Origin of the sequence: Mesorhizobium sp. YC-39 (genome assembly GCF_025753795.1) — a bacterium.
In the GTDB taxonomy this organism is placed as follows: Bacteria; Pseudomonadota; Alphaproteobacteria; order Rhizobiales; family Rhizobiaceae; genus Mesorhizobium.
This window is the reverse complement of record NZ_JAOWPS010000005.1, coordinates 458849-676093: the sequence shown is the minus strand read 5'-3', so window position 1 is coordinate 676093 and position 217245 is coordinate 458849. Positions and strand designations below refer to the sequence as shown.

General features: G+C 61.3%; 199 protein-coding genes, 3 tRNA genes and 3 pseudogenes (1 of these 205 running past the window's edge). 83 read left to right on the top strand and 122 right to left on the bottom strand.

The features are described from left to right. The first annotated feature begins 276 nt into the window (after positions 1-276). A complete protein-coding gene (locus OHD62_RS28875; protein ID WP_263790143.1) occupies positions 277-1038 on the top strand; it encodes a GNAT family N-acetyltransferase in 762 nt (253 codons plus the stop codon). Between the two features lie 13 nt (positions 1039-1051). On the opposite strand, the gene OHD62_RS28870 is transcribed toward OHD62_RS28875, so the two are convergent. From OHD62_RS28870 to OHD62_RS28840, 7 genes are all read right to left on the bottom strand, one after another. Further along, on the bottom strand, positions 1052-1870 hold the full coding sequence (locus OHD62_RS28870; RefSeq protein WP_263790141.1) for an MBL fold metallo-hydrolase: 819 nt from the start codon (positions 1868-1870) through the stop codon (positions 1052-1054). Next, positions 1867-2682: a TatD family hydrolase gene (locus OHD62_RS28865; protein WP_263790139.1), complete on the bottom strand. Its 816-nt coding sequence runs from the start codon at positions 2680-2682 to the stop codon at positions 1867-1869. Before OHD62_RS28865 ends, OHD62_RS28870 begins: the two co-directional genes overlap by 4 nt. After that, the gene (gene metG, locus OHD62_RS28860; RefSeq protein ID WP_263790136.1) at positions 2682-4241 is read right to left on the bottom strand and encodes a methionine--tRNA ligase; all 1560 of its coding nucleotides are present in this window, start codon (positions 4239-4241) and stop codon (positions 2682-2684) included. The genes OHD62_RS28865 and metG overlap by 1 nt, the downstream gene beginning before the upstream one ends. Before the next feature lie 142 nt (positions 4242-4383). Further along, positions 4384-5439, bottom strand: a complete 1056-nt coding sequence (locus OHD62_RS28855) for a DNA polymerase III subunit delta' (RefSeq protein ID WP_263790134.1) — start codon at positions 5437-5439, stop codon at positions 4384-4386. Beyond that, a complete protein-coding gene (gene tmk / locus OHD62_RS28850; RefSeq protein WP_263790131.1) occupies positions 5436-6116 on the bottom strand; it encodes a dTMP kinase in 681 nt (226 codons plus the stop codon). Before tmk ends, OHD62_RS28855 begins: the two co-directional genes overlap by 4 nt. A gap of 112 nt (positions 6117-6228) precedes the next feature. After that, complete coding sequence (locus OHD62_RS28845) at positions 6229-7410, bottom strand: D-alanyl-D-alanine carboxypeptidase family protein (RefSeq protein WP_263790130.1); 1182 nt, start codon at positions 7408-7410, stop codon at positions 6229-6231. 101 nt (positions 7411-7511) lie between these two features. Further along, positions 7512-8654, bottom strand: a complete 1143-nt coding sequence (locus OHD62_RS28840; RefSeq protein ID WP_318528609.1) for a septal ring lytic transglycosylase RlpA family protein — start codon at positions 8652-8654, stop codon at positions 7512-7514. Here OHD62_RS28840 and OHD62_RS28835 point away from each other — a divergent pair. Then, positions 8641-8856 (top strand): hypothetical protein, encoded by a 216-nt coding sequence (locus tag OHD62_RS28835; RefSeq protein ID WP_263790208.1) that lies wholly within the window; start codon positions 8641-8643, stop codon positions 8854-8856. The genes OHD62_RS28840 and OHD62_RS28835 overlap by 14 nt on opposite strands. 214 nt (positions 8857-9070) lie before the next feature. Here OHD62_RS28835 and OHD62_RS28830 read toward each other — a convergent pair whose 3' ends face one another. Beyond that, on the bottom strand, positions 9071-9172 hold the full coding sequence (locus OHD62_RS28830; RefSeq protein WP_263790128.1) for a putative RiPP precursor: 102 nt from the start codon (positions 9170-9172) through the stop codon (positions 9071-9073). Positions 9173-9395: 223 nt separating this feature from the next. Here OHD62_RS28830 and OHD62_RS28825 point away from each other — a divergent pair. Continuing rightward, a tRNA-Ser gene (locus OHD62_RS28825) sits at positions 9396-9485 on the top strand. Positions 9486-9577: 92 nt separating this feature from the next. Here OHD62_RS28825 and OHD62_RS28820 read toward each other — a convergent pair. Next, on the bottom strand, positions 9578-9880 hold the full coding sequence (locus OHD62_RS28820) for a hypothetical protein (RefSeq protein ID WP_263790127.1): 303 nt from the start codon (positions 9878-9880) through the stop codon (positions 9578-9580). A 254-nt stretch (positions 9881-10134) separates the two neighbouring features. Between OHD62_RS28820 and OHD62_RS28815 the strand changes: the two genes are divergently transcribed. Together OHD62_RS28815 and OHD62_RS28810 are read left to right on the top strand one after the other, a co-directional pair. Next, positions 10135-10347, top strand: a complete 213-nt coding sequence (locus tag OHD62_RS28815; protein WP_263790126.1) for a hypothetical protein — start codon at positions 10135-10137, stop codon at positions 10345-10347. Positions 10348-10788: 441 nt separating this feature from the next. Further along, positions 10789-11028 (top strand): hypothetical protein, encoded by a 240-nt coding sequence (locus OHD62_RS28810; protein ID WP_263790124.1) that lies wholly within the window; start codon positions 10789-10791, stop codon positions 11026-11028. A 291-nt stretch (positions 11029-11319) separates the two neighbouring features. On the opposite strand, the gene OHD62_RS28805 is transcribed toward OHD62_RS28810, so the two are convergent. From OHD62_RS28805 to OHD62_RS28795, 3 genes are all read right to left on the bottom strand, one after another. Continuing rightward, entirely contained in the window at positions 11320-11676 is a 357-nt protein-coding gene (locus tag OHD62_RS28805; RefSeq protein WP_263790123.1) for a VOC family protein, read from the bottom strand. Positions 11677-11703: 27 nt separating this feature from the next. Continuing rightward, complete coding sequence (locus tag OHD62_RS28800; RefSeq protein ID WP_263790121.1) at positions 11704-12102, bottom strand: SRPBCC family protein; 399 nt, start codon at positions 12100-12102, stop codon at positions 11704-11706. A 67-nt stretch (positions 12103-12169) separates the two neighbouring features. After that, positions 12170-12949 (bottom strand): helix-turn-helix domain-containing protein, encoded by a 780-nt coding sequence (locus tag OHD62_RS28795; protein WP_263790119.1) that lies wholly within the window; start codon positions 12947-12949, stop codon positions 12170-12172. 201 nt (positions 12950-13150) lie between these two features. Between OHD62_RS28795 and OHD62_RS28790 the strand changes: the two genes are divergently transcribed. Then, on the top strand, positions 13151-13921 hold the full coding sequence (locus tag OHD62_RS28790) for an SDR family oxidoreductase (RefSeq protein ID WP_263790117.1): 771 nt from the start codon (positions 13151-13153) through the stop codon (positions 13919-13921). Between the two features lie 529 nt (positions 13922-14450). Here the strand turns inward: OHD62_RS28790 and OHD62_RS28785 are convergent. Next, complete coding sequence (locus OHD62_RS28785) at positions 14451-15830, bottom strand: hypothetical protein (RefSeq protein WP_263790116.1); 1380 nt, start codon at positions 15828-15830, stop codon at positions 14451-14453. Positions 15831-16114: 284 nt separating this feature from the next. On the opposite strand from OHD62_RS28785, the gene OHD62_RS28780 reads away from it, so the two are divergent. The 4 genes from OHD62_RS28780 to rimO all read left to right on the top strand — a co-directional run bounded on the left by OHD62_RS28780 (position 16115) and on the right by rimO (position 19493). Next, the gene (locus OHD62_RS28780) at positions 16115-16708 is read left to right on the top strand and encodes a TetR/AcrR family transcriptional regulator (protein ID WP_263790113.1); all 594 of its coding nucleotides are present in this window, start codon (positions 16115-16117) and stop codon (positions 16706-16708) included. A gap of 73 nt (positions 16709-16781) precedes the next feature. Then, positions 16782-17189, top strand: a complete 408-nt coding sequence (locus OHD62_RS28775) for a DUF930 domain-containing protein (RefSeq protein ID WP_263790111.1) — start codon at positions 16782-16784, stop codon at positions 17187-17189. A 192-nt stretch (positions 17190-17381) separates the two neighbouring features. Next, a complete protein-coding gene (locus tag OHD62_RS28770; protein ID WP_263790110.1) occupies positions 17382-18041 on the top strand; it encodes a TerC family protein in 660 nt (219 codons plus the stop codon). Positions 18042-18179: 138 nt separating this feature from the next. Next, on the top strand, positions 18180-19493 hold the full coding sequence (gene rimO / locus OHD62_RS28765; protein WP_263790108.1) for a 30S ribosomal protein S12 methylthiotransferase RimO: 1314 nt from the start codon (positions 18180-18182) through the stop codon (positions 19491-19493). A 76-nt stretch (positions 19494-19569) separates the two neighbouring features. On the opposite strand, the gene OHD62_RS28760 is transcribed toward rimO, so the two are convergent. From OHD62_RS28760 to OHD62_RS28730, 7 genes are all read right to left on the bottom strand, one after another. Continuing rightward, positions 19570-20637 carry a BMP family ABC transporter substrate-binding protein gene (locus OHD62_RS28760; protein ID WP_263790106.1) on the bottom strand — a complete coding sequence of 356 codons (1068 nt, stop codon included), beginning with the start codon at positions 20635-20637 and terminating at the stop codon, positions 19570-19572. A 50-nt stretch (positions 20638-20687) separates the two neighbouring features. After that, positions 20688-21608, bottom strand: a complete 921-nt coding sequence (locus OHD62_RS28755) for an ABC transporter permease (RefSeq protein ID WP_263790104.1) — start codon at positions 21606-21608, stop codon at positions 20688-20690. After that, positions 21608-22720 carry an ABC transporter permease gene (locus OHD62_RS28750; RefSeq protein WP_263790103.1) on the bottom strand — a complete coding sequence of 371 codons (1113 nt, stop codon included), beginning with the start codon at positions 22718-22720 and terminating at the stop codon, positions 21608-21610. Before OHD62_RS28750 ends, OHD62_RS28755 begins: the two co-directional genes overlap by 1 nt. Beyond that, positions 22717-24294, bottom strand: a complete 1578-nt coding sequence (locus OHD62_RS28745) for an ABC transporter ATP-binding protein (protein ID WP_263790101.1) — start codon at positions 24292-24294, stop codon at positions 22717-22719. Before OHD62_RS28745 ends, OHD62_RS28750 begins: the two co-directional genes overlap by 4 nt. A 144-nt stretch (positions 24295-24438) precedes the next feature. Next, on the bottom strand, positions 24439-25416 hold the full coding sequence (locus OHD62_RS28740; RefSeq protein ID WP_263790100.1) for a quinone oxidoreductase family protein: 978 nt from the start codon (positions 25414-25416) through the stop codon (positions 24439-24441). A 33-nt stretch (positions 25417-25449) separates the two neighbouring features. After that, positions 25450-26223: a phosphatidylcholine synthase gene (gene pcsA, locus OHD62_RS28735; RefSeq protein WP_263790203.1), complete on the bottom strand. Its 774-nt coding sequence runs from the start codon at positions 26221-26223 to the stop codon at positions 25450-25452. A gap of 41 nt (positions 26224-26264) precedes the next feature. Beyond that, on the bottom strand, positions 26265-26465 hold the full coding sequence (locus OHD62_RS28730; RefSeq protein WP_263790098.1) for a hypothetical protein: 201 nt from the start codon (positions 26463-26465) through the stop codon (positions 26265-26267). A 205-nt stretch (positions 26466-26670) separates the two neighbouring features. Between OHD62_RS28730 and OHD62_RS28725 the strand changes: the two genes are divergently transcribed. Beyond that, positions 26671-27882 (top strand): UbiH/UbiF family hydroxylase, encoded by a 1212-nt coding sequence (locus OHD62_RS28725; RefSeq protein WP_263790096.1) that lies wholly within the window; start codon positions 26671-26673, stop codon positions 27880-27882. Here OHD62_RS28725 and OHD62_RS28720 read toward each other — a convergent pair. After that, a complete protein-coding gene (locus OHD62_RS28720; protein ID WP_263790094.1) occupies positions 27859-28821 on the bottom strand; it encodes an AEC family transporter in 963 nt (320 codons plus the stop codon). The two genes, OHD62_RS28725 and OHD62_RS28720, sit on opposite strands and share 24 nt — an antisense overlap. A 220-nt stretch (positions 28822-29041) precedes the next feature. Here OHD62_RS28720 and hspQ point away from each other — a divergent pair, with 220 nt between their 5' ends. Further along, complete coding sequence (gene hspQ, locus OHD62_RS28715; protein WP_263790093.1) at positions 29042-29365, top strand: heat shock protein HspQ; 324 nt, start codon at positions 29042-29044, stop codon at positions 29363-29365. An 83-nt stretch (positions 29366-29448) separates the two neighbouring features. On the opposite strand, the gene OHD62_RS28710 is transcribed toward hspQ, so the two are convergent. After that, the gene (locus OHD62_RS28710) at positions 29449-30078 is read right to left on the bottom strand and encodes an invasion associated locus B family protein (RefSeq protein ID WP_263790091.1); all 630 of its coding nucleotides are present in this window, start codon (positions 30076-30078) and stop codon (positions 29449-29451) included. Positions 30079-30311: 233 nt separating this feature from the next. Here OHD62_RS28710 and OHD62_RS28705 point away from each other — a divergent pair, with 233 nt between their 5' ends. The 4 genes from OHD62_RS28705 to mgtE all read left to right on the top strand — a co-directional run bounded on the left by OHD62_RS28705 (position 30312) and on the right by mgtE (position 36974). Continuing rightward, a complete protein-coding gene (locus tag OHD62_RS28705; protein ID WP_263790090.1) occupies positions 30312-32132 on the top strand; it encodes an extracellular solute-binding protein in 1821 nt (606 codons plus the stop codon). A gap of 21 nt (positions 32133-32153) precedes the next feature. Further along, positions 32154-32834: a DsbA family oxidoreductase gene (locus tag OHD62_RS28700; RefSeq protein WP_263790089.1), complete on the top strand. Its 681-nt coding sequence runs from the start codon at positions 32154-32156 to the stop codon at positions 32832-32834. Positions 32835-33430: 596 nt separating this feature from the next. Beyond that, on the top strand, positions 33431-35317 hold the full coding sequence (locus OHD62_RS28695; RefSeq protein WP_263790087.1) for an ABC transporter ATP-binding protein/permease: 1887 nt from the start codon (positions 33431-33433) through the stop codon (positions 35315-35317). A 292-nt stretch (positions 35318-35609) separates the two neighbouring features. Beyond that, positions 35610-36974: a magnesium transporter gene (gene mgtE, locus OHD62_RS28690; RefSeq protein WP_263790085.1), complete on the top strand. Its 1365-nt coding sequence runs from the start codon at positions 35610-35612 to the stop codon at positions 36972-36974. Between the two features lie 79 nt (positions 36975-37053). On the opposite strand, the gene gor is transcribed toward mgtE, so the two are convergent. The 3 genes from gor to rpiA all read right to left on the bottom strand — a co-directional run bounded on the left by gor (position 37054) and on the right by rpiA (position 39861). Then, positions 37054-38442 carry a glutathione-disulfide reductase gene (gene gor / locus OHD62_RS28685; protein ID WP_263790083.1) on the bottom strand — a complete coding sequence of 463 codons (1389 nt, stop codon included), beginning with the start codon at positions 38440-38442 and terminating at the stop codon, positions 37054-37056. A 122-nt stretch (positions 38443-38564) separates the two neighbouring features. Further along, a complete protein-coding gene (locus OHD62_RS28680; protein WP_263790081.1) occupies positions 38565-39143 on the bottom strand; it encodes a DUF2059 domain-containing protein in 579 nt (192 codons plus the stop codon). Next, entirely contained in the window at positions 39130-39861 is a 732-nt protein-coding gene (rpiA, locus tag OHD62_RS28675) for a ribose-5-phosphate isomerase RpiA (RefSeq protein WP_263790080.1), read from the bottom strand. The genes OHD62_RS28680 and rpiA overlap by 14 nt, the downstream gene beginning before the upstream one ends. Positions 39862-40012: 151 nt before the next feature. Between rpiA and OHD62_RS28670 the strand changes: the two genes are divergently transcribed. The 3 genes from OHD62_RS28670 (at position 40013) to OHD62_RS28660 (ending at position 42079) form a co-directional block, all read left to right on the top strand. Continuing rightward, a complete protein-coding gene (locus tag OHD62_RS28670) occupies positions 40013-40696 on the top strand; it encodes a phosphoglycolate phosphatase (RefSeq protein ID WP_263790079.1) in 684 nt (227 codons plus the stop codon). Between the two features lie 126 nt (positions 40697-40822). Continuing rightward, positions 40823-40897: transfer RNA gene (locus OHD62_RS28665), tRNA-Val, on the top strand. A gap of 495 nt (positions 40898-41392) precedes the next feature. Continuing rightward, positions 41393-42079, top strand: a complete 687-nt coding sequence (locus OHD62_RS28660) for a Crp/Fnr family transcriptional regulator (protein WP_263790201.1) — start codon at positions 41393-41395, stop codon at positions 42077-42079. Between the two features lie 53 nt (positions 42080-42132). Here OHD62_RS28660 and OHD62_RS28655 read toward each other — a convergent pair whose 3' ends face one another. Then, the gene (locus tag OHD62_RS28655; protein ID WP_263790077.1) at positions 42133-46386 is read right to left on the bottom strand and encodes a cytochrome P450; all 4254 of its coding nucleotides are present in this window, start codon (positions 46384-46386) and stop codon (positions 42133-42135) included. An 88-nt stretch (positions 46387-46474) separates the two neighbouring features. Then, on the bottom strand, positions 46475-48286 hold the full coding sequence (locus OHD62_RS28650; protein ID WP_263790075.1) for an adenylate/guanylate cyclase domain-containing protein: 1812 nt from the start codon (positions 48284-48286) through the stop codon (positions 46475-46477). Positions 48287-48848: 562 nt separating this feature from the next. On the opposite strand from OHD62_RS28650, the gene OHD62_RS28645 reads away from it, so the two are divergent. Together OHD62_RS28645 and OHD62_RS28640 are read left to right on the top strand one after the other, a co-directional pair. Next, positions 48849-49121 carry a PepSY domain-containing protein gene (locus OHD62_RS28645; protein WP_263790073.1) on the top strand — a complete coding sequence of 91 codons (273 nt, stop codon included), beginning with the start codon at positions 48849-48851 and terminating at the stop codon, positions 49119-49121. A gap of 122 nt (positions 49122-49243) precedes the next feature. After that, positions 49244-49714 (top strand): hypothetical protein, encoded by a 471-nt coding sequence (locus OHD62_RS28640; RefSeq protein ID WP_263790071.1) that lies wholly within the window; start codon positions 49244-49246, stop codon positions 49712-49714. A gap of 5 nt (positions 49715-49719) precedes the next feature. On the opposite strand, the gene OHD62_RS28635 is transcribed toward OHD62_RS28640, so the two are convergent. After that, on the bottom strand, positions 49720-51681 hold the full coding sequence (locus OHD62_RS28635; RefSeq protein WP_263790069.1) for a L,D-transpeptidase family protein: 1962 nt from the start codon (positions 51679-51681) through the stop codon (positions 49720-49722). A 296-nt stretch (positions 51682-51977) separates the two neighbouring features. Here OHD62_RS28635 and OHD62_RS28630 point away from each other — a divergent pair. Continuing rightward, positions 51978-52381, top strand: a pseudogene (locus tag OHD62_RS28630) (rhodanese-like domain-containing protein). Positions 52382-52486: 105 nt separating this feature from the next. Here the strand turns inward: OHD62_RS28630 and OHD62_RS28625 are convergent. Continuing rightward, complete coding sequence (locus tag OHD62_RS28625; protein ID WP_263790067.1) at positions 52487-53395, bottom strand: alpha/beta hydrolase; 909 nt, start codon at positions 53393-53395, stop codon at positions 52487-52489. 47 nt (positions 53396-53442) lie between these two features. On the opposite strand from OHD62_RS28625, the gene OHD62_RS28620 reads away from it, so the two are divergent. After that, entirely contained in the window at positions 53443-53895 is a 453-nt protein-coding gene (locus OHD62_RS28620) for a MarR family winged helix-turn-helix transcriptional regulator (protein WP_263790066.1), read from the top strand. Between the two features lie 143 nt (positions 53896-54038). Here the strand turns inward: OHD62_RS28620 and OHD62_RS28615 are convergent, their stop codons facing one another. Beyond that, positions 54039-54650 (bottom strand): pyridoxamine 5'-phosphate oxidase family protein, encoded by a 612-nt coding sequence (locus OHD62_RS28615; protein ID WP_263790064.1) that lies wholly within the window; start codon positions 54648-54650, stop codon positions 54039-54041. Between the two features lie 220 nt (positions 54651-54870). On the opposite strand from OHD62_RS28615, the gene OHD62_RS28610 reads away from it, so the two are divergent. Beyond that, a complete protein-coding gene (locus OHD62_RS28610) occupies positions 54871-55326 on the top strand; it encodes a nuclear transport factor 2 family protein (RefSeq protein WP_263790063.1) in 456 nt (151 codons plus the stop codon). On the opposite strand, the gene OHD62_RS28605 is transcribed toward OHD62_RS28610, so the two are convergent. Further along, positions 55323-55676 (bottom strand): gamma-butyrobetaine hydroxylase-like domain-containing protein, encoded by a 354-nt coding sequence (locus OHD62_RS28605; RefSeq protein WP_412177426.1) that lies wholly within the window; start codon positions 55674-55676, stop codon positions 55323-55325. The two genes, OHD62_RS28610 and OHD62_RS28605, sit on opposite strands and share 4 nt — an antisense overlap. Before the next feature lie 199 nt (positions 55677-55875). On the opposite strand from OHD62_RS28605, the gene moaA reads away from it, so the two are divergent. The 12 genes from moaA (at position 55876) to OHD62_RS28545 (ending at position 65089) form a co-directional block, all read left to right on the top strand. Then, positions 55876-56871: a GTP 3',8-cyclase MoaA gene (moaA, locus tag OHD62_RS28600; protein ID WP_263790062.1), complete on the top strand. Its 996-nt coding sequence runs from the start codon at positions 55876-55878 to the stop codon at positions 56869-56871. 56 nt (positions 56872-56927) lie between these two features. Further along, positions 56928-57401, top strand: coding sequence for a hypothetical protein (locus OHD62_RS28595; RefSeq protein WP_263790060.1), 474 nt, complete (start codon positions 56928-56930; stop codon positions 57399-57401). Positions 57402-57518: 117 nt separating this feature from the next. Next, positions 57519-57875: a hypothetical protein gene (locus OHD62_RS28590; protein ID WP_263790059.1), complete on the top strand. Its 357-nt coding sequence runs from the start codon at positions 57519-57521 to the stop codon at positions 57873-57875. Positions 57876-57999: 124 nt separating this feature from the next. Beyond that, the gene (locus OHD62_RS28585) at positions 58000-58920 is read left to right on the top strand and encodes a DMT family transporter (protein WP_263790057.1); all 921 of its coding nucleotides are present in this window, start codon (positions 58000-58002) and stop codon (positions 58918-58920) included. A 69-nt stretch (positions 58921-58989) separates the two neighbouring features. Then, positions 58990-59622, top strand: a complete 633-nt coding sequence (gene mobA / locus OHD62_RS28580; protein WP_263790055.1) for a molybdenum cofactor guanylyltransferase MobA — start codon at positions 58990-58992, stop codon at positions 59620-59622. After that, a complete protein-coding gene (gene mobB / locus OHD62_RS28575; protein ID WP_263790053.1) occupies positions 59619-60128 on the top strand; it encodes a molybdopterin-guanine dinucleotide biosynthesis protein B in 510 nt (169 codons plus the stop codon). The genes mobA and mobB overlap by 4 nt, the downstream gene beginning before the upstream one ends. Positions 60129-60339: 211 nt before the next feature. Continuing rightward, positions 60340-61125, top strand: coding sequence for an ABC transporter substrate-binding protein (locus OHD62_RS28570; protein WP_263790051.1), 786 nt, complete (start codon positions 60340-60342; stop codon positions 61123-61125). A gap of 80 nt (positions 61126-61205) precedes the next feature. Then, positions 61206-61925, top strand: coding sequence for an ABC transporter permease (locus OHD62_RS28565; RefSeq protein ID WP_263790049.1), 720 nt, complete (start codon positions 61206-61208; stop codon positions 61923-61925). Continuing rightward, positions 61922-62743 carry an ABC transporter permease gene (locus OHD62_RS28560; protein ID WP_263790047.1) on the top strand — a complete coding sequence of 274 codons (822 nt, stop codon included), beginning with the start codon at positions 61922-61924 and terminating at the stop codon, positions 62741-62743. Before OHD62_RS28565 ends, OHD62_RS28560 begins: the two co-directional genes overlap by 4 nt. Positions 62744-62839: 96 nt before the next feature. Next, positions 62840-63709 carry an NAD(P)-dependent oxidoreductase gene (locus OHD62_RS28555; RefSeq protein WP_263790045.1) on the top strand — a complete coding sequence of 290 codons (870 nt, stop codon included), beginning with the start codon at positions 62840-62842 and terminating at the stop codon, positions 63707-63709. Between the two features lie 8 nt (positions 63710-63717). Continuing rightward, complete coding sequence (locus OHD62_RS28550; RefSeq protein WP_263790042.1) at positions 63718-64431, top strand: DNA alkylation repair protein; 714 nt, start codon at positions 63718-63720, stop codon at positions 64429-64431. A gap of 85 nt (positions 64432-64516) precedes the next feature. Further along, positions 64517-65089 (top strand): DUF3299 domain-containing protein, encoded by a 573-nt coding sequence (locus OHD62_RS28545; protein ID WP_263790039.1) that lies wholly within the window; start codon positions 64517-64519, stop codon positions 65087-65089. A gap of 11 nt (positions 65090-65100) precedes the next feature. Here the strand turns inward: OHD62_RS28545 and OHD62_RS28540 are convergent, their stop codons facing one another. From OHD62_RS28540 to OHD62_RS28525, 4 genes are all read right to left on the bottom strand, one after another. After that, entirely contained in the window at positions 65101-65592 is a 492-nt protein-coding gene (locus tag OHD62_RS28540) for an Lrp/AsnC family transcriptional regulator (protein ID WP_006333679.1), read from the bottom strand. Between the two features lie 200 nt (positions 65593-65792). Continuing rightward, entirely contained in the window at positions 65793-66485 is a 693-nt protein-coding gene (locus OHD62_RS28535; protein ID WP_263789983.1) for a uracil-DNA glycosylase family protein, read from the bottom strand. Continuing rightward, a complete protein-coding gene (locus tag OHD62_RS28530; RefSeq protein WP_263789981.1) occupies positions 66425-67036 on the bottom strand; it encodes a glutathione S-transferase in 612 nt (203 codons plus the stop codon). The genes OHD62_RS28535 and OHD62_RS28530 overlap by 61 nt, the downstream gene beginning before the upstream one ends. A 48-nt stretch (positions 67037-67084) precedes the next feature. Further along, on the bottom strand, positions 67085-67708 hold the full coding sequence (locus tag OHD62_RS28525; protein ID WP_263789979.1) for a thermonuclease family protein: 624 nt from the start codon (positions 67706-67708) through the stop codon (positions 67085-67087). Between the two features lie 75 nt (positions 67709-67783). Here OHD62_RS28525 and OHD62_RS28520 point away from each other — a divergent pair, with 75 nt between their 5' ends. Next, positions 67784-69304: a sensor histidine kinase gene (locus OHD62_RS28520; protein ID WP_263789977.1), complete on the top strand. Its 1521-nt coding sequence runs from the start codon at positions 67784-67786 to the stop codon at positions 69302-69304. A gap of 3 nt (positions 69305-69307) precedes the next feature. Here the strand turns inward: OHD62_RS28520 and OHD62_RS28515 are convergent, their stop codons facing one another. Then, positions 69308-70306, bottom strand: a complete 999-nt coding sequence (locus OHD62_RS28515; RefSeq protein WP_263789975.1) for a nicotinate-nucleotide--dimethylbenzimidazole phosphoribosyltransferase — start codon at positions 70304-70306, stop codon at positions 69308-69310. Positions 70307-70491: 185 nt separating this feature from the next. On the opposite strand from OHD62_RS28515, the gene OHD62_RS28510 reads away from it, so the two are divergent. Further along, a complete protein-coding gene (locus OHD62_RS28510) occupies positions 70492-70725 on the top strand; it encodes a DUF1289 domain-containing protein (protein WP_263790198.1) in 234 nt (77 codons plus the stop codon). A 7-nt stretch (positions 70726-70732) separates the two neighbouring features. Beyond that, positions 70733-71437 (top strand): TIGR02281 family clan AA aspartic protease, encoded by a 705-nt coding sequence (locus OHD62_RS28505; RefSeq protein ID WP_263789973.1) that lies wholly within the window; start codon positions 70733-70735, stop codon positions 71435-71437. A gap of 4 nt (positions 71438-71441) precedes the next feature. Here the strand turns inward: OHD62_RS28505 and dusA are convergent, their stop codons facing one another. Next, complete coding sequence (gene dusA / locus OHD62_RS28500; RefSeq protein WP_263789971.1) at positions 71442-72437, bottom strand: tRNA dihydrouridine(20/20a) synthase DusA; 996 nt, start codon at positions 72435-72437, stop codon at positions 71442-71444. Positions 72438-72892: 455 nt separating this feature from the next. Here dusA and OHD62_RS28495 point away from each other — a divergent pair, with 455 nt between their 5' ends. From OHD62_RS28495 to OHD62_RS28470, 6 genes are all read left to right on the top strand, one after another. Further along, positions 72893-73132: a hypothetical protein gene (locus tag OHD62_RS28495; protein WP_263789970.1), complete on the top strand. Its 240-nt coding sequence runs from the start codon at positions 72893-72895 to the stop codon at positions 73130-73132. A gap of 283 nt (positions 73133-73415) precedes the next feature. Beyond that, positions 73416-76151, top strand: coding sequence for a non-ribosomal peptide synthetase (locus tag OHD62_RS28490; RefSeq protein ID WP_263789968.1), 2736 nt, complete (start codon positions 73416-73418; stop codon positions 76149-76151). Further along, positions 76148-77131, top strand: coding sequence for an NAD(+) synthase (nadE, locus tag OHD62_RS28485; protein WP_263790196.1), 984 nt, complete (start codon positions 76148-76150; stop codon positions 77129-77131). The genes OHD62_RS28490 and nadE overlap by 4 nt, the downstream gene beginning before the upstream one ends. Positions 77132-77135: 4 nt before the next feature. Then, entirely contained in the window at positions 77136-79160 is a 2025-nt protein-coding gene (asnB, locus tag OHD62_RS28480) for an asparagine synthase (glutamine-hydrolyzing) (RefSeq protein ID WP_263790194.1), read from the top strand. Continuing rightward, a complete protein-coding gene (locus tag OHD62_RS28475; protein ID WP_263789966.1) occupies positions 79157-80713 on the top strand; it encodes a class I adenylate-forming enzyme family protein in 1557 nt (518 codons plus the stop codon). The genes asnB (OHD62_RS28480) and OHD62_RS28475 overlap by 4 nt, the downstream gene beginning before the upstream one ends. Before the next feature lie 60 nt (positions 80714-80773). Further along, positions 80774-81040, top strand: a complete 267-nt coding sequence (locus OHD62_RS28470) for an acyl carrier protein (RefSeq protein ID WP_263789964.1) — start codon at positions 80774-80776, stop codon at positions 81038-81040. 94 nt (positions 81041-81134) lie between these two features. Here OHD62_RS28470 and OHD62_RS28465 read toward each other — a convergent pair whose 3' ends face one another. Then, positions 81135-81827: a N5-glutamine methyltransferase family protein gene (locus tag OHD62_RS28465; RefSeq protein ID WP_263789962.1), complete on the bottom strand. Its 693-nt coding sequence runs from the start codon at positions 81825-81827 to the stop codon at positions 81135-81137. A gap of 400 nt (positions 81828-82227) precedes the next feature. Here OHD62_RS28465 and OHD62_RS28460 point away from each other — a divergent pair, with 400 nt between their 5' ends. Both OHD62_RS28460 and OHD62_RS28455 read left to right on the top strand, forming a co-directional pair. Beyond that, complete coding sequence (locus OHD62_RS28460; protein WP_263789959.1) at positions 82228-83979, top strand: type I secretion system permease/ATPase; 1752 nt, start codon at positions 82228-82230, stop codon at positions 83977-83979. 26 nt (positions 83980-84005) lie between these two features. Next, a complete protein-coding gene (locus OHD62_RS28455; protein ID WP_318528629.1) occupies positions 84006-85349 on the top strand; it encodes an HlyD family type I secretion periplasmic adaptor subunit in 1344 nt (447 codons plus the stop codon). Positions 85350-85452: 103 nt separating this feature from the next. Here the strand turns inward: OHD62_RS28455 and OHD62_RS28450 are convergent, their stop codons facing one another. The 6 genes from OHD62_RS28450 to OHD62_RS28425 are packed head-to-tail and all read right to left on the bottom strand — an operon-like array spanning position 85453 to position 91600. Continuing rightward, positions 85453-86715, bottom strand: a complete 1263-nt coding sequence (locus OHD62_RS28450) for a polysaccharide biosynthesis/export family protein (protein WP_263789956.1) — start codon at positions 86713-86715, stop codon at positions 85453-85455. Further along, positions 86702-87976, bottom strand: coding sequence for a hypothetical protein (locus OHD62_RS28445; RefSeq protein WP_263789954.1), 1275 nt, complete (start codon positions 87974-87976; stop codon positions 86702-86704). Before OHD62_RS28445 ends, OHD62_RS28450 begins: the two co-directional genes overlap by 14 nt. Beyond that, positions 87973-88977, bottom strand: coding sequence for an SDR family NAD(P)-dependent oxidoreductase (locus OHD62_RS28440; protein WP_263789952.1), 1005 nt, complete (start codon positions 88975-88977; stop codon positions 87973-87975). The genes OHD62_RS28445 and OHD62_RS28440 overlap by 4 nt, the downstream gene beginning before the upstream one ends. A 30-nt stretch (positions 88978-89007) precedes the next feature. Then, complete coding sequence (locus tag OHD62_RS28435) at positions 89008-89697, bottom strand: sugar transferase (RefSeq protein WP_263789950.1); 690 nt, start codon at positions 89695-89697, stop codon at positions 89008-89010. Next, positions 89694-90830, bottom strand: coding sequence for a DegT/DnrJ/EryC1/StrS family aminotransferase (locus tag OHD62_RS28430; protein ID WP_263789948.1), 1137 nt, complete (start codon positions 90828-90830; stop codon positions 89694-89696). Before OHD62_RS28430 ends, OHD62_RS28435 begins: the two co-directional genes overlap by 4 nt. Positions 90831-90877: 47 nt before the next feature. Next, a complete protein-coding gene (locus OHD62_RS28425) occupies positions 90878-91600 on the bottom strand; it encodes a nucleotidyltransferase family protein (protein WP_107647721.1) in 723 nt (240 codons plus the stop codon). 522 nt (positions 91601-92122) lie between these two features. Here OHD62_RS28425 and OHD62_RS28420 point away from each other — a divergent pair. Further along, entirely contained in the window at positions 92123-92797 is a 675-nt protein-coding gene (locus tag OHD62_RS28420) for a LuxR C-terminal-related transcriptional regulator (protein ID WP_263789944.1), read from the top strand. Between the two features lie 215 nt (positions 92798-93012). On the opposite strand, the gene OHD62_RS28415 is transcribed toward OHD62_RS28420, so the two are convergent. After that, positions 93013-94704 (bottom strand): PAS domain S-box protein, encoded by a 1692-nt coding sequence (locus tag OHD62_RS28415; protein ID WP_263789943.1) that lies wholly within the window; start codon positions 94702-94704, stop codon positions 93013-93015. A gap of 276 nt (positions 94705-94980) precedes the next feature. Between OHD62_RS28415 and OHD62_RS28410 the strand changes: the two genes are divergently transcribed. From OHD62_RS28410 to OHD62_RS35770, 3 genes and pseudogenes are all read left to right on the top strand, one after another. Then, positions 94981-95724: a helix-turn-helix transcriptional regulator gene (locus OHD62_RS28410; RefSeq protein ID WP_263789941.1), complete on the top strand. Its 744-nt coding sequence runs from the start codon at positions 94981-94983 to the stop codon at positions 95722-95724. Between the two features lie 266 nt (positions 95725-95990). Then, positions 95991-97058: an NAD-dependent epimerase/dehydratase family protein gene (locus OHD62_RS28405; RefSeq protein WP_263789939.1), complete on the top strand. Its 1068-nt coding sequence runs from the start codon at positions 95991-95993 to the stop codon at positions 97056-97058. 290 nt (positions 97059-97348) lie between these two features. Then, positions 97349-97495: pseudogene (locus tag OHD62_RS35770) on the top strand (hypothetical protein); the annotation flags it as partial. Positions 97496-97529: 34 nt separating this feature from the next. Here OHD62_RS35770 and OHD62_RS28400 read toward each other — a convergent pair. The 5 genes from OHD62_RS28400 to OHD62_RS28380 all read right to left on the bottom strand — a co-directional run bounded on the left by OHD62_RS28400 (position 97530) and on the right by OHD62_RS28380 (position 106513). Further along, positions 97530-99740 carry an oligosaccharide flippase family protein gene (locus OHD62_RS28400; protein ID WP_263789935.1) on the bottom strand — a complete coding sequence of 737 codons (2211 nt, stop codon included), beginning with the start codon at positions 99738-99740 and terminating at the stop codon, positions 97530-97532. 66 nt (positions 99741-99806) lie between these two features. Beyond that, a complete protein-coding gene (locus OHD62_RS28395) occupies positions 99807-102020 on the bottom strand; it encodes a GumC family protein (protein WP_263789934.1) in 2214 nt (737 codons plus the stop codon). Position 102021: 1 nt separating this feature from the next. After that, the gene (gene asnB, locus OHD62_RS28390; protein ID WP_263789932.1) at positions 102022-104019 is read right to left on the bottom strand and encodes an asparagine synthase (glutamine-hydrolyzing); all 1998 of its coding nucleotides are present in this window, start codon (positions 104017-104019) and stop codon (positions 102022-102024) included. Positions 104020-104024: 5 nt separating this feature from the next. After that, the gene (locus OHD62_RS28385) at positions 104025-105290 is read right to left on the bottom strand and encodes an O-antigen ligase family protein (protein ID WP_263789930.1); all 1266 of its coding nucleotides are present in this window, start codon (positions 105288-105290) and stop codon (positions 104025-104027) included. Next, the gene (locus OHD62_RS28380) at positions 105287-106513 is read right to left on the bottom strand and encodes a glycosyltransferase family 4 protein (RefSeq protein WP_263789928.1); all 1227 of its coding nucleotides are present in this window, start codon (positions 106511-106513) and stop codon (positions 105287-105289) included. The genes OHD62_RS28385 and OHD62_RS28380 overlap by 4 nt, the downstream gene beginning before the upstream one ends. Before the next feature lie 938 nt (positions 106514-107451). Between OHD62_RS28380 and OHD62_RS28375 the strand changes: the two genes are divergently transcribed. After that, complete coding sequence (locus OHD62_RS28375; RefSeq protein ID WP_263789925.1) at positions 107452-109212, top strand: calcium-binding protein; 1761 nt, start codon at positions 107452-107454, stop codon at positions 109210-109212. A gap of 263 nt (positions 109213-109475) precedes the next feature. Here OHD62_RS28375 and OHD62_RS28370 read toward each other — a convergent pair whose 3' ends face one another. Continuing rightward, positions 109476-109778 carry a DUF982 domain-containing protein gene (locus tag OHD62_RS28370; protein WP_097577299.1) on the bottom strand — a complete coding sequence of 101 codons (303 nt, stop codon included), beginning with the start codon at positions 109776-109778 and terminating at the stop codon, positions 109476-109478. 228 nt (positions 109779-110006) lie between these two features. Here OHD62_RS28370 and OHD62_RS28365 point away from each other — a divergent pair, with 228 nt between their 5' ends. The 4 genes from OHD62_RS28365 to otsB all read left to right on the top strand — a co-directional run bounded on the left by OHD62_RS28365 (position 110007) and on the right by otsB (position 115990). Further along, entirely contained in the window at positions 110007-111068 is a 1062-nt protein-coding gene (locus tag OHD62_RS28365) for a glycosyltransferase family 4 protein (protein WP_263789923.1), read from the top strand. 49 nt (positions 111069-111117) lie between these two features. Beyond that, complete coding sequence (locus OHD62_RS28360) at positions 111118-113280, top strand: amylo-alpha-1,6-glucosidase (RefSeq protein WP_263789921.1); 2163 nt, start codon at positions 111118-111120, stop codon at positions 113278-113280. Positions 113281-113450: 170 nt separating this feature from the next. Next, on the top strand, positions 113451-115232 hold the full coding sequence (locus OHD62_RS28355; protein WP_263789919.1) for an alpha,alpha-trehalose-phosphate synthase (UDP-forming): 1782 nt from the start codon (positions 113451-113453) through the stop codon (positions 115230-115232). Continuing rightward, positions 115229-115990, top strand: coding sequence for a trehalose-phosphatase (otsB, locus tag OHD62_RS28350; protein ID WP_263789917.1), 762 nt, complete (start codon positions 115229-115231; stop codon positions 115988-115990). The genes OHD62_RS28355 and otsB overlap by 4 nt, the downstream gene beginning before the upstream one ends. A 105-nt stretch (positions 115991-116095) precedes the next feature. On the opposite strand, the gene OHD62_RS28345 is transcribed toward otsB, so the two are convergent. The 3 genes from OHD62_RS28345 to OHD62_RS28335 are packed head-to-tail and all read right to left on the bottom strand — an operon-like array spanning position 116096 to position 121112. Continuing rightward, the gene (locus OHD62_RS28345; protein ID WP_263789915.1) at positions 116096-119275 is read right to left on the bottom strand and encodes an efflux RND transporter permease subunit; all 3180 of its coding nucleotides are present in this window, start codon (positions 119273-119275) and stop codon (positions 116096-116098) included. Then, positions 119272-120708: an efflux RND transporter periplasmic adaptor subunit gene (locus OHD62_RS28340; protein ID WP_263789913.1), complete on the bottom strand. Its 1437-nt coding sequence runs from the start codon at positions 120706-120708 to the stop codon at positions 119272-119274. The genes OHD62_RS28345 and OHD62_RS28340 overlap by 4 nt, the downstream gene beginning before the upstream one ends. Beyond that, complete coding sequence (locus OHD62_RS28335) at positions 120705-121112, bottom strand: FixH family protein (RefSeq protein ID WP_263789911.1); 408 nt, start codon at positions 121110-121112, stop codon at positions 120705-120707. Before OHD62_RS28335 ends, OHD62_RS28340 begins: the two co-directional genes overlap by 4 nt. Before the next feature lie 199 nt (positions 121113-121311). Between OHD62_RS28335 and OHD62_RS28330 the strand changes: the two genes are divergently transcribed. Beyond that, entirely contained in the window at positions 121312-121638 is a 327-nt protein-coding gene (locus OHD62_RS28330) for a hypothetical protein (RefSeq protein WP_263789909.1), read from the top strand. Between the two features lie 198 nt (positions 121639-121836). Continuing rightward, a complete protein-coding gene (locus tag OHD62_RS28325) occupies positions 121837-122205 on the top strand; it encodes a hypothetical protein (RefSeq protein ID WP_263789907.1) in 369 nt (122 codons plus the stop codon). Between the two features lie 450 nt (positions 122206-122655). Here the strand turns inward: OHD62_RS28325 and OHD62_RS28320 are convergent, their stop codons facing one another. The 6 genes from OHD62_RS28320 to OHD62_RS28295 form a co-directional block, all read right to left on the bottom strand. Then, the gene (locus OHD62_RS28320; protein ID WP_263789906.1) at positions 122656-124068 is read right to left on the bottom strand and encodes an adenylate/guanylate cyclase domain-containing protein; all 1413 of its coding nucleotides are present in this window, start codon (positions 124066-124068) and stop codon (positions 122656-122658) included. A 464-nt stretch (positions 124069-124532) separates the two neighbouring features. Then, the gene (locus tag OHD62_RS28315) at positions 124533-124817 is read right to left on the bottom strand and encodes a copper-binding protein (RefSeq protein WP_263789904.1); all 285 of its coding nucleotides are present in this window, start codon (positions 124815-124817) and stop codon (positions 124533-124535) included. A gap of 26 nt (positions 124818-124843) precedes the next feature. Beyond that, positions 124844-125332 (bottom strand): cupredoxin family protein, encoded by a 489-nt coding sequence (locus OHD62_RS28310; protein ID WP_263789902.1) that lies wholly within the window; start codon positions 125330-125332, stop codon positions 124844-124846. Between the two features lie 43 nt (positions 125333-125375). After that, positions 125376-126734: a multicopper oxidase family protein gene (locus OHD62_RS28305; RefSeq protein WP_263789900.1), complete on the bottom strand. Its 1359-nt coding sequence runs from the start codon at positions 126732-126734 to the stop codon at positions 125376-125378. 16 nt (positions 126735-126750) lie between these two features. Continuing rightward, a complete protein-coding gene (locus tag OHD62_RS28300; RefSeq protein ID WP_263789899.1) occupies positions 126751-128205 on the bottom strand; it encodes a TolC family protein in 1455 nt (484 codons plus the stop codon). Further along, a complete protein-coding gene (locus tag OHD62_RS28295; RefSeq protein WP_263789897.1) occupies positions 128202-128435 on the bottom strand; it encodes a hypothetical protein in 234 nt (77 codons plus the stop codon). Before OHD62_RS28295 ends, OHD62_RS28300 begins: the two co-directional genes overlap by 4 nt. A gap of 112 nt (positions 128436-128547) precedes the next feature. Here OHD62_RS28295 and OHD62_RS28290 point away from each other — a divergent pair, with 112 nt between their 5' ends. After that, on the top strand, positions 128548-128799 hold the full coding sequence (locus OHD62_RS28290) for a hypothetical protein (protein WP_263789894.1): 252 nt from the start codon (positions 128548-128550) through the stop codon (positions 128797-128799). A 433-nt stretch (positions 128800-129232) separates the two neighbouring features. Continuing rightward, positions 129233-130690, top strand: a complete 1458-nt coding sequence (locus OHD62_RS28285; protein ID WP_263789892.1) for an NCS1 family nucleobase:cation symporter-1 — start codon at positions 129233-129235, stop codon at positions 130688-130690. 36 nt (positions 130691-130726) lie between these two features. Here OHD62_RS28285 and OHD62_RS28280 read toward each other — a convergent pair whose 3' ends face one another. The 5 genes from OHD62_RS28280 to tpiA all read right to left on the bottom strand — a co-directional run bounded on the left by OHD62_RS28280 (position 130727) and on the right by tpiA (position 136105). Next, entirely contained in the window at positions 130727-131266 is a 540-nt protein-coding gene (locus OHD62_RS28280; RefSeq protein WP_263789890.1) for a DUF1697 domain-containing protein, read from the bottom strand. Between the two features lie 228 nt (positions 131267-131494). Beyond that, on the bottom strand, positions 131495-133132 hold the full coding sequence (locus OHD62_RS28275; RefSeq protein ID WP_318528612.1) for a CTP synthase: 1638 nt from the start codon (positions 133130-133132) through the stop codon (positions 131495-131497). 217 nt (positions 133133-133349) lie between these two features. Beyond that, a complete protein-coding gene (locus OHD62_RS28270) occupies positions 133350-134486 on the bottom strand; it encodes a L,D-transpeptidase (RefSeq protein WP_263790192.1) in 1137 nt (378 codons plus the stop codon). A gap of 212 nt (positions 134487-134698) precedes the next feature. After that, entirely contained in the window at positions 134699-135160 is a 462-nt protein-coding gene (gene secG, locus OHD62_RS28265; RefSeq protein ID WP_263789886.1) for a preprotein translocase subunit SecG, read from the bottom strand. Positions 135161-135337: 177 nt separating this feature from the next. Continuing rightward, positions 135338-136105 (bottom strand): triose-phosphate isomerase, encoded by a 768-nt coding sequence (tpiA, locus tag OHD62_RS28260; RefSeq protein ID WP_263789884.1) that lies wholly within the window; start codon positions 136103-136105, stop codon positions 135338-135340. A 144-nt stretch (positions 136106-136249) separates the two neighbouring features. On the opposite strand from tpiA, the gene OHD62_RS28255 reads away from it, so the two are divergent. From OHD62_RS28255 to lexA, 6 genes are all read left to right on the top strand, one after another. Continuing rightward, entirely contained in the window at positions 136250-138142 is a 1893-nt protein-coding gene (locus OHD62_RS28255; RefSeq protein ID WP_263789882.1) for a SurA N-terminal domain-containing protein, read from the top strand. Further along, entirely contained in the window at positions 138139-139149 is a 1011-nt protein-coding gene (gene trpD, locus OHD62_RS28250; RefSeq protein WP_263789880.1) for an anthranilate phosphoribosyltransferase, read from the top strand. The genes OHD62_RS28255 and trpD overlap by 4 nt, the downstream gene beginning before the upstream one ends. 3 nt (positions 139150-139152) lie before the next feature. Then, complete coding sequence (gene trpC, locus OHD62_RS28245; protein WP_263789878.1) at positions 139153-139965, top strand: indole-3-glycerol phosphate synthase TrpC; 813 nt, start codon at positions 139153-139155, stop codon at positions 139963-139965. Positions 139966-139967: 2 nt separating this feature from the next. After that, on the top strand, positions 139968-140450 hold the full coding sequence (gene moaC, locus OHD62_RS28240; RefSeq protein ID WP_263789876.1) for a cyclic pyranopterin monophosphate synthase MoaC: 483 nt from the start codon (positions 139968-139970) through the stop codon (positions 140448-140450). Then, positions 140451-141656, top strand: a complete 1206-nt coding sequence (gene glp / locus OHD62_RS28235; protein WP_263789874.1) for a gephyrin-like molybdotransferase Glp — start codon at positions 140451-140453, stop codon at positions 141654-141656. Between the two features lie 104 nt (positions 141657-141760). After that, positions 141761-142513: a transcriptional repressor LexA gene (lexA, locus tag OHD62_RS28230; protein ID WP_263789872.1), complete on the top strand. Its 753-nt coding sequence runs from the start codon at positions 141761-141763 to the stop codon at positions 142511-142513. Here the strand turns inward: lexA and OHD62_RS28225 are convergent. Next, positions 142507-144972, bottom strand: a complete 2466-nt coding sequence (locus tag OHD62_RS28225; RefSeq protein WP_263789871.1) for a ComEC/Rec2 family competence protein — start codon at positions 144970-144972, stop codon at positions 142507-142509. The genes lexA and OHD62_RS28225 overlap by 7 nt on opposite strands. 332 nt (positions 144973-145304) lie before the next feature. Then, complete coding sequence (locus OHD62_RS28220) at positions 145305-147116, bottom strand: ATP-dependent nuclease (protein ID WP_263789869.1); 1812 nt, start codon at positions 147114-147116, stop codon at positions 145305-145307. A gap of 38 nt (positions 147117-147154) precedes the next feature. On the opposite strand from OHD62_RS28220, the gene OHD62_RS28215 reads away from it, so the two are divergent. The 3 genes from OHD62_RS28215 to gltA all read left to right on the top strand — a co-directional run bounded on the left by OHD62_RS28215 (position 147155) and on the right by gltA (position 151235). Continuing rightward, positions 147155-148009: a hypothetical protein gene (locus tag OHD62_RS28215; protein ID WP_263789867.1), complete on the top strand. Its 855-nt coding sequence runs from the start codon at positions 147155-147157 to the stop codon at positions 148007-148009. Positions 148010-148296: 287 nt separating this feature from the next. Beyond that, entirely contained in the window at positions 148297-149721 is a 1425-nt protein-coding gene (gene gltX / locus OHD62_RS28210) for a glutamate--tRNA ligase (protein WP_263789865.1), read from the top strand. Positions 149722-149906: 185 nt separating this feature from the next. Further along, on the top strand, positions 149907-151235 hold the full coding sequence (gltA, locus tag OHD62_RS28205; RefSeq protein WP_263789863.1) for a citrate synthase: 1329 nt from the start codon (positions 149907-149909) through the stop codon (positions 151233-151235). 45 nt (positions 151236-151280) lie between these two features. On the opposite strand, the gene lpxB is transcribed toward gltA, so the two are convergent. The 13 genes and pseudogenes from lpxB to OHD62_RS28140 form a co-directional block, all read right to left on the bottom strand. Further along, positions 151281-152444 (bottom strand): lipid-A-disaccharide synthase, encoded by a 1164-nt coding sequence (gene lpxB / locus OHD62_RS28200; RefSeq protein WP_263789861.1) that lies wholly within the window; start codon positions 152442-152444, stop codon positions 151281-151283. Continuing rightward, positions 152434-153336: an LpxI family protein gene (locus OHD62_RS28195; protein ID WP_263789860.1), complete on the bottom strand. Its 903-nt coding sequence runs from the start codon at positions 153334-153336 to the stop codon at positions 152434-152436. The genes lpxB and OHD62_RS28195 overlap by 11 nt, the downstream gene beginning before the upstream one ends. 6 nt (positions 153337-153342) lie before the next feature. After that, entirely contained in the window at positions 153343-154176 is an 834-nt protein-coding gene (gene lpxA / locus OHD62_RS28190) for an acyl-ACP--UDP-N-acetylglucosamine O-acyltransferase (RefSeq protein ID WP_263789858.1), read from the bottom strand. A gap of 13 nt (positions 154177-154189) precedes the next feature. After that, complete coding sequence (gene fabZ / locus OHD62_RS28185) at positions 154190-154648, bottom strand: 3-hydroxyacyl-ACP dehydratase FabZ (protein ID WP_263789856.1); 459 nt, start codon at positions 154646-154648, stop codon at positions 154190-154192. A gap of 1 nt (position 154649) precedes the next feature. Next, on the bottom strand, positions 154650-155708 hold the full coding sequence (lpxD, locus tag OHD62_RS28180; protein WP_263789855.1) for a UDP-3-O-(3-hydroxymyristoyl)glucosamine N-acyltransferase: 1059 nt from the start codon (positions 155706-155708) through the stop codon (positions 154650-154652). A gap of 167 nt (positions 155709-155875) precedes the next feature. Further along, on the bottom strand, positions 155876-158245 hold the full coding sequence (bamA, locus tag OHD62_RS28175; RefSeq protein WP_263789853.1) for an outer membrane protein assembly factor BamA: 2370 nt from the start codon (positions 158243-158245) through the stop codon (positions 155876-155878). Between the two features lie 217 nt (positions 158246-158462). Further along, the gene (rseP, locus tag OHD62_RS28170; protein ID WP_263789852.1) at positions 158463-159605 is read right to left on the bottom strand and encodes an RIP metalloprotease RseP; all 1143 of its coding nucleotides are present in this window, start codon (positions 159603-159605) and stop codon (positions 158463-158465) included. A gap of 157 nt (positions 159606-159762) precedes the next feature. Further along, the gene (locus tag OHD62_RS28165; protein WP_263789849.1) at positions 159763-160578 is read right to left on the bottom strand and encodes a phosphatidate cytidylyltransferase; all 816 of its coding nucleotides are present in this window, start codon (positions 160576-160578) and stop codon (positions 159763-159765) included. Next, positions 160575-161318, bottom strand: a pseudogene (locus OHD62_RS28160) (isoprenyl transferase); the annotation flags it as partial. The gene OHD62_RS28165 and the pseudogene OHD62_RS28160, both read right to left, overlap by 4 nt. A 17-nt stretch (positions 161319-161335) precedes the next feature. Continuing rightward, the gene (gene frr, locus OHD62_RS28155; protein ID WP_126042013.1) at positions 161336-161890 is read right to left on the bottom strand and encodes a ribosome recycling factor; all 555 of its coding nucleotides are present in this window, start codon (positions 161888-161890) and stop codon (positions 161336-161338) included. Positions 161891-162010: 120 nt separating this feature from the next. Next, positions 162011-162733 (bottom strand): UMP kinase, encoded by a 723-nt coding sequence (pyrH, locus tag OHD62_RS28150; protein ID WP_140606988.1) that lies wholly within the window; start codon positions 162731-162733, stop codon positions 162011-162013. A gap of 131 nt (positions 162734-162864) precedes the next feature. Next, complete coding sequence (locus OHD62_RS28145; RefSeq protein ID WP_263789845.1) at positions 162865-163971, bottom strand: aldo/keto reductase; 1107 nt, start codon at positions 163969-163971, stop codon at positions 162865-162867. Between the two features lie 35 nt (positions 163972-164006). Next, positions 164007-164534 carry a nuclear transport factor 2 family protein gene (locus OHD62_RS28140; protein WP_263789844.1) on the bottom strand — a complete coding sequence of 176 codons (528 nt, stop codon included), beginning with the start codon at positions 164532-164534 and terminating at the stop codon, positions 164007-164009. A gap of 116 nt (positions 164535-164650) precedes the next feature. Here OHD62_RS28140 and OHD62_RS28135 point away from each other — a divergent pair, with 116 nt between their 5' ends. Continuing rightward, entirely contained in the window at positions 164651-165577 is a 927-nt protein-coding gene (locus OHD62_RS28135; RefSeq protein ID WP_263789842.1) for a LysR family transcriptional regulator, read from the top strand. A gap of 22 nt (positions 165578-165599) precedes the next feature. On the opposite strand, the gene tsf is transcribed toward OHD62_RS28135, so the two are convergent. The 5 genes from tsf to OHD62_RS28110 all read right to left on the bottom strand — a co-directional run bounded on the left by tsf (position 165600) and on the right by OHD62_RS28110 (position 170229). Then, positions 165600-166520 (bottom strand): translation elongation factor Ts, encoded by a 921-nt coding sequence (tsf, locus tag OHD62_RS28130; protein WP_107647680.1) that lies wholly within the window; start codon positions 166518-166520, stop codon positions 165600-165602. A gap of 118 nt (positions 166521-166638) precedes the next feature. Beyond that, a complete protein-coding gene (gene rpsB, locus OHD62_RS28125) occupies positions 166639-167421 on the bottom strand; it encodes a 30S ribosomal protein S2 (protein WP_263789838.1) in 783 nt (260 codons plus the stop codon). Between the two features lie 196 nt (positions 167422-167617). Continuing rightward, positions 167618-167896, bottom strand: coding sequence for a DUF4031 domain-containing protein (locus OHD62_RS28120; RefSeq protein WP_263789835.1), 279 nt, complete (start codon positions 167894-167896; stop codon positions 167618-167620). Positions 167897-167984: 88 nt separating this feature from the next. Beyond that, a complete protein-coding gene (locus tag OHD62_RS28115) occupies positions 167985-169301 on the bottom strand; it encodes a hypothetical protein (RefSeq protein ID WP_263789833.1) in 1317 nt (438 codons plus the stop codon). Positions 169302-169401: 100 nt separating this feature from the next. Next, a complete protein-coding gene (locus OHD62_RS28110; RefSeq protein WP_263789831.1) occupies positions 169402-170229 on the bottom strand; it encodes a cell envelope integrity EipB family protein in 828 nt (275 codons plus the stop codon). Positions 170230-170367: 138 nt separating this feature from the next. Between OHD62_RS28110 and OHD62_RS28105 the strand changes: the two genes are divergently transcribed. The 4 genes from OHD62_RS28105 to OHD62_RS28090 all read left to right on the top strand — a co-directional run bounded on the left by OHD62_RS28105 (position 170368) and on the right by OHD62_RS28090 (position 173393). After that, entirely contained in the window at positions 170368-170832 is a 465-nt protein-coding gene (locus OHD62_RS28105) for a RidA family protein (RefSeq protein WP_263789830.1), read from the top strand. Between the two features lie 7 nt (positions 170833-170839). Next, complete coding sequence (locus OHD62_RS28100; RefSeq protein WP_263789828.1) at positions 170840-171568, top strand: glycerophosphodiester phosphodiesterase; 729 nt, start codon at positions 170840-170842, stop codon at positions 171566-171568. A gap of 41 nt (positions 171569-171609) precedes the next feature. After that, positions 171610-172824 carry a GNAT family N-acetyltransferase gene (locus OHD62_RS28095; RefSeq protein WP_263789826.1) on the top strand — a complete coding sequence of 405 codons (1215 nt, stop codon included), beginning with the start codon at positions 171610-171612 and terminating at the stop codon, positions 172822-172824. Between the two features lie 134 nt (positions 172825-172958). Beyond that, entirely contained in the window at positions 172959-173393 is a 435-nt protein-coding gene (locus OHD62_RS28090) for an HIT family protein (RefSeq protein ID WP_263789824.1), read from the top strand. A 3-nt stretch (positions 173394-173396) separates the two neighbouring features. Here OHD62_RS28090 and OHD62_RS28085 read toward each other — a convergent pair whose 3' ends face one another. The 5 genes from OHD62_RS28085 to OHD62_RS28065 form a co-directional block, all read right to left on the bottom strand. Then, entirely contained in the window at positions 173397-174338 is a 942-nt protein-coding gene (locus OHD62_RS28085) for a phosphatase PAP2 family protein (protein ID WP_263789822.1), read from the bottom strand. A 96-nt stretch (positions 174339-174434) separates the two neighbouring features. Next, the gene (locus OHD62_RS28080) at positions 174435-175079 is read right to left on the bottom strand and encodes a chloramphenicol phosphotransferase CPT family protein (RefSeq protein WP_263789821.1); all 645 of its coding nucleotides are present in this window, start codon (positions 175077-175079) and stop codon (positions 174435-174437) included. Positions 175080-175142: 63 nt separating this feature from the next. After that, complete coding sequence (gene clpA, locus OHD62_RS28075) at positions 175143-177611, bottom strand: ATP-dependent Clp protease ATP-binding subunit ClpA (protein WP_263789819.1); 2469 nt, start codon at positions 177609-177611, stop codon at positions 175143-175145. A 6-nt stretch (positions 177612-177617) separates the two neighbouring features. Beyond that, positions 177618-177944 carry an ATP-dependent Clp protease adapter ClpS gene (gene clpS / locus OHD62_RS28070; RefSeq protein ID WP_036241697.1) on the bottom strand — a complete coding sequence of 109 codons (327 nt, stop codon included), beginning with the start codon at positions 177942-177944 and terminating at the stop codon, positions 177618-177620. A 274-nt stretch (positions 177945-178218) separates the two neighbouring features. Further along, entirely contained in the window at positions 178219-178548 is a 330-nt protein-coding gene (locus tag OHD62_RS28065) for a phasin family protein (protein WP_263789817.1), read from the bottom strand. Between the two features lie 310 nt (positions 178549-178858). Between OHD62_RS28065 and OHD62_RS28060 the strand changes: the two genes are divergently transcribed. Beyond that, positions 178859-180244: a D-alanyl-D-alanine carboxypeptidase gene (locus OHD62_RS28060; RefSeq protein ID WP_263789816.1), complete on the top strand. Its 1386-nt coding sequence runs from the start codon at positions 178859-178861 to the stop codon at positions 180242-180244. Between the two features lie 45 nt (positions 180245-180289). Here OHD62_RS28060 and OHD62_RS28055 read toward each other — a convergent pair whose 3' ends face one another. The 4 genes from OHD62_RS28055 to OHD62_RS28040 all read right to left on the bottom strand — a co-directional run bounded on the left by OHD62_RS28055 (position 180290) and on the right by OHD62_RS28040 (position 183742). Further along, complete coding sequence (locus tag OHD62_RS28055) at positions 180290-180988, bottom strand: DnaJ domain-containing protein (protein WP_263789814.1); 699 nt, start codon at positions 180986-180988, stop codon at positions 180290-180292. Next, positions 180988-181719, bottom strand: coding sequence for a VWA domain-containing protein (locus OHD62_RS28050; protein ID WP_263789812.1), 732 nt, complete (start codon positions 181717-181719; stop codon positions 180988-180990). The genes OHD62_RS28055 and OHD62_RS28050 overlap by 1 nt, the downstream gene beginning before the upstream one ends. A gap of 103 nt (positions 181720-181822) precedes the next feature. Further along, positions 181823-182260 carry a DUF1489 family protein gene (locus OHD62_RS28045; protein ID WP_263789810.1) on the bottom strand — a complete coding sequence of 146 codons (438 nt, stop codon included), beginning with the start codon at positions 182258-182260 and terminating at the stop codon, positions 181823-181825. A 75-nt stretch (positions 182261-182335) separates the two neighbouring features. Continuing rightward, positions 182336-183742 carry an L-serine ammonia-lyase gene (locus OHD62_RS28040; RefSeq protein ID WP_263789808.1) on the bottom strand — a complete coding sequence of 469 codons (1407 nt, stop codon included), beginning with the start codon at positions 183740-183742 and terminating at the stop codon, positions 182336-182338. 162 nt (positions 183743-183904) lie between these two features. On the opposite strand from OHD62_RS28040, the gene OHD62_RS28035 reads away from it, so the two are divergent. After that, complete coding sequence (locus OHD62_RS28035; RefSeq protein WP_263789806.1) at positions 183905-184660, top strand: DUF599 domain-containing protein; 756 nt, start codon at positions 183905-183907, stop codon at positions 184658-184660. Here OHD62_RS28035 and OHD62_RS28030 read toward each other — a convergent pair. The 6 genes from OHD62_RS28030 to OHD62_RS28005 form a co-directional block, all read right to left on the bottom strand. Further along, positions 184597-185400 (bottom strand): YdcF family protein, encoded by an 804-nt coding sequence (locus OHD62_RS28030; RefSeq protein WP_263789804.1) that lies wholly within the window; start codon positions 185398-185400, stop codon positions 184597-184599. The two genes, OHD62_RS28035 and OHD62_RS28030, sit on opposite strands and share 64 nt — an antisense overlap. 216 nt (positions 185401-185616) lie before the next feature. Then, a complete protein-coding gene (locus OHD62_RS28025; RefSeq protein ID WP_263789801.1) occupies positions 185617-187182 on the bottom strand; it encodes an amidase in 1566 nt (521 codons plus the stop codon). Then, positions 187179-187640: a GNAT family N-acetyltransferase gene (locus OHD62_RS28020; RefSeq protein ID WP_263789800.1), complete on the bottom strand. Its 462-nt coding sequence runs from the start codon at positions 187638-187640 to the stop codon at positions 187179-187181. Before OHD62_RS28020 ends, OHD62_RS28025 begins: the two co-directional genes overlap by 4 nt. A gap of 6 nt (positions 187641-187646) precedes the next feature. Beyond that, complete coding sequence (gene gatC, locus OHD62_RS28015) at positions 187647-187934, bottom strand: Asp-tRNA(Asn)/Glu-tRNA(Gln) amidotransferase subunit GatC (RefSeq protein ID WP_263789798.1); 288 nt, start codon at positions 187932-187934, stop codon at positions 187647-187649. A 249-nt stretch (positions 187935-188183) separates the two neighbouring features. Beyond that, positions 188184-188600, bottom strand: a complete 417-nt coding sequence (locus OHD62_RS28010) for a hypothetical protein (protein ID WP_263789796.1) — start codon at positions 188598-188600, stop codon at positions 188184-188186. A 34-nt stretch (positions 188601-188634) separates the two neighbouring features. Beyond that, the gene (locus tag OHD62_RS28005; RefSeq protein WP_263789795.1) at positions 188635-189342 is read right to left on the bottom strand and encodes a metal-dependent hydrolase; all 708 of its coding nucleotides are present in this window, start codon (positions 189340-189342) and stop codon (positions 188635-188637) included. A 77-nt stretch (positions 189343-189419) separates the two neighbouring features. On the opposite strand from OHD62_RS28005, the gene ruvX reads away from it, so the two are divergent. Beyond that, complete coding sequence (gene ruvX, locus OHD62_RS28000; RefSeq protein WP_263789794.1) at positions 189420-189926, top strand: Holliday junction resolvase RuvX; 507 nt, start codon at positions 189420-189422, stop codon at positions 189924-189926. On the opposite strand, the gene OHD62_RS27995 is transcribed toward ruvX, so the two are convergent. From OHD62_RS27995 to OHD62_RS27985, 3 genes are all read right to left on the bottom strand, one after another. Further along, entirely contained in the window at positions 189844-190185 is a 342-nt protein-coding gene (locus OHD62_RS27995) for a DUF6105 family protein (RefSeq protein WP_263789792.1), read from the bottom strand. The two genes, ruvX and OHD62_RS27995, sit on opposite strands and share 83 nt — an antisense overlap. Continuing rightward, a complete protein-coding gene (locus OHD62_RS27990) occupies positions 190185-190745 on the bottom strand; it encodes a hypothetical protein (protein ID WP_263789790.1) in 561 nt (186 codons plus the stop codon). The genes OHD62_RS27995 and OHD62_RS27990 overlap by 1 nt, the downstream gene beginning before the upstream one ends. Positions 190746-190871: 126 nt before the next feature. After that, positions 190872-192500 carry a DNA alkylation response protein gene (locus OHD62_RS27985; RefSeq protein ID WP_263789788.1) on the bottom strand — a complete coding sequence of 543 codons (1629 nt, stop codon included), beginning with the start codon at positions 192498-192500 and terminating at the stop codon, positions 190872-190874. A 155-nt stretch (positions 192501-192655) separates the two neighbouring features. Here OHD62_RS27985 and OHD62_RS27980 point away from each other — a divergent pair, with 155 nt between their 5' ends. The 4 genes from OHD62_RS27980 to dprA are packed head-to-tail and all read left to right on the top strand — an operon-like array spanning position 192656 to position 196665. After that, a complete protein-coding gene (locus OHD62_RS27980; protein WP_263789786.1) occupies positions 192656-193618 on the top strand; it encodes an aspartate carbamoyltransferase catalytic subunit in 963 nt (320 codons plus the stop codon). Next, positions 193615-194901: a dihydroorotase gene (locus OHD62_RS27975; RefSeq protein WP_263789784.1), complete on the top strand. Its 1287-nt coding sequence runs from the start codon at positions 193615-193617 to the stop codon at positions 194899-194901. Before OHD62_RS27980 ends, OHD62_RS27975 begins: the two co-directional genes overlap by 4 nt. Before the next feature lie 58 nt (positions 194902-194959). After that, on the top strand, positions 194960-195547 hold the full coding sequence (gene plsY / locus OHD62_RS27970) for a glycerol-3-phosphate 1-O-acyltransferase PlsY (protein WP_263789782.1): 588 nt from the start codon (positions 194960-194962) through the stop codon (positions 195545-195547). After that, the gene (gene dprA, locus OHD62_RS27965; protein ID WP_263789779.1) at positions 195544-196665 is read left to right on the top strand and encodes a DNA-processing protein DprA; all 1122 of its coding nucleotides are present in this window, start codon (positions 195544-195546) and stop codon (positions 196663-196665) included. The genes plsY and dprA overlap by 4 nt, the downstream gene beginning before the upstream one ends. A gap of 762 nt (positions 196666-197427) precedes the next feature. Here dprA and OHD62_RS27960 read toward each other — a convergent pair. Next, positions 197428-198570, bottom strand: a complete 1143-nt coding sequence (locus OHD62_RS27960) for a hypothetical protein (protein WP_263789777.1) — start codon at positions 198568-198570, stop codon at positions 197428-197430. A 105-nt stretch (positions 198571-198675) separates the two neighbouring features. Then, positions 198676-198751, bottom strand: a tRNA-Lys gene (locus tag OHD62_RS27955). Positions 198752-199053: 302 nt separating this feature from the next. Here OHD62_RS27955 and OHD62_RS27950 point away from each other — a divergent pair. Further along, positions 199054-199548, top strand: coding sequence for a BA14K family protein (locus OHD62_RS27950; RefSeq protein ID WP_263789776.1), 495 nt, complete (start codon positions 199054-199056; stop codon positions 199546-199548). A gap of 72 nt (positions 199549-199620) precedes the next feature. On the opposite strand, the gene glpK is transcribed toward OHD62_RS27950, so the two are convergent. From glpK to OHD62_RS27870, 16 genes are all read right to left on the bottom strand, one after another. After that, the gene (gene glpK, locus OHD62_RS27945) at positions 199621-201114 is read right to left on the bottom strand and encodes a glycerol kinase GlpK (RefSeq protein ID WP_263789775.1); all 1494 of its coding nucleotides are present in this window, start codon (positions 201112-201114) and stop codon (positions 199621-199623) included. 129 nt (positions 201115-201243) lie between these two features. Then, positions 201244-202971: an ABC transporter substrate-binding protein gene (locus OHD62_RS27940; protein WP_263789773.1), complete on the bottom strand. Its 1728-nt coding sequence runs from the start codon at positions 202969-202971 to the stop codon at positions 201244-201246. Positions 202972-203048: 77 nt separating this feature from the next. Then, on the bottom strand, positions 203049-203315 hold the full coding sequence (locus tag OHD62_RS27935) for a DUF2160 domain-containing protein (RefSeq protein WP_263790188.1): 267 nt from the start codon (positions 203313-203315) through the stop codon (positions 203049-203051). A gap of 182 nt (positions 203316-203497) precedes the next feature. Then, on the bottom strand, positions 203498-204421 hold the full coding sequence (locus OHD62_RS27930) for a carbohydrate ABC transporter permease (RefSeq protein WP_318528613.1): 924 nt from the start codon (positions 204419-204421) through the stop codon (positions 203498-203500). A gap of 1 nt (position 204422) precedes the next feature. Next, positions 204423-205289: a carbohydrate ABC transporter permease gene (locus tag OHD62_RS27925; RefSeq protein WP_263789771.1), complete on the bottom strand. Its 867-nt coding sequence runs from the start codon at positions 205287-205289 to the stop codon at positions 204423-204425. Beyond that, on the bottom strand, positions 205290-206357 hold the full coding sequence (locus OHD62_RS27920; protein ID WP_263789768.1) for an ABC transporter ATP-binding protein: 1068 nt from the start codon (positions 206355-206357) through the stop codon (positions 205290-205292). Positions 206358-206370: 13 nt separating this feature from the next. After that, positions 206371-207453: an ABC transporter ATP-binding protein gene (locus OHD62_RS27915; protein WP_263789766.1), complete on the bottom strand. Its 1083-nt coding sequence runs from the start codon at positions 207451-207453 to the stop codon at positions 206371-206373. Positions 207454-207491: 38 nt separating this feature from the next. Beyond that, on the bottom strand, positions 207492-209018 hold the full coding sequence (gene glpD, locus OHD62_RS27910; RefSeq protein WP_263789764.1) for a glycerol-3-phosphate dehydrogenase: 1527 nt from the start codon (positions 209016-209018) through the stop codon (positions 207492-207494). A gap of 126 nt (positions 209019-209144) precedes the next feature. Next, entirely contained in the window at positions 209145-209912 is a 768-nt protein-coding gene (locus tag OHD62_RS27905; protein ID WP_263789762.1) for a DeoR/GlpR family DNA-binding transcription regulator, read from the bottom strand. Positions 209913-210037: 125 nt separating this feature from the next. Further along, positions 210038-211450: a pyridoxal phosphate-dependent decarboxylase family protein gene (locus tag OHD62_RS27900; protein ID WP_263789760.1), complete on the bottom strand. Its 1413-nt coding sequence runs from the start codon at positions 211448-211450 to the stop codon at positions 210038-210040. Positions 211451-211514: 64 nt separating this feature from the next. After that, positions 211515-212246 (bottom strand): peptidase, encoded by a 732-nt coding sequence (locus tag OHD62_RS27895; RefSeq protein WP_263789759.1) that lies wholly within the window; start codon positions 212244-212246, stop codon positions 211515-211517. A 31-nt stretch (positions 212247-212277) separates the two neighbouring features. Continuing rightward, positions 212278-213072 carry a transglutaminase family protein gene (locus OHD62_RS27890; protein WP_263789757.1) on the bottom strand — a complete coding sequence of 265 codons (795 nt, stop codon included), beginning with the start codon at positions 213070-213072 and terminating at the stop codon, positions 212278-212280. 67 nt (positions 213073-213139) lie between these two features. Continuing rightward, positions 213140-214081 (bottom strand): alpha-E domain-containing protein, encoded by a 942-nt coding sequence (locus OHD62_RS27885; protein WP_263789755.1) that lies wholly within the window; start codon positions 214079-214081, stop codon positions 213140-213142. A gap of 60 nt (positions 214082-214141) precedes the next feature. Beyond that, positions 214142-214501: a four helix bundle protein gene (locus OHD62_RS27880; RefSeq protein ID WP_263790184.1), complete on the bottom strand. Its 360-nt coding sequence runs from the start codon at positions 214499-214501 to the stop codon at positions 214142-214144. Positions 214502-214566: 65 nt separating this feature from the next. Further along, on the bottom strand, positions 214567-215979 hold the full coding sequence (locus OHD62_RS27875) for a circularly permuted type 2 ATP-grasp protein (protein ID WP_263789753.1): 1413 nt from the start codon (positions 215977-215979) through the stop codon (positions 214567-214569). Between the two features lie 147 nt (positions 215980-216126). Continuing rightward, on the bottom strand, positions 216127-216363 hold the full coding sequence (locus OHD62_RS27870; protein ID WP_006334738.1) for an Lrp/AsnC family transcriptional regulator: 237 nt from the start codon (positions 216361-216363) through the stop codon (positions 216127-216129). 230 nt (positions 216364-216593) lie between these two features. Here OHD62_RS27870 and OHD62_RS27865 point away from each other — a divergent pair, with 230 nt between their 5' ends. Further along, positions 216594-217013: a DUF4864 domain-containing protein gene (locus tag OHD62_RS27865; RefSeq protein ID WP_263789749.1), complete on the top strand. Its 420-nt coding sequence runs from the start codon at positions 216594-216596 to the stop codon at positions 217011-217013. Between the two features lie 8 nt (positions 217014-217021). Here OHD62_RS27865 and tgt read toward each other — a convergent pair whose 3' ends face one another. After that, positions 217022-217245: the final stretch of a tRNA guanosine(34) transglycosylase Tgt gene (tgt, locus tag OHD62_RS27860; RefSeq protein ID WP_263789747.1), read on the bottom strand. It continues 907 nt past the right edge of the window; 224 of the gene's 1131 nt are visible here — the last part of the coding sequence; its start codon lies off the right edge, out of view — the gene reads right to left on this strand; the stop codon is at positions 217022-217024.

Genomic DNA, 217245 nt, shown 5'->3' with positions numbered 1-217245 from the left:
AAGGGGACCACGCGCCAAGCCTACTCATGACCTGGCTCCCGGTTCGTGAATCGAGTCCGCGAAACTTCTCCCCGGTACACGAAACTCTGCGCCGGTTCGCGAAACTCGTCGCACCGACACGCATTACCCAAATAGCTGCTCCATCAGAAAGTCGCATAAGATAGATTATGGAACTTGAGCATAAGCCCGGCAGCTTGGAATTGCTGGTGATTTTCATAGGCTTGGCGCAATTGATGCGTGTTGCCTTGAGCCGATGGCCAACGCTACGCTGCCCGGATGACGACAGCAAAGCGTGAGATCGAAGCGGCGATCGAGGTGTTCGTGCATGGGTACAGCACCGGCAAGAGCCAGACCTTTCCTTACGAGGCCAGCCGCGTCGGGCCATTGTGGCTGATGCGCGATGCTGTGCGCAAGAATCCTCGCGACTACCGCAGCGAGGAATGGGTCGTCCATGACATCGCCGCCCAGGAAGCTGACGCGATCGTGCGGCAGCATGCGCGGCCGAGCTTCGCTATATCGGTTGCGATCGCGAGCGAGGAACCGGATGGGCCAACGCGAACCGCGTACAGGGCTCTCGGCTACCGGCTGCTTCGGACGGAAGGATTTTTCGTCCAGCCACTGAGCCAGATTCCAAAGCCGGCGGCGATTGTTTCGATCGAACGCGTGCGGACAGTCGAACGGGCGGCGCAGTTGGGAAAGATCATGCGCAGGCGGCCGATCGCGGACGATCTGCTCGGCGACGGCGCGCCGTTCCGCCAATATGTGGCGGTCGATGGCGACGATATCGTTGGACGCGTGCGCAGCGTGGATGCTGTCGGCGCCACGTGGTGCGCGGACATGTATGTCGAGCCTTCGCACCGGCGTCGCGGTATCGGCCAGGCACTTATGTCGAAAATGTTGCATGACGACCGGGCCCACGGGTCGCGGTGCTCGGTGCTGGCCGCGACGCATGCAGGGGCGCTGCTTTATCCCCGGATGGGCTACAAGCGGATTGGAACGCTGCTGATATTCGGTCTAAAGAGCCGAATGCGCTTATGAAGCGCCATCCGTATCACACTGACTCATAAGGCATTTCCAAGATCAGGCCATCATAGGCCGGCTCGACATTGGCCGGCGTCTCGGCCATCACCACGGCGTAATCGAGCGGCACGTGCATATGCGTCAGTACGGCCTTTTTCGGCGCCAGCCTTTCGATCCAGTCAAGCGCCTGGCCAAGCGATAGATGGCTCGGATGCGTCCTGTATTGCAGAGCGTCGATGACCAGCATTTCCAGGCCGTGCAGCCACTCGACCGTAGCCTCCGGGAAGTCGCTGATATCGGGACAATAGGCGAGCCTGCCGATGCGAAAACCAAGCGAGATAATGTCGCCATGAAACTGCGGCAGCGGCTGGAGGGTGAGGGCCCCCCCCTCTCCTTCGATCACCACCGGCCGGGCGTGATCGATGATATGGGCATTGACGATCGGCGGATAGGAACTGCCTAGCGGCGTTTCGAAACAATAGCCGAACGCCTGCCGCAAGCGCAGCATGGTGGCTTGGTCGGCATGGATATCGATCAGCTGGCGCTGTTCGAGCACGAAGCCGCGCAAATCGTCGATGCCGTGGATATGGTCGGCATGCGGATGCGTGTACACGACGGCATCGATGCGCCTGACCGATGCCAGCAGCATCTGCTCGCGGAAATCCGGCCCGGTGTCGATGACCACGGTGGTTCGGCCACCATTTGCCGCGATCCGCTCGACGAGGGCTGCGGTGCGCATGCGCCGGTTCCTGGGATTGGCGGGATCGCAATTGCCCCAGTCGCCGGTGATGCGCGGCGTACCCGGCGACGAGCCGCAGCCGAGGATGGTAAGACGCAGCCGGTCGCTCATGCGCCCGGAGCCTGCGTGTCCGGGCCCTCTGTTTTGGAGCGGGGCATCTTCCTGAACAGCCGGAAGAAATTGTCCGTCGTGATATCGGCGATCTCGGCTTCGCCGACGCCGATCGTTTCGGCCAGAACCTTGGCTGTATGCGCGACATAGGCGGGCTCGTTGCGCTTGCCGCGAAATGGTATCGGCGCCAGATATGGCGCGTCGGTTTCGACCAGCAGGCGCTCCTGCGGCACGTCGGTCGCGATGGCGCGCAGATCGGCCGAGTTCTTGAAGGTCAGGATGCCGGAAAAGGACACATAGCCGCCGAGCCTGACGCCCACTTCGGCAAGCCTGCGCCCCGACGAAAAACAATGCAGGATGAAGGGGAAGGCGCCCTTCCCTGTTTCTTCCTCTAGGATCGCCGCCATGTCGTCATCGGCGTCGCGCGAATGGATGACCAGCGGCAGCTCCGTCTGGCGTGCGGCGGCGATATGGGTGCGAAAGCCCTGGGCTTGCACCTCGCGCGGCGCGTGATCGTAGAAATAGTCGAGGCCGGCCTCGCCGATCGCCACCACCTTGGGATGCCCGGACAGGCGCACAAGCTCGTCGGCAGTCACGTCAAGCTCTTCGGCCGCATTGTGCGGATGGGTGCCGACCGAGCAATACACGTCATCGAAAGACTCGGCAATCTCAAGCACTTGCTGGAACCGCTTTACACGCGTCGAGATCGTCACCATGCGGCCGATCCCGGCCGCTTTGGCGCGGGCGACGATGGCCGCCCGCTCCTCTGCGAAATCCGGAAAGTCGAGATGGCAGTGACTGTCGACCAGCATCAGGCGTTCGCGTCCGGCTGTTCGACTTCGACATAGCGTGGAAACACCGGTTGCGGCGCCGGCAGAGCCGTACCGGGCACCAGCGCGTGGTCTTCCGCGACATGCGCGAAATCACGGCTGTCCGCCGGGACCGCCAGGATGTCCAGCAGCTTGGCCGCGGCGCCCGGGATGAAGGGCTGGCAGAGCAGCCCTACCCGCCGGATCACCTCCGCCGTGGTCCACAGCACCGTCTCCATGCGTGCCGGGTCAGCCTTCCTCAGCGCCCAGGGCTCCTGGCCCGCAAAATAGCGATTGGCCTCCGCCACCACGCCAAAGATCGCCGCCAGCGCCAGATGAATGCCCTGCTCAGCCATCGCCTTGCGTGCCATGGCAAGTGCTGCCGTGGCTTGGTCGAGGATCGCCTTGTCGGCGTCCGCCAGTTCACCGCGTTTGGGCACCACGCCGCCGCAGTTTTTGGCGATCATCGACAGCGATCGCTGCGCCAGATTGCCGAGATCGTTGGCGAGATCGGCATTGGTGCGGTTGACGATCGCCTCGTGGCTGTAGCTGCCATCCTGGCCGAAAGGCACTTCGCGCAGGAAGAAGTAGCGCACCTGGTCGAGGCCGTAATGTTCGATCATGGTGAACGGATCGACGACGTTGCCGACCGATTTCGACATCTTCTCGCCGCGGTTGAACAGAAACCCGTGGCCGAAGACGCGCTTCGGCAATGGGATGCCGGCCGACATCAGGAACGCCGGCCAATAGACTGCATGGAAGCGCACGATGTCCTTGCCAATGATATGCGCATCCGCTGGCCAAAAGCGCCAATCATCAGCCTTTTCATCGGGATAGCCGACGCCGGTGATGTAATTGGTCAGCGCGTCGACCCAGACATACATCACATGCTTGTCGTCGCCCGGCACCGGGACACCCCAGTCGAAGGTAGTGCGCGAGATCGACAGGTCCTTCAGCCCCGACTTGACGAAGCTCATCACTTCGTTGCGCCGCTCGGCCGGGCCGATAAAGTCGGGCTGGCTTTCGTAAAGCGACAGCAGCCTGTCCTGATAGGCTGACAGGCGAAAGAAATAGCTTTCCTCCTCGACCCATTCGACTGGCGTCCCTTGCGGGCCGTAGCGGACATTGTCGGGGCGGACTTCGGTTTCCTCTTCGCCGTAATAGGCCTCGTCGCGCACCGAGTACCAGCCGGCATAGCCGCCCTTGTAGACGTCGCCATTGGCCGCCATCGCCTTCCAGATCGCCTGGGAGGCGGCGTAGTGCCGCTTTTCGGTGGTGCGGATGAAATCGTCATTGGAGGCATTGAGCGCAACGGCCATGCGCTTAAAGTCCGCCGAATTGCGGTCGGCCAACTCGCGCGGCGAAACGCTTTCGCGCTTCGCCGTCTGCAGCATCTTGATGCCGTGCTCGTCGGTGCCGGTGAGAAAGAAAACTTGCTTGCCGTCGAGCCGCTGGAAACGGGCGAGCGCGTCGGTGGCGATCAACTCATAGGCATGGCCGATATGCGGTTTGCCATTCGGATAGGAAATCGCGGTCGTGATGTAGAATGTGTCGCGTGACATGAATGAACCGTCGTGAATGTCTGAATGCAAGGTGTGGCGGTGGATATCGCATCGGAACGGCGATTGCCATCCCGAGGCAATGCATGCATGCCGCCCAAAAGCGGCCCCGGGTTTGGGGCACCGGCATGCATCAAAAAAACCGTCACATTCGCATTGCAGAATTCAGGCGGTCGATCATGGTCAAGGCGTGCTGCTTCTTGTCGAGATTGTAGGTATCGGTCTCAGATATAGCGTTCAGCGCCTCGTGCCAAGTGTCCGACAATGTTTTGGCCCGAGCCAGATCGCCGGCAAGTGCCGCCTCGCTGGCGCTGGCCGAAAGCAGGTCGAGCGCCCGGCGATTGAAGATGTCGAACTGGATGGCCTGATCGCGACCGGCGACTGCCTCTGCCAGGCGATAGGCGCCGGCGACGTCGCCCTTTCTCGCTGTCACCAGGGCATCGAGCGTCTCGGCGATTTCCAGCCCGCCATACTGCGTCAAAAGGATCGCGGCGCGCGCGCTGCCCCCTGCCCGCTCGGCCAGTGCTGCGCGTGCTGCCGGATTGTCTGGTGGCGGCGGCTCGACCCCTTCCAGAACCGTCATCAGGCTTTCCGCGTCGAGCTGCGTCAGCCGCACCATCTGGCAGCGCGACCGGATCGTCGGCAGCAGGCTGCCCGGCGCATGGACGATGAGGATGAACAACGTCCGCGCCGGCGGTTCTTCAAGGTTCTTCAACAAGGCATTGGCGGCGTTGGCATTCATATCGTCGGCCGGGTCGACGATCACCACCCGGTAGCTGCCGTCATGCGAGGTCAGCGACAGGAAGCGGCTGACCCTGCGGATCTCGTCGACGGTGACGACCGTCTTGAAGCTTTTGGTCTTGTCGTTCGCCGGGCGTGTCAGATGCAGCACCGAAGGATGCGCACCGGTGGCGATCTGGCGAAACAGCGATGACGCCGGGTCGGGAACGGCCAGAGCATCCGGCGCCTGCTCGGAGGCCGGATGCTTCAAAAGATGGTGCGCCAGATGGAAGGCTAGCGTCGCCTTGCCGATGCCGACCGGGCCGGCAAAGATCAGCGCATGCGGCAGCTTCCCCGAGCGATAGGCCGACGCAAGCATGGTCGCCGCCTGGCCATGTCCGATCAGACGCGGGGTCTCGGACGGCTCCGGCACCCCATCCAGCGTGTCATGCTGCTCAGGTGCGATGCGTTCGAAGATCATGCCGGCGATGCCTGCTTGCGGTGTGTTTGTGTTGGCGCCAGCGCCGCCAGGGCCGCGAACACCGTGGCGGTGACGACGTTCTCCACCGCTTCGGGGTCAGCAGACGCGTCGATGACGATGCAGCGTTCCGGCTCGGCAGCCGCGATTGCCAGAAACGCTTCGCGGCGGCGCTGGTGGATAGCAAGAGTTTCCTTCTCGAAACGATCGGCGTCGGCATCGCTGCCCCGCCGTGCGGTGGCGCGACGCAAGCCCTCGGTCGGGTCGATATCGAAGATCAGCGTCATGTCGGGCACCATGCCGTTGATGGCAACCTCTTCCAGCGCGTCCATGAACGCCGGATCGATACCGCCGGTAACGCCTTGGTAGACGCGCGAGGAATCCATGAAGCGGTCGCAAAGCACGATCGAACCGCGCTCCACCGCCGGTCGGATGACCTGCTCGACATGATCGGAACGCGCGGCTGCAAAAAGCAGCGCCTCCATCTTGGGCCCGAACGGTTCGGCGGCGCCTGAAAGCAGGACATGCCGGACCGCCTCCGCGCCTGGCGAGCCGCCCGGCTCACGCGTGACAAGGACATCGTATTTCTTGGCGCGCATCTTCCTGGCCAGCCGCTCGATCTGCGTCGACTTGCCTGCTCCTTCGCCGCCTTCGAAGGTGATGAAAAATCCGCGCGCCAATCAAAACGCCTCCGTCGGTACCTGGGGACGGTCATAGTCCCGGCCGGGAAAAAGGTCCACCGCGACGCCTTGGTCTTTATGCGTGTCACTGCGCACCCTTGAGTAACGTGCGCTAACGCAACCAGCCGACGGCCAGTTCCTTGGCAGCATCGAACGCGCGCTGCCGCAACGAGCCCACACCGACCGACTCGGCCGCGAAAAGCGGGGTCTCCTGGCTAAGCGTGTCACCGATCCAAACGCGCAGCACGCCCACCGGCTGCCCCTCCTCCACGGGTGCTGCAACCGGTCCGTCATAGACGATGTTGGCAGTAACCTTGTCGCGGTTGGCGGTGGGCAGGAAGATCGTCACCGGCCCCTTTGCCTTCAGCGCCACGCCGGATTTCGCGCCACCGAAAACCTGGGCCTCGCCGACCACCTCATCGCCAGCGAAAATCGCGGTCTTCTGGAACGAGCGGATGCCCCAGTCGAGCAGCTTTCGCGCTTCCTCCGCGCGCTCGCGGTCGCTGGTCAGACCGCTCATCGCCGCGATCAACCGCGTACCGTCGCGGTTGATCGAACCGACAATGCCGAAACCGGCGGTCTCGCTGGCACCGACCGCCAGGCCATCGGCGCCGATATCCATCGCTAGCAGCGGATTGCGGTTCCTCTGCAGGATCTTGTTCCAGGTGAAATCCTTCTGCCCATAGTAGTGATAGAGATCGGGATAATCGCGCCAGATATGCAAGGCCAGCAGCGCAAGCTCACGAACCGTCGTTTGCTGACCGTCGGCCGGCAGGCCGGTCGAATTGACGAATGTCGATTTGGCGAGACCGATCTGCCTGGCGCGTTCAGTCATCTGCGCGGCGAAATTCGTCTCCGATCCGGCGAAGCCTTCGGCAATGACGATGCAGCCGTCATTGGCTGCCTGGACCGTCACGCCCTGGATGAGGTCGTCCAGCCGGATTGCCGATTTGAGCTTGGCGAACATGGTAGAGGTTCCCGACGGCGCGCCGCCGGTGCGCCAGGCGTGTTCGCTGACCACGAATGTATCGTCGAGCGTCACGCGCCCCGACTTGATGGCGTTGAAGACCACTTCCATCGTCATCAGCTTGGCCAGCGACGCTGGTGGCATCGGCCTGTCGGCGTCCTTGGCAAACAGCACCGCGCCTGTTTCGGCATCGATCATGAACGCCTGCGCGGCCTTGGTCTCGAAAAGCTGCGCCGCCGCCGGCGCCAGCGAGACCAGCAGCAGGCCAAGACCCAAAAGCCCAGCGAAAGGGAACCCGGCAAAAGGCCAGGCGCAGCAAAATTTCATCAGAGGTTCGACCCGTCAGCCGGCATTCAGGGCAGGCCTTACAAGCTATCAGGCTTTTCCCCGGCGCAACAACCACACCATGGAAAAACTGGCCTCGCCCGTCAGTTCCGCACGGCGAGCGCGTCAGGCGCACCATGTGACCACGCCGCTTGCAGCATCTCGTCCAGGCTGCCATGGCCGTCAGGGTAGAGATTGACCGAATACCAGTCTTGGCCATCGAGTTCGGAGCGCTGAATTTCGGTCTTGCCGAAGCCGGAAAGCTGCGCCGCCACGCGCTTCGCCTCGACGGCATCCTCGAACGAACCCGCCGCGACATACTCCGTTGGCGAACCAGCCGATGGAGCTTCCGGGTTGGCCCGCTGCCACGACTGGAGAATTTCGGCGGGCGACATGCCATCGCCATCCAACGCGGCAAAGGCGTTGGACGCGCGCTCCACGCGCTCATCCGCATAAGACAGCGACGCCACAGTGAACGGCGATTGCGGCGGCAGATTGATCTCCGGGCGCTCTGGCACGATCGGTCCGAAATCGGGCAGTGTCACATCGCCGATGCCCGTCTGCGCCGACATGACCGGCTGCGCTTCGGGTGCCGATCCGGAATTGGTCAGCTGACCTGGGAACGGCACGGCGGCCGTGCCTGCCGGCAGGCTCGGCGACGATCCATTCATGGCGATCATCACGCCGGTCGGCAGGCCATCGGATGGATCCGGCGCCCTGTTGCCGGGATGGTAGGACGCCATCAGATACTGGTCGTCATTGCCGTCGAGCGGCGCCCGTCCGACATACTCCACCTTCACCTTGGCCGTGCCGCTATTGGCATAGTCGAGCATTTCGGCGGCGCGCTTCGACACGTCGATGATGCGCCCGTCATGGTAGGGGCCGCGATCGTTGACCCGCACGATGACCGAGCTGCCGGTCTTCATGTTGGTGACCCGCGCATAGCTCGGCAGCGGCATCGTCGGATGCGCGCCGGTCAGATGCGTCATGTCGTAGACTTCACCATTGGCGGTCAGCCGGCCGTGGAAGGCTTCGCCATACCATGAGGCCAGACCCACCTTGGCATAGCCCCTGTCCTCCTTCGGATAGTACCACTTGCCGCGCACCTGATAGGGCTTGCCGAGCTGGTCGCGGCCGCCGCCACGCTGCAGGCCCGACATCTTGAAAGTGACCCGCGGGCTGGCCTTCACGCCATATTCGGCCTCGGAGAAATATTCCTTGGAGCGGGGCTTCTTGGTGTTGACCATCGCCTTCGGTTCGGGTGTCGCGCACGATGCCAAGAAGGCAGCCGACAAGGCCAACAACACGAAAGCGGAAGCGCGACGGAAATGTGGGCGCGCCACAGGCTGCATTTTTCTGATGTCCCCTACAAGTCTCGACAAGGCGCGCTACTACCCTGAACCCCAGTGGAACCAGAGCACCGGCTCGACAAATGCCAGCGACGCCTGATTCCAATCCCCTTGTGCGCAGGAATTCTTTATCAGCGTATTAACCGATTGTGGTCGGAACCGGGCAAGATTGTGGCACGGGCCAGCAAGGCGTTCGGCATGAAAAGTGATAGCTTTTCGACCGACGGCTTGGCCCGTAGTCGCATTACAGCGCGCTCTTCGTCGTCAGTGCGAAAAGCTGAATCCGCAATACAATCTCGGATGCTAGGCGTCGGTCATTCCGCCTGCGGCTCTGGTTCTGATGGAATTTCCTGCGCCGTTACGTGCGACAGCTTTCCGAGCTTTATCAAGATTGGCTTCTCGTAGGTCTTCTTCATGGATTTCCCCCGAAAGTTGAAAACGTGCCGCGTTGGCCAGTCTTGCGCCATATTGTCAATCGACCGGCCATACTTTGCCGTCGACAGAAAGGCTGCGGCCGGTTGACAGGGCTTTGCTGGGCGCACTAGAGCAATGACGCGCGAATGATCTCGGGGCGCGGCAGCGCCAAAAAAACACCTGAACGGATCAGGACGCGCACTCAAGTGATTGAAAAATCACCATGGAGGGATGGCCGAGCGGTTTAAGGCACCGGTCTTGAAAACCGGCGTGGGTGCAAGCCCACCGTGGGTTCGAATCCCACTCCCTCCGCCAAGTGACATCGCAGGTGAAGCCTATCTCGTCTTCGAAAACGCGGATACTTCGACTGATTGTCGACTCCTTCATACTGCAAGTTTGCCGGTTGATCAGTGACGACCCTTCGGCGCTTCCAGAAACTCGACAAAGCTCTCTGTTACCTTCTCGAGTGGCGTTCCTTCTGCATTGCAGCCTCGCACGATAGCGGCCGCGATTTGCAGCATGTCGGCTCGGCTCCCGACAAGCTTCGCCACCACGGCGTTCTCCGTGCCTTCATTGTCGTCGTCGTAGCTAAAGCGCTGCGCCACAAACAGGGTCAGCCTGAGATTGTCGCCCATGAACTGGAGTGGGCCGGCGCCGGTGACAAAGGTGTCAGAGACGCAGAACGGTTCGACTGTCGGGACGTTGCTCATGAAGCTCTTCCTTCGAGTGCCTTCTAACAGGCATTCCTCACCTTATCGGGCGTACCTGCCGCGACGTTACAGTGAAGTCGCGTCCGGTCATCACCTGATCGAAGGAGACGGCAAAGCTTGCGCGCGTGCTAGGGTTGCGCCAGGTTCGCGGGCTACGTCTTCCCCGCATAGAGCGACACGAAAAAAGTTGATTTTTCGAACTGGCGATATGGCGTTAGTCTGCAGTGCACTCTCGCAAAGCTAGGAGCCATAGGATGAGGACCACCATCTTAGTCGCCGCCGCTCTATGCCTTTCAGTGTCCGGCGCCGCAGCGGAATGTCCCGGCCACACCAAAACGACGGCTTCCGTAGATCAGCAAACCAAAGTGGCAAGCATCGCGAACAGCAATACGCCGGCAACTGCCGAGACCGCGACAACTGCCGATACGCCGATCCTCAAAAAGGAAGACGCGAAAGCGGCAGAATAGGCGCTCGATAAGAGCAAGCCCCGACTGACCGCCGTAGGTGCCGGAGCGTCTGACGTGAGCCGAAGCATCTTTGGCTTTGCTCCAAGAGCGTCATAAGTCCCGCCAAACCGTTCGAAAGAGGCGCCGGACCTGCCCCCCTGGCGCCTCTTTCCACCTCTTCAATTCTCCGACCACAACCGCCGGCCCATAGCCGTCCGGATCGAAGAAATGGGCGGCCGCCTGGGAAGGCGTAAGTCCGGCTCGGCGATCTTGCCGCCGGCGACGCCGCTCTCGATCTCCTCAAAGATTCCGGCATGCCTCGTCCCGTTTTGGCACGATCGGATTGGCATCTGAATTGCACATAGAGACTCGCCAGAGTTGGGCTCGCTAATTGCGGGACAGCGAGCTTCTTCGGTCATTGTGTGAGCGTCTTCATATCAGTTTCACACACGACGGCTTTGAATGGTGTCGCCAAGCGCTGCGAAGGAGATGGAAATGGGTTTAGCCGAAAACTTGTCCGATATCGCGCTCACATTCGGTTGTCCGGATTGCTCGCATCCGACGGTGAGGAAGGGCTCTGCGCTGAGAACGATCGCGCACATCAGATGCGACGGCTGCAACGCCAAGGTGCGGATCACTTATCCGCACAAGCTGGCGATCTTCGAAAAGCACAAGCAAATGGCCCCCCAACGCGCGTTTTGATTGGCTGTTTCCGTGGCGCATTCCTCATCGAGGTTTCCATCGGGACCAATTGTATGTGGCCATGCCCTATCGGCTCTCATCAGAGCGCGAAGCAAGCCAGCCCGATCGACGACGGCCCATCGAGACGTTGTAGCCTTTAGCGCTGCATATATTGACGCCTTCCTGAGCAATTTCAGTGGCTGTCGCGAGGGAGATGTTTTTCTCCTGTAGATCGCGTGATCGGAGGTGCCGGACCTTCAGAAGGAAATTGATGCGGGGGCGCCGGATCCGGCCCGGCGCCCTTCCTTCTCCTCATTTGCTCGACCACACCGCCAGTTCATAGCCGTCCGGATCGGAGAAATGGAAGCGGCGGCCGCCGGGGAAGGAGTAAGCCGGCTTGACGATCTTGCCGCCGGCCTCCTCGACGCGGCGCTGGGTCTCGTCAAGGTCGTCGGCATAGAGGATCACCAGCGGACCACCTGTCGCTCTGCTTTGGCCACCGAGAGCGAAGCCGCCCGTCAGGCGGCCGTCGTTGAACTCGCAATAGCCCGGTCCATAGTCCTTGAAGGACCATTCGAAGGCCTTGCCATAGAAGTCGCGCGAGCGCGCGATGTCGCCGACGGAAAACTCGACATAGTCGATGCGCTTGTCGTTGCTGGATTTAGCCATGATCGTCTCCTTTCGTGGTTTTGAAGCTCAGCGTTCGAGCAGTGCTTTCAGGGCCCGGAGGTCGCGCTCCACCGCGGCGGCGTCGGCAGCGAAAATCTCCTCAGTCATGTCCGGCGGCTTCAGAAGGGTGAACATGACCTCCGCGCCGGTCGCGTTGGGAACCACGCGCACCGCATTGCGGGTTTCCTTGTCCCCGGCAAAGACGATGTGATCGAGGACACCGAATTCGTTGGGCCGGGAGAAGCGGATGCGGATGAGCCGACCGTCCGGATCCTCCGCCTTCCACTCCTCGCCCGATTGCTCGAAGCGCCTGCCGAGGCCCGCCGCCCAACGCTGGAAGTTCTCCGGGATGGAGGCGAAGTCGTAGACTTCGCGCCAGTCCCGGTCGATGGACACGGTGATGATGCGGGATTTGTAGATGCTCATATCTGCCTCCTTCGAATAAAGGCAGATTAGGCAGACGTTACGGTCGCGTATTGAACAAAACGGCCAGTCAGGCGCCGTACTGCCGCAGAACCGTAGCGGGCGAAAAGCCTGACAGACGCCGTACCTCGCGGGTAAGATGGGCCTGGTCGCTATAGCCCGCTTCGAAGGCGAGACCGGCAAGGCGCTCGCCGCCGGACTGCCGCGCCAGGTTCAGGAACCGCTGGAAGCGGAGAATACGGTCGAGCGTCTTCGGGCCATAGCCGAAAGCCTCCTGGCAGCGGCGGCGCAGCGTGCGCGGGCTGACGTCCAGCCGGTCGAGGATCACCGCCATGCCCCGCCCGGCGGATTCGGTTTTCAGCGCATTGAAGGCAAATCCCATGTCCGGAGGCGGCGGCTCGACATCGGGTGCGAGCTTGGAGAGTGCCGCTTGCATCGCCCGCATCCCCTCCGCCGTGGAGGACGCATCACCAATTCTCTGGGCGATTTCGCGCGCCAGTGTTCCCCAAAAGTGGCTGAGCGGCACCCGGCCGCCGACAATCTCCGACATTGGCAGGCCGAGCCACCTGCTTGCCGCCCCTGGCCGGAAGCGGGCGCCGATCACGGTACAGCCGGGTGTCAGTGTCGAGATGGCGACGGCAACGTCGGGGCCTGCTACGACCAGCTCGCCGTTGATCCAGGTGATGTCGACGCAGCCATCCGGGACCACGGCCGACGGGCCACCTCCATCCGGTCGCACCGCATTGGACCAGACACACTGGAAATGCCCTTCGAGTGCGGCCGGAGGATTGAATTCACGGTAGTCCCCGATCGCCCCGGAAAGGACGGGTGTGTTGGTGTCAGACGTCACGAGCCTCTCCCGTAAGGGGCACTTTCTCGGCGGGCGTTCTTCGGCGCTCGCATCTAATCTATTGCCGTGGCGGCTTGCATCAACCCTGCCCTTCGCCGGATCCGCCATTTGCAGTCGGTTCCCCGCCGTCCCGCGACATAGCTGCCGATTGCTGCGTGGCATGGTTTTGACTATCCCTGTGCCTGCACAGGACCGCTTGGCATGAGCATTTTCGACAGGTTTTCCCTTAAGGGGCGTGTGGCGCTCGTCACTGGAGGCGGGCGTGGACTCGGCTTCGAGATCGCGCGCGCCTTTGCCGAAGCGGGAGCCCATGTGGTTGTGACCGGTCGTACGGCCGCAACGCTCGACAGCGCCGTCGCCACCATCGCAAAGAGCGGCGGCAGTGCCGAGGCGGCGATCTTCGACATAGCGGACACGGCAGCCGGCCGCGCCGCGATCGCGGACATCCGTCAGACCCGCGGCCGGTTGGACATCCTCGTCAACAATGTCGGCGCCCGCGACAGGAGGCCGCTTGTGGCGTTCGGGGATGACGATATCCTTGAGCTGATCCGGACCGATCTGCTCTCGGCGATCTCACTGTCGCGAGACGCGGCGGAGATCATGAAGGCGCAAGGCTATGGCCGGCTGATCGCGGTTACCTCGATCGTTGGCGAAATGGCGCGTCCAGGTGACGCCGTCTATCCCGCCGCCAAGCAAGGCCTGACCGGCCTGATGCGCAGCATGGCCGTCGAATATGGCGCGCACGGGGTGACCAGCAACGCCATTGCCCCTGGGATGTTTGCAACCGAGACCAATGCCGCGTTGGCGGAAAATCCCGACATGCATTCCTTCGCCCGCCAGCGGGTTCCGCTGCAACGCTGGGGACGGCCGGATGAAATCGCCGGCGCCGCCCTTTTCCTCGCCAGCGATGCGGCTACCTTCGTCAACGGCCATGTCTTGACCGTCGATGGCGGAATGTCCGTGCAGATGTGACGATTTGCGCGGCACTGAAAATTCGCCAGGCGTCACGCCCCGTTCACGGCGCAATGCGCCATTTAGTTTCTTGCCCACTCCAAGCGTTTGGTTTCGAAGTGTCTGGTTTCGGGCTCAAACACCTTTTGGAGCAGTGATGCGCGAACCAGGCCGGCCACGCCTTTTGACACGACCAAGACCCATGCCGGTCGTCCCAAAGGCGACTTGACGGCTCGAAGCCGTGCCAAATTCAGTGCAGTAGACGACATCCTCGCGCTGCCGGAAGGCGATCGAGCCGGCACCTCTGCGCTCTAGACCAACATCCTTAAGCAGATGATCATTGAGGTAACTGAGTGGCGCGAGTTCAGGCCATGTATCGCGATTTGACCTTAGCTGCCTCCCGAAACACGCCGCGACCTTGTGGTAGAGGGAACTTGACCATACTGACATAGTGGTTTCCAACGACCGAAGAGTTCGACTTCGGCCTCGCTTTGCGTTGATCGGGATATCGGGCTCAAAATTGCGAAAGAGCGGCACAGCGGAACGGGTCTCAGCCCCAGTTGCTGTCGTGCTCAGCGTGCGTACTGAGGTAGGCGCCCGGCGCGAAATGCATGTCGTAGAACTCTGTGTCGAGCCGATGCGCCTGGAGATACATCAGGTTGAAGATCGCCGGCACGGTGGCCGGGAATCTGCCGAAGGTATCGTATATATACTGGGCCATCACGGACACGCAGTCGACGAACTCCGCTCCCATCGGCGCGGCGCTGGTGCGGACTATCTCCGAGTGCTTGTAGGGGCCTTTTGTCTCGCCATGGAACGGCCCTCCCTTGCCGAACTTGCGCTCGACCACCGCCTCCACGGCGGCGCGCATGTCCGGAAAATGCGGCGGACAGTGCGCTTCGAACACGCCCGGCAGTCCGGTCACATGGGGCAATGGTTTTCCGGGGATCATGTCGAACCGGAACCCGAGACCGGGAACGGCGGGATCGCCGCTGGCGCCCTGAACCGTGAACGGGTTGAGGCCATCGTACATCCAGCCGCCGAGACCAAGTGCCTGCAGCATTAGGGCGCCCGCGTAGCAGGCCGTCGAGGTTTCAACGGTAACTTCGGTGAGAGCCAACTGCTCTACGAACGTCAGCGGATACGGATTCTGCAGATCCACCAGCCCGGCGAAGTTTTCGAGCCCCGGGATTGGCCGGCCATTGACGTCGTCGTAGACGCAGGCTCCGTTCTGAACGAGGTAGCAAAGCGTGAGCACCATGTGCTGAGCGAGATCCGCGACAGGAATAATCAGCGTGCTGCCGGGAACATTGCCACACCACTCGTTGTGCATCTCCATGTGCTCGGGAGAGCGCGGGACGTTTAGCCGCTGATCCGCCAGTTTGACGATGCGCGACCGGTGCGCCCCGAGATACGCGTCCAAGTCAGTCTCGCCGCCGACCGACATGACGGACGCCATGTCCCGCGTCGGCAGGAAATAGACTCCGGTATCGTCGGTGAAGAAGATCTCCGATGTGTGAAACCCTGCCGAAGACGGGAATGTGCGGCCACCGGCGGCGCCCGCATAGTTCGGCATTTTTGGAGCGTAGTGTTTGTTGTGCGGAATGAGATTTGCCCATCCCGTGTTGCCCGCCACTGTGGTCAAGAGCAGCATCTTTTCGATCTCGGTGATCGGCGCCGCAGGACTTTTTGAGGTATAGGCAAGAGGACCGTCCGGAATGGATGCGCCCTTCGCAAAACGCCGCGAGCGGCGGCCGTGAATCGCCTGGAGCAGCGGAAAGGTAGCGACTTGCGCAAGGCCGCGCTCCGGGGCGGTTCTGACATCATTCTGCGGTTTCACCGGAGTGGCGCCGGACGCGATGCCGCCCAGCAGGCCACTTGCACCGATCACGGATGCACCCAGTACGTTTCTACGGGTTTGGTCGAACATTGTTCTGTCTCCTGATGCGCCTCGGCGACTTGACTTCAGCTTCGCGGATGCGCCGTCTGGCTTGTGGTTTCGTGTGCCCAGAACATCCACGGACCAGCGTTCCAAAACCAGTTGGCTTACGGTATACTGGCCGCAAATCGAAAATTGTTGTTTAGAGACAATGTCTTGCAGAGCCGCAGCCGGCATGACTGCGCGCCGTCGTCGTAAGATTTTGTACTGACGGTCCAGAAAGCGGGTATGCCTTGAGCACAAATGTACGCGGAAGTTCGACGCGACAGCGCATTATGGACGTCGCCCAGGACGCTGTCCTGCTGAAAGGCTTCGAAGCGACGTCGATCGACGAAATCGTCGCGGCCGTAGAGATATCCAAGGGCGGATTTTTCTACCATTTTGCCGACAAGAACGCGTTGGCGCAGGCGTTGATCCGGCGCTACATCGAGGAGGAGGATCGCATTTTCGACGACCTGTTCGGCAGGGCACGCGAACTCAATGACGATCCATTGCATGCCATGCTGGTCGGCCTGAAAATGCTTGCTGAACTGTTCGAGAATTTGCCGCAGGCGCACCCCGGCTGCCTGGTCGCCACGACCGCCTACCAGGACAGGATGTTCAACACCGAGGTTCGCGAGTTGAATCGTTCTGCAATCCTGGGCTGGCGTGCCAGGTTTCTCGCAATGATCGAGGATATCCGCGCGTTATACCCTCCTAACGAGCCGGTCGACATGGGCGCCCTCGCCGACATGGTCATGGGCGTGGCCGAAGGAGGTATCATTCTGTCCAAGGCGTTGAATGAGCCGAGTGCACTGCCGGCGCAAATCATGCTGTTCCGGACCTATCTGAAACTGCTCTTCAGCCCTCGTTTAAGGCCGGCACTGTGAGCGGGCGGTCTAGCTAGCGGTAACATGCGTCGTGATGACCGAGGCCTCGTCCGGTTGATTTTTCCGCCGAAATATGGTGCTTCTCCCGCCCATGAAGAAGCTGTGTCTAACCGTCCTGGCATCAGCAACGCTGGCTTTGCCGGCCAATGCCATGGACAGCGCCCTGCGCGCCGGCCTGTTGAAACTCGACCCGCAAACCCGGCTCGAACAGCGCTGCGACGCTGAAGTACTCGACCGGATCAGCCACGACGATCGCAAATACAATGCCGATCGCGTCGTCGCTTACGCGTTTGCGACACCCGAAATGGGCGCCGATGCAATCAGGAGCCCTGGGGCTGCCTTTCGCAGCAAAGGGCAGTGGTACCGACTGAAATTCAAGTGCCAGACGGCGCCCGACCATATGCAGGTTCTGGATTTTCGCTATCGGATCGGCGAGGAGATTCCGGAAGCCGATTGGGCGAAATACAATCTCTACGATTAGGCTGGATAACCAAACATACTAAGGAATTCAATATATTACTGGTATGGTTTGAGTTCTTGGTTGGCGCCCTGCGCTTCTCCTGAATGATACGAATTCCGGATTCTCCCAACCAGTCTCTTGACGCGTCGGAACCATACACGTAGGCGGACACTCGACGCGAACGATCGGCGAAGAGCGAGGAACGTCCAGTTGATGGAAATTTTTACCGCCGCGGGCTTCTCGGCCCTGCTCCAGGTTATCGCCATCGACCTTGTGCTGGCGGGTGACAACGCCATCGTCATCGGCCTTGCCGCAGCGGGTCTCCCGACCGAACAGCGCAAGAAGGCCATCCTCATCGGCGTGCTGGCCGCAACGGTGCTGCGCATCTGTTTTGCCGCCGTCACCGTCCAGCTGCTCGCCATTGTCGGCCTGTTGCTGGCCGGCGGCATTCTGCTTCTGTGGGTTTGCTGGAAAATGTGGCGCGAACTGCGCACCTCCCATGCCGATGAGCACGAAGCGACCGAAGCGCTGTCAAATTCCGATCTTGACAAGGATAGTCTCGTGGCCGGCAAGGCGCCGCGCAAGACGCTCGGCCAGGCGGCGCTGCAGATCGTCGTCGCCGACGTCTCGATGTCGCTCGACAACGTGCTGGCGGTTGCCGGTGCGGCGCGCGATCACTTCTCCGTGCTGATCATCGGCCTCGTGCTGTCGATCGCGCTGATGGGCCTGGCCGCGAGCTTCATCGCCAGGCTGCTGCACCGCCATCGCTGGATCGCCTATGTCGGTCTGCTGATCATCCTCTATGTCGCTGTCGACATGATCTATCGCGGCGCGATGGAAGTCTGGCCGCACGTGAACAACGCGGTCGGCTGACGTCCGCTTGTCACGCCGCTTTCGCATTCGGCACCGACACGCTTGTCGTGCGTTTCATCGCGCTGCCGCGTGACCATACCAATGCCGTAATAAGTGTGGTAATGCGCCGCCAATCCCGAAAATCCGGAAAACCCTTTTATGTCCGCCCCTCGCGTCAGTTTCGTCAGTCTTGGATGCCCGAAGGCCCTTGTGGATTCGGAGCGCATCATCACGCGTCTGCGCGCCGAGGGCTACGAGATTGCGCGCAAGCATGACGGCGCCGATCTCGTCGTCGTCAACACTTGCGGCTTCCTTGATTCCGCGCGCGACGAGTCGCTCAACGCCATCGGCTCCGCCCTTTCGGAGAATGGCAGGGTCATCGTCACCGGCTGTCTCGGCGCCGAACCGGACGTCATTCGCGAAAAGCATCCCAACGTTCTCGCCATTACCGGCCCCCAGGCCTACGAGAGCGTGATGGCCGCCGTGCATGAGGCGGCGCCGCCGAGCCACGACCCCTACATCGATCTTTTGCCGCCGCAGGGCGTCAAGCTCACCCCGCGCCACTACGCCTATCTCAAGATTTCGGAAGGCTGCAACAATCGCTGCACCTTCTGCATCATTCCCGCACTTCGCGGCGATCTCGTGTCACGGCCGGCGGCTGACGTTCTGCGTGAGGCCGAGAAGCTGGCCAAGGCCGGCGTCAAGGAGATCCTGGTCATTTCGCAGGATACCAGCGCCTATGGCATCGACATCAAGTACCAGGCCAGCCAGTTCGGCGACCGCGAGGTGCGGGCGAAATTCCTCGATCTGTCGGAGGAACTGGGCAAGCTCGGCGTCTGGGTGCGCATGCACTATGTCTACCCCTACCCGCACGTCGCCGATGTCATCCCGCTGATGGCTGAGGGCAAGATCCTTCCCTATCTGGACATTCCCTTCCAGCATGCCTCACCACAGGTGCTGAAGAACATGCGCCGGCCGGCGCATGGCGAAAAGACGCTCGAGCGCATTCGCGGCTGGCGCGAAGTGTGCCCGGACCTTGCCATCCGTTCCACCTTCATCGTCGGCTTTCCCGGTGAGACGGACGACGATTTCGAGATGCTGCTCGACTGGCTGGATGAGGCCAGGATCGACCGCGCCGGCTGTTTCAAATACGAGCCGGTCAGGGGCGCCCGCTCCAACGAGCTCGGCCTCGAGCAGGTTCCGCGGGAGATCAAGGAAGCGCGCTGGCACCGCTTCATGCAGCGCCAGCAGAAGATTTCGGCAACGCAGCTCGCCAGGAAGGTCGGCAAGCGCCTGCCGGTGCTGATCGACGAGGCGCATGGCAACTCGGCCAAGGGCCGCACCAAATACGACGCGCCCGAGATCGACGGTTCGGTGCACATCCAGTCGCGGCGACCGATGCGCGCCGGCGACATCGTCACCGTCAAGATCGATCGCGCCGACGCTTATGATCTCTACGGCTCGGCGGTCTGAGCAGGGGTCGTTTCAGCAAGAAAGCCGACAAAAAAGGGCGCCGTACGGCGCCCTTTCGCTTGATATCCTGTGCTGCTTACTGCGGCAGCTTGTCGTCGACGCCCTTGACGTAGAAATTCATGCCGAGCAGCATGGCGTCGTCGGCGACTTCGCCGTCCTTCAGCCACGGCGTGCCGTCCTGTTTGGCGATCGGCCCGGTGAAGGGGTTCCAGCCGTCGGCGATCTTCTTTGTGGTTGCCTCGGCCATTGCCTTTACGTCGTCGGGCATATTGGTGAACGGGGCCAGCTTGACGGCGCCATCCTTGATGCCAAGCCAGACATCGCCGGGCTTCCAGGTGCCATCGATTGCGGCCTTGACCCGGCTGACGTAATACGGACCCCAATCGTCGGTGAGCGAGGTCAACTGCGCGTTCGGCGCGAACTTGATCATGTCGGAGGACTGGCCGAAGCCGTGCAGCTTGCGCTCCTCCGCCACCTGCATGGCAGCGGTCGAATCGGTGTGCTGGACGATGATGTCGGCGCCCTGGTCGAACAGCGCCTTGGCGGCGTCGGCTTCCTTGCCCGGATCGAACCAGGAATTCACCCAGACGATCTTGGCCTTGAAGTTCGGGTTGATCGACTGGGCGCCGAGCATGAAGGAATTGATGCCCATCACCACTTCCGGGATCGGGAAGGAAACAATGTAGCCGGCGACGCCGGACTTCGATTCCTTGGCGGCGATCTGGCCAAGCACGTAGCGGCCTTCGTAGAAACGCGCATTGTAGATGCCGAGATTTTCGGCCTTCTTGTAGCCGGTCGCGTGCTCGAACATCACCTTGGGGAATTTCTTGGCGACCTTCACTTCAGGATCCATGAAGCCGAAGGAGGTGCCGAAGATGATCTTGCAGCCTTCACGCGCCAGGCGCTCGAAGGCGCGGTCGGCGTCGGGGCCTTCGGAGACATTCTCCAGATAAGCGGTCTCGACCTTGTCGCCGAGTTCCTTCTCCACTTCCAGGCGGCCCTGGTCATGCTGGTACGACCAGCCGAAATCGCCGATCGGGCCGGTATAGACCCAACAGGCCTTCAGCTTTTCCTGGGCTTCGGCGGTCGCCGCCAATGACAACGCGGCGGTCGTCGTCATCAGGGCAATGAGCAGTTTTTTCATTGTGTTACCTCTCTGAGTTAAGCCTTGGAGCTTCCCGTCTTTTATTATTGTCAACGATCCGGAACGAATGGCTGCCCCAAGGAAGCCGGCGTGTTCATCATCGTCAGACGCTTGTTGCGCGAGATTAGAACGAGAACCACCACGGTTGCCAGATAGGGCAACGAAGAAAGCAGTTGCGAGGGAACCGGAATGCCGAAAGCCTGTGCATGGAGCTGGCCGATCCACACCGCGCCGAAGATGTAGGCGCCGGCCAGCACCCGCCACGGCCGCCATGAAGCGAACACGACCAGCGCCAGCGCGATCCAGCCGCGCCCGGCGGTCATGTTCTCCACCCATTGCGGCGTATAGACCAGCGACAGATGGCCGCCGGCAAGGCCGGCGCAGGCGCCACCAAAGATCACCGCGAGATAGCGGTAGCGGATGACCTGGATGCCAAGCGCGTGCGCCGATGTGTGGCTGTCGCCTATCGAGCGCAGAGTGAGCCCTGTGCGGGTCTTGAACAGGAACCACATGACGGCGGCGGTTAGTGCGATCGAGATGTAGAAGATCGGATCCTGACCGAACAGCAGCCTGCCGACGACCGGGATCGAGGTCAGGCCGGGAATGTCGAGGTTGGGCAGCCGCTGGCCGGGCTGGCCGACAAAGCTGGTGCCCATCATGCCGGACAGGCCGAGGCCGAGCAGCGTCAGCGACAGGCCGGTCGCCACCTGATTGGTGGCCAGCGACAGCGTCATGACGGCGAACAGCAGCGAGAACAGCGCACCGAGCGCGATCGCCGCCAGCAGGCCGATCCAGGGCGATCCGGTGAGATAGCCGGCGCCGAAGCCGCCAACCGCGCCCATGATCATCATGCCCTCGACGCCTAGATTGAGCACGCCGGAGCGCTCGACCACCAGCTCGCCGATCGCCGCGATCAGCAGCGGCGTCGCCGCGGTGGCAATGGTCAGAAGGATGTTGACGGTGATGTCCATCAGCGGGCCTCTTCCAGTTTCGGTGCGGCTTCGAGTTTGGGAGCTGCAAAGCCGATCAGACGAATGCGGTAATGGATGAGCGTGTCGCAGCCGAGCACGAAGAACAAAAGCATGCCCTGGAACACCCGCGCCACCTTGTCGGAGATGCCGAGCGCGCTTTGCACGGCCTCGCCGCCGAGATAGGTCAGCGCCAGCACCAGGCCGGCTGCGACGATGCCCAGCGGATTGAGCCGGCCGAGAAACGCCACGATGATGGCGGTGAAGCCATAGCCGGGAGAGATGACCGGCTGCAGCTGGCCGATGGCGCCCGAGACTTCCGAAATGCCGGCAAGCCCGGCCAGCGCACCCGACAGCAGGAAGGCGAAGAACACCATGCGGTTGAGGCCGAAGCCGGCGAAACGCCCTGCCCTCGGGCTCGAGCCGAGCACGCGGACCTCGAAGCCTTTCAGCATCCGGCTCATCAGGATCCAGATCAGCACAGCTGCGACCAGCGCGAAAACGAAACCCCAGTTCGCCCGTCCGGATTCCGGCATCAATTCCGGCAGGATGGCCGAGTCGTTGAACTGAACCGTCTGCGGGAAGCCGTGGCCCTGCGGATCGCGCCAGGGACCACGCACCAGCCAGTCGAGGAAGAGCTGGGCGACATAGACCAGCATCAGGCTGGTCAGGATCTCGTTGGTGCCGAAGCGCGTTTTCAAAAACGCCGGGATCGCCGCATAGGCCGCTCCACCCACCATGCCGAGCAGCAGCATCAGCGGCAACACCAGTGGTCCTTCGAACTGCGGAAACAGCACCGGGATCATCGAGCCGACGATGCCGCCGAGGATGAACTGGCCCTCGGCGCCGATATTCCAGATATTGGCCCTGTAGCAGACCGACAAGCCGACCGCGATCAGGATCAACGGTGCTGCCTTGATCGCCAGCTCATGCAGCTGCCAGATCTGGCTGATCGGTTCGATGAAGTAAATTCGAAATGCATTCAAAGGGTTGACGCCGAGCAGCGCGAACAGGATGGCGCCGGCAATGATGGTCAGCAGGAATGCTATGAAGGGCGACAGCGCCGAGAACAGCGCCGAGCGCTGCGGGCGTTTGACGAGTTCGAGGCGCATCATGCCGTCTCCAGAATGTGTTCGGCGTGGCCAGGCTCGGCGCCGCCCATCAACAGTCCGATCTTTTCGAAGGTGGCCTGAGCAATCGGCAGCGGCTTGGACAGCTCGCCATTGTGCATGACCGCTATCGAATCGGATATCTCGAACAGTTCGTCGAGATCCTGGCTGATGACCAGCACCGCCGAGCCACTGCGCGCCAGCTCGATCAGCGCCTGGCGAATGTGGGCGGCCGCACCCGCGTCGACCCCCCAGGTCGGCTGATTGACGACCATGACTCCAGGTCTGCGGTCGAGTTCGCGGCCGACGATGAATTTTTGCAGGTTGCCGCCCGAAAGCGCTGCCGCCTCCGGATCGGGCGCACTCTTGCGCACATCCATCGCCTTGATGATGCGCTGGGCGGCGCCGTAGATCGCCTCGCTTTTGACCATGCCGCTGGCGCCGACAAAGACCTTGCCATCGGTGGCATGACGCGACAGAAGCAGGTTCTCGGAAAGCTTCATGCTGGGTGCTGCACCATGGCCGAGCCGCTCTTCGGGCACGAAGGCGGCACCCATCAGCCGCCGGCCAGTGATGCCGAGGCCGCCGGCATCCTTGCCGCGGATGCGCACCGAGGCCGCATCCTGCTGCAGCACTTCGCCGGAGACGGTTTCGAAGAACTCGCCCTGGCCGTTGCCGGCGACGCCGGCAATGCCGATCACCTCGCCGGCGCGCACAGTGAGGTTGATGTTTTTCAGCGGGATCGAGAACGGCGTTGCCGGCTTGCGGCTGAGCGCGCGTATCTCCAGCAGCGGTTGCGCGGTCTCGATACCGTCGGCCGGAGCACGCACCACGGCCTTGACTTCGTTGCCGACCATCATGCGCGCCAGCGACGCGGCGGTTTGCTCGCGCGGGTTGCAATGGCCGACCACCTTGCCGTGGCGCAGAACGGTGGCGCGGTCGCAGATGCGCTTGACCTCTTCCAGCCGGTGCGAAATGTAGAGGATCGACTTTCCTTCCGAGCGCAGCCGTTCGAGCGTCTCGAACAGCTTGTCGGCTTCCTGTGGCGTCAGCACGGAAGTCGGCTCATCGAGGATGATGAGCTGCGGTGTCTGCAACAGGCAGCGGATGATCTCGATACGCTGGCGCTCGCCGACCGACAGGTCGCCGACCAGCGATTCCGGATCGAGCGGCAGGCCATAGCTGTAGGAAAGCGCCCTCGCCTTGGCGGCGATCGTGCTGATGGGTGAACCGTCATCCAGCGACAGCGCTATGTTCTCGGCCGCCGTCAGCGCCTCGAACAGCGAGAAATGCTGGAACACCATGCCGATACCGAGCTTCTTGGCAAAGCCGGGATTGGCGATCCTGACCGCCTGGCCGTTCCAGAAGATCTCGCCCGAATTGGGCTCCAGCGATCCGAACAGCATCTTGACCAGCGTCGACTTGCCGGCGCCGTTCTCGCCGAGCAGCGCGTGGATCTCGCCCTTTGCGATGTTGAGATCGACATGGTCGCATGCCGTCAGCGTGCCGAATATTTTGGTAAGGCCACGAACCTCAAGCAGGTTTGCGCCGTCGTGATTTGCACTCACAGTGCCTCCCATCTGGTTTGCCAGATATGTTCTGTGTTCCCGCCAGCATGGTATGCGTGGCCGGCTCCCGTCGGAAAGCGGCACGCGTCTTGAAAGAGCTTCAAGAATTTCAGCGGAAACTCAAGGGGTAAAGAGCAACCCCTCAAAAAGCAGGCCTCAGGGAATAAGGATGGTCGTGCCGGTCGTCATGCGCCCCTCGAGGTCGGCATGCGCCTTGCCTGCATCCTTCAGCGCATAGCGCTGGTTGATCCTGATCTTGACCGCGCCGCTCAGCACGACGTCGAAGAGTGCGGCTGCGGAGGCTTCGAGATCCCCACGTTTGGCATTGTAGACGAACAGCGTCGGCCGCGTCGCGAACAGCGAGCCTTTCTGCGCCAGCAACGACATGCTGAATGGCGGGATCGGCCCCGACGACTGACCGAAGCTGGCGAACGTGCCGAGCGGCTTCAGGCAGTCGAGCGAGGCCGGAAACGTATCATTGCCAACCGAATCATAGACGACGTCGCATTTCTTGCCGCCAGTGATGGCGAGCACGCCCGCGGCGAAATCCTGCTCGCGGTAATTGATGACATAGTCGAAGCCATGTGCCTTGGCGAGTTCGATCTTGTCGGACGAACTGGCGGTGCCGATCACCGTCGCTCCAAGATGTTTCGCCCATTGGCCAAGGATCAGCCCGACGCCGCCGGCCGCTGCGTGAAACAGGATCGTGTCGCCCGCCTTCACCTTGAAGGTGCGGCGCAAAAGGTATTCGGCCGTCATGCCCTTCAGCATCATGGCGGCCGCCTGTTCGTCGCTGATGCCGTCCGGCACCTTGACCACGCGGTCGGCGGCGATCACCCGCTGTTCGGCATAGGCGCCGACATTCACGGCATAGGCGACGCGATCGCCGGGCTTCAGCCCATCGACACCGGCGCCAACCGCCAGCACCACGCCGGCCGCCTCGCCGCCGGGGATCAGCGGAAAGCCACCGGGTGGCGGATAAAGGCCCGAGCGATGATAGACATCGATGAAATTGAGACCGATCGCCGTGTGTCTGACCAGGATCTGTCCCGAGCCGGGCTGACCCGGATCGGCGTCCTCATAGGTCAGGACCTCCGGACCGCCATGGGCATGGATACGGATCGCTTTGGACATTAGCAGGTCTCTGCGCTCAAACCGTCTTGGAGGTCAGGGTTTCCCAGGATCCGGCTTGGCGCCGAGATTTGGAAAGAGCTGCATGATACCGCCGATGCAGGCGAGGTAAAGTCCCGAGATCGTGATACCGATTTTGGTGAAGATGCTCACCTGCGCGCCGAGCACGCCGATCTGGTCATAGAAGGCGGCAAGTGCTGCCTGTGCCAGCGCCAGCGCCCCGAAAGCACACCACAGCAGCGTCATGCCGAGATTGAGCGGCCGCAGCCGCACCACCCGCACCGGATGGATGAAGTTGATAGGCACGAAGGTCAGGATGCCGGCCGCCACGACCACGCCGAAGGAAACCCACTGTCCCGGCTCGATGACGAACAATGTGAACACCACCATGTTCCAGACCACCGGAAACCCCTTGAAGAAATTCTCCTTCGTCTTCATGCCGGTGTCGGCATAGTAGATCGCGCTTGAGACCACGATGATCGCCGCCGACAGGAAGGACAGGCCCTCGCCCATGAAACCGCGCTGGTAGAGCGCAAAGGCCGGGATCAGCACGTAGGTCACGTAGTCGATGATGTTGTCGAGAAGTTCACCCGACCAGGTCGGCAGGATCTCCTTGACGTCGAGCTTGCGCGCTATCGGCCCGTCGATGCCATCGACAAACAGCGCCAGTCCCAGCCACCAGAACATCGCCGTCCAGCGCTCCTCGCTTGCCGCCACCAGCGACAGGAAAGCCAGGAAAGAGCCTGACGCGGTCAAAAGATGGACCGAAAAGGCGCGCGCCTGCGGCCATGTGACCTTCTTCTTCGGCATCGGAATCCGGTCGGCGATTTTTCTGGCCGTTGTCTTCTTGCTCACGAGGTTCGCCAGTCCTGCTTGCAGATGCCTGCACCGAGGCCGGCAAGATTCCAGTTGCGGCCGGACGTCTGTTCCGTGCTCCTGCCGGATCTGGTCTCGATATTTTCCGGTGCGATCTGACAGTCGAAATTGCCGATGACCATCCCATTGCTGGAGAGAGTGGGTTCCCTCCTCCTCGCCCTGTCCCGATCCGCCATTGAATTCTCCCCCACTCATGCCGAGACTACTAGCAGGGCGCCTGCACAGACAAGCAGTATCGCAGCCCGTCCAAAGCCAGCCCCCGTGGCTACCGCCGCCCAAGACAGTCGAATGGGCCGAATCGCCACGTTGATCAAGCCGCATGATCTGACCTATATCCGTTGCCAGGCGAACAGGCCTGCCTCGTGATCCGGAAGCCGAAATTTGGACCATCAGAAGACAGCGCGGATACTGATAGCCGGTAGCGGTCCAGCGGGGCTGATCGCAGCGCTCGGTTTTGCCGACGCCGGCTTCGCCGTGACGCTGGTCGGACCCGAGGCCGGCGGCCCTGATGGCCGCACCACGGCCCTGATGAACCCTGCCCTGAAGGTCCTCGAGCGGTTGCGCGTTCTCGACGAGGTGAGATCAGAGGCTGCTCCACTCAAGGTGATGCGCATCGTCGATGCAACCAGCAGGCTGGTGCGCAGTCCGGTGGTCACTTTTCGCGCCAGCGAAATCGGCGAGGATGAGTTCGGGCTGAACCTGCCCAACAGCGTGCTCAATCCAGCACTTGCCAGGGCTGTTGCGGCGCATTCCGGCATAGAATGGCGAAAATCCCTGGTGGAGACGTGGCGGCTCGACGCCGGTCATGCCCATGCCGTTCTGGCCGATGGCAGCGAGGTCGCGGCGTTGCTGGCGGTCGCCGCCGATGGGCGCCTGTCGCCGGCCCGCGCGGCCGCCGGCATCTCGACATCCGCCCGGTCCCTGCCGCAGGCGGCGCTTGTTCTCAATTTCGGCCACCGCAGCGAGCACGCTTTCACCTCGACCGAATTCCACACCGAGACCGGTCCGTTCACCCAGGTCCCTCTGCCCGGCAATCGGTCCAGCCTTGTCTGGGTGGTGGAACCGGAGACGGCCAAGGAACTCGCCGCGTTGGACGACGCCACGCTTTCGATGCGGGTCGAACAACAAATGCAATCGATGCTGGGTCGGGTGTCGATAGAGCCCGGCCGGCAGGTCTACCCGCTTTCGGGCGTGACCCCCCGTCGTTTTGGGCGCAACCGGGTGGCGCTTGTCGGCGAGGCCGCGCATGTGTTTCCGCCGATCGGCGCGCAAGGTCTCAATCTCGGTATCAGGGATATTGACGATCTAATTGAAATCGCTTGTAAAAACAGAGATGATCCTGGTGCTGTAAAAGCGCTCGCAGCTTACGATTTCAGGCGCCGGCCCGACATTCTGGCGCGCAGCAGCGCGGTCAATCTCCTCAACATGTCGTTGCTCTCGGACATGCTGCCGGCCCAGATGGCGCGCAGCGCCGGCCTCGGCGTGCTCGGCGGCTTCGCGCCGCTGCGCGCCTTCTTCATGCGCGAGGGGCTGCGGCCGGGCAGCGGGTTTGCCGCCCTCGCCGGCGGCTTAAGGAAACAGGTCCGCCGGTAGCACACCGTGGCGGATCATGTAGAGCAGCCCGGTCACCGTCACGACCGAGAGGCAAGTGGTGATCAGCACGCTGGCTGAAGCACGCTGCACCCAGACGCCATATTGCTGGGCAATGACGAAGACGTTGGTCGCGGTTGGCAACGCCGCCAGCAGAACCGCCGAGAAAATCCAGGTTTCGGAGAAATTGCCGATCCAGCTCAGCACGACATAGCAGAGCAACGGGTGCAGGATCAGCTTCAGCGCAGCGATCAAGGCCAGTTCGTGCGGGATGCGATTAAGTGGCCGGAGCGCCAGGGTGACGCCCATGGCGAACAGGGCGCAGGGCGCCGCGGCGCCGGAAAGATAATCGAGGAAGCGCTCGACCGGCTCAGGCGGGCGAAAGTCGATATAGGCGGCAGCCACGCCCATTGCGGTCGCAATGATGAATGGATGCAGCACGATCTTCCTGAGAACGCCCAGAACGAGCTGTAGCGGCAATGTCTTGTCGTCGCCGGAAAGTGCCATCATCATCGGCGCGATGGCGAAATGGATGATGTTTTCGAAACAGAAGATCAGAGCCACGGGCACCGCCGCGTCCTTGCCGAAGGCCAGCAGCGCAAGCCCCGGTCCCATATATCCGATATTGCCATAGGAGGCGGCAAGGGCCTTGATCGTCGATTGCGCGATCTCACCTCGCGAGGTCAGCACCGACCAGGCAAACATCAGCGAAAAGATTGCGTAGGTCGACAACACCGAGCCGAGGATGAAACTCCATTCCGTCAGCCGCTCGAATGGCGTCTTGGCAAGCAGTTGGAAGAACAGGGCCGGGAGCGCGACATAGACGATGAAAGTGTTCATCCAGCCGAGCGCTTCCAGCGGCTGCCTGGTGATGCGTGCCACCAGGAAGCCCATGAAAATCAAACCGAAGAACGGAAGAACAAGACCGATGACGTCTGGCATTATTACGCTGGCTGAAACTCTCCGGCCGGGCTAGCCCGTAGCTTAACCGCGCGTCAAGCGCTCCGGGATTGAATTGAAGTGGCGCATGCGCCAAATAGAGCAGATATCAGCCCTAAAGTCGGGCTCGATTTCTGGTGGCGTAATGCGTAGATTCAAGGTCTTAGAGCGTCTTTTTGCGCAAAGAGCGCGGGGCACTCCTGAGACCTAAGTGGTGAGTACGATGAAAACGGCCAAATTCTCGATCGGACAGGTGGTTCGCCACCGGCTGTTTCCGTTTCGCGGCATCATCTTCGATGTCGACCCGCAATTTGCCAACACCGAGGAATGGTACGAGGCGATCCCCGCGGACGTGCGGCCGCGCAAGGACCAGCCGTTCTACCATCTGCTGGCCGAGAATTCGGAAACGGAATACATTGCCTATGTGTCCGAACAGAACCTGCTCGAGGACCAGTCTGGCGAACCGGTGCGGCATCCGCAGATCGGCGAGATGTTCGACAAGCGGCCGGACGGCCGCTATGAGCCGAAACGGCAGTCAAGACACTGAGAGACTGGGGACACTCTGACGAGACTCGGGGAACAAAAAAAGCGGGGCATGCCCCGCTTTTTCCTTGTCCGATAGCGCGCCGATCAGTTGGCGGTCTTGGCCTTATCCTGCTCTTCCTTGAGCTTCTTGGCGAAGTCCTGGTTGTTCTTGGCGACGAAATCCTGAAGCTTCTTCTGCCGGTCCTCGATGTCCGACTGCTGCAGCGGCGGGCCATCGAAGGCGCCGCTGAAGCCGGTCAGCGCGATCTTGATCGGGTTCGGCTGATTCTGGAAGTTGACCGAAGTGAGCGTCAGGTTCGACCCCTTCTTGAAGGAGGCGACGAGCTGGTCGGTCAACGGCACTTCCGCCACGCAGCGATCGGGGAAGCAGATCACATAGTCGAGCTTCTGCGCCTTGCCAGTGTCGATCTGGAGACCGATGCCGGGAGGAACCAGGCGGCCGGTCGGAACCGTGACCTGGAACACCTTGCGGTTCACCTTGCCCTTCAGCTCGATCAGGCTGACGCCGGTGATGAGCTGGCCGTTGCCGGCGGTGGTGATGTTCTGGACGTTGCAGATATCGACATCTTCCTGCTTGGTGCAGGCCTTGAACCAGCCTTGCGGAATCTGCTGTTGCTGCTGTGCGGAAGCATCAGGAAGCCCGGCGACCAGAAAGCCGATCACGCCAGCGGCCATGGCCGAAAGGCGGTATGCGTTGCTGTTCAGGCTCGTCATGTCGTGCACTTCCTCTCAAATGATCCCGGGGACCGGCTTCTTCGCGCCGTGTGGTCCAGCTACCTGTTGCCGAAATGAGGCAACAGAATGACTTCGGACGGCGTGTTACACTGCAAGCGACGCCGAATCCAGCCCGGGGCCTGCAATTCTTGAAGACGCGATTGGTCGTTGCGCGGCCGCCTCATGCTAGGGTGCGCTCCGAATCATCAAGCCGACCCGGTAAGGAGACGGTCATGGGCCGCGTTCTTGTTTGGCTGATCGCTGCGATCTCGTTTGTCACCCTTTCGCTCCAGCCGGCTCTGTCGGAGCCGAAACATGCGATCGCCATGCAGGGCGAGCCGGCGCTGCCGGCCGACTACACGCATTTCAACTATGTCAATCCCGATGCGCCGAAGGGCGGCAGCATCACCTATTGCGTTGTCGGGACCTTCGACAATCTCAACCCGTTCATCCTGAAAAGCCTGCGCACGACCGCCCGAGGCATGATCGACACGGTCTACGGCAATCTCGTCTTCGAACCGTTGATGCAGCGCAACTACGACGAGCCTTTCAGCCTCTACGGCTTGCTCGCTACCAGCGCCGACATGGACCCGGAACGCAAGAGCATCGAATTCCACCTCGATCCCAAGGCAAGATGGTCAGACGGCCAGCCGGTGACGCCGGAGGATGTGCTGTTCACCTATGATGTTTTCACCGACAAGGGCCGCCCACCCTACAGTGACCGCATGAGCATGATCGCCAAACTGGAGAAGACCGGCGGGCACAGCGTGCGCTTCACTTTCAACGACAAGGCCAATCGCGAGTTTCCGCTGATCATCGCCTTGACGCCAATCGTCCCGAAGCATGCTTTCGACAAGGACACCTTCGACAGGACGACGCTGAAGCCACTGATCGGCAGCGGTCCCTATACGGTGGACAAGGTGCAGCCCGGCCAGCGCATCGTCTTCAAGCGAAATCCGGACTATTGGGGCAAGGACATCCCTTCGAAGCGCGGCTTCGACAATTTCGATCAAATCACCATCGAATATTTCCTCAACGCCAACGCCAAGCAGGAGGCGTTCAAGAAAGGCATCTGCGCCATCGACGACGACAGCGATCCGGTCAAGCGCGAGCGCGATCTCGACTTCCCGGCCTTCCACAAGGGCGAGGTGGTCGCCGAGACCTTCGACACCGGCATTCCGCCTGTTGTCAACGGCTTCCTGTTCAACACGCGGCTGCCAAAATTTTCCAACCCGGTCGTCCGGCGCGCGCTCGGCATGCTCTACGACTTCGAATGGGCCAACAAGAACCTGTTCGGCGGCAAATATGCGCGCACCATGAGTTACTGGCAGAACTCTGAGCTTTCCGCGCTCGGCCACCCGGCCAGTGACAGGGAAAAGGCGCTTCTGGCGCCCTTCCCCGGCCGCGTGCCGGCCGATGTCATGGACGGTACCTACCGGCCGCCCGTCACCGACGGTTCGGGCCAGGATCGTAAGGTGCTGAAGGTCGCCTTCGACATGTTGAAGGGCGCGGGCTACACCGTGCAGGATGGAGTGATGCTCGATCCCGAGGGGAAACCCTTCGGCTTCGAGATCCTGACCGCCTCGCAGGACGAAGAACGCCTCGCCGCCATCTACCAGCGCACGCTGGAGAAGATCGGCATCGACGTCACCATCCGCGGCCTCGACGGCGACCAGATCCAGTCGCGCAAGCAGCGCTTCGATTTCGAGGTGCTGATCGGCACAAGCGGCTTCAACAATTCGCTGTCGCCCGGTATCGAGCAGCTCGGGCGGTGGGGATCCGCCGCGGCCAGGGCAGAAGGGTCGTTCAATCTCGCCGGCGTCGCCGACCCGGCGGTGGATGCCGCGATCGACGCGATGCTAAATGCTCGGACCAAGGAGGATTATGTCGCTGCCGTCCGCGTTCTCGACCGGCTGCTGATCTCAGGCAACTACATGGTGCCTATGCAATACAACACGCAGCAATGGCTGGCTTACTGGGCCTATCTGGAACATCCTGAAAAGACCCCCATATTCGGCTATCAGCTGCCGACCTGGTGGCGGAAGCCCAACTGACGCAGAACCAAGGAGACGACCATGAGTGCCGACAACTCCATCACGGTCGACGTGGTGTCCGACGTCGTTTGCCCTTGGTGTTTCATCGGCCAGAAGCGGCTGGACAAGGCGGTCACTGCTGCAAGCGATGTCGAGGTGCATATACGCTGGCGGCCGTTCCAGCTCGATCCGACCATCCCGCCGGAAGGCAAGGATCGCCGCGAATACATGATGGCCAAGTTCGGCAGCGAACAGCGCATCCGCGAGATCCATGCCCGCATCGAACCCTTGGGCGAAGCGGAAGGGATTTCCTTTGCCTTCGACGCCATCAAGGTCGCGCCCAACACGCTCGACGCGCATCGCCTGATCCGCTGGGCCGGTGCCGCTGGCGAAGCCGTGCAGAACCGGCTGGTGCGCCGCCTGTTCCAGTTGAATTTCGAGGAAGGCGCCAATCTCGGCGATCATGCAGTGCTGATTGAAGCCGCGCGCGAGACCGGCATGGATGCGTCCGTGGTTGAGACGCTTTTGCCGACCGACGCCGATGTCGAGGCGGTGCGGACCGAAATCGCCACCGCTTCGCGCATGGGCATCACCGGCGTGCCGTGCTTCCTGCTGGAAGGCAAATATGCGGTGATGGGCGCGCAGGACGCCGATACGCTCAGCGACGCCATTCGCCAGGTGGCCGCGGCCAAGGCCAGAGGCGAGCTGGAAAAGGTCGACTGATCTACTTCACCGTCGCCTGGGCGCTGCTGACGAAGAAACCATGGCCGTTGCTGCCAGTGCAGCTCAATCCCTTGACCAGCGACGCATGTCGCTCTGTTGGGTAGCTTTCGACAGAGCGCGGCAACGCTTTTCCGGTCACGTTTGGTCCTCAGCGCGAGCGATGACGCTAGGGAAGGCCGACTCACCCAAGGTCATTTTCAGCCGTTTCCGTAAGCCCAAAGCGGGAGAACCTGTTCTTCGAGTGGATGATGACGTTCACAAAACCGTGTGAGAAGCTTCCCCAAGGTAAGACGTGGGTCCTTCTGTGTGCCAACTATCAACTATTTGAAATTATAAGGATAATCAGCCTTCTGACCATTGATCACGCGACGTTGCAGCCTTGTAATCTGTTGCTTCACGGCAACGGCCGTAGCCTCAATCCACAGCAGCCGGAGAAAAATTAATAGAAAATGATCAATTGGTGTTACTGTTCGTAATAAAACTAAAAAAGGTTTGGGCGGATTGTGATTCGGGTCGGTAGACCAGAGCGACACTCAATATCGGAAAAATGGCTTCGCGATGTCGAAAGACAGTCGCCCCTGACGCCGGTGTCCTCCATGCGCAGCTTCTGGGGGCTGATGCGGGCCTACTGGTTCTCGGATCGCTGGAAGGAAGCCTGGACGCTGACGCTAATCATAGCGCTGCTCACCGCGCTCTCCAGCAAGGCCGGCGTCTGGTTCGCCGAAGCATCCGGCGAGTTGGTCAACTCGATCGCCTTTTTCCACGATGCCGCAAACACCACGCCGCTTCGATCACTGCTGACCAATGCCGGCATACTTGTCCTGCTGGTTGTACTCAAGGACGCAGGCTTTACCGGCATCCGCACCCTGGTTTCCACAACGCTGCATCGCAAATGGCGCGGCTGGCTGGACAGCCGCTTCAACGAGGCGCTGCTCGACGCCAATCACACGCATTTCCATGCCCAGCATGGCTCGTCCGGCTCGGCCGCTCCCGACAACATCGATCAGCGCATCCAGGAATCGATCAAGGACATGACCGGCGGTGCCATCGGCCTCGCCATGGGTGTTCTGGCCGTCGCCACCTCGCTCTATTTCGTTGGCCAGAAACTGCTTGAGAACTCGGCGGAGGTGCAAGGGCTGGAGTTCCTTGGCAGCTATGGCAGCGCCGTCCTCGCGTTTCTGGCGGTTGCCACCTATGTGCCGCTGAATACCTGGATCGCGGTCAAGCTGGGCAAACTGCTGGAACGGCTCAACGTCAGGATGCAGCAGGCCGAAGGCAGCTATCGCGGCGAGCTGACCACTTTTCTGCGCCGCAGCTTCCATGTCGCCGCATCGCGCGGCGAGGATGTGCAAAGGACGATGCACAGCCAGCGTTATGTCGACATCGACCGCACCTGGGCGCGGCTGAACATCGTCAACACCAGCTATAATTCGTTCGAACTCATCTATAATTTCATCGGTGCCCGCATTGTCGCTTACGGGCCGGGTCTCGTGCCCTTCATCCACAACGGCTTCGATCTCAAGGGCTACATAACCGGCTCCGAGATGGTCAACTCTCTGATCAGCCAATGTTCGTGGTTCATTCATGTCATGCCTGCGATTGCGGCGCTCAGGGCCAACAGCCAGCGTGTCACCGAGTTGGCAAATGCCATTGAAAATGTCCAGCACCCGCAGGACTTCTACCGGCAGACCGGCCATTCCGATTTCAACTATGCCAGTCAGAACCCGGTCTTCGGCCTGACCATCCAGAAACTCGAACTGGCCCATCAGGGCGAAGACGCAACACCGTTCCTCAGCGCTGCCAATCTTCGCTTCCGTCGCGGTGAGTGGACCTTCCTCAAGGGCGAATCCGGTTGCGGCAAGACCTCGTTGGTCAAGGCGATCAACGGTCTCTGGCCCTATGGCCGCGGCACCATCGTCTTCCCGGAGGGCGTCAGGAGTTTCTATGCCGCCCAGGAGGTCAAGCTGCAGCAGGTCTCGCTCAAGCAGCTGGTCTGCCTGCCCGGCTCCGAGCACGATCATTCCGACGCGCAGGTCGCATCGGCGCTACACAGGGCGGGTCTTGGCGACTTCATCGAGCACATGGCCGACGAGAGCCGCGAGGGAAAGATCTGGGATCAGGTTCTCTCCGGCGGCCAGAAGCAGAAGCTGGTTGTCGCCCGCATCGTGCTGCAGCAGCCGGGATTGCTGTTCCTCGACGAAGCGACCGGCGCGCTCGATCCCGAAGGCAAGATCGCCTTCCATCAGGCGATCAAGGACAATTGTCCAGACGTCACGGTCATCAGTATCATGCACGAGGCCGTGCCGCCGAGATCCCTTGCGGGTGCCGAATTCTACCACAGCGTGGTCTCGATCTCGGATGGCGTTGCCACCAAGAAGCCATTGGTTCCGAGCCTGCCTCGCGAACTCACCACCATCCTCGCACAGCCACAGCCCGTCGAGGACAAATGGCTGCGTTTCTCCCGCCGGCTGAAGCAGCGATAGCATAGAGAACCATAGCGCGGCGGCATGTGCTGGCGCCTGGCATCGGTCCAGCCTATCCGATGGCGATCACAGTCTCGCGATCTGACCTGTTCGCTGCCGTTTTCAACCCTGACAGCAATTGACTCGGCAAGAAGCGCTCCTATGTTGCGCCGGCTCGCAGATGCAATCCGAAACCCGCGAGCAGAAAGGTCACCGCGCCATGCCTGGCGACAGTCACAGTCGAACGCAACCGCCGTCCGCCTAGACGTGACCTGACCCGGTTCACGTCCTGCCGGACGGCAAGGAGTGAGCCATGAATGAATTTTCCCCCGTAGCGGGCGACGATGCAGTTGCGATCGCCCGTATCCTTGCCAACGATCATGTCGCCGACATTGTCGAGGCGCTCAACCACGAACCTCGTGAAACAGCGACGGAGCTGCTTTGTGAAGTGCCGTTCGAGCGGCTGGTCGAGATTTTCGACCAGCCGGAACTAGACGGTGCATCCGAGCTCGTCGAGGCGCTGCCTCGTATAAAGGCCGGCAAGCTGCTGACCGCCATGTCGGTCGACCGTGCCGCCGACCTCCTGCGCGATCTGGAGGAGCCGGCGCGTTCCGAACTGCTCGGCGGCCTCGCACCGCCGCTGCGCGCGACGCTGCTTGCCATTCTCGGCTATCCCGAAGGCAGCGCAGCCTCGATCATGACGACGGAGTTCGTCAGCGTGCCCTCGGATTGGACGGTAGGCCGCACGCTGGACTACATCCGCAAGGTCGAGCGGACGCGTGAGACCGTCTATGCGATCTACATCGTCGATCCGGAGACGCATCTGCTGGTGCGCTCGACCGGCCTGCGCCGGCTGATCACCGGCGAGCCGGACGATCTGATCATGGCGATCGCGCCGGATCGCATGCCGGTGACAGTGTCCCCGCTGACCGACCGCGAAAAGGTGGCGCAGACGATCTCCAAATACGATCTGCTCGCGGTTCCGGTCGTCGACAACGGCAAGATCCTCGGCATCGTCACCATCGATGACATCATCGACACCATGATCGAAGAGACGACGGAGGACGTGCATCGTTTCGGCGGCATGGAGGCGCTCGACGAGCCCTACATGAAGATGGGTTTTCTCGCCATGATCCAGAAACGCGCCGGCTGGCTGTGCGCGCTGTTCATCAGCGAGATGCTGACCGCCAACGCCATGCAAAGCTACGAGAGCGAACTGGAAAAAGCGATCGTCCTCACCCTGTTCATCCCGCTGATCATGAGCTCGGGTGGCAACTCCGGCTCGCAGGCGACGTCGCTCGTCATCCGGGCCCTGGCGTTGCGCGAGATCGGCCTTGGCGACTGGTGGCGGGTTGCCTTGCGCGAGCTGCCGACCGGTCTGGTGCTCGGGTCGATCCTCGGCGTGGTCGGAATCTGCCGCATCACGCTGTGGCAGTATCTCGGCTTCTACGACTATGGTCCACACTGGGAGCTGATTGCGGCAACAGTCGGCGTCGCACTGGTCGGCATCGTCACCTTCGGTTCGCTGTCGGGATCGATGCTGCCGTTTGCCCTGAAACGGGTCGGCTTTGACCCGGCCAGCGCCTCGGCCCCGTTCGTCGCCACGCTGGTCGACGTCACCGGCCTGGTGATCTATTTTTCGGTGGCGATGGTGATCCTGCGCGGGACACTGCTGTAACCTTTGCGCGGGACACTGCTGTAACCTTTCCCTGCGCCCACTGCGACATTGCCGCCGTGGGCGCAAAGGGCTGGCATCGTCAGACGCGCTCGCCGTCTTTCACCCGGTAGGTCGGTTTGTACATGGTGACGAGCTCTTCCGCCGCGGTCGGGTGCACGGCCATGGTGCGGTCGAAATCGTTCTTGGTAAGGCCGGCTTTGATCGGAATGCCGAGAAGCTGCGCCATCTCGCCGGCATCCGGTCCGAGGATATGGGCGCCAAGCACCTTTTTCGAAGCCCCGTCGACCACCAGCTTCATCAGCATCTTTTCGTCACGGCCCGATAGCGTGTGCCGCATCGGCCGGAATGTGGCGCGGTAGATTTCAATGTCGGAGAAGCGCTTTATCGCTTCGTCCTCCGACAGGCCGACCGTGCCGATCTCCGGCTGCGAGAAGACCGCGGTAGCGACCGTATCATGGTCGGGCGCGGTCGGATTGCCCTTGAAGGCGGTCTCGACGAAGCACATCGCCTCATGGATCGCCACCGGCGTCAGTTGCACGCGGTTGGTGACGTCGCCGATCGCCCAGATGTTGTCGATGTTGGTGCGCGAGTATGCGTCGACATTGATCGCGCCGGTCTTGGTCAATTCGATGCCGACGCCTTCAAGGCCGATGTTTTCGGTGTTGGGAATACGGCCGATGGCGAGCATGACCTGATCGACCGTCAACGCCTTGCCGCCGGTGACGAGCGCGTCAAGCCTGCCGTCCGGCCGCTTGCGGACCCATTCCGACACGGCATGGCAGAGGATCCTTATCCCCTTCTTTTCCATCGTCTCATGCAGCATGCGCCTGAGGTCCATGTCGAAGCGGGAGAGGATATCCCTACCCCGGTAGACCAGCGTGGTTTCGACGCCGAGGCCGTGAAAGATGTTGGCGAATTCGACGGCGATGTAACCGCCGCCCTCGATCATGATCGCCTTCGGCAATTCCTTGAGGTCGAAAGCTTCGTTGGAAAAGATGCAATGCTCGTGGCCGGGCAGAGCCGGATGCGGCGCCGGGCGACCGCCGGTGGCGATCAGAATCTGGTCGGCGGTGACGGTGCGGTCTTCGCTCAGAAGATGCACCACATGCGGGTCGACCAGCACGGCGCGCGAATGAAACGTCTCGCCGCCTGCGCCTTGCACATTCTTCCTGTAGATGGCCTCCAGCCGGCTGATCTCGCGGTCCTTGTTGGCGACCAGGGTCGGCCAGTCGAAAGTCGCCTGCGGCACCGTCCAACCATAGCCGGCGGCGTCCTCGAAATGTTCGGGAAATTGCGAGGCATAGACATAGAGCTTCTTCGGCACGCAGCCGCGGATGACGCAGGTGCCGCCATACCGGTATTCCTCGGCAATGCCGACGCGCTTGCCGAGTGCGGCCGCCACGCGCGCCGCCCTCACCCCGCCGGAGCCGCCGCCGATGACGAAAAGATCATAGTCGTAACCGGCCATAGTCTGCTCCTGAAGATAGAAAAGTTCGAGCCACAGGTAGGCCGCAAAGCATCAAAAGAAAAGCCCGGACAAGCCGGGCTTTTCTGGTCCAGTGGCGATTGCCACACTGCGGAAAAATAAACTCAGTTCTGCGTACCGTCAGCGGGGGCGGCACCATCTGCGGGCGCGGCGCCATCGGCGGGCGCAGCCGTTGCCTTGGCTTTCGCTGCCGCGGCCAGCGTTTCGCCAACCTGCTGGGCGAGATCGCGGGCGAGGCCGTTCTGCCAGATGTCGGCTGCCTTGACCAGGTCACGTGTCACGGCCGGGCCGCTGTCGAGCAGCTTCTTGCCGGACTCCGAACTGTAGAAGGCGGCGATGTCATTGAGTTCCTTTTCGGAAAACACCTTGGCATAGGCAAGGGCCGCTTCCTTTTCCAGATCGGCGCGGCGCGAGGCCAGCGCCATTGCCTTTTCGTTGATCGTCTTGCCGATCAGTTCCTGCATGTCCGGATTCTTCTGGATAAGCTGCTGCTCGAGGGCGGCAGCCGCCTGCGGCAGGATGTTGTCGAACGGGTCCGTCGCGTGGATCGCCGTGACCGCTGCGCGCGCGGCCTTCAGATGCGCGTCGGTGACGTCCTGCGAAAACGCCGGCGCGGAAAACGCCAAGACGACCGAAGCCACTACAATGGCGGAAAGACGGCGAATCCGGTTATGCAACATCATGATCGGTAGAACTCCCTGGTTTTCGGGCGGCATGGACGGTTTGGATGCCGTCGCCGCCGGCGATGATGGCCGCTGATGCCAGCCCGATGAAAAGACCATGCTCGACCACGCCTGGAATGGCGTGGAGAGCATTCGAAAGCGCTCTTGTATCCGGAATGCGGCCAAAAGATGCATCGAGGATAAAATGGCCGCCGTCTGTAACAAAAGGCTGGCTCCCCGTCATCCTCAATGTGACAGGACCGGCAAGGCCGAGCTCTGCGGCCGCCGCGCCGATCGCGATTTCCGTGGCCCGCAGGCCGAATTTGTTGACTTCGATGGGCAGTGGAAAATGGCCGAGCGTCGCGACCATTTTCGAGCGATCGGCGATGACGATCATGCGTGCGGAGGCCGCCGCGACGATCTTCTCACGCAGCAGCGCGCCGCCGCCGCCCTTGATCAATGTCAGCGCCGGGTCGACCTCGTCGGCGCCATCGATGGTGAGGTCGAGTTCGGGCGTTTCCTCCAGGTCCGACAGCGGCACGCCAAGTTCGCGGCAGAGGATGGCGGTGCGCTCCGAAGTCGGCACGCCGACGATTGTAAGGCCGGTGGCGACCTTTTGGGCGAGCAGCCGCACGAACTCCTCGGCGGTCGTGCCGGTGCCGATGCCGAGCCGCATGCCGTCGCTCACATGGGCAAGCGCCGCCCGCGCGGCCTCGACCTTCAATTGCCTCGCATCCATGGCGCTTGTCGTGCCCCGTTTTTGTTTGCGCGCTCCTAGCATTTTTGCCAGCCCGGTCAAAGACCTTGGCTGTGGACTGGCCAAAGCCGGCTTGCCTGATTGGACCGCAGGAGGTATCGCCTGCGGCAATGCAATCGTCACAGGACAGGCCATGACTCGACCGATCATCGTGTTCGACCTCGACGGGACGCTGATCGACACGGCGCCGGATCTGCTCGACAGCCTCAACCACAGCCTCGCCGCCAGTGAACTTGCGGCTGTCGACGAGGCCGGTTTCAAGCGCTTCGTCGGCCATGGCGGCCGGGTGATGATCGAGCGTGCCCATGCCGCGCAGCAAAGATCGCTCGCTGTCGACGAGCATGACCGGTTGCTAAGGCTGTTCCTCGATCACTACACCGACAACATCCCCGGCAAGTCGCGCCCCTACCCCGGCGTTCTCGAGGCGATCGCCCGCTTCGAGAACGCCGGCTATCTCCTGGCCATCTGCACCAACAAATACGAGGCCAACTCGGTGGCGCTGATCGAGGCGCTCGGCCTGGCAAGACATTTCGCCGCGATCTGCGGCCAGGACACGTTCGCCTTCCGCAAGCCCGACCCGCGCCATCTCACACAGACCATCGCGCTCGCCGGCGGCAACCCGCACCGGGCGCTGATGGTCGGTGATTCGCAGACCGATATCGATACGGCGAAAGCCGCCGGTATTCCGGTGGTGGCGGTCGATTTCGGCTACACCGATCGTCATGTGCGCGAATTCGAACCGTCGGCGGTGATCTCGCATTTCGACGCGTTGACGCTCGACCTGGCGGAACGGCTGATTACAGCTGCGGCACACTGATCGCGAAGGCGGCCGGGCGCCCCCCTGTGGGTTGCACTCGCTCTTCACTGGAACGCCGGACATTACCTTGACTTCGCGGGCCGGCCTCCCTTATATCGCGGCGCGCTTGGCCTTCAGGCAACGAGCGGGCGATTAGCTCAGCGGGAGAGCACACCCTTCACACGGGTGGGGTCGCAGGTTCAATCCCTGCATCGCCCACCATCTAACCTCCAGAACAGGTTGGATGACCGGTTTTTCACGACATTCACCGAATTTTGCTGACAGCAGGCCGATAGGGCTTCGGTTGGTGCCTGCATCCGTGTGAACGCCAGCCGGCGCGGCATGGTCTGCTGCACATGGGCTGTGTAACGCTCTTCACATACCGTCGCCAGTTTTCGCGCGAACGTAGCTCCGGGGTCGGCTGGCGTTTGGATTGGCCGTGCCGAACAAAATTTCGTGGCCCGGAAAGCAACCGGCCCAAGGCGGGGATTTTTGGCCGGGTTTTTGATCACCTAGGCATTTCACAGTTGCCGTCTGCGCGTTCGGTTCCTCCCACCGCGCGTGCAGGCGGCCTTCAACGCAGGCGGGTCGGATACCGGACGGTACGGTGTCCGATCCCTTGCCTTTCGAAGGAGCCGTGACATGGATGAATACCGGGCTTTGACGCGGTCCACTCTTGCCGTAAACTTTAGCGGTTGGGAAAATTGGGGCACTGACATGGCTTTCGCCGGCGCGAACGACAGAGATGATCTGCCGCGCCTTGCGCGTATCGACCCGCGCCAGTTCGATCTGCTGTTCAGCGGTTGCAAGCTCGAACGCTACGCCGCCGGCCAGCATTTGTTCGTCCAGGAAGATGCCGCCGACCGCATCTACGGTGTGATGAAGGGCACGGTGGAGATCTCGATCTATTCGCCTGGCGGCCAGAAGCTGGTGGCCAATATTGAGCTGTCGCGCAGCCTGGTCGGAGAGATCGGGGCACTTGACGGACGCCCACGCACGGCCACCGCGATCTGTCTAACTGCCTGCGAGCTGGTTTCGATCAGCCGAACACAACTATTTGATCGGATTGAGAAAAACCCATCCCTGGCGCGCGCCATGATCGAACTTTTGTGCGCGCGGCTGCGCTGGATCAGCGGCGAGCTCGGCGATCAGGCCTTTTTCGGCATCGAGGCGAGGCTGGCAAAACGACTGGTCTTTCTGGGCGGCGTCATAGCCGACGGCGCAGGCTGGATACCGATCTCGCAGTCCGAACTGGGCGAGTTCCTTGGCGCCACGCGCGAGTCGGTCAACAAGACGCTCAACGACTGGCGCAGCCGGCAGATCATCGCCATCAAGCGCGGCGGCCTGCGCATCACCGACGCCAGGGCGCTCAGTCGTATCGCCGATTCGCAAGACGACGACTGAATACGGCGATTCGGGGATGCGTCCTCGAATCCGATTCGGGGATGCGTCCCGAATCAGAGTCGCGAAATCAGATAGCGCAGCGACGACTTGCCCGGCATGAAGAAGTAACCCCCTCCCCTTGTGGTGACGAATTGCGGCATGCCCTTCAGCACGGTGACGCCCTCCCAGGACGGGATGGTGAACCTGCCGCTGCCGTCGCGCGAGCCGATGGTCGGATCCTTTTCGGCGACCAGCCCCTGGAACGAAGTGGATGAGACCCAGGTTTGCTGGATGAATTCGTACTGACGCTCGATGTCGGCGTTGAGGCACATGAAGAGCAGGCCCTTCTCGACCTTTCCGCCTTTCTTGTCCTGCCTCATATAGGTGCGGCCGACTCGGATGATGCGGTGGCGCTTGCCGATCCTGATCTGCGTCTCGCGGTCTTCGCCCAGCGAATCGCGGGGGTTCGACCGTCGGACATGGGCGCCAAGCGGGCAGCGTTGTCCCTGAGGGTCCTCGGCGCCAAAGGCGAAATCATTGTCAGCCGGGCGGCCGGGGCGGCCGTCGGGATTGCGCACCAGCGAGCTGCCGTCCGGCCAGCGGCCAAGCATCTTGGCGGCGACCCAGCGCGGCGTGATGGCGGGGTTGCCGGTTTCGCTTGCCGCCTGCATGGCTGCGGCCTTGCAGTAATCGTCGAATATGTCGACGTGCTGCTCGAACTGGCGCACGACAAGAAAGGAGCCGTTGCGGCCGAAATCGTGCGGCGGCGGTGGCTGGCCTGCGATCTGCCGGTTGCGGCGCACCGCCGACAGGATGCCGGACCGGTCCTGCGAGGCCCGGACGGACGGCGAGGCCGGATAGAAGCCGTGCTCGTCGCGATAACCGAACAGGAACTCGCCCGGCGCCACCAGATGCATCGATGCCGCGCCGGCATTGGCGCGCGCCGTGCCCCTGACGATCGGCTGCGAAACACCATCGACGAAGCCGAAATGCTCCACCGCGCGCTTGCCCTCGCGCTTCACCGCAAGCGGCAGTTCCGCGACGAGTTTCATCCCCGCGCCCGTTGTCTTTCGCTTCAGGGCGGCGATCTCGGCCGCCAGCATCTCCGCGCTTTCAGCATAGCAGACGATGACCACATCCGCCGGTTTCCGTGGCGAGCCCCACCGCCATTTGTCGGGCACGCTTTCACCGACATCGTCGAGGATGCGGCTGCGCTCGGGATTGCCCATGCCATGGCGAAAGGCGACCGGAAAAGTACCCAGCGGATCGTCGTCGACGCCGCCCTCCAGGCCCAGTCGGCGAAGACCGTCGGGGCCGAACGCCACCGTCATGGCGCGCTCTTTCGGCGCGCCATCGCCGAAGCTCGTTTGTGCGACGATGAACTCCAGCCACGCCTTGCGCCTGATCCGGGAAAGTGTATCCGGCACGGCTATCGCCAGCATATGGGCATGGCCCAATGATCCAAATGGGCCGAAGAATATGGATTGGATCTCACCGGTTTCCAGCTGTTGTTCGAGCGGCGCGGGAAACGCGGAACTTATGTCCGCCAGCAACGAGGCAGTCTTTTGGACGGCGGTTTTTGGGCCCACCGGACGCGGCAATGACCCAAACAGGCTCAGCCAGTCGCGCGCTTGGCTATCCGTGGCGGTCGCCAACCCTCGTCGGATCCTGGAGTTGGTGCGGATGCGGATCGTGTTGAGGGCCGGATAGGCCGAATACCAGAACAGCGTCGGTACCTGCTGGCGCCGTGCCCAGCGCTTGAAGCGATCGCCGTCGCGCGCACCGTCGAGGAAGAGCCAGCGCGTGCGCGGATAACCTTCGGTGTTGCTCCATACGCCGGTAAGCCCGGACGCGGCCTTGGCGATGAAATCCTCGAGATAGCTCTCCCAACTGCCGCCATAGTTGGAAAGGAACATCAGCCTGTTGGTGCCCGGCAGCAGCACCCAGCGGGCGAAATGGATGGTGTTGATGGTGGCAAGGAAGCCCGGCTTGAACACCTTTTGCGCCGAGATCGAGATCAGGTAGAAGGAAAGCCTGAGCGCAAGCCGCCGCAACATTCCGACCTTCATCGTCGAAATCGCCGTCAAATGGTTCTGGGCGGTGCGGTCCTCATGGACGATGATCTTGTCCAGCGCATCGAGATCGACAGGCGTGTTGTGAGGGCGATCGATGTCTTCGATACGCCGCAGGGCGATGAAGCACAGGCCGATCACCGCGATCGCTATCGCCAGCAGGCCGAGCACGGCCAACAGAAGCGCCGTGCCGGCAATGGCGAGGTTGGGGAAATTGAGGCCGGCAGGGTTGCCGAACACCAGCACATAGGTCATGCGCCAACAGGCAAGCACGATCAGCGCGACGGTGATGAGCACGGCCGGCGCCAGCAGCGTCGTCGTTATGGCCTGCCACCATTTTCCCGGCGGCCTTTCGAGCAGGCTTTCGGCTGGCTGGAACGCCCAGTCGAACCTGCCGAGCGACTGGACATGCCGGCGGGTCTCGGTGAGCACTGCGGCAGCGTCGCCACTGCCATAGCGCGGCTGTTCGACGATCTCGCGAATGGTATCGGCGAGCTCGGCTTCGGCCAGGATACGGCGGACCGAATGTCCCGGCGTGCCGGAAAACACCAGTCCGGCATTGCTGCCGAAAGACGGCGATATCTCGACATTGTGCTTGCGCAGGAAGTCGTTCAGCGAGCTGCCCTCGGGCAAGCCGCAGACGTCTTCGAGAATCGGCAGCAACCGGTGGCCGATGGCCTGCGAGATGGCGTCGATGACCTCGTCGCTGCTGCCGTCGCCGGAGACTTCGAGAACCAGGGCGCCCTTCTCCAGACCGGACGCGTCATCGGTCTCGCCAGTGCCGGTAACGGCCAGGCTGGTGAAATGAATGGTGCCGGCAATGCCGAGCGCGGTGCTGATCTCTTCATTGGCCGGATTTCCGAGCGCCGCGACCCGGTCGCGGATGGCGTCCAGCGGCGCGGCCCGGGTGATCGGGCAGACCACCGTCACCATCGAGTGGTCGACGGTGCGGCAAAGCGCTGGCCGCTCGAAGTCGATCTTGAGGCTTTCCGGATAGGCGCCGATGCTGGTCATGCGCCCGGCCCTGCCGCGCACGCGGCGTACACCCTGCTTCTGGAACAGGGCGCGCAGGCTTTCGCCGATCTGGACCCTGGCGATCTCGGCGCCAATGCACAGATGAATACCGTGGCCGAACACCATGTAGTCGCGGTGCGGGCGCGAGGTGTCGAACGCGTTCGGGTTTTGCACGGCTTCCGCGTCGAACATCGCCGACAGCGTTGCCGGCATGACCACCGTTCCTGCCTTCACCAGGCGCTCGCGGCGCGTGCCCCTGGCGATCGTGGTGTCGCGCGACGTATAGCGCCACGGACCGATCCAGATCGGCTTGAAGCGCATGGCCTCAAGGATTGCCCGATCAAGCTTGCCGGTGTCGTCCGCAGCGAGTGCCGCATCGATGGCCCGCCGTGCGTCGGGCCGGGACAGGATCACGTCGAGGCAATTGCCGCCGGCCAGCACATTGGTTGGAACAAAGCCGGTAATCATGCCGAGCATGATCGAATGGATGTCGGGCAGCGACAGCTTGCCTTGATCGAGAAGGGCGACAAGTCTTGGCAGCGGCTGCTCGGCCATCGCGCCGCTCTGCCTGATCGCGTCGATGGAGCGGTCTATGACCTTGATCAGCCGGTCGCCGGCGACCACGGCAAGCTCGCGCGTGACCGGCTTTGCCAGCGGATCGGAAAAGAACAGCGCGCTCAAGGCTATTGCCCAGTCGGCGAATTCGGATTCGTCGTCGATCTCGAGACCGAAATAGTCACGGCAGATGTGCACCGGCACGATCTTCATCAGCCCGGAAATGGCATCGAAGCCAGGACTGGCGCGGGTCATGATCTCCATGGAATGGCGTGCGGCAATCGGCCTGACGGCGGCCTCGACCTCGGCCGGCGGGAAAGCGCTGAGCACCGACGACTTCATGCGGCGATAGTCGGCGCCGTCCTGCATGCCGAGGATGAAGTTCGACCCGCGGGCCAGTTCGGTCATCTCGGGTCCATAAGGGGTCTGGAATTCGTCACCGCGCTCCAATATGTCGCGAACGTCGGCGTTCCTGGTGACGAGCAGGAAATTGCCGAAGGCAAGGTTCGGCCAGAACCGGCGCAGCAGCGCCAGCGCCCAGCGAGGGTCATTGGAGAGGTAGCCTATTATGCGCGCCGCAAGACCCTTGGAGCGCAGTCGCCCGAGGTCAAATGGCGGCATTTCCGGCAGCGGACGCTGGCGTTCCTGGGCCTCGTGGACGGCATCGAAATACTTGATCCTGAACATGCGCACTCAAGCCCCCCGGCTGTTCAAAATTTTGCGATACCGGCTATTCTGGCCTAGGTTCGCAGCAGTTGCGCGTATGTGAATTTCCTCACAGTCGCTGGTGTTCGGCGGCCTCGATCATGTTGCTGCTTCTGGCCATTTCGAAATTGCCGATGAGGAATTCATTCGCCGCCCTGTCGGCGAAAGGTATCCAGCGGACCCGCTGCTCCGAGAAATCCGGATGCCTGGTTGCGAAAACGGCCATTTCCCGCCTGGCCTCCTCCTCGCGGCCGCTGCGCATCAAGGCGCCGATCTTCAGGAACCTGGCGTAGAAATAGCCCGGCGACAGGTTGAGTGAGCGGTCAGCGGTGGCGATCACCGACGGCCAGTCCTGGACAAAGCTGTAGGCTGCCGCCAGTTCCCCCAGATTGTGGAACCGATAGAGGTCGAAGGGGCTCAGTCGCTCGGTATCGAGAAAGAACGGTATTGCGCCGACGGCATCGCCGAGCAGAAGGCGGGCACTGCCCATGGCCGAGCGCGCGAAGGCAAAGCTCGGATTGATGTGGATCGCTTCCTCCAGGTGCTCGACCGCGGCCCGCGGCTTTCCCCGCATGATGTCGATGACGCCAAGATGGGCATGCGGGCGTGCATCCAGGCTGTCCATCAGCAGGGCCTTGCGCGCATATTGCTCGACCTTGTTTAGATCGTCATTGTCGCCGAAGCGCAGCCAGGCCCGCCAGAAATACCACCACGCCAGTTCGTTCAGCACGGCACTCGAATTGGGATCCTCCCGGTAAGCCTTTTCGAAGAAGTCCAGGGCGATTTCAGTGTCGCCGCGCGTGCGCCGGTTCATGTGCCAGCGGCCGCGTCTCACCAATTGCCAGGTTTCCAGGCTTTCCCACGGCACCTGGAAGGTGCGTACCTGCTCTGCCCGGTCGACCTCCTTGTCGAGAATCGAGACGATCTCCGCGCCGATCTGGTCGCGCAGACCGAAGATGTCGACCAGGTCGCGATCGAAGCGCTGAGACCACACCAATCGCCCGTTTGAGACGTCGGCAAGCGACGTGTTCAAACGGATCTGTCCGCCATTGCGCATCAGCGTGCCGCTGACGATATAGCGCGCACCAAGGGCATTGCCGATTACCCGCGTCCCCAGAGTGTCATCGCGGAACTGGAAACTGGAGCTCTTGGCGATCACCGAGAGCCATCTGGTGTTTGAAAGGCCGTAGATGATGTCTTCGGCGATGCCGTCCGCCATGTAGCCAACGTCGCGCTCGCCTCCATCGCCCTGGAACGGCAGCACCGCGATCGCGGGCGGACCTTTGGGCGACAGCTTCTGCTGACCATTGACCGGAGGCATGGCCGCAACGAATGCCGCGGGCGACGACCCGTTGCTGATGCGCCCCGCGATCAGAACGCGCACCGGCAGCGCGATGTTCTTCAGCATGAATTCGCCAAGATCGATGAACTCGGCCGCGGTCTTGTCCTTCACGTGGTGCCAGGTCGTTTCCGACACGGCGAGACCGTCGTGCGGTGCGAACTCCTGGATCCTGGCGGCGATATTGACGTCGTCACCGTAGAGCCGGCCGTCGCGAACGATGACGTCACCGGTGTTGATGCCGACGCGAAAGGGCATGCGCATGGCTTCGTCTACCGATGAATTGAGCGTGACGATGCGGCCCTGAAAATCGAACGCCGCACGCAACGCCTCGATCGGATTGCCGAATTCGGCCATGATGCTGTCGCCGGCATCGCCGAAGGTGCGGCCGCCAAAGGTGCTGCAACTGTCGGCGATGATGTCGCGCCGTTCCTCGAACGCGGCAACAGCCGATTCATCGTCAAGACCCATCAGCCGCGAGAATCCGACAGCATCGATAGAAATGATTGTTGCGAGCTGACGGGTGTAGTTCCGTTCAGCCATGTCTAAGCCCCGGTCTTTTCTGGTCTGCGCCAGCGCAGGCGACTACCTGCCTCTGAACATTTCGTCGCTTTGCTGGAAGAGGATCCCTGGCAGGTGCAACGCGCCGATGTCGCCCTGTCTTGGCAGGAATCCTAACAGGGTCTCGGCAAAATCTCTACTACGATCAGCTAATATGTCGGAGGCCGCGTGTCGTCCATGCCTAGCTGCCTGTTGTTCGAAATTGTCGGCAAAGTATTCGCCCTTACGCATTGAAATAAAACAACTTTCATCGACCTAAGCCGTGGTCCCCGTGGCCCTTTGAGACGGCCTCTGGTGAAAGATGCGACAATGGTGGCACAATTGAGCAGCTGCAATTTTGGGAGGTGGAGCAAATCGGCTTGAAAATGAGTCTCCGCTGCTCTCGTGCCTACAGGAAATGCGGATCACGATTTCCGTGGTAAGCGGTTTTCTTCCGAAGGAAGCAGGTTAGGCTTGAGGCATGCACTATAGCGCGGCGCATCGGCGATGCCGGAACAAACCCGCCTTGAAACGAGTTCTATTGAACGAAGCGTGAGGGAAAGCCATGTCCAGATTTGTTTTGGCGACCAGTCTTGTCCTAGCAACAGGTGTCGCCGCTCTCTTCCTCGGCGGATCAGCCTTTGCCGCGGACGGACCATTGCCGCCGCCGAATGCCAAAAAACTGTCGGAAATCATTGCCAAGGTCGAGCAGCGCAACGATTTTCGCTATGTGGAAGAGGTCGATTGGGACAGCGGCGCCTATACCGTTACCTACTACACGACCGACAAGGCGAAAGTCGAAATCACCTACGACCCAGTCACGGCCGAGCCGAAATAAGCCCTGCCATCAGTCAGCATTCGCAGCCCACCTCAGGCCACCAGCCTTTCCGCCTCCCCTTGCGTCATCGCGTCTTTGATGGCTGACTGCGGCGTTATCACTACGCTGCATGGGGGGCGGGCATGGCGAAGCACGTATTGAAACGCGTCCTGATGATGCTTGCCGGCTATTTTGTTGCGGTGCTGGTTGGGTTGATCGCGGTGGTGGCCATCTACGCCGCGTTGAGTTCGCTGCCCAATGCGCCGGAGTATTTCGGTTTCATGGGGATTACTCCGATCGTGGCGCTGGTGGTGCCGCCGCTCGGCATGTTCATCTATTTCCTGACGATCATACTGACCGGCCTGCAAACCCTGATCTTCGCGCTGATCGCCGAATTCTTTTCGCTGCGCAATTTCTGGCTGCACATGGTCTTCGGCGCCGCGGCTGCGGTCGGCGGCTTCGCCCTGGTCTGGCCGAGCGCGCCGGAGGACATGAGCCCTGAGCGCTGGGCCGATATCGGCATCATCGCTGCCGCCGGCCTCGTCGCCGGCCTGATCTACTGGCTGATCACCGGCCGCGAAGCCGGCTTCCGTCGCCCGCTCTATCAGCTTTAGCTGGATCAGCTTGCCGGCGAGCGCACGGCTTCCGTGCTGTCGATCGCCTGCTGCAGCCGCGTGTCGCGGTCGTAGATGTCGTTGAAATATTCGACATTGCCGGCCATATCGGGCCAGGCGGTGAAATAGGCGACATAGACCGGGATGGTGCGCGTCACGTCTTCGGTCGAATGCCCGTGCTTCAGCTTCTCGGCGATGTAGTCGACCGAGGTACCGAGCACCGCCGCCGCCATGCCACGCGGATCCTGCAGGCGCACACAGCCATGGCTGAGCGCGCGCATGTCGCGCTGGAAGAACGACTTCTGCGGCGTGTCGTGCATGTAGATTGCGTGCTTGTTGGGGAACAGGATCTTCAATTCGCCCAGAGCATTTGCCTCGCTCGGCAGCTGACGCACGCCGTAAGGTATTTTTGCGCCATACCCGCCCCAATTGACCGAAGACGAGGGAATGCGCTTGCCGCGCGCATTGACCACCTCATAGCCGGCACGGTCGAGATAGCCCGGATCGCGGCGCAGCCGGGGCAGCATCTCGTTGACCAGGATAGACTGCGGCACGCCCCAATAGGGATGGAAGTCGACCTGCTTGATGTGGTCGTAGAAGAAGGCGGTCTGGTTCGTGGTCCTGCCGATGACGGCGCGGGTCTTCAGCTTCTCTTCGCCATTGTCGATATAGCTCGCCGTAAAGGCAGGCTGGTTGATGAAAACGCGCGGACTGCCGAGATCGGAGGGCAGCCAGCGCAGCTCTTCCAGCGCGACCTGTACTTTCTGGATCTTGTCGGCCTTGGAGGTGCCCGCCAATGCCGCCACGGTACGCGGCCCGATGACGCCGTCGCCTTTCATTCCGGCCTTCTTCTGCACCGCCTTGATGACCGGCACCAACTCCGGAACATAGTCCTCGCTGGTGGCAAGCCTTGCCAGGGTCTCGCCATAGGTGCCGCCCATCTCATCGTCGAGATTGCGCGCGATCTTGGTCAAGAGCTTCGGCAGTTCGGGGCTGCTCTCGCCCGGCTTCAGCAGCAATTTGGGATCGACAACGATTTCGTCTTCGGCGCTGGCCTGCAGCGATTCCAGTTCGACGCGCAGCGCCTGGTACTCGGCGTTCTGCGGATGGCGCGATTCGAGATAGGTGCGCACCTGCTGGGTGTGCGCCAGCGTTTTCAGCACGCCCTCCATGTCGATCGGCTTGGCCGGGAAATCATAGTAGCCGGTCATGCGATTGGGATCGACACGGCCACTTTGCGCGTCACGAACGTAGCGCAGAACGCGCGCCGACAGCGCCATCTCGAAGCGGACAAGCTGCTTCAGCCGCGCATCGGCGTCGCCCGCCGATGCGCTGGCTGCAGGCACTTCAACCGTATAGTCGGCGGGCGTGAGGCCGTAGCTCGCCGCCTCGCCCAACACCCGCACAGCATCCTGGGCGCGGCCGTTGGCGCTGGTTCCCGTCACCCAGATGAAGTCCGGATTGGCCGAGTAATAGGCAACGAGCGCCTTGGCGATGTCCTTCTCGGCAAAGAGTTCATAGCCGTCGAGCCCGGCAATCGCCTCGTGGAAGGCAGCATTGGTGGCGGAGGACGGCTGGAAAGCGGCATCCTGCGGCTTTGCCGGCTCGGGCATCGCCTGCATCGGCATTGCCGGCTCGGGCGTTGCTACCAGCGCCGCGAAATCGACGCGCACGAGCGGATCGCTTTTATAGGTATAATAGGACGGGCTGCTAATCTGGACGGCGGCGCCACCGCCCCCACCGCCGCGCTTGCTGCCGCCATTGCGAGAAGCAGCCGGCGCATTTTGCTTCGGCTTGTATTTTTTCGACGGCGGCGGCGGGAAGTCACCTTGCGGCGCGCGCTTGATGCCGCCGCCGAAAAGCATCTCGAAAAGCCCTTGCGCGTTTGCCGGCGGTGCGCCGAAGGCCAGCATTGCCGCAGCCGCCACAAGCGGCATCACGGTTGCTTTATTTCCCAGGAATTTCATGGATCACCCGCTCCGGCTGCAACCGGTTCCCGTTCTGCCCGTTTCGCACCGCTTGACGGGATCACCCACCCTATGACGGATGTAAGGCTCGACTATACTGATTCATACCGATTTCGTTAAGCTTCCATAAATTTCAGCGGTCCTGTTGCCGAACAGTTTCACAACATCGTGACAACCTGAGCGTGTTCATCGCGCTCCCGGCAGGAGGATGGAGCCGCCGACGCGGCGTGACAAAGGCCCGATGTTATGCTGCAAATCCAGGCGGCCAGCAAACATGCTGTCGGGAGGGTGAGCCGGTGAAAAAGGGATATCGCGAGCTGCTCGACGAGGCAAATGCCGAGATCGAGGTGGTCTCGCCGGAGGAAGCAGCAGGGCTGCTCGACGACGAAGGCACGATCTTCGTCGATCTGCGTGACCCGCGCGAGGTTGAACGGGACGGCAGGATTCCTGGCGCCAGGCATGTCACCCGCGGCATGCTGGAATTCTGGATCGACCCCGAAAGCCCCTATCACAAGCCATTCTTTGCCTCGGGAAAGAGCTTTGTCTTCTTCTGCGCCGGCGGCTGGCGTTCGGCGCTTGCCACCAAGACGGCGCAGGACATGGTCTGTCACCGGTCAAGCATATCCTTGGCGGCTACACCGCATGGAAGGCGGCGGGACTGCCGGTCGAATCCGGCCAGAAAAAGAGACAAGACACTTAATGCATGTCGCGCAAAAGTGCGCAGCGGTTTTGCGATAACGACATGCATGAAAACAAGGACTTAAAGCGCGTCACGTGAATCCGTTCAAATGGACGCGCCTTAGCGTCAGTGCAGCGAAACCGGGTCCCGGCCAGCGACGAAGCCGATGGCATGCTCGGCCACGCCCTTGTCGGCGAGGATACGGCGGTGGCCGAGCCCGTCCGCCCAGTGGAGTCGGACATGGTCGCCGGCTTCCGCGTAAAGCCTTGCATGATCGGCGGACACCTCGCGATCGTCCGGCGCATGGATGACCAGCGTCGGCACCGGCTTGCTGGCAAGCTGACGGTCGCCGGTGAATTCGTGCAGCGGCCGACCGGCGATGTGTTCGACCCTGTCGGCCATGGCTGCCTGCGAGCGTGGGCCGACATTGAGCATGCGGCTGAAATCGGTGAAGATCGCCGGCAAGGAACTCGGCGCTGCGATGAGCACCAGCCGCTCGGCCACCAGCGGCGGGATGTTCTTGACCGACCCGGCGACGGCGTTCGCGGCCACGGCGCCGCCGAAGGAATGGCCGACAACCGCTGCGAACGGGCCGAACCATTCGCCAGCGAGTCGCGCGGCATCGACCGCGCTGACCAATGTCAGCCGACGGCCCTGCGACTGGCCATGGCCCGGCAGGTCGAGCGAGACGACCTTGTAGCCGGCATCGCGATAGCCCTCGATCAGCGCGCGCATATATTCGGTGCGCGAGCGCCAGCCATGGATGACAAGCACGGTGCCCTCGGTCGCCCTGCCCGGCTCGGGCCGGAACTCATGCACCATGATGCAGCCCTTTGCGGTCTTGAGCCGATGGTGGCGGGCCTCGGCCATGAAAGCGGCGGCGCGATCAACCGCGCGGCGCTCGCCATCGCTCAAAGCCCTGGCGTTCGGCGTGCGGCAGAACAATTCGAACGCCGCGCGCCCGGTAAGGCGGGGAGCCACATATTCGGCGGCGCCAAACACGCCCCGGATGACCTTCAGTCCAAATGATGCCATAGTGGCGATCCATCCATTCGTTCAAGCATGAACATAATAGTTCAAACATGAACATTAAGCAAGAGCTGCCCTGGGACAACCCGCGTTTTCGCAACTGGGTCGCGGTGGCGCGCGCCTGCCATGTGCTGGAACGCGCCCTGGCGGTGAAGCTCGCGCCGCTGGACCTGAAGCCGGCGCAGCTCGATGTGCTGATGAACCTCTACCGCCACCCCGGCATGTCGCAGCACGATCTCGCCAGGCGGCTGCTGGTCGGCCGCTCCAACATCACCATGCTTTTGCCGCAGCTCGAGACCCGGGGCCTGCTGCGCCGCGAAGGCGACGAGAAGGACAAGCGGGTGCTGCGGCTGACCTTGACCGAGGCCGGCACGGAACTGCTGATGCAGGCGCTGAAGGTCCATATGGCGCTGATCGAGAAGGCGATGAGCCAATCGACGCCGGAACAGTGCGACATGATCGGCGAGCAGATGCGCAAGATCTATGAGGTGCTGAAGGAGGCCTGACCTAGGTGTGTTGAGATTCAGGTCAGGCCGAGTCGAAAATGGTGGCTTCCGAGAACCGGAGCGGAGCGTACTTAAAGTACGTGAGCACCGGAAGCGCAGGAAACCGCCATTTGCAGGCCGGGCTCGCCTGAATATCCACGCACCTACCACATCGTCTTCTTCGCCCGCTCGGGCCATTCCTTGTCGTAGGCCTCGCCGTCGATGCTCTTGCGGCTGGTGACTTCCAGGATTTTTCCCGGTGTCGGCAGCGATCTTGGATCGACATGCTTTGCCGCATTCCACAGTTCCGATCGGACAATGGCTCGGGCGCACTGGAAATACACCGAATCGATATCGACAACCGTGACCGAGCGCGCCGGCTTGCCTTCGACGGTGAAGGAGGCACAAAGCGCAGTATCGGTGGTGATGTAGGCCCGGCCGTTGACGCGCAGTGTCGTGCCGGAGCCTGGCACCAGGAACAACAGTCCGACGCGCGAATCCCTGATGATGTTTTTCAGCGAATCGGCACGGTTGTTGCCACGCCGGTCCGGCATCATCAGGGTTTTCGGGTCATGGATGCGCACGAAGCCGGCAAGATCGCCGCGCGGCGAGCAGTCCAGCCCTTCCGGCCCGCTGGTCGCCAGCGCGACGAAGGGCGAGGCCTCGATGAAGGCGGCGTATTCGGGAATGACATGGTCGAGTTCCTTGACCACCGACGCTTCGCCGGGCAGGCCATAAAGGGCTTCGAGCTGTTCCACCGTGTTGATGACGGACATTTTTCGTCTCCGAACCTTTGCCGGCGTTATCCCAACTCCATGACGTTTTAGCGACGGGCTTTAGTCTCTTGTTTTTATGCATGTCGTTGTCCCAAAACCGCAGCACACTTTTGGGCGACATGCATTAGCTGTCAGGAAACGGGTGTCGGGCTGACGACATAATAGGCAAGCCGTGCTGACCGCATGAAACGGATCGTGCTGGCAAACACGGAGATCAACAATGGAAAAAACGCTCGATCGGCGAAGCACCGCCATGGAACTTCTCGAAAACATGTTCGACGTTGAAATGCGCTTCCTGCGCTCTGACTCCGACAGCGTCGATATGCTTGCCGGCGCATTCCACGCCGAGGTCGTTGTGCATGAGCCGCGATCGCTTCCCTATGCCGGTGACTGGAAGGGCCTCGACGGCATCGGTGCTCTTTTCTACAAGATGCGGGAAATGTGGAGCGATGTGGCTGTAGAGTGTCTTCAGGCCGCCCAAAACGATGACATGGTGTATATGAGCTGCACGCTGCGCCTGACTGCCCGAGCAAACGGCGCCATTGTCACACAGCCATTTGCGGAAGTCTTGCGTTTCAAGGACGGTCGCCTGATCGAAGGCACGCCGTTTTACCACGACACCGCCGAGATTCTGACGGCTCTTGGCTCGCCGGCTCTTGCGGTAGAGGCTGCCTAACGATCGCGGCTCAGGCCCTTTTCCTGCAGTTCGGCGAGATAGGCCGCCCAGCGTGCGTCCTTCTCGTGACCCAGAGCGTGCAGATAATTCCAGGTGAAGATGCCGGTGTCGTGAAAATCGTCGAAGGTGATGCGGACTGCATAGTTGCCGATGGGCTCGATCTTGAGGATAGCGACGTTGCGCTTGCCGGGAACGGTCACGCGCTGTTCGGGTGAATGGCCCTGCACTTCGGCCGACGGCGAGGCGACGCGCAGAAGCTCCGCCGGCAGTTCGAACGGCTGATGGTCCGGGAAAGTCACGGTCAGCAGCCTGCGGTCCTTCGAGACCCTGAGTTCCTTTGGCGCCGTCATGGTGATAGGTCCCGCATCAATGTGCCCTTCCCTACGCCGCTTTGCGCAATGGGAAAAGGTCGCTTCGAAACTTCCGACACGATCTGTCGGTGGCGGGGTGTTACCAAAGATCGAAACCTCCTAGTCTTGAATGGCAGGCCGGATCGTATCACATAGCGGTATATAACGACGCCGTTCGCGGCCATGGGAAGCGCAAAGCATGGATATGATCGATCCTTTCGGTCGCACGATCAGCTATCTCAGAGTGTCGGTCACCGACCGCTGCGATTTCCGTTGCACCTATTGCATGGCCGAGGACATGACGTTCCTTCCCAAGAAGGACCTTCTGTCGCTGGAGGAACTTGATCGGCTGTGCACGGTCTTCATCGAAAAGGGTGTCAGGAAACTGCGCCTCACCGGCGGCGAGCCGCTGGTGCGCAAGAACATCATGCATCTGGTGCGCCAGCTTTCGCGGCATCTCGAAAGCGGCGCGCTGGAAGAATTGACGCTCACCACCAATGGCTCGCAGCTTTCGCGTTTTGCCGCCGAGCTCGCCGATTGCGGCGTCAAGCGCATCAACGTCTCGCTGGATACGCTGGACGCGGAAAAATTCCGCCAGATCACCCGTTGGGGCCATCTGGACAAGGTCATGCAAGGCATCGACGCGGCGCAGGCGGCCGGCTTGAAGGTAAAGCTCAACGCGGTGGCGCTGAAGGATTTCAACGACGCCGAGCTGCCTGACATGCTGCGCTGGGCGCATGGCCGCGGCATGGAATTGACGGTCATCGAAACCATGCCGATGGGCGAGATCGACGCCGATCGCACCGACCAGTATCTGCCGCTGTCGCTGCTGCGCGCGTCGCTGGAGCGGCAGTTCACGCTGACCGACATTCCCTATAAGACCGGCGGTCCGGCCCGTTACGTCCACGTCGCCGAGACTGGCGGGCGGCTTGGCTTCATCACGCCGATGACGCATAATTTCTGCGAGAGCTGCAACCGCGTCCGGCTGACCTGCACCGGCACGCTCTATATGTGCCTGGGCCAGGAGGATGCCGCCGACCTGCGTGCTCCGTTGCGCGCGTCGGAAGGCAACGAATTGGTCGCCGACGCCATCGATGAAGCCATCGGCCGCAAGCCGAAGGGCCATGATTTCATCATCGACCGCCGCACCAACCGGCCATCGGTGTCGCGGCATATGAGCGTTACCGGCGGCTGATTCTTTCATCAACTTCGTGCAAGATCGCTTCCGGTCATCGGCGGCGGAGGCACGCAATGAAGCGCTTTCACTCAGGTCTGGTGTTGTTTGTGACGATAGCGGCAACCACGTCGGTTGCCGCCCCATTCACCTATACAAACGAGCGGTTCGGCACCGTCTGCACCTTTCCGGATGAGATTTTCACCCTTCGCCAACCTGAGCCGGACAATGGCGACGGGCGGCAATGGCTCAGCGCCGACGGCGCCAGCCTGATCTGCTCGGGCATTCTCAACATCGACGACGATACCCCGGAAGGTTTTGTCACCGCCGAGAAAGCCAGCCAGGGACCAGGCTACAAAATCACCTACAGCAAGACCGGCAAGGATTGGGCGGTGCTGTCAGGGCTCAAGGATGAAAACATCTTCTATGAGCGCCGTCTGTTCGGAAAGGATGGCGTCATCCGCACCGTCTGGATCGAATACCCGCCTGCGCTGAAATCGAAATACGACACGCTCGTCGGGCCGATCACGAGCAGCCTCAAAGGGCCGTGAGCCTTTCGCGGGCACCCAGAAAAAGTCCTGTCCGTAAGCAGTTGCTGATTTACCGCCGGGGCGTTCCGGCCTAGCTTCCCCTGCGGAGCGGCTCTTCGCTCCATGGGGGAATACACTATGCGCAAACTCATTCTTTCTCTGGCATTGCTTGGCTTGACGTCCATGCCCGCCGCGGCGCAATCGATCGGCGGCACCTACACTGTCGCCGGCACCAATTTCGACGGATCCACCTATGGCGGCGAGGCAACCGTTACGCTGACCAGCGAGACGACCTGCACGATCCATTGGGAAACCGGCGGCTCGTCCTCGGACGGCATCTGCATGCGAAACGATGATGCCTTCTCGGCCGGCTATGTCATGGGCAAGACGGTCGGTCTTGTCGTCTACAAGGTGCAGGAAGATGGTTCGTTGCATGGTCTGTGGACGATTGCCGGCAAGGATGGCAATGGCACCGAGGTGCTGACGCCGAAATAATTCTGCCGGTGCCTTGCGGGTGGATTGTCTGGGCCACAACGATGCCTGTGGCCCAGCCCTTTGACGTTGCTGTCTTGTGACCGGCTGCTACAGGCTTGATGCAAAGCGCAACCGGTGACGCCCTTTGCTTCTTTCCCCAAATCTGCGCGGCGCGCTGTTCATGATTGTGGCGATCGTTGGCTTCACCCTCAACGACGCGATCACCAAGGTTTCGTCGGAAACGATGAACATGGCGCAGGTCATGCTGATCCGGGGTGCCTTCGCTTCGCTCTTCGTCGGCTTGCTTGCCTGGCAAGGCGGCGCGCTTGCCCGGCCCGGCTCGATGCTGCAGCCACTGGTGGCGATACGCGTGATCAGCGAAGCCGGCGCCACCGTGTCGTTCCTCGTTGCTCTTGCCCATTTGCCGATCGCCAATGTCTCGGCGGTACTGCAGGCGCTGCCGCTGGCGGTTACGATGGGCGCGGCCCTGGTGTTCAACGAGGGCGTCGGCTGGCGGCGCTGGCTGGCCATCGCCATCGGGTTCGCTGGCGTGCTGATCATCGTCAGGCCAGGCTTCGAAGGATTCAGCGCCTATTCGCTGCTGGCGTTGGTTTGCGTCGGCTGCTGTGCAGTGCGCGACCTCGCCACCAAGCGCATTCCCCAGGCTATTCCGAGCTTGCTTGTATCGACCGCCACGGCATTTGCCATGACGATTCTGGGTGCGGCGTTGCTTTCGCCAATGGGCGGCTGGACGCCGATGACGGTGAAAAGCACGGCGCTGCTGGCGCTCGCCGCGATGCTCGTGATCATCGGCTATCAGTTCATCATCATGGCGATGCGGGTGGGCGACATCTCCTTCATAGCACCGTTCCGTTACACCGCCCTGCTCTGGTCGATCCTGCTTGGCCTCGTTATCTTCGGCGATGTTCCCGACCTGCCGATGACCGTAGGCGCCACCATCATCGTCGGCTCCGGCCTCTACGCACTCTACCGCGAGCGGGTCGTCGGCCGGCGGAAAACAGCCGCCGAAAGCGCTGGACCTGACATGGCGCCGGACGGCATATAGGCCGAACCATAGAAGGCCGTTCGATTTGAAAAGACACTGATTTTGGGGGCTGGGATACAGGCAGCGACGATGGGCCGAGACATTGCAGGGATCATCCTGGCCGGCGGCCAGTCGCGGCGAATGGGCGGAGGCGACAAGAGCCTGCTTGCGCTCGGCGGTGACAGCCTGTTGGACCATGTCGTTTCGCGCTTTGCGCCGCAGGTCGGATCACTGGCGCTCAGCGCCAATGGCGATCCTGCACGATTTGCCGGGATCGGACTTCCAGTGCTTGCCGATGTGGTGGAAGGCTTTGCCGGGCCGCTTGCCGGCATCCTGACCGGCCTTGAATGGGCCGCCGCCAGCACGTCCTGCGAAACGCTGGCCACGGTTGCCGGCGATACGCCCTTCCTGCCGCGGGATCTGGTTGAACGGCTCGTCGCGGCAGCCGGCGCGCGCCCTGGTTCGATCGCCGTTGCCAGTTCGGGCGGCAAACGGCATCCGACCTTCGCGCTCTGGCCTGTTGAGGCGCGCGAGGCCCTGCGGCGGTTTCTGGTTGATGAGGACATCAGGCGGGTTTCCGCCTTCATCGACCGGCATGGCTTTGTCGAGGTGGAGTTTTCGCTGTTGAAATCCGGCGAGCACGAGATCGACCCGTTCTTCAACATCAATACACCAGACGATCTTGCGGCGGCCGAGCGTCTGTTGCAGAGCATGCAGCCATGATGAGACGCGTCTTCGGCATCACCGGCTGGAAGAATTCCGGCAAGACCACGCTGACCGAAAAGCTGGTCGCCGAACTTGCCCGCCGCGGCTGGAAAGTCTCGACGGTCAAGCACGCCCATCATGATTTCGACATCGACAAGCCGGGAACGGACAGCTTTCGCCACAGGCATGCCGGCGCGACGGAAGTCGCCATCGTTTCGGGCAGGCGCTGGGCGCTGATGCACGAATTGCGCGGTGAGGACGAACCGACGCTGGACGACATCCTGTCGCGGCTGGCGCCATCCGACATCGTGCTGGTTGAGGGCTACAAGCGCGAGATGCACAGCAAGCTCGAAACGCGGCGGCTCGAAGCCAAGGACCGGGCGCCGCTTTCGGCCAGCGACCCGCATATCGTCGCCGTGGCGGCCGACTTTACAGTCTCCGGCGAAAGCCTGCCGGTCTTTGATCTCGACGACACGAAGTCGATTGCCGATTTCGTCGAGCGCGCGACAGGCTTGGCGCGCTGACGGCACTGCCGCAGCAGCACTCGATCGCCTCTTTCCCTTTCACGCGCCTGCCCCAGCGTCAGCATTTTCCCGGAATACAAATCCCGCAAGCGTTGGTTTTGCAGTTGCTTTTTCTTGGAAAATATTGGGAGTATTGCGCCAGCGGGCGGTCAAAAGCACCGCCCATAGAGCCGTTAGGGACGACGGCCGGGACCATAAAGAGAGGACTATCATGCGTATTGCACTGCGTATAGCGCTCGCCGCATCGGCGGCGCTGCTGACGCTTGGCGTTGCCCAGGCTCAGGAAAAAACCTTGAGGATCGGCACTGAAGGCGCCTACCCCCCGTTCAACAACCTCACCGCCGATGGCCAGCTCGTCGGTTTCGACATCGACATCGCCAAGGCGCTTTGCGACGAGATGAAGGTGAAGTGCACCTTCGTCGCCCAGGACTGGGAAGGCATCATCCCGGCACTCCAGGCCGGCAAGTTCGACGCCATCGTGGCTTCGATGTCGATCACGCCAGAACGCGCCGAGAAGGTCGACTTCACCCACAAATACTACAACACCCCCTCGGCCCTCGCCGGGCCTAAGGACAGCGACATCAAGGGCGTGACCAAGGAAGACCTGGCCGGCAAGACGATCGGCGTGCAGGCTTCGACCACGCATTTCAACTATTCGACCAAGACCTACACCGACAGCACGGTCAAACCCTATCCGACCGCGCAGGAATACCAGCTCGATCTTGCCAATGGCCGCCTCGATGCCGCCGAAGACGATATCGTCGTGCTCAGCCAATGGCTCGACACGCCGGACGGCGCCTGCTGCAAGATTCTCGGCACCCCGTCGCCGCAGCCGGTCGAAATCTTCGGGCCGGGCGCCGGCATCGCCGTGCGCAAGGGCGAGACCGACCTGGTCAACCAGTTCAACGCCGCCATCGCCGCCATCCGCGCCAATGGAAAATACAAGGAAATCAACGACAAGTACTTCAAGTTCGACGTCTACGGCGGCGAATCCTGACAAACACGGTCACGACGGCGGGGCTGCCCCGCCGTCGTCTTTCCTCCTCTTGATACCGTCGCGGAGATTAAGACCGATCAATGCCGAGCCAGAGCATATGGACGCTTCTCAGTTGGGGACCGGATGGCTGGCTTGACGATATCGCTTCTGGCGCAATGGTCACCATTGCGCTTGCGCTGGCCACGCTGCCCATCGGCCTGACGATTGGTTTCTTCATAGCGCTGGGCAAGCAATCGGAAGAACCTTCGTTACGCCTCGCCTCCAACGTCTACACGACAATCTTCCGCGGCTTGCCGGAACTGGTGACGCTTTTCCTGTTCTTCTTCGGCATGCCGATTTTGCTGCAGCATCTCATCAGATATTTCCGGCCCGATGCGACCATCGATGTCAATGGCTTCGTCGCCGGCATGATCGTGCTTGCCCTGATCTTCTCGTCCTATGCCAGCGAGGTTTTTCTTTCCGCTTTCCGCGCCATACCAAAGGGCCAGTATGAGGGCAGCTATGCGCTTGGCCTTTCGAACTGGCAAACGATGCGCAAGGTAATCTTGCCGCAGTTGCTTCGCATCGCCTTCCCCGGCCTCGAAAACTGCTGGCTCGCCCTGCTCAAGGACACCTCGCTCGTGTCGGTTGTCGGCCTTGCCGAAACGCTGCGCAACGCCGGTGTGGCTGCTCGCGTCACCAAACATTCGTTTCTGTTCTACAGCGTTGCGTCCCTGGTCTTTCTTATCCTGGCCGTCCTGTCGTCATTCGCCACCAATGCCATTTTGCGCTCGCTGGGAAAGCGGGAGGCGCAACGATGAGCGTCACCGCCGCAATCGTCGAACGGCCGCCGCCGCAGGCGAGAGGCTGGCCGCGCCGCCGCATCATCGGCTACGCGCTCGTTGGCCTGTGGATCGCTTTCGGTCTGGGCATCGTTGCCTATTTGGTCCTTGCCTGGAACGCCGAATTCTTCGCCAAATATGCACCAGCCTATCTGAAAGGACTGGGGGTCACACTATCGCTGGTCGCCATATCGATGGTGCTTGGTGCCATCCTGTCAGTGCCGGTCGCCTATGGCCGCATGTCGAACAACCCTATCCTTTCCGGCCTAGCCTATTGTTATGTCTACTTCTTCCGCGGCACGCCGCTGCTGGTCCAGACCTTTCTGGTCTACTACGGCGTGGGTTCATTCCGGCCAGAGCTCCAGACAGTCGGTCTGTGGTGGTTTTTCCGCGAAGCGTTCTACTGTGGCGTCTTCGCCTTTGCACTCAACACGGCCGCTTACCAGGCGGAAATCCTGCGCGGCGCCATCGAGAGCGTGCCCAGGGGCCAGTGGGAAGGTGCCGCCTCGCTTGGGCTGCACAAATTGCAGACGCTGCGCAAGATCATCCTGCCGCAGGCACTGATCGTCGCCTTGCGGCCCTATGGCAATGAACTCATCCTGATGATCAAAGCCTCCGCCATCGTCGCCATCATCACGGTCTATGACTTGATGGGCCAGGCCAAGCTTGCCTTCGCCAACTCCTTCGACATCCAGGCCTATATCTGGGTCGCCATCGTCTATCTGGTAATGGTCGAGATATTGCGTCACGGGGTCGAGTGGATCGAACGCCGGATCACCATTCATCTGAAACGTTGACGCGATCAGGCGCACCCATCCAAAAATCGATTCCGATTTTCCGGACCATGCGCTAGAGCTTCCGCAGCGAATTCTGTTCCTGTGGAAGGTAAGCCTATGGCATCGGTGGCATTTCTCGGTCTTGGCGTCATGGGCTACCCGATGGCCGGGCATCTCAAGAACAAGGGCGGCCATGACGTCACCGTCTACAACCGCACCAGGGCAAAGGCCGAGCAGTGGGTCGGCCAGCATGGCGGCAGCCTGGCCGCGACGCCGGCCGAGGCTGCCGAAGGCAAGGATTTCGTCTTTTCCTGCGTCGGTAACGACGATGATCTGCGCTCGGTGACGATCGGTGCCGGCGGCGCGTTCCAGTCGATGAAGAAGGGAGCCATCTTCATCGACAACACCACCGCGTCCGCCGAAGTCGCGCGCGAATTGGCCGAAAAGGCGCAAGTTCGCGGTTTTTCGTTTCTCGACGCGCCGGTTTCCGGCGGCCAGGCGGGCGCCGAAAACGGCGTGCTGACGGTGATGGTGGGCGGCGAACAAAAAGCCTTCGACAAGGCAAACCCCGTCATCGACGCCTATGCCCGCATGGTCGGGCTGATGGGACCGGCTGGTGCGGGCCAGCTCACCAAGATGATCAACCAGATCTGCATCGCCGGTCTTGTCCAGGGATTGGCCGAGGGCATCCATTTCGGCAAGAGGGCCGGGCTCGACATCGAAAAAGTCATCGAGGTGATCTCCAAGGGCGCCGCCGGCTCATGGCAGATGGAGAACCGCCACAAAACGATGAATGCCGGCAAATACGATTTCGGCTTCGCCGTCGACTGGATGCGCAAGGATCTCGGCATCTGCCTGGCGGAGGCCGATCGCAACGGCGCCAGGCTGCCGGTGACGGCACTTGTCGACCAGTTCTACAAGGATGTGCAGGCGATGGGCGGCAAGCGCTGGGATACGTCCTCGCTGCTGTCGCGCCTGGAAAAATAGGTCTTGCGGTGGCCGAGCTTTCGCCTCAATCCAGCGCCGAGGAAATTGTGGCCTATCTGCGCTCGATCGGCTCGGAGGAGAACCGCCTCGGCATGCTGCGCTATGGCATCAAGATCGAACGTGCGCTCGGTATCTCGCATGGCGTGCAGCGGCAGATTGCCAAGAAAATCAAGCGCAACCATGAACGTGCCTTCGAACTATGGCAGACCGGTATCATGGAGGCGCAGTTCATCGCTTCCGTTACGGCCGACCCGAAGCGGTTTTCTGCCGCGGATGCGAGGCAATGGGCGGCATCTTTCGATTCGTGGGATATCGTCGACGGTGTTTCCGATCTCTTTGTCGACACCGAGTCCTGGAAAGAACTGATCGGAGAGTTCGCGGCCGACGAACGGGAGTTCATTCGACGCACGGCCTTTGCCATGATGGCATGGTCGGTCGTCCACCGGAAGAAGGAGCCGGAAGCGACCTTCCTCGACTTCCTGCCGATCATCGAAGCGCACGCCACCGACGGCCGCAATTTCGTGAAGAAGGCCGTGAACTGGGCGCTTCGTTCGATCGGCAAGCGATCGATGGATCTGCACGGCGCTGCCCTTGCTGTGGCGCAAAGGCTGGCGCAATCGCCCGACAAGACGGCGCGCTGGATCGGCAAGGACGCGGTCCGGGAACTGACCGGTCCCAAGACACTCAATCGATTGGCGGCGAAGACAAAACAGGGCAAGTGACCTGTTTTTCGAACAGTCGAGCCAGGTCAAGGCGTTGACGCTGTTGGCAGCGGCGGCTTTACTTGATCGCAAAGGGAAGCTGCCAATGAATGTCCGCTTCAAATCAACACTGGGCTTGGTAGCAGCGTTGCTCCTGTCCATTGCGACAGCAGATGCCTCGCCCGAGACCGCGCACATATTCTGGAAGGATCTGCGCCCCGCAACGCAGGCCGCCGCCGAAAGCGTCGGACTGCCGATGATCGCGGCAAAAATGCCCGATCATGGCGAGACGCTGTCTCTCGATTTGCAGGACAAGACCGTCCAGCTTGCAGGCTATGCGCTGCCGGTCGACCGCGATGGCGATCTCGTCTACCAGTTCCTGCTGGTGCCATGGACGGGCGCCTGCAGCCATATGCCGACACCGCCGCCCAATCAGATCGTGCTGGTCACGCCTGCCCACCCCTACACGATGTCTGAGGCCTACCAGCCTGTTTCCGTGACCGGTGCCTTGCAGCCAGGCATGGAGAAAAGCCAGCTTTTCATCCTTGACGGCGTCAGCGTCATCCAGTCGGGCTACACGGTGCGCAAAGCCGAGGTGGTGAGCGTCGATAAGGTGCCAGACACGATCACGCTGCCGGTGAATTCGCCCTGGAGTTTCCTCAACAAAAAGAAGAACTAACGAGCCAGGCCTCAGGCGGCGTTCGCGCCCGATTCCTTATCCAGCACCATATAGTCCAGCGGCATTTCGGTCGTGTATTTGATCTGCTCCATGGCGAAGGAAGACGACACGTCGCGGATCTCGATCTTGGCGATCAGGCGCTTGTAGAAGGCGTCATAGGCGGCGATGTCCGGCACCACCACGCGCAAGAGATAGTCGACGTCACCGCTCATGCGGTAGAACTCGACCACTTCGGGAAATTCCTGGATGACCTCCGAAAAGCGCCGCAGCCACTCATGGCTGTGCGAATTGGTGCGGATCGACACAAAGACGGTGACGCGTACATTGACCTTCTCGTGGTCGAGGATGGCGACACGCCGCTTGATGACGCCTTCCTCCTCGAGCTTCTGGATGCGCCGCCAGCACGGCGTGGTCGATAGCCCGACTTTCTTTGCGACGTCGGCGACCGCGAGCGTCGCGTCCTCCTGCAGGAGACGGAGAATTTTTCTGTCAAGGCGGTCCATTGGGTGCTCCCCTGATGCCTGTCGCCCAAAGTTTGGGATAACGACATGCACAAAACAAGAATTCTAGGCGCGTCACGTGATTCCCTTCAGCGCGGGCGCGCTTTGGGGAATAGATTGGCTATACTCCCTCTTATTTTGGCCTTCCACAAGAAAGAAATTCTGCAAAATGGCATTAAAGCGAGTGATTTCTTGCTGACACCTCAGCCAAGGCGATAGCGGATTTCCGACCGCAGAAATGGTAGCAAATCCATTTCAAACCACGGATTGCGCTTCAGCCAGCCGGTGTTGCGCCAAGAAGGATGCGGCAGCGGCAGCACTTTCGGGTTGCCAGGTGCAGCCCAGATCGCTCGCCAGTCCATCACCGTCTCCGTCAGCGAAGGCCGGCGCGCGGTGCCCATATGCCAGGATTGCGCATAGATGCCGATCGTCAGGACGAGATCGATCCGCGGCATCAGCGCCATCAGCTGTGCGCGCCATGTCGGTGCACATTCACGGCGCGGCGGCAGGTCGCCGCCCTTGGCATCCTGACCCGGAAAGCAGAAGCCCATCGGCACGATGGCGAATTTTGCCGTGTCGTAGAACTCTTCGCTGCCGACACCCAGCCAGTTCCGCAGCCGGTCGCCGGAGGCGTCGGTGAACGGCATGCCCGATATATGCACCTTGGTGCCCGGTGCCTGGCTGGCGATCAGAATGCGGGCGCTCGACGAGGGTCGCAGCACCGGGCGCGGCTCGTGCGGCAATGGCTGGCCAATTGGGTCTTCAACACAGATGCGGCAAGCGCGTACCGTAGCGGTGAAGCGGTCGAGTTCCTCGCTCATTCCCGGCTTCATTCTCAGGCGGCGGCGCTCGGCCGGCTGGAGATCGCTTGATGCCATCGCAGCACATTGGCGCACTCTTCCGGCACTCTGATCCGCGCCGGCTTCATGAAGTCGATGGCGATCAGCCCGGTGATGTCGGCGATCGAATAGGCGTCGCCAGCGACAAATTCCCTTTGCGCCAGTTCACCGTCCAGCAGCCTCAGGAATTCGAGGGCTTTCGGCTTGTTGGCCTCGCCCCATTCGGGAATCTGCGGGATTTCCCATTCCTTCATCGCGGGGTGAATGTGCCGGAACGCAGCGGCGACGCAACCGAGCAGGTTGAGCTCCATGCGCCTTTGCCACATCTCGACCTTGGCCTTGCCGAGCGCGCCGCGTCCGAACAGCGCCGGTTCCGGATGCAGTTCCTCGAAATAGCGGCAGATGGCGACGGATTCGGTGATGATCGTGCCGTCGTCGAGTTCGAGCACCGGCAACCGCTGCAGCGGGTTGCGCGAGCTGACCGGCTGCTTTCTGTGTTCCAGCGCCCCCATGTCGACCGACACCAGCGGCACCTCCAGCCCTTTCTCGGCGAGGAAAACGCGAACCCGCCGTGGGTTGGGGGCGCGGCCGCCGTCGAAGAGCTTCATTCCATCCTCCCAGTCCTCTGGCTCGTTGCGACAACTATAGGGTGGTCATCACCAGAAGCGAAAAATTTCTCGCAAGGCATCACCGATCGAAGCCAGGGTGCCGTGCTTTCTTTCGACCACTTCGTGATCGTGGCTTTCACGCCAGTCGTGCGGTTCGTCGAACGTGCCGGCCCAGATACCGGCCTTGCCGCTGCGTGCGATAGCTTGCTCAGTCTCGAAATCGCCATAGGCGATCGCCCAGCCGGCCTCGACCTGGGCCTGATTGAGATCCTTGCCGCCGGCCTTGCAATCGCCGAGCAGCCTTCCGTAGCGGTCGCGCTGCCAGCCGGTGCAGGAGACGGGTTTGCCGGAGATTAGCCGCACCAGCGACTGCCGCGCCAGCTTGCCGCAGGCATAATCTGCGCCGTCCTTGCGGCAGGTTTGCGAATATTCCGGCGCGTCGATGCCGCGCATGCGGATGCGCTCGGTACCGAGCGTGATCGTATCGCCGTCATTGACGATCGCCGCCCCTTCCGTCTTGCGCGTCTCGATCCGGTCAAGGCGTGCGGCCAGAAGGATCAGCAGACCAAGGGCAATGACGGTCAGCCCGTAGTCCACCAGCCTGCGCCACAGGCTTCGCGGCCGCGGCGGAGCGTACCGCTGGCGCGGCCGCCGCGACCACGAATGGTTCATATGGCAAACCGTTGGTTAATCATTCGAACGTAGCTTAACAATTTGAAACCGCTGCCCGCATAAATTGAAGTCTCCATGCCCTTGCAACGCTCGAACACAGCGGACAAGTTTATTGTGGACCGCAGGAAACGCCATCGCAACAGCGATGTCGCGCGCGCGGTCCGCAAGACGCGCGACCGTCTTTCGCAGCAGGCGGGCAATCCTGATTTCGATCGCGAGCTTCTGAAACTCCATGCTGGTTCGATGATCGGCAGCGCGATCGTCGTTCCGCTTCTCGTCCTGGCGGTCGCTGCGGCAGGTCTATTTGCCGGGATGGGCAAGGAGATCGGCGTCTGGGCACTCTTCATGCTCATCTGCTACGCCATCGTTGCAGTCATGGCCGGGCGCATCGACCGCACTGAAGCCGCCGAAATCAACCCGCTGCAAACGCGCAGGGATTTCCTGATCGGCCATTTCCTTTGCGGTCTCGGCTGGACCTGGTTTGCCTGGCTTGGTTGCAACATCTGCCAGGTCGATCAGTTCCATCTGATAAAGGCGGTCGTGCTGCTGCTTGCCATGGCGGCGACGGCGATCACGGCCTCGTCGCTGCGCGGTGCGCTGCTGGCGATCTTCGCCATTCCTGTGGCGGTCTATGCCTATGCCGGTGTGAGGCTGTGGACGCCGGTCGAACTGATCATGGTCGGTCTGTTGATCGTGTCGTTGCCCTTCTTCGCCTATGTGGCGCGCCATCTTAATCGCGCGTCGCTGATGCTGCTGTCGTTCCGCTCCGAAAAGGATGCGCTTGTCGCCGAGGTGGAGACGGCGAAGTCGATGTCTGACGAAGCACGGCGCCGCGCGGAAGACGCCAATCTTGCAAAGTCGCGGTTTCTGGCATCGATGAGCCATGAGCTCAGGACGCCGCTCAATGCCATTCTCGGCTTTTCCGAGGTGATGTCGAACGAGGTGCTCGGACCGATGAGCAATCCCACCTACCGCGACTATGCTCGCGACGTCCATGAATCCGGCCAGCATCTGCTCGACCTGATCAACGAAATCCTCGACCTGTCACGTATCGAAGCTGGCCGCTACCAGCTCAACGAGGAGCCGATGATGCTGCTCTCCGTCGTCGAGGATTGCTGCCATATGATGGAGCTGAAGGCGCGCAACAAGGATATCCGCATCGTCCAGGATTTCGAAAGCGCCCTGCCTCGCCTGCTCGCCGACGAGCGCGCGGTGCGGCAGATCGTGCTCAATCTCTTGTCCAACGCCATCAAGTTCACTGCGACCGGCGGCGAGATCCGTGTGCGCGTCGGCTGGACGGCCGGCGGCGGACAGTACCTCTCCGTCAAGGACAACGGCCCTGGCATACCGGAAGACGAGATTCCGGTCGTTTTGTCCGCCTTCGGCCAAGGCTCTATCGCCATCAAGAGCGCCGAACAGGGCACCGGGCTTGGCCTGCCGATCGTGCAGGGCCTGCTCGCCATGCATGGCGGGCAATTCGAACTCCATTCCAAACTGCGCGAAGGCACCGAGGCGATCGCCATCTTCCCGCTGAGCCGGGTGATGGAGGAATTGCCGGCTCTGCCAACCAAGGCGGTTGCCGTGCGCCGGCGCTGAGGACTAATTGCGAACCGCCGCAGCCATGCCTGAACTGGTCAGCGCTGCCGACTTGGCCAGGCCCGCCGCAAGTGCCGCCCCTGCCCCTTCGCCATGGCTCATACGCAGATCGAGCAGTGGACGAAGGCCGAGCCGCTCGGCAGCCCTTATATGTGCAGGCTCCGGCGACAGGCCGGCAAGAAGGCAATGCTCCAGCGCGGCCGGGTTGGCGGCATGCAGCGCTGCGGCCGCCGCCGTCGCCGCAACGCCATCGAGCAGCACCGGAATCTTCTGCATCCGGGCGGCAAGGATGGCGCCGGCGATCGCCGCGAACTCGCGACCGCCAACCCGGCGCAATGCTTCGAGCGGATCCCTGAGGCTGGTGCCGTGGAAAGCGATCGCGGCGTCGACTGCTTCCGCCTTGCGCACCTGCATCGCCGCATCGGCGCCCGATCCGGGTCCGACCCATTCGGCTCCCTTGCCGCCAAACAGCGCCGCAAACAGAGCTGCGGAGACGGTCGAATTGCCGACGCCGAGATCGCCAAGGCAAAGCAGGTCGGTGCCGCCGGCGATTGCTTCCATGCCGAAGGCCATGGTGGCGGCACAGCCGCGCTCGTCGAGCGCTGCCTCCTCGGTGATGTCGGCGGTCGGAATGTGCAGCGCAAGATCGAACACCTTCAGTCCGAGATCGTTGGCGATGCAGATCTGGTTGACGGCGGCACCGCCCGCCGCGCAAAGCTCGACTGCGTTCGCCGTGGCGGCGACGGGACGTGGCGAAATGCCGTGGCGGGTGACGCCGTGATTGCCGGCGAAGATCGCCACCAATGGCCGCGTCACCGCCGGCGGCGCCCGCCCGCTCCAGGCGGCCAGCCACGCGGCAATGTCCTCGATGCGGCCGAGCGAATTCCTTGGCTTGTCGGCCTTGGCAAACAGCGTGCGGACTTTGGTTTCGGCCGCTGTGTCGGCCGGCGGCAAGGCCGCCAGAAGGTTGCGAAAATCGTCGAAAGGCAGCGTGCTGGTCATGTCGTTGAGGATCATTCCCTAAGTTTGACGAGCGGCATAGCCGCGTTGCGCGGCCGGCACAACCTTTCGGCCGGCGCCGCGAAAGCGCCTGCCAGCGACGCATTCCGTAGGGCTTGCATTGGCCTTGCCGTTGCACCATGTGGAAGCAGGACAAGGGATTCCTGACGGAACCCCAAGAGAACATCATGACGGCCATAGAATCCCCGTGCATCCTGGTCTGCTCGATCGATATGAAAACCGGCTTCTGCTTCGGTTGCGGCCGCACGCGCGAAGAAATCGGTGCCTGGATCGACATGACGCCGGAAACACGCCGAAGCGTGATGGCCGAGCTGCCGGCGCGGCTGGAAACGGTCGAACGCAGGCCGCGTCGGGAAACGCGCCGTACCCGGCTCGTTCGCGAGCGCGGCGCTCTATCGTGAACCACCTATGAATCGACTTTTCTGGACCGTGATGATCGTGATCGGGGTGGGCGTGGCCCTGCTCATGTTCAACGATTCGGCCGGCAGTACGTTCGGCGTCGAGAACAACGATTTCGGCCGGCTGATCTGGCTCGGCGCATTGGTCGCGCTTATCGGCGCCGGTCTGCTCAGATCCGGCAGACCCTTGGGCGCCATGGCCCGCAGCCTCGGCACCTGGGGCGTCATCGTGCTGGCGTTGATCGCAGGCTACCAGTATCGCTACGAGTTGCAGGATTTCGCCAGCCGGGTCACCGCCGGGCTCGTTCCCGGCAGTCCGCTGGCGCTGGGTGTGGAAGACGGCCACGCCACGGTAACCCTGGACAAGGCCGACAACGGCCATTTCGAAGCGCGCATCATGATCAATGGCGCGCCGATCACGGCCGTGGTCGACACCGGCGCGACCAGCACCGTGCTGACCGCGGAAGACGCTCAAGCGGCTGGCTTCAATCCAGCCACTCTCAATTTTACGATACCGGTCTCAACCGCCAACGGCATGGCGCGCGCGGCAGGCGTGAGAACTGACGAATTGGCGATCGGCGGGATCGTTCGCAAGAACATGCCGGTCATGATCGCCGCACCTGGCATGCTGAGCCAGAGCCTTCTCGGCATGAATTTCATCGGGTCGCTGTCGGGCTTCGACGTGCGCGGCGACCGCATGATTTTGCGCGACTAAGTCTTTAGGCGGCCTCCGCGCCTGCCCTGGCTAAATCAACCGCGGCGAAGGCTATTTTCAGCACTTCCGGCCCAGCGCCGAGCCGTGTCGCGTCGGTCGACAGGATCTGTCGGTAGCGGCGTGCGCCAGGCAGGCCATGGAACAGGCCGACCATGTGGCGGGTGACATGGCCAAGCCGGCCGCCCCGCTCGATGTGGCGAGCCGCGTAAGCCGCCATGGCATCGATCAGTGCGGCAAAGTCGAACGGCTCGGATTCGCCGCCATAGAATGCGGCATCGACGTCCACCAGGATACCAGGCGTGTGATAGGCGGCGCGGCCGAGCATGGCCCCGTCGACATGATCAATGTGCCCAAGTGCCTCTTCGAGCGATTGAATACCGCCATTGATGCCAATGAATTCATTCGGCTTTCTGGTCTTGAGACGATAGACCCTGTCATAGTCGAGCGGCGGGATGTCGCGGTTTTCCCTTGGGCTCAGCCCTTCCAGCCAAGCCTTGCGGGCATGCACCCACAATGCGTCGGCGCCGGCCGAAAAAACGCCGTCCGCCAGCGCGTCGAGCGCCGGCTCCGGATCCTGTTCGTCGACGCCGATGCGGCATTTGACTGTGACGGGGATTTTGACGGCGGCCTTCATCGCCGCGACGCAATCGGCGACAAGCACCGGCTTCTTCATCAGGCAGGCGCCGAACGTGCCCGACTGGACGCGGTCTGACGGACAGCCGACATTGAGGTTGATCTCGTCATAGCCGAAGGCTTCGCCGATGCGCGCCGCCTCGGCAAGCTTGCACGGATCGGAGCCGCCAAGCTGCAATGCGACCGGATGTTCGGCGTCGTCGAAGCCGAGCAGCCGCTCGCGCGCACCCTGGATGATCGCGTCGGCCACCACCATCTCGGTGTAGAGCAACGCCTGGCGCGTCAACTGACGATGGAAGAACCGGCAATGCCGGTCCGTCCAGTCCATCATCGGGGCAATGGCAAGACATTTATGTATCTTATTCATTTAATTGTCTTTTTTTGATCGCAGTCGGTTAAATGTCCATTTGAGGCGACAAGGCAATTTTGGCATGCGGCGCCATCCAGGTGTGGCCAATTTGCGATCACGTGTCCGAAAACCGAAGGCCGCTCGATTGAATTGCGCTTCTTGCTGCCCATCTAGCGCACACCAAGCTAACTAATACCTCGCGTTTGAGATATCAATTTCGGCACACCCGGCTCCGGGGCGATGGCACCAAAGGCCCCATCGGAACTCTGCGACTTTCGACGCTATTACAATACGAGGCCGCGGCACTCCAGAGGCCGCATATGCGGTGCTCCTTCAACGGCTTAGCAGGCTCGCGATGACAGCTGTCGCCATAGGATAGGGAGTTACCGGACGAAGTCTGTGCGGCGGTAGTCAAAGTGTCATTAGGCCACGGTAAAGTAGCTCACGTCAAAGTTGCTGCCGGGAGGCCATCGATGCAGACCTATCTTGTTGAGCGAATGGAAGGCGACGATGTGATCGCGGGTCGCATCATCAACGCGCCAAGTCCATACAGAGCTGCTTCTCTGTTGACGGATCGCCATATTACGCTGCGAACGTGGGAGAAGGATTGGGTCCGCGTGACGGACGAAAACCGGGGGCAGATCTTTGCATACTGCTTTGTCTCTGGCGGATATGCTGCTGCCAATGCGTGGCCTGACAAAAAAGCCGGATAAGCCAGAGTTTGCGGCGGGTTGTCGGCAGTCAGACAGTCTATTCCCCGTCCGGCTCCATCCGAACGGCATCCCGCTGTCTTGCCGAAAGAAGAACGTGACCTGGCGCGAAGTCACAACAACGTGAAGACGAAGCGCGATTTGCCCATGATGGCATGAGTATTCCCTGTCGGACGCACGGCCAGCCCAAGGCTTGCCTTATGGACACCGCGGCGTCATCAGAATGATCGATGAAAAGGTTTCGACGGAGCGCGATAAGTGACCCTAACCTCAGCGTGGGCCACTCATGTCTCCAATGTATTTGGCATCAGAAAGGACGGATCAGGATCTACAGGCGGATCGTCAACCAGCGGCCCCCGGTAGATGGTCGAACGTCCCGGAATACGCACTTGATCAGGGCGGTCCTGTCCTGCGCCCCTATCAACGCATGGGCGTCGATTTTGCGAACATTACCGTCTTCGATCACCTGAGAGACATCGCCAAGCAATATCCCAACAAACTCGCGATCAGCGACGGCACCACTCGTCTGACCTATTCCCAGCTTTTCCAAGCTGTCGAGATGCTGTCCCACCGAATTGCGGCGGTCGTTCCCAGCGGACAGGCGATCGGGATCCTTCAGGCCAACTCGGCCTGGTACCCTGTAGCTATTTTGGCGAGCATGGCGGTTGGGCGGCCTTCCGTGCCACTCAACATGAGAGATCCCTACTCGCGAACCAATGAGATTGTTGTTGCGGCGCGGCTCTCGGCAGTCATAGGCGATGGCGATGTTCGCCCGATCGGTTTGGTTCAGGATGTTCACTGGATTGATGCGACCACCAGCATCACTCCGCAGGTCCAGCCGCTACCCCAGTCCTGTTCCGTCTCGGTCGACGCGCCCGCGATAGTGCTCTACACTTCAGGCAGCACTGGCCATCCCAAAGGCATCGTCAACAGCCAGCGCAGCCTGCTGTGGCGGGTTCAGCAATATGTCGACGCATGCCACATCAATTCGGATGATGTTTTCCTGCCCCTGGTCGGGCCTGCCACCATCGCCGGTTGCCGGGAGATTCTGGCTGCCGTCCTGACCGGCGCCACCTTGCATCTCGCCGAGCTCGAAACCATCGGCTTGCGGGCGGCCCAGCGCCTGGTGGAATCCGAAGGCGTGACGGTCACCTATCTTGTGCCCGCCTTGCTTCGCGTACTCATGGCGGACAAACCTGCCCACGCCTTCCGCTCGCTCAGAGTGGCCCGGATCGGAGGCGAGAAGGTGTCTTGGGCCGATATCGCCCTGCTGCGCAAAGTCGTGTCCAGCAGTTGCCTCATCCAGATTGCTTACTCGTCAACCGAGACCACGGGGGCGCAATGGTTCTTGCCGCAAGATTGGCCGGAGGAAGGCACCTCGGTTCCGGTTGGCTGGTTGCTCCCAGGAATGATGTTCGCGATTGTCGACGAAGAGGGGCGCCGCGTTCAGCCCGACAAGGTTGGCGAACTCCTGATAAGAAGCCCGTATGTCTTGCTCGGCCATTGGGAGAACGGCGCCGTTGTGCCCGTGGCATCGAATCCGAATGACGGTGATCTGCGGATATTCGCGACGGGCGACCTCGTCCAGCTTGACAGCCATGGCCTGCTGCACATTGTCGGCCGCAAGGGCCGCCAGATAAAGATCAATGGTCAGCGCATCGAACCGGCAGAGCTCGAACGGGTATTGCGTAGCGCGCCTGACGTGGAGGATGCGGTCACAATCGTGACGGCGGCAAATGAGCTTGTTGCATTCGCCATTCCTCAGCCTTGGGCGGGGCCGGCCTTTTCGGACGAGCTTCGCCAGCTTGTCAGAACGAAGCTGCCGCCGCAGCTGTGTCCCATGCGGCTCCACACGATCGCCGGAATTCCACGTCTGCCGGGCGGCAAGGTCGACCTGACCGCGCTTGCGGAGATCGATCTTTCAACCAGGAAGATCGCCCCGGCCGCGCCGCCGTCCAATACCAGCGAGCTGAATGCCTATCGGATAGTGCAGCATGCCTGGAACAGTATCCTCAACACACGCGTCGCAGCAGGACGCTGGGATGACGCGGGCGGAGATTCGCTGAAGCTGCTGCAATGCGTCATGGAAATCGAAACTGCCATCGGGCAGGAACTCAGTCTCGATGGCTTCAGGGCCGGTATGAGCATGGACGAAATGGTCAAGGTGGTCTCGTCGGCACAAGCAGGCGCCCCGCGCGCGCAAGTAAAAAAGCATGAACCCCCAATTCTTTTCCTGCTCCCGGGATCCGCCGGCTATGGCCCAAGCTTTGCAGCCTTTGCATCTTCGATGGGCAAGATGACACGAGTGGTCCCCATCAGATATCCAGCCCTGGCTATGATATTGCGCGGACCAAACACCGTCGCAAACATGGCCGAGGGCGCGGTCGAGCAGATCCGTCGCGCTCAGCCAACAGGCCCAATAAGACTTCTCGGCCATTCGCTCGGCGGCGCCGTCGCGTTCGAGGTTGTGGAGCGGCTGCTGGCTGCGGGGCGAACTATAAAGTTCCTGGGAATCCTCGACACGAGCCTCCTCGGCGAGCGCAGCACCTATTGGGAGATGATTGTCCGCACATACCAGCGGATCCGGACCAATCGCGTCACAGCTGACCGGATGGTTTGCCGCTTCCTTGCAAAAGTTGCTGTCAAAACGGGCTTCGAGATGCAGCTCGCCCGCATCCTCGATCGCTATGCCCGTGACGAGTTCAACGCGACGAGCTTCAGAACCAAACTGGAACTGCAGGGGCAATTGCGGGGGCGAGCCTTCTACCAGTGGTTGGCGAGACCCAGGCCGACGCTGCCGATCACCGCAACCCTCTTCCGCTGCGCTCGCCCCAAAATGCCTCTGGCCATCGGGTGGGACGGCGCTTTCGCGCGTCTGGATGTGGTTCCAGTCGTTGGCAGTCACTTCGATATGGTCACAGAGCCCTATCTCGCCACCAACCGCCCACTCATCGAGAACGCGTTGGAGCAAACCTATTCTGCGGCCGAGCTTCGCATACGGGAGTACGGACCATCGACCTGATTTCAGAATTCAGCAGGAGCACGCTGGTGCTCGATGCTCGCGCGGAGGTCGATCGCATCGTCGAAATCCTGCGTGAGCAGGTTTTTGGCACGTTGCGGCGCCGTGGCGTGGTTGTCGGCCTCTCCGGCGGCATAGACAGCTCCGTTGTCGCGGCCTTGTGCGCGCGCGCGCTCGGCAAAGACAAGGTTCTGGGGATATTCATGCCGGAGCACCATTCCTCCGGCGACTCGCTACGACTTGGCCGCGTTATCGCGGCCCAGCTTGGCATCGATACGATCCTGGAAGACATGGCGCCGGCCCTCGAGGCCATCGGCGCCTATCGTCGACAGATCGAAGCGATCCAGACCGTCGTTCCTCAATATGGGGAAGGCTGGAAATGCAAGCTGGTGCTCGCGTCGGTTCTCGAGAGCAACGGCCTCAACATAACACGCCTCACGGTTGAAGACCCGCAGGGCAAGACCGACACAGTACGTCTGTCGCCGGCAGCCTATCTGCAGATCGTCGCTGCAACCAATTACAAGCAGCGCTTGCGCAAGATGACCGAGTACTACCACGCGGACCGCCTCAATTATGCGGTGGCAGGCACGCCAAACCGCCTTGAGTACGACCAGGGCTTTTTCGTCAAGCAAGGCGACGGAACCGCCGACCTGATGCCTATCGTCCACCTCTACAAAACCCAGGTCTACCAACTGGCCGAATATCTTGGAGTTGATGAAGAGATTCGGCGGCGGCCGCCCACCACGGACACTTTCTCTATGGCGCAGAGCCAGGAGGAATTCTATTTCGCGCTGCCCTATCATCAGATGGATCTGTGCCTCTACGGTGTGAACCACGGGCTCTCTGCCGAGGAGGTCGCAGCCGCTGCCGATCTCACTGCGGCCCAGGTTCAAAAAGTGTTCAAGGACATCGACAGCAAACGGCGTGCCGCTCGATATCTTCACGCTCGGCCCTTGCTGCCTGCCTCGATGGGCGAGGGCTGACCGGATGTGCGGCATCGCCGGAATTGTGTCACTGAGCGCCGCTGCTGCGCCTCCCTCGCGGGACGCATTGATGCGCATGGCGGGCGCGCTAACGCATCGCGGCCCGGACGAGCGCGGCCTTTACCGGGATAGACGTGCGGGCTTGGCGCATGCCCGCCTGTCCGTCGTCGATCTTTCCAGCGGCCAGCAGCCGCTCGCGGATGCTGGCGACACGACATGGATCGTCTTCAACGGCGAGATATTCAACTATGTCGAGCTGCGTGAAAAGCTGGTCGCCCTCGGCCACCGCTTCCGCACGCGCAGCGACACCGAGGTCGTCATCCATGCCTATCGTGAGTGGGGCGAGGCCGCCTTCGAGCGGATGAACGGGCAATGGGCGATCGCAATATGGGACTCCGTGGCAGGTCGTCTCGTATTGTCGCGCGACCGGTTCGGCATCTGCCCCCTGCACTATTGCGAGCACGCTGGTCGGCTTTACTTCGCCAGCGAAGTGAAAGCCATCTTCGCCGCCGATACCGGCATATCCCGCGCCTTCGATCCGGTTGGCCTCGACCAGACCTTCACGCTCTGGACGATCGTGCCGCCGCAGAGCGTATTTCGGGGAATCAAGGAACTAAAGCCGGGCCACTTCCGCATCTATGAAAATGGAGCCGTTCGCGAGCGGGCGTTCTGGAAGCCTAGCTACCCCGAAATTTCCGGCGACCCGAGCCATGGTGAATTCACTGGCTCGCTCGATGATGCGGTCGACGAAGTGCGCAACGCCCTCGAAGCCGCCACCGCGCTGAGAATAGTAAGCGCCGACGTTCCGGTCGGCTGCTACCTGTCCGGCGGGCTCGACAGTTCGCTTGTCGCCACGCTGGGCAGGCGCTTCGCGGGCGAGCGCTTCCAGACCTTTTCGCTGCGTTTTGCCGATGCCGAATATGACGAGACCCGCTTCCAGCGCCTGGTCGCTGGCGCGACCGGAAGCGAGCATCATGAAGTGGTGGTTTCGCGCAACGATATCGCCGAGATATTTCCCGAGGTCATCTACCACACCGAGCGCCCAATCCTCCGGACCGCGCCTGCGCCGTTGTTCCTTCTCTCCAGGCTGGTGCGCGAGCACGGCATCAAGGTCGTGCTCACCGGCGAAGGGGCCGACGAGATGTTCGCCGGCTACGATCTGTTCCGTGAAGGCAAGGTGCGTCGCTTCTGGGGACGCCAGCCCGCTTCGACACGGCGCCCGCGGCTGCTCGAGCGTCTGTATCCATATCTCACCCGCTCGCCCGTACACCAGCAAGCGATGGCGCGCCAGTTCTTCGGGCGCAACATCCAGTCTTATGACGCGCCGGGGTTTGCGCATGACACGCGCTGGCACACCACCGGCGCCATCAAGCGGCTGTTCTCCGCCGATATGCGCGCTGAAACTGGGCAACGCAATGCGGTCTCCGAACTGCTCTCCCGCCTGCCGGCGGAGTTTTCGCGATGGGGTTCCCTCGCCCAGGACCAGTATATCGAGATCGAGACGCTGATGTCGGGATACCTGCTTTCCTCGCAAGGCGACAGGATGCTCATGGCTCACTCGATCGAGGGACGCTTCCCCTTCCTGGACGATGAAGTCGTGACGCTCGCGAATTCGCTGCCGGCGGCCTACAAGTTGGCCATCCTCGATGAAAAGCACGTGCTGAAGCGTGTGGCTGAACCGATCGTGCCGCCGGAAATCGTGGCCCGCAAGAAACAGCCATACCGGGCGCCCAACGGGCTTTGCTTCGTCGCCGACGATGCCCCGGACTATGTTCAGGAAGCGCTTTCGGAGACGGCGCTGCGCGCGGCGAACGTCTTCGATCCGAAATCGGTCACGCGCCTGCTGGACAAGTGTCGAGCCAGAACGGGCGATGGCGATCTGTCCAATTCCGACAATATGGCGCTGGTCGGCGTGCTGTCGACGCAGCTGCTTCACCAGCAGTTCATCGCGAGCTGTCCCGGTGGGGCTCGCACCGGCACGCTCAGCGTCGACATTGACCGCGAGCATCGCGAAGAGGTTCTGGCATGATGCATAGTGCGGTACCTCTCCTGCACGACTACCTCGCCCATTCCGCCAGCCGCCTTGGCGAGAAAGTGGCGCTGGTGTGCGGCACGCAACGCGTCACCTATGGCGAGCTTGAGACGCGTGCCAACGCCATTGCGCATCATCTCGTAGAGGCTGGGGTCGTGCGCGGCGATCGCGTGATGATCTTTGCCGACAACACCGTCGAGACGGTCGTCTCCTTCTGGGGCGTTCTCAAGGCGAATGCCGTTGTCAGCATCGTCAACCCGCTCACCAAAAGCGACAAGCTTGACTATCTGCTCAATGATTGCCTTCCGGCGGCACTGATCACCGACAGGCACCTGCACTCGGTATTCAGCGAGCCGGCACGCAACTGCCCGTCATTGCGTCGGGTGATCGTCTCCGGGCCGATCGACGACGCCGAGCTGGAAGGATTGCCGCATGCCGTGCGCTGGGATAGCGCAGTCGCCGGCGACCACAGCACGGCGCCCGCGCGCCGCTGCATCGACGTTGATCTTGCCGCCATCATCTATACGTCGGGGTCGACAGGCGAGCCCAAGGGCGTGATGCTGACGCACAGGAACATGATCACCGCGTGCACGTCGATCGCCTCCTACCTTGAGCTTGGCCAAGACGAGGTGATCCTCAATGTCCTGCCTCTCGCCTTCGACTACGGCCTGTACCAGATGATCATGGCGTTTCGCACCGGCGCCCGGCTGGTGCTCGAACGCTCGTTTGCTTTCCCGGCCCAGATCCTCGGGGTGATCAAGCAAGAGAGGGTTACCGGCTTTCCCGGCGTACCGACCATCTTCGCCTCGCTCTCCGAGCTCAGGTCTCTGAAAAGTCATGACTTTTCAAGCATTCGCTACGTCACGAACACCGCGGCCGCGCTACCGCTCAAGCACATTCTCATGCTCCAGGATCTATTTCCGGGCGCGCGTATCTATTCAATGTACGGCCTCACCGAATGCAAGCGCTGCACCTATTTGCCGCCGGCAGATCTGGAACGAAAGCCGTTGAGCGTCGGCATCGCCATCCCGAATACCGAAATGTGGATTGTCGACGAGGATGACAAAAGGGTTGGCCCCGATGTCGTTGGCCAGCTCGTCATCCGCGGAGCGACGGTGATGAAGGGCTATTGGGGCAAGCCGGAGGCAACCGCCAGGAAGCTCAAGCCCGGCCCGTTGCCGGGCGAGCAGGTCTTGTACACCGGCGACTACTGCCGGATCGACGCTGAGGGTTACCTCTATTTCGTCGGCCGCGGCGACGAAATCATAAAATCCAGGGGAGAAAAAGTGGCACCCAAGGAGGTGGAAAACGTGCTGATGGACATTCCGGGAGTACGGGAGGCGGCCGTCATCGGCGTCCCGGACGAGCTTCTTGGGCAAGCGGTTAAGGCCTTTGTCGTGATGGAGCAAGGGAGCGTCATCGGCGAAAAGCAGCTTCAGAAAGAGTGCCAGAGGCGGCTGGAGAACTTCATGGTTCCGAAGTCGATCGTTGTCGTAGCGAGTCTGCCGATGACAGACACCGGCAAGCTCAAAAAAACGGCCCTGTCATAAGGCTCCTTTTCTGGAACGAGATTGATTTGATTTGTGCTGTTGCTCAGGAGGGCGAATTCAATGCTGACTACCAAGGACCGGGTCGAAACCTACAAGGAACAAATTCGTGCGTTCCTGGCGTCGAATTTCTACATAGCCGACGCAGACGCGTTGCAGAGCGAGTCATCGCTTCTCGACCAGGGCGTCGTCGACTCGACGGGAGTACTTGAGGTCATTGGTTTCATCGAAGAAACCTATGGCATCACGGTCGAGGATAGCGAGCTGTTGCCTGAAAACCTCGATTCCATTCAGGGCATTGCGCAGTACATCATCAGCAAGAAAAACTGACTACCAGCCTATTGTGCGGCGGGCGTTCCAAGCTCCGCCGACAGCGAACGCACCCGCCCGCGGCTAGGCCGACGCCTGCCGCGGCAAGGCTTACTTACGCGTGCGCCTTCACATATCCCATTACCACCCTGCCCTCGCCGGCTTCGTTGGTGACGGCACGGATGTTATCGTAGGCCTTGGAACGCTCCAGCAGGCCCATGACCTGCCGGTCCTGGCCGAGGCCAACCTCGAAAAGCAGTATACCTCCTCGCCGCAAATAACGCGGCGCGTCCTTGATCACCCGCATATGAATGCTCAGGCCATAAGGGCCGGCCGCAAATGCTTCACGCGGCTCAAGCTCGGTCAGATGCGCGCGGTCGCCCTCGAGCCGTTTTTCCGAAATGTAGGGTGGGTTGCAGACGATAACGTCGATCGAGCCCTCAAGCTCAAGGCCTGAGAAAGCATCGAACAAATCGCCCTGAAGCACCGACACGCGCCCCGTCATGCCATGATGGGCGACATTGCGGCGAGCGACTTCGACGCATCCGTCGGTGAGATCGCTGGCCCAGACACGCGCGGTGGGGACGTAGTGCGCAATGCCGCACGCAAGATTGCCCGCCCCGCAGCACATGTCGACGACGCGTGGCGCCGGCAGGTTCAGTTGACTCAGCGCGTCAACAGCCGTCTTGCCAAGCAATTCCGTCTCGGGCCGGGGCACGAGAGCGCCAGGCGCCACGAGCAGCTCAAGTCCCATAAACATGGTGCGGCCCTTGCTATAGGCGTCGGCAACACTGATTTCTTCACTCACTACAAACCCCTCCCGATCTGCGCGATGTTCAACAATCGCATACTAAAGAAATATATCTTGAAGTCGTCGAAATCTCGACGGACAAATTGAAAAAATGTTCATCCCTTGATTCGCTTTGAAGACATGATGCAACAAAAGATGATCACAAGTTTCTCATCTGTGTCATGGTTGGGAAACAGTCGCTTTTGCCGACTCAGGTTGTCCCCAGCTTCCGAAACGAATTTCCGAATTCTGCGCCGCGCGCCACGATTTCGCTGCATTTTGCCCAAAAGCACGTATGTAAGCAAATCATAATGTTCCGATAAATGAAGCATCTGCCTTCCGCCTGGCACCGAGGTATCCCCATCACCGATAGAACCGACAAGATAGCGCGGCGATTTCGCGCGAAAGATCGCAACCCATGAAGCCAACGGAAGGGCGCTCGCTCGATCTACGCTCCGCCATGTTCGGCTCAATGCATGGGCTGGTTGGCGTTGGCATTTTCTCGGCAGTGATAAACGTTCTCGCCTTGACCGGCTCCGTTTATATGCTCCAGGTCTACGATCGCGTGCTGCCTTCGCAGAGCGTGCCGACTCTTGTCGGATTCACGATCGGGATGCTGGGCCTGTACGCGGTCTACGGTCTCCTCGATTTCGTCAGGCTCCGGCTGCTGGTCCGCATCGGCAGCCGCCTGCATAGAAATCTGCAGCACAAGGCGTTCTCCGCCTCGCTTTCCCTGCCGCTCGTTGCCGGGCCTGATGCGAACCGGGTGCAGCCGCTTCGAGATCTGGATCAGTTGCGCGGCTTTCTTTCCGGCCTGGGGCCGACCGTCGTCTTCGACGTTCCCTGGATACCGTTTTACATGGTGGTCATCTACTTGCTGCACCCCGCGCTTGGCGTGCTTGCAACGCTCGGCGCGTTGGCTGTTGTGTTTGTGACGGTGGTCGCCGAAGTCGTCAGCCGCAAACCCGCGGCGCGAGCGTCTGAAACCCTCGTGGCACAGCGGCTTCTCGCTGATTCCGGTCGCCGCAACGCGGAGGTCGTTCAGGCAATGGGCCTTTCCGCGCGGCTCGGCCGACGTTGGGGTGAGATCAGCCATCTCTATCTCAGGAACCAGGAGCGGCTATCCGACATCGTCGGCGCAACGAGCTCATTGTCTAAGACACTCCGCATGGCCCTGCAGTCCTGCGTGCTGGGACTTGGCGCCTACCTTGTGATTGGCGGCGAGGCTTCACCAGGCGTGATCATCGCATCGTCCATACTGCTGGGCCGCTCATTGGCGCCGGTCGACGTGGCGATCGCGAACTGGAGAGGGTTTCTGGCCACCCGCCGAAGCTATTCCGACCTGGCGGCGGCGCTGAACGCTTTCGACAGCCAGAAAGAGATCATGGAGCTGCCGCGTCCGCAGACACAGCTTGTCGTCGAGGAACTGACGGTCGCGCCACCAAGTCTGCAGAAGCCGACGGTCATCAATGTCAGCTTCCGCCTGTCGAAGGGCGCGGGGCTGGCGATCGTCGGTCCGAGCGGCTCCGGCAAGACCACGCTCGTGCGCACCTTGGTCGGAGCATGGAAGCCGCTCCGCGGAACGGTAAGATTGGACGGCGCCTCGCTCGATCAATGGAATCCGGAGCTGCTCGGCGCCCATATTGGCTACCTGCCGCAGGACGTCGAGCTGTTCGACGGAACGATCGCCGATAACATTTCGAGGTTCGGCGGCCAGAGTGACGCAAGAGGCGTGCTGGCAGCAGCCAAGACCGCGGGCGTCGACAAGATGATCATGCGCCTGCCGGACGGTTTTCAAACGCGCATCGGCGAAGGTGGAGCGAACCTCTCGGCCGGGCAGAGGCAGCTCGTCGGGCTCGCCAGGGCACTTTATGGCGATCCATTCCTTGTCATCCTCGACGAACCCAATTCCAACCTGGATGCGGACGGCGACGTCGCGTTGGCCGGGGCGATCCTGGCAGTGCGCGAGCGTGGCGGCATCGCGATCGTCGTTGCGCATCGTCCCTCCGCTCTCGTCAACATCGATCAGGTACTCGTCCTGTCGAATGGGATGCTCCATTCCTTTGGTTCGCGCGAAGACGTTCTGGCAAATGTGATCCGGCCCTTCCCGCGTCCGGAGAGGCCAGGTGCCGTTGTACCGATGCAGAAAGGTGCAAGCGGGCATGTGTGAGGTGTCTTTCCGTGTCTGACGTGACCATGTCTTCCTTTGCCCCGGCCGCTGGCCCGAGCCAGTGGATTGGGACGAACCCGATCGATGAGCCGGATGGCATCCGGGCCAACCTTATTCTCGGTCTGGCAACCACTGCCCTGCTGGTCGTCGGCGGAGGACTATGGCTGGGGTTGACCAAGATTGCCGGCGCGGTGATTGCGCCCGCCACCGTGGTGGTCGAAAGCAGCATAAAGAAAGTCCAGCATCAAACCGGCGGCACCGTCGGCGGCATCTTCGCCCAGGATGGGGATCATGTGCAGGCCGGCGACATTCTGGTCAGGCTGGACGACACGGTGACACGGTCAAACCTGCAGATAGTCAGTGAAGACCTGGATCGCGCCAACGTTCGTCTGGCGCGACTTGAGGCTGAACGACGGGGTCTGCCGGAGATGCAGCTTCCACCCAGCCTTCGAGTCCGGATGGACGACCCGCAAGTGGCGGCGTTAGTCAGTGGCGAGCGCGCCGTATTCGAAAGCCGTGCCACCGCGCTGGCTGGCCAGAAGGCACAGTTGCAAAGCCGCTCGAAGCAATTGGAGCGTCAGATCGATGGCCTCAAGGCGCAGCAGGCGGCGATGGACGAGTCGCTGGCTCTGCTGACCAAAAGCCGTGCTGACGTCGAGGCTCTCTATGCAAAGAAATTGGTCTCGAAGGAGAGGCTGAGCAATGTTCAGTTGGAGGAGACGCGAACTCGCGGCGAGTCGGGACGCCTCCTCGCGGCCATCGCGGAAGTGCAGGCGAAAATCAGTGAGACCGACCTGCAGGTGCTTCAGCTCGACGACCAAATGCGCAGCGAGGTAACGGGCGAACTTCGCGAAACGGAAGCCAAGGAAACCGAGCTCAGCGAGCGCAAGGTGGTGGCGCAAGACGAACTCTCCAGGACCGACATCCGCGCCCCGCAGTCGGGAACGGTGCAAGAATCCTCTGTCCACACCGTCGGAGGCGTGATTGGTGCCGGGGAAGCGATCATGATGATTGTGCCCGATGCCGACAATCTTGTCGTGGACGCGCTCATTCCTCCAGCGCGAATAGACGACATTCATCCCGGACAGCGGGTTTCAATCCGTTTCCCGGCTTTCGACGTCGGAACCACGCCAGCGTGCGAAGGCTCGGTCAACCGCGTCTCCGCGGATCTGATCAAGGATCCGCAACGTGAGCTCTCATATTTTTCGGCGCGCATCGACGTCGAAAACGAGGCGGCCTGCCTGGCGGGAGAGAAGATACTCAAGCCGGGCATGCCCGCTGAAGTCCACATCAGCACCGACGAGCGCAATGTCTGGTCCTATCTCCTGAAACCCTTTACCGACCAGGTTTCCCGCGCCTTCAGGCAATAGGGCGTCGCCAATCGAGGCAGACCGGTTGCGCCCTCCCCGACCAAGGTGTGTAAGCCAGACCAAGTGGAGCCTCCGTCCCGATTCCATCGGGACGGAGCAGGCTCTATTGGATCGCGGAGGTTTCGAGGGCGCCGCCGAACTGCACCTCGATCGTATCTCCCGGCATCACCTCGGCGTCTTCTTCGGCCGGCTGTTTGCGCCATTCCTCGCCGACCTTGCGGACGATCGTGACCTGAGCCTCGATCCTCTCGCCGGCGACCGGCAGCGGCTGGGCGGACGCGCCTGTCGGCTGCAACTTCTGGCTGGCGGCGCGAAGTCTTGCGGTTGTGTCGGCAAGGCGTACGTTGGTATCCTTCAACTCGGTCAGGAGACCAATCCTTCTCAGATTCTCATTGCGCTCGAGCTGTCTGGTAACATCATCCTGCTGGCGTCGTGTTCTCATGAGCTCGACCGACGTTTCGAGTGCCCGGCTGGAAGAGAGAAGCACGCCGCGCCGGACTTCGGCGAGCCTGTCGTTGGTCAGGTTGCCTGCCTGAAACACTTTCGTTATCCGCGCCAGATCGGCCTCGTCGGCTTTGACTGCGTCCGCTTCGGCTTGCGAGCGCTTGAGCAGCATCTCTATCTGTTCCGCGGCATCCTTGGAGCTTTTTTCGAGATAGCTTTGCTCTTGCTGGAAGTTGTCCAGGGAGAGCTTCAGCCCTTCTGCTTCAGCCTGGGCGATTGCCGACACGAAAGTCGCTGACAGGGGTGACCCTTGTGGCGCCTGCATGTCGAATTTCGCCTGGTTCTGAAGTTCTGCCCGCAGGCGAGCGCTATGAAAATAGTCTCTGGTGTACTCCCCCCAAGCCCCTTCATAATCGCGCCGCAGATCCACCGGATCGGGGCCAACCTGGTTTGCTCGTGACCGCAAAAGGCTGAAACCGCCGGACACGGCAATCGCCTGCCGCACGGTCATCAGCGGCCGGTAGGCCTGCTGCCCGGGCGTGAGCACGTCGCCGGTGACGTAGATTGGCCGATATTCGGCGATCACGGCCGTCACGTCACTTGGCTTGATGACGATCATTTGCTCTCGGCCGTCGGTCAGGCGCTGATGAAATATCTTGGTCGGCAGAAGCGTCTCCATGCGCGTCTGCAATTCGGCCGACGTCAGGCCGGCGACCGAAACCATCCCGACTTCGGGAAGCGCGATCGTGCCGTCCATCTGCACCACGGCACGTTGTGTTCGTTCCGGGGCGGAAGCTATTCCTATCTCGACCGTATCGCCGGCGGAGATTCGGTAAGGGACCTGTGCGTCCGCTGCGGCCGCCATATCCATCACGAATAGCATGCCAAACACGGCGAGAAGCGTTCGATTAATCAATACCATTGCTGACAATCTCCTTCCGGTTCGAGCTCGGCTCTTCCGGCCAGTCGAGGCGAGTGACGAAGTCGTAGACTGGTCCTTTGGGCACGCCCCAGTTGCTGGACCAAATTACCTGTGAGCCGTCAGGCGATGGTGAGGCATGAGTCTCGCTTCGATAGTCGAGCTGAGTGCTTCTCGATTGCGCAATGCGTCGGACCTCCCCGCTGCCGTCGATGCGTAGCGCGATCACTTCCTGTGCATATGGCGCCCAGTCCGGGTTAGCCGATATTTCATCCGGATTACCGCCGAAGGTCACGAACACCCAGCCAGGCCTGGCCAGCGCACGCAGGGATGCATGCATGGCTTCGCCGTATTTCGTAAGCCGAGTGACCTTGCCATCGGACAGTCTGCGTTTGATCACCTGATACTTGTCCGGATCAGATTTGCTGATGCCTACGTAGACTTCGCTGCCATCTTCATCGACCGTCATGTCGCCGTGGCCTGGCCGGTGATGTTCAATCCACTTCTGACGCAAAGTGCCATCGACGCTGAAAATAAAGGCCTGTTGGATGCCGCTTATTATCTCCTGAAGGCATAGAATGCTGGTTCCGAGCGGAGAGATCGAACAGGCACCGTTGGTTCCGCCAAGCTGACCGAGCTCGATGTCCGGGAATTTCTTCCGCTCCTTGAGGTCATAGGCAAAAACCACCGCATCGCCATTCTCACGGAGCGCGCGCACGGCTATGCGATTACCGTCACGGCTTGGATTGCCCTTGCCTGGCCCGAAGTGCAGGTCACGATAGTCGTTCGAAACGAACAGGACATCTTCGTGATTGGTCCGTGGCGCCCAGGTCGACACTTGCCGCCCGGCAACACAGATCATCAGATCCGCGTTTTGCGGGTTCCACTCGCACTCAATTGATCGAGCGCGACGAAACAGCGGGGCATATGTGTGCCCATCCAGAAAGCACATGCCGTTGCAGCCGTTGGTGATGACGAGAAGGCTCTGGTCCGAATTCCAAGCTTGAGCGCTGGAATAACGATGGGTGCAGTATTCGTTGCCGCATGCAAGCCCGTTGCCAAGGACGCCGGGTTTGGTGATGCGCACGAACTCTGTCCCGAACGCCGGGTCCGTCGCCGGCTGCAAATAGCCGGGCAGCTCCATCGTCACCGGCATGACAAATTGTGCCGGCTCGCTGTTTTGTCGACTTCCGGCCGCAGGCAAATCCATGGACAGGCCGGCCACAAAGAACAGCAGAGCCAACGCACGCTGCCGAAAGATCATGTCATGTAACCCATTTCCCGCCGTACGCGGCCTTCGCTTAGGCGCCCCTTCCACCATCCAATGGTTCGCTCCAACCCATCGCGCAGGCTGGTCTGTGCTTGCCATCCGGTTTTGCTTTCGAGGCGCGAAGGATCTGCCAGCAGGGCTCGGACCTCAGAATTCTGAGGCCGCAGGCGGCGCTCATCGCGATGAACCGGCTTTTTGGTGCCGCTCAATTCGATGACCAGGTCCAATACGTCCGAGACGGTCACGGCACGCTGGGTACCGGCATTGTAGGCATGGCCGAATTCCAGATCGGCCGAACCCGCGGCCAGGAATGCCCTCGCCGTGTCTTCCACGAAAGTAAGGTCTCTGATCGGGCTTGTGTCTCCAACCATGATCGCCTGACAATTCGGATCGAGGGCCTGCCTTATGATGGTCGGCACGATGGCCCGCTCACTCTGGCGCGGGCCGTATGTGTTGAAGGGCCGCAGGATGACAACCGGGACATCGAACGACCTGGCGTATGATTCGGCCATCATGTCCGAGCCGATCTTGGACGCCGAATAGGGTGACTGGCCCTGTAGCGGATGGGATTCACTGATAGGCATGGTCAGCGCCGTGCCGTAGACCTCGCTGGTCGAGGTTTGCACCACACGCTCCGTCTCCCACTGCCGGGCCGCCTCCAGGACGTTCACCGTGCCCAGGATGTTGGTTTCTACATAGGATTGGGCTGCGGCATATGAGTATGGTATCGCGATAAGTGCCGCGAGATGGAACACCACCGCCTGGCCACGCATCACCCGGCTGACGAACGCACTGTCGCGAACATCGCCGCGGATGAGGTTCAGCTGGCTTCGAATGTTATCCGGCAAATCATCCAACCAGCCGTGGCTGTCGAAGGAATTGTAGAGGGCCATCGCCGTGACATCCGCCCCGCTCCGCACGAGCGCTTCGGTGACATGCGAGCCGATGAACCCATCGGCGCCAGTGACCAGAACTTTCCTGCCCTTGTAGTTCATAAGTAGGTGCCCCCTTGTAAGCGTGACGCGCTAACCTTGCTCTTGGATGCTGGTTTGCGGCGACGACCAGACCCGACCGACAACCGCGAGAAAACCACGCACCATCCAGACAATGTCTGAGATGATGGTGCGCTGCGGATAATAGGAAAGGTCGAGCTTGGCCTTGGCCGGAAATAGGACCTCGCGATAGAACAGCAGCGGATCACCGGACTGAGGGTAACAATGGGCTTCGTTGCGGTAGACAACTTGGGCCGGGCCGAGCAAGCCCGGCTTGTATTGCAGGATGTCCTCAAAGCCGCCGCGGAAACAATCGGCGAAGGCGAGACTCTCGGGACGCGGTCCGATAATCGCCATCTCTCCCTTCAAGACGTTCCACAATTGTGGCAGCTCGTCGAATTTGGTGGCGGCGAGGATTCGCCCTATTGTCGTCATGCGGCTGTCGCCGGCCACGGTCAGCGCGAAGCCATGGGAATCGCACCGCACATCGAATTTGCGGAACTTGTACATGCGAAAGGGCCGGCCGCCCGCACCCACCCGGGTCTGGGCAAAGAAGATAGGCCTGCCGCCTTCCAGAAACAGCGCCAAGGCAATCACCAGCATCAGCGGAGCAAAGATTATGGCTGCGGCCGCAGCCAATATGAGGTCGATTGCTCGCCTGGCGAGCCCATGGCTGGCCCTTGAGATGCCAGATCGGTGGAGAGAGAGGTCTAGGGCATTCATGCGGCGGTTCCTGCTTGGGCGCGGCCGTTGACCGCGGCGGCAAGAGCGACCACGACCGCTTCGACTACAGGCGCAGTGATCTGGGGATGCAGTGGCAATGTCAGCTCGCGCTGAGCAAAGTCCTCGGTCCGCGGTAAATGGATCCCGGGGGAAAGCTCGCGATAGAGCGTCATCTCGTGCACGGGCGGATAGTGAACGGTGGTTTGTATCCCCTCCGCACGCAATGCGTCGACAACGTCTTGCCTGTTGACGTAGCGTGGCAAGAGGACAGGCATGATGTGGTAGGCCGATGTCCGTGGTTCGTGGAACGGGATCGTCACGGCCGGGCAGTGTTTTGCGACGAGACGTCGATAGAGCATGACCAGGATACGCCTGATTTCGTTCCATTCCTGCAAGTTCTGCAGTTGGACCAGTCCGATTGCGGCCCGCATTTCGTCCATGCGATAGTTGAAGCCAAGCATGGTGACATCATAGTGCGCCGTACGGCTGTTCAGCCTCTGGTGCGTCCCTGAGGTCATCCCGTGTCCGCGGGCCTGGCGGATTTTCTCGAGCAGCTCGGGGTCCCGGGCGATCACCGCCCCGCCTTCCGCCGTGGTCATGTTCTTGTTGCCGTAGAAGCTGAAAGCGGCTGCGGTGCCGTACGTTCCGACCTCTTTCAAGCCCGGAGCGTGCGCGGCATCCTCAATGATGTGCAGCCCTCGGGACCGGGCGAACCTCTGCCATTCTTCCCGATTGGCCAGGTAGCCGGCGAAATGCACGAGAATGACCGCCTTGGTGCGTTCCGTGCACCGCGCCTCAGCTTCCGCGAGCGACATCAATGGTACGTCGACCGACTCGATATCGACAAAGACCGGGGTCGCGCCGACATAAAGAACCGCGTTTGCCGTCGCCACGAAAGTCATCGACGGGACCAAGACCTCGTCGCCTGGTCCGATGCCGAGCGCGTGCAGGATGAGATGGAGCGCTGCGGTGCAGGAGCTGACCGCGACGCTATCCTGCGCGTCGTGCGCCTTGGCGAAAGCCTCTTCGAAGGCTTTCACCTGCTCGCCCATCGTCAGCCAACTGCTGTCGATGACCTTGGACAAAGCTGTTTTCTCCGGCACACCCAAAATTGGGGCACTGACCAAGAGCATCATGACCTCCTAGATTGTTGACTGCGGGACTGGGCTTGGTGATTTCGTCACGCAGCCGTGGCAGTGACCTCGATCGAGGCCGACTGGTCTTCCCAGGAAATGGCTTGTGCACTCTGAAAGTCGTCGACGCGCCCGATATCGAGCCAGAGGCCATCGTGCTTGTACACGTGGACTGGCGTACCGTTCTGCATCATCTGCAGCATCAGGTCGTCGAACCCGAACGGTATGCCGGACGGAATGAACTGCATAACATCCGGGTTCATGCAGTAGATCCCCATGCTGACCAGATGCGAAAGCGTCGGCTTCTCGCGGAAGACCTGCACGGTGTTGTCGACTTCGTCTATGACGCCGAAGTCCATCTTGTGCAGGCGGGAAGCTGTGGCGATCGTCACCGGATCGTTGTGCTTGCGATGGGCTGCCACAAAGCGACTGATGCTTAGATCGGTAAGGACATCGCCGTTGAGAACGATAAAAGGCTCGTTCAACTCATCCCTGATCAAGGAGAGCGGTCCGATGGTGCCGAGCGGCTCCATCTCCTGGGTATATCGGATTTTCAGATTCCACTGCGAGCCATCTCCGCAGACCGTGCGGATCAGATGCCCGAGATATCCGGTGGTGATGTAGACTTCCTGGATACCGTTACGTCGTAGCCATTTCAGCAGCATCTCGAGAACCGGCCGAGCACCGATCGGCATGAGCGGCTTCGGCAAGACTGATGTGAAGGGACGAAGGCGTGTCCCCATGCCACCACATTGAATCACCGCTTTCATTTGCTTCTCCCGTGTTCGTTAGGCCTGATCACCATTGTCATGAGCCGGCCACCCTACCCCTGTTCATCACCCGGAAAGTCACGTTCTTGTTCCTTGATAAGGCCTGTGGGAAATCCCACAGACGCTTTGGTCCGGGCATCATAGGTTGGATGGTAAGTGGCGGTCGGGGTGGATGTCGTCGTGCATTCGAATGGTAACGATCCAGCCGTTCTGGTGTTCTATGGCTGAAGCTGTTCTGACGGGCGAAATCGGCGCCTCTCGAGGCGCCTGTCGCAAGGTAGGCGGAGGGTGCTGCGGCCAGGGTTACTGGGTTCAGAACGGATGTCTGACAAGGTCAGGTGGTCCTGTTAACGGCAGTTCAAAAAAAAAGAAGCGTTTTCCGTTATCTAGGATTATATTAGCAATCTGGCGTCTGTGGTGTGGGGCACCGCTGGCGTTGACTGGATGAATCGACGAGCGGATGGGCACCCTTTCAAGTCCATCGCCGTTCAATCCATTCAGAGTGCGTTGGGGTAGTTCAAAATGTACCGAATCGTTATCGCCGACGATCATGGCTTGTATCGTCGTGGCCTGCGGTTGGCACTGACCGCAGGTATTCCCGGTGTCGAGATTTTTGAGGCGTCGTGTTTCGATGCCGTGCTCAGCCTGTTGGCCGAGCAGGCTTTCGTCGATCTGGCCGTTCTGGATCTGAACATGCCGGGATTGTTCAACCAGGAAGTGCTCAGCGGCATCCTGTCGGCATATCCGGATACGCGATTTGCGATCGTCTCCGGAAATGATTCACGCGCGGAAATACTGACGGCTCTTTCGATCGGGCTTCACGGTTATATCGTAAAGTCGCAAAGAGACGAGGAGGTCGTGCTGGCCGTCAACGAAATCCTTGCGGGCCGCATCTACGTCCCCGCACTTCTGTCGCGTCCAGGTGCGGGGCAAACAACTCACGTACCTATGCCTCCGGAGCAAATCCAGCCCCGACGTACCAACAGTGCCAATCTTGGCAGGTTGACTTCGAGGCAACAGGAAGTGCTCAAGCTGATGGCGGAAGGATATTCGAACAAGGAAATTGCGCGCGATCTGGAAATTGCCGAGGCGACGACCAAAATCCATGCCGCTGCGGTGCTGCGTGAGCTTGGGGTGCGGAATCGGACAGAAGCGGCCGTTTTGCTGAAGACTTGGCTTACAAAGAATGCCAACTAATGCATGTCGCGCGAAAGCATGCCCTCGGGCTTGACCCGAGGGTGGGCAGCGGTTTTGCGATAGCGACATCCATAAACAACAATCCGAAGCGCGTCGCACAAGGTCGGTCAAACGCGACGCGCTTTAACGCGGCGCGCCCTTATTGGACGCGCAAAGGACACCCGGACCTCCAAATCTGCATTCTGCCTTCCAAAAATCGACTCCGAGCCGATGTGTTAAAGGCCGATTTCCTTGCGCGACAGCTTTAGCGAATACCGCAGCCCGTGATCCGACATTTCCAGCTTGGGAGAATGACCGACAAGCGGCGCCCCATCGACGCCGATTATCATCGAACCGAAACCGTGACGAACAACATTTGAAGTTCGCCGCCGCCCCGATTCCAACCATTCGAAGACGACGTCACTGCCGGCGTCCTCGGATGCGAAGGTCCAATTTACCTCGATCCGGCCTTTTGAATCGCCAAGTGCGCCATGTTTCATGGAATTGGTCGTGAGTTCGTGCACAATCATCGCAAAACTCTCGGCGGCGCCTCCCGACATGGAGACGGAAGGACCGCTCACGGCGATGTCACGTGTTCCCATATACGGTTGCAATTCCTGAACGACGAGATCGTGGAGCATCGCCGACTGGTTCCCCTTGCCCGAAAGGAGCAGATGCGTTGCCTCAAGCGCACGAATCCGGTCGATCAGCGTCTCCTTGTATTTGGCGACATTGTTGTCTGGGACATTGACCATTTTCACGAGCGCGGTGATCACCGGGAACAGGTTGCTGAATCTATGGCGTTGCTCGAGCATGATGCGCTCACGCTTCTTTGCCGCGGCGCGCAGCAGTGTGGTTTGCCGTCGTTCGGTCAGGTCTGCGGCCACTCCAAGCCGCTGCGGATGATTATCGTGTTTATCCTCCCTTCCGCGCAGAGCCACCCATCGGATATGTCCGTCCGGCCGCCGGACGCGTATTTCAATGTCGTAATCCGTGACCGGCGCGAGCTTTCTCGATGCTGCCAGCTTTGGCCAATCCGCCGGATGAACGACAGCTGCCAGTTCCTCCAGGAGGCGGCTTGCGGCTGGGGGCAGGCCGAGAATGTCCCAGAATGTGCCCGACCCTGTGACGGTCCCCTCCTTGAGGTCGATCCGCCACGTGGCCAGGCGTCCGGCGGACAAAGCAAGATCCAGCCACTCCTTTTGAGCCCGGAGCGCTTCGTGCGCGGCGCGTCGCTCCGAAATATCATCGACCACCACAAAGATGCTCTCGGGGAGAACCCCATCGGGCACGGATGAAGACAGGGTCAGCCGGGCCCAGAATGCCGTACCATCCTTTCTTGACAGGCGGACCTCCGAACCAAACGAGGCGGCGTCATTACCAAGGCCCGCCAACAATTGCGCCAGGGCGTCGCGGTCGTCTGGATGGACGAGTGTCTTGAGCCGCAATTGGGCAAGCTCCTCCTCCTTGTAGCCTGTCATCTCACAAAGGCGTCTGTTGGACTGTAGAAGCTCGCCTTTCTCGTTGGAGTTTGCGAATCCCATGGCGGCACGTTCAAACGCCCAGCGGTAGCGACCCTCGGTTGCTTCGACGGCAGCCAGCCTGGCTTCTGCAACTCCCACCACCTCATGCAAGTCCTTTCGCAGCCGATGGAACGTCATGGCGATCACCCCGCCCGAGACCAGAAGCAAGATGGCGCGTGCCCAATCTTCATTGGAAATTTGACTCAGCCCCCGTGCCCATAGGCCGACAGCCACCATCAGAATCGTCGCCGCAAGCGCGGGCACCCGGTCTTCAAGGTAGGCGATAATAATAATCGCTGGAATAAATTCCAGAAAACTCGCAGTTCCTCCAAGATATACTGATGATTTTATCTCAAACATCAGTGTAGCGAACAATACCAGTAGAGAGGCAAGATGAGTCAGCATTCTGCTCGTCGGGTTCGAATTGGACCGAGGCGGATGCAATTTCATAGGCATAGACTACAACCTTCGGACTAGCCCGTCGAGACTAGAGCAAGAAACGTACAACCTAGTACGACTGCCGGATTGCCACATCACTATCGTGGGGCGCATTTTATCAAGGGCGGGGGGAGCATGACTTCGGTCAGAACTCCTCAGAAGATACAGGGTTTCTAAATGGCGGACGACATTTTTGTCAACCGGCATATAGGAAACTGTTTTGTAAATCCCGGGTAGATTACTTTGGGCTGGCGAAACTTTTGGCAGGGGGTTAAAAAAATGACACTGGTTGATAGGCACACCGAGGCCGCTACCGGCCGATACATTGTGATGAGAACTAAGTATGACCGTGAAGCGAATGCAAGGCGGCCATCTTATACTTATCCTTCGGACCGCGCATCAAATCGATCGGACGCAGAGATCGAGGAGCCGAAGGTACGCAGTCTGGAATCCATAACCGGCATGCTTGATCGCATCGGCTGCGGCTATCTCATCCTGAACCGCGAAAGGAAAGTCGTCGAATGGAACGCAGCCGCTCAGGCTACGCTGGCGCGTCAGGGCGAAGCGGCTGATACGGCCAGCGAGCTCTCGGTCGCGTTAAGGCGTCTGATCGCGAATGTTCCGGCCAATTTCGTGCCGGGCTCATTGTCCTGGGTGGTGATCCGCTGCGCCGGCGACAGGCCGGTGATATTGAACGAGACGGGGGCTATCGCTCCTGATGGTACGAGCATCGTGGCGCTGCTCGACCGTGAGAGCAGGTCCGGGCCAAATCCGCACACGCTTCAAAAGATGTTTGGCCTGACGGGCGCGGAAACGAACCTCGCTTTGCGCCTGGCCCAGGGCGATGCGCCCTTGGAGATCGCCCGCAGCTGGCGGCTCAGCCGCACCACCATTCGTTCCCAGCTTGCCTCGCTCTTCGCCAAGACCGAAACGAAACGTCAGGCTGAATTGGTCGCTCTTCTGGGGCGCATCTCGGTTCTGCCATAGAGCGCCGTTTTGAGCCTGTCATCGGGCGGTGTCATCCGCCCGGTGACGAAGGCAATCGGAATCAGAACCGTTTCAACATAGTTGAGCATCTGACGGCGCCAACCGCGCCTGATAAGCCGGCGTACGATTTCAGGGGACGTATTCTCGGGATCCGGTGGAATTCGAGAGGGTTGAAATGAATTCGAAAGGCGACAATTCGAAAGGCCGACAAGTTGGACAATGATCCATACAACAGATCCATTCGATCGCAATCAGATCGCTCCGTGATGAGCCTGGCCCGCAAGGGTCCAATCGTCGTCACCGGCGCCGCCGGCTTCATCGGATTTCACGTGGCCTTGCGGCTTTTGCATCTTGGTGTGGAAGTCGTGGGCGTTGATAATTTCACACCCTATTACGATCCAAGACTCAAGGAAGCACGATTCGCGCGTCTCTGTGCCGAGCCGGGGTTCATTCCGTTGCGAATGGATCTGGCGGACCAGGCGTGCGTGAAGTCGCTGTTTTCAGACTTTCGGCCGTCACACTTTGTGCATCTCGCGGCTCAGGCCGGCGTGCGTTATTCGCTGCTTGACCCGCATGCTTATGTGCAATCGAACATCGTGGCATTTCTCAATGTGCTTGAAGGGTGCCGGCAAGTCGGCGTCAGCCACCTCGTCTACGCCTCGTCGAGTTCCGTCTATGGCGCAAATCGAACGATACCTTTTTCCGAACACCATGGCGCCGACCATCCCGTCAGCTTCTACGCCGCAACCAAGCGTTCAAATGAATTCATGGCGCATTCCTACAGTCATCTGTTCGGCCTGCCCGCGACCGGACTGCGCTTCTTCACCGTTTACGGCCCCTGGGGCCGGCCCGACATGGCGGTCTACATATTCACGCGCGCCATCATCGAGGGGAAGACAATCGAAGTGGCCAATGCCGGACGTGTCTGGCGAGACTTCACCTATATCGACGACATCGTCGAGGGCGTGGTTCGAACGCTCGCCTCGCCGCCAAGCGCCGATTCGAATTGGGATGCTTATACAGCTGATCCTGCTACAAGTTCCGCACCGCATCGCGTCTACAATATTGGCAATGACCGGCCCGAGGAGATCAATCGGCTGATTTCGATCATCGAAGCAGCCGTTGGCCGTCGTGCACTGCGCAAGGATGTACCTTTGCCACCCGGCGACGTTCTGGAGACTCGCGCCGACGTCAGCGACCTTCGCGAGGCTGTCGGTTTCGCACCGGCAACAACGCTCGAGGACGGCGTGCATCGCTTTGTCGAATGGTATCGACAATTTCATGGGGCCGATGCCGAGCTGCGCACGCAGCAACAAACCCTGATGCATGTATGAGCATCAGTCGCCTCTGTCGAGGCGCGGCGACGCCCGAGCGCAGCGAGTACGAAATTGAGATCCAAAGCTCCACCGGCCGCAACTTCAGAGTTGCCAGGCCGGCGGAGGTCTTTCAGCTGAGATCTGCCTCGCATCGCTCGCAGAATGGACGTTTAGATCCAGGAAAAGTGCGCAGCAATTTTCCCGGGAAAAGCGCGTAGCGCTTTCCCTAGGTGTGAGCTCTCGATAGGTTGTCCATTCGGACCGAACGGAGGAGACTGGAGTTACCAGGCTTCAGCACTCATGAGACCTCAGATCGACAAGCCCAAGACCTTCCGGTCTGGACCCACATGTACAATTGGCACAGGCCCCATGGCAGCCTAGGCTCAAAGCCGCCAATCAGCCGCCTCGCTCGTCCCCTGGTTCAGCGGGTAAAGGCATCGAATCTGGCGGGGTAACACGACCGCTCAGAACGGCTGCGACAGCTTGAGGTCAGTGCAAGAACCAGTATCGCAGCTGGCGGTTAACGGTGCTCGTTTTGAGCGAGGTCAGCGCAAAGAGCAGCCCCGGCATGATCTTCAATCGTTTGCTGATAAAGATCGCCATGGCCACGTTCCAGACAGCCAGGGCAAGCGCGAGACCTACTGCGGCGCCAAGTGGACCGTAGAGCTCTATTCCCACCGCACAGCCTATGAGGCCGGCGGCCGCGCCGACGATCATGGCTACGGCCGCCGCCCATTCGTTGCCGGTCATCGTCAACAGGTTCAGCTGCGGTCCGCACAATGCGACAGCGACATATCCGAGCATCAGTACTCGCGCGATGGGCGCTCCTGTGCTGAAATCATCGCCGAACCAACTCATGAGAGGTTTGACAATCACAACCAGGGGGGCAGCCATGGCAATGGCGCCGCAGGCCGAAAGTATCGAGGCGCGTGAGAATAGCTGCTGCAGACCCTTGCGGTCGCCTTGGGCATGAAGGGCCGCTGCCGCCGGCGAAAACATCACCCCGACGGCAGCCACGGAAAGACCCACAAGCAATGCGACGTTCAGGCCCAAGGCGAAGATTCCTGCATCCTTGATATGACCTGTCCAGCCCAGCACCATGACGCCGGCGCGATTGATGAAAACATCAAGCCCGGCCATGAGCATGATTGGCGGAACCACGGCCCACCACTCTTGCGACGCGTCGCTGGGCTCAGTTTGCCGCAAGCCGGTCGGCTGAAATCTCGTTGCGAGGATATACACCAGTGCGACAGTAATGCCCGAGCTTATCAATACAGTCTTCATCACCAAGGTGGCGTCAAGGGTCCACGATCCCGACAAGGCCGCCACTCCCAGCAACGTCAACAGCAGGCCGTCGCGCACTATGCGTTCCGGCAAAAGGGCTGAGACGCCGCCGCCGAAAGAACGGACAAGTGTGGCGCCCAAGGCGTAGGCGGTGACCAGTGGCACTGCCGCCATGCCTAGAAGCTGGCTGATTTCAAGTTCCTTGTGAGAAGGATCCGAAAAGAAAAAGATCAAGGCGGCGCCTGTGACGCCGAACAGTGTCGCCGCTGCCAGTGCTCTTTGCAGAGCGAACCTGATTACGCCATGTGCCAGGTCAAGCCGCCCTTTGGCCCGGTAGGCGGACACGAAGCGCAACAGGGATATATTGAAACCAAGTGTTGCAAGGTAGGCAAGCACGGAGGTCCAGGACAGGACGTAGGAATAGATGCCGTAACTGGTGGAACCGACGAGGCGCGCAATCAACAATTGCGCCAGGCTGGTCAATCCCGCGCCGCCGACATAGATCATAAGAGCGAAGACGGTGGCATAGCCGAGACTTCGGCCCATGTCTTGGTTGGGGCGCGAAACGACATCTGCCGCGGCAAGAGGGACTGCACGAGTTCGTGCCGTCTTCACATCCCCATAGTCATCGCCGTTGGCGTCGAACACCTCATGATCCTCGCGACCTTGGACCGCAGGTCGACCTCCGGCTTGCAGAATTTTCGAGATTATCTTCTGCTCGACACACTCGATGCCTTCTAACGAGGACCGATCGTTGAGAGTGTCGATCGGAATGATTTTCCGATTGGATTCGTCAAGAATATCATTCAAGCTTTGAAACACCCCAAAAGCGCGCATGCTTGTGTCAAAATCCGTCTCGAAAATTCGCTCCGCAGGCGCCTCATGCTCAATCCGCTGCTGCAACCGGGTCTGCACGATCGAGCGTGGCGCCACAACTCGGAGCGTGAAATCAGCTTTGGGCGCGAGGCTGAGGGCGTTTGCGAGCGCGGCCTTGTCTGCGGTTCCATTGAGCATTGCCAGCGATGCAACCGCCTGGACATAGCCCTGATCGAATATGACCACGTCTGTGGACTGCTTCGCCTCATCCCAGCGGCGCGAAAGTTTCAATATGTGCTGCCAGAGCCGGGCCCGCCATATTCGTTTTTTTGGCGGGATCATTCTTGTCATGGAAAGCGACGTCGACAGGTCTTTGATTCTGCCTCTTGGAGAGAGCAATATTTTCAACGTTGAAAATATTGCCGACAAGATCCTGAAAATAGCCAGAAAGATTCCAAGGTCGACGCTCGATCCCCTTTCGCGAGGCGCGTGACCGGGGGCGACCCTGGCATTGTACCCCTGCCCGCGAAGCCGCCGGGCAAGGGCGTGAGCAAAGGTTCTCTTGCCAGATCCAGGCGGCCCGAAGAGTTCAATGATCATGGGTCAAATCCGATCGTGGCGATACCGGCGCGATTTTCGCGACTGCTTGGAAGCCGCTTGTGGCTCTCATGACGCTCTCTCGAGCAAAAGATCAGCGCTGTCCCCGAAATGATAGCCGGCGTGCTTCTTGAGATCGACCTGCGTGAGAACGCTCCCTACAGGGATCGAAGTCGACGCATCGCTCGCAAGCGGCTCCAGAACACCGCGCGCGATGCTGCGTCGTGTCTTGCCCCAGCGGATGGCGAAAAGAACCGCGTCAGCCCAGCCCGTCAGAAGCCCGGCCTCTGGTCCTGCAAGTCCCAGTGGTCCATTTATGATGACGACGTTATAGATCGACTGTAGCTCATCCGTGAACAGCGAACTGTCGGCCGTGGACAGCAGCGCCAGCAGATCCTCCGATGGCGCAAGAGCCATGAAGTCGATCCCGATTTCAGGCATTCCGACGGTTGCATCGTGCAAGGCACAGCGGTCATTCACATAGTCTCCGAAGAAATTGTGTGGCTTGTGCGCTGTGAACTCGTCCAGAAACTCGTTCGTGAGGCGCACGCCCGTGCTGTCAAGATCGAGGAAAAGCACTTTGCCTCCCAGTCGGGTGGCTGCCAAGGCCAGGCTCCAAGCAAGCTCGGTCTTGCCATCATCCTGTACGCTGGACGTGACGAGAATGACATGCGATGAGCGGTCCCTAGCCGGCTTGGGCGCTGCGGCAACAAGTAGGGACGTTATGGCACGGCTGTATCTGGACTTCTGCTGGGCTAAAACCAGCTGCTGCAGCCGCTTGGCGTGCATTGTGGGAGCTTGAGGTATCAGCCCCAGGCAAGGTATCCCGAGCGCTGCTTCAGCTTCGGCCACGCCGCGCAGAGTCTGATCGAGGCGGTTGCGAAGAACGACAAAGGCCCCGCCTATGAGGCCAAACACGACCATGCCGGGTGGGATAAGGAAAATTGGCGACAGGGTCCTTGGATTCGTCGGCGGCCATGCGGCTGAAAGGACCGAGACTCCGGCCGAGGGCGATGCAATGCGCTGTTTCAACTCCTGCTGTTGCGTCAGGAGCTGATTGTATCGCTGCGTCAGGATACTGACCTGCGGCTCAAGCGCACGCAGCCCGGACAGCCGGCCGGCTGTATCGGCCGCGACCGCATCGAGCACGTTCTTGCGTGTCTCCAGAGTCGTGATCTGGGTACGGTAGATCTCCGCTTCCGCGGCGATACGGGCAGTGCCTCGTTCTATCTCGAGGTTGATCGCATTGGTCAAGTCCTCATTGGCCGTGCCGCTGGCCTGGCGCACCGCGAGGTCGGCCAGCACCTGTGACCCCATCGCTTCGGCGAGTGCGGTGACCGACGCCCCTTGCTTTTGCAGGTCCTGAATATGTTGAAGACGAGCTTCCGAGGCTGACAAATCCGCTCTCGACAAGGAAATCTGCTGACTGAGATCGGCCGTCTCCCTGGCGGCGCTGTCCGCGGCGCCTTGATCAACGGCGCCATGGCTCAGCCGATACTTCTCCAGGCGATCGGTCGCTTCCGCCAGATCGCTTTGCACTCCCGGCAAGGCGGCAACGATCGAGGCGAGTTCCAGCTTGTCCGATGCCTGATGTCTCGTTGCGAGATCGTCGATGTACAATTGGGCAAAGGTATTAGCCACCATGGCCGCGCGCGTCGGATCGTTATCGGTGAAGCCGACCGTGATCACTCTCGATCGCAGTTCCTGCCCAACTCTCAAGTCCTTTCGCAACGCCTTCAGTTCAGCCGCATCCAGGTCCTCCGGTTTGCTCTGCGGCCAAATTCTGCTGAATAGACCACCTGCAAAAGAGCGCGAATTCGATTGGCCGTCGCCAACGGGGTTGGGGCGAGAATCGCCGGTTCCGGAATCACTTTGTGCAGCAGTGCCGCTAGCCTCCATTTTGCGTAATGCCGCCGCAACGCGACGCAGATGCCCTTGCGACGTGAGCGTGGTTATATTGTCGTCAATGGTGGCATCCAGCATCCCCGCATCCGTGCCGTTAGGCCCGACCCTGCCGGGAGCATCTAGAATGATTTGCGTGGTCGCCTCGAACTCGACAGAGCGAGCAAGACCCGCGAGTCCGGCCAAAACACCGCCTAGGACGACCATGCCCAGCAGGAACCATTTTCGTCTCGCGATGGTCGTGAGAAGTTGATGTAAGGGGTTCTCCGTATCGATCTGCTCACGCAGCGGCCGCCTCATGCGTGGCTTGGTCTCACGCGCGCTTACATGCATCTCAGTCGCACGCGGAAGTTGAATGCGGCTGACTATGGAACCTTCCATCTTACACTCCTGCCAGTTCGAAAATGCGGGAAAGATCCTTTGCAGGCGCCGACGGGCGAGTGGCCTCGTTGCGCCATGCCTGGAACATCAACGCCGCCCACAAATCACGAGAATGATCCTGCCTGCCGTCGATGTGGTCTCGCCAGCACGTCTCGACCTTTGTGAAGTCGAAGATCCCGTCGCCGGAGAGGCGCATATCGGCGATAAGATCGCCGGCCCAGATGCGCAGCGGCCCTCTCAGCCACACAGCTATCGGAACGTCGAAGCCATGCTTTGGTCGGTCGATCAGCCGCTCCGGAACATAGCGATGCAGCAACTGACGAAGGATCCACTTGCCTCTGCCGTGGCGCACCATCGCGTCCGCCGGCAGACGCCAGGCGAACTCAACGACCCGATGGTCGAGAAGCGGGCATCGTCCCTCAAGGCTGTTGGCCATGCTGGCGCGGTCCAGCTTTACCAGTATGTCGCCGGGCAAATAGCCGACCATGTCGTCGTACAGGAGACGCGACAGCAGGCCATCAAGCGGAGGTGTGCCATTGATCGAAATGGGGGGTCTGTGGTGCGTGAGGTTTTCGGTCGATGATCCCATCAGCCGTTGATAGAGTTCATCCTCATCGGCGGCAGCAAGTAGCCGAGCCAGGCGATCCAGCCGATCGCTCCGCAGCGCATGCCGGGCATGAGCCGAAAGGGGCAGCTTGCTGACAAGATCGTGACGGGCTGCACGAGCGAGCAATCCAATACCTGTCGCAAGCGTCTGGCGCATCGGCAACGGCAGTCCATGCTGCCGTTTCACTCGGGCCGCCATGAGGTGGCGAGCGTAACCGGCAAAGCATTCGTCGCCACCGTCGCCTGACAGAGCCACCGCAACGTGCTGGCGAGCCAGCCGCGCCACGAGCAGAGTTGGTATCTGCGATTCGTCGGCGAACGGCTCGTCCCAGGTCTGTGGCAGTTCTGGAATGATGTCGCGGGCGGAGGCAGGCGAAAGGTGAAGTTCCGTATGGTCGGTGCCCAGATGCCGGGCGACCTCGGCGGCGTGGGGCGCCTCATCGAACCCGCCTTCTCCAAATGCGATCGTGAACGTGCGCACAGGCTTTGTGGATTGAGCCTGCATCAGGGCCACAACAGCCGAGCTGTCGACGCCGCCGGATAGAAAGCCGCCCAGCGGCACATCGGCAACCATGCGTTGCCGGACGGCAAGTCTCAGCAGCTTGTCGAGTTCATTTGTCAGCTCTTCGTCGGTGCCGGCGATTGGTTCCTGCCGACCTTTCTCGGCAACCTCGGCCAGCGACCACCATTGTCGGATGCGGTCCGAAAGGGACTTGGCACTGCGTGCGCTAGCAAAATCTGCAGCTGTCAGGGACAGAACCGAGCCGGGAGGCAGCTTAAAGACGCCCTGCCAGATGCAACTGCTATCCGGTACCCACCCCCTCGACAGCATCGCCGCCGCCGCATCGAGATCGAGCTCCTGACGGAAATCTGGAAAACGGTTGATAGCCTTTAGTTCGGAGGCAAAAACCAGTGCATCGCGTGTTGAGGCAACGTAGAGCGGCTTTTTGCCCATTCGGTCGCGGGCGATATGAAGGGTCCTCGTCTTCCTGTCCCACAATCCAAACGCGAACATCCCGGCAAAGCGCTTGAGTGCGCTATCGAGCCCCCAATTCTCGATCGCGCACAGCATGACTTCGGTATCGCTGGTGCCGCGGAAACGATGGCCCTCGCCTTCAAGTTCGTGGCGCAAATCGTGGAAATTGTATATCTCGCCATTAAAGGTGATGACGTACCGGTCACCGTCCGAATGCATCGGCTGGTGTCCCGCCTCCGATAGGTCGACGATGGCCAAGCGCCTGTGTCCGAAGGCAATGCCGGCTTCACGATCTGTCCAGAAGCCTTCGCCATCGGGCCCGCGATGACGCAGCGCCGTTGTCATCTGCACTATTGCCCTCAGTGGCTTCGCACTGGTTGCATTAGGTGCAAGAAGAATTCCGGCAATCCCACACATCCCCGTTACCCCAATTTACTGGAAAGTTTTTTGTTATAGGTCGCCGAAACAGCTTGCGGCGTTCCGGCGACAAGGCACAGCGTCACCGCAAACCACACGATCGGATGGCGGATGATCAGGTGCGGAAACCCGTAAAAGAGGATCGACAGCATCAACGCTAGCAGGGCGTCGAGCTTCGCACGCCAAGCGGCCAGGGTGGCTGATCCCAGGATCCAGAGCAGGGCCAGGACCGCAATCAAACCACCTTGGGTATACGTATCGAGATAGGTGTTGTGGGCCTCGAAAGGCAGGTCCTCAAACTGTCTATAGACGATGGATCGATCCACATGTGGGCCAGGACCAAGGCCCAGCGACGCTGACCCCAAGCCCTTGTGCAATGCATTAGTCCAGAGGGCGAAGCGAAGTTCAGCAGTCTCCGTTGTCTCCTCGCCGCCCCCACCTCGGCTGAGGCCTTTGGCTATATCTTCGACATTGCCAAACTCCTTGACGACGTAGGGCGCCATCGACATCGCCAGGGGAAGAAAGCCGACCATCAACAGGAGGGTCACTTGGCGGAAAACGGTAACTCTGTCGCCGGACGTGAACCATGTCCGAATACGCAGCCCCACAAATATCAGGAGGGTAAGGATGCTTGTGAGAAGAAAGGTATCGCTCTTTGTCAGCTTCCCGACAAGGAAGATCAGGCCAACGCTGCTGAACCCAAATAGCCTCGCCCACGGATTGCGGGTGGTCGTTGCAAGATACAAGGCCAGCGGACCAAAGAGTGCGCAATAGAGCGCCAGTTGGTTCGGATTTTCAGACCAGCCGGTGAAGCGATCCCAGAACCATGGGTCGACACCGGGTTGGTGGATAACCCCCCACCCGAGCGCCAGCTGAAAGACAAAGCACGCATTCGCGATCACGATCACCCACCAGGCGGCGCGACGCAAATGTAGTTCGGCGTCAGGCTCGGCTGCGGAGAGGCAGGTGACGCAGACCAACAGCAGGTAGGCTGTTATGTCGTGGACCGGTGCCGCCAGATATACAACCGAGGTCATCATGCCGACAATGAGGCCGACCCCCATGGCAAATGCTATGATCACCCAGAAGATCGCAAGACGGTACAGGGCCGGCGTGACCTCCAGATGACCACCGAGGAGCACGCGCCCGAGCGAGAGCATGATCCAAAGCGACAGCAACAATTCGGTATATCCGAAAGGCATTCCTGGAATGCTGAGCTGCGCGGCATAGGCCATCGCAACGCCGCCAGCCAGCAACGCGTCCCGGATCATCGGCGCACCCCTCCCATTTCGGGCTCTGCGGCGTCCTCTTCGAGCAAGATCGGGGACACAGGTCGAGCGAGAACGCTTTGGGAATTGGCGCTAAGGACTTTCTTGTACAGATCGCAATACTGGTCCACGACCCAGGGCAGCGAGAACTGCTCCCGGACAAGTTCGACGGAACGGCCGCCCATGAGCTTTCCGCCATCGCGGTCGGAGAGGACGTCTATTATTCGAGACGCCAGTTCATCGGCATCATGAGGCGGGACGAGGTAGCCGTTCCATCCGTCTTCAACCACGTCGTTGCAGCCCGGCATCCGTGAGGCGACGATGGGCAACCCTGCCAGTCCTGCCTCCAGCAGGACGCGCGGGATCCCCTCGCGATATTCCGTGGGAAAGGCGAACAGATCGGCCATGCCAAGGAGGGCTGGAACATCGCGTCGCGGACCCAAGGTGATGACATGGGGGGCATATCGATCGATGTCTGCCTTATCGACTGCAAATGGGCCTTCGGATTCCCATGGACCGACAAGCACGAAACGCGCATTAGGCCTTTTGGACAGGATGCGTGGAAGTGCTTTGAGAAGTGTTGGGATACCCTTCTGGCGGGTCAGCCGACCGACAAAAATGACGACTTCGGCGGACTGGTCGAGCCCGAGCTCTTCACGCATTCTCATGGCCGACGGGGCAAGATGCCTTGCCATGGCGAACGCATCGACATCGATTCCTGAACTGCGGATCAGCCGACCGCTGCCGCGTCGGATTAACCTGTAGCGCTCAAAGAAGGCCTGGTCGTCCCGATTTTGGAACACCGTCGCAGCAGTCCAGAAGGAGACAAGCCATTGCAATCCGCAAAAAACTGGACGCAGAGCCAGAGCCCGCGGTTCCAGCGATGAGAATGTCCAGCCCAGGCCATTGATCGTGCGGATGACTGGAAACCGTCCGCGCACCGCAAGCGGCGTCAGCAGGTTTGGCTTGGTGTCGAAGCTTTGGACAACGTCCGGCTGGAGTTCCGACATCAATTTTCTGATCGTTCTGACAGTGCCCCATTGACCCGTGCCACTGGAGAATCGGTCGAAGCCGTACTGGCGGTGCGGAATACCATGCCGCGAAAACGCAGCGTCACTGCCGCTCGAGACCGCAGTGACCCGAAAACCCTTTTCGCGCAGCGACATCAGGAACGGGATTCTCAGGGCGTGATCCTCGCCCCCCACACATACGAGATGCGGATTCATCCTGCCTCTCCTGACCCTGCGCCATACCCTAATGGCGGGCAGTGGCCGGCTTTCAATTCTGCTTTCATGCTCTTGGTTTCGCCATCTGTGCGCATATGTCGCCAAGGTCACGGTAGGGGCAGGCTGGCCTACTGTCCTCGTCTGTTTAGATGAGGCAAATGGGGTTTGGATCGCGCGGCGGCATCACACTTCGGTAAGCCTTGGCGTGGATCAACTGGTCGAGCCGGGAAACTCACCGCCTGACGCGCTTGCAACAACCGTGCGGCTGGTCTTCGCAACGCATATTTTGTCGCGCGTGGCGACGCATGAGAGGACCATTTCTCAAGCGGTTCCGCTGGTGAGAGCGTTCGAAACCGCGCTTCGACAACCATACCGCCGCCGGTGCCCCGGCATTCGCTCAAATCTGGTTTGGGGGCGTGTCTTTGGTCACGCTCCCGGTCGTGGATCGAAATCTTGATTCGCTGGCTGAACCTATGCGGCGTCGGTAACCTTGGCTGAGACCGAGCGGAACGAGCGCCTGCCATCTATGTCCACAACAAATTCAGTCGCGATGGTGAGGCTGCAATCTGGTTCACATCCTGCTTTAAACCTCTGCCAACCTTACCGGAAGCCTGACAGATTTCGTGAAACACTAACAATGAATCCGTCAGAAAGAAATTAACTAAACATAAGTGGCAAAACCGGTTGGCGCTAATAAAGTATATATGCGAAAAAACATGGTTTAATAAAGTGAAGTTTAAGAGTTTTTACCCGCAAAAGAAGGCATCTCCTTTTAATGAATTTTTGTATTACCAAGACAACGACCTTGAAACGTTCGGAAATCCTGCCGACGATCAACGATTCTATCAAGGGGTGTCGGTATGTGATTTGTCGCTAATATACGTCCTCTAGTAGGCAGGCAGCTGCGGGGCGCTATCGAATGAGAAAAAGGATTGTAGATGGCTCTCCACTTTGCAGCTGGCGGATCTGCCAGCGCGGTTGCAACCGCCGGCTTTAACCTGGTTGATGTTCAAACCGTCGAGCAGCTCAACGAATTGCCGGAAGGCTCGAAAGGCCTGGTCTGGCTCAACGAGGGCGAAGGGGTAACCCAGTCCTTCATCGACAAAGTCACCCCCTTCATCGGCAATGAGAAGCTGTATGGGTTTTTTCTCGTCGATGAGCCGGATCCAACCGGCAAGTACCATACCCAGGTGGACGCTGCCGATCTGAGAGCGGAATCCGACTATATCCATTCCCATGTGCCGGGCGCCAAAACCTTCATCACCCTGATGGACATGGGCTCGGCCGCAAACCCGGATTATTCCAACACCTACAACTATGCCAACACGCATATCGATCTGTTCGGCATAGACCCCTATCCGGTGCGCACGAGCTCAAGCACCGTCGACTACGACATGATCGACAGATCCGTGGCTGCCGCGGTGGAATCGGGCATCCCGATCAGCCAGATCGTTCCGGTCTATCAGACCTTCGGCGGCGGCGGCTGGACGACCAATACGGGCGGGTCGTATGTCATGCCCACGACGGACCAGCTGCAGACCATGATCGACCACTGGGAAAAGCTGGTTCCCGATCCGGCCTTCGACTTCGCCTATGCCTGGGGTTCGCAGAATGGCGATACCGCGCTTGAGAACTCTCCAACGCTGCAAGCTTTCTTCCGGGAACACAATTTGAGTTCCCCCACCGAGCCGACTGCCCCCACCGAGCCGGCTGCCCCTACCACGCCGACTGCCCCCACCGAGCCGGCCGCTCCCACTACGCCGACCGTCCCCACTACACCCACTACCCCTTCTGCCAATGATATTTTGCATGGCACCAGCGGAGCCGACGTGTTCCATGGAGCCGGCGGTCACACGATGATCGGCTATGGCGGCAACGACGAATATTATGTCGAACACGTCGCCGACAAGGTGGTCGAGTCTGCTGACCAAGGCCAGGACAGGGTGTGGGCCTCCGTGAGCTATGCGCTCTCGGCCGGCTCGTCGATTGAGGTCCTTGGCACCACGAATGATGCCGGCACCACGGCAATCAACCTGACCGGCAACGAGTTGGCACAAACCATCCAGGGCAATGCCGGCGACAACATCATCAACGGCGGCGGCGGTGCCGACAAGATGAGCGGCCTTGGCGGCAATGACGATTACTATGTCGACCATGCCGGCGACAGGGTGATCGAGTCCGCTGGCCAAGGCCAGGACAGGATTTGGACCTCCGTGAGCTATGCGCTTGAGGCAGGCTCGTCGATCGAAGTCCTTGGCACCACGAAGGATGCCGGCACCACGGCAATCAACCTGACCGGCAACGAGTTAGCCCAGAGCATCATAGGGAATGCCGGTAACAACGTCATCAATGGCGGCGGCGGCGCCGACAAGTTGACCGGCCTTGGCGGCAACGACACCTTCGTTTTCAACACCGCCCTTGGCAATGGCAATGTCGACAGGATTACCGACTTCAACCCGGCCCAGAACAAGATCCACCTCGACCACGCCATCTTTGCCGGGCTGAACGCAGGCGCGCTCACATCCGACGCTTTCTTTGCGGGTGCGGCCGCGCACGACAGTTCCGACCATATCATCTATAACAGTTCAACCGGGGCGCTTTCTTACGACAGCGACGGCACCGGCGATGCATCTCAGATACAGTTCGCCACCCTTTCCCCGCATCTCGCGCTTACGTCGGGCTCGTTCTTTGTGACTTGAAAAAGAAAAAGCGAAGAAACCGCATCGGCCACTATCGCCAGAGCAAATTTCTGTTGGCGCCCGCGGGCGCCAACAGAAAACTGGCTCAGTTTGAGTTTTGATTGAGATAGCTATAGACGCCCGCACCGATGGCGACAGCTCCTATCGTGATCAAAATGGACGGTGCTCCCATCAAGGTGGCGCCAATTCCCCAAACGAGGGCGACGGCTATGGCACCGGCCGTCCCCAAAACCATTCTTGGCCATTTCGACATGATCTGGCGTCTATCGCCTCAGCGCGTATAAGCGATCGATGGTTCCGCCTTCCATCGGCACCGCTACGTCGTCTTCCAGCAGCCGGGTAATCCGGGCAAAGCCGGTAAAAGCCTTCCTTGCTTCCTCGGCCGACATTTTGCCCGCCAGAGCTGCCGCGCAGCAGTTCAACGCGCATTGATAGACAGGGCCGCGTCGACCCGTTGGCCATTTCCGCAAAAAGACCATCGCCTCGCTAACGCTGTCGATATCTTCCACAGGCTGCCCCTGCCCGCGCGAAATTCGCACTGGCGAGAAGAATTGCAAGCGATCCATTGTTTCCTCCCCGTCGATCGCGATGCGTTCGATCGAACCCTATTAAATTCATGGCTAGCCATTTGGTTCCACACAAAAATGTCCAGCTGGTAAAAGAATTCGTGATGGGCGCGTGCAGCGAGGCAGTGCGCAAAGCCACACCGCTGCGCGGCTTTTTGCCGTAGTGGGGAACGTTCGGGCAACTGATGCATTTCGACCTTAGCGATGATCTTGAGGGAAATGCCAAAAATGAGAATAGCCCATGTGGCGCCGTTGCATGAATCCGTGCCGCCCCGGCTGTATGGTGGAACCGAGCGGATCGTGTCCTACCTGACCAACGGATTGGTCGAGCTTGGTCATGACGTCACCTTGTTCGCCAGCGGCGACACAAGCACGTCGGCTAGATTGGTGCCGTGCCGCGAGCGTGCGCTTCGCCTCGATCCTCGTCCGCTGAAATCCGAAACGGCCGCGCATCTTTCCATGCTTGCCGAAGTGAGAAAGCGCGCGCAGGAATTCGATATCATTCACTTCCATCTCAGCCATTTCCTGCATTTTCCCTTCTTCGAGCATATGCCCGAGCGGACGGTAACGACACCGCATGGCAGGCTCGACTATGTCGATCTGGCGCCGGCCTATGAGCGTTTCCCGCGTTTTCCGATGATCTCCATTTCCCGCAGCCAAAGGACGGGGCTCGCCAACGCCAACTGGTTGGCGACCATCCATCATGGGTTGCCAACCGGGATTTACGAGCCGGCTTTCGAGGCAAACCAAACGGAACCCTACCTTGCCTTCCTTGGTCGCATGTCGCGCGACAAGCGTCCGGACCGCGCCATCGAGATCGCGCTGCGCTCGGGGCTCAAACTGAAGCTTGCCGCCAAGATCGGCGACGACGACCGCGCCTATTTCCATGAGGTGGTCGAGCCGTTGATAGATGGCGACCGCATCGACTATGTCGGCGAGATCGTGGAGGACGAAAAGGCGGAGTTCCTCGGCAAGGCGGCCGGCCTCGTATTTCCAATCGATTGGCCCGAGCCGTTCGGCCTTGCCGTCATCGAGGCGATGGCCTGCGGCACGCCGGTAATTGGCTGGAATTGCGGCGCCATGCCGGAGATCGTCGACCAAGGCGTGACCGGCTTCATCGTGGATTCGATAGAGGATGCGGTCGCATCGGTGCCGGCCTTGCTGCGGCTTGACAGACGAAAGGTGAGAACCGTCTTCGAAAAACGGTTTTCCGCCGGTAGAATGGCCCACGACTATGTGGCCGCCTATGCGCGTCTGATCGGAACTCCGACGGAAGCAAGAGCTTCGTGATCCACGTCTCGCGGACCAATCAGGAACGAAACGAAGAGTTTTGCAACAAATGACCCAACTCGACGAGCGCAAGCTCGATCCGGCCGTGGCGCTTGCCTCTCTGGACGCTACCGCGCCGCGGGAGCCGCATCGGCTGTTTGCGCTCAAACAAGGCGACTGTTTCGCCGTCGCCGATGCCTATGGTGATATACGCGGCGCTGGCGACGGCTTCTTCCGTGACGACACGCGCGTACTTTCTGAATTCCGGCTGACTGTCGGCGGCCGGCAGACATCGTTGCTTGGCACGTCGCTCAGCCAGGACAATGTGCTGTTTACCGCCAACCTCACCAATTTGCCGATCCAGACCGCGGGCGGCCGGGACATTCCGCAGGGCGCGATCCACATCGAGCGTGTCAGGCTGCTTTGGCAGGATCGATTGTTCGAACGTATCACTCTTTCCAACTACAGCCGGGAACATTCAACCATCGGCGTTTCGCTGCATTTCGCCGCCGATTTTCGCGACATGTTCGAAGTGCGCGGCTCGACAAGGCCGAAGCGCGGCATGGCCCATGCGGCCGAGATTGATGCGGCTTCCGTTCTGCTGCGATACGACGGATTGGACGGGCTGGCGCGCATGTCGGCGATATCGTTCTCGCAAGCGCCCGACCATCTGACGGACGACCACGCGGATTTCCTGATTGCCGTGACGAAGCGCAGCAGCAAGGTGCTGTATGTCGAGGTCGGTCCAGAGGTGGCCAAGGCGCCAGACCGCGACCGTTTCCGCGCCGCCGCGGCCCGCGCCCGCTTCGGCATGCGGGCCAAACGCCGCCATGGCGCCACGGTGCACAGTTCGGGTCGCGTCTTCAACGACTGGGTCGAGCGCGCGCGCGCAGACGTGGCGCTTTTGACCACCGAGCTTGCCACCGGGCCCTATCCCTATGCGGGCATCCCCTGGTTTTCGACGGCGTTCGGCCGCGATGGCGTGATCTCCGCGCTGCAGATGCTTTGGCTCAACCCTGGCCTGGCACGAGGTGTGCTGGCCTTCCTTGCCCAGCACCAGGCGACCGAGACATCGCCTTTCAGCGATTCTCAGCCGGGCAAGATCATGCACGAGACCCGCAAGGGCGAAATGGCGGCGCTGCGCGAACTACCCTTCGGCCGCTACTACGGCGGCGTCGACACGACGCCCCTCTACATTCACCTAGCCTGCACCTATGCGGACCGTACCGGCGACATGACGTTCATCGACAGCCTGTGGCCTTCGCTCTGCGCCGCGGCCGAATGGACGGAAGAGGCAAGCCGGGCGACCGGCTTCCTCACCTATCAGCGCGCCGCCGAGTCCGGCCTCGCCAATCAGGGATGGAAGGACAGTATCGATTCTGTCTTTCACGCCGATGGCCGCATCCCCAAGGGACCGATCGCCCTGGTGGAGGTGCAAGGCTATGTCTTTGCAGCATTCCGGGGGCTGGCGGCACTCGCCCGTCGCCGTGGCGAGGATGAGAAGGCCGACCACTGGGATAGCCGCGCCGAGGCCATGCGCATTGCCGTGGAACGCCGCTTCTGGCTGGACGATCTCGATTTCTATGCCTTGGCGATCGACGGCGATGGCGAGCCCTGCAAGGTGCGGACGTCTAATGTGGGGCATCTTCTCTATGTCGGGCTTCCCGAGCCCGCACGGGCGCAGCTGGTTGCCGATCAGCTCTTGTCGGCGTCCTTCCACTCGGGCTGGGGGGTGAGGACGCTCGCCGACGACGCGGTGCTCTTCAATCCGATGTCCTACCACAACGGTTCGATCTGGCCGCATGACACCGCCATGTGCGGCGCCGGCCTGGCGCGCTATGGCGAACGTGAAAGCGTGGTCCGGTTGATGAGCGGCACGTTCGAATCCGCGGTGCATTTCAACATGCGACTGCCGGAACTGTTCTGCGGTTTCACCCGCGCGCCGGGCGAAGCACCGATCGCCTATCCCGTCGCTTGCCTGCCGCAGGCGTGGTCGGCGGGGTCGGCCTTCATGCTGATGCAGGCCTGCCTTGGCCTCGAAATCGATGGTTGGGACGGCGAGATCCGTGTCACCCGCCCCAGGCTGCCGATTGGTATCGACATGCTCACGCTGAGGCATCTGGGCGTTGGCGCAACGGCGGTCGACCTGACATTCCAGCGCGTCGGCGACCGGGTGGTTGCCTTCCTCGCCGATCGGCACGAAGGCCTGGTTCCGCTCATCGTGCGAACTTAATTCGGTTTGCGAATGGAATTGAATGCAGCGTTCCAATTATCGGAACCGATGGCCCGTTTGTGCGTTGCAAAATCATGCCGGTGGGCTGTCTGTCGCAGCGACCGGCTGCGAATTCGAAAAAACAAACAGAAAAAACGGTCACCAAACGACCGGAGGTAAGTGGTTTCCCAATGACAGACTACGGAATAGAGGTGCTCTGGGTTCTTATCCTTGCAAGCTTCGGCCTTTCCGCGATTGCGGTTGTATTCTCGTTATCCCGTCGGCGTCATAACCAGACACCGGCCATTGCATATACCCCCGGCGAGGATGTGGCTTCGGAAGCGGCGCGCAAGGTACTGCGCGAGTTCGAGAAAAACGGTCAGTCTGTCGATGCGGCATTGGTCACCTGGTCGCCCGACACCTTGCGCAAGATCCTGGCCGACGATCTGCCAGAGGCGCAGGTGATCGTGGTGTCCAACCGAGAGCCCTACATCCACAACATTAGGGGCAATGGCGTCGAACTCCTGGTGCCTGCCAGCGGGCTGGTTTCAGCACTCGAGCCGATCACCCGCGCCTGCTCCGGCACCTGGATAGCCTATGGCGGCGGCACCGCCGACCGTCTCATGGTCGACGAGAACGACCGTGTTCAGGTGCCGCCGGGCAATCCGTCCTACACGCTGCGCCGGGTCTGGCTGACGGAGGAGGAGCATCAGGGCTACTATCTGGGTTTCGCCAATGAAGGCCTGTGGCCACTTTGCCATATCGCCTTTACCCGGCCAGTTTTTCGCGCCTCGGACTGGGAAGCCTATGAAGCGGTCAACCGGAAATTCGCCGACACCGTGGTCGCCGAAGCGCGTAACGAGCGACCGATCGTGCTGGTTCAGGATTACCATTTCGCGCTCTTGCCGCGCATGATCCGTGAGCGCCTGCCCGAAGCGATCGTCATAACTTTCTGGCATATCCCATGGCCCAACTCCGAGGTCTATAGCATCTGTCCGTGGCGTGAGCGGATCCTGGAGGGGCTGCTTGGAAGTTCGATCATCGGCTTCCATACCCAGTTCCATGCCAACAATTTCACTGAAAGCGTCGACCGCTTCCTGGAAAGCCGCATAGAGCGAGCGGATGCGGCAATCTCCTATGGCGGGCAGACGACGCTGGTCCATGCCTATCCCATCTCCATCGAATGGCCGGCCGAACTCCTGGCGAAACTTCCCGATGTCGACCAATGCCGTACCCGTGTCCGCGACAGGTTCGGACTGAAAGCGGATGTCAAACTCTGCGTCGGCGTCGAGCGTCTCGACTACACCAAGGGCATTCTTGATCGTTTCCAGGCGTTGGAAGAATTGTTCACGAAACATCCAGAATGGGTCGGGAAACTGGTCTTCCTGCAGATCGCGGCACCCAGCCGCGGCACGCTCCCGGCGTACAAGCAACTGCACGATGAATGCCATCGCTACGCGGAAGAACTCAACCAGCGCTTCGGCAGCGAGGACTATAAGCCGGTCATCATGGTTGCCGAACATCATTCGCAGGAGCAGGTCTACGAGATCTACCGTGCTGCCGATATCGGCATGGTTACCAGCCTGCATGACGGCATGAATCTGGTCGCCAAGGAATTCGTCGCCGCGCGCGACGACGAGCAGGGCGTGCTGTTGCTCAGCACCTTCGCCGGCGCTTCACGCGAGCTTCTGGAGGCATTGATCGTCAATCCTTACGATGCGGCGATGATGAGCGAAGCGCTGCTGCAGGCGCTGACCATGACGCACGACGAGCAGCGCGAGCGCATGCGGCCCATGCGCGAAATGGTCCGCGACAACAATGTCTATCGCTGGGCCGGCAGTATGCTTCTGGACGCGGCGCGTCTGCGTAAGCGCGGCGATCTCGATCGGGTGACAGGTACGGGTGAGCGCTCGCCCTCAAACGCCAACAACGTCATCTCCATGTTCGAGCGGATGCGGAAGGCTGCGTCGTGAGAGAAGCCCAAAAGCCGCCAACGCTGGACAGGCCGGAAGGGCAATGGGCGCTCTTCCTCGATATCGATGGCACCCTGCTCGAACACGCATCCCACCCCGACGCGGTTTTCGTCAGTGAGGAACTGCGTGGGCTTATCGGCAATATTGAGCAAAGGCTGGGCGGCGCCCTCGCCTTCATCACGGGACGTTCCGTCTCCGCCGCGGACAGGCTGTTTCACCCATTGAAGCTGCGCGCCGCCGGACTCTATGGATTGGAGCACCGGCTGACGCCTGACGGCCCGGTCGGCGCTGCGGATACTCCGGCTGATATCGCCGCCCTTGCCGACGCGATCGAAGCCGAACTGGATGACGGCCAGGTTTACATCGAGCGCAAGGGTCCGATCCTCGCCATCCACACTCGTGCGGCGCCGCATCTGCTTGCCCGGGCAACCGGTCTTGTCGAACAGGCATTGGCTCAGCTTCCGCAGGGCTACCGCGTGATCCCGGGAAATGCCGGCGTAGAGCTCATGCCTCTGGAGGCGGTCAAAGGCGGCGCCATCCGGCGTTTCATGGAAATGCCACCCTTTGCCGGCCGGCGACCCGTATTTCTCGGAGACGACACGTCGGACGAAAACGGCTTCGAAGCGATAAACGAAGCCAGGGGCATCTCCGTCCGCGTCAAGCCGAGCGGACCGACGGCCGCAACCTACGCGCTTGAGAATGTGGCCGAGGCAATAGCCTGGCTTGAGGTCAATTTCGAGGTGTCGCGGGTGTCTTGATCGCGATTGATCGCCAAGCAGGAGTGATGGCTGTCCTAGCGATCTATCGGTCTGTCAAGTCCGGCACGTCACCGGCGACATCTCGTTCATCATTGCGGCCTCTCATCATTCGGCAGCGAGGCCAAACCTCTCAGGTTCCGCGAGCGCAACCTCGTCGGTCGTCGATGCGATGCCCTTTGGCAACCGCCATCCCTTGACCAACCCGTAGATCGCGGGGATCACCACCAGGGTCAGGAGGGTAGACGAGATCATACCACCGATCATCGGTACGGCGATCCGCTGCATCACTTCCGAGCCGGCGCCAGTGCTCCAGAGGATCGGGATCAGACCGGCCATGATGGCAACGACAGTCATCATCTTCGGGCGGACGCGTTCCACCGCGCCAAGCATGATCGCCTCATGGAGATCTGCCCGGTTGAACGGCTGATTGCGTGCGGCCCGCTCTGCCTTCACTTCGGCCATGGCCTGCTCCAGATAGATCAGCATGACGACCCCGGTCTCCGCGGCGACGCCGGCGAGCGCGATGAAGCCGACCGCGACAGCCACCGACATGTTGAAGCCGAGCCACCACATCAGCCAGACCCCGCCGACAAGGGCAAAGGGCAGGGACAGCATGACAATCAACGTCTCGGTGAGTGCCCTAAAGTTGAGATAGAGCAGCAGGAAGATGATGAGCAGGGTGACAGGCACGACGATCTTCATCCGCGCCGCGGCTCGCTCCAGATATTCGAACTGCCCGCTCCAGGCGACCGAATAGCCAGGCGGCAGCTTCACCGCCGCCGCGACTGCCTTCTGAGCGTCGGCGACATAGCCGCCGAGATCCCGGCCGTTGATGTCAACGAAGATGTAGGTCGCGAGCTGGCCATTCTCGGTGCGGATCGAGGTCGCACCGCGCGTCAGCTGGACCTTCGCCACCTCGCCGAGCGGAATGGCACCACCACTGGGCAGCGGCACTTCGACGTCGGTAGCGATCGATTGAGGATTTGAGCGCAGATCACGGGGGTATCGGATATTAACCCCGTAACGCTCACGTCCCTCGACAGTTGTCGTCACGGTCTCGCCACCCAGCGCTGTGGCGATGACGTCATGGACGTCGCCGACGCCAAGGCCGTAGCGGCCAAGCGCCTCGCGATCCGGGACAATGTCGAGATAGTAGCCGCCGATAACCCGCTCGGCATAGGCACTCGATGTGCCCGGAACCGTTTTGAGGACCTTTTCGATTTGGCGCGCGACCTTCTCCATCTCCGCAAGGTCGGTGCCGAACACCTTTACGCCGACAGGCGTCCGGATGCCGGTCGAAAGCATATCGATGCGGGCGCGGATCGGCATGGTCCAGGCGTTGGAGACGCCGGGAAACTGCAGGGCCTTGTCCATCTCGGTCTTCAGGCTGTCGATGGTGACACCAGTGCGCCATTGATCCTTTGGTTTCAAATTGATGATGGTTTCGAACATCTCTGTAGGGGCCGGGTCGGTCGCGGTCATCGCCCTCCCCGCTTTGCCATAGACAGAATCCACCTCCGGAAAGGACTTGATGATGCGGTCCTGCATTTGCAGGAGCTCAGCCGCCTTGGTGACGGAGACCCCCGGCAGGGTCGTCGGCATGTACATCAGCGTGCCTTCGTTCAGGGTCGGCATGAATTCCGAGCCGATCTGGCTCACCGGCCAGACGGAGACGCCAAGCACGGTAAGCGCAAGCGCGATGGTGAGCGTCTTCGCCTTCAGGACGCCGCGAATGACGGGACGGTAGATCCAGATCAGGAAGCGGTTGATCGGGTTCTTGTGCTCGGGGATGATCCGGCCCCGCACGAAGACCACCATCAAAGCCGGCACCAGCGTCACCGACAGGATTGCCGCAGCCGCCATGGCGAAGGTCTTGGTGAAGGCAAGAGGACCGAACATCCGGCCTTCCTGCGACTCGAGCGTAAAGATCGGCAGGAACGATACCGTTATGACGAGGAGGCTGAAGAACAGCGCCGGGCCGACCTCGCTCGCTGCATCGATCAGGATTTGTACGCGCGGCTTGCCGGACGGAGCCCGCTCCAGATGCTTGTGCGCATTCTCAATCATGACGATAGCAGCATCAATCATGGCGCCCACGGCGATGGCGATGCCACCGAGGCTCATGATGTTGGAGCCGAGCCCGATCGCCTTCATGGCGCCGAACGCCATCAGGATGCCGACAGGCAGCATCAGGATGGCGACGAGCGCGCTGCGCAGGTGAAGGAGGAACACCACGCAAACCAGGGCGACGATGATGCTCTCCTCGGCGAGTGTACGCTTCAGCGTCTCGATCGCCGCTTCGATAAGCTGCGAGCGGTCATAGACCGGCACGATCTCGGCACCCTTGGGCAGGCTCCCGGCGATGTCGGTCAAGCGTTGCTTGACGTTCTCGATCACAGTCAGGGCATTGGCCCCGAACCTCTGCAGGACGATGCCGCTCGCGACCTCGCCTTCGCCATTGAGCTCTGTGATGCCGCGCCGTTCGTCGGGACCGATCTCGACCCTGGCGACGTCCTTGAGGCGCAGAGGCACGCCCTGTTCCGTCTTCAAGACTATGTCTTCGATATCGGCAGTCGACTTGATGTAGCCACGGCCGCGCACCATGAACTCGAATTCGGAAAGCTCCAGCGTGCGTCCGCCGACATCCCGATTGCTGGCGCGCACGGCGTCGCGGACCATAGACAGCGAGACGCCCTGGGCGCGCAGCCGCAACGGATCGACGACGATGTTGTACTGCTTGACGAAGCCGCCGACGCTCGCGACCTCGGCGACGCCCTCAGCCTTGGAGGCGGCGTATCGCACCACCCAGTCCTGCAGCGACCGCAGCTCGGCCAGCGTCATGTCCTTGGCGACGACGGCGTACTGGTAGACCCAACCGACGCCAGTTGCATCGGGGCCGAGGCCTGGCGTGACACCAGCCGGCAGGCGCTGCGCGGCGGCGTTGAGATATTCGAGCACGCGCGACCGCGCCCAATAGGGATCCGTGCCGTCCTCGAAGATGACGTAGACGAAGGACACACCAAAGAAGGAGAAACCGCGTACCACCTTGGATTTCGGCACGGTCAGCATTGCCGTCGTCAGTGGATAGGTGACCTGATCCTCGACGACCTGCGGCGCCTGGCCGGGATACTCGGTGTAGACGATGACCTGGACGTCCGAGAGGTCTGGAATCGCGTCGAGCGGAAGGGTCTTCAGCGCGTAGGCTCCGGCGGCCACCGCGAAGGCTGTACCGACGAAGATCAGGACGAGATTGCGTGCAGACCACGCGATGAGCCGGGCAATCATGGCGCAGTCTCCGGGCTCGTCATGCCGCTCAGTGCAGCCTTCAGATTGCTCTCGGCATCGATCAGGAAATTCGCTGAGACCACGACCCGGTCGCCGGTGGCAACACCATTGCGGATTTCGGTAAAGCCGCCGCCCTGAAGACCGATCTTGACCTCTCGCGGCTCGAACCGGCCCTCGCCCTTGTCGAGGATCACGACCTGCCGCGTGCCGGTGTCGATTACGGCGCTGTCGGGGACGGCGACGACCGGGGCATTGCTGCCGCTGCCGATCTCAACATCGGCATACATGTCCGGCAACAAGAGACCATCCGGATTTGGGATCTCGATCCGCACCTTGGTCGTGCGCGTTTCCTTGCTGACCTGCGGATAGATCAGCGCGACACGGCCGCTGAAGGTCCGGCCCGGTAGACTTCGCACCCGCATCGTTGCGGCGGCGCCGACCTTCACGGCTCCCAGCTGATATTCGGGCACGTCGGCGACGATCCAGACAGTCGAGACGTCGGCGAGGCGAAAGAGCACATCACCGGGCGACGCCTTCATGCCTTCGACCACATTGCGCTCGAGGATCACGCCATCGCGCGGCGCGGTCCAGGTGATGGAAGTCTGAACCTGGCGGGTACGGTCGATGGCGGCGATCACATCGGGTGGGAGCGCAAGATTCTCAAGGCGCTGGCGCGCCCCGGCCGAGGCGCGGCCGCCGCCGTTCAGATCGGTGAGATATTGGGCGCTCGCCGCAGCGATCTCGGCCGAATACAGCCGCATCAGCGGCTCGCCCTTTTTGACCCGATCGCCGGTGGTGACGTCCGCGACCTTGTCGACGAAGGCATCGGTGCGCGTCGCGACCACGCTGACCCGCCGTTCATCAAGCTGCACGGTGCCGGGCACTCGCACCGGACGAACGATCACCTGCTCGGTGGCGACCTCCGACCGGACGCCGGTCCGCTGCAGTTTGCCTGTGGCGACTTTGACAGTCGAAGCGTCGTCATCCTCGCCCGCGTAGACAGGGATGTAATCCATCCCCATGGAATCCTTCTTCGGCGCCGGTGAGGTGTCCGGAAGGCCCATCGGATTGCGGTAGTACAAGATCCGCTTCGGTTCGCCATTCGCGGCGACGGTCGCAGCCGCGGCCGGCGGCTTGTCCTCGAAGTTCAGGTCCTCCCCCGCCAGAACGGGCAGGAAGTCCCGCCCATCGACGGTCTTCTTCGGAGTTGCCGCATAGGCTGGGAGACCGTCCGGATCTCGGTAGTAGATCACGGGTCCGGTGGGCGCAGGGTTGGCGCTCTTCGGAGGCGCTGCAACGCCTTCGAGCCAAGGGACAGCTTGCAGCCATGGAATGGCAGGCAGCTCAGGATTGCGCTGTCCCGCCCAAAAGCCTCCAGCACCCGCCGCCAAAACGGCGGCGAGGGTGAGGCCGGTGCGGCCGGCGCGATTCATGGCGTGGCCTTGAATTCGAGCTTGTTTTCGAGAGAGCCGGTTTCGCCCTGCACCTTGGCGCCGATCGACAGGCGGTAGCCACCTGGCATCATCAGATTTGCCTTGAACCGATAGATGCCGGGCTCCGTCGAGGGCAACGACTCGATTGGCGCCGTCATCATCTCCATTCCGTCCGGCGCCATGTCGACGCGCTTGGCAAAGATCACCGCGTCGGGCACCACCTTGCCGGAGCGCTTGTCGATGAGGCGGACAGCCACAATCGCGCCATCACCGTTCTTGATCGCGCTTTGAACGAGTTGAAACTCATAATCGTCGATCCCAGCCCAGGCCTTCGAATTGGCATCGCCGACAGCAAGACCGATCAGCGCCGCGGCTGCGACGCGCTTCGCATTGTAAAAGTTCATTGTCAGATTTTCCCAAAGTTCATCATTTTGGCCGCGCGGAATGCCCGGCAGGTTCGTGGTCAGGCTGTTGCCAAAACCACGGGCTCTCGCCGCAGGGCCTTCAGCCGCGCGGCAACAAACGGCCCCGATGGAGCCGTCTCGATGAATTCAGGTTCTTGGAGGTCTGGGAGGTGGCGGACTAGGCAGGAGATCCCGCCCAATGTCATTGCTAGGCGCGATCACGTCAGCAGCAGATAACCGGGTCAGCGTGATGGCTGCGGTCGTCGACGCGCTCGAAAAGCACTTGGCGAAACATAAGGTCGCGAGGGGACAGGACTTCTGGCAATCAGATACTGGCTGCTTCTGGTCCGAAGGACACGGCATGCCGTCCGGCATGGATGCCATATCCGCCATTGTTGCCATAGGTTCGACAACCATCATCGCCGCAGCAGATGGTGTCACCATCGGCGCGGTCAGAAGGCTCACGACGGCCAGCATCGAGAGCAACCGGGGGAACAAGGTCCAGAACTTCACCCAGGCAACATGACATGTGGTGCAGTGCAAGAAAAGGTCCCAAGCCTCACGTTTCCGTCAGGTAATGCTGGCCAATAGCCTGCGGCCGCAACTGGATATTGTGAAATCGTGCGTAGCAGTCCTGCGGGCGGCCCCACTGCTGGATCAGAGATTCGATTCGAACATCGATACGAGAGATGATAGTCTCGTCTTCGGTCCTCGGGAGGAGGAAATGCGCGCCATTGCATTGTTTGCCGGCGTGTTGGTGGCTACGCCCCTGATGGCAGCGGAGCAACTGATTTTTTACGCTGCCAACTTTCCAGACGCCACGTCGGTCCAGCTCAGCGTCCTGAACAATAGTGTGTCGCGAGATGGGGACTATGACTTTGACGTCGCTATTGGCTTAGTCGAGACGGACGCAAAGGGCGCCATCAGGTATGAAGATACCGGCAGGCATCGTGCACGCGTTCGCTGTGCCTATCCGGCGTATGTGAGCGTGGGTACACGACGATATCCTATTGAGATGCCTCCGAGCCGCTCGGCACCTGACGATTGGAAAGAAAATCTCTGGATAGCATTCTGCGCGGCCCCCTCGTCGTGACGCTCGTGCTGACGGCATTGCCAGAGCGGGCCGCCGCCGGTTGATTTTGAACCCGAGGCGCATGCATCCGAGCCTTGCGCGTTCCTTTAGAGGCGGGGAACTGTGCTGATCAGTCGGCCAAATGCCGCGCTGGCCGAGCCGCATCAGCCCGATGATAAGCGGAAGCGATTGCCTCGAACTGGATCCAGGTCACGCAGGATCCGAGGCGCACGGCTTGCCCGGTCGCTCCTGAGTCGTGTGGCCCATTTGTGGGCAGATTGACTTTCTTGTAGAGCGGAACGTCACCGAGGCATTTAAGCGATCTAGAGTTAATGCATGTCGCCCAAAAGTGTGCAGCGGTTTTGGGATAACGACATGCATAAAAACAAAGACTTAAAGCGCGTCGCATGAATCTCATCAGACGCGACGCGCTTTAGTAGTGACTGTGTTTAGGGTGCGGGGTTCATCGGGTCACCGACCTTCACTTGGCATTCGGTGTGGTCGAACAGGCTCTGGCTTCACCGCCGCTGTGACAGGCCGCACGACTCGCGGCTCACCGGGCGGCCTTGCGGCGTTCCGGTCCGGATCCTGCGGTTGACTACTTTGTATCTTTGACGCCTGCGTCGGCAGCAGATGGACGTCGACGGTTTCAGAGCGGCCCGGGACGGTTGCACCCCTTAGCGTTTGCCACTCAGGCGTCCTCCAATGCCGCGGTAGTTTTCTGGCGAGTTCGTCCGAGATGACGATGCGGGCATCCGTCAGCTTGCACATCGCCTGAAGCCGGGCGGCCAGATTCACCGAATCGCCGATCACAGTGTATTCGCTATGAAGTTCTCCAGGTATGACGCCTCCGATCACGTGGCCGTAGTGAACGCCGATCGCGAAACTTAGAGGATTCTTGCCGTCGCGCATCCTGACCTCGCTCCACACTTCGAGAAAGTAAGACAATTCGACCGCGCATTCGAATGCTCCGCGCGCGGCGGTCGCGAGCGGCAAAGGAAACCCGAACACAGCCATGACGCCATCGCCGATAAATTTGTCCACGATCCCGTCATATCCCGATACGGCTTGCGTCACACGCCGCCTATATTCGGTGAGGAGAACCGCGATCTCCTCCAGCGGCATCGTCTCGGAAAGCCCGGTGAAGCCTCGGATATCGACGAACAGTATTGCCGCCTCCTGGCGGCGAAGGCCGAGATGCGCACCCCCGGTTGCCAAGCGCTCGGCCGTTTGGGGAGCGAAGAAGCGGGCCAGGTTCGCCCGCTCGCTCGAACTTGCGACCACTTCCTGCACCAGCCGCCGGATGTCCAAGACCAGAACGATCTGGATCGCCGCGACGACCGTGAAAGCGGCAAGGCGAACGACCGCCGCCTGAACTTCCTCCGAAGAGAGGCGGAAGACAGCCTCAAAACCATCTTCCCAAACCGGCAACAAGGCGACGGCCAAGGAACCGAGAATGACGATGATTGCAAAGGCGGCAACCGGCCCTGCGCGCATGCGCATACTCGCGTGTGAAAGGAGCACGAACGCCATGACGAGGCTTGGCGTTGCCAGTGCATCGACCAAGGAGGAGGTGGGATCAAGAAGGTGCTCGGCGGTCAGATAGATGACGAGCGACGCGTCTACCGCGACATAGACCCAATTCAGCCGCGGTCGGAACAACCGCGTTATTACCAGGCTCACAGCTACAAAGGTGATCGCGGCATAGGCGCTCAGCAGCGTAAGGTGGATCTCGTGATTGACGATGTCCGGTTCGAGCGCGACAGAGAGCGCGAACACGAATAAAGCAACGAAACGCCAGAGAGCGGTGCGTAGTTCGTTGCGCTGTTCGACCACCGAAATTAGATCATCGATTTCCGTTCGTGCGCGACTGCTGGGTGTCATAGGCATTCGGCTCAATTTAGCGATAGATGAACCCATCGGCACGAACCGGGTCCTTGGCCCCGTCCGTTGACCAGATGCGGGATGCTTGTTGTCCACAAGAGACAAGCCCACAGCGGCTACATTTGGCACGCAGCTTGCGAGAGCCAGGCAAGCACAAAATTCCAAAGCGGCTCTCGCAGACCTGTCGCGGCTGACGAGGGTCCAAAGCAGCGGCCGTGCCGATTGAACGATCGCGCCGCGGTCTGATCTCTCGGGATTTGTCGGAGCATGCGCGACGTGAAGTGCTTAATCTCGCCGCAGTCAGCAGACTGATACCCCGGTCCAGGACGTTGCGCATGTTTCGAAGAGCGAAAGGCACCCGTCGTCGATTGCTCTGACAGCCCGGTATCCGACGGCCAAAGAGGATCTTCGCAGCCACGGCGGCGGGCCGATGTTTCCGACGGCCCGCTCTACGCGCACCTCGCCTACTTTATACCGGTGACTGTGATGCGTCCGTTGACGCGGTCGGCTGTGAACTCGATCGCCTGACCCGATTTGACCTTCTTGAGCATGCCGTCCTCCGCGACGACGAACACCATCGTCATCGCGGGCATGTCGAGATTCGTCAGCGGCTCATGTTTGATCGTCAGCTTTTTCTGTTTGGCGTCGACCTTGAGGACTTCGCCTTTCACGTATTCCTGCGCAAGCGCGCTGCCGCCGATGGCGAACACCAGCACGAGTGTCGAGATGGCTTTTACGAATAGTGTCATGGTCGCTTCCTTTGCGGTTTTGATAGTTACTTGGCGACGCTGATGTCGCCCTTCATGCCGGAATCGTAGTGACCCGGGACCAGGCAGGCGAAGCCGAATTCGCCGGCATTGGCGAACGTCCAGATGATCTCGCCTCTGGCGCCGGGCGCCAGCCGGATCGAATTGGGATCGGCGTGCTCCATCTCGGGGAACTTCTCCATCAACGCCTTGTGGTCCATGATCCCTTCATGGACGTCCATGACGAATTCGTGGTCGACTTGGCCTTTGTTGACGAACTTCAGGCGAACGGTCTCGCCCTTCTTCACCTTGAGCACGGCCGGTTGGAACAACATCGTCCCGTCATCCTTCTCCGACATGGAGATGTTGATAGTCCGCTTTGCTTTGCTGGCCTCACCAGGGTTGCCGATCGCCATCGTGGCGGCTTTGTCGCCATGGCCTCCGGCGTGGGTTCCACTGGCAAGAGCTGCTCCGGAACTGACCGCCATCAAAACGGCCGCTGCTAATATACGTTTCATGCTGCACATTCTTTCGTTGTTGAGGTTGAGGGGTTTCGGTTTCTCATCCCAGTTTGCCGTGACCGCCATGCTCTGCCGGGGCCATCGTTTTTGCGTCGCCTGATTTTGTGGGGGTTGGAACATTACCGGTCCACTCGTAGGCCACGGTTCCTTCCGGATGTTTGTACCATCCGGGATCGGTGTAATCGTTCGCAGACAGGCCCTCGCGGACCTTCACGACCGAGAACATGCTTCCCATTTCGATAGCGCCGAATTGACCCCAACCGGTCATCATTGGAATCGTGTTGTCGGGAAGCGGCATTTCCATCTCGCCCATGTCAGCCATGCCCTTGTCTCCCATCGCCATGTAGTCCGGCAGCACGCGTCGGATCTTGTCGGTGACCTTAGAGTTGTCGACACCGATAAACGTAGGCACGTCATGACCCATGGCGTTCATGGTATGGTGCGACTTGTGGCAGTGGATCGCCCAGTCGCCCAAGTACTTGGCTTCGAACTCGTAGGCCCGCATGGCGCCGACGGGAATGTCGATTGATACTTCCGGCCAGCGAGCCTCAGGACGTGTCCAACCCCCGTCGGTGCAGGTCACCTCGAAATCGTAGCCATGCATGTGGATCGGATGATTGGTCATGGTCAGGTTACCGACCCGGACCCGCACTTTATCGTTCTTGGAAACGACAAGATGGCTGATGCCAGGGAAGAGGCGGCTGTTCCAACACCACAGGTTGAAATCAGTCATAGTCATGATTTTCGGAACGTACGATCCGGGCTCGATGTCGTAGGCGTTCAGCAGGAACACGAAGTCGCGGTCCACCCGCATGAACTTCGGGTCTTTCGGATGAATGACGAAGAAGCCCATCATACCCATCGCCATCTGGACCATTTCGTCGGCGTGCGGGTGGTACATGAAGGTGCCGCTCTTCACGAGGTCGAACTCGTAGACGAAGGTTTTGCCGGGCGGGATTCCCGGCTGGGTAAGACCGGTCACGCCATCCATGCCGCTGGGCAGGATCATGCCGTGCCAATGAACCGTCGTGTGCTCCGGCAGCTTGTTTGTCACGAAGATGCGGACCCGGTCGCCCTCGACTGCCTCGATGGTGGGACCGGGCGACTGGCCGTTATAACCCCAGAGATAAGCGGTCATGCCGGGCGCCAGCTCTCGCTCAACCGCCTCGGCGACGAGGTGGAATTCCTTCACACCATTGTTCGTGCGGTGGGGCAGCGTCCAACCGTTGAGCGTCACCACGGGCTGGTAATCCGGGCCGCTCGTCGGAAATATCGGTGGCTGCATATCCGGCGATTCCATGACAGCGGCGTCCGGCAAACCCATCGCAGAGGTCTTGGTCCACGCCGTGGCGCCGGCGAGCATGGCTCCCGCACCTAGCAACTGACGTCTTGAAAGCATTTTCTTCTCCTTGAGTTCAGTGGCCTTCGGCGCTCGCTTCGGCTGCGGCCGGTGCGTCGCCGCCCCCGGATGAGCTTCCGCCGCCATGGATGGCGGTTCCGAGATTGACGTCGGCCAGCCAGAAATTGCGCTTGGCGTTGAGGGAAAGCATGACCGAGCTGATTTTCGCGCGGGTGTCCGCCAGAAGCTCGAACGTGTTGGTGATCATGCCGTTGTAGGTGAGGACCGACTCCGCCTCGATCTTTGTTCGCAACGGCACAACACTGTTGCGATAGTGCCGGGCAATGTCATAGGTCGAGCGATAGGCGTCATATGCAGACCTGGCTTCGGACCGGATGTTGACCGCCTTTTCCACCATCCGGTTTGCGGCTTGCATGTAGGCCAGCTCGGCCTTGCGCATGCGTGCCTTGCCGGTATCGAAAATAGGAATGACAAACTCGAGCTCAAGAGTGGGTGCGACACTCGTTTCCGTTCCACCCTCCTCCGATTCCTCGCGTTCCACTTCCACGCCGGAAAGAAGTTCGAGATCAGTGACGTAGCGCGTTGCCTCGGTCAGGCCGTAGGATTTGGCCAGCGCCTCCAGCTCAAGTTTCGCAATCTCAAGGTCGACGCGATTTTTGAGCGCCTCCGCCTCGATTGCGCGTTTGGCCTTGGCGCCCTTCGGCAAGGTTGGAAGCATGTTTGGGACTGAGTAATCGACGTCCGGTCCCCATAGACCCATCAGCCGGGTGAGCTCTTCCTTGGCAGTCCGCGCGGCGAGCCGCGCCTCCGCCGCCTGACCGGTGATCTCGGCGTAGAAGACGTGTTCGCGGGCTTGGCCGGTCTTTGTGAAGGCGCCCGTCTCCCCCAATTTTTGAGCGAGTTCGGAGGCAGCGTCGGCGGCGGCTTGCGCCTTGTTCAAATAGGAAACGCTCTCCCAGGCCGATACGGCATTGATCCAGGCCCGCCGCGTGTCCGCGGCCAGTCGTAGCGTTTCTTCGGCGGCGCGGAGCTGGGCCTGACGGAAACGTGCATCAGCGACTTCGACGCGCCGCTTGTGGGTCGCCAGCGCAAGGATGTTGCTGACCACCGCTCCTTCAATCGTCCGCACAGGATCGACGCCGATCATGCCGATCGAGATCGTCGGATTGACGAGCATCGATTCCTGCCACATGTCGGCCGCCGACAGGCCGATCTCAGCGTAGGCGGCCTGCAGGCCCTTGTTGTTGAGCAGGGCTACCTGCACCGCGACGTCCGGACCAATGGTCTTGTTCTGAACTAGGCTCTTTACTTGCGCGGAGAGAGTCTGCGCGTCCTCGCGAGACTGCACCCACGCCGTTCTCTTGCCGGTCACAGCTCCGGCGCGTGCCGTGACTGTCGTGAAGCCAGCAACGGGGTCGGAAACACCGTCAGGGCCAGCGGTGATCGTGCATCCGGCGGCAATCAGCGGGATGGCCATGGCCGCAGCTGTGTTCAGGAACCGGCGCTTCATGATCCAGCTCCGGTTTTTGCAGGGGAGCGTTCTTCATTGAGACGCCGCCAGTTCTGCGGATCGACGGGCTCCCGCTGGTGATAATTGGCGACGACCGGGTGATAGTGCGCATCACGGATGCCCATCACGGGATCAGACGGATTGAAAGCTGGAAGGACGGTCGGTGGGGTGGTTACCGCGCATCCGGCAACGAAAAGCGATGCGAGCATCGCGAGACTTGCGAATTTCATTGTAGACCTGAAGCTAAACGTGTGCGTTAGGCCGCGCCGGAACGGATTCCGCACGCTGCGCGCGAACGCCCTCGATGGGGCGGCGTCAGTTCAGGTGTCTGGGAGGCCTTATATGCGCTGTATACTCGCCGCCTGCCGACGCTTCGGCAACGACGGCCGCAAAGCAGCGAGAGACCGCGCGTTCCAGGTCAGGACAATCTACCGGCACGGCATTGGCCGGCGCGCAATGGACCTCGCAGCTCTTGTCTGCCGATTTCTCACCACCGGGATGTTCCTCGTCCACATCCGTTTCGGCCGCCCCGGCCGCGTGTTCGTGGTGGCCAACGTGGCCGCGGGTGTCGTGCGCAGATTCCTCAACCTTTAGCGTCACCCCGGAGTCGCTGTGAAAACCGGTAGCGTTCGCGGTAGCGAAAAGGCCAGGCTGGAGAGAAGACATGATTAGAAACACGACCGCCAGCACCGCGCGGAGCGGCGCAATTCCTGCAATCGAGATTCGGCCAAGGCTTCTCATCAAGCCCCTTGGGACAATTGTTCGCTTGATTTGTCAAGACCAACTGGCATTGACTTGTTGCACTGCAACCAAATGTGAAGCGAATAGCCTCCGACAGTATGAAACCGAATCGATACCGCAACGCGAATTCCGGGCCGCGCCGATTGTCCGATCGATAAGCGCGATTCTCATTGAATATCTTTAAGGCCAAAGCCGGCAAATCAATCGGTTGCCGGTTCCCTTGCGGCAGGCTTAGCCTGCACGGCCAACGCGTGAGAGCGCGTGCGGCCAACAAGGGGACATCGCAATGACGATACAAGGCGCATCACCTGACCTATACAATGAGGATCTTGCTCCGGCGAAGGTTCGAAACTGGGGGCCATTCTCGATCTTCAACGTCTGGACGTCGGACGTTCACAGCCTCTGGGGCTACTATCTGGCGGCAAGCCTGTTCCTGTTCTGCGGCGGCTTCGTCAATTTCATCATCGCCATCGGCATCGGCTCGCTGATCATCTACGCATTGATGAACATGGTCGGCTATGCCGGCGTGAAGACCGGCGTGCCCTACCCTGTGCTTGCCCGCGCTTCGTTCGGCATCTGGGGCGCCAACATACCGGCGCTGGTGCGCGCCATCGTCGCCTGTTTCTGGTACGGCGCGCAAACGGCGGCTGCCTCCGGCGCGATCGTGGCGCTGCTGATCCGCTCGCAATGGTTCGCCGACTTCAACGCCAACACGCATTTCCTCGGCCATACCGGGCTGGAGGTTATCTGCTTCGTGGTCATCTGGGCGCTGCAACTGCTGATCATCCAGAACGGCATGGAAACGGTGCGCCGCTTCCAGGACTGGGCCGGGCCAGCGGTATGGGTGATGATGCTGATCCTGGCCATCTATCTCTGCGTCAAATCCGGGAGATTTGCCTTCACCAGCGACATCCCGATGGATGTGCTGCTCGACAAGACCAAGGATGCGGGCGTGCCCGGCACGCCGGGTTCGTGGACCTCGCTGTTTGCGGTGGCGGCGATCTGGGTGACCTATTTCTCAGCGCTCTATCTCAACTTCTGCGATTTCGCCCGCTATGCGCCGGACAAGGCATCGCTGCGCAAGGGCAACCTCTGGGGCCTGCCGGTCAACCTCATTCTGTTCTCGCTGGTCGCCGGCGTCACCACCATCGCCGCCTTCGACGTCTATGGCGAGGTGCTGCTGCACCCCGACCAGATCTCGGCCAAGTTCGACAGCTGGTTCCTGGCCGCGCTCGCGGCCCTGACCTTCGCCGTGGCGACGCTCGGCATCAACGTCGTGGCGAACTTCGTCTCGCCGGCCTTCGACTTCTCCAATGTCTTTCCCCGGCAGATCGACTTCAAGAAGGGCGGCTATATCGCGGCCGTGATCGCCCTGGTGCTCTATCCCTTCGCGCCATGGGAAGGCAGTGCTGCCTCCTTCGTCAACATCATCGGCGCGACGATGGGCCCGATCTTCGGCGTGATGATGGTCGACTATTACCTGATCCGGAAGGGCGAGGTCGACGTCGAGGCGCTCTACAGGGAGGACGGCGAGTTCCGCTTCCAGAGCGGCTGGCATGTCAACGCCTTCATCGCCGCCGGAATCGGCGCGATCTTCTCCTCGATCCTGCCGAATTTCACCAACTGGCTGCCGTCCTGGTGGGGCGTCTATGGCTGGTTCTTCGGCGTCGCAATAGCTGGCGCCATCTACTACGTGTTGCGCACGATGGCGCTGGGCGCCGGAGCACGGATGGCGAAGGCCTGAGGGAAACAAATTGGGGCGGCGCAATGCCGCCCCATCCTATTTGACGACCATCTCGGCCAGTTTGCGCACCGTGTTCCAGTTGCGCGAGGTGCCGATGCCGAGACGTTTGTGGCTCACCGCCGCGAGCAGCCGCGAACTCGGCGTTTCGCGCGAAAAGACGATCCAGAGATCGCCGCCGACCGCCTGCAGCTTTTCGTCCCTGCCGATATAGGCCTTGAGCGCGGTGACGGCTTCGTCGGGCACAGGCGCCCGCATCACACGCACCGCCACCTGATCGGGTGCCTCCGCCGATTCGGCCGAAAACGGATTGCCGGCCGCAAGCCTCAGCCAGTCATCCGCGCTGCGCACGATGATGTCGACATGGCGGCCGAAAATTTTCTCAAATGCCGTCTCCAACCGGCTTTCGAGCGCGGCGATTTCTGTCTTTTTCGTTTCGAAGACCAGATTGCCGGTCGCCACCAGCGTGCGCGGGTTCTTCAGCCTCAGACCTTCCGCCATCGCCTTGAGGTCGGCCATGACAACCCGCCGCCCCTCGCCGAGGACAATACTGTAGAGCAGCGCGACATAGGTCTGCATGGTGACCCCCCGGGGCCTTTTAGGGTGCGTTGAGATTCAGGTCAGGCCGAGCCAAGAATGGTGGTTTTCCGAGAACCGGCCTACGCCGGCCGTAGCCTTCATAGCACGGAGGCGCCTATGAGCGCTCCGGCCGGCGAAGGCCGGAGCGGAGCGTCATTTGGGTACGTGAGCACTGGAAGCGCAGGAACCGCCGTTCGCAGGCCGGCATCACCTGAATATCAACGCACCCTAGACGAGCCGGCTCTGTTCCACCGCCGCCCCGATGAAGCTGGCGAACAGCGGATGCGGATCGAGCGGCCGGCTTTTCAGCTCCGGATGGTACTGCACGCCGATGAACCAGGGATGGTCGGGATATTCGACCGTTTCCGGCAGCACGCCGTCCGGCGACATGCCGGCAAACACCAGGCCGCAATCCTCGAGTCGCTCCTTGTAGTCGACATTGACCTCGTAGCGATGGCGGTGGCGCTCGGAAATCTGCGTGTCGCCATAGATGTCGGCGATCTTCGAACCCTTGGCGAGTTCGGCCTGATAGGCGCCGAGCCGCATGGTGCCGCCGAGATCGCCGGTCTCCTTGCGCTTCTCCAGCATGTTGCCCTTCAGCCACTCGGTCATCAGGCCGACGACCGGTTCATCGGTGGGGCCGAACTCCGTCGACGAGGCGTGCTCGACGCCGGCCAGGGACCGCGCCGCCTCGATGCAGGCCATCTGCATGCCGAAGCAGATGCCGAAATACGGCACTTTCCGCTCGCGGGCGAACTTCGCCGCCAGGATCTTGCCTTCCGAGCCGCGTTCGCCGAAACCGCCGGGGACCAGGATGCCATGCACCTTTTCCAGCCAGGGCGTCGGGTCTTCCTTCTCGAAGATCTCGCTTTCGATCCAGTCGAGCTTGACCTTGACGCGGTTGGCCAACCCACCATGCGAGAGCGCCTCGATCAGCGATTTATAGGCATCCTTGAGGCCGGTATATTTACCGACGACGGCGATGGTCACCTCGCCTTCCGGGTTGTGGATACGACTGGACACAGCTTGCCAGGGCTCCATGCGCGGCTTCGGCGCCGGATCGATGCCGAAGGCAGCCAGCACTTCCGAATCCAGCCCCTCCTTGTGATAGGCCATCGGCACATCGTAGATGTGCGGCACATCGAGCGCCTGGATAACCGCGCTTTCCCTGACATTGCAGAACAGCGACAGCTTGCGGCGCTCTTCCTTCGGAATGGGACGGTCGGCGCGAACCAGCAGGATGTCGGGCGCAATGCCGATGCCGCGCAATTCCTTGACCGAATGCTGGGTCGGCTTGGTCTTCAACTCGCCCGCCGTCGGAATATAGGGCATCAGCGTCAGATGGACGTAGACCGCGTTGTTGCGCGGCAGATCATTGCCGAGCTGGCGGATCGCCTCCAGGAACGGCATCGCCTCGATGTCGCCGACGGTGCCGCCGATCTCGCAGAGCACGAAGTCATAGTCGTCATTGCCGTCGAGGACGAAATGCTTGATCTCGTCGGTGACGTGCGGAATGACCTGCACGGTGGCACCGAGATAGTCGCCGCGCCGCTCGCGCTCGATGATGTTCTTGTAGATTCGGCCGGTGGTGATGTTGTCCTGCTGATTGGCCGAGCGGCCGGTAAAGCGCTCATAGTGGCCGAGATCGAGGTCGGTCTCGGCGCCATCATCGGTCACGAAGACCTCGCCATGCTGGTATGGCGACATCGTGCCGGGGTCGACATTGAGATAGGGATCGAGCTTCTTGATGCGCGCGCGATAGCCTCGCGCCTGCAAGAGAGCCCCAAGGGCCGCTGCAGCGATGCCTTTTCCAAGTGAGGAAACCACGCCGCCTGTGATGAATACATATCGCGCCATGGGAGTCATCGCTTAACGCGGCCGAATTGATTCCGCCAGAGAAAAAACCGCCGCGAAGGCTTTTTCCCAAGAAGGCGCTTGGACCATGATCCCGAAAAGTGGAATCCGGTTTTCGGATAAGATCATGGTCGAACCCAGCCCGTCGTATCGGGGATGGGTTCGGCTAGGATCGAGCAAAACAAAAGGGCCGGCGAGGCCGGCCCTTTCGGCAGTATCGTTTAAAACGTCAGATGATGACGACCTTGGTGCCGACTTTCACCCGGCGGTAAAGGTCCATGACGTGCTCGTTGATCATGCGGAAGCAGCCATTGGAGGCGCTGGTTCCGATCGACTGCGGCGCGATGGTGCCGTGAATGCGCAGATGGGTGTCTTTTTTGCCGTCATAGAGATAGATGGCGCGCGCGCCGAGCGGATTTTCGCCGCCGCCGGGCATGCCGTCCTTGTATTGGCCGTAATGCTTGGGCTCGCGCTTCTGCATGTCGAGCGTCGGGATCCAACGCGGCCATTCCTGCTTGTCGCCAACGGCAACCGTGCCCTTGAACTGCAAGCCTTCACGGCCGACCGCGATCGCGTAGCGGCGGGCTGTCGACGAGGATTCGACGAGATAGAGGCGACGCGCGCTGGTATCGATGACGATGGTGCCCGGATTGTAGCCGGAGAATTCGACTTCCTGAGGCACGAATTCCGGCTTTACCTTGAACTGCTTCTTGGCTTCCTTCCTGGCAAGTGCGGCGTCAAGTGCGCGCGTCTCGGGAAGCAGCGACATCGAGGAGGACGAGGACGTGCCGCCGAACAGGCCGGCGAAGAGACCGACGCTTTGCGGTTTCTGCGCGATCGCCTCGCTTCGCAACTCGCCATTGTTGCCGGTCAACGCGATATTCATCGCCTCGGCCGGAAGTGGTTCCGCTGACTGGATCGGCGCGATCGGTTGAATCGGCTCGAAGAGCTTGATGGTCTTCTTCTTGGCCGGTTTGGCGTCAGCCACCTTGGTCTCGGCAGGTTGCCCCTTCTTCGCCAGGGCCTTCTTGTCAAGAAACGCCTGCCGCTCCGCATCCGCCTTGGCCTTGGCCGCCGCGCGCATCGCCAGCTTTCTCGCCTCGAGCGCTTTGGCCTTGGCGGCTTCCTTGTCGGCCGCAATCTTGGCTTCCAGCTTGCTGATCTGGGAAAGATCTTCCGAGGTCGGATTTTTCTTCTTCTTGAGAAGCCTCAATTGTGCCGCGTCGCTCTTGGCGGCGACGTTGACGATGTCTGTTGTAACAGCGGCTTTGGGAGCCGAACTGCCCGCCGGCATGGCCGCGTAAGCGGGCGCACTCAGGCCGAGCACGGCACAAAGGCCGGCTAAAATGAAGCTGCGAAGCTGCATGGCGAAGATCCGATCGTTCAATGCTTGTTGCCCACGGCGTCGCCCGGCGTCCCCCAAGGACGCCGAAAGTGCCGCGCGCAATCTATAATCGATTAGCCGGAGTCGCCTCAAGCGGGCCGTCGTGCCGCGCCCGGTCGATTCTTCGTGATCTTGCGGCATTTGCCGCGACTGTGTTCAAACAACAACAGATCGCGGAAACCAAATATTAACGATTACTGGTTTGGAACCTGCGGCGTGACCGGCAAGGGAACGCCGTTCGTGGCCGGCGGCGTGGTCGAACCCGCCGCGGGGGGCGAAGCCGGGGGCGTCGCCGCGGCATCATTGCCGGAGGGCGGTGTCGGCGCCGTGGTACCAGAGGGCGGCGTTGGCGCCGTGGTGCCGGGCAACTGATCGAGCACGCCCTTGCCCGCGCCATCCGTTGCCGGCACGCGGTCGAGAATGTCGATCGGCTTCTCGCCATAGCGGGCAACGATCGATAGCGTCAGCGAGGTGGCGAAGAAAGCCGCCGCCAGGATCGCCGTAGCCCGCGTCAGCGCATTGGCGGCGCCGCGCGCGGTCATGAAGCCGGAGCCGCCGCCGATGCCGAGGCCGCCGCCTTCGGAGCGCTGCAAAAGCACCACGCCGACAAGAGCGAGCACGACCATGAGGTGGACGACGATCAGTACGGTTTCCATAGTTTATCCTGGCAAGGCCTTGCGCGGCCGCGGATACGACCGGTGATTTGGAGGCGGCTCAATACAATGCTTTGACGGCATTTCCAAGCCCGTGGCCGGAATATGGGAAGCAATGCGCCCTTTGCAACGATTTCAGCCGCCGCGCGGCCCGCTCGAGGCCAGCAAGAGGTCCGGATATTACGAGATATTCCGATAGGCTTCGGCGATGCCGAGAAAGTCCGCCGCCTTCAGGCTGGCGCCGCCGACCAGCGCGCCATCGACATTCCTGACGCCGAGCAGTTCGACCGCGTTGGAAGGCTTGACCGAGCCACCATAGAGGATGCGCATCTTGGCCGCGGCACCGCCGAGCTTTTCCGACAGTTTTTCACGGATATGCGCATGCGCCTCAGTGACATCGGCGGCAGTGGGCGTCAGTCCCGTTCCGATCGCCCATACCGGCTCATAGGCGATGACGGTGTTCGATGCCGTGGCGTCCGGCGGCACCGAGCCGGCAACCTGGCGCGACAGCACGTCGAGCGTGGCGCCGGCTTCGCGTTCGGCCCTGGTCTCGCCAATGCAGACGATGGCCACGAGCCCGGCGCGCCATGCGGCCGATGCCTTGGCCTGAACCGTTGCGTCGTCCTCGCCGCTTTGCTCACGGCATTCGGAATGACCGACGATGACATGGCTGGCGCCGGCATCCTTCAGCATCTCGGCCGAAATACAGCCGGTATAGGCGCCGCTTTCCTTGGGGTGGCAATCCTCGCCCCCGGCCCGGACCGGCGTGCGCGACAGAATCTCAGCGGCATGCGCAAGCAGCGTCGCCGGAACGCAGACTAGCGCTTCGGTCTCCGCATCAAGCCCGCTCATGAAGCCGTTGCCGATCATTCTGAGTTCGTTGAGCGAGGCACTGGTGCCGTTCATTTTCCAGTTGCCTGCGACCAGCGGGCGGATTCCTGGCGTCATTGGTTTGCTTCTCCGGGCGATATTCGGCTCATGCTCTCACTACCAAAATCAGGCCACAAAGCAATCGACAGTGGGCCGGAAGGGCGCTATTGCGCTTGTTTCAGAACCGGCGCATGCGAAAATGCGCAAAAATCGGAAGTAACCATGCTTGGTACGTTGAGAAGCGCGGCAGGAACCTGGGTCGCGAAACTGTTGCTGTCTTTGCTGGTGTTGAGTTTCCTCGTCTGGGGCGTCTCCGGGGAGCTGACGGGGCGTTTCGCTGGCCACGACGCCGTGATTACGGCCGGGGGCACCAAAGTGTCGATCAACGAATACCGTCTCGCCTACGATCGTCAGCTCAGCCTGATGTCGCAGCAGTTCGGCCAGCGCATCACCCACGAGCAGGCGAAGGCGCTCGGCATCGACAACCAGGTGCTGGCGCAGCTCGTGTCGGGCGCCGTGCTCGACGAGCAGGCCCGCAAGCTCGGGCTCGGCCTCTCCAAGGACAGGCTGGCCGAACTCACGCGCGACGACCCGGCGTTCAAGGGCCCCGGAGGCAAGTTCGACAGGCGGACCTTCGACTACATGCTGCAACAGGCCGGCATGCGGCCCGAGGACTACCTTAAAAATAGAGCCCAGGTGGCGGTGCGCCAGCAGATCGTCGAGGCGGTGTCCGACGGTCTCAAGGCCCCGGATGCCTTCTTCAAGGCAGTCGCGCTCTATCGCGGCGAAGACCGCACCATCGACTATGTGACGCTGCCGAAATCGCTGGTCGAGCCGATCGAAGCGCCGTCCGATACAGCTCTTTCGGCCTATTTCGAGGAGAACAAGAAGACCTATGCGGCGCCGGAATACCGCAAATTCTCCTATGTCCGGCTCGAACCACAAGACATCATGGATTTGAGCGCCGTGAGCGACCAACAGGTCAGCGACGACTACAACAAGAACAAGGCGCGTTACACCACGCCGGAGCTGCGCACCATCGAACAGCTCGTCTTCAAGACGCCCGAAGCCGCCAAGTCCGCGCTCGATTCGCTGCAGACCGGTGCGACCTTCGACAAGATCGTCGCCGCCGAGGGCAAGACGCCGGCCGATACGCTGCTTGGCACGCTGGCCCGGGACAAGATCGCCGACAAGGCGGTGGCGGATGCGGCGTTCGCGCTCAACGTCAATGAGGTCAGCCCGGTTGTGCAAGGCGCCTTCGGGCCGGTGCTGCTGCGCGTCACCGATATCAAGCCCGAAGTGGTGAAACCGCTGGCCGAAGTGTCGGCCGAGATCCGCAAGGATCTGGCGCTTGGCGAGGCAAGCCGCATCCTTCTGGACGTCCACGACAATTACGAAGATATCCGCGCGTCGGGCAGCTCGCTCGCGCAAGCGGCCGACAAGCTGAAGTTGAAGGTCGTCACCATCGACGCGATCGATCGTACCGGCCAGAGGCCGGATGCAAGCATCGTCAAGGATCTGCCGGAATCGCCGGAGCTCATCAAGGCGGTATTCAGCGCTGAACCCGGCACGGAAAATCCGGACCTTACCACCGCCGACAACGGCTTCGTGTTCTACGAGGTGGATGGCATCACGCCGGCCCGCGACCGCACGCTGGATGAAGTCCGCCAGAAGGTGGTGGCCGACTGGACGGCGACGGAGACGACCAAGCGACTCACAGCCAAGGCGGGCGAGCTCGAAAAGCGTCTCAAGGCCGGCGCCACGCTCGATGTGATTGCCGGCGAGCTCAAGCTCGAGAAGCAGACCAAGCGCGGCGTCAAGCGCGAGGCTGACGACGTCGATTTCGGCAAGGAGGGCGCGGCTGCGATGTTCGGGGTCGGCGAAGGCGGGACCGGCCTGATCCCCTCGCCCACCGGCGACGGGCAGATCCTGTTCAAGGTCGCCGAAGTCTTCGAGCCTGCCGGAGCCGACGCCAGCTCCTTGCCGGACGATGTGCAGAAATCCTTCACGTCAGGCATGTCCGACGACTTGCTCGACCAGTTGGTGGCGCAGTTGCAGACGCAATACGACATTCGCATCGACCAGACCGCCGTTACCCAAGCCTTGACCAGATGAGCGCGCTGAAGACCCACATCGCCAAGATCGCCACGGGAACCGCGTTGTCCTTCGAGGAAGCGCGCGAGGCTTTCGACATCATCATGTCGGGCGACGCCACGCCCGGCCAGATCGGCGGCTTCCTGATGGCGCTGCGCGTGCGCGGCGAGACGGTGAGCGAGATTTCCGGCGCCGTCGCCACGATGCGCGCCAAGATGCTGCGCGTCGACGCACCGGAAGGTGCAATCGACATCGTCGGCACCGGCGGTGACAATTCGCACTCGGTCAACATCTCGACTGCATCCGCCTTCGTCATCGCCGCCAGCGGCGTGCCGGTGGCCAAGCACGGCAATCGCGGACTGTCCTCGCAGACAGGGGCCGCCGACGTGCTGACCGCTCTGGGCGTCAAGATCGACATTCCGCCGGAAACGATCGGGCGCTGCATCCATGAGGCAGGCGTCGGCTTCATGTTCGCGCCGGCGCATCATCCGGCGATGAAGCATGTCGGCCCGACCCGCGTCGAGCTCGGTACGCGCACGATCTTCAACCTGCTTGGCCCGCTGTCCAACCCGGCCGGCGTCAGCAGGCAGATGGTCGGCGTGTTCCTACCGGAATGGATCATGCCGGTGGCCGAGACATTGAAAGCGCTGGGCGCCGACCATGCCTGGGTCGCCCATGGCGACGGCTATGACGAGATCACCACCACCGGCGAGACCCAAGTGGCCGAACTGGTCGGCGGCGAGATCCGCAGCTTTACGCTGACACCGGAAGCCGTCGGGCTGAAGCGCCACACCAAGGACGAACTGCGCGGCGGCGACGCCGCCTACAACGCCAAGGCCTTGCGCGACATGCTGGGCGGCGCTGCCGGTGCCTATCGCGACACGGTGCTGATGAACGCAGGCGCCGGGCTGGTGGTGGCGGGCAAGGTAACAACGCTCGCAGATGGCATGGCGAGTGCGGTGCAAGCCATCGACAGTGGCCGAGCGCTGAAAGTGCTCGACAGGCTGGTCGCGATTTCGAACGGATAGGGAATGGCTGATATCCTGCGCAAGATCGAGGCCTACAAGCGCGACGAGATCGCCGCGGCGAAGGCGAGTGTGCCGCTGGCCGAGATCAAGGCGCGGGCGAACGACGCCGATGCGCCACGCGGCTTTCTCGCGGCGCTTGAAGCCACGCGCGAATCCGGCGGTTTCGGCCTTATCGCGGAGATCAAGAAGGCCAGCCCCTCCAGGGGCCTGATCCGCGCCGATTTCGACCCGCCGGCACTCGCCCAAGCCTATGCGGCGGGCGGTGCTACGTGCCTTTCTGTGCTGACGGATGCGCCATCTTTCCAGGGGGCGCCCGAATTTCTCACCAAGGCGCGCAACGCCGTGACTTTGCCAGCGCTCCGCAAGGATTTTCTGTTCGATCCCTACCAGGTTTACGAGGCGCGTGCCTGGGGCGCGGATGCCATCCTCATCATCATGGCCAGCGTCGATGACGGCTTGGCGAGTGAACTCGAATCGACAGCTTTCGAGCTCGGCATGGATGCGCTGGTGGAAGTGCATGACGAGGCCGAAATGGAACGCGCCCTGAAACTGTCGTCCCGCCTGGTCGGCATCAACAACCGCAATCTCAGGACGTTCGAAACCAGCATCGAGACCTCGGAGCGGCTGGCCGCGATGGTACCGGCCGATCGGCTGCTGGTCAGCGAGAGCGGTATCTTTTCACATGACGATTGCCGCCGGCTGGAAAAGAGCGGTATCGGCACTTTCCTTGTCGGCGAGAGCCTGATGCGGCAACGGGACGTGGCCGCTGCGACGCGCTTGCTTTTGACGGGCAAGGCGCCGGCCGAGGCGATCTGACAATGGCGTCTGCCCTCACCCATCTTGGCGCGCAAGGCGAAGCCAATATGGTCGATGTCGGTGGCAAGGCTGAGACGACGCGCACCGCGATCGCCGAAGGCTTTGTTTCGATGCGGCCGCAAACACTGGAAATGATCCTGGCGGGCAACGCCAAGAAGGGCGACGTGCTCGGCACGGCGCGTATCGCCGGCATCATGGCGGCCAAGAAGACCCACGAACTGATCCCGCTCTGCCACCCGCTGCTGCTGACCAAGGTGTCCGTCGACATCGAGCCGGACCAGTCGCTGCCCGGCCTGAAGGTCACGGCGCTGGCTCGCGTCACCGGCAAGACCGGCGTCGAGATGGAAGCATTGACCGCGGCCTCGGTCGCCTGCCTGACGATCTACGACATGGCCAAGGCGGTCGACCGCGCCATGGTGATCTCCGGCGTCAGGCTGGTGGAAAAGACCGGCGGCAAGTCCGGCGATTACAAGGCGGGTTCTTGAATGGCGCTGGTCCCGGTGGCGGAGGCGCTCGAACGCCTCCTTGACGGCGTGACGGCACTGCCAGGCGAAAGCGTTACGCTGATGGACGCGGCTGACCGGGTTTTGGCAGGGCCAGTGGTGGCACTGCGCACCCAGCCGCCCTTCAATGCTTCGGCCATGGACGGCTATGCCGCGCGGGCCGCCGATGTCGCATCCGTACCCGCCAGACTTTCGGTGATCGGCATGGCGCCGGCCGGCCGCGGCTTCGACGGCACCGTCGGCCCGGCGCAGGCCGTGCGCATCTTCACTGGGGCGCCGCTTCCCGCCGGCGCCGACACCATCGTCATCCAGGAGAATGCCAGGAATCTCGGCGGCGGCAGCATCGAGGTGATCGAGCCGACCGTGGAAGGGCGCAATATCCGCCGCCTCGGGCTCGATTTCTCGAAGGGCGATGTTCTGCTGAAGAAGGGCCGCCTGCTCGATCCGGCGGCTTTGTCGCTGGCGGCGTCGGCCAATCATCCGCGTGTCGGCGTGGTAAAACGACCGCTGGTCGCCATCATCGCCACCGGTGACGAATTGCTGCCGCCTGGAAGCGACCTCGGGCCCGACCAGATCATTTCGTCCAATGCCTATGGCGTTGCCGCCGCCGCCCGGTCGGTCGGCGCAAATGCCCTCGATCTCGGCATCGCCGCGGATCGCAAGGAAGCGATCGCCACTCTGGTGAAAAAGGCGGCCGCGGCCGGCGCGGACGTCATCGTCACGCTTGGCGGCGCCTCGGTCGGCGATCACGACCTCGTCCATGACGTGCTGACCGGCGAAGGCATGACGCTCGATTTCTGGAAGATCGCCATGCGCCCCGGCAAGCCGCTGATGTTCGGGCGGCTCGGGCATATCAGATGCATCGGCCTGCCCGGCAATCCGGTGGCGAGCCTAGTCTGCACGCAGCTTTTCCTGAAGCCGCTGCTGGCACGGCTCGGCGGCCGCGTCCATCGGCAGGACATGCGCGAGGCGCGGCTCGGCGCTGCAATGCCGGCGAACGATCTCAGGCAGGATTATGTGCGCGCCGTGGTGACGGAAGAAGCCGGCGCACTCAGGGCGACGCCATTCGGCATCCAGGATTCCTCGATGCTCAGAATGCTGGCCGACGCCAATGGACTGATCGTGCGTGAGCCCTTTGCTCCCGCCGCCGCAGCAGGCGCTGCCTGCAGCGTGCTGATGCTACGCTGAACAAAACGTCAACGCATTCATTAAACTTTAAACGGTTGCGGAACACAACTGGAACAGATAGTGTTTGTTCTGGGTTTGTTTTTCTGATTCTGTTGGGGGCCGCGATGCTGACACGCAAACAACACGAACTGCTTATGTTCATCCACGAAAGGCTGAAGGAAAGCGGCATTCCCCCCTCGTTCGACGAGATGAAGGAAGCGCTCGATCTCGCCTCCAAATCCGGAATCCATCGGCTGATCACGGCGCTGGAGGAACGCGGCTTCATTCGCCGGCTACCGAACCGCGCTCGTGCGCTGGAGGTGCTGCGTCTTCCCGACTCGATTGCACCCGGCCTCAATGCGGCGCGCAAATTTTCGCCCAGCGTCATTCAGGGCAGCCTTGGGCAGAGCAATCCCGGACAGGGCAACCTCGGACGACAGATCAAGCCGGCGCCGTCGCGCTTGCGTTCGGCTGGCAATGATGACGACGCCGTCGCCGCAGTGTCCATTCCGGTGATGGGCCGCATCGCCGCCGGCGTGCCGATCGACGCTATCCAGCACCAGACGCACTCGATCTCGGTACCGCCGGACATGATCACAGGCGGCGCGCACTACGCGCTCGAGGTCAAGGGCGATTCGATGATCGAGGCCGGCATTTTCGACGGCGACACGGTCATCATCCGCAATGCCGACACTGCCAGCCCTGGCGAGATCGTCGTGGCGCTGGTCGACGAGGAGGAAGCGACGCTGAAGCGGTTCCGCCGCAAGGGCGCCTCGATCGCACTCGAAGCCGCCAATCCGGCCTATGAGACGCGCATCTTCGGACCGGACCGGGTCAAGGTGCAAGGCAAGCTCGTCGGTTTGATCCGGCGTTACTGATCCGCGGCCGGCTTGGGTTTCTCGGGCTTGCGGTGGGGCGGCAGTCCCCTCGCCTCGCGCGAGAACTTTCGCTGCACGTGCCATGGCCGGTATGGCTCCTCGACGGCAAAGCGGATTTGCGCGCGCATCGTCGCCGATTGCGGATTGAAGAAGATGGCGGCACTGCCGGCGCGCGCAAGCTGCCGTTTGGTGACGACAAGGATCAGCGGATTGCGGCAGGGGTCATAGGCGGTGGCATCGTCGATGACGATCAGGTCCGCAAAGGCGCAGGCTAGCCGGGCGGTTTTGCGGCCATCGGCGAGCGCGACGATTGCCCCCGACGGATGCCGGGCGAGGCACAGGCCGGCCGTACAGTAGAAAGGCGCGCCAGGCGGCAGCTGGGCTGGATCGGTTATATCAAACTGCACGTCCCCCTTCTCGAAGGTCTCTGGCTCGACAATGGTTTCGGACACCAGCGCATGCTTCCAGTTGTCGGTGGTAAATACGTTCGAACGCACCCGGTTGATGGCAAGTTCGCCGTTGCCGATGGGCAGCGCCACCAGATGCGCGTCCTCCGAAATTAGGACGTCGGGCGGGCGGGCGTGGGAAATCGTCAGCAGTCCGGCGAGTGCGAAAGGAAGCGCCGCGAGCCGCAGCCGGGTCGTCGCCATGGTCGCGATAACAAGGGAGACCGTCACCAGTAGGACCGACTGGCGCGAAATCAGCCCGACTGCATCGATTGGCGAGCGCTGCGATATCCAGCCGGACAGGGCAATCATCGCCGTCAGCCCCTTGCCCATGACATAGAGGAATGGGCCGTCGGCGCCGAACGGCATCGCCAGCGCGCTGAGAACGGCGAAAGGCATGACCACCAGTGAAACAACAGGCATGACGGCCAGGTTGGCGAACAGGCTGAGCGGCGACACGCGCTGGAAGTGCCATATGGCGAAAAGCGCGGTAGCGCCGCCGGCGATGATGGAGGTCATGGCGAGGCCGCCCATCGCAGCCAAGAATTTTCGCGTGACGAAGCCAGGCAGCGATCGTCGTGGCGGTGGCGTGGTGACCTTGCCTGCGCGGTAATCGGACCAGCCGGCATAGGCGCCGACGAGTGCCGCGGTCGCGGCGAAGGACATCTGGAAGCTCGGGCCGACCACCTCGTGCGGCGACACCAGGATGACGGCAATCGCAGAAATCGCGAGATTGCGCATGGTGAGCGCCGCCCGGTCGAACAGCACCGCGATCAGCATCACCGCCAGCATGATGAAGCTGCGCTCGGCCGCGACCACGACGCCTGAAATGACGAGATAGGCCGCGATCGAAAAGAGTGCGGCGGCGGCGGCATATTTCTTGATCGGGCGGCGCGAGGAAAAATCGGGAAACAACGCGAAGGCGCCGCGCAGCAGCGCCATGATCGTGCCTGCGACCAGTGCCATATGCAGGCCGGAGATGGAGATGATGTGGTAGATGCCGGTGCGCCGCATCGCCTCGTTGATCTCCTCGGGGATGCCGGCGCGCACGCCGACGATCAGGGCAGCGGCGATCTCGCCCTCGGCGCCGCCGACTTGACTGCGAATGTGGTCCGCGATGCTTTCCCGTGCGTTCTCGACCGCCGAAGAAAGGCGCACGGCAAGCGGTGCGTTATCTGGCGGCGCGGCATCCGCGCCGACAAGTTTCGGCGTACCGAGGAAAAAACCGCTGGCGCCGATGCCGGCGAAATAGCTGTCGAAGGAGAAATCATAGCTGTCAGGCCGTACTGGGCCGGTCGGCGGCAACAGCCTGGCATAACCGGTCACTATGGATCCTGCGGTCATGCCAGGCGGTATTTTTGACGCCGAAACGCGAACCCGTTCGGGGGCATAGCGCAGCGTCGGCCGGGCAGTCGAGATTACGTCGATGGTCAGCCGGACGCGGCCATTCGCCATCTGGTCGAGGCTGACGACACGGCCGGTCAGCCGCGTCGGGATTTCCGAACCGAGCATCGGCGTTGCCACGCGCCAGGTCTCGACCTTGGCGGCGAGCACGCCGAGCGCGCACAGCAACGCCGCCACGAAGCACAGATGCGTTTTGCACCATGACCGCGAGACGGCCGCGCAGGCCGCCATCAGGACCACGACGGCGATGGGCTGTGCAAAGTCCGGTTCGCTTGCCAGCGAAAAATAGAAAATCACCCCAGATGCCAGGAAAACCGGCACCAACAGGAAGGTGACGCCCCGGTCGATTTCCAGGCTGGCCGCCGAGACCATGCTGTTGCCGATACTGGACGGCGAAAGGCGGCGAAGCTGCCCGCTCAGGCGGGCGATGGGGCTGACCGTCGGGACTGGGGCCGTCGGCGGACCATGTGACGGCAAGGGTGGAATATCGACGCGCGGCAGCGAAGCTGGCGCCGGCAGGACGGGAACAGAGGCGGCAAACAGCAAGCGTTCGCTGACGCCGCCGACTGCGTCCTCGCTCTCGTCCGTACCCCGGCCTCGTCCAGCCATCGGGTCTGCCCCTTGCGCCCTTGACCTCCTATGCTACATGAACCCGCAACGCGCGAAAGTCCGTGCAATCACATCCGCTCCTGCGCCTGCCTGAGTCGTTTCCTTGGCTCGCAGCGCCTCGCATTCGGCGGCAAGGTCGCCGAGCGCAATTTCAGCGCTGTTCCATGTTCCTCGGCCGGTCTCAACCTCACGACGCTAGAACCGCTCCTGGCTGACGTGCCAACCGGCTTGTGAGCGAGCAGCTCGACTGGGTCGGCCTTCAACGACGCTACAACCGACCGGAGACCCGCCGTATTATTGTGTCCACGTTTTGAGAGGTCTGCGAGCGCTCATCAACTCGCCTTCAGCATGGCTACCTTCAATCCTTCGACCAACTCGATGACGTAGTCGGAAAGTTCATTCAAATCCGCGCTACCGCTTTCCATCCGGTGCTTTAGAAGTTCGAGCGAATGCACCTTCTTTGCAAATTCGAAGCGCTGCTCGCTCACTTCGGAGCAGATACGTTTGATGAGTTTCGCTCCATCCACCTTGGCGAGCCACGTCGGGTCGCTCAAATCGTTTGTCCATGATTCTTTGGCTTTGAACGCAGCATCCCCGCCCATTGAGAGCAGGAACTCCTCAACCACGTCCCGAACGTTCTGGATCGCCAAATCCGGTACATGAGTCGCAAGCAAAGCCGCGATGGCGTCGCAATCGATAAGATAGCACTCGAAATTGCGGCGGGGGAGCAGCCTAACACGGTCGCCTGATCGACGGCGAAGATCGGCAATTTCTTGCTCTGTCAAACTTTCTCGGTCGAACCCAAAAGTTACGGAGGTAATTAGTGGCTGCGCGACACCGCTGAGTCTTTCGTAGATATCCAAGACAAGCTCAAGCCGTGTGCCACTTTTGCTGAAATCTCCCGTCGCGATAACGGGTACAAACATCGTCGAGCGCGGCATGGGACCAACCTTTTTCGTGTAGATGTAGGGGAAGCAGAGTTCCTCTGTTGGACCCTCTACCCAGATGATGTGGTCGACAGCGAACACATCCGTCATCGAGATTCCGAGTTGTCCCGTCACCTGCCGTAGATCCTCTAGATTGGTAAGATCGACAGAATTCACCGATGATTCAAATCCTGATTTTCGGACAAAGTGGACCGACGATGGTGAACTCGCGCTCAGAACCTCCGGCGAATGTGTGGAGATAATATATTGGTGTTGCGGGTAGTTAGTCGTCAGAATTCGGAGCAATGTCTTCGCGGCTGCAGGGTGTAGAAAGCTGCTGATCTCATCGATCATGACAACTGCTTCTCTCAGTGTCATTGCGACAGCGAGGATTGCAATGGCCTGGGAAACTCCAGTCCCGCTGTCGTTCAACCCCACGCTAAGTTCGGGATGTTCCTGCTCTTCAATTGGCCAAACGAGTACTTCAAGTCGATTGTCTATTGTCGGTCGTACGCTTAAATTGCCTATCGTCGAAAAGATCTCACGAACATGGACCACTAGGCGAGCAAAAAGTGCCGGGCGCTCACCTTGAAGCCGATTCAAGACCGCCGACAGGTTGCCGGCTGAGCCATTTAGGCGTTCAGGATATTCAACGCCGCCAATCCCAAGCCCAAAACGTTGTGCATCGAACATGAAAACGGAGTCGTTCCAAACCACGGTCATCAAATCCCTGGTATTGTCTTCACCGTTGATACCTGGCTGAAAGATAATTTTGCCGTTCGATTTGCGGAAGCAAACGTAAGCACCCGTCCCGTCTCCAAAGGGCTTGGTCATTCTGCTGAAGGCGCCTTCGGTCCTACTCAGACGAAGCTGAATTTGCTGGCCAGATAGGAACTTATCCATTTTCTTTTGTGCGCCGGCGACTTGGTCTGTGCCTATGGGCCAAAAGATCCGGTCTAGACTCCTCAGCCACGCGTCCTCGATCTCTTGTCCGTCCACAGTGATCTCAATTTCCTCGACGGACGAACCCAAACGCTCAAGCCTGAATTCTGAAGGGCTTCGGTGCGGGACATTCTCAAGGTATTTTATGGCTCGCAGAATCGCACTTTTCCCGGCGTTGTTCTCGCCGACAAAAATGTTGGTACCAGGTTGAAGTTCTATCCACCCAGTGTCTGAAAAGCTGCTGTAGTTTGAAACACGAAACCGGTTAATCCTCATGGCGCCCTCCCGCGAAAAAGTAAGGGAGGAGAGCACCATTGCCTTTTTCACACAAGCACACCGCCGGCCGGCGGCGGATTGGAGAAAGTCATTTGGCCAATGGAGTATGTAAGCTTACCGGCGCGACCGGAAAGTTTGTCGATTCGCATTTGATACCAAAAGCTCTCACAAAACCGGAAGCGCCTGGCCATCCATTTTGGGAAGCGGGCAGCGGCTCGCGCCCTATGCGTCGGTACAGCAGTTGGTATGATAATCGGTTGGTCACTCAATCGGGCGAGGACATCCTCGAAAAGCTTGACGGTTGGGCAATCAAAAAGCTGCGCTTTCATAGGTTGGTGTGGAGCGGTTGGGGGCCGATGCTGAAACTCAGCGGCTTCGACAGAATCCCTGGAACGCAGTGGGGACTTCGTCCCTTGCATGACCCTGATTGGCTTCGACTTCGGCTGTTTTTTCTAAGTCTGCTCTGGCGCGCGGCCGCGTCCGATCGGCGCGAATTCAAAGAAATGTCCCTGCCATCAGATCATCTGGAGCAGCTACGCAAGATGGTCGTGACTGGCGATGCGAAGCCTCTTGAATTTTACCCAATCTCCTTAACTCAGCTTTCGACACTAGGAGTCATTCACAACCAGACGCCCTTCCCTGACGACAAGTGGGTGCCAGAGGCAGGCAAGCGTCCAGAGCACTTCGTGCCAATTTTCCGCTTCTACTTTGATGGCTTGATTTCGCATTTCGACAGAAGGCCGGCTGATGAACTCATCCACGCGAATTTGGATGACCTGCACCTGGGGTACAGCGATCGGGTCGTCGTGACGGCCATTCCGTATGAGGAATCATTTCAGCAAAAGAATATCGAGACCATCATATCCGAGGCCGTAAACTGGCGTCCGCGATAAGCCGGGGCTTTGTGACCCGGCTCCGGCCAAAGAAGGCGCTATGTGCGGCTGTTTTTTTGATGTGCACTTAGTGCCAAGTGACGTTGCGCAGAGATGCCAAACGATTTTGCGCGCTACAACCGTTCGCTGACGCCGCTGGACTGCGTCCTCGCTCTCGTCCGTACCCCGGCCTCGTCCAGCCATCGGGTCTGCCCCTTGCGCCCTTGACCTCCTATGCTACATGAACGCGCGACGCGCGAAAGTCCGCGCCACCACATCCGTTCCTGCGCCTGCGCCCCGAGAGTTCCATGCCCGACAAGGTCGTCACCCGTTTTGCCCCCTCGCCCACCGGTTACCTGCACATTGGCGGGGCGCGGACGGCGCTGTTCAACTGGCTGTATTCGAAGCACACCGGCGGCACGATGCTGCTGCGCATCGAGGACACCGACCGCGAGCGTTCGACGGATGCAGCGACGGCAGCCATTCTCGACGGGCTTTCCTGGCTCGGCCTGACCTGGGATGGTAAGCCTGTCTCGCAGTTCGAGCGCGCACCGCGCCATCGCGAGGTGGCCGAGGAGCTGGTGCGCATGGGCAAGGCCTATTACTGCTATGCGACGCCGGCAGAGCTCGAGGCCATGCGCGAGGCAGCGCGGGCCAAGGGGCTCCCTCCCCGCTATGACGGCCGCTGGCGCGACCGCGATCCGTCGGAGGCGCCAGCCGGCGCCAAGGGCGCCGTCCGCATCAAGGCGCCAACCGAGGGCGAGACGGTGGTGCATGACCGCGTCCAGGGCGAGGTGCGCTTTCCCAACAAGGACCTCGACGATTTCATCATCCTGCGCTCGGACGGCAACCCGACCTATATGCATGCCGTCGTGGTCGACGACCATGATATGGGCGTCACCCACATCATCCGCGGCGACGACCATCTGACCAACGCCGCCCGTCAGACGGTGATCTACCGCGCCATGGGCTGGGATGTGCCGTCGATGTCGCATATCCCGCTGATCCACGGCGCCGACGGCGCCAAGCTGTCGAAGCGGCACGGTGCGCTTGGCGTCGAGGCTTATCGCGCCATGGGCTATCTGCCCGAGGCGCTACTCAACTATCTGGCACGGCTGGGCTGGAGCCATGGCGACGACGAGGTCATGTCGATCAAGGATATGATTGCCTGGTTCGACATCGGCGACGTCAACAAGGGGGCGGCCCGTTTCGACTTCGCCAAGCTCGAAGCCCTCAATGGCGTGCATATGCGCCGTATGGAGGACGCAGATCTGCTCGACATCTTCATCGCCACGCTGCCCTATCTCGAAGGCGGCCCGGCGATCGCCGCACGCCTTGACGACAGGCGCAAGGCGCAGCTGCTTGCCGCCTTGCCGGGCCTGAAGGAGCGTGCCAAGACGCTGGTGGAACTTGTTGATGGTGCTGCCTTCCTGTTCACCGAGCGGCCGCTGCCGATCGACGAGAAGGCAGCCGCCTTGCTCACTGGCGAGGCGCGCGAGGTCCTGACGGGCGCCCACGGCGCGCTGAAGACGGTTTCAGGCGACTGGACGGCCGCGGCGGCCGAAGCGGCGATCCGCGACTATGCCCTGGCCGGCGGCTACAAATTGGGTGCCGTCGCTCAGCCCTTGCGGGCAGCGCTTACCGGCAAAAGCACCTCGCCCGGCGTGTTCGACGTACTGGCCGTGCTCGGCCGCGAGGAAAGCCTGGCTCGCATAGCGGATCAAATCGATTAGGAGCAAACTGGCCCAAGAAGATTGGCATTGAAAGGCGCGTTTCGCAGTGCAACATTAGGGTTGGCCCAATCTGGCACGCACCCCTCCACAATGCGGTGGCGAATTACGCGCATTCCGGTGATTTCGACGTGTCGCTTTGCAGAATTTTGCCTTTGCCGGCATGAGGAAACAAAAAGGAGTTTGCAATGACCGAAGCTGCGACAAAACTGGAATTTGGGGGTAAACCCCATCCGTCGACGGCAAAGCTGGAACTCGCCGGCAAGACCCATGAGTTCAAGGTGCGAAGCGGCTCGGTCGGACCTGACGTCATCGACATCGGCGCGCTCTACAGCACCACCGGTGCATTCACCTATGATCCCGGTTTCACCTCAACGGCAAGCTGCGAGTCCGAAATCACCTTCATCGATGGCGATGCCGGCATACTGTTGCATCGTGGCTACCCGATCGACCAGTTGGCCGAACACGGCGACTTCCTCGAAGTCTGCTACCTCCTGCTCTACGGCGAATTGCCGACCAAGGCGCAGAAGGACGATTTCGACTACCGGGTGACGCGCCACACCATGGTGCACGAGCAGATGTCGCGCTTTTTCACCGGCTTTCGCCGCGACGCGCACCCGATGGCCGTGATGTGCGGCGTGGTCGGCGCGCTGTCGGCCTTCTACCACGATTCCACCGACATCTCGGACCCGTACCAACGCATGGTCGCCTCGATGCGGCTGATCGCCAAAATGCCGACGATCGCGGCGATGGCCTACAAATACCACATCGGCCAACCCTTCATTTACCCGAAGAACGAGCTGAATTTCGCGGCCAACTTCCTGCACATGTGCTTTGCGGTGCCGTGCGAGGAGTACAAGATCAATCCGGTGCTGGCGCGCGCCATGGAGCGCATCTTCATCCTGCACGCCGATCACGAGCAGAATGCCTCGACCTCGACCGTTCGTCTCGCCGGCTCGTCGGGCGCCAACCCGTTTGCCTGTATCGCTGCAGGCATTGCTTGCCTGTGGGGACCAGCCCATGGCGGCGCCAACGAGGCCGCTCTGAACATGCTGGGCGAAATCGGTCATGTCGACCACATCCCGGAATTCATCGCTCGCGCCAAGGACAAGAACGATCCGTTCCGGCTGATGGGCTTCGGCCATCGCGTCTACAAGAACTACGACCCGCGCGCCAAGATCATGCAGAAGACCGCGCATGAGGTGCTGGGCGAACTCGGCATCAAGGACGATCCGCTGCTCGACATCGCCATGGAACTGGAAAAGATCGCGCTGACCGATGCCTATTTCATCGAGAAGAAGCTTTATCCGAACGTCGATTTCTATTCCGGCATCACGCTGAAGGCGTTGGGCTTCCCCACCACCATGTTCACCGTGCTGTTCGCGGTCGCCCGCACCGTCGGCTGGATCGCACAATGGAAAGAGATGATCGAGGACCCGCACCAGAAGATCGGCCGTCCGCGCCAGCTCTATACCGGCGCGCCGGAGCGCGACTACGTGCCGATCGCCAAACGCTGATCGGGGCCGAAGATCTAGGAAAAAGCGCCCTTTTGCGGCGCTTTTTTATTTGATGTGATTCAGAACGACATCCGCCGCGATATCGCCGGACGGCCTATCGGTGGCCATGCGTTTGGCCACCTCGGCAAAACCGTCCTTCTGCCAGGAGCGATAGGCTGTGTCGGAAAATAGCGCTTCCAGCTGCCGCGCCAGGTAATGAGGCCGCACATATTCGTTATAGTGCTCGGTCACCACCGGCTGGTCCGCTATGAGATTGGGCAAGGCAGCGCTCCATACGGTGATCAGGCGCTGGGCCAGCCGCATGACCGGATCAAGCCGGTAGCAGGAGATCATCGGCACGCCTGACAGCGCCAGCTCCAGCGACACCGTTCCCGATGCGATCAGCGCCGCATCGGCCTTGCCGAAAGCCTGCCATTTGCGGTCGGGGTCAAGGATGATCTCCGGCTTCTCGTCCCAGCTTGCGACCGAAGTCCTGACCAGATCAGCGACATGCGGCACCGTCGGCAACAGCAGGCGCAAGCGGTGCCCGCGCGCGCGCAGGATCGATACCGTCTTGCCGAACGGGCCGGCCAGCCGCCGCACCTCGCCGCGGCGCGAGCCGGGCAGCACAAGCAGCGTTTTCACGCGATCTCCCGACAGGTCTCGCGGCAATCCTTGCGCCTTGGCGGCGGCGAGCACGCCTGAATCATGCGTGAGACGATGACCGACATATGTGCCGGGCGGACCACCCAGGCGCGCTAGTTCCTTCACCTCGAAAGGCAGGATGCAAAGAATGTGATCGACATACGGCCTCATCGCCACCGCCCTGCCCGGCCGCCATGCCCACACGCTCGGGCAGACATAGTGGATGATCGGGATCGTCGGATCGGCGGCACGCACCTTCCTTGCCACGCGCAGCGAGAAATCCGGACTGTCGATGGTGATCAGACAGTCTGGCTTTTCACTGGCAACCGCACTGGCCGTCTGGCTGATCCGCCGCATAAGGCGTGGTAGATCGCGCAGGACGGCGCTCAGCCCCGTCAGCGCGATCTCGCTGCCCTCGAATAGCGGTGTGAGACCGAGCGCCTGCAGATGGCGTCCGCCAATGCCGATAAGCTTGACCTCGCGGCCAGTCGTGCGCTTGAGTGCCTCAACGAGATCGGCGCCGAGCAGGTCACCGGATTCCTCACCGGCGACGATGGCGATCTTCAGCGGCCGGCTATTTGGCATGCGCCGGCTCCGCGGCAGGCAGGCCGATCACGAACAGGCCGAGTGCGTCGGCGCGCGAGACGACGACGGGGCCTTCCAGAACCAGCGAGCGGCCGGCCTCGACGGCAATGCCGGCAAGTCCGGCGGCATGCGCCGCCTCGATCGTCTGCGGTCCGATGGACGGCAGATCGGCACGCAATTCCTGGCCGGGCTTGGCGCATTTGACCAGGACACCGCGCGCCTTGCCGGCCAGCCTGCCATGGCCGCGCAGCTCTCTTGTCCGCTCGAGCAGCCCGTTGGTGCCTTCGATGCCTTCCAGCGCAATGGCTCGGCCACCGATCGCGACAGCCGCCTGGCCGATATCAAGCGCGCCAATGGCCTTTGCCGCCGCACGGGCCGCCTCGATGTCGCGCCAGTCGGATTTTCGCGGCGCCGCCCTGGTCAGCGGGCCTTCGGCCGCAACCAGATCCGGCACGATCTCATGGGCGCCAACGACCTTGACGCCACGTGCTTCCAGAGCCCGTGTCAAAACCTTCAGCAGGCCGTCGTCGCCTCGGGCAAGCGCCATGATCACCGTAGGCACCACGGCCAACAAGCCAAGGCTTGGGCGCATGTCGATCAGTCTCGGCCGACGCCTGATCTCACCGGCTAGGACCAGATGGCTGATCCGTCGACGCCGCAGCAACGAAGCTAGCGAACCGATGTCTTCCAGAGCGAGGCTCTCATGTTCGTAACGGTCGAGGTCGGACTTGCGGTCAACTTCGCCCTCGATCGGGATGATGATAGGCGGATAGCCTTGTCCAGCCAGGCTGACCGCGACTTCCACCGGGAGACTGCCGCCGCCGGCGATGATGCCGACCCTGGCGCCTGGCGCGAGATCAAGGCTCGTCCTGGTCGCCTCAGTCTTCGTCATCGGCGCTTAGTCTTCGTCATCGGCATTCTCGCCGTCGCCAGCCTTGAGCGACGGGACGGCGTAGTGCCGCTTGCCGCGACTGGCGATGAAATCGATGATCTTCATGGCAGTCGGCGACGAGGCGAACTCCGCCTTGGCGAATTCGATGTTCTCGCCGACGGTTCGGGAGCGGTCGAAGATCGTCCTGTAGGCCTTGCGCAACGTTTGGATCTCCGAGCGCGGCAGGCCGGCGCGTTTCAAACCGATGATGTTGAGGCCGCGAAGGCTGGCGCGGTTGCCGACGGCTATGGCGTAGGGAATGACATCGCCAACGATTGCCGAGCAACCGCCGAGGAAGGCGTTGTCGCCGACGCGGACAAATTGATGAACGGCGGTAAGGCCTCCGATATAGACATTGTCGCCGATCTCGCAATGGCCGCCCAGCGTCGCTTGATTGGCGAAGGTGGCGTTCCTGCCGACGACGCAGTCATGGGCGATATGGGCATAGGCAAGGAAATTGCCGTTGTCGCCGATTGTCGTCTCGCCGCGGCTGGAATCGGTGCCGAGATGCATGGTCACGGCTTCGCGGATCGTGCAGTTCTCGCCGATGACAAGCGTGGTGCGGCCGCCCTTGTGCTTGGTGTTCTGCGGCGGCCCGCCCAGTATCGCCATCGGATAGACCTTGGTCGAGGCGCCGATCGTGGTCGCGCCCATCACCGAGACGTGGCTGACCAGTTCGACGCGATCGCCGATCACCGCGTCGGCGCTGACATGACAGAAGGGGCCGATGCGGACGCCTTCGCCGATTTTGGCGCCCGCCTCGATAACCGAAGATGGATGGATGACTGTCTGGATTTTCATAAGCATTCGATCGTCAATCGCTGGTGACCATCATCGCCGAGATCTCAGCCTCGGCGGCCTTGACGCCGTCGACCAGAGCTTCGCAGGCGAATTTGAGCAGGTTACCGCGTTTCTTGATTTTCTTGACATGGATCTTCAGCTGGTCGCCGGGAACGACCGGCCTGCGGAATTTGGCATTGTCGATGGTCAGGAAATAAACCAGCGACGGTTTTTCGGCGGCAAGGCTGCGGATGCAGATGGCGCCGGCGGTTTGCGCCATTGCCTCGACGATCAGGACGCCGGGCATGACCGGCTGGTCAGGGAAATGACCTTGGAAATGCGGCTCGTTTATGGTCACGTTCTTGATGCCGATAGCCGACTCGTCGCCATCGATCTCGATGATGCGGTCGATCATCAAGAACGGATAGCGATGCGGCAGGAGCTTCATCAGCCCCAATATGTCGACTGCTTCGAGCGTCGTCGCCGCGTCCATCTCAGCTACTTCCTCCATCGCCCGGTTTGCGCGCGCGCGCCAGTCTTCGCAGAGCCGCGATCTCCCGCATGGCTTCCGCCATCGGTTGTGCCGGGTATCCCCCCCAGATCTCGCCCGCCGGGACGTTGCTCATGAACCCACTTCTTGCAGCAAGCTTCGCTCCTGTCCCGATGGTCAGGTGATCCGCAAGGCCGACGCCGCCACCCATGGTGACGTTGTCGCCGACAGTCACGGAACCGGAAATACCGGAAAGTCCGGCTATTATGCAATTGCGGCCGATGCGGACGTTATGAGCGATCTGCACCAGATTGTCGATCTTGGTGCCCTGGCCGATGATCGTGTCAGACATGGCGCCACGGTCGACCGTGGTGTTCGAGCCGATCTCGACGTCGTCCTGGATAACGACGCGGCCGATTTGCGGGACGCGTTCCGGCCCCTTGGCGCCGGCCACAAAGCCAAACCCGTCCTGGCCGATGCGGGCGCCGCCATGGATGATGACGCGATTGCCGATCAACGCATACTGGACGCTGGCACCGGGGCCGATATAGCCGTCGCGGCCGATCTGGCAGGAGTAGCCGATGACGGCATGGGGAGCGATGACCGTTCCGCTGCCGATCGAGACACGCGGTCCGATCACCGCGCCGGCCTCGATGACGGCGCCAGCCTCGATATGAGCGGTCGCATCGACATGGGCGTGCGGCGATATGCCGGTTTCGCTAGTCATCGGCCCCGGTGTCGCGGCTGTCGGGAAAAGCAGGCGACCGACCATCGCGAAAGCCTGCTGCGGGCGCGGATGGACCAGAACCGCAATACCCGCCGGCGCCTTGCTCGCGAATTCGGTGGGGCAGAGAACGGCGGCAGCCTTCAGCGACTGCATCAGCGCGAAGTTGCGCCTGCCGTCGACGAAAACGAGCGCGTGCTCGCCGCCCTCGTTTGCCGGCGCCAACGCCGCGATCGATATATGGGACTGACTGGTATCGGCGAGCACCGCGCCGGTCAGATTCGCGACTTCGCCGGCCGTATACCGGCGTGAGGGCGCGAAGAACACCGGATCGGTCATTCCAAAAGCAATATCCAGCTAGCACATGACCCCGAAAATCGGAATCGATAGTCGAAAAGGATCATGCGCAAAATCAAAGTGCTACAGCGTCCCTTGCGCGCGCGGCGCTGTAGTGTCGGATCAGTCTCTTCCGGACCCCAACGGCCCGGAAGCATCGTCCCCGCGGATCAGAAGCGGGTCGATATGCCGAAGTTGAATTCCTGCACGTCGTCGGTCGATTCCTTCTTGACCGGGATCGCGTAGTCGATGCGGATCGGACCAAAGGGCGACGCCCACATCAAGCCGACGCCGACCGAGGCACGCCACTCCATCTCGGTTGATGCCTGGTTGACAAGGTCGGCCCTGACCTTGCTGCCATAGAGCGTTGCCGCATCGGCGAAGACCGCGCCGCGCAGGCCGAAACTTTCCGGAATGACCGGCAGCGGGAACTGGGCTTCCGCCGAAGCATTAAAATAAGTGGTGCCGCCCAAATGGTCACCGGCGCCGTCCGAGTCGACAGGGCCGATGCCGCCATAGGCGAAGCCGCGGATCATGCGGTCGCTGCTCTGGAAGTGATCGAAGATGCGCAGGTCGTCGCTGCCATAACCCTGGACATGGCCAGCGCCGCCCGAAATCAGGCCGACCAGATCGAGTTGCTCCGACAGTGTCTGATAATAGCTGCCGCGCGCCGTAACCTTGACGTACTTGGCGTCGCCACCGAGACCGGCGAACTCCGTGCTGACATTGGCATAGATGCCGTCATGCGGGTTCTTCATGTCGTCGATGGTGTTGTACAGCAGGCCGAGGCTGACCGACGATTTGAGCCACGGGCTCTGATCAATACCGTCCAGGATTGCCTCTGAGACGTCGCATTTGGCGGGATCGAAAACCCCGGCGGTCTTACAACCGTCGTCGAGCTCGTACTTCTCCTGCGAGATATTATACGCAAGCTGGGTCGAGATGTTGTCGGTGATCGGCAGGCCGAAGCGAACCGTCGCCCCGATCGTCTCGCTGTCGTAGTCGTCGTATTCCCTGGTACGCTGGTAGATATCGAAACCGGCGGCGATGCGCCGTCCAAGGAAATACGGTTCGGTGAAGGAGAGGCTGTAGTCGCGCGAATTCTTGCCGCCGCCGGCCGACAGCTTGATGAACTGGCCGCGGCCGAGGAAGTTGCGCTCGGTGATCGATCCCTCGACGGACGGACCTGCCGTGTCGCCGCCGGTTGAATAGCCAGCGCCGACCGAGAACTCGCCGGTCGATTTCTCGACCACGTCGACCACGAGCACGACCTGATCAGGCTGCGAGCCCGGCACGGTCGAAACATCGACTTTCTGAAAATAATCGAGCGCTTCCAGCCGCTTCTTCGCGCGCTGGATGAGAACCTGATTGAAGGCATCGCCCTCGCTCACGTCGAACTCGCGGCGAATGACGTAGTCGCGCGTCCGATCGTTGCCGCGTATCTCGATGCGTTCGACATAGGCCTTGGTGCCCTGGTCGATCGTATAGACGACCGAAATCGTGTGGTTCTCGAAATTGCGGTCGCCGCGCGGCGTCACCTGGGCGAAGGCATAGCCTGAACCCGCGACCTTCTCCGTCAGCGCGATGATGGTGTCTTCGACATTCTTGGCGTTGTAGACGTCGCCCTTGTGGGTTTCGACCACCGACTCCAGCGACTTGCTGTCAACCTCGGGAATCGTGCTCTCGACGCTGACGTCGCCGAATGTGTAGCGGTCGCCTTCCTGCACGGTGATGGTCACCGTGTATTTGTTGGTGGCGTTGTCGAGTTCGCCAACCGCCGAGACGACCTGGAAGTCGGCATAACCGTGATTGTAGTAGAAACGGCGCAACAGCTCCTCGTCGGCGCGCAGCTTGTCGTCGTCATAGACGTCGTCGCGCAGCACGAAGGAAAGCCACGACGAGCGCTTGGTGTTGATGACGTCCGACAGCCGGCGGCTTGAATAGGCGCTGTTGCCGACGAAATTGATCGCCGCGATCTGAGTACGGTCGCCTTCGTTGATGTTGAAGACCACGTTCACGCGATTGTCGCCGAGATCCATGATCTGGGTGGTCACGGCGGCGTCATCACGGCCGATGCGCCGGTAGGCGGCCTTGACCGCCTCGACGTCGGCATCGAGCGTCGCCTGCGAGAACGTTCCACGCGGCTTCAACTGGACCGCCATCGCCAAGGCGTTGTCCTTGAGCTTCTTGTTGCCCTGGAACAGCACCTGGTTGACGACCTGATACTCGGAAACCTTGATGACCAGCGTCGAACCGACCTGGTTGATCTGGACGTCGGAGAACAGGCCGGTACCGAACAGCGCCTTCACGGCATCGTCGATGTCGGAGCTGGAAAACGCCTTGCCGGGCTTGATCGAGACGTAGTTGCGGATGGTGTCAGCATCGACACGCTGATTGCCGCTGACTTCAACCCGCGAAACAACAGCGGCCTCGGCTGCCGATGTGGCAACGAACTGCACTGCGAGCGCACCTGGCACGACCAGGGCGGCGGACAAGGCCACCGCGGACGCGGCGCTCAAAAACTTGGATGCTGCCTTCATCGGGCTTTTGTACCTTTTCTCGTAGTCCCCACGGCGAGAAAACCGGACGTGCGGTAATTTCCCCTACCGTATTAACCGGATTTTCCCTACACGCAAGGCTTCTGGTTAATTTGTAATTACTTAGCCTTGGGGCGTGGCTTTCGCGTCACGCCAACCCCCGTGCATGGTAAACGGCGTCTCAACATTGGTGGTGCCGAAGCCAGATTTCTTCATGATTTCAGCACCCAAACAGATCGTTCCAGAAAACGAAGCCCATGAAGCCCAGGACCAGAATCAGGCCGCTCCTGTAGGCCATTTCCATCATCCGTTCCGACACCGGCCGCCGGATTATGGCCTCCACGCCGTAGAACAGGAGATGGCCGCCGTCGAGGGGGGGAATCGGCAAAAGGTTGAGAATACCGATCCCGACCGACAAAAGCGCAACAAGCTGCACGAGCCACTCAAAGCCCAGCTTTGCCGCCTTGCCGGCCATGTCGGCGATCTTCACTGGCCCGCCAAGCTGGCATTTGTCCTCGCGCCCGACAACGAAACGCTGCAGGAACTGACCGGTGCGTTGGATGATATGGCCGGTTTCCTCGACCGCGGCGGTCAGGGCGCCGGCCGGGCTATAGGTGATCAGCCGTGGCTGGCCGAGTTCCTTGTTGTTGACGACGCCGATCACGGCCACCTTGACCTTGTTGCCCAGTGCGTCTTCCTGCTCCATCAGCCGCGGAGTCGCGGTGACGGTGACCTCCTTGCCGTCGCGCAGCATGACGAAGGTAATGGCATCGTCGGCGCGGCCAGAGACCAGGCGCTGGACATCGGAGAAGGTCTCGACCTTGCTGCCGTCGACGCTGACGAATCGATCGCCGGGCAGGATTCCGGCCTGGGCCGCTGGGCTATCGGCCGTGACTTCGGCCACCATCGGTTCCGAGACATAGCGGCCATAGGCGGAAAACAGCACAGCAAAGACGGCGATCGTCAGCAGGAAATTGAACAGAGGGCCGGCCACCACCGTCGCCGCGCGTTTCCAGATCGGCTGCGTGTGGAAAGCGACCTTGCGTTCGGCATCGGTCAGCGATTCGAGCTCTTCCGAACTGGGCTGGCTTGAGGTGGCGTTCATGTCGCCGACGAATTTGACATAGCCGCCGAGCGGTATGGCGCAGAGTTTCCAGCGCGTGCCATGGCTGTCATTGAAGCCGAACAGTTCCGGACCGAAGCCGATGGAGAAGGCTTGCACGCCGATACCGCACCAGCGGCCGACAAGGTAGTGGCCCATTTCGTGGACGAACACGACAACGGTCAGCACAAACAGGAAAGGCACCAGCGTACCGAGGAAAAAGCCCTCCGTGCTGAAAACCGCGTGAAGAATCTCGTTCAATTTATGCCCTCAAATTCGTCCGCAGCCAGATTCTTCCGCGACCCAGATTCTTACACGACCCAGTTTCTTCCACGACACGGGAGGGTGCGCCGCGACTGTGACATCAATCCAGGCGAATCCATGGCGGCATTCTGCGCCGCGCCAAGAAACATGCCGTTCAAGCTGGAAACAGCCCCTGTGCCGGATGGTCGGCGCTCGCCGAAATCCAGCCGATGACGTATAGGGCAAAAGCGGCCGCGACAAGCCCGTCGACCCGGTCCATGACGCCGCCATGGCCAGGTATCAGCACGCCCGAATCCTTGCGGCCGTGGCGGCGCTTCACCCACGATTCGAACAGATCGCCGGCCTGAGCGACGATTGAAAGCACCAGCGCAACGACACCGAGCACGGCAAGATTGCCGGCCCCGGCCACGGCGGCCAGCAGCAGCCCGGCAATCACGCCGCCAACGACGCCACCGAGTGCGCCGCTCTGCGTCTTGCCCGGCGAGATCGACGGCGCCAGTTTCGGACCGCCGACGCTGCGGCCGACGAAATAGGCAAAGATGTCGGTCGCCCAGACCACTGCGAACAGGAAAAGAATGGCGACGAGGCCGGGATAGTCGCCGTCGCGCAAAAGAGCAAGCGACAGGCCCGAAACGGCCGCATAGGCAAGGCCCGAGGCATCCCACTGCCCTGTCTTGCGCGCCCAGGCCGCAGCCACGACGACCAGGACCAGCACTGCCACCAGAGGCAGCAGCCAGAAAGCCGGCAGGCCGGCGATCAAGGCGCCGACGAAGACCACAAGCAGCGCTTCGGGCAGAAAGCCAAGACCCGGGCCGGCGGCCGGGCGGCACATCCGCGTCCATTCGTGGAAGATCACAGCCGCCATAGCGGCGCACAGCAAGCGGAACGGCAGTCCGCCAAGCCAGGTCAGGCCAAGCGTGGCGACGGCAAGGACGAGAGAGGAGATGACACGAAGCTGGAGGTTGCTCATCCCTTGGCCGTCACAGCGACGTCCTGGGCGCCAAGCCCGCCGAAACGACGCTCGCGGCCGGCAAAATCGCGCAACGCGTCGGCCAGATGCTCGCGGCTGAAATCGGGCCAGTAGCAGGGCAGGAAGACGAGCTCGCTATACGCCGCCTGCCACAGCAGGAAATTCGACAGCCTGAGTTCGCCGCTGGTGCGTATGACCAGTTCCGGATCCGGGATGCCTTTGGTGTCGAGAGCGCCAGCAAAGGACTCGGCCGTGATCGCCTCGCTGTCGAGTTCGCCGCGCGCCACGGCGGAGGCAAGTTTGCGCGCCGTGCGCACGATCTCGTCGCGACCGCCATAGTTGAAAGCGATGATCAGGGTCAGCGCCTCGTTGCGCGCGGTCAGCGTTTCGGCCTCTTCAAGCAGGGTCCTGATATCGGACTGCAGCCCTGTCCTGTCGCCAATGATCCTGACCCGCACGCCGCTCTGGTGCAGTTCGGCGAGATCGCGACGGATGAAGAGTTTCAAGAGGCCCATCAGATCGCTGACTTCGGACTTTGGCCGCGACCAGTTTTCCGACGAGAAGGCGTAGACGGTCAGGAAGGAAATACCAAGGCCGGGGGCGGCGCGCACCGTCTTGCGCAGCGCCTCGACGCCGGCCCGATGCCCGGCAAGCCGCGGCATGCCACGTGCCTTGGCCCAGCGTCCATTTCCGTCCATGATTATCGCGACATGCGCGGGGCTTGTCATAGTTTCGCTTTCGGGTCGGGTACCTACCCTTAAACCTGCATGATTTCAGCTTCCTTATCGGAAAGCAGATGGTCGATCGTGCTGATCATCTCGTCGGTGAGCTTCTGGACCTGATCGGAGCGCTTGCGATGATCGTCCTCGCTGATATCGCCGTCTTTTTCCGCCTTCTTGAGAAAGTCCATGCCGTCGCGGCGCACATGGCGCACGGCGACGCGGGCATTCTCGGCATAGCCGTGCGAAATCTTGACCAGTTCCTTGCGGCGCTGCTCGTTGAGCTCGGGCAGCGGAATTCTGAGATTGGTGCCGTCGACGATCGGGTTGAAGCCGAGATTGGATTCACGGATGGCGCGGTCGACCGCACCGACCATCGATTTGTCCCAGACCGAAACCGAAATCATGCGCGGCTCGGGCACCGACACATTCGCCACCTGATTGATCGGCATGGTGGTGCCATAGGCTTGCACCTGGATGGCATCGAGCAAATTGCTCGATGCGCGGCCGGTCCGCAGCGAAGCCAGATCGTGCTTGAACGCCGCGATCGCCCCGTCCATGCGCCGTTTGAGATCGTCGTATTCGCCACTCATCATCGTCTCCTCGACCCGTTGGCCCGGGTTCACTGTTTCAGGGGAAACCCCGCATTTGAGTCTCAATCCGAAAATCCGCTTTTTGTTCACGCGGATCTCGGTTCGGGAACCTGTTCCCGATCAGTCGTCCGCGACGACCGTGCAGCGGCCGCCACCCCTCAGAATATCCCCAAAGCCGCCCTTCTCGTGTATCGAATAGACGATTATCGGAATGTTGTTTTCGCGCGCAAGTGCAATCGCAGCCGTGTCCATGATTGATAGCCCGCGTTTTATCACTTCGGCATGGCTGATGCGCTCGAAACGCGTCGCATTCGGATCCTTCTTGGGATCGGCCGAGTAGACGCCGTCGACCTGGGTGCCCTTGAACAGCGCATCGGCGCCTATTTCTGCGGCGCGAAGCGCTGCGGCCGAATCGGTGGTGAAGAAGGGATTGCCGGTGCCGCCGGCGAAAATGACGACCTTGCCCTGGTTCATGTAAGCGGTCGCCTGACGCTGGGAAAAACTCTCGCACAGTTCGGGCATGGCGATCGCCGACAGCACCACGGCGTCGACGCCGATCTTGTTCAGCGAGGTGCGCAGCGCCAGCGAGTTGATGACCGTGGCAAGCATGCCCATATGGTCGCCGGTGACGCGGTCGCCGCCCTTGGACGCAACCGCCACGCCGCGAAAGATGTTGCCGCCGCCGATGACGACGCCGACCTCGATGCCGAGCGCGCGAGCCTCGGCGATGTCGGCGGCGATGCGATCGACGACCGACACGTCGATGCCGAAATGCTGCTCACCCATCAACGCTTCGCCCGATGCCTTCAGCAAGACACGTCGGTAGAGGGGCTTCACCGTCATCTGGTCCTCGTCATTTGCATGTGACGCCTTCGGGCGCCGCGCCCGGAAACACTGGCTCCGATACACGAAGGGCGCCGCGATGTCACGCGGCGCCCGAGCCGGAAACTTGCGAACGTGGACTGAGGTAGCCGTCAGCTCACGCCGGCAAAAGTGCCTTGCATGAGCAGGTCCGGCAGATAGCCTGCCGGCTTGTCGCCAACCGCGTGGCCGCCCGTCAGGCCGCCTTGTATTTCCGGGCCGAAGAACGAGTACGGGAAGGGCGTGACCGGCCGGCTCACCGCATCAAGCCGCGCCTGAAGTTCCAGCGGAATGTCGAAATCGAGCGCGCCGAGATTGTCCTTGAGCTGGTCAAGCCTGGTGGCGCCGACGATCACGGACGCAATGCCTGGTCTGTTTGCTGTCCAGTTCAGGGCGACCTGGGCCATGCTGCGGCCGAGCTGGCCGGCAACCTTCTCCAGTTCGGCGACGATTTGCCAGTTACGATCGTTGAATTTCTGGAACCCGGGATTGGTCGAACCACGCATCGTCTCCAGCCTGCCGCCGTCTTTGACGATTGTGTCGGAGCGATATTTTCCGCTGAGCAGGCCGCTCGCCAGCGGGCTCCAGACCATGATCCCGGCGCCATAGCGCGTGCCGAACGGCACGAACTCGTGCTCGATGTTGCGCTCGGCAAGCGAATATTCGAGCTGAAGCGCCGAAACCGGTTCATAGCCGCGATGCTCGGCAACCGACTGCGCCCGGCTTGCATACCAGGCCGGCACGTCGGACAGGCCGACATGCCGGATCTTTCCGGCCCGTACCAGATCGTCAAGCGTCCGCATTACTTCCTCTGGCGGCGTCAGCCTGTCCCAGGCGTGGAGAATGTACAGGTCGATGTAGTCGGTGCCGAGGCGCTTCAGCGAGCCTTCGACGGCGCGGATGATGTTCTTGCGTCCGTTGCCGCCGGCATTCGGGTTGTCGGCCAACGGGTTGAAACTGAACTTGGTGCTGATCACGGCCTTGTCGCGCAACCCGCGCTCGGCGATGAATTCGCCGAGCCAGGTCTCGGACGTGCCGCTGGTATAGGCGTCGGCCGTGTCGAAGAAATTGCCGCCGGCCTCGACATAGGCATCGACCAGCGCCCGGGCGGTCTCCTTCTCGGCGCCCCAGCCCCATTCCGTGCCGAAAGTCATGGTGCCGAGCGCAAGCCGCGTGACACGCAGCCCGCTATTGCCGAGCGTGTAATAAGTCATGGTCATGGTATCTTTCCAGTCCTGATCTGATTGATGCCGGCCTATTGGCCGGGGGTGGTCTTGACCCAGGGATTGCCGCGCTCGTGCGTCATGCGGAACGTGAAGCCATCGACTTTCCAGCCGGCGCCAGAGCGCGTCAGGTGATGCTCGTAGGTGCCCCAGACTTCCCACAGCGGGTCGCCATTGCCTTCCATCCGGTTCCAGGCATAGCCGTTGGAGGAGACCGTCGCGGCGGCGGGCTCGATGACGACCTGGTGGTTGGTGCGCAGATGCAGACTGGTCTTGCTGCCCTTGAGGTTGGCTGACCAGGTGCCGATGAGGTCGTCCGCAGCAATCGTGGCCGGAGGCTGTCCGGAGAGGCTGCTGAAGTCGACGGTGACGCGATCGGCGAAATAGCTGCGAGCGCGCTTCCAGTCCTGCGCATCGACGGCGCGATCGATGGCATCGGCGATGCGAATGACGGCGCGCTCGTCGGCGAGCGCCAGCCGGTCGGATGTTTCTGCCCCGCCCGCATCGAAGGGTACCAGCGCAAGGCCTGCCGCGAATGTGACGTGCTTCAACGCGTTCATGTTTCTGTCTCCTTTGCGCATCAGCCCGCCGCCGATGTGTTGGCGATAATGTGGGGCAGCGCGCCAGCGTCGAGAAGATTGCATTATCTGCACAGACTATGCGATATTGCTCATGAATGGACCGCGACCTGCTCAGCCATCTGCCTGTCATTGTCACCGTTGCCCGGCGCGGCGGCTTTGCGCTGGCGGCCGCCGAGCTCGGCATGAGCCCATCAGCGGTCAGCCATGCTGTGCGGCTGGTGGAGGAGCGGATCGGCCAGCCGCTATTTGCGCGCACCACACGCAGCGTATCGCTGACCGAAGCCGGTCAGGCCCTTGTCGCGACGGCGGAACCCGCGCTGCAGGATATCGCCGAACGGATGGAGCGTATTCGCGGCATCAAGGGCCGCCCGGCTGGACTGCTCAGACTTAATGTTTCGCATGTCGCCGTCCCGATGGCGGTGACACCGGTCGTGACAGTCATGGCGGAACGCTACCCCGATGTAACGGTGGAAATCTTTGCCAATGAAGGACTGGTAGATATCGTTGGCGAGGGCTTTGACGCCGGCATCAGGCTTGGCGAGATGATCGCGCAGGATATGGTCGCGATCCGGCTGACACCGCCGTTCCAGGTCGTCATCGTCGCTTCGCCAGCCTATATCGGCCGGCGAGGCCGTCCGGGCAGCCTGGCCGATCTGGCCGCCCACAATTGCATCGGCTACCGTCTCGTGCGCTCCGGCGCGGTCTATCGCTGGGATTTGACGGAAGACGGCAAGGACGTGGCGGTGGAGACGCGCGGCACGGCTGTCGTCACCGATTCCCTTGTCGCGATCGATCTGGCGCTATCGGGAACGGGACTGGCCTACGTGTTCGAGCCGCTGGTGCGCGCCGACATAGAAGCCGGCCGGCTTGTCCAGGTGCTGCCGCAGTCGGCGATCGAGGAGCCAGGCCTGTTCCTCTATTTTCCCAGGCGGTCGGCGATGGCGCCGAAGCTCAGAGCCTTTATCGACACCGCACAAGAGATCGGCCGGACATCCTTGCGGACGCCCGGCCGAGTTGCCTGAGCTCTAAAAGCCCGTTTCCGGGCTATTTCTTGACCGCTGCCGCGACTTCCGCCGCGAAATCGGTCTCTTCCTTCTCGATGCCCTCGCCGAGCGCGAAGCGCAGGTAGGCCGTGATCTTGGCCGGCGCGCCGATCTCCTTCTCGGCATCCTTCAGCGCCTTCTCGACGGTGATGTCGGGATTGAGCACGAAGGCCTGCTTCAGGAGAACAACCTCTTCGTAGAACTTGCGCATGCGGCCCTCGACCATCTTCTCGATGATCGCTTCCGGCTTGCCGGACTGGCGCGCCTGGTCGGAGAAGATCGCCTTCTCACGCTCGACCGCGGCGGGATCGATCTGCTCGGCGGTCAGCGCCATCGGGTTGGTGGCGGCAACGTGCATGGCAACCTGGCGGGCAAAGGCGTTGGCCGCATGCTCGTTACCAGTGGTCTCGATGGCGACCAGCACGCCGAGTTTGCCCAGACCATCGGCCACCGCGTTGTGAACGTAGGTCGCGACGGCACCGTGCGGAACGGTGAGCTTGGCCGAGCGGCGGAAGCCCAGATTCTCGCCGATCGTGCCGACAGCGTCCTTGATGACGTCGGTAACCGACTTATCCGAACCCGGATATTTGGCAGCGGCAACCGCCTCGGTCTTGCCGTAGGCCAGTGCGACCTTGGCGACATTGGCGACGATCTCCTGGAAGGCAGCATTGCGGGCGACGAAATCGGTCTCGGAATTGACCTCGACGACAGCTGCCTCGCGGACCCCGGAATCAACGCCGATCAGGCCCTCGGCAGCGGTGCGGCCGGCCTTTTTGTCGGCCTTGGAGATGCCCTTCTTGCGCAGCCAGTCTACGGCTTCTTCCATGTTGCCGTTGGTCTCGTTCAACGCCATCTTGCAGTCCATCATGCCCGCGCCGGTCAAGTCGCGGAGTTCTTTGACCTGTGCAGCCGAAATGCTCATTGTCGCCTCTTTGTTTCAAATGCGCCGACGCACCATCGACGTTCGATGATGCGCCCGGCGCCAGCGCTTAGCGCGCCAACATATTGGAAGGATGAAGGCCGGAAACCGGCCTTCGCTGTTATGCTTCCGGAGACTCGGCCGCAGGCGTCGGATCGAGCGCCGGCTCGACCGGAGCCTCGACCGCCGCACCGACATCGACGCCGAGCGCGCCCTGCTGGCGGGCAATGCCGTCGATCGCAGCCTTGGCGACCAGATCGCAATAAAGCTGGATGGCGCGGGCCGCGTCGTCGTTGCCGGGGATCGGGAAGTCGATCTTGTCCGGGTCGCAGTTGGAATCGATGATGGCGACGACCGGAATGCCGAGACGCTTGGCCTCGAGAATGGCGATCGCTTCCTTGTTGGTGTCGATGACGAACATCAGGTCCGGCGTCGAGCCCATGTCCTTGATGCCGCCTAGCGCCTTGTCGAGCTTCTCGCGCTCGCGGTCGAGGTTGAGGCGCTCCTTCTTGGTCAGGCCCTGGGCCTCGCCCGCCAGCATCTCGTCAAGCTTGCGCAGGCGCTGGATGGAATTCGAGATCGTCTTCCAGTTGGTCAGCATGCCGCCGAGCCAGCGGGAATTGACATAGTATTGTGCCGAGCGCTGCGCGGCATCGGCGACGATGTCGGACGCCTGGCGCTTGGTGCCGACGAACAGCACGCGGCCACCCTTGGCGACGGTGTCGGATACCTGCTTCAGCGCCTGGTGCAGCAAAGGCACCGTCTGCGACAGGTCGATGATGTGGATGTTGTTGCGGGCGCCGTAGATAAAGGGCGCCATCTTCGGGTTCCAGCGGTGGGTCTGGTGGCCGAAGTGAATGCCAGCTTCCAAAAGCTGGCGCATGCTGAAATCAGGCAGAGCCATTCTCAAGTTCCTTTCCGGTTAGCCTCCACGGACACAGGCATTTCCGGACAGATGTCCTCGAATGCCACCGGAGGTTTCAGCCGGATTTCTCCCGGGCAGACACCAAAGTCCGTGTGTGGAATGAGCGCGCATATAGAGGGGATGCGCGACAAACGCAAGCGCTGCGGCACAGCGTGCGGCGATCCGCGCACCGCTCTCATGAACGCATCTTGCCCTTCGGCACCCGCACACGCCGGAAAACAGCAACGATCTCCTCGCGGCTGCATTCGATGGCGCCTAGCCGCACCGCGCGGTCTCGCTCGAACCCGGTTATGTCATAATGCGGCGCCGATGTCTTCGGCGGTCCTTGATAAGACGAGCGCTTGACGCCGAGCTGTGCTGCAAAACGGTGCAACTCGTCGGTATCGTCGGCAAGCAGATGGCACCAGCGGTGGCCGACCCACTTCCAGATTGCCGCGTCGACATAGACCGCCATCAGGCTTGCCGCACTCCCTCACCCGGTCCGCATCGGCCCGAAAATCAGAATCGATTTTCGGAAAGCACGATAGCCCAAGGTTGCGGCATCAGCGATGATAGAAGGGATTCGGGTAGAAAATGAAACCACCGCCCGCCTCGACCTGACCGACGATTGCGGTGATGGCGTCCTGCATACGGCGACGCAATTCGGCAAGCGCCTCGTCGATCGAGCCGTGCCAGGCGTGCAATCCCAGCGTCTCCGGTGTGCGAATATGGGCGCGACGCGGTCCGGCCGGCTGCGGCACGAAGCGGTTGACCGTGTCGCGCAGCGTGCCCTTGCAATAATCGTTGCGGATGCGTTTCAGGTGCTCGGCGATCTCCTCCTGCGTGATGCGCGGGTTGGACCATGCCCACGGCCCAACACGCTGGATGCGCTGGATAGTGTCCGCCAGCGTCCGGACCTGCTTCTGCTCTTCGGCATCGCCCGTCCCTTCCCGCAACCATCGGCGCGACCGTCGCAAAAGCTCGGCGATCTCATCCGCACCGGATTGGACTGGGGCGCCGGATTCGACTGGAATGAGTTCCCCAAGGCGCCGGCTCAATTCGATCAGCAATCGCTTCTGGCGCGTGGCATAGGAGCCCTGCGCATCAGGCATCATGTCGCAGGCGCTCTCGTCACGCGACAAGAGCGTTGCATAGATATGGTGGACGCGCTCCGCCAGTGTATCGGCGGCATGGCGTTCGATTTTCAGGCTTTTCTCGACATAGGTGCATTCCTGCGCCAACGCCGGCTCGACATCTCTTGTGAAAGCCAGCTTCCAGACGATCGGTGCGATCCACACCCTGAAATCCCCGTCCGTTGCGCGACCGCGCTTGAGCGCTTCGAACCCCATCTCGACGGCCCCCGGAAGCAACGGGGCGACGACATTGGCATGCCAGCCGACGCCGCCTTCGGGATGCAGGAGCACGCCATGCCCTTTCAGCGCCCAGGCGACCGAGTGTTCCTTGGCCGCCCCGCTGTTGCCCGGGATCTGGGCGATCAGATTGTTGGCCAGCCAGAATTTCTGCATGATCCGGCCAAGGCCATTGACGACGCCATGCGTGGCCCAGGATGCCGCGAGCGGGCTGACCTGAGAGACGATCTCCTTGTCGATCATCCAGTCGGTGAAGAATTCCGGATGGTTGGGGGTGATGAATGTCGCCTTGCCCGCGCCGCAGCAGGCCTTCAGCCGCTGCCGGTCGTCATCGGGAAAGTCGATGTGGCGGACATTGGCGACGCCGCGCAATCCAGCCAGGCGATTGAACGGCAGCAGGTCGCGAAGCCCCGGAACGCCGTGCAGCATGATAATCCGGTTGACGAAAGTCATGATCTTGATCAGCGCCGGACTGGGCTTCGGCGCCACGAACACATCGATTCTGCTCAACCTGATCCCCCAAGGTAGACGCTGGGGAAAGGGTGAGACGCAATTGCGGCACGTTCAAGTCATTGGCCGCGACAGCACCGCGTCGTGGTTAAGCGGAGGCTCATTTCGTCGGGCAAGGCTTTGACTGATCGAACAGCGACAGGTTGACCAGCTTGCCGGTCATTGAGAATTCGCCATAGTCCATGACCATGTCACGCGTGATGCCGTTCTCATGCAGCTTGAAGCTGATCCGGTATTCCGGCACCTCCTCGCCTGACTTGTCGGTGTCGTCGAAATAGGCAATGTCGACTGGCCAATATTTGTCGGTGGCGAGTTTTGCCAGCGCCGGCGCTTCCGGATCGGCCTTGTCGGCATCGGTTTTCTTGCCGACGACGACGGTGGTGGCCATCACCTTGTCGGCGTCTTCCGAGCCGTCGAACAGATTGGTTTCGTAGAAGTTCTCGCCCTTTTCGGCCTTGCCGATCAGTTCGACCAGATGCTGGGTCGGGAATTGGGTGGCAGCCAGTTCGATGCTGTTCTTTTCCGGCTTGTCCATATCGACCTTGAGGCCCTTCGTCTCCTTCGTCGCGGTACCCTTGACCTCCTTGTCGAGGTTCTGGTCGACGAAAGATTTCGTCACGAACGAAAAGGTCTTGCCTTCGGCGTCCTCGAAGGTCGTCGTCTGCTGATCCGTCAGCCGCGTGTTGTCGCCGGTGACGATCTGGGTGACCATACGGAATTTCACCATGTAGCCTTCGCAGGGCGAGCCATTGAACTCGTAGACCATGCGGCCGGAAATGCCGGTGATGCCAGAACGATCCGAGGCCTTGTCCAGGGTGATGTCATAAACGGCGCGATGTGCCTGCAGCGCCGGCACGGCAAAAGCAGGAGCCACCGCGAAAAGCGCCGGCAGCAGAACAGCATGGAATGCAAGGCGCGTTGCGCGCATGAGGGGCTCCGATCATCGCGGCCAATGGCAGGCCGCAGGGAAAGATGGTCCAGCTTAAAAAAAGTCATGGCGGAAGCGAGGCAAAAATAGCAATTTCGGCCCGGCCTGCGCGGCGACATCAAGCAATAGGGAAATACCATGAGTGAAACAATCGAAAAGCGGCTAAGCGATCTCGGCGTGACGCTTCCGGTCGCCGCGGCACCCGCCGCCAACTATGTGCCCTATTGCAGGTCAGGCAATCTGCTCTTCACCGCCGGGCAGTTGCCCCTCAGGGAAGGCAAGCTGCAGGCAAGCGGTCTGCTTGGCCGCGAGGTCGACACCGAAAGCGGCAAGGAAGCGGCAAAATATTGCGCGATCAACATATTGGCGCAAGCCAAGGCAGCCGTCGGCGACCTCGAGAAAATCCGCCGGCTGGTGAAGATCACCGTCTTCGTTGCTTCAGTGCCGGATTTTTTCGAGCAGCATTTGGTGGCCAACGGCGCTTCCGATTTTCTGGTCGCCGTCCTCGGCGATCGCGGCAAACATGCCCGTTCCGCCGTCGGCACCGCTTCCCTGCCGCTTAATGCCGCAGTGGAAATTGAAGCGATCTTCGAAGTCGAGTGAGCCAGATATGACCGACCTTTCCTGGCTGACCGCCCGGCCCGTTGCCCATCGCGGCTTTCACGACATGAACAAGAAGCGCTGGGAGAACACGCTTTCGGCTTTCGCCGCCGCGGCCGAGCGCGGCTATGCGATCGAATGCGATGTGCATTTGTCGTCGGATCGCGTTCCCGTCATCATCCACGATGGCGACCTCAAGCGGCTGACCGGCCAGGACGGCTTCGTCTGGCAGCGCACGGCGGCCGAACTGACGGCGCTTGGGGTTGGCGGCACTTCGGACCATCTGCCGACGTTGCAGCAGGCGCTCGATCTGGTCGGTGGCCGCGTGCCCATGGTCGTGGAACTCAAAGGCGTTCCCGGCCATGACGAAGGCCTGGTCGCAAGCGTTGGCGAGATGCTAAAGCGCTACAAGGGCAAGGCAGCGATCATGTCGTTCGACCACTGGCTGATCCGCGACTTCCCGAAACATGCGCCTGGCATCCCCGGCGGGTTGACCGCCTATGGCACGGACAACCAATTGATCGAAGCGCATTTCGCCATGCTGGCGCACGATCTCGCCTTCACCTCCTATGCCGCCGGCGACCTGCCGAACCGGTTCGTCTCCTTCGTGCGCGAACAGCTCAGAATGCCTGTCATCACCTGGACCGTGCACGACCAGCCCGCGGTGGAGCTCACCTTCAGATATGCCGACCAGATGACGTTCGAAGGCTTCGAACCTGATCACGTGAAGGTGGCTTGAACCAGGCTTGCATGGCCCTGCACGGAGCTTAAATAGAGCGGATGGATCAAGGCGATGACTGCGGCGGGCAAACGGAGAATGCGGACTATTCGATCCGCGTCGCCGCCGGTATCGGCGCCTTCACCTGCGCTGAATGGAACAGCCTCGCCGGCACTGCGCGCGGCGATAAAGAAAACGGCTACAACCCTCTCGTTTCGTTTGCTTTTCTGAGCGCGCTCGAAGACTCCGGCTGCGCCGTGCGGCGCACCGGCTGGCAGGGTCATCACCTCAGGCTGGAGACCGCGCAAGGCAGACTGCTCGGCGCCGTTCCCTGCTATCTCAAATCGCACAGCCAGGGCGAGTATGTTTTCGACCACGGCTGGTCGGATGCGTTTGAGCGCGCCGGCGGGCGCTATTATCCCAAGCTGCAATGCGCCGTGCCGTTTACACCCGTCACCGGCCCTCGCCTGCTGGTCCGCAAGGGCGAGGACAACGACACCGTGAAGGCAGGCCTCGCGGCCGGCCTGAAGGCGGTGACGGAAAAGCTCGGCGTGTCTTCGGCCCATGTTACCTTCGCCCAGGAGAAAGACGTCGAGACGCTGGAGGCGGCGGGTTTCCTGCACCGCACCGACCAGCAGTTTCACTTCTTTAATGAAGGCTTTTCGACCTATGACGACTTTCTCGCCACGCTGGCTTCGCGCAAGCGCAAGGCGATGAAGAAGGAACGACGCGAGGCGCTCGCTCACGGCATCTCGATCGACTGGCTGACCGGCAGGGATTTGACCGAAAGAGTCTGGGACGACTTTTTTGCTTTCTATATGGACACCGGCAGCAGGAAATGGGGCCGGCCCTATCTCAGCCGCGAATTCTTTTCGATGATCGGCGAGCGCATGGCCGACGACATCCTGCTGGTGATGGCCAGGCGCAATGGACGCTACATTGCCGGCGCCATCAATTTCATCGGCTCGGACGCGCTTTACGGCCGCAACTGGGGCTGCATCGAAGACCATCCCTTCCTGCATTTCGAAGTCTGCTACCACCAGGCGATCGACTTCGCCATCGATCGGAAGCTGAAGGTGGTCGAGGCAGGTGCGCAAGGCGAACACAAGCTGGCCCGCGGCTACAGGCCGGTGACCATGCATTCGGCGCACTACATCGCCCATCCCGGCCTACGCAACGCGGTGGCCGACTATCTCAGGCGCGAGCGGCGCGAAGTGGAGCGCATGGGCGACCTTCTCGAAGAGCACACTCCGTTCCGCAAGGATCTCGGGGACTAGCAACCGCGCGGCGTCCTCGACCAGGAAGCGGCGCTTCCACCGCGTGTCCGTCGAAGCGATCTTGCCTGATCGTCTTGCCGGTCCGGAATGGCTTCGCTACACGAGATAGCGAGGCACAATCCGGAGCACACGCCATGGCCGACGCCGCCTACGACAGCAACAATATCTTCGCAAAAATCATGCGCGGTGAAATCCCGTCGCACTGCGTCTACGAAGATGACGCGATCGTGGCCTTCATGGATGTGATGCCGCAAGGACCGGGCCATACGCTCGTGGTGCCGAAGGCGCCCTCGCGTAACCTGCTCGACGCCGATCCGGCAACACTCGGACCGCTTTTTGCGATCGTTCAGAAAATGACGCTGGCAGTCAAAAAGGCCTTCGACGCCGATGGCGTCACCGTCATGCAGTTCAACGAGCCGGCTTCGGGCCAGAGCGTCTATCACCTGCATGTCCATGTCATTCCGCGCTTCGAGGGCATCGCGTTGAAGCCGCATAGCGGACAGATGGAGAAGCCAGAAATCCTGGCTGAGAACGCCGGCAAGATACGGACGGCGCTGGCGACGGATTGACGTTCAGGCTTCGACCACCGCCTGGGCATGGCGCGGGCCACTCGAAGGGCGGCGCTGCTGCGCTTCGAATGCCACGAGCCCCAACCGCCAGCATAGTGCTGTGACCACGGTACCGCCGAGCACATCCATTAGGTTGTGACCGCCATGGATGAGGATCGCCGGCAGCAAGGCGGCATTGATCAGGATCAGCGCGAAACGCATCGGCCGGTATGGCCAGACGGCTGTCAACGACATCAGCGCCATAACCGTGTGGAATGAAGGGAACCCCACAAGTCCTGTCGCCTTCAGCGTGGAGATGTCTCGTACGCCCTCAACGAGCAGTCGATTTAATTCCGCGCCATAAGCGGAATTGACGACCGGCCGAACGATGCGGTCAATTTCAGGCGCCAACGTCCAGTAGGCGGAGGCGCCGCTGGATGGAAACAGCGCCCAGCAAAAAATCGTGGCCAGCGAGGCGAACACCGTCCCCAGTGCGGCCGCGTGCAACCGCCGCCGGTCGTTCGCCATGCCAAGAAAGAGAAAGACAAAGAGTATCTGGGCCAGCGTCAGATTGTAGATTTGCCTGAGAATGTCCGACAGGCGTGGGTACTGGGAAATCCACGCACACGCGTCTGGCCAGGAATAGCCGAGCCAGGCATCCATCTGCACGAGGGTGGCATCGATCGGTGCCGAAGGCCGCGGCAAAAGCAGAAGGTTGAAAAGCGAGGTAGGCACGGAATAGACGATGAACAGCGCCAGAATGTGCGTGGTGAGTGCGATCCGTTCCACCTTGCGGAAATGGCGATAGAATTGGCCAAGCGCGATCATGACGACGGCGAAGCCGATGGAAAAACCATATGCACCAAGCGCGACGACGACGCCCTTCTCCCATATCAGGAACAGGCAAACCGCGACCATCGCCAAAGTGATGGTCAGGATCGTCCGTTCTGCAGGCAAGAAAATCATCCCCGGAACATCTCCGAAGGACGTTAATTCGACGTGAAAGCGAGACGTTCAAGAAACACAAATCCGAACAAACTCGCTTGCTGAGGCCGTGCCGGCTTACCGCCTAGAACCTGTGAAAGACGGATCAGAAAATTTCTCGAACGCCGTCGGTTGTAGGTCTTGCTGAAGCCGCTCCTGAATTGCGTTCGCGCACTGCGCCGGGCTCAGAAGCGATGTATCGACTTCCAGATCATAGAGGCCGGGATTGTGTACTGCCTCCTGCCACAGGCGGACCGGCAGTGGCGCAGGATCGCCAAGGGACCCGGTCACGTAACCTTTTTCCGCTGCGCTGCGAGCCCGTCTTTCCAGGATCACCTCGATTGGACAGCGAACGCCGACGAACAAGACCGGCAGGCCGTCGAGACGTCGGGCGCAATCAACAAGAACATGGAGTGGTTTTGAATAGATGTCGTGGTGACCGAAATCGGCCACGACATTCAGCCCTAATCGGCTATGGGCAGCGATCGATTCATAGAGAGCTGCGTAAAATCTCGGAACGAGAATTTCTATGTCCGGCCGCTCTCCTCCAGGCCGCAGCCCGATGCCGGGGCGATATCGCCGGGGCGTGATGTGGTCGACATGGATATCGACGCCCAGATTCATCCAAGGCTCGGCGAAATTCTCCTGAATGGCCTGAACGATGCTCGATTTCCCCGATCGTGGCGCGCCGTTGAGGATGATGATTTGTCCAACCTCGGCCATGCGTCACCTCTCTTCCAACAAAAAAAGCCCCGTCTCCGGGGCTCTTTTCGACCTAAGGGTTGGCTACCCCTTGCGGGGCAGTTGCGGCACCAGGCTGCGCTTGCCGCCATCCTTGCCCTTGGACTCCGGCTTCTGCGCCACGGCCTTTTTCACGGCGGGCTTTTTCGCCGCAGCCTTCTTGACCTTGGGCGCCTCGTCCAGCTCTTCCTTCTTTGGCTTGACCGGCGCCTCGTCGGCCAGCGACTCGAGCTTCAGGCCGGTCTCGCCGGTCTCCTTCTTCTCGACGGTGACGCGCACCGTGCCACCCTTTTTGAGCTTGCCGAACAACACCTCGTCGGCCAGTGGCTTCTTGATGTGCTCCTGGATGACACGGCCGAGCGGCCGCGCGCCCATACGCTCGTCATAGCCCTTGTCGGCCAGCCAGGCGATCGCGTCCGGCGACAGGTCGAAGGTGACGCCACGCTCGGAAAGCTGGGCTTCGAGTTGCATGACGAACTTCTGCACCACCTGATGGATGACCGGCACCGGCAGCGAGCCGAACGGGATGATCGCATCGAGACGGTTGCGGAATTCCGGCGTGAACAGCCGGTTGATCGCCTCGACATCGTCGCCTTCGCGCTTGGTCGAGCCGAAACCGATCGCCGCGCGCTGTGCATCCGAGGCGCCCGCATTGGTGGTCATGATCAGGATCACATTGCGGAAGTCGATCTGCTTGCCGTTATGGTCGGTCAGCTTGCCATGGTCCATGACCTGCAACAGGATGTTGAACAGGTCTGGATGCGCCTTCTCGACTTCGTCCAGCAACAGCACGCAATGCGGATGCTGGTCGACGCCGTCGGTCAGGAGGCCGCCCTGGTCGAAGCCGACATAGCCGGGAGGCGCGCCGATCAGCCGCGAGACGGTGTGGCGCTCCATATATTCCGACATGTCGAAACGGATCAGTTCGACGCCGAGCGAAGCAGCGAGCTGCTTTGCCACTTCGGTCTTGCCGACGCCGGTCGGACCCGAGAACAGGTAGGAGCCGATCGGCTTTTCCGGTTCGCGCAGGCCGGCACGCGCCAGCTTGATTGCCGAGGTCAGTGCCGTGATCGCGGTGTCCTGGCCGTAGACGACACGCTTCAACTCGACGTCCAGACCCTGCAGCACCTTCTCATCGTCGGCCGAAACCGTCTTCGGCGGAATGCGGGCCATGGTAGCGATCGTCGCCTCGATCTCCTTGATGCCGATGGTCTTCTTGCGCTTGGCCTCCGGCACCAGCATCTGCGAGGCGCCGGTCTCGTCGATCACGTCGATCGCCTTGTCCGGCAGCTTGCGGTCGTTGATGTACCGCGCCGACAATTCGACCGAAGCCTTGATCGCCTCGCTCGTGTAGCGGACCTTGTGGAATTCCTCGAAATAGGGCTTCAGGCCCTTCATGATCTCGATGGCATCCTCGATGGTCGGCTCGTTGACGTCGATCTTCTGGAAGCGCCGCACCAAAGCGCGATCCTTCTCGAAGAACTGGCGGAACTCCTTGTAGGTGGTTGAGCCGATGCAGCGGATCGCGCCGGACGACAGCGCCGGCTTCAACAGGTTCGACGCGTCCATGGCGCCGCCCGACGTGGCCCCTGCCCCGATCACGGTATGGATCTCGTCGATGAACAGCACCGCGCCGGGATAATCCTCGAGCTCCTTGACGACCTGCTTCAGCCGCTCCTCGAAATCGCCGCGATAGCGGGTGCCGGCCAGCAACGTGCCCATGTCGAGCGCAAAGATGGTGGCGTTGAGCAGCACTTCCGGCACATCGCCCTCGACGATGCGCTTGGCAAGGCCTTCGGCGATCGCCGTCTTGCCGACGCCGGGGTCACCGACATAGAGCGGGTTGTTCTTCGAGCGGCGGCACAGCACCTGGATGGTACGGTTGATCTCGCTCTCGCGGCCGATCAGCGGATCGATCTTGCCAGCCTTGGCCTTGTTGTTGAGATTGACGCAATAGGCGGTCAGCGCGTCCTGCTGCTGCTTCTTCTTGCCGTTTTCCTCCTGCGGCTCAGCACCGTTCTGACCGCCCTGCTCGTCGTCGGCGCCGCGCGGCGTCCGCGCTTCCGAAGCGCCGGGGCGCTTGGCGATGCCGTGCGAGATATAGTTGACCGCGTCGTAGCGGGTCATCTGCTGTTCCTGCAGGAAATAGGCGGCATGGCTCTCGCGCTCGGCGAAGATGGCGACAAGCACATTGGCGCCCGACACTTCCTCGCGGCCGGACGATTGCACGTGGATCACCGCGCGCTGGATGACGCGCTGGAAGCCGGCCGTCGGCTTGGAATCCTCATCATAGCCGGTGACGAGATTGTCGAGTTCGGTGTCGATATAGGTGAGCACCGTATGCTTCAGCTCGTCCAGATCGACATTGCAGGCACGCATGACGGCGGCCGCCTCGGTGTCGTCGATGAGCGCGAGCAGCAAATGTTCAAGGGTTGCGTATTCATGGTGCCGCTCATTGGCGAGCGTCAGCGCTTGGTGAAGCGCCTTTTCCAGGCCTTGGGAGAAAGCCGGCATGTTACCTCACTTCTTCTCCATCACGCATTGCAGCGGATGCTGATTCTGTCGGGCGAAATCCATGACCTGGGACACTTTGGTCTCGGCCACCTCGAATGTATAGACCCCGCACTCGCCCACTCCATGATTGTGAACATGAAGCATGATGCGTGTGGCGGCTTCACGGTCCTTCTGGAAAAAACGCTCCAGCACGTGAACCACGAATTCCATGGGTGTGTAGTCGTCGTTGAGGATGAGGACCCGGTAAAGGCTGGGCTTCTTGGTCTTGGTTTTGGTGCGCGTGATGACGGCCGTGCCGCGACCGGCCTCATTGCCGTCGCTGCCGTTTTGCATACGCGCCACGTCTCTCGTGGCAGTCAAACCGATCGTCACGTAGTCCTGCCTTTTTCGAATCCCCATGCGAGTTCGACATGTAGGTGTTCGATGGACGATTTTAAGCCCTTCTGTTTAGCTGACAATATGGCTAGGTGGCCAAACTTGATGGATTTTCGCAATCGTGAAGCCGACGGAGCCCCTGATTTGAAATTGCCATGAAAAAACCCGGCCGCGCTTCCGCGACCGGGTCTGTCTTACAGGCTCGGGGCCGTCTTCACATCATACAGACAAATTACTTCGCCTTTGCGACGATCGATTCGAAGGGCTTGTAGGCTTCCTTGGCGAGTTCGGCATAGAGATCGCCGATCTTTGTCGCTTCGGTGACGAAGGATTCGTAGGACTGCTTGGCATAGTCGGACTGGATTTCGACCGCCTTCTCCAGCGACTTGGCCGAGATGAGTTTCTCGACTGCGGCGCTGCCGGCTTCGAAGCTCTTCTTGGTGTATTCGCCCGCTTCGGCGGCAATGGCCTGCGCGCCCTTGGAAAGGGACGCAAAGCTCTTCAAGCCGGTGTCGGCAAACTCTTTGCCGTATTTGCTGAAATCTTCGTAGGTCTGGGCCATTTCACGCTCTCCCTTGATGACGGCCTTTGACGGCCGCCATCCGAACGATGGGCGCCTATCCGGCCACGTTGTGCAATGCACGTCAGTATATTGTGCGCTGCACAAAAGTCAAGATTTAGCCAAAATCGGCGACCCCCGCCACGCCGGCTGTGGCTAAGATTCGAATAAAGAGAAACTCAATCCCGAAGAAAATGGTGAACGCGGCGGTTACCATAAACGGATTGGTAACGCTGGCCGCGTTAGCGTGGCCGGAAGTGAGGCAGGACCCTTTGCCGCCTCCAGGGCAACAAAAAATTCAAAGGAATTATCGGTGCGTCAGGCGTTGTCGGGCATTCTTTCCAAATCCGCGTCCTCTTTGAAAACGATCATGATCCTCGCTTTGGCGATGACATTCGTCGTTGCCGAGGCCGCGTCGTCGCAGGCGGCCAGGTCGGCCGCCATCGTCATCGACGCCAAGACCGGCAAGGTCCTTTATTCCTCGGATGCCGACGGCCGGCGCTATCCCGCCTCGCTCACCAAGATGATGACGCTTTACCTGACCTTCGAGGCCCTGGCGAAGGGCAAGATCGCCAAGAATTCGCGAGTCGTCTTCTCGGCGCGTGCTGCAGCCGAACCACCGACGAAGCTCGGCGTCCGGCCCGGCGGCGCGGTCACGGTCGAGACCGCGATCCTGTCGATGGTGACCAAGTCGGCCAACGACTCGGCAACCGCGCTCGGCGAACTCCTCGGCGGCAATGAAGCCAATTTCGCCCGCATGATGACCGCCAAGGCCCGCGCGCTGGGCATGAAGTCGACCGTTTTCCGCAATGCCAACGGTTTGCCGGATCCCGGTCAATTCACGACCGCGCGCGACATGGCATTGCTCGGCATCGCGCTGAGAGAGCATTTTCCCCAGTATTACGGCTATTTCTCGCAGCGCTCTTTCCTGTATGGCCGTAAGCGAATCAACGGCCATAACCGGCTGCTCGGTCGCATCAAGGGCGTCGACGGCATCAAGACGGGTTACACGCGGGCCTCCGGCTACAATCTCGTCTCCTCGGTATCCGATGGCGATCGTCGCATCGTAGCGGTGGTCATGGGCGGGAAATCAGGCGGCAGCCGTGACAACCAGATGGCCGGGTTGATCAACGCCTACATGCCGAAGGCGTCGTCGCGCGGCAGTGGTGTGCTGATCGCCAAGGCTGGCGGCGGCAACCCGATCACGGCACTGGCCAAGGTGTTCCTGCCCAAGCACGACGCGCCGACGCCGGACGAGAAGCCGGACAGTGACGCCGTCGCCGCTCTTGTTGAAGAAAACGCGCCCGTCGTAGAGGAGACCACTCCCGTCGTTCAGACCAGAAAGGTCAAGACGGTGGCCGTGGCCACCGCGGACGATGTGGCGACAGCCCGGGTTGCTGCGGCCTATGGCGAACCGGCGGCGGTCGATCCCGTCAATACCGCATCGGTGCCGTCGGGCTGGGCAATACAGGTCGCGTCTTCGCCAAAGCGGTCCGAAGCCCAGGCTTTCCTCGACAAGACGACGAAGCAGGCTCCCTCGGTCCTCGCCGACGCGTCCGGTTTCACCGTCGCTTTCGACAAGGACGGCGTCACCTACTACCGCGCCAGGTTTGGCGGTTTTGGTTCGAAGAACGCTGCCTGGAAAGCCTGCAGCGCCCTGAAGAAAAAGAAGATCGAGTGCTACGCCGTCCAGCAATAGGCGGTGTGGAAGAACGCCTCCCGGGAAATTTTGCGTCGAAGGAGACTAGTTGTGATTGGAGAGCAAGACATCCTTGGCTTCGTTGATCCGCGCCGCAAGGAAAGACGTGCCACCGATATCGGGGTGCAGGCGCTGCATCAGGCGGCGGTGCGCCTTGCGGACATCCGCCGCGGCGGCCCCCGCTTCAAGACCAAGGATCTTGTAGGCCTCCTCCTTAGTCATGGCGCCCGCACCTGGCGCAACACCCAGCCCTTCGCCACCATTCGCCTCAGCGTCTTTGCGCCAGACGGGAAATCTGCTGTCAAGATACGTCTCTAGCAATTGGCGGCTCTCCGGGTCACCGGAAAGTTCGCGGTAAAGCTGCTGCAATTCCGCAAACCCCATGGCGCCGAGCATCTTGCCTTCATGGCGGCCGGCCAGCACGAGACCTTCCAGGCTGCCGGTATCGTGGTCGAGCTCCATTTCGAGTGCAGCGGTGCGCACCGTCGAATGCTTGCCCGGCGACAACTTCACTGGCGGCCGTTTCATCCGCATGGAGCCGTACCAGGCGAGCGCCGCCGACAGGATCAAACCGCCAATACCTTGGCGTCCAACCAGAATCACGGCAACCCCGACCAGCGCCAGTAGGACGGGCCCAACCGTCCTCATCCCGCTTGCGAGTTTCGCCGGGTCGGCGCGGAGGAAGATCGTAGCCGCGCCGAGAAGCACCAAAAGCAATGCTACCAATGCGATAATTGCGCCCATTATTTCCTGCCGCCCCGCAGATGCTCGATCATCAGCCGGTCTTCCGGCCTGCCCCTGGCTTCCAGTGCCGTCAGCCCGCCGGTCGCAAATACGGCGACCGCCGAAAGCAAGCTGGCCAAGGTCGCGGCGGCGCGCCGATCAAATCGGAACCATGCCCCTTTGGATAACCGCGCGATCTCCTTAAAGGCCTTTTCTGCGCCGGAATCATGACCCTCCTGAAAGACGAAGACAGGAACGCCATGCAGGCCGAGGCCGCCGGCTTTCGCGGCAAGGTCGTCGACATTTTCTTCCATCGCATCGCCGATATAGACCAGCGCGTTGACCTTGGAGACCGCCGTCTGTTTCAGCGCATGGGCAAGCACCCTGCCGATCTGGGTATGGCCGCTGCGGCATTCTATCCGCGTCATCAATTGCTTCAGCGCGTCTGTATTGGTCACGAACGCGGATGAACGGCACTCGCCCAGACCGCGAAAATAAACCAGTTGAACCTTGAGCGCCCCGGCCTTGCCGACGGCGTCGAACATCTCGCCCTGCAGCGCACAGGCGAGATCCCAGGTCGGCTGGCGGCTCATCGTGGCGTCGAGGGAAAGGATCAGCCTGCCTGAACCGGTCGCGGACGCGGCAAGCGTCCTTGCTTGGCGAACAAATGCCTCGATCTCGCCGGTGCTCGATTGAGGCTTGACCGGCGCAGGATCGGCCCTTGCGGGCACGGGTTGCTTCTTGTCGCTCATGCGATTCAAGATGTGGCGTTGCCGCACCGCTTGCAAGTCCATCATGATGCGACTTGGAGGGCCAGCAATCAAGACAATCGGCCTCGGACCTGACGCCTTCGCCTCAGAGCAGGCCGAGATCGGCAAGCTCGCGTCTGAGTTTCGGCGGTATCTCGAACAACCCGGCCTTGCCCTTGCCGAGATCGGCCGGCGCATCGGAAGGCTTCAGGTAGCGCCAACCCTGAAAGGCGCGGCGCGGCTGCCAGTCGGTGCGCACGACCTCGGGATCGAGGACAAGATGGCAGCGACCAATACCCTCGTCGTCGGTGAAGGGCCGGATTTCGGTGATCAGTTGGCGGCACTGGACATTGCCTTTGACCACCCAATAAAGCGACCCACCATCGGTGACCTCGGCGCCGCGCGTCGGCACCATGCGGGTGGTGTGGTAGTGCTCGGCCGGCTCGCCGGCGCGCCTTTTTTCCTCGAGGCGGAAAGCAATCCACTCTTCGAGATCCTCGACGCTGTCGCAGCCGACGCAGAGTTTTATGAGATTGAGAGACATGGCGTTAGGTTTAGTCCGGCGCGCCGATGCGTCAACGGCCTGATCGACTTCTCCACAGTGCCAAGCTTGCGCGCCTCAGCACTCCACGACGTTGACGGCCAGCCCGCCAAGACTGGTTTCCTTGTATTTCTCGTTCATGTCGAGGCCGGTCTGGCGCATGGTCTCGATGGCGGCATCGAGCGGCACGAAATGAATACCGTCCCCCTTGATGGCCAGCGAAGCGGCGGTCACCGCCTTGACTGCGCCCAGCGCATTGCGCTCGATGCACGGCACTTGCACCAGCCCGCCGACCGGATCGCAAGTCATGCCGAGATGATGTTCGAGCGCAATCTCGGCCGCGTTCTCGACCTGCTCAGGCGTGCCGCCCATGACCGCGCACAGGCCCGCCGCAGCCATCGCCGAGGCCGAACCGACCTCACCCTGGCAGCCGACTTCGGCGCCCGAGATCGAGGCGTTGGTCTTGATGATGCCGCCGACCGCCGCAGCCGTCAGCAGGAAATCGCGGATACTCGGCTGATCGGCCTCGGGATGGAAATGCAGCCAGTAGCGCAGCACCGCGGGCAGCGTTCCGGCAGCGCCATTGGTCGGCGCGGTGACGACGCGCCCGCCGGCGGCGTTCTCCTCATTGACCGCCATGGCGTAGATCGACAGCCAGTCATTGGCGAGCAGGGGGTTGGGTCGATTCTGCTGCCACTGCTCCTGCAGCTTGTCATGCAACTGCCGCGCGCGACGGCGCACCTTAAGCCCGCCCGGCATGATGCCGTCCTGCGACAGGCCGCGATCGATACAGCCCTTCATGGCGCTCCATATGCCGTCGAGACCAGCGTCGAGCTCTTCGCGCGACATCTGCGTTTCCTCGTTGACGCGCTTCATCTCGGCGATGGAAAGGCCGCTTTTCGCCGCCATGGACAGCATCTCGACCGCGTTCTTGAAGGGATAAGGTACCTTCTTCTTGCCTTCCGTCGTCACCGATCCCTTGGCCTTCATCCGCTGCAGTTCTTCCTCGGAAACCACGAAGCCGCCGCCGATCGAATAATAGATGCGCTTGAGCAGCAGCCGGCCGTCGGCATCATAGGCCGAGAAGGCCATGCCGTTGGCGTGGCCGGTGAGCGGCGTCTTGCGATCCAGCACCAGGTCCGTGGCCGGATCAAAGCGATAGGATGAATGACCGGGCGGCGAAATCCGCTTCTCGGCGGCGATGCGGGTGACAATGCCGTCGGCCTGATCGGGATCGACGGTCTGCGGCGTCTCACCGGCAAGGCCGAGCACCACCGCGCGGTCGGACCCATGGCCGATGCCGGTGTAGGCGAGCGAGCCGTGCAGGCTGGCGGCGATGCGATCGACCTTGGCGCCGGCCGGACGCGGCCAGTCGTCTCCCGCCACTTCGTCAAGAAATCGCCGCGCGGCCGTCATCGGCCCCATCGTGTGCGAACTTGATGGTCCGATGCCGATCTTGAACAGGTCGAAAACCGAAAGGAACACGCGGCACTGTCTCCGTGATCAATCCACATATAGGAATTCTCATGATGTTTCCGCTCTTTTGAAAATTCCGGCGCAGCGGCTGCCGACCTTGTTTGCTCCGGCAGCGACATGACCGCGATCGATCATCGAAGCGACGGCTCTGCTTGTGATAAAAGGAAGCGCATGGGCGATTCCTTCCATCTGTCGACGGCCGATCTCGCGGCGCTGGCCTTCTTCCTCGTCGTATGGGTGCTGCATACGCTTGCCTCCGACGGGAAGCTGGTCAGCCGCGTGTCCCTGACGACGGCGATGAACGCGCAGCGCGAAGCCTGGATGCGGACCATGGCCGAGCGCGAGATCCGCATCGTCGACACCGCCATCATGAGCGGGCTACAGCAAGGGACCGCCTTTTTCGCCTCAAGTTCGCTGATTGCGCTGGGCGGCTGTTTTGCTTTGCTGGGCGCTTCTGACCAAGTCATTTCGGTGCTGAGCGACTTGCCGCTGGGCGACGCGCCGTCGCGCGCGGCCTTCCAGATAAAGGTCTTCGGCCTGGTGCTGATCCTGGCCTTTGCCTTCTTCAAATTCGGCTGGGCTTACCGGTTGTTCAACTATTGTACGATTCTGATCGGCGCCGTGCCGATCCCGCATGGCGAGGCCTCGCGCAACCCGGTGACCGAAACGGCGGTCTGGCGGGCGGCGCGTATGAACATGCTGGCCGGAAAACATTTCAATTCCGGCCTGCGCGGCGTGTTCTTCTCGATCGGTTATCTGGGCTGGTTCGTCGACCCGATGGTGTTCGTGCTGTCGACGCTGCTGCTTCTGGCCGTGCTGGTCCGCCGTCAGTTCTTTTCCGCCGCGCGGCAGGCAGTGATCGGTCAGCCACCTGGCCCATTATCCGGTCCAGGGAAAGGCCGGTCGATGCGGCCTGACAGCCAGTAGGCGACGAGCCCTATCCATTCACGGATCGCTGTGGTTGTGACCTCTAGCCCGTTATCGGGGGGGAATGAGCCGATGTTCTCTGTGCCAGTGGTCATGTAGTCGACCGGCCACGGAACGGTCGGAAAGCCGGCCTTGTCAAACAGCGCCTTGGCGCGCGGCATATGGTAGGCAGAAGTCACAAGCAGCCAGGTCTCGCCGGGTTTGGGTGCAACCATTTCTTTGGTGAAGACTGCATTTTCGTAGGTGTTGCGGGACTTGTTCTCGAGGATTAGCCGATCGGCTGTTACGCCAAGCGCGGTGAGCACGCGTGGCCCGGAGTCTGCGTCGCCCTCACCTTTGACCAAGATTTGAACGGTGCCACCGGAGATGGCGATCTTCGCAGTTGGAAAACGCCGCGCCAGCACGGCCGCTTCGACGATCCGGTCGCCAGCGCCGTTAATTTCATAACCGCCACGCACGGCATTGATCGCACCCTCAAAACCGCCGCCCAGCACGATGATACCGTCGAGCTTTTCTGGCAGAGGTGGTCTGGGGAAGCGATCCTCCAGCGGGCTGATCATTATTGCGCCGAGTTCCGTCCATGTCGAAAGCACAAGAATGAGAACGGTAAGGGCGCCGCCGGCAGTCGCCAATCGTCGCCGGCCGAACATCGCCGCCAAAAGCCCCGCCAGCAGCAGAAAGATCGCAAGATTCAACGGCTGGACAAAGAACCAGAGCACTTTAGAAAGATAGAAGAACATCCCTCACCCCCCGCATCGGCCCGAAAACCGGAATCGATTTCCGGAAGCACGATGCGCAGATTCAAAAGTCTTGGAGCGTACTTTATGCCTCCAGGTGGATGCAGGTCACTCCAATGCATGTCGCCCCAAAACCGTTTGGCGGTTTAGGGTAACGACATGCATTAACTGGGGCTAATACGTCTCGCATCATTCAAACGCGATGCCTTGGGGACGATACTACCACCACTTCTCCGGCTGAAAGGTGCCGGCCGCCTGTTCGATGACATGGGCAGTCTGGAACAAGGTCTCTTCGTCGAAGGGCCGGCCGATCAGCTGCAGGCCGAGTGGCAGGCCCTTGGCGTCGAGGCCGGCGGGTACGGCGATGCCCGGCAGTCCGGCCATGTTCACCGTCACGGTGAAGATGTCGTTGAGGTACATCTTGACCGGGTCGGCGGCCATGTCCTCATCAGCGATGCCAAAGGCCGCCGACGGCGTCGCCGGCGTCAGGATGACGTCGACGCCCGCCGCGAACGCGGTCTCGAAATCCCGCTTGATGAGGTTTCTCACCTTCTGCGCCTGCAGATAGTAGGCATCGTAATAGCCGGCCGAGAGCACATAGGTGCCGATCATGATGCGGCGCTTGACCTCACGACCGAAGCCGGCGGCGCGGGTCTTCTCATACATGTCGACAATGTCCTTGCCGGGCACCCGCAGGCCGTAGCGGACGCCGTCATAGCGGGCGAGGTTCGACGAGGCTTCGGCGGGCGCCACGATATAATAGGCCGGCAAGGCATATTTCGTGTGCAGCAAGGAAATGTCGACGATCTCGGCGCCGGCATCCTTCAGCCAGGCAATGCCCTTCTGCCACAGCGCCTCGATCTCTTCGGGCATGCCCTCGACACGATACTCCCGGGGGATGCCGACCTTCATGCCTTTGACCGGGCGGCCGATCGCTGCCTCGTAGTCCGGCACCGGCCTGTCGACCGAGGTGGTGTCCTTCGGATCGACCGAGGCCATGGATTTGAGCAGAATCGCGGCGTCGCGCACGTCGCGGGCGATCGGCCCGGCCTGGTCGAGCGATGACGCGAACGCGACGATGCCCCAGCGCGAGCAGCGGCCATAGGTCGGCTTGATGCCGACTGTGCCGGTGAAGGCGGCGGGCTGGCGGATCGAGCCGCCGGTGTCGGTGGCGGTGGCGCCTGCGCACAGGAATGCCGAGACGGCCGAGGCGGAGCCGCCGGACGAACCGCCCGGCACGAGCTGGGCATTGTCCAGCGTGCGCGCGGTCCTGGTACCGCCGGCCGAGACGAAACCGCCATCGCCCTGATGCGTGGTCGGCATCACCACCGTGTCGAGGCGCGAGCGCCGCCACGGATTGACTACCGGGCCATAGTAGGACGTCTCGTTGGACGAGCCCATGGCGAACTCGTCCATGTTGAGCTTGCCGAGCATGACAGCGCCGTCGGCCCACAGATTGGCGGTGACGGTCGATTCGTAGCGCGGCTTGAACCCATCCAGCACGTGGCTGCAGGCCTGGGTGTGGATGCCCTCGGTGCCGAACAGGTCCTTGATCCCGAGCGGGATGCCTTCGAGCGAACCGCCCTCGCCCCTGGCCAGTTTCGCATCCGAGGCCTTGGCCATGTCGCGTGCCTTGTCGTCGGTGACCGCGACATAGGCGTTGAGCGCCGGATTGGCCCGCTCGATCGCCGAGAGATAGGCTTCCGTGATCTCGGTCGCGGTGATTTCCTTGGCGCGCAGCTTGGCGCGGGCCTGAGAAATCGTGAGTTGCGTCAGGTCGCTCATCGGGCAAGGCTCTTTTCGTAAAACACCGACCACTCGGTATCAGGGTAATCCAGAACCGGACCGCAGCGCGAGAAACCGGCACGTTCATAGACGGTCCATGCGGCCGGATGGCGGTCTCCGGTCTCCAGCACCAGACGCTTCAGCCCTTCGCTGCGCGCCAGCGCCTCGACCCGCTCGACGATTTTCGCGCCGATCTTCCGGCCGCGATGCGAAGGCCGCGTATACATGCGCTTGACCTCGCCAATGGCGCCATCGTGGCGTTTGAGCGCGCCACAACCGATGGCAAGGCCGTTGTCGCGGGCGATGAAGACGGTCGTGTTCCTGTCAGCCATCTGCTCGACGGTCATGTGGTAGCAATGCTCCGGCGGCGTCAGTTCGAGCAGCGTCGCGTTGAGCTCGTCGATCAGCGTGCGCACATCGTCCTGCAACGGCGTCTCGATGGCGATCTCGATTGCCATCGGCCGCTACTCCACGACCTTCGGAACGAGGAAGAAATTCTCTTCGGTCGCTGGCGCATTGGCAACGATGTCTGCTGCCTTATTGCCGTCGGTGACGACGTCCTGGCGTTTCTTCATCTCCATCGGGGTGACCGAGGTCATCGGCTCGACGCCGGAAACGTCGACTTCGTTCAACTGCTCGACAAAGCCGAGGATGGCGTTCAACTCGCCAGTCATGCGCTCGGCATCCTCCTCGCTCACCGCAATGCGGGCGAGACGCGCGACGCGCTTCACAGTCTTGATATCAACGGACATATTTGTCGCCTCGGGAAAACCAGGTCGCGCTATAGCGGCGCGGCGCGTGCCGCGCAACATGCATCATGCCGGCAATCCCGCTAGAACGGGTCTAGGGTGTGTTGAGATTCAGGTCAGGCCGCGCCGGAGTCGAAGACGGACGCGAAGCGACCAACAGGTGGCTGCCGAGAGCGTACTTAAAGTACGTGAGCACCGGAAGCGCAGGAAGCCGCGATTTGCAGGCCGGCATCACCTGAATCTCAACACACCCTAAGGCAGCGCGACGCCGTCGCAGAGGAAGTAGCTGCCGCTGTTGCCGCTGGCCTCGCTTTCGTCGTCGACTGGCCGGACCGAAACCAGGTCGATCTGCTTCGGGTTCATTTGCGTGACCGACAAAACGTCAGGAAAGAGATAGCCCGGCTCCTGGCAGATGGCGGTCACCGCCCAGCTCGGTGAACGTGTCGCCTTGGTGATCTCAAGGAATTCGCAATTGTATTCGATGCTTTCCAGGCCGCGGGCCGACAGCACAATGTTGCCGGCCTCAATCACCGTCTGCAGCGTATCCTTTTTGGCTTGAGCACAAAGATCCTCGGATTGGAGATAGACACCTTCGATGAAGTCCTCGGCGGCGGGCGCAGGCGATGCCGCAACCAGAATCGAAATGCAAAGAGAGCTCCTCAAAGCCATGTTTTCATTCCGTTTTGGTATCTTCCGGTATCTTCTACAAGGTAATCGTCTCGCCGATCTTCGGCAATGCCACTTTCACATCCGATCCATCCATTCCCGCCACGAACTTTTCGGCGGTCTGGTCGATGATCGGAAACGTGCCGAAGTGGCTGGGGATAACCGCATCGAAATCGAAGAAGCGCCGGCAGGCAAGAGCCGCCACCGCGCCGCCCATGGTAAAGCGGTCGCCGATCGGCACGATGCCGATCTTCGGCTCATGCAATTCGTTGATCAGCGCCATGTCGGAAAAAATGTCGGTGTCACCCATATGGTAGAGCGTCTTGTCTTCCGGAAAATGCAGCACGAGCCCGCCCGGATTACCGAGATAGACGTTCTGGCCACCGTCGATGCCAAATGACGACGAGTGCAGCGCCTGGACGAAGGTGGTGGTGAAGCCACCGCAATCAACGGTGCCGCCGATATTGCCTGGATTGATCTTGTTGTCGCTGACGCCCTTGCCAACCAGGTACATGCAGATTTCGAAATTGGCGACCAGCATGGCGCCGCTTTTCCCGAGCACTTCCAACGCGCCGCTGGCGTGGTCGTTGTGGCCGTGCGTCAACAATACATGCGTGACACCTTCCGCCGGTCCTTCCCAGCCGCCGGTCCATGACGGATTGCCGATCAGATAGGGGTCGATGAGGATTCTCGCGTCTGCGGTCTCGATGCGGAATGCCGAATGTCCGTACCAGGTCAGTTTCATCAATGCCTTCCTCGATTTTTGCTCTGTCAAAGGGTAGAACGCAGTCAGTAAAATTAAAGTCCCACAAAGGAAAGTCGTTGAGCATTATCAGCATCGAGGAGTTGCCGGCACGGCTTGGCGGCGGCAAGACGCTGGCCGGGCTCGATCTCGGCGACAAGACGATCGGCGTGGCGGTTTCCGACCGGGGTTTTTCCTTCGCCCATCCGCGCCCCGTCATCATGCGCCGGAAATTCTCCCTGGATGCCGCAGTCCTCCTCGCTTTGCTGCAGAAGGAGAACGCCGGGGCCGTGGTGCTTGGCCTGCCGGTCAACATGGATGGGTCGGAAGGACCCCGCGCCCAGAAATCCCGCGCCTTCGTCCGCAATATGGCTGGTCTGACCGACCTGCCCTTCGTTTTTTGGGACGAGCGGCTGTCGACGGTGGCGGCCGAGCGGACATTGATCGAAATGGATTTTTCGCGCCGCAAACGAGCCGGCAAGATCGATTCGGCGGCGGCCGCCTTTATTCTGCAGGGAGTTCTGGACCGGCTTCAGTCGCTCGATGCAAGTGCTCGGACGGAACCGAATCCATCCACCGCTTCTTGATCCAGGCAGCAATGTTGCGACGCCGGCGAAACGCCCAAAACGCCATCAAGAGCAGCCCGTCGAAGACGCAGGCTTTCGCCACCATGCCGGGAATGATCGCCGGATCGACGCCAAGCATCTGCCCGTAGAGCTGGAAGACGAGATCATGCAATTGCCGGCTAAGCATCACATAGCCGAAATTGATGTCGTTGAGCGACAGGAAGAACCAGCCCCAGAACAGAGCGAGCGGAGCAACCCAAAGTGCGAACAGGTAGCGCATCAGCGGCCATCCCTCGGGTTGGTGTCCGATCGACCGGAAATGCGTGAGAGCAAGGAACTGTGCGCCGCGTCCTTCGCCATCAGATGCGCGGCGGCCCGGATGTCGGCTCTGGCCGGAACCGCTGCGGTAAAGGCCGAACGCCGCTCCGCAAGCATGGCGACATAGGAAGCCAGCAGCGCGGCCAATTGCACGGCGACGGCCATGAACAGCCCGTTGATGCCTTGCGCGGCGCCGCCGACCAGAACGAGCGACAATACGCCGGAAGCCGAGATGAAGGCGGTGCGCACGACGCTGTCGACGGCTTGCGGGTCTGGTACGCCGCTGATCAGGGTCTCGACGAAGGCCCAGCAAAACAGCACCGCAACAACAAGCAATGCGACGGCAAGCGGCGCCACGACGATGGCGTTTTCGAGATCGGCGAAATGGGCATTCTGAATGGCAACGCCCAACACACCGAGCGCCGCCGCAACGCCGCGATTTCCGTCAATGCAGATGAACGCCAGCAGGGCGAAAGCCACTGCCCAGTGCAAGGCCAGAAAGGAGGTCAATATATACCGCATGGCGTTCCTGCTTTGGTAAACAGGACATTGGGCTTTGCGGCTTGCCGCCGCAATGGAAACCATTTGTTAAGGTTAACGGCCATCCACAGGGACGCGACAAAGAACAAATCCCCTGTCAAAACCCTCTCAATTGACCGGCGGATAGAGCGTGTCGATGATCATGCGGGCATCGTGGCGCGAATCGAGCATGCCGTAGGTGTTGCGCCACTGGCCGGCCAGCCGCGTCTCGACGAAAGCATCGGCGATCCGCCCTGCTCCCAGCCGGCGCAGCTCCGCCGCCGCCGCCGACAGCGCCAGTTGCTCCGTCAGCAGCCGCGCCGAGCCCTCGTCGGTTGCCGCCACTTGCATCGCCGCCTTGAGCACGCCGATAGTGCCACGCCCGCCGGCGCCGAGATCGCGGTCGATGCCGGTCAGCACCTCCTCGAACAGGCCGGGCGCCCGGCCAAGCACGCGCAGCACATCGAGCGCCATTACGTTGCCGGAACCCTCCCAGATCGCATTGACCGGCGCTTCGCGGTAATAACGGGCAAGCGGCGCTTCCTCGACATAGCCATTGCCGCCAAGGCATTCCATCGCCTCGTAAAGCAGCGGCGGCGCGATCTTGCAGACCCAGTATTTGACGACCGGGGTCATGGCGCGGGCGAAGGCGGCCTCGCCGCGGTCGCTGGCCGCCTCGTCGAAGGAACGCGCCAGCCGAAACGACAGCGCGGTGGCGGCGGCAACGTCGAGCGCCATATCGGCCAGCACGCGTTGCATCAACTGCTGCTCGATCAGATTGGCGCCGAACACCTGGCGGTGACGTGTATGGTGGACGGCCTCGGCCAGCCCTGCCCGCATGATCGCCGACGAGGCCACGGCGCAGTCGAGCCGGGTCAGCGTCACCATGTCCATGATCGTCTTTACGCCCGCGCCGGGCTCGCCGACCATTTCGCCAATGGCGTTGACGAACTCCACCTCGGACGACGCATTGGAGCGGTTGCCGAGCTTGTCCTTCAGCCGTTGGAAGCGAAAACCGTTGCCCGACCCATCGCCGAGAATGCGCGGAACGAGAAAGCACGAAAGTCCCTCCGGCGCCTGTCCGAGCACCAGAAAGGCATCCGACATCGGTGCCGACATGAACCATTTGTGGCCGGTGAGCCGGTAGAAGCCGCTGCCAGCGCGCTCGGCCCGGGTGGTGTTGGCGCGCACATCCGTGCCACCCTGCTTTTCGGTCATGCCCATGCCAAGCGTCAGCCCGGTCTTTTCGACCGGCGGCCTCTGGCTCTGGTCGTATTTGCGCGTCGTCACCCTGGGCGCCCATTCGCGAAACAGTTTTGGGCTGGCCATCAGCGCCGCCAGCGATGCGCTGGTCATGGTGATGGGGCAGAGGTGTCCGGTCTCGAGCTCCGCTGTCAGATAAAAACGCGCGGCGCGCACCTGATGACGTCGCCCGACCTCGGCATCGCCATTTTCCCAGACCGAGGAATGCAGGCCGTTGGCCACCGATCGACGCATCAGCGCATGATAGGCCGGGTGGAACTCGACCTGATCGATGCGCCGGCCCTGCCGGTCATGCGTCCTGAGCTTCGGCGTCTCGACATTGGCCAGACGGGCCAGTTCCTGCGCCTCCGGCGTCAGCACGAACCGGCCAAGGCCGTCGAGATCCTTGCGCACCGGATCGGAAAAGCGCTCGGCAAGCTGGATCAGCAACGGATCGCCTCGCCACGCATTGCCGCCCGTCAGCGGCGGCGGCTGGTTGATCACGTCGTCGGTCACGCACAGTCCTTGTTGTCTGAGGGCTACGAATCCGAAGCCATTGGCGGTTATAGCCAAGCGTTGCCGCGCGCGCGACGAAAAACCGGGGAGAAAGGCCGCAATCCAAAGCTGGTGCTTGCGGCTGCAAAATCTGAGCCCTATAGCAGCGCCTTGAGATGACCGACGCTTCGTCCCTGCCGCTTTATCCTCACCGCCATCTTCTGGGCATCCGCGATCTTTCCCCCGCCGACATCGAGCTTTTGCTCGACCGCGCCGATCGAGCGGTGGCGATCTCCCGGCAGCCAGAGAAGAAGACCTCGACGCTGCGCGGCCGCACCCAGATCAACCTTTTCTACGAAGCCTCGACCCGCACACAGTCCTCGTTCGAGCTGGCCGGAAAGCGGCTCGGCGCCGACGTCATGAACATGTCGGTGGCGAGTTCCTCGGTGAAGAAGGGCGAGACGCTGATCGACACGGCAATGACGCTGAACGCCATGCGCCCCGACATATTGATCATCCGCCACCAGTCGGCGGGCGCCGCCGCACTTCTGGCGCAGAAGGTCGGCTGCTCCGTGGTCAATGCCGGCGACGGCGCCCATGAGCACCCGACGCAGGCGCTGCTCGACGCCCTGACCATCCGCCGTGCCAAGGGGCCGCTGTCGAAGCTGATCGTGGCGATCTGCGGCGACATCCTGCATTCGCGCGTCGCGCGCTCCAACATCATGCTGCTCAACGCGCTCGGCGCCCAGGTGCGCGTCGTCGCCCCGTCGACGCTGCTGCCCGCCGGCATCGAGAAGATGGGGGTGATCGTCACCCGCTCGATGGCCGAAGGGCTTAAAGACGCCGACGTGGTGATGATGCTGCGCCTGCAGCGCGAGCGGATGGAGGGCGCCTTCGTGCCTTCGGTGCGCGAATATTTCCACTATTTCGGTCTCGATGCCGAGAAGCTGAAGGCGGCCAAGGACGACGCGCTGGTGATGCATCCAGGCCCAATGAACCGCGGCGTCGAGATCGCTTCGGAAATCGCCGACGGCCCGCAGAGCGTCATCCAGGAACAGGTGGAGATGGGCGTTGCCGTGCGCATGGCTGTGATGGAAGCGCTGCTCGACCCTCGCCGTAACACTGAGGGCCGCGCATGAGCACGACGGTCTTCAACAAGGTTCGCATCATCGACCCGTCGCGCGGCATCGACGAGGTCGGCGCAATCATCGTCGAAGGCCGCAAGATCGTCGCCGCCGGCAAGGCTGCGCTCAACCAGGGCGCTCCGGAAGGCGCCAAGATCATCGATGGCGCAGGCAAGGCGGTTGTTCCCGGCCTGATCGACGCACGCGTCTTCATCGGCGAACCCGGTGGCGAACACCGCGAGACCATCGCCTCGGCCAGCGTGGCGGCTGCAGCCGGCGGCGTAACCTCCCTCGTCATGATGCCCGATACCGACCCGGTGATCGACAATGTCGCGCTGGTCGAGTTCGTGCTGCGCACCGCCAAGGATACAGCCATCGTCAACATCTTTCCGGCAGCGGCGATCACCAAGGGTCTCGAAGGCCGCGAGATGACCGAGTTCGGCCTGCTTCTCGAGGCCGGCGCGGTCGCCTTCACCGACGGTCGCCACACCATATCAAGCGCACTGGTGATGCGCCGCGCGCTGACCTATGCGCGCGATTTCGGCGGCGTGATCGCCCATGAAACCCAGGATGCCGATCTCGCCTCGTCAGGCGTGATGAATGAAGGCCTCTACGCCAGCTGGCTCGGCCTTGCCGGCATCCCGCGCGAGGCCGAATCCATCCCGCTGGAGCGTGACCTGGCGCTGGCGCGGCTGACCGGCGGCGCCTATCACGCGGCCAAGATCTCGACGGCGATGGCGGCGGCAGCAGTGACGCGAGCCAAGGCCGACGGCGCCAATGTCACATCAGGCGTGTCGATCCACAATCTATCGCTCAACGAGAACGATGTCGGGGAGTACCGCACCTTCTTCCGGTTGACGCCGCCGCTGCGCGCCGAGGAGGACCGGCTGGCGATGATCGAGGCGATCAAGGACGGCACCATCGACATCATCGTCTCCTCGCACGACCCGCAGGACGTCGACACCAAGCGCCTGCCCTTCGCCGATGCGGCGGCCGGTGCCATCGGGCTGGAAACGCTGCTGGGCGCGGCACTTCGGCTCTATCACAATGGCGACGTGCCGCTGCTGCGGCTGGTCGAGGTGCTGTCGACCGCCCCGGCACGGCTCTTTGGCCTGCCCGGCGGAACGCTGAAGCCGGGCGCATTGGCCGATCTGGCGCTGGTCGATCTGGACGAACCGTGGATCGTCAGCGAAAGCGGCATTCGCTCGCGCTCGAAAAACACCTGTTTCGAAGGCGCGCGGCTGCAGGGCAAGGTCTTGCAAACGATGGTGGCGGGACGCACAGTGTTTTCGGCTTGAGCCCGGCCACGGCGCATTGCGCGGCAATCCGCTCGGCTGGGGAAATGCGGGGGAAACAATGAGTTACGGTCCCGTCTTGGCACTTGTGTTCGGCTACCTGCTCGGCTCGATTCCATTCGGGCTGCTGGTTACCCGTGCCGCCGGCCTCGGCGACGTGCGCAAGATCGGCTCCGGCAATATCGGTGCCACCAATGTGCTACGCACCGGCAACAAGGGGCTTGCCGCCGCGACGCTGCTGCTCGACGCGCTGAAGGGCACGGCCGCGGTGCTGATCGCCGGCCGCTTTGCATCCGAGCTTGGGCTTTGGGCCGGGCTCGGCGCTTTCCTGGGCCATCTCTTTCCGGTCTGGCTCGGCTTCAAGGGCGGCAAGGGCGTGGCCACCTATCTCGGCGTGCTGATCGCGCTGGCCTGGCAGGTGGCGCTGATTTTCGCTGTCGTCTGGCTGGTGGTTGCATTCCTGGCCCGTTACTCCTCACTGGCCGCGCTGACGGCCGCGGTCGTCGTGCCGATTGCGCTCTATTTCCTGAGCACGCCGCCGATTGCGGGGCTGTTCGCGCTGATGAGCCTGATCGTCATCATAAAACACCGGACCAACATTGAGCGGCTGCTGGCCGGCACCGAGGGCAAGATCGGAGCCAAGGGTTGAGCCAGCGTTCAGCCGGGCCGCGCCTCAGCGACCGGCAGCGGCTGAGCTGGCTTCGTTTGATACGAACGCCGAATGTCGGCCCGGCGACCTTTCGCGATCTGATCAACCGCTTCGGCTCGGCCGAGGCAGCACTGGAGATCCTGCCCGAACTGATGATCTCGGGCGGCGCCAGCCGCATCGCCCGCATCCCGTCAGTCGCCGAGGCCGAAGCCGAACTGGAAGCCGCCCGCCGGGCCGGCGCCCGCTTCGTCGGCATCGGCGAGGCGGACTATCCGCCGCTGCTGAAGAGCACGGATCATCCGCCGCCGCTGCTCGCCGTCAAGGGCGAAGGCGCGGTGTTCCGCTTGCCGGCGGTGGCCATCGTCGGCGCCCGAAACGCCTCGCTGGCCGGGATCAAGATGGCGCGGACGCTCGCCGCCGAACTTGGCCGCGACGGCTACGGCATCGTTTCCGGCCTGGCACGCGGCATCGATACGGCTGCACACCAGGGCAGCCTTGCAACCGGCACGATCGGTGTGCTGGCCGGCGGCATCGACATGCCCTACCCGCCCGAGAATGCCGGCCTGTGCGACGAGATTGCCGAGCGCGGCGGCGCTATCATCTCGGAAATGCCGTTCGGCTGGCAGCCGCGTGCCCAGGACTTTCCGCCCCGCAACCGCCTTGTCGCCGGTGCCGCCCTTGGGCTGGTCGTGGTCGAGGCCGCGCAACGCTCCGGCTCACTGATCAGCGCCAGGCTTGCCGGCGAGATGGGCCGGCTGGTCTTCGCCGTTCCCGGCTCACCGCTCGATCCACGTGCCGCCGGCACCAACGGCCTGCTCAAGGACGGCGCCACTCTCGTCACCGAAGCGTCGGACATTTCCAGCGCGATCGCGCCGCTGGTCGGCACGCCGATGCCAAGGGCGCCGCTCGAAGAGCCGCCCGATTTCTCAGTGACACCGCCGACCGGCGAAGCCGATCGCGAGCGCGTCATCGAAGCGCTTGGCCCGACGCCGGTGACGGTCGACGAGATCATCCGCCACACCGGCCTGCATCCGGCCCAGGTTTTCATGGTGCTGCTGGAACTCGACCTCGCCGGCCGACTGGAGCGCCATGCGGGCGGGAACGTGTCGCTGGTTTGATCGAGGTTTCCGGATGTTTCGGCTACGAGGCCCTCACCACGATGGGACGGGTGGTTAGAGGAACCACCGTCACGTGCGGGACGCGCTCTCCGTGTTCTAAGTCATTGCCGGCTTTGCGTAGGGGAGCCACGGCGTGCCCTGGCTCAGGAAGCAACAATCGGCAGATACAATTGCTTCTCACCGATGCATCTTGATTGGCTCTTGCGGCAAGCCACTCCGCTCTGTCTCGCGTCAAACCGATGAGGCAAGTACCGGCGAAGTCTGCAGGCACGTCCACGGTCGTATCAAACACGGCCCATGTGCCAGTCGGCTCTTGAACAGTCAAAAACGTCATAACAGCACCCGCTAATATATAGCGCTCGAACCTACGGGACGAAGCTCTGTTCCTGCATCGATCAAACGAAGGAGATGGCGACAGGCGGCGGGCGATTTATGTGCGTTAACCAGGCCGAAGGCCGATCGGCGCCACGGACTTGGCCCGGCCTTGCGAGTAGTTGATCTTGTCGGGATAAAAAATGGCCGGCGCCAGTTTGCGGGGGGTTGGGGTAGATTGCGTAATAGGCGCCGGCCAAGCGGAAACCAGGTCCGCCGCCTGTGTATAAAAGCCAAATTCGCGAGACTTGTTATGGCGTGATCGCGGAAGGCGCGATCGTGATTTGGCCGGCGAGGACGGGCGCCGGCACGATCGAGGCGCTCGGCCCGACACCGGCGCCATACCGGCCTCAGTGCCGCTCCAGGGCTCCGTGGCGGTGCATTCGTGCCCTAGCGGAACAGATACTTTGACACTTCCGGGTTGCCGCGGCGCCACATTACGTTGTCCAGGAAGTAGTGGTGCACATTGATGAATATCAGCACGATGAAGAAGAACAGCGACGACCCCAGGACTTGCCTGTCATAGGGAATCAAAGCCGTCAGCACGAACGGAATCAACCAGAAGCCGAGATAGCCGAGCGCGCCACCCCCGACGATGAATCCCAAGACCCGAAGTCTGTAGAGAGGGCCGAGAAAGGACAGTATCTTCGGCTCCGGATATCTTGCGGCATCGTGACCGTCGCGCTCGACATTGGTCTGATAACGCCAGACCACCGCCAGATACTGAAGCGAGTGGAGCGCGGGCACCACGAGAAGCCAGAGCGGGTTTATCCTCGCAATCAGGATCCAGAGGTAGAGCGACGCGACATAGGCCACGATGCCATTATAAGGCAGCGCGCCGCCATTCCTTCGCCAGCGATTGACCAGCATCAGGACGGCGGCCGCCGTGGAAGCAGTGGCCGACAGCAAGGCGATGTCCGCGATCCAGGCAGGGGCCGCGAAAGTGTAGTAGTCCAGGCCGTAATATTTGCCTTGGGTGACTGCCGTATTCGTCTGTAGCCAGGCCAGGATCCACACGGCATAGCTGTTGAACAACAGCACCTTCTTGTCGCGATCGTCGAAGAATTTGCGCTTCAGGACGGCATCCACCATCAGCATGCCGTAGCCTTGCTTGACGTAGTGCCAGCCGACGAAAAAGAACATCGCGTTGGTCGCATATCCGAGCAGGCGCGTATCCGCCGTTGCCGCGCCATAGGCAAAGAAGCCGACCATGATCAGGGGAACGGCAATCCCGGCGAAAATATAGCGGATCTGGAGGCTCCTATCATATCCGTCGCCGGCCACCTTGCGCCCGAAATTGCGATAGAAAATCTGGTATGAGTGGGCGAAGTGCGGATAGTTCACCAGATAGGCCACGACGACCATCGTCGCGGCCACGGGACCTTCGTACTGAAGCGGCACAAGAAACAGAACCGGCAGGATGAGAAATGCGCTACCGCCCAGCATGAGGAAGTCGGCGACCGGGCCGAAGAGATATTTCTGAGGCTTCGCCGCCGCAGGGGCCAAACCATCCGCCGAAAGGTGAAGCGCCATGCATAAGCCCTCCCTTGGGAAGGCTGACTGTAACCATCGACCAATTCGGCGACAAGATTTCAGGCTGCCGAAAGTGACGCGCTTGGCATATTGGTTCGAGCGAAATGGTGAGCGCGTCGGGGTTCGAACCCGAGACCTACTGATTAAAAGTCAGTTGCTCTACCGGCTGAGCTACGCGCTCCCGCGGGCCTGGAAATGCCGCCCTCGAAATTGCGCGGAACATAGGGAGAGTGCTTCGACCGGTCAACCGGAAAAAGAGGAAGCGAAAGCCAGGGTTTTTCGAGGTGCCGCAGCGCCTCGTGCCGCCGAGCCGGCAGGCGCTTAGGAGTTTTCGACGGGCGAGCGAAAGGCTGGCCTTTGGCACAACGGCCAAACGGGAGAAACATTACAAATCAGCGGGTTACAATTTCTCGCGGAACAATTGCACGCTCTGTCCGTTTTCTCGCCACAAGGGACGTCAACCACCCTTCAAGGAGAAAGATCATGAACAGGATCATGTCGGGTCTGCTGGCGACCACTCTCTCATTGTCGTTCGCTGCCGCGGAGATCGTGCCGGTCAACGCGCAGCCGACCTATGTGCCGCTCGGCCAAGGCCTTTCGTCGAATATCGAGACCGTCCAGTACGAGCCGTGGCGGAAGCGCAATTTTAATCGCAATTTCTCCCGCAATCGCGATTTCTCACGTCGGGATTTCTCGCGTCGCAACTTTGCCCGCAACGACGGCAGCTACTGGCGCGGCCATCGCGGGTCGCGCGAATGGCGTCGCGGCTACCGCCGCCACGGCGACTACTGGTTCCCGCTGGCTGCCTTCGCCACTGGCGCGCTGATCACCGGCGCGATCATCAACAATCAGAACCGTGTTTATCGGGGCGACGCCCATGTGCAGTGGTGCTACAACCGCTACAGATCGTACCGCGCGTATGACAATACGTTCCAGCCCTATAACGGCCCGCGTCAGCAGTGCTATTCCCCGTACTGATGAGCAGAGTTGATTAGAGAACGTTGATCAAGCCCGCGCCGGTAACGGCGCGGGCAAGTGTGTCTGTTGAACTCACGGCGCGCTCAAGGTTCTGCGCACAGCATCTTTCCAGCCCGCGAGCTTGGCGGCACGAGTGGCGATCTCCATATCCGGCTGGAACCTCCGATCGAGTGCCCAGCTCTTGGCGAACTCCTTTGCCTTCGGCCAAACACCCGCCTTCGATCCGGCCAGCCATGCGGCACCAAGCGCCGTCGTCTCCAGAATGATCGGACGGTCGACCGGCGCGTCGAGGATATCGGCCAGCCGCTGCATGGTCCAGTCGGATGCCACCATGCCGCCGTCGACACGAAGCACGGTTCTGGCCGAGGCGCCCTTCCAGTCCTTGCGCATCGCGTCGAGGAGGTCGCGAGTCTGATAGGCGACCGATTCAAGCGCGGCGCGGGCAAATTCCGCCGGACCTGAATTGCGGGTCAGCCCGAAGATGGCGCCCCGCGCATCAGCATCCCAATGCGGCGCCCCGAGCCCGACAAAGGCCGGCACCAGATAGACATTTTGTGTTGGGTCGGCGGACGCCGCCAGGACGCCGCTTTGCTCCGCCTTACCGATCACCTTGATGCCGTCGCGCAGCCATTGCACGGCCGCCCCTGCGATGAAGATCGACCCTTCCAGCGCATAGGTAGTCTTGCCGTTCAGGCGGTAGGCGATGGTGGTCAGCAGACGGTTCTTTGAGCGCACCAGATCGCTGCCGGTATTGAGCAATGCGAAGCAGCCGGTGCCATAGGTCGACTTCATCATGCCCGGCTCGAAACAGGCCTGGCCGATGGTCGCGGCATGCTGGTCGCCCGCCACACCGAGAATTCTGATCTCGGCGCCAAACAGGTTTTTCTCCGTGATTCCATAATCATCGGCGCAATCCTTCACCTCAGGCAGCATCGCGGCCGGAATGCGCAGAATGGAAAGCAACTCGTCGTCCCAGGCATTCTTTTCGATGTTGTAGACCAGCGTGCGCGAGGCGTTGGTGGCGTCAGTGGCGTGAACCTTGCCGCCGGTCAGCCGCCAGATCAGGAAACTGTCGATGGTGCCGGCCAGTAACTCGCCCTTCTCGGCGCGTTTCCTGGCGCCTTTCACATTGTCCAGCATCCAGGCGATCTTGGTACCGGAGAAATAAGGATCAAGTAGCAGCCCGGTTTTTTTGGTGAATGTCTTCTCTAGGCCCTGCTTCTTCAGCTTCTGGCACAGCGGCGCGGTGCGGCGGTCCTGCCAGACGATTGCATTGTGAATTGGCTTGCCGGTCGCCCTCTCCCAGATGACGACGGTCTCGCGCTGGTTGGTGATGCCGATCGCGGCGACATCGGAAGCCTCGCGGCCGGCACTCTTCAGCGCTGCCTTCACTGTTGCGACGACGCTTCCCCAGATTTCCTCCGGGTCGTGCTCGACCCAGCCAGAGGCCGGATAATGCTGGATGAATTCCTTCTGCCCGCTGCCGGCAACCTTCATCTTGTCGTCGAACAGGATCGCCCGGCTCGATGTCGTTCCCTGATCGATTGCCAGGATGTATCCGCTCATAGTCTCCCCCTCGGCGTATGCCCAAAAAGGACGCACGGCATTGTAATTGTCCATACAAAGAGGGGAGACGGCAACATGCCGCCTCCCCGATTGTCGCGATGCGGGCGCAAACGCTCGCATCAAACAGTTTTACTTCTGCCAGCTCTTCACCAGCTCGTCGTAGTTGATGGTGATCGGCTTGTCCTTCTCCGGCTCGATCTTCAGCTGTGGCGCGAGATTGCCCTTCTTGACCGCGTCGGCGTTCCAGTAGGCGAGATCATGCTCTTCGGCCATCTTCGGGCCGATATCGCCCTGGACGCCCGACTTCTCCAAGCGGGTCATGACCTTCTCCTGCTCGGCACAGAGCGAATCCATCGCTTCCTGCGCGGTCTTGGCGCCCGACGAGGCATCGCCGATCGCCTGCCACCAGAGCTGAGCCAGCTTCGGATAGTCCGGCACGTTGGTGCCGGTCGGCGACCACTGGACGCGGGCCGGCGAGCGGTAGAACTCGATCAGGCCACCGAGCTTCGGAGCCCGTTCGGTGAAGCTCTTGTCGTGGATCGTGCTTTCGCGAATGAAGGTCAGGCCGACATGGCTCTTCTTTACGTCGACGGTCTTCGACGTCACGAACTGCGCGTAAAGCCAGGCTGCCTTGGCGCGGTCGTCCGGCGTCGACTTCATTAGCGTCCAGGAACCGACGTCCTGATAGCCGAGCTTCATGCCGTCCTTCCAGTAGACGCCGTGCGGCGACGGCGCCATGCGCCATTTCGGCGTGCCGTCGTCGTTCAGCACCGCCTTGGCGCCGGCGTCGACCATCGAGGCGGTGAAGGCGGTGTACCAGAACATCTGCTGGGCGACCGACCCTTGAGCCGGCACCGGGCCGGATTCGGAGAAGGTCATGCCCTGGGCTTCCGCCGGAGCATAGGCCTTCAGCCAGTCGAGATATTTCTGGATCGAGTAGACGGCGGCCGGACCGTTGGTGTCACCGCCGCGGGCTACACAGGAACCGACAGGACGCGAATTCTCGTCGACCTTGATGCCCCATTCGTCGACCGGCAGACCGTTCGGAATGCCCTTGTCACCATTGCCGGCCATGGACAGCCAGGCGTCGGTGAACCGCCAGCCGAGCGACGGGTCCTTCTTGCCGTAGTCCATGTGACCATAGACCTTCTTGCCGTCGATCTCGCGGCCGGTGAAGAACTCGGCAATGTCCTCATAGGCCGACCAGTTGACCGGCACGCCGAGGTCGTAGCCATACTTGGCCTTGAAGTCCGCCTTGTTTTTCTCGTCGTTGAACCAATCGTAACGGAACCAGTACAGGTTCGCGAACTGCTGGTCGGGAAGCTGGTAGAGCTTCTTGTCGGGCGCCGTGGTGAACGAGGTGCCGATGAAGTCCTTCAGGTCGAGGTTCGGATTGGTGACATCCTTGCCCTCGTTCGCCATCCAGTCAGTCAGGTTGCGCACCTGCTGGTAGCGCCAGTGCGTGCCGATCAGATCGGAATCGTTGACCCAGGCGTCATAAAGGTTCTGGCCGGTCTGCATCTGGGTCTGGATCTTCTCGACGACGTCGCCCTCCTGGATGAGGTCGTGCGAGAGCTTGATGCCGGTGATGGCGCTAAAGGCCGGCGCCAGAACCTGCGATTCATACTGATGCGTCGCGATGGTTTCGGAGACGACCTTGATCTCCATGCCGGCGAACGGCTTCGCAGCATCGATGAACCATTGCATCTCGGCTTCCTGGTCGGCGCGCGAAAGCGTCGAAAGAGGGCCGATCTCCTTGTCGAGGAAGGCTTTTGCCTCGTCCATTCCGGCATAGGCATTGCCTGCACCGAGCAACAGGACAAGTGCAGTCGTTGATGTCAAGAATTGCCGTCGCATGTGTTTCCTCCACTGTTAATGTTTAAAGTACGATCTGAAGCGGTCACGGCACGCGGCCGCTCCAACTATTTCTCCCTCTATACGTAGCGGAACACGCCGATGGCGTAGACCACGGAGAGAGCGAGAGCCCACCACAAGTTGGGCCCGACAAGACCCAGCCAAGCGAGATGGATAAAGGCGCTGCCGAGCAGCGACAGGAAGAGACGGTCGCCGCGCGTCGTTTCGAAGCGCAGGATGCCAACGCGCGGATTGCCGCCCGGCGAGACGTATTCCCAGACCGCCATGCCGCAAAGCAGCAGAAAGATCGTGGCAAAGAACGCCGCCGTCGGCCACGTCCACGCCATCCACGAAAAATCGAGGTTGGACGATAGGTTAAATCCCCACAGGCGGATATTGGCCGGATCGCTGAAGCCTACCGTTATTGCCACAAAATCGATTTGAAGTGCCACCCAGGCCACGACGACCAAAGCGAGAAACAGCACCGACCACAACCATGCCATCCGTGGATTTCTATCGACCTGCTCCATCATACCCTCCCCAGGGCAAAGCCCTTGGCGATGTAGTTGCGCACGAACCAGATGACGAGCGCGCCGGGGATCAGCGTCAGCACGCCGGCGGCGGCGAGCAGGCCCCAGTCCATGCCAGCCGCCGAGACAGTGCGGGTCATCGTGGCGGCGATCGGCTTGGCGTCCGTCGTCGTCAGCGTGCGGGCGATCAGCAGTTCGACCCAGGAGAACATGAAACAGAAGAAGCAGGCGACGCCGATGCCGCTGGCGATCAGCGGCATGAAGATCTTGATGAAGAAACGCGGGAACGAATAGCCGTCGATATAGGCCGTCTCGTCGATCTCCTTCGGCACGCCCGACATGAAGCCTTCGAGGATCCACACCGCAAGCGGCACGTTGAACAGGCAATGTGCCAGCGCCACGGCGATATGCGTGTCGATCAGGCCGAAGGCCGAATAGAGCTGGAAGAACGGCAGCGCGAACACCGCCGGCGGCGCCATGCGGTTGGTCAGCAGCCAGAAGAACAAATGTTTGTCGCCGAGGAAGCGATAGCGCGAGAAGGCGTAGGCGGCCGGCAAGGCCGCGGCCACCGAAATCACCATATTCATAACCACATAGGTGATCGAGTTGATGTAGCCCGAATACCAGGACGCGTCGGTGAAGATGGTGCGGTAGTTCGCCAATGTCGGATTGTGCGGATAGAGCGTCAGCGAGGAGACGATCTCGGCATTGGTCTTGAAGCTCATATTGATGAGCCAGTAGATCGGCAAAAGCAGGACGATGATGTAGATCGTTGGCACGATCCACCACCAGCGCGATTCCTCGCCGCGCCGGCGCATCAGCCTGGCGATCTCATCCTGCGAGCGCGTGCTGGCAAGCGCTCCCGAAACAGCTGTTTCGCCCACCCTGTCCTGCCTTGTCGCTCTTTCGTCGGCGCCACTCATCTCAGCGCTCCGCGTCGTAATTGGTCATCACGGTGTAGAACACCCATGACAACAGAAGGATGATCAGGAAGTAGACCAGCGACATTGCCGCCGCCGGACCAAGGTCAAACTGGCCGAGCGCCGTCTTGACCAGGTCGATCGACAGGAACGTCGTCGAGTTGCCGGGGCCGCCGCCGGTGACGACAAAGGGTTCGGTGTAGATCATGAAACTATCCATGAAGCGCAACAGCACGGCGATCAGAAGCACGCGCTTCATCTTCGGCAACTGGATGTAGCGGAACACCGCCCAGCGCGACGCGCCGTCAATCTTGGCCGCCTGGTAGAAGGCATCCGGGATGGAGACGAGGCCGGCGTAGCAAAGCAGCACGACGAGACTGGTCCAGTGCCAGACATCCATGATGATGACGGTGACCCAGGCATCGATCGGATCCTGGACATAATTGTAGTCGATGCCGAGCGCATTGACGTAGTAGCCGAAGAGGCCGATGTCATTGCGGCCGAAAACCTGCCAGATCGTGCCGACGACATTCCACGGGATGAGCAGCGGCAGCGCCATCAGCACCAGGCAGACCGGCACGGCCCAACCCTTCTTCGGCATGTTGAGGGCGATGAAGATGCCGAGCGGTACCTCGATCGCGAGGATGATGAAGGAAAAGACCAGGTTGCGGACCATCGCTTCCCAGAAGCGGTCGGAATGCAGCAGTTCCTCGAACCATTCCGTGCCGGCCCAGAAGAAGACGTTGTTGCCGAACGTGTCCTGCACCGAATAGTTGACGACGGTCATCAGCGGGATGACAGCCGAGAACGCCACCAGCACCAGCACCGGCAGCACGAGGAACCACGCCTTGTTGTTCCAGGTCTTTTCCATCTACGCCCCCATCTCGACACGCCAGGAATCGGCATAGATGTTGATGCGGGTGGGCTCGAAGCGCACCTTCGGCTCGGCCGGCACGGTCTCGTCCTCGCCGATGATGGCGGCGATCTCGCGGCCTTCGAAACTGGCGCGGACCACCTTGTGGCGGCCGACATCCTCGACCTTGCTGACCTTCACGGCCATGCCCTCGCGGCCAAGCCTGACATATTCGGGACGGATGCCGAGCTCTACCGGGCCGGTGACGGCCTGGGGCGCGCCGGGCAGTTCGATGCGCTGGCTGCCAATCGTCGCCGTCTTGCCCTCGATCGCCACCGGCATGACATTCATGCCGGGCGAGCCGATGAAATAGCCGACGAAGGTGTGGCGCGGCCGCTCGAACAGTTCGGCCGGCGTGCCGATCTGCACGATCTCGCCCTCATACATGACGACGACGCGTTCGGCGAAGGTCAGCGCCTCGGTCTGGTCGTGCGTGACATAGACCATGGTGTAGCCGAAACGGCGGTGAAGCTGCTTCAACTGCGAACGCAGCACCCACTTCATATGCGGATCGATGACGGTCAGCGGCTCGTCGAACAGGATGGCGTTGACGTCGGAGCGCACCAGGCCGCGGCCGAGCGAGATCTTCTGTTTCTGGTCGGCGGTCAGTCCGCGCGCCTTCTTCTTTGCCCATGACGCGAGATCGATCATGTCCAGCGTCTCGCGCACTTTGCGGTCGACATCAGCCTCCGGCACGCCGCGGTTGCGCAGCGGGAAGGCCAGATTGTCGTAGACGGTCATGGTGTCGTAGATGACCGGGAACTGGAACACCTGGGCGATGTTGCGTTCCTGCGTCGACAGGTTGGTCACGTCCTTGCCGTTGAACAGCAACTGGCCGTGCGAAGGATGCAGCAATCCCGAAATGATGTTGAGCAGCGTGGTCTTGCCGCAGCCGGACGGTCCAAGCAGCGCATAGGCGCCGCCATCCTCGAAGACCTGATGCACTTCCTTCAGCGCATAGTCCTTGTCCGACTTCGGATTGGGACCGTAGGCGTGGCGAATGTGGTTGCAGTCGATACGCGCCATGTGCCCTCCTCCCTCAAGCCGCCAGCATTTGCGGCGCCGCGGCCGAGCGGCCGTTCGCGTCGAACACCATGATGTGCCGGGGGTCGATGAACACCTCGATGACCTGGTCCGGCTCGAACGCCAGGATGCCATGCTCCAGCATCACCCAGCGCACATCGGCGAAGTCGAGATGCACGAAGCTTTCCGAACCGGTGATCTCGGTGACCGAGACCTTGGCTCTCACCGAAACCGCCGACGGGCTCGGCCGCGCAAGGGAGAGATGGTGGGGCTGAAAGCCGATCGTATAGCTCGTATCGGCAATACCGGCGAGCTCGGCCGGCACCGGGAGGTTCACCCCACCATCGAGAAGGAAGCTCGAACCGCTCTTCTTCAGCACGATGGTGTTGAGCGGCGGATCGGCAAAGGTCTTGGCCGTGACGAGGTCGTTCGGCCTGCGGAAGACGTCGATCGTCGGCCCGAACTGGGTGATGCGGCCTTCGGAAAGCGTCGCCGTGTTGCCGCCGAGCAGCAACGCTTCGTGCGGCTCGGTCGTGGCATAGACGAAGATGGTGCCGGCGGCGGCGAAAATCTTCGGCAGCTCGGCGCGCAGCTCCTCGCGCAGCTTGTAGTCGAGATTGGCGAGCGGCTCGTCGAGCAGCACCAGGCTGGCATTCTTGACGATGGCACGCGCCAGCGCCGTGCGCTGCTGCTGGCCGCCGGAGAGGCTGAGCGGCGTGCGCTCGAGATAGGGCGTCAGCTTGAGGAGCGCGGCGGCTTTGCGCACCTCGCTGTCGATCTTCGCCCGGTCAGTGCCAGCCACACGCAGTGGCGAGGCGATGTTCTCGTAGACGGTCATCGCCGGATAGTTGATGAATTGCTGATAGACCATGGCGACGTTGCGCTTCTGCACCGGCATGCCGGTGACGTCCTTGCCATCGAACCAGACCGAGCCGGAGGCCGGCACGTCGAGGCCGGCCATCAGCCGCATCAGGCTGGTCTTGCCGGACAGCGTCGGCCCGAGCAGAACGTTGAGCGAGCCGTGCTGAAGCGTCAGCGAGACATCGCGTATATGCTCCGCCGCGCCGACCGTCTTCGTCACGTTTCTCAGTTCCAGCATGATGCCTCCTCCCAGACTTTCTGCATCACTTGGCCACCCTACTCGGCCGCCGCCACATGGCGCCGGCTTATTCCGCGCATGAACTCCTCCAACGCTGACGCCTGTTCACGGCTGAGATGCAGGCCACGCTTGGTCCTGCGCCAAAGGACGTCGTCGGAGGTGATAGCCCATTCGTTCTGGGCGAGATAGCGCACCTCCGCCTCGTAGAGATCGGCGCCGAAGTGCCGGCCAAGATCGGCATTTGATCTGGCCAGCCCCAGCAGCATGCGCGCGCGCGTGCCATAGAGCCGGGTCAGCCGGCGGGCCAGGCGCGCGTCAAGGAACGGATAGGCCGTTTTCAGTTTTGCCACCTCGGCATCAAAGCCGGTGGCCGGGAAATCGCCGCCCGGCAGCGGCGCGTTCGCCGTCCACGGCTTGCCGCGTTTGCCGAGAAAATGCTCGATCTTGTCGAGCATCGATTCCGCCAGCCGGCGATAGGTGGTGATCTTGCCGCCGAAGGCGTTGACGATCGGCGCGACACCCTCGCCGCCATCTGCCTTCAGCACATAGTCGCGGGTCGCTTCCTGCGCCTTCGAGGCGCCGTCGTCATAGAGTGGGCGCACTGCTGAATAGGTCCAGACGATATCCGAACGCTTGACGGCCTGCGCGAAATACTCGCTTGCCGCGGCACAGAGATAGTCGATCTCGGTATCGCTGATCTTCGCGTCATGGGGATCGCCGGGGTAATCCTGATCCGTGGTGCCGATCAGGGTGAATTCTTCCTCATAGGGAATGGCGAAGATGATCCGCCCATCCTTGTTCTGGAAGAAATAGGCGCGCGGGTCGTCGAACTTCTTGCCGACGACGATGTGACTGCCCTTCACCAGCCGGACATTGTGCACGTCGTTCAAGCCGACCGTGCCGGACAGCACATGGTCGACCCACGGACCGGCGGCGTTGACCAGAAGCCGCGCCTTGACTTCCTCATGTTCGCCGGTCCGGATATCTTCCAGCCTGATCGTCCAGAGACCACCGTCACGGCGTGCTTCGACAACCTTGGTACGGGTTCGGATCGTAGCGCCCCGGTCGGCGGCGTCGCGAGCGTTCAACGCCACCAGCCGCGCATCGTTGACCCAGCCGTCGGAATATTCGAAGGCCTTTCGAAACAGCGGCTTCAATGGCTTGCCGGCCGGGTCCTTTGCCATGTCCAGCGTTCTCGTCGCCGGCAGCAATTTGCGCCCGCCAATGTGGTCGTAGAGAAAAAGGCCGAGCCTGATCAGCCAGGCCGGACGCAGGCCCTTTGCGTAAGGCAGCACGAAACGCATCGGCCAGATGATGTGCGGCGCGTTCTGCCACAGAACCTCGCGCTCCATCAGCGCTTCGCGCACGAGACGGAACTCGTAGAATTCGAGATAGCGCAAACCGCCATGGATCAGCTTGGTCGAGCCGGAAGAGGTTCCGCTCGCCAGATCGTTCATCTCGGCGAGGAAGACAGAGAAGCCGCGCCCAACGGCGTCACGGGCAATGCCGCAGCCGTTGATGCCGCCACCGATGACGAAAATGTCATGGATCGGGGATGCGTCCAAGAAGTCCTCCAGCGATTTCGCATTGCAGCATTTTTGATCTTTTGCGAAACCGTAGCGGGATTATTTCGAAATGATAACGAATGTCAAACGAAATATAAACGGCGACAATTGCCGTAAGGGCTTCAGCTAGGACAGCGACGTTTCGATCAGCTGAACCTCTGCCTCCTGGCAGATCTTGCGCACCGACGCAATGTCGCAGCGGTCGGTGATGAAGGTGTTGACCTGCGACAGATGGCCGATGCGAACCGGCGCCGTGCGCTCGAACTTGGTCTGGTCGGACACCAGGATGACATGCCTCGCGTTGGCGATGATCGCTTGCGCCACCTTCACCTCGCGAAAGTCGAAATCGAGCAGCGCCCCGTCATGATCGATCGCCGAGGCGCCGATCACTGCATAGTCGACTTTGAACTGCCGGATGAAATCGACCGCCGCCTCGCCGACCACGCCGCCGTCGGAACCCCGCACGACGCCGCCGGCGATCACCACTTCTATCGAAGGATATATGCGCATCCTATTGGCAACATTGATATTATTGGTGATGACCATCAAACCTGTATGATCGAGAAGCGCCTTGCTGACCGACTCTGTTGTGGTGCCGATATTGATGAACAGCGAGGCGTTGTCAGGAATCAGTCTCGCCGCCGCAAGTCCGATCGCTTCCTTCTCGTCGGCAGCGATCTTGCGCCGCGCCTCATACTCCATGTTCTCGATGCCGGACGGAAACAATGCTCCGCCATGGATGCGGGAAAGCAGCCTTTGGTCGCATAGATCGTTGAGATCCTTGCGGATGGTCTGCGGTGTCACGTTGAAATACGTCGCCAGGTCGTCGACCAGCACACGGCCATGGTCCTTGGCCATCTGGATGATTTCGGCGTGCCGTGGTGACAGATACATCGGAGAGCCTCCCTTTTCGTTTTTCTTGTCCATAGCTCAAAACGAAAGTGATGAAAAGGAGCAGGCCGACTAATGAAAATCAGATGATCGCGAAGGCAAACTTCGGCGCAACTCTCAGAGACCAATCAAGCCAGGTCGCGGGCGATTTCCGTGATGGTCTCGAAGGCAGTGTCGATGTCCGCCGCCGTCGTCTCGAACTGGCCGACCTGAAAACGGATCGCGACGTGCCCATTCACGCGCGTCTGCGTCAGGTAGATGCGGCCATCGTCGTTGATCGCGTTGACCAGGCGAAGGTTGTGGTCGTCGGCGTCTCCGCCCTCGGCCGCTACGTGCCGGAACGAAAACAGCGACAGCATCGGCTCCGTGACGACCTCGAAGTCCGGCTCGCCAGCCAGCCGCGTGGCGAGACGTTCGCTCCAGGCGACGTGGTGGCGGATCATGGTCCGCAGATTTTCCAGCCCGTGGGCCCGCAGCAGGAACCACAGTTTCAGCGCACGAAAACGCCTGCCAAGCGGCACCGACCATTCGGAATAATTGATGATGCCGTCACGGCCATGCGTCTTCAGGAATTCGGGCTTGATCGCCAGCGTGCGAACGAGGTCCTCCGGCTGCCGGATGAATTGCACCGAGCAGTCGAACTGCGCGCCCAGCCATTTATGCGGATTGAAGACGATGGAATCCGCCTGCTCGGCACCAGTCCAGAAATGCCGGTACTCGGGGCAGATCATCGCCGATCCGGCCCAGGCCGCATCGACATGCAGATAGAGCCCGTGGCGCTTGGCCACCGCGGCGACGCCGGCAATATCATCCGTACCTCCGGTGCTGGTGCCGCCAACGCTGGCGATGATGCCGGCTGGCAGCATGCCGTTTTCGCGATCAGCGACGATTGCAGCTTCAAGCACCCCTGTCTCCATGGCTCGGAAGCGACCGGCAACGGGAATGCGCACAAGGTTCTCCTCGCCGATGCCGGATACCCAGATCGCCCGATCGATCGAGGTGTGCACCTGGTCGGAAGAATAAACGCGCAATGCTGGCTGGCCTTGCAGGCCCTTCTTGTTGCCCTGCCAATCGAGCGCGCGCTCGCGCATGGTCAGCACGGCCGCCAGCGTCGCCGATGATGCCGAATCTTGCATGACGCCGGAAAACCCTTCCGGCAGCCCAAGCGCCTGCCGCATCCAGTCGACGACGCGGGTCTCGAGTTCGGTCGCCGCCGGCGAGGTCTGCCAGAGCATGCATTGCGCCGCCATCGCCGAGACCAGATATTCGGCTACGACAGAGACAGGTGCGGCATTGGCCGGGAAATAGGCAAAGAAGCGCGGATGCTGCCAGTGTGTCATGCCTGGCAGGATCTTTTGCTCGAAATCGGCAAAGATTGCATCCATCGGCTCCGCCGCTTCGGGCGGTGAAGCTTCGATGCTCCTGAAAATATCGCCCGGCTCGACCAGCGGTCGCACCGGTCTTTCTCGCAATTTGTCGCGATAGTCGGCGCCCCAATCGGCGGCGCGCCTCGACCATTGCCGGAAATCATCCTTGTTCATCGTACCTCCGGGACGTTATCCGAGCGCAGCCTGAACCGCCGCACGCCTGCGAAGAAGATTGGCGCTATTCCGGAAAATCAGGCAGGCTCGCAAAAGCAGCCTTCAGCGCGTTCGACCAGCCATCCGAGATCGTCCGGTAATATTGATCGTCCTGGGCTATCCGCTTCTTCAGGCTGATCTTGAAGGCGTCCTTTTCGTAGAACAGCAGGTCGAGCGGCAGGCCGACCGACAGGTTCGATTTCAGCGTCGAGTCGAACGACACCAACAGCAGCTTCACCGTTTCGGCGAAACTCATCGTCCTTTCATAGGCGCGGATGATGATCGGCTTGCCGTATTTGGTCTCGCCGATCTGGAAGAACGGCGTGTCGTCGGTCGATTCGATGAAATTGCCCTCGGGATAGATCATGAACAGCCGCGGCTCGCTGCCCCTGATCTGGCCACCGAGAATGAAGGAGGCATTGAAATAGGAGTCCGCCTTGTCGCCGGAAGGCGACGAATGGGCGATGACCTCCTTGACTGTGTCGCCGACCATGCGCACCGTCTGGTACATTGAGGGCGTTTCGAGCAGTGTCGCGTGGCGATCGGCAATTGCCTTCGTGCGTTCGTCGAGCAGGCTGACCACGGCCTGCGTCGTCGCCAGGTTGCCTGCCGACATCAGCACGATGACGCGCTCGCCCGGCTCCTCCCAGACATGCATCTTCTTGAAGGTCGAGATCGAATCCATGCCGGCATTGGTGCGCGTGTCCGACATGAACACGAGCCCACGATCGATCTTCAAGCCGACGCAATAGGTCATCGAATCTCTTTGGCAGCAATCTTGCCGGGGATTACTGCTCCACCGTGACGGTGACCGCAAGCTGTTCTTCCGCCTGTCCCAGTCGAATTCCTGACACCGGCGTGGCATCGCGGTAATCGCGGCCGGTCGCCACCTTTACATAGCGTTCGTCGGGAGAAATGCCGTTGGCTGCATCGAAGGCAACCCAGCCGAGCCCGGCAACATGCGCCTCGGCCCAGGCGTGGCTCGCCGCCTGCTCGATCGCGGCATCCAGCATCAGGTAGCCGCTGACATAGCGTGCCGGGAACCCCATGGCGCGTGCCGCGGCGGCAAAAATGTGGGTGTGATCCTGGCAGACGCCGGTCTTGAGCCCAAGAGCCTCTTCGGCCGGCGTCGTTGCATTGGTCGTGCCGGGCGTATAGGCGACGCGCTCGCCGATCACGGCCATCAGCCGATGCAGTCTTTCGATATCGGTGCCCTCGCCGACCGATGCGGCGAGTTCGCGAATGCCGCTGCCGATCGTGGTCAATGGCGTTTCATGGCCATACAGCCAGAGCGGCGTGAAGCCCTGATGCGGCCCGGAGACACCAGCGGTATCGCGCGTCACCACCTCGCCTGATGCCTCGACTGTGATGAAATCGCGCTCGCCTTCGACGCTCAACAGCCGCGTGTCATTGCCAAAATGGTCGGTGAAGCGCACTTCCTCGCGCGCGCCTTCAGTCTTCAACGCCCAGGACAGCACGGTCTGCGTCGATCCGCTGACCGGAAGCAGCCGCAGCCGCTGCAGCAGATAGTGCACAGGCGCATCGTAGCGGTATTCGGTCCGATGGGTGATCTTGAGCCGCATGGGCGTCATTTTCCATTTGTAAGCATGATCTTGTCCGCAAACCGGTTTCCACTTTGCGGGATCATGCTCAGTAAAACTTGTAGTTCTGCGCGATCTCGTCGCCGAGCCTGGTGTTGTCGCGAATGAAATTGGCCAGGAATTCATGCAGGCCGGCGTCGAATATGTCCTTGATCGAGCCGGCCGTCAGCATGGCCTGAGTCTTGCCGGCCGTCGCATGACAGGCATGACGTTCGCCATAGTCGTCGCCGAGGAATTTCAGATGCTCCGTCAGGAATCGATAACAAAAGGTCAGCGAGCGCGGCATGCGGACATTGAGGATCAGATAGTCGGCGATATTGGTCGGCTTGTAGTCGGCCTCGTAGACCCAGCGATAGGAGCGGTGCGCCGAAACCGAGCGCAGGATCGATTCCCACTGGTAATTGTCGAGCGTGGAACCGACCCATGAGATCGACGGCAACAGCACATAGTATTTCACGTCGAGGATGCGCGCCGTGTTGTCGGCGCGCTCGACATAGGTGCCGAGCTGCGAGAAATCGAAGATCTCGTTGCGCAGCATGGTGCCGTAGAACGAGCCGCGGATCAGTGCCGTCTCGCGTTTGATCGCATCGAGCACGCTGGGCAAGTCGCGTTCGTCGATCGGTCTGGCCAGCATCCGCTTCAGCGCCATCCAGGCTTCGTTGATGCTTTCCCAGGTCTCGCGCGTCAATGCGGTGCGCACCATGCGGGCATTGCTGCGAGCCGTCTCGATCGACGACATCGTGCTCGATGGATTCGAGGTGTCCCTCAGCAGGAAGTCGGCGACGTTGGCCGCGGTATAGTCGGAGTATTTTTGTGTGAAGGCTGCATCCGAACCGGCGCTGAGCAACACCGAATTCCATTCCTCCGAGGCGTTCTGCGTACGGGTCAGCGCCATGCGCAGCCCGGCATCGACCAACCGCGCCATGTTTTCCGCCCGCTCGATATAGCGGTTCATCCAGTAGAGCCCGTTGGCTGTGCGGCCGAGAAGCATGTCAACTTGCCTTGATGAGCGAGTAGCGAATAGGGAGTAGCGAGTGGGGGAAAATCGACTTCATAATTTCTTTTGCAGACTCCTAATCATCGAACGCAACATTTTCCCGATCTCCTCGGTTTGGCCAAGCAAGCGACCCACCTCTTTCTCAACCATCAAGCCTACTCTTCCGGACAGGATCAGGTGCGTTTCCAATTCTTTGAGAGAGCCTTGAGCAATGCGTAGAAATTGAATGAAGGCTCCCGTATTTTCTCGTCCGTGACCCTCCGCGATGTTTGCTGCGATTGACGCGGCCGAGCGCCTTATCTGAGAGGTCATTCCGTATGCTTCTTTGCTCGGGAACGCTGTCGTCACGGAATAGCAATCTACCGCCAATTCGATGGCCGCCTTCCAAACAATCAGGTCTCTGTAAGAATTGATCGCCGTCGCACACCCCCTTATTCCTCTATTCGCTACTCACTATTCGCTATTCCCTATTCGCTATTTTAATCATCCAGCACCCACGTATCTTTCGTTCCGCCACCTTGCGAGGAATTCACGACCAGCGAGCCTTCCTTGAGTGCGACACGGGTCAAGCCGCCAGGCACGATCTGAATGCGGTCGGAAACAAGCACATAGGGTCTCAGGTCGACATGGCGTGGCGAGAGGCCTTTTTCAGTCAGGATCGGGCACGTCGACAGCGCCAGCGTCGGCTGGGCGATGTAGTTCGACGGTTTTGCCTGGAGTTTCTTGGAAAAATCCTGGCATTCCTTCTTGGTCGCCGCCGGCCCGACCAGCATGCCGTAGCCGCCGGAACCGTGCACTTCCTTGATGACAAGCTCGTCGAGGTGCTCGAGTACATATTTCAGGCTGTCCGGTTCCGAACAGCGCCAGGTCGGGATGTTGCCGAGGATCGCCTTGCGGCCGGTGTAGAATTCGACGATCTCGGGCATGTAGGAGTAGATCGCCTTGTCGTCGGCGATACCGGTCCCCGGCGCGTTGGCGATGGTGATGTTGCCGGCGCGGTAGACATCCATGATGCCGGGCACGCCAAGTGCAGAGTCCGGCCGGAAGGTCAGCGGATCGAGGAAGGAGTCATCCACCCGCCGGTAAAGCACGTCGACCTGTTTGTAGCCTTCGGTCGTGCGCATCGCGACATGGCCGTCGACGACGCGCAGATCCTGTCCTTCGACCAATTGCACACCCATCTGGTCGGCAAGAAAAGCATGCTCGAAATAGGCGGAGTTGTAGCTGCCTGGCGTCAGCACGGCGATGGTCGGCGTGCCCTTCGTGCTTTGCGGCCGCACCGCCGCCAGTGACTGGCGCAGGAGCTGAGGGTAGTTTTCGACAGGCCGCACCTTGATCTGCTGAAACAGCTCGGGAAAGAGCTGCATCATTGTCTCGCGGTTCTCCAGCATGTAGGAGACGCCGGATGGCGTGCGCGCATTGTCCTCAAGCACATAGAATTCGTTTTCGCTGATGCGCACGATATCGACGCCGATGATATGGGTGTAGACGCCGGCGGGCGGCCTCACCCCGATCATCTCGGGCAGGAACGCTTCGTTCCTGGCGATCAGTTCCTTTGGGACGCGGCCCGCGCGCAAGATCTCCTGGCGATGATAGATGTCGTCGAGGAAGGCGTTCAGCGCCTGGACGCGCTGCTCGATGCCTTGCGTCAGCCGCCGCCATTCATTGCCGGAAATGATGCGCGGAACGATATCGAAGGGGATCAGGCGTTCGGAGGCTTCCTGCTCGCCATAGACGGCGAAGGTGATGCCGGTCTTGCGAAAAACGCGTTCGGCGTCCTGCATCTTCTCGGTAAGTCTGGCCGGGTCCTGCTCCTTCAGCCAGCGATCGTAAGCCGAATACGGTTTTCTCAACCCGGAAACTTCCGGAAGCATTTCATCGAACGCTGCCAATCGCATACTCCCCTGTGAGGCCATTTCACTGGCCTCGCCGGAGAAAATCAAGCGCAATCGGCGATTTCAGGGGTGTCGGTGATCAGTATGTCACCGCTGCCTAAAATTAAGGCAGCAACAATATGGCTGTAATCAGGGTTTGCCTTGTTAGAAGGCGCGGAAGGTGACGACGGTGAACGTGTCTTTGATCCCCGGGAGAATCTGCACCTTCTCGTTGACGAAGTGGCCGATGTCCTCCTCGTCGTCGACATAAAATTTGGCGAGCAGATCGTAGTTGCCGGCGGTCGAATAGATTTCCGAGGCGATTTCGGCATCGGCCAGCGCGCTGGCGACCTCATAGGCCTTGCCCAGATCGCACTTTATCTGCACGAAAAATGCCTTCATTGCCGATCCTGCTCAAGCTTCCACGTATAAGCGGCCCTTGTGGCAGACTGCCGCCCGGCTTTCAAGCATGAGGGCGCGCCGAGGCGCCCTCGGCTGCAGCTTGCCTGAGTTCACCCCTTGGTGTGCGACGCTGAATGTTCGCCGGCGGTTGAAACCGTGAAGCGCTGCCCAGCGTATGTTATGCTGAGCGCCTCTTCGGACGGCTCTTCAGGGGATAACGGAGACAGGCCATGCGCCGCGCGGTTTTCGCATTCGCAATCGTTCAACTCATCCTGGCGTTCCCCGCATTGGCCGGCGATGCGGAAATCAAGGCAGGCCAGGCAACCATCGACGGTCAATTGAAGGCATTCATGGCCGATGATGGCGCTGCCGCCTACAGCTTCGCCGCGCCGAATGTGAAACGCATCTTTCCGACCGTCGACACCTTCATGAACATGGTGACCAATGGCTACGCGCCAGTGCGCAAGCCGCGGACCTATGCCTTCGGCAAGGTGCAGGAAATGAGCCCGACCTCGATCATCCAGCAGGTGCTGATCGTCGGACCGGACGGCAAGGATTACGAGGCGGTCTATACGCTTGAGCAGCAGCCTGACGGTAGCTACCAGATCACCGGCTGCAGCCTGCGCGCTTCCAACGCGCTGAGCACCTGAGCGCTCGGTCACATCGCCGGAATATCGCCCCTCGTCCAGCCTTCGGAAATTTCCGCGGCCCGCGTCTCGAACGCGCCAGCCTCGATCGCGGCGCGAATGTCCTGCATCAGCTTCTGATAGTAGGAAAGATTGTTCCAGGTCAGCAGCATCGCGCCCAGCGCTTCTTGCGAACGCACCAGATGGTGCAGATAGGCGCGCGAATAATCCCGCGCCGCCGGGCAGTCGCTCTCCT

Coding starts and splice junctions, on each gene's coding strand:
- OHD62_RS28875 (WP_263790143.1), top strand. CDS start 277: ATGACGACAGCAAAGCGTGAGATCGAAGCGGCGATCGAGGTGTTCGTG.
- OHD62_RS28870 (WP_263790141.1), bottom strand. CDS start 1,870: ATGAGCGACCGGCTGCGTCTTACCATCCTCGGCTGCGGCTCGTCGCCG.
- OHD62_RS28865 (WP_263790139.1), bottom strand. CDS start 2,682: ATGCTGGTCGACAGTCACTGCCATCTCGACTTTCCGGATTTCGCAGAG.
- metG (WP_263790136.1), bottom strand. CDS start 4,241: ATGTCACGCGACACATTCTACATCACGACCGCGATTTCCTATCCGAAT.
- OHD62_RS28855 (WP_263790134.1), bottom strand. CDS start 5,439: ATGATCTTCGAACGCATCGCACCTGAGCAGCATGACACGCTGGATGGG.
- OHD62_RS28845 (WP_263790130.1), bottom strand. CDS start 7,410: ATGAAATTTTGCTGCGCCTGGCCTTTTGCCGGGTTCCCTTTCGCTGGG.
- OHD62_RS28840 (WP_318528609.1), bottom strand. CDS start 8,654: ATGGTCAACACCAAGAAGCCCCGCTCCAAGGAATATTTCTCCGAGGCC.
- OHD62_RS28830 (WP_263790128.1), bottom strand. CDS start 9,172: ATGAAGAAGACCTACGAGAAGCCAATCTTGATAAAGCTCGGAAAGCTG.
- OHD62_RS28820 (WP_263790127.1), bottom strand. CDS start 9,880: ATGAGCAACGTCCCGACAGTCGAACCGTTCTGCGTCTCTGACACCTTT.
- OHD62_RS28815 (WP_263790126.1), top strand. CDS start 10,135: ATGAGGACCACCATCTTAGTCGCCGCCGCTCTATGCCTTTCAGTGTCC.
- OHD62_RS28810 (WP_263790124.1), top strand. CDS start 10,789: ATGGTGTCGCCAAGCGCTGCGAAGGAGATGGAAATGGGTTTAGCCGAA.
- OHD62_RS28805 (WP_263790123.1), bottom strand. CDS start 11,676: ATGGCTAAATCCAGCAACGACAAGCGCATCGACTATGTCGAGTTTTCC.
- OHD62_RS28800 (WP_263790121.1), bottom strand. CDS start 12,102: ATGAGCATCTACAAATCCCGCATCATCACCGTGTCCATCGACCGGGAC.
- OHD62_RS28790 (WP_263790117.1), top strand. CDS start 13,151: ATGAGCATTTTCGACAGGTTTTCCCTTAAGGGGCGTGTGGCGCTCGTC.
- OHD62_RS28785 (WP_263790116.1), bottom strand. CDS start 15,830: ATGTTCGACCAAACCCGTAGAAACGTACTGGGTGCATCCGTGATCGGT.
- OHD62_RS28780 (WP_263790113.1), top strand. CDS start 16,115: ATGGACGTCGCCCAGGACGCTGTCCTGCTGAAAGGCTTCGAAGCGACG.
- OHD62_RS28775 (WP_263790111.1), top strand. CDS start 16,782: ATGGTGCTTCTCCCGCCCATGAAGAAGCTGTGTCTAACCGTCCTGGCA.
- OHD62_RS28770 (WP_263790110.1), top strand. CDS start 17,382: ATGGAAATTTTTACCGCCGCGGGCTTCTCGGCCCTGCTCCAGGTTATC.
- rimO (WP_263790108.1), top strand. CDS start 18,180: ATGTCCGCCCCTCGCGTCAGTTTCGTCAGTCTTGGATGCCCGAAGGCC.
- OHD62_RS28760 (WP_263790106.1), bottom strand. CDS start 20,637: ATGAAAAAACTGCTCATTGCCCTGATGACGACGACCGCCGCGTTGTCA.
- OHD62_RS28755 (WP_263790104.1), bottom strand. CDS start 21,608: ATGGACATCACCGTCAACATCCTTCTGACCATTGCCACCGCGGCGACG.
- OHD62_RS28750 (WP_263790103.1), bottom strand. CDS start 22,720: ATGATGCGCCTCGAACTCGTCAAACGCCCGCAGCGCTCGGCGCTGTTC.
- OHD62_RS28745 (WP_263790101.1), bottom strand. CDS start 24,294: ATGGGAGGCACTGTGAGTGCAAATCACGACGGCGCAAACCTGCTTGAG.
- OHD62_RS28740 (WP_263790100.1), bottom strand. CDS start 25,416: ATGTCCAAAGCGATCCGTATCCATGCCCATGGCGGTCCGGAGGTCCTG.
- pcsA (WP_263790203.1), bottom strand. CDS start 26,223: ATGCCGAAGAAGAAGGTCACATGGCCGCAGGCGCGCGCCTTTTCGGTC.
- OHD62_RS28730 (WP_263790098.1), bottom strand. CDS start 26,465: ATGGCGGATCGGGACAGGGCGAGGAGGAGGGAACCCACTCTCTCCAGC.
- OHD62_RS28720 (WP_263790094.1), bottom strand. CDS start 28,821: ATGCCAGACGTCATCGGTCTTGTTCTTCCGTTCTTCGGTTTGATTTTC.
- hspQ (WP_263790093.1), top strand. CDS start 29,042: ATGAAAACGGCCAAATTCTCGATCGGACAGGTGGTTCGCCACCGGCTG.
- OHD62_RS28710 (WP_263790091.1), bottom strand. CDS start 30,078: ATGACGAGCCTGAACAGCAACGCATACCGCCTTTCGGCCATGGCCGCT.
- OHD62_RS28705 (WP_263790090.1), top strand. CDS start 30,312: ATGGGCCGCGTTCTTGTTTGGCTGATCGCTGCGATCTCGTTTGTCACC.
- OHD62_RS28700 (WP_263790089.1), top strand. CDS start 32,154: ATGAGTGCCGACAACTCCATCACGGTCGACGTGGTGTCCGACGTCGTT.
- OHD62_RS28695 (WP_263790087.1), top strand. CDS start 33,431: ATGCGCAGCTTCTGGGGGCTGATGCGGGCCTACTGGTTCTCGGATCGC.
- mgtE (WP_263790085.1), top strand. CDS start 35,610: ATGAATGAATTTTCCCCCGTAGCGGGCGACGATGCAGTTGCGATCGCC.
- gor (WP_263790083.1), bottom strand. CDS start 38,442: ATGGCCGGTTACGACTATGATCTTTTCGTCATCGGCGGCGGCTCCGGC.
- OHD62_RS28680 (WP_263790081.1), bottom strand. CDS start 39,143: ATGATGTTGCATAACCGGATTCGCCGTCTTTCCGCCATTGTAGTGGCT.
- rpiA (WP_263790080.1), bottom strand. CDS start 39,861: ATGGATGCGAGGCAATTGAAGGTCGAGGCCGCGCGGGCGGCGCTTGCC.
- OHD62_RS28670 (WP_263790079.1), top strand. CDS start 40,013: ATGACTCGACCGATCATCGTGTTCGACCTCGACGGGACGCTGATCGAC.
- OHD62_RS28660 (WP_263790201.1), top strand. CDS start 41,393: ATGGCTTTCGCCGGCGCGAACGACAGAGATGATCTGCCGCGCCTTGCG.
- OHD62_RS28655 (WP_263790077.1), bottom strand. CDS start 46,386: ATGTTCAGGATCAAGTATTTCGATGCCGTCCACGAGGCCCAGGAACGC.
- OHD62_RS28650 (WP_263790075.1), bottom strand. CDS start 48,286: ATGGCTGAACGGAACTACACCCGTCAGCTCGCAACAATCATTTCTATC.
- OHD62_RS28645 (WP_263790073.1), top strand. CDS start 48,849: ATGTCCAGATTTGTTTTGGCGACCAGTCTTGTCCTAGCAACAGGTGTC.
- OHD62_RS28640 (WP_263790071.1), top strand. CDS start 49,244: ATGGCGAAGCACGTATTGAAACGCGTCCTGATGATGCTTGCCGGCTAT.
- OHD62_RS28635 (WP_263790069.1), bottom strand. CDS start 51,681: ATGAAATTCCTGGGAAATAAAGCAACCGTGATGCCGCTTGTGGCGGCT.
- OHD62_RS28625 (WP_263790067.1), bottom strand. CDS start 53,395: ATGGCATCATTTGGACTGAAGGTCATCCGGGGCGTGTTTGGCGCCGCC.
- OHD62_RS28620 (WP_263790066.1), top strand. CDS start 53,443: ATGAACATTAAGCAAGAGCTGCCCTGGGACAACCCGCGTTTTCGCAAC.
- OHD62_RS28615 (WP_263790064.1), bottom strand. CDS start 54,650: ATGTCCGTCATCAACACGGTGGAACAGCTCGAAGCCCTTTATGGCCTG.
- OHD62_RS28610 (WP_263790063.1), top strand. CDS start 54,871: ATGGAAAAAACGCTCGATCGGCGAAGCACCGCCATGGAACTTCTCGAA.
- OHD62_RS28605 (WP_412177426.1), bottom strand. CDS start 55,676: ATGACGGCGCCAAAGGAACTCAGGGTCTCGAAGGACCGCAGGCTGCTG.
- moaA (WP_263790062.1), top strand. CDS start 55,876: ATGGATATGATCGATCCTTTCGGTCGCACGATCAGCTATCTCAGAGTG.
- OHD62_RS28595 (WP_263790060.1), top strand. CDS start 56,928: ATGAAGCGCTTTCACTCAGGTCTGGTGTTGTTTGTGACGATAGCGGCA.
- OHD62_RS28590 (WP_263790059.1), top strand. CDS start 57,519: ATGCGCAAACTCATTCTTTCTCTGGCATTGCTTGGCTTGACGTCCATG.
- mobA (WP_263790055.1), top strand. CDS start 58,990: ATGGGCCGAGACATTGCAGGGATCATCCTGGCCGGCGGCCAGTCGCGG.
- mobB (WP_263790053.1), top strand. CDS start 59,619: ATGATGAGACGCGTCTTCGGCATCACCGGCTGGAAGAATTCCGGCAAG.
- OHD62_RS28570 (WP_263790051.1), top strand. CDS start 60,340: ATGCGTATTGCACTGCGTATAGCGCTCGCCGCATCGGCGGCGCTGCTG.
- OHD62_RS28565 (WP_263790049.1), top strand. CDS start 61,206: ATGCCGAGCCAGAGCATATGGACGCTTCTCAGTTGGGGACCGGATGGC.
- OHD62_RS28560 (WP_263790047.1), top strand. CDS start 61,922: ATGAGCGTCACCGCCGCAATCGTCGAACGGCCGCCGCCGCAGGCGAGA.
- OHD62_RS28555 (WP_263790045.1), top strand. CDS start 62,840: ATGGCATCGGTGGCATTTCTCGGTCTTGGCGTCATGGGCTACCCGATG.
- OHD62_RS28545 (WP_263790039.1), top strand. CDS start 64,517: ATGAATGTCCGCTTCAAATCAACACTGGGCTTGGTAGCAGCGTTGCTC.
- OHD62_RS28540 (WP_006333679.1), bottom strand. CDS start 65,592: ATGGACCGCCTTGACAGAAAAATTCTCCGTCTCCTGCAGGAGGACGCG.
- OHD62_RS28530 (WP_263789981.1), bottom strand. CDS start 67,036: ATGAAGCTCTTCGACGGCGGCCGCGCCCCCAACCCACGGCGGGTTCGC.
- OHD62_RS28525 (WP_263789979.1), bottom strand. CDS start 67,708: ATGAACCATTCGTGGTCGCGGCGGCCGCGCCAGCGGTACGCTCCGCCG.
- OHD62_RS28520 (WP_263789977.1), top strand. CDS start 67,784: ATGCCCTTGCAACGCTCGAACACAGCGGACAAGTTTATTGTGGACCGC.
- OHD62_RS28515 (WP_263789975.1), bottom strand. CDS start 70,306: ATGACCAGCACGCTGCCTTTCGACGATTTTCGCAACCTTCTGGCGGCC.
- OHD62_RS28510 (WP_263790198.1), top strand. CDS start 70,492: ATGACGGCCATAGAATCCCCGTGCATCCTGGTCTGCTCGATCGATATG.
- OHD62_RS28505 (WP_263789973.1), top strand. CDS start 70,733: ATGAATCGACTTTTCTGGACCGTGATGATCGTGATCGGGGTGGGCGTG.
- dusA (WP_263789971.1), bottom strand. CDS start 72,437: ATGAATAAGATACATAAATGTCTTGCCATTGCCCCGATGATGGACTGG.
- OHD62_RS28495 (WP_263789970.1), top strand. CDS start 72,893: ATGCAGACCTATCTTGTTGAGCGAATGGAAGGCGACGATGTGATCGCG.
- OHD62_RS28490 (WP_263789968.1), top strand. CDS start 73,416: ATGTCTCCAATGTATTTGGCATCAGAAAGGACGGATCAGGATCTACAG.
- asnB (WP_263790194.1), top strand. CDS start 77,136: ATGTGCGGCATCGCCGGAATTGTGTCACTGAGCGCCGCTGCTGCGCCT.
- OHD62_RS28475 (WP_263789966.1), top strand. CDS start 79,157: ATGATGCATAGTGCGGTACCTCTCCTGCACGACTACCTCGCCCATTCC.
- OHD62_RS28470 (WP_263789964.1), top strand. CDS start 80,774: ATGCTGACTACCAAGGACCGGGTCGAAACCTACAAGGAACAAATTCGT.
- OHD62_RS28460 (WP_263789959.1), top strand. CDS start 82,228: ATGAAGCCAACGGAAGGGCGCTCGCTCGATCTACGCTCCGCCATGTTC.
- OHD62_RS28455 (WP_318528629.1), top strand. CDS start 84,006: ATGTCTTCCTTTGCCCCGGCCGCTGGCCCGAGCCAGTGGATTGGGACG.
- OHD62_RS28450 (WP_263789956.1), bottom strand. CDS start 86,715: ATGGTATTGATTAATCGAACGCTTCTCGCCGTGTTTGGCATGCTATTC.
- OHD62_RS28445 (WP_263789954.1), bottom strand. CDS start 87,976: ATGATCTTTCGGCAGCGTGCGTTGGCTCTGCTGTTCTTTGTGGCCGGC.
- OHD62_RS28440 (WP_263789952.1), bottom strand. CDS start 88,977: ATGAACTACAAGGGCAGGAAAGTTCTGGTCACTGGCGCCGATGGGTTC.
- OHD62_RS28435 (WP_263789950.1), bottom strand. CDS start 89,697: ATGAATGCCCTAGACCTCTCTCTCCACCGATCTGGCATCTCAAGGGCC.
- OHD62_RS28430 (WP_263789948.1), bottom strand. CDS start 90,830: ATGCTCTTGGTCAGTGCCCCAATTTTGGGTGTGCCGGAGAAAACAGCT.
- OHD62_RS28425 (WP_107647721.1), bottom strand. CDS start 91,600: ATGAAAGCGGTGATTCAATGTGGTGGCATGGGGACACGCCTTCGTCCC.
- OHD62_RS28420 (WP_263789944.1), top strand. CDS start 92,123: ATGTACCGAATCGTTATCGCCGACGATCATGGCTTGTATCGTCGTGGC.
- OHD62_RS28415 (WP_263789943.1), bottom strand. CDS start 94,704: ATGCTGACTCATCTTGCCTCTCTACTGGTATTGTTCGCTACACTGATG.
- OHD62_RS28405 (WP_263789939.1), top strand. CDS start 95,991: ATGAGCCTGGCCCGCAAGGGTCCAATCGTCGTCACCGGCGCCGCCGGC.
- OHD62_RS28400 (WP_263789935.1), bottom strand. CDS start 99,740: ATGATCATTGAACTCTTCGGGCCGCCTGGATCTGGCAAGAGAACCTTT.
- OHD62_RS28395 (WP_263789934.1), bottom strand. CDS start 102,020: ATGGAAGGTTCCATAGTCAGCCGCATTCAACTTCCGCGTGCGACTGAG.
- asnB (WP_263789932.1), bottom strand. CDS start 104,019: ATGTGTGGGATTGCCGGAATTCTTCTTGCACCTAATGCAACCAGTGCG.
- OHD62_RS28385 (WP_263789930.1), bottom strand. CDS start 105,290: ATGATCCGGGACGCGTTGCTGGCTGGCGGCGTTGCGATGGCCTATGCC.
- OHD62_RS28380 (WP_263789928.1), bottom strand. CDS start 106,513: ATGAATCCGCATCTCGTATGTGTGGGGGGCGAGGATCACGCCCTGAGA.
- OHD62_RS28375 (WP_263789925.1), top strand. CDS start 107,452: ATGGCTCTCCACTTTGCAGCTGGCGGATCTGCCAGCGCGGTTGCAACC.
- OHD62_RS28370 (WP_097577299.1), bottom strand. CDS start 109,778: ATGGATCGCTTGCAATTCTTCTCGCCAGTGCGAATTTCGCGCGGGCAG.
- OHD62_RS28365 (WP_263789923.1), top strand. CDS start 110,007: ATGAGAATAGCCCATGTGGCGCCGTTGCATGAATCCGTGCCGCCCCGG.
- OHD62_RS28360 (WP_263789921.1), top strand. CDS start 111,118: ATGACCCAACTCGACGAGCGCAAGCTCGATCCGGCCGTGGCGCTTGCC.
- OHD62_RS28355 (WP_263789919.1), top strand. CDS start 113,451: ATGACAGACTACGGAATAGAGGTGCTCTGGGTTCTTATCCTTGCAAGC.
- OHD62_RS28345 (WP_263789915.1), bottom strand. CDS start 119,275: ATGATTGCCCGGCTCATCGCGTGGTCTGCACGCAATCTCGTCCTGATC.
- OHD62_RS28340 (WP_263789913.1), bottom strand. CDS start 120,708: ATGAATCGCGCCGGCCGCACCGGCCTCACCCTCGCCGCCGTTTTGGCG.
- OHD62_RS28335 (WP_263789911.1), bottom strand. CDS start 121,112: ATGAACTTTTACAATGCGAAGCGCGTCGCAGCCGCGGCGCTGATCGGT.
- OHD62_RS28330 (WP_263789909.1), top strand. CDS start 121,312: ATGTCATTGCTAGGCGCGATCACGTCAGCAGCAGATAACCGGGTCAGC.
- OHD62_RS28325 (WP_263789907.1), top strand. CDS start 121,837: ATGCGCGCCATTGCATTGTTTGCCGGCGTGTTGGTGGCTACGCCCCTG.
- OHD62_RS28320 (WP_263789906.1), bottom strand. CDS start 124,068: ATGACACCCAGCAGTCGCGCACGAACGGAAATCGATGATCTAATTTCG.
- OHD62_RS28315 (WP_263789904.1), bottom strand. CDS start 124,817: ATGACACTATTCGTAAAAGCCATCTCGACACTCGTGCTGGTGTTCGCC.
- OHD62_RS28310 (WP_263789902.1), bottom strand. CDS start 125,332: ATGAAACGTATATTAGCAGCGGCCGTTTTGATGGCGGTCAGTTCCGGA.
- OHD62_RS28305 (WP_263789900.1), bottom strand. CDS start 126,734: ATGCTTTCAAGACGTCAGTTGCTAGGTGCGGGAGCCATGCTCGCCGGC.
- OHD62_RS28300 (WP_263789899.1), bottom strand. CDS start 128,205: ATGAAGCGCCGGTTCCTGAACACAGCTGCGGCCATGGCCATCCCGCTG.
- OHD62_RS28295 (WP_263789897.1), bottom strand. CDS start 128,435: ATGAAATTCGCAAGTCTCGCGATGCTCGCATCGCTTTTCGTTGCCGGA.
- OHD62_RS28290 (WP_263789894.1), top strand. CDS start 128,548: ATGCGCTGTATACTCGCCGCCTGCCGACGCTTCGGCAACGACGGCCGC.
- OHD62_RS28285 (WP_263789892.1), top strand. CDS start 129,233: ATGACGATACAAGGCGCATCACCTGACCTATACAATGAGGATCTTGCT.
- OHD62_RS28280 (WP_263789890.1), bottom strand. CDS start 131,266: ATGCAGACCTATGTCGCGCTGCTCTACAGTATTGTCCTCGGCGAGGGG.
- OHD62_RS28275 (WP_318528612.1), bottom strand. CDS start 133,132: ATGACTCCCATGGCGCGATATGTATTCATCACAGGCGGCGTGGTTTCC.
- OHD62_RS28270 (WP_263790192.1), bottom strand. CDS start 134,486: ATGCAGCTTCGCAGCTTCATTTTAGCCGGCCTTTGTGCCGTGCTCGGC.
- secG (WP_263789886.1), bottom strand. CDS start 135,160: ATGGAAACCGTACTGATCGTCGTCCACCTCATGGTCGTGCTCGCTCTT.
- tpiA (WP_263789884.1), bottom strand. CDS start 136,105: ATGACGCCAGGAATCCGCCCGCTGGTCGCAGGCAACTGGAAAATGAAC.
- OHD62_RS28255 (WP_263789882.1), top strand. CDS start 136,250: ATGCTTGGTACGTTGAGAAGCGCGGCAGGAACCTGGGTCGCGAAACTG.
- trpD (WP_263789880.1), top strand. CDS start 138,139: ATGAGCGCGCTGAAGACCCACATCGCCAAGATCGCCACGGGAACCGCG.
- trpC (WP_263789878.1), top strand. CDS start 139,153: ATGGCTGATATCCTGCGCAAGATCGAGGCCTACAAGCGCGACGAGATC.
- moaC (WP_263789876.1), top strand. CDS start 139,968: ATGGCGTCTGCCCTCACCCATCTTGGCGCGCAAGGCGAAGCCAATATG.
- glp (WP_263789874.1), top strand. CDS start 140,451: ATGGCGCTGGTCCCGGTGGCGGAGGCGCTCGAACGCCTCCTTGACGGC.
- lexA (WP_263789872.1), top strand. CDS start 141,761: ATGCTGACACGCAAACAACACGAACTGCTTATGTTCATCCACGAAAGG.
- OHD62_RS28225 (WP_263789871.1), bottom strand. CDS start 144,972: ATGGCTGGACGAGGCCGGGGTACGGACGAGAGCGAGGACGCAGTCGGC.
- OHD62_RS28220 (WP_263789869.1), bottom strand. CDS start 147,116: ATGAGGATTAACCGGTTTCGTGTTTCAAACTACAGCAGCTTTTCAGAC.
- gltX (WP_263789865.1), top strand. CDS start 148,297: ATGCCCGACAAGGTCGTCACCCGTTTTGCCCCCTCGCCCACCGGTTAC.
- gltA (WP_263789863.1), top strand. CDS start 149,907: ATGACCGAAGCTGCGACAAAACTGGAATTTGGGGGTAAACCCCATCCG.
- lpxB (WP_263789861.1), bottom strand. CDS start 152,444: ATGCCAAATAGCCGGCCGCTGAAGATCGCCATCGTCGCCGGTGAGGAA.
- OHD62_RS28195 (WP_263789860.1), bottom strand. CDS start 153,336: ATGACGAAGACTGAGGCGACCAGGACGAGCCTTGATCTCGCGCCAGGC.
- lpxA (WP_263789858.1), bottom strand. CDS start 154,176: ATGAAAATCCAGACAGTCATCCATCCATCTTCGGTTATCGAGGCGGGC.
- fabZ (WP_263789856.1), bottom strand. CDS start 154,648: ATGGACGCGGCGACGACGCTCGAAGCAGTCGACATATTGGGGCTGATG.
- lpxD (WP_263789855.1), bottom strand. CDS start 155,708: ATGACCGATCCGGTGTTCTTCGCGCCCTCACGCCGGTATACGGCCGGC.
- bamA (WP_263789853.1), bottom strand. CDS start 158,245: ATGAAGGCAGCATCCAAGTTTTTGAGCGCCGCGTCCGCGGTGGCCTTG.
- OHD62_RS28165 (WP_263789849.1), bottom strand. CDS start 160,578: ATGAGCAACCTCCAGCTTCGTGTCATCTCCTCTCTCGTCCTTGCCGTC.
- frr (WP_126042013.1), bottom strand. CDS start 161,890: ATGAGTGGCGAATACGACGATCTCAAACGGCGCATGGACGGGGCGATC.
- pyrH (WP_140606988.1), bottom strand. CDS start 162,733: ATGACGGTGAAGCCCCTCTACCGACGTGTCTTGCTGAAGGCATCGGGC.
- OHD62_RS28145 (WP_263789845.1), bottom strand. CDS start 163,971: ATGACCATGACTTATTACACGCTCGGCAATAGCGGGCTGCGTGTCACG.
- OHD62_RS28140 (WP_263789844.1), bottom strand. CDS start 164,534: ATGAACGCGTTGAAGCACGTCACATTCGCGGCAGGCCTTGCGCTGGTA.
- OHD62_RS28135 (WP_263789842.1), top strand. CDS start 164,651: ATGGACCGCGACCTGCTCAGCCATCTGCCTGTCATTGTCACCGTTGCC.
- tsf (WP_107647680.1), bottom strand. CDS start 166,520: ATGAGCATTTCGGCTGCACAGGTCAAAGAACTCCGCGACTTGACCGGC.
- rpsB (WP_263789838.1), bottom strand. CDS start 167,421: ATGGCTCTGCCTGATTTCAGCATGCGCCAGCTTTTGGAAGCTGGCATT.
- OHD62_RS28120 (WP_263789835.1), bottom strand. CDS start 167,896: ATGGCGGTCTATGTCGACGCGGCAATCTGGAAGTGGGTCGGCCACCGC.
- OHD62_RS28110 (WP_263789831.1), bottom strand. CDS start 170,229: ATGCGCGCAACGCGCCTTGCATTCCATGCTGTTCTGCTGCCGGCGCTT.
- OHD62_RS28105 (WP_263789830.1), top strand. CDS start 170,368: ATGAGTGAAACAATCGAAAAGCGGCTAAGCGATCTCGGCGTGACGCTT.
- OHD62_RS28100 (WP_263789828.1), top strand. CDS start 170,840: ATGACCGACCTTTCCTGGCTGACCGCCCGGCCCGTTGCCCATCGCGGC.
- OHD62_RS28095 (WP_263789826.1), top strand. CDS start 171,610: ATGGATCAAGGCGATGACTGCGGCGGGCAAACGGAGAATGCGGACTAT.
- OHD62_RS28090 (WP_263789824.1), top strand. CDS start 172,959: ATGGCCGACGCCGCCTACGACAGCAACAATATCTTCGCAAAAATCATG.
- OHD62_RS28085 (WP_263789822.1), bottom strand. CDS start 174,338: ATGATTTTCTTGCCTGCAGAACGGACGATCCTGACCATCACTTTGGCG.
- OHD62_RS28080 (WP_263789821.1), bottom strand. CDS start 175,079: ATGGCCGAGGTTGGACAAATCATCATCCTCAACGGCGCGCCACGATCG.
- clpA (WP_263789819.1), bottom strand. CDS start 177,611: ATGCCGGCTTTCTCCCAAGGCCTGGAAAAGGCGCTTCACCAAGCGCTG.
- clpS (WP_036241697.1), bottom strand. CDS start 177,944: ATGCAAAACGGCAGCGACGGCAATGAGGCCGGTCGCGGCACGGCCGTC.
- OHD62_RS28065 (WP_263789817.1), bottom strand. CDS start 178,548: ATGGCCCAGACCTACGAAGATTTCAGCAAATACGGCAAAGAGTTTGCC.
- OHD62_RS28055 (WP_263789814.1), bottom strand. CDS start 180,988: ATGGGCGCAATTATCGCATTGGTAGCATTGCTTTTGGTGCTTCTCGGC.
- OHD62_RS28050 (WP_263789812.1), bottom strand. CDS start 181,719: ATGAGCGACAAGAAGCAACCCGTGCCCGCAAGGGCCGATCCTGCGCCG.
- OHD62_RS28045 (WP_263789810.1), bottom strand. CDS start 182,260: ATGTCTCTCAATCTCATAAAACTCTGCGTCGGCTGCGACAGCGTCGAG.
- OHD62_RS28035 (WP_263789806.1), top strand. CDS start 183,905: ATGGGCGATTCCTTCCATCTGTCGACGGCCGATCTCGCGGCGCTGGCC.
- OHD62_RS28030 (WP_263789804.1), bottom strand. CDS start 185,400: ATGTTCTTCTATCTTTCTAAAGTGCTCTGGTTCTTTGTCCAGCCGTTG.
- OHD62_RS28025 (WP_263789801.1), bottom strand. CDS start 187,182: ATGAGCGACCTGACGCAACTCACGATTTCTCAGGCCCGCGCCAAGCTG.
- OHD62_RS28020 (WP_263789800.1), bottom strand. CDS start 187,640: ATGGCAATCGAGATCGCCATCGAGACGCCGTTGCAGGACGATGTGCGC.
- gatC (WP_263789798.1), bottom strand. CDS start 187,934: ATGTCCGTTGATATCAAGACTGTGAAGCGCGTCGCGCGTCTCGCCCGC.
- OHD62_RS28010 (WP_263789796.1), bottom strand. CDS start 188,600: ATGGCTTTGAGGAGCTCTCTTTGCATTTCGATTCTGGTTGCGGCATCG.
- OHD62_RS28005 (WP_263789795.1), bottom strand. CDS start 189,342: ATGAAACTGACCTGGTACGGACATTCGGCATTCCGCATCGAGACCGCA.
- OHD62_RS27995 (WP_263789792.1), bottom strand. CDS start 190,185: ATGCGCTACCTGTTCGCACTTTGGGTTGCTCCGCTCGCTCTGTTCTGG.
- OHD62_RS27990 (WP_263789790.1), bottom strand. CDS start 190,745: ATGCGGTATATATTGACCTCCTTTCTGGCCTTGCACTGGGCAGTGGCT.
- OHD62_RS27980 (WP_263789786.1), top strand. CDS start 192,656: ATGACCGACGCTTCGTCCCTGCCGCTTTATCCTCACCGCCATCTTCTG.
- OHD62_RS27975 (WP_263789784.1), top strand. CDS start 193,615: ATGAGCACGACGGTCTTCAACAAGGTTCGCATCATCGACCCGTCGCGC.
- plsY (WP_263789782.1), top strand. CDS start 194,960: ATGAGTTACGGTCCCGTCTTGGCACTTGTGTTCGGCTACCTGCTCGGC.
- OHD62_RS27960 (WP_263789777.1), bottom strand. CDS start 198,570: ATGGCGCTTCACCTTTCGGCGGATGGTTTGGCCCCTGCGGCGGCGAAG.
- OHD62_RS27950 (WP_263789776.1), top strand. CDS start 199,054: ATGAACAGGATCATGTCGGGTCTGCTGGCGACCACTCTCTCATTGTCG.
- glpK (WP_263789775.1), bottom strand. CDS start 201,114: ATGAGCGGATACATCCTGGCAATCGATCAGGGAACGACATCGAGCCGG.
- OHD62_RS27940 (WP_263789773.1), bottom strand. CDS start 202,971: ATGCGACGGCAATTCTTGACATCAACGACTGCACTTGTCCTGTTGCTC.
- OHD62_RS27935 (WP_263790188.1), bottom strand. CDS start 203,315: ATGGCGTGGACGTGGCCGACGGCGGCGTTCTTTGCCACGATCTTTCTG.
- OHD62_RS27930 (WP_318528613.1), bottom strand. CDS start 204,421: ATGAGTGGCGCCGACGAAAGAGCGACAAGGCAGGACAGGGTGGGCGAA.
- OHD62_RS27925 (WP_263789771.1), bottom strand. CDS start 205,289: ATGGAAAAGACCTGGAACAACAAGGCGTGGTTCCTCGTGCTGCCGGTG.
- OHD62_RS27920 (WP_263789768.1), bottom strand. CDS start 206,357: ATGGCGCGTATCGACTGCAACCACATTCGCCACGCCTACGGTCCCAAT.
- OHD62_RS27915 (WP_263789766.1), bottom strand. CDS start 207,453: ATGCTGGAACTGAGAAACGTGACGAAGACGGTCGGCGCGGCGGAGCAT.
- OHD62_RS27905 (WP_263789762.1), bottom strand. CDS start 209,912: ATGTATCTGTCACCACGGCACGCCGAAATCATCCAGATGGCCAAGGAC.
- OHD62_RS27900 (WP_263789760.1), bottom strand. CDS start 211,450: ATGAACAAGGATGATTTCCGGCAATGGTCGAGGCGCGCCGCCGATTGG.
- OHD62_RS27895 (WP_263789759.1), bottom strand. CDS start 212,246: ATGACCTATTGCGTCGGCTTGAAGATCGATCGTGGGCTCGTGTTCATG.
- OHD62_RS27890 (WP_263789757.1), bottom strand. CDS start 213,072: ATGCGGCTCAAGATCACCCATCGGACCGAATACCGCTACGATGCGCCT.
- OHD62_RS27885 (WP_263789755.1), bottom strand. CDS start 214,081: ATGCTTCTCGGCCGCACAGCCAACGGGCTCTACTGGATGAACCGCTAT.
- OHD62_RS27870 (WP_006334738.1), bottom strand. CDS start 216,363: ATGAAGGCATTTTTCGTGCAGATAAAGTGCGATCTGGGCAAGGCCTAT.
- OHD62_RS27865 (WP_263789749.1), top strand. CDS start 216,594: ATGCGCCGCGCGGTTTTCGCATTCGCAATCGTTCAACTCATCCTGGCG.